221 protein-coding genes, 6 tRNA genes and 1 riboswitch (2 of these 228 cut by a window edge) are annotated in these 227797 nt (G+C 69.9%); of the genes, 95 read left to right on the top strand and 132 right to left on the bottom strand.

Annotated elements, in window-relative coordinates:
• From NW895_RS02255 to NW895_RS02195, 13 genes are all read left to right on the top strand, one after another.
• Nucleotides 1-335: the end of a hypothetical protein gene (locus NW895_RS02255; RefSeq protein ID WP_289933933.1), read on the top strand. The gene continues 670 nt to the left of window position 1, outside the view; the window shows 335 of its 1005 coding nt (coding positions 671-1005); its start codon lies beyond the left edge, outside the window; the stop codon is at nucleotides 333-335.
• Nucleotides 336-412: 77 nt separating this feature from the next.
• Complete coding sequence (locus tag NW895_RS02250) at nucleotides 413-1942, top strand: amino acid permease (protein ID WP_289933330.1); 1530 nt, start codon at nucleotides 413-415, stop codon at nucleotides 1940-1942.
• On the top strand, nucleotides 1942-3372 hold the full coding sequence (locus NW895_RS02245) for a glutamine synthetase family protein (protein ID WP_289933329.1): 1431 nt from the start codon (nucleotides 1942-1944) through the stop codon (nucleotides 3370-3372). The genes NW895_RS02250 and NW895_RS02245 overlap by 1 nt, the downstream gene beginning before the upstream one ends.
• A 261-nt stretch (nucleotides 3373-3633) precedes the next feature.
• Nucleotides 3634-4515, top strand: coding sequence for an aminoglycoside phosphotransferase family protein (locus tag NW895_RS02240; RefSeq protein ID WP_289933931.1), 882 nt, complete (start codon nucleotides 3634-3636; stop codon nucleotides 4513-4515).
• Between the two features lie 139 nt (nucleotides 4516-4654).
• Nucleotides 4655-5707, top strand: coding sequence for a phosphotransferase (locus NW895_RS02235; RefSeq protein ID WP_289933327.1), 1053 nt, complete (start codon nucleotides 4655-4657; stop codon nucleotides 5705-5707).
• A gap of 107 nt (nucleotides 5708-5814) precedes the next feature.
• Nucleotides 5815-6744, top strand: a complete 930-nt coding sequence (locus NW895_RS02230; protein ID WP_289933326.1) for a hypothetical protein — start codon at nucleotides 5815-5817, stop codon at nucleotides 6742-6744.
• 187 nt (nucleotides 6745-6931) lie between these two features.
• Nucleotides 6932-7405, top strand: coding sequence for a DUF6082 family protein (locus NW895_RS02225; RefSeq protein ID WP_289933325.1), 474 nt, complete (start codon nucleotides 6932-6934; stop codon nucleotides 7403-7405).
• 38 nt (nucleotides 7406-7443) lie between these two features.
• Nucleotides 7444-9804, top strand: coding sequence for a methyltransferase, FxLD system (gene fxlM, locus NW895_RS02220; protein WP_289933324.1), 2361 nt, complete (start codon nucleotides 7444-7446; stop codon nucleotides 9802-9804).
• A gap of 378 nt (nucleotides 9805-10182) precedes the next feature.
• Nucleotides 10183-10566, top strand: a complete 384-nt coding sequence (locus NW895_RS02215) for an NUDIX hydrolase (protein ID WP_289933323.1) — start codon at nucleotides 10183-10185, stop codon at nucleotides 10564-10566.
• Between the two features lie 61 nt (nucleotides 10567-10627).
• Nucleotides 10628-10810: a hypothetical protein gene (locus NW895_RS02210; protein ID WP_289933322.1), complete on the top strand. Its 183-nt coding sequence runs from the start codon at nucleotides 10628-10630 to the stop codon at nucleotides 10808-10810.
• 354 nt (nucleotides 10811-11164) lie between these two features.
• Nucleotides 11165-11371: a hypothetical protein gene (locus NW895_RS02205; protein ID WP_289933321.1), complete on the top strand. Its 207-nt coding sequence runs from the start codon at nucleotides 11165-11167 to the stop codon at nucleotides 11369-11371.
• 314 nt (nucleotides 11372-11685) lie between these two features.
• Entirely contained in the window at nucleotides 11686-13788 is a 2103-nt protein-coding gene (locus tag NW895_RS02200; RefSeq protein ID WP_289933930.1) for a PrsW family glutamic-type intramembrane protease, read from the top strand.
• Between the two features lie 7 nt (nucleotides 13789-13795).
• Nucleotides 13796-14284, top strand: coding sequence for a hypothetical protein (locus tag NW895_RS02195; RefSeq protein WP_289933320.1), 489 nt, complete (start codon nucleotides 13796-13798; stop codon nucleotides 14282-14284).
• Between the two features lie 265 nt (nucleotides 14285-14549).
• On the opposite strand, the gene NW895_RS02190 is transcribed toward NW895_RS02195, so the two are convergent.
• The 4 genes from NW895_RS02190 to NW895_RS02175 form a co-directional block, all read right to left on the bottom strand.
• A complete protein-coding gene (locus NW895_RS02190) occupies nucleotides 14550-14960 on the bottom strand; it encodes a DUF488 family protein (RefSeq protein ID WP_289933318.1) in 411 nt (136 codons plus the stop codon).
• A 103-nt stretch (nucleotides 14961-15063) separates the two neighbouring features.
• Nucleotides 15064-15237, bottom strand: a complete 174-nt coding sequence (locus tag NW895_RS02185; RefSeq protein ID WP_289933317.1) for a hypothetical protein — start codon at nucleotides 15235-15237, stop codon at nucleotides 15064-15066.
• 117 nt (nucleotides 15238-15354) lie between these two features.
• On the bottom strand, nucleotides 15355-15639 hold the full coding sequence (locus NW895_RS02180; RefSeq protein WP_289933316.1) for a hypothetical protein: 285 nt from the start codon (nucleotides 15637-15639) through the stop codon (nucleotides 15355-15357).
• 250 nt (nucleotides 15640-15889) lie between these two features.
• The gene (locus tag NW895_RS02175) at nucleotides 15890-17047 is read right to left on the bottom strand and encodes a ParB/RepB/Spo0J family partition protein (protein WP_289933315.1); all 1158 of its coding nucleotides are present in this window, start codon (nucleotides 17045-17047) and stop codon (nucleotides 15890-15892) included.
• 853 nt (nucleotides 17048-17900) lie between these two features.
• On the opposite strand from NW895_RS02175, the gene NW895_RS02170 reads away from it, so the two are divergent.
• Nucleotides 17901-18443: a hypothetical protein gene (locus NW895_RS02170; protein WP_289933314.1), complete on the top strand. Its 543-nt coding sequence runs from the start codon at nucleotides 17901-17903 to the stop codon at nucleotides 18441-18443.
• A gap of 5 nt (nucleotides 18444-18448) precedes the next feature.
• A complete protein-coding gene (locus NW895_RS02165; RefSeq protein WP_289933313.1) occupies nucleotides 18449-19261 on the top strand; it encodes a hypothetical protein in 813 nt (270 codons plus the stop codon).
• Here NW895_RS02165 and NW895_RS02160 read toward each other — a convergent pair.
• Nucleotides 19239-20162, bottom strand: coding sequence for a recombinase family protein (locus NW895_RS02160; RefSeq protein ID WP_289933312.1), 924 nt, complete (start codon nucleotides 20160-20162; stop codon nucleotides 19239-19241). The genes NW895_RS02165 and NW895_RS02160 overlap by 23 nt on opposite strands.
• Before the next feature lie 574 nt (nucleotides 20163-20736).
• On the opposite strand from NW895_RS02160, the gene NW895_RS02155 reads away from it, so the two are divergent.
• Nucleotides 20737-22329 carry a tyrosine-type recombinase/integrase gene (locus NW895_RS02155; protein WP_289933311.1) on the top strand — a complete coding sequence of 531 codons (1593 nt, stop codon included), beginning with the start codon at nucleotides 20737-20739 and terminating at the stop codon, nucleotides 22327-22329.
• Nucleotides 22330-22434: 105 nt separating this feature from the next.
• Here the strand turns inward: NW895_RS02155 and NW895_RS02150 are convergent.
• The 4 genes from NW895_RS02150 to NW895_RS02135 form a co-directional block, all read right to left on the bottom strand.
• Nucleotides 22435-22507, bottom strand: a tRNA-Arg gene (locus tag NW895_RS02150).
• 208 nt (nucleotides 22508-22715) lie between these two features.
• On the bottom strand, nucleotides 22716-23540 hold the full coding sequence (locus NW895_RS02145) for an SAM-dependent methyltransferase (RefSeq protein WP_289933310.1): 825 nt from the start codon (nucleotides 23538-23540) through the stop codon (nucleotides 22716-22718).
• A gap of 150 nt (nucleotides 23541-23690) precedes the next feature.
• Entirely contained in the window at nucleotides 23691-25367 is a 1677-nt protein-coding gene (locus NW895_RS02140) for an IclR family transcriptional regulator C-terminal domain-containing protein (protein ID WP_289933309.1), read from the bottom strand.
• Between the two features lie 146 nt (nucleotides 25368-25513).
• Nucleotides 25514-26800: a M6 family metalloprotease domain-containing protein gene (locus NW895_RS02135; RefSeq protein WP_289933308.1), complete on the bottom strand. Its 1287-nt coding sequence runs from the start codon at nucleotides 26798-26800 to the stop codon at nucleotides 25514-25516.
• A 289-nt stretch (nucleotides 26801-27089) separates the two neighbouring features.
• On the opposite strand from NW895_RS02135, the gene NW895_RS02130 reads away from it, so the two are divergent.
• Both NW895_RS02130 and NW895_RS02125 read left to right on the top strand, forming a co-directional pair.
• The gene (locus tag NW895_RS02130) at nucleotides 27090-27734 is read left to right on the top strand and encodes a TetR/AcrR family transcriptional regulator (RefSeq protein WP_289933307.1); all 645 of its coding nucleotides are present in this window, start codon (nucleotides 27090-27092) and stop codon (nucleotides 27732-27734) included.
• A 135-nt stretch (nucleotides 27735-27869) separates the two neighbouring features.
• The gene (locus NW895_RS02125) at nucleotides 27870-29405 is read left to right on the top strand and encodes an MFS transporter (RefSeq protein WP_289933306.1); all 1536 of its coding nucleotides are present in this window, start codon (nucleotides 27870-27872) and stop codon (nucleotides 29403-29405) included.
• 106 nt (nucleotides 29406-29511) lie between these two features.
• Here the strand turns inward: NW895_RS02125 and NW895_RS02120 are convergent, their stop codons facing one another.
• A complete protein-coding gene (locus NW895_RS02120; RefSeq protein WP_289933305.1) occupies nucleotides 29512-30027 on the bottom strand; it encodes a MarR family transcriptional regulator in 516 nt (171 codons plus the stop codon).
• Nucleotides 30028-30129: 102 nt separating this feature from the next.
• Between NW895_RS02120 and NW895_RS02115 the strand changes: the two genes are divergently transcribed.
• Entirely contained in the window at nucleotides 30130-30915 is a 786-nt protein-coding gene (locus NW895_RS02115; protein ID WP_289933304.1) for a class III extradiol ring-cleavage dioxygenase, read from the top strand.
• Nucleotides 30916-30934: 19 nt separating this feature from the next.
• Here the strand turns inward: NW895_RS02115 and NW895_RS02110 are convergent, their stop codons facing one another.
• Complete coding sequence (locus NW895_RS02110; RefSeq protein WP_289933303.1) at nucleotides 30935-31465, bottom strand: GNAT family N-acetyltransferase; 531 nt, start codon at nucleotides 31463-31465, stop codon at nucleotides 30935-30937.
• A 192-nt stretch (nucleotides 31466-31657) separates the two neighbouring features.
• Here NW895_RS02110 and NW895_RS02105 point away from each other — a divergent pair, with 192 nt between their 5' ends.
• The gene (locus NW895_RS02105) at nucleotides 31658-32656 is read left to right on the top strand and encodes a sigma-70 family RNA polymerase sigma factor (RefSeq protein ID WP_289933302.1); all 999 of its coding nucleotides are present in this window, start codon (nucleotides 31658-31660) and stop codon (nucleotides 32654-32656) included.
• Between the two features lie 542 nt (nucleotides 32657-33198).
• The gene (locus tag NW895_RS02100; protein ID WP_354670058.1) at nucleotides 33199-33900 is read left to right on the top strand and encodes a TetR family transcriptional regulator; all 702 of its coding nucleotides are present in this window, start codon (nucleotides 33199-33201) and stop codon (nucleotides 33898-33900) included.
• Here NW895_RS02100 and NW895_RS02095 read toward each other — a convergent pair.
• Nucleotides 33891-34880 carry a WYL domain-containing protein gene (locus tag NW895_RS02095; RefSeq protein ID WP_289933301.1) on the bottom strand — a complete coding sequence of 330 codons (990 nt, stop codon included), beginning with the start codon at nucleotides 34878-34880 and terminating at the stop codon, nucleotides 33891-33893. The genes NW895_RS02100 and NW895_RS02095 overlap by 10 nt on opposite strands.
• 62 nt (nucleotides 34881-34942) lie before the next feature.
• On the opposite strand from NW895_RS02095, the gene NW895_RS02090 reads away from it, so the two are divergent.
• From NW895_RS02090 to NW895_RS02070, 5 genes are all read left to right on the top strand, one after another.
• Nucleotides 34943-36460, top strand: a complete 1518-nt coding sequence (locus NW895_RS02090) for an MFS transporter (protein WP_289933300.1) — start codon at nucleotides 34943-34945, stop codon at nucleotides 36458-36460.
• A 174-nt stretch (nucleotides 36461-36634) separates the two neighbouring features.
• Complete coding sequence (locus NW895_RS02085; RefSeq protein ID WP_289933299.1) at nucleotides 36635-37396, top strand: DeoR/GlpR family DNA-binding transcription regulator; 762 nt, start codon at nucleotides 36635-36637, stop codon at nucleotides 37394-37396.
• Nucleotides 37393-38337, top strand: a complete 945-nt coding sequence (gene pfkB / locus NW895_RS02080; protein ID WP_289933298.1) for a 1-phosphofructokinase — start codon at nucleotides 37393-37395, stop codon at nucleotides 38335-38337. The genes NW895_RS02085 and pfkB overlap by 4 nt, the downstream gene beginning before the upstream one ends.
• Nucleotides 38337-38585, top strand: a complete 249-nt coding sequence (locus NW895_RS02075; RefSeq protein WP_289933297.1) for a hypothetical protein — start codon at nucleotides 38337-38339, stop codon at nucleotides 38583-38585. Before pfkB ends, NW895_RS02075 begins: the two co-directional genes overlap by 1 nt.
• The gene (locus NW895_RS02070) at nucleotides 38582-40675 is read left to right on the top strand and encodes a fructose-specific PTS transporter subunit EIIC (RefSeq protein WP_289933296.1); all 2094 of its coding nucleotides are present in this window, start codon (nucleotides 38582-38584) and stop codon (nucleotides 40673-40675) included. The genes NW895_RS02075 and NW895_RS02070 overlap by 4 nt, the downstream gene beginning before the upstream one ends.
• Nucleotides 40676-40747: 72 nt before the next feature.
• Here the strand turns inward: NW895_RS02070 and NW895_RS02065 are convergent, their stop codons facing one another.
• The gene (locus NW895_RS02065; RefSeq protein WP_289933294.1) at nucleotides 40748-41494 is read right to left on the bottom strand and encodes a DUF6227 family protein; all 747 of its coding nucleotides are present in this window, start codon (nucleotides 41492-41494) and stop codon (nucleotides 40748-40750) included.
• A gap of 157 nt (nucleotides 41495-41651) precedes the next feature.
• Nucleotides 41652-42869 (bottom strand): Ig-like domain-containing protein, encoded by a 1218-nt coding sequence (locus NW895_RS02060; protein WP_289933293.1) that lies wholly within the window; start codon nucleotides 42867-42869, stop codon nucleotides 41652-41654.
• Nucleotides 42870-43062: 193 nt separating this feature from the next.
• Here NW895_RS02060 and NW895_RS02055 point away from each other — a divergent pair, with 193 nt between their 5' ends.
• Nucleotides 43063-44094 (top strand): P1 family peptidase, encoded by a 1032-nt coding sequence (locus NW895_RS02055; protein WP_289933291.1) that lies wholly within the window; start codon nucleotides 43063-43065, stop codon nucleotides 44092-44094.
• Nucleotides 44095-44181: 87 nt separating this feature from the next.
• Here the strand turns inward: NW895_RS02055 and NW895_RS02050 are convergent, their stop codons facing one another.
• Nucleotides 44182-45414 carry a low temperature requirement protein A gene (locus tag NW895_RS02050; protein WP_289933290.1) on the bottom strand — a complete coding sequence of 411 codons (1233 nt, stop codon included), beginning with the start codon at nucleotides 45412-45414 and terminating at the stop codon, nucleotides 44182-44184.
• Nucleotides 45415-45490: 76 nt separating this feature from the next.
• Between NW895_RS02050 and NW895_RS02045 the strand changes: the two genes are divergently transcribed.
• On the top strand, nucleotides 45491-45667 hold the full coding sequence (locus tag NW895_RS02045; protein WP_289933289.1) for a hypothetical protein: 177 nt from the start codon (nucleotides 45491-45493) through the stop codon (nucleotides 45665-45667).
• A 16-nt stretch (nucleotides 45668-45683) separates the two neighbouring features.
• On the opposite strand, the gene mscL is transcribed toward NW895_RS02045, so the two are convergent.
• From mscL to NW895_RS02015, 6 genes are all read right to left on the bottom strand, one after another.
• Entirely contained in the window at nucleotides 45684-46160 is a 477-nt protein-coding gene (gene mscL, locus NW895_RS02040) for a large conductance mechanosensitive channel protein MscL (protein ID WP_289933288.1), read from the bottom strand.
• A gap of 78 nt (nucleotides 46161-46238) precedes the next feature.
• Complete coding sequence (locus tag NW895_RS02035; RefSeq protein ID WP_289933287.1) at nucleotides 46239-46913, bottom strand: hypothetical protein; 675 nt, start codon at nucleotides 46911-46913, stop codon at nucleotides 46239-46241.
• Between the two features lie 137 nt (nucleotides 46914-47050).
• On the bottom strand, nucleotides 47051-47893 hold the full coding sequence (locus tag NW895_RS02030; protein WP_289933286.1) for an S-methyl-5'-thioadenosine phosphorylase: 843 nt from the start codon (nucleotides 47891-47893) through the stop codon (nucleotides 47051-47053).
• A gap of 78 nt (nucleotides 47894-47971) precedes the next feature.
• A complete protein-coding gene (locus tag NW895_RS02025; RefSeq protein WP_289933285.1) occupies nucleotides 47972-48301 on the bottom strand; it encodes an FmdB family zinc ribbon protein in 330 nt (109 codons plus the stop codon).
• A gap of 90 nt (nucleotides 48302-48391) precedes the next feature.
• Nucleotides 48392-49672: an MFS transporter gene (locus NW895_RS02020; RefSeq protein WP_289933284.1), complete on the bottom strand. Its 1281-nt coding sequence runs from the start codon at nucleotides 49670-49672 to the stop codon at nucleotides 48392-48394.
• 263 nt (nucleotides 49673-49935) lie between these two features.
• Nucleotides 49936-51474, bottom strand: coding sequence for a potassium/proton antiporter (locus tag NW895_RS02015; protein WP_289933927.1), 1539 nt, complete (start codon nucleotides 51472-51474; stop codon nucleotides 49936-49938).
• A 239-nt stretch (nucleotides 51475-51713) separates the two neighbouring features.
• Between NW895_RS02015 and NW895_RS02010 the strand changes: the two genes are divergently transcribed.
• Nucleotides 51714-54527: a penicillin acylase family protein gene (locus NW895_RS02010; protein ID WP_289933283.1), complete on the top strand. Its 2814-nt coding sequence runs from the start codon at nucleotides 51714-51716 to the stop codon at nucleotides 54525-54527.
• Nucleotides 54528-54596: 69 nt separating this feature from the next.
• Here NW895_RS02010 and NW895_RS02005 read toward each other — a convergent pair whose 3' ends face one another.
• A complete protein-coding gene (locus NW895_RS02005) occupies nucleotides 54597-55229 on the bottom strand; it encodes a 5-formyltetrahydrofolate cyclo-ligase (RefSeq protein WP_289933282.1) in 633 nt (210 codons plus the stop codon).
• A gap of 92 nt (nucleotides 55230-55321) precedes the next feature.
• Here NW895_RS02005 and galU point away from each other — a divergent pair, with 92 nt between their 5' ends.
• The 7 genes from galU to NW895_RS01970 all read left to right on the top strand — a co-directional run bounded on the left by galU (nucleotide 55322) and on the right by NW895_RS01970 (nucleotide 60940).
• Complete coding sequence (galU, locus tag NW895_RS02000; RefSeq protein WP_289933281.1) at nucleotides 55322-56224, top strand: UTP--glucose-1-phosphate uridylyltransferase GalU; 903 nt, start codon at nucleotides 55322-55324, stop codon at nucleotides 56222-56224.
• Between the two features lie 5 nt (nucleotides 56225-56229).
• Entirely contained in the window at nucleotides 56230-57552 is a 1323-nt protein-coding gene (gene glp / locus NW895_RS01995; protein WP_289933280.1) for a gephyrin-like molybdotransferase Glp, read from the top strand.
• An 86-nt stretch (nucleotides 57553-57638) separates the two neighbouring features.
• Nucleotides 57639-58151: a cyclic pyranopterin monophosphate synthase MoaC gene (gene moaC, locus NW895_RS01990; RefSeq protein WP_289933279.1), complete on the top strand. Its 513-nt coding sequence runs from the start codon at nucleotides 57639-57641 to the stop codon at nucleotides 58149-58151.
• Complete coding sequence (locus tag NW895_RS01985) at nucleotides 58148-58654, top strand: MogA/MoaB family molybdenum cofactor biosynthesis protein (protein WP_289933278.1); 507 nt, start codon at nucleotides 58148-58150, stop codon at nucleotides 58652-58654. The genes moaC and NW895_RS01985 overlap by 4 nt, the downstream gene beginning before the upstream one ends.
• Nucleotides 58655-58680: 26 nt before the next feature.
• Complete coding sequence (locus NW895_RS01980) at nucleotides 58681-59277, top strand: GNAT family protein (RefSeq protein ID WP_289933277.1); 597 nt, start codon at nucleotides 58681-58683, stop codon at nucleotides 59275-59277.
• Between the two features lie 192 nt (nucleotides 59278-59469).
• Nucleotides 59470-60705 carry a gephyrin-like molybdotransferase receptor GlpR gene (glpR, locus tag NW895_RS01975; protein WP_289933276.1) on the top strand — a complete coding sequence of 412 codons (1236 nt, stop codon included), beginning with the start codon at nucleotides 59470-59472 and terminating at the stop codon, nucleotides 60703-60705.
• A 161-nt stretch (nucleotides 60706-60866) separates the two neighbouring features.
• Nucleotides 60867-60940 (top strand) — tRNA-Ala (locus NW895_RS01970).
• Between the two features lie 111 nt (nucleotides 60941-61051).
• Here the strand turns inward: NW895_RS01970 and NW895_RS01965 are convergent.
• Nucleotides 61052-63493, bottom strand: coding sequence for an FtsX-like permease family protein (locus NW895_RS01965; protein WP_289933275.1), 2442 nt, complete (start codon nucleotides 63491-63493; stop codon nucleotides 61052-61054).
• Nucleotides 63487-64224, bottom strand: a complete 738-nt coding sequence (locus tag NW895_RS01960) for an ABC transporter ATP-binding protein (protein ID WP_289933273.1) — start codon at nucleotides 64222-64224, stop codon at nucleotides 63487-63489. Before NW895_RS01960 ends, NW895_RS01965 begins: the two co-directional genes overlap by 7 nt.
• A gap of 169 nt (nucleotides 64225-64393) precedes the next feature.
• Here NW895_RS01960 and NW895_RS01955 point away from each other — a divergent pair, with 169 nt between their 5' ends.
• The gene (locus NW895_RS01955) at nucleotides 64394-65647 is read left to right on the top strand and encodes a sensor histidine kinase (RefSeq protein WP_289933272.1); all 1254 of its coding nucleotides are present in this window, start codon (nucleotides 64394-64396) and stop codon (nucleotides 65645-65647) included.
• The gene (locus NW895_RS01950; RefSeq protein ID WP_289933271.1) at nucleotides 65620-66279 is read left to right on the top strand and encodes a response regulator transcription factor; all 660 of its coding nucleotides are present in this window, start codon (nucleotides 65620-65622) and stop codon (nucleotides 66277-66279) included. Before NW895_RS01955 ends, NW895_RS01950 begins: the two co-directional genes overlap by 28 nt.
• 1 nt (nucleotide 66280) lies before the next feature.
• Here the strand turns inward: NW895_RS01950 and NW895_RS01945 are convergent, their stop codons facing one another.
• Nucleotides 66281-66757: a GNAT family N-acetyltransferase gene (locus tag NW895_RS01945; RefSeq protein WP_289933269.1), complete on the bottom strand. Its 477-nt coding sequence runs from the start codon at nucleotides 66755-66757 to the stop codon at nucleotides 66281-66283.
• A 75-nt stretch (nucleotides 66758-66832) separates the two neighbouring features.
• On the opposite strand from NW895_RS01945, the gene NW895_RS01940 reads away from it, so the two are divergent.
• Nucleotides 66833-67636, top strand: a complete 804-nt coding sequence (locus NW895_RS01940) for an exodeoxyribonuclease III (protein WP_289933268.1) — start codon at nucleotides 66833-66835, stop codon at nucleotides 67634-67636.
• A 60-nt stretch (nucleotides 67637-67696) separates the two neighbouring features.
• On the opposite strand, the gene NW895_RS01935 is transcribed toward NW895_RS01940, so the two are convergent.
• Nucleotides 67697-69043, bottom strand: coding sequence for a recombinase family protein (locus NW895_RS01935; protein ID WP_289933265.1), 1347 nt, complete (start codon nucleotides 69041-69043; stop codon nucleotides 67697-67699).
• A 139-nt stretch (nucleotides 69044-69182) separates the two neighbouring features.
• On the bottom strand, nucleotides 69183-69803 hold the full coding sequence (locus NW895_RS01930; protein ID WP_289933923.1) for a MerR family transcriptional regulator: 621 nt from the start codon (nucleotides 69801-69803) through the stop codon (nucleotides 69183-69185).
• A 163-nt stretch (nucleotides 69804-69966) separates the two neighbouring features.
• Between NW895_RS01930 and NW895_RS01925 the strand changes: the two genes are divergently transcribed.
• The 4 genes from NW895_RS01925 to NW895_RS01910 all read left to right on the top strand — a co-directional run bounded on the left by NW895_RS01925 (nucleotide 69967) and on the right by NW895_RS01910 (nucleotide 73526).
• Entirely contained in the window at nucleotides 69967-71466 is a 1500-nt protein-coding gene (locus NW895_RS01925) for an NAD(P)/FAD-dependent oxidoreductase (protein WP_289933264.1), read from the top strand.
• Nucleotides 71463-72386, top strand: a complete 924-nt coding sequence (locus tag NW895_RS01920; RefSeq protein ID WP_289933262.1) for an alpha/beta hydrolase — start codon at nucleotides 71463-71465, stop codon at nucleotides 72384-72386. Before NW895_RS01925 ends, NW895_RS01920 begins: the two co-directional genes overlap by 4 nt.
• Nucleotides 72383-73267, top strand: coding sequence for an SDR family oxidoreductase (locus NW895_RS01915; protein ID WP_289933261.1), 885 nt, complete (start codon nucleotides 72383-72385; stop codon nucleotides 73265-73267). The genes NW895_RS01920 and NW895_RS01915 overlap by 4 nt, the downstream gene beginning before the upstream one ends.
• A gap of 76 nt (nucleotides 73268-73343) precedes the next feature.
• Entirely contained in the window at nucleotides 73344-73526 is a 183-nt protein-coding gene (locus NW895_RS01910; protein ID WP_289933260.1) for a hypothetical protein, read from the top strand.
• Nucleotides 73527-73608: 82 nt separating this feature from the next.
• Here the strand turns inward: NW895_RS01910 and NW895_RS01905 are convergent, their stop codons facing one another.
• A complete protein-coding gene (locus NW895_RS01905; protein WP_289933259.1) occupies nucleotides 73609-76908 on the bottom strand; it encodes a S41 family peptidase in 3300 nt (1099 codons plus the stop codon).
• 177 nt (nucleotides 76909-77085) lie between these two features.
• Between NW895_RS01905 and NW895_RS01900 the strand changes: the two genes are divergently transcribed.
• The gene (locus tag NW895_RS01900) at nucleotides 77086-77685 is read left to right on the top strand and encodes a TetR/AcrR family transcriptional regulator (protein WP_289933258.1); all 600 of its coding nucleotides are present in this window, start codon (nucleotides 77086-77088) and stop codon (nucleotides 77683-77685) included.
• Nucleotides 77686-77775: 90 nt separating this feature from the next.
• Here NW895_RS01900 and NW895_RS01895 read toward each other — a convergent pair whose 3' ends face one another.
• Complete coding sequence (locus tag NW895_RS01895) at nucleotides 77776-78051, bottom strand: hypothetical protein (protein WP_289933256.1); 276 nt, start codon at nucleotides 78049-78051, stop codon at nucleotides 77776-77778.
• A gap of 104 nt (nucleotides 78052-78155) precedes the next feature.
• Between NW895_RS01895 and NW895_RS01890 the strand changes: the two genes are divergently transcribed.
• A complete protein-coding gene (locus NW895_RS01890; RefSeq protein ID WP_289933255.1) occupies nucleotides 78156-78677 on the top strand; it encodes a YbaK/EbsC family protein in 522 nt (173 codons plus the stop codon).
• On the top strand, nucleotides 78674-79519 hold the full coding sequence (locus NW895_RS01885; protein ID WP_289933252.1) for a DMT family transporter: 846 nt from the start codon (nucleotides 78674-78676) through the stop codon (nucleotides 79517-79519). The genes NW895_RS01890 and NW895_RS01885 overlap by 4 nt, the downstream gene beginning before the upstream one ends.
• Before the next feature lie 9 nt (nucleotides 79520-79528).
• Here the strand turns inward: NW895_RS01885 and NW895_RS01880 are convergent, their stop codons facing one another.
• Nucleotides 79529-79942, bottom strand: a complete 414-nt coding sequence (locus tag NW895_RS01880) for a Rid family hydrolase (RefSeq protein ID WP_289933250.1) — start codon at nucleotides 79940-79942, stop codon at nucleotides 79529-79531.
• A 114-nt stretch (nucleotides 79943-80056) separates the two neighbouring features.
• Here NW895_RS01880 and NW895_RS01875 point away from each other — a divergent pair, with 114 nt between their 5' ends.
• Nucleotides 80057-80332 (top strand): DUF1876 domain-containing protein, encoded by a 276-nt coding sequence (locus NW895_RS01875; RefSeq protein WP_289933249.1) that lies wholly within the window; start codon nucleotides 80057-80059, stop codon nucleotides 80330-80332.
• Nucleotides 80333-80358: 26 nt separating this feature from the next.
• Here NW895_RS01875 and NW895_RS01870 read toward each other — a convergent pair whose 3' ends face one another.
• The 6 genes from NW895_RS01870 to NW895_RS01845 all read right to left on the bottom strand — a co-directional run bounded on the left by NW895_RS01870 (nucleotide 80359) and on the right by NW895_RS01845 (nucleotide 85141).
• Nucleotides 80359-81522 (bottom strand): serine hydrolase domain-containing protein, encoded by a 1164-nt coding sequence (locus tag NW895_RS01870; RefSeq protein WP_289933247.1) that lies wholly within the window; start codon nucleotides 81520-81522, stop codon nucleotides 80359-80361.
• A gap of 34 nt (nucleotides 81523-81556) precedes the next feature.
• Entirely contained in the window at nucleotides 81557-82003 is a 447-nt protein-coding gene (locus NW895_RS01865; protein WP_289933245.1) for an organic hydroperoxide resistance protein, read from the bottom strand.
• A gap of 106 nt (nucleotides 82004-82109) precedes the next feature.
• Nucleotides 82110-82580 (bottom strand): MarR family transcriptional regulator, encoded by a 471-nt coding sequence (locus tag NW895_RS01860; protein WP_289933244.1) that lies wholly within the window; start codon nucleotides 82578-82580, stop codon nucleotides 82110-82112.
• Nucleotides 82577-83335: an ABC transporter ATP-binding protein gene (locus NW895_RS01855; protein WP_289933243.1), complete on the bottom strand. Its 759-nt coding sequence runs from the start codon at nucleotides 83333-83335 to the stop codon at nucleotides 82577-82579. The genes NW895_RS01860 and NW895_RS01855 overlap by 4 nt, the downstream gene beginning before the upstream one ends.
• The gene (cbiQ, locus tag NW895_RS01850; protein ID WP_289933242.1) at nucleotides 83323-84084 is read right to left on the bottom strand and encodes a cobalt ECF transporter T component CbiQ; all 762 of its coding nucleotides are present in this window, start codon (nucleotides 84082-84084) and stop codon (nucleotides 83323-83325) included. Before cbiQ ends, NW895_RS01855 begins: the two co-directional genes overlap by 13 nt.
• 1 nt (nucleotide 84085) lies before the next feature.
• Nucleotides 84086-85141 (bottom strand): energy-coupling factor ABC transporter permease, encoded by a 1056-nt coding sequence (locus tag NW895_RS01845; RefSeq protein WP_289933241.1) that lies wholly within the window; start codon nucleotides 85139-85141, stop codon nucleotides 84086-84088.
• 148 nt (nucleotides 85142-85289) lie between these two features.
• Between NW895_RS01845 and NW895_RS01840 the strand changes: the two genes are divergently transcribed.
• A complete protein-coding gene (locus NW895_RS01840) occupies nucleotides 85290-85637 on the top strand; it encodes an SsgA family sporulation/cell division regulator (RefSeq protein ID WP_289933239.1) in 348 nt (115 codons plus the stop codon).
• On the opposite strand, the gene NW895_RS01835 is transcribed toward NW895_RS01840, so the two are convergent.
• The 3 genes from NW895_RS01835 to NW895_RS01825 all read right to left on the bottom strand — a co-directional run bounded on the left by NW895_RS01835 (nucleotide 85638) and on the right by NW895_RS01825 (nucleotide 91702).
• Nucleotides 85638-87311 (bottom strand): penicillin-binding transpeptidase domain-containing protein, encoded by a 1674-nt coding sequence (locus tag NW895_RS01835; protein WP_289933238.1) that lies wholly within the window; start codon nucleotides 87309-87311, stop codon nucleotides 85638-85640.
• 124 nt (nucleotides 87312-87435) lie between these two features.
• Complete coding sequence (locus tag NW895_RS01830; protein ID WP_289933237.1) at nucleotides 87436-89064, bottom strand: penicillin-binding transpeptidase domain-containing protein; 1629 nt, start codon at nucleotides 89062-89064, stop codon at nucleotides 87436-87438.
• Nucleotides 89065-89956: 892 nt separating this feature from the next.
• Nucleotides 89957-91702 carry a phospholipid carrier-dependent glycosyltransferase gene (locus NW895_RS01825; protein ID WP_289933236.1) on the bottom strand — a complete coding sequence of 582 codons (1746 nt, stop codon included), beginning with the start codon at nucleotides 91700-91702 and terminating at the stop codon, nucleotides 89957-89959.
• Between the two features lie 96 nt (nucleotides 91703-91798).
• Between NW895_RS01825 and rsmI the strand changes: the two genes are divergently transcribed.
• The 13 genes from rsmI (at nucleotide 91799) to NW895_RS01760 (ending at nucleotide 111644) form a co-directional block, all read left to right on the top strand.
• Complete coding sequence (rsmI, locus tag NW895_RS01820) at nucleotides 91799-92659, top strand: 16S rRNA (cytidine(1402)-2'-O)-methyltransferase (protein WP_289933234.1); 861 nt, start codon at nucleotides 91799-91801, stop codon at nucleotides 92657-92659.
• 238 nt (nucleotides 92660-92897) lie between these two features.
• A complete protein-coding gene (locus NW895_RS01815; protein WP_289933232.1) occupies nucleotides 92898-93329 on the top strand; it encodes a hypothetical protein in 432 nt (143 codons plus the stop codon).
• Between the two features lie 55 nt (nucleotides 93330-93384).
• The gene (locus NW895_RS01810; RefSeq protein ID WP_289933229.1) at nucleotides 93385-94269 is read left to right on the top strand and encodes a TatD family hydrolase; all 885 of its coding nucleotides are present in this window, start codon (nucleotides 93385-93387) and stop codon (nucleotides 94267-94269) included.
• Nucleotides 94270-94370: 101 nt separating this feature from the next.
• Entirely contained in the window at nucleotides 94371-95705 is a 1335-nt protein-coding gene (locus tag NW895_RS01805; RefSeq protein ID WP_289933228.1) for a resuscitation-promoting factor, read from the top strand.
• Between the two features lie 69 nt (nucleotides 95706-95774).
• The gene (gene rsmA, locus NW895_RS01800) at nucleotides 95775-96644 is read left to right on the top strand and encodes a 16S rRNA (adenine(1518)-N(6)/adenine(1519)-N(6))-dimethyltransferase RsmA (RefSeq protein ID WP_289933227.1); all 870 of its coding nucleotides are present in this window, start codon (nucleotides 95775-95777) and stop codon (nucleotides 96642-96644) included.
• Nucleotides 96641-97540 carry a 4-(cytidine 5'-diphospho)-2-C-methyl-D-erythritol kinase gene (locus NW895_RS01795; RefSeq protein WP_289933226.1) on the top strand — a complete coding sequence of 300 codons (900 nt, stop codon included), beginning with the start codon at nucleotides 96641-96643 and terminating at the stop codon, nucleotides 97538-97540. The genes rsmA and NW895_RS01795 overlap by 4 nt, the downstream gene beginning before the upstream one ends.
• 139 nt (nucleotides 97541-97679) lie before the next feature.
• Nucleotides 97680-98909 (top strand): HEAT repeat domain-containing protein, encoded by a 1230-nt coding sequence (locus NW895_RS01790; RefSeq protein ID WP_289933225.1) that lies wholly within the window; start codon nucleotides 97680-97682, stop codon nucleotides 98907-98909.
• A gap of 70 nt (nucleotides 98910-98979) precedes the next feature.
• Nucleotides 98980-100794 (top strand): ABC-F family ATP-binding cassette domain-containing protein, encoded by a 1815-nt coding sequence (locus tag NW895_RS01785; RefSeq protein ID WP_289933224.1) that lies wholly within the window; start codon nucleotides 98980-98982, stop codon nucleotides 100792-100794.
• Nucleotides 100795-100987: 193 nt separating this feature from the next.
• Nucleotides 100988-102751 (top strand): PQQ-binding-like beta-propeller repeat protein, encoded by a 1764-nt coding sequence (locus NW895_RS01780; RefSeq protein WP_289933223.1) that lies wholly within the window; start codon nucleotides 100988-100990, stop codon nucleotides 102749-102751.
• A gap of 73 nt (nucleotides 102752-102824) precedes the next feature.
• Complete coding sequence (locus tag NW895_RS01775) at nucleotides 102825-104639, top strand: PQQ-binding-like beta-propeller repeat protein (RefSeq protein ID WP_289933222.1); 1815 nt, start codon at nucleotides 102825-102827, stop codon at nucleotides 104637-104639.
• 283 nt (nucleotides 104640-104922) lie between these two features.
• Nucleotides 104923-105633 (top strand): LuxR C-terminal-related transcriptional regulator, encoded by a 711-nt coding sequence (locus NW895_RS01770; RefSeq protein ID WP_289933221.1) that lies wholly within the window; start codon nucleotides 104923-104925, stop codon nucleotides 105631-105633.
• A 607-nt stretch (nucleotides 105634-106240) separates the two neighbouring features.
• Nucleotides 106241-110998 carry a ricin-type beta-trefoil lectin domain protein gene (locus NW895_RS01765; RefSeq protein WP_289933922.1) on the top strand — a complete coding sequence of 1586 codons (4758 nt, stop codon included), beginning with the start codon at nucleotides 106241-106243 and terminating at the stop codon, nucleotides 110996-110998.
• Between the two features lies 1 nt (nucleotide 110999).
• A complete protein-coding gene (locus tag NW895_RS01760) occupies nucleotides 111000-111644 on the top strand; it encodes a hypothetical protein (RefSeq protein ID WP_289933220.1) in 645 nt (214 codons plus the stop codon).
• A 101-nt stretch (nucleotides 111645-111745) separates the two neighbouring features.
• Here NW895_RS01760 and NW895_RS01755 read toward each other — a convergent pair whose 3' ends face one another.
• Together NW895_RS01755 and NW895_RS01750 are read right to left on the bottom strand one after the other, a co-directional pair.
• Nucleotides 111746-112555, bottom strand: a complete 810-nt coding sequence (locus NW895_RS01755) for an ABC transporter permease (RefSeq protein ID WP_289933218.1) — start codon at nucleotides 112553-112555, stop codon at nucleotides 111746-111748.
• Nucleotides 112552-113562: an ATP-binding cassette domain-containing protein gene (locus tag NW895_RS01750; protein ID WP_289933217.1), complete on the bottom strand. Its 1011-nt coding sequence runs from the start codon at nucleotides 113560-113562 to the stop codon at nucleotides 112552-112554. The genes NW895_RS01755 and NW895_RS01750 overlap by 4 nt, the downstream gene beginning before the upstream one ends.
• A gap of 182 nt (nucleotides 113563-113744) precedes the next feature.
• On the opposite strand from NW895_RS01750, the gene coaA reads away from it, so the two are divergent.
• Entirely contained in the window at nucleotides 113745-114713 is a 969-nt protein-coding gene (gene coaA, locus NW895_RS01745) for a type I pantothenate kinase (protein WP_289933919.1), read from the top strand.
• Nucleotides 114714-114736: 23 nt separating this feature from the next.
• Nucleotides 114737-115675: a DUF389 domain-containing protein gene (locus NW895_RS01740; RefSeq protein WP_289933216.1), complete on the top strand. Its 939-nt coding sequence runs from the start codon at nucleotides 114737-114739 to the stop codon at nucleotides 115673-115675.
• A gap of 78 nt (nucleotides 115676-115753) precedes the next feature.
• On the opposite strand, the gene glmM is transcribed toward NW895_RS01740, so the two are convergent.
• From glmM to NW895_RS01720, 4 genes are all read right to left on the bottom strand, one after another.
• Nucleotides 115754-117112, bottom strand: coding sequence for a phosphoglucosamine mutase (gene glmM / locus NW895_RS01735; protein ID WP_289933215.1), 1359 nt, complete (start codon nucleotides 117110-117112; stop codon nucleotides 115754-115756).
• 196 nt (nucleotides 117113-117308) lie between these two features.
• Nucleotides 117309-117821 carry a 30S ribosomal protein S9 gene (gene rpsI / locus NW895_RS01730; protein ID WP_003998795.1) on the bottom strand — a complete coding sequence of 171 codons (513 nt, stop codon included), beginning with the start codon at nucleotides 117819-117821 and terminating at the stop codon, nucleotides 117309-117311.
• Between the two features lie 42 nt (nucleotides 117822-117863).
• Entirely contained in the window at nucleotides 117864-118307 is a 444-nt protein-coding gene (gene rplM, locus NW895_RS01725) for a 50S ribosomal protein L13 (RefSeq protein ID WP_031118775.1), read from the bottom strand.
• A gap of 202 nt (nucleotides 118308-118509) precedes the next feature.
• On the bottom strand, nucleotides 118510-118971 hold the full coding sequence (locus tag NW895_RS01720; RefSeq protein ID WP_289933214.1) for a hypothetical protein: 462 nt from the start codon (nucleotides 118969-118971) through the stop codon (nucleotides 118510-118512).
• A gap of 157 nt (nucleotides 118972-119128) precedes the next feature.
• Between NW895_RS01720 and NW895_RS01715 the strand changes: the two genes are divergently transcribed.
• Nucleotides 119129-120007: a hypothetical protein gene (locus tag NW895_RS01715; protein WP_289933213.1), complete on the top strand. Its 879-nt coding sequence runs from the start codon at nucleotides 119129-119131 to the stop codon at nucleotides 120005-120007.
• An 18-nt stretch (nucleotides 120008-120025) separates the two neighbouring features.
• On the opposite strand, the gene truA is transcribed toward NW895_RS01715, so the two are convergent.
• The 39 genes from truA to NW895_RS01520 all read right to left on the bottom strand — a co-directional run bounded on the left by truA (nucleotide 120026) and on the right by NW895_RS01520 (nucleotide 148043).
• Nucleotides 120026-120880 (bottom strand): tRNA pseudouridine(38-40) synthase TruA, encoded by an 855-nt coding sequence (gene truA / locus NW895_RS01710; protein ID WP_289933212.1) that lies wholly within the window; start codon nucleotides 120878-120880, stop codon nucleotides 120026-120028.
• Between the two features lie 106 nt (nucleotides 120881-120986).
• The gene (rplQ, locus tag NW895_RS01705; protein ID WP_289933211.1) at nucleotides 120987-121502 is read right to left on the bottom strand and encodes a 50S ribosomal protein L17; all 516 of its coding nucleotides are present in this window, start codon (nucleotides 121500-121502) and stop codon (nucleotides 120987-120989) included.
• 183 nt (nucleotides 121503-121685) lie between these two features.
• Nucleotides 121686-122708, bottom strand: coding sequence for a DNA-directed RNA polymerase subunit alpha (locus NW895_RS01700; RefSeq protein WP_003966937.1), 1023 nt, complete (start codon nucleotides 122706-122708; stop codon nucleotides 121686-121688).
• Between the two features lie 156 nt (nucleotides 122709-122864).
• Entirely contained in the window at nucleotides 122865-123269 is a 405-nt protein-coding gene (rpsK, locus tag NW895_RS01695; protein ID WP_003956432.1) for a 30S ribosomal protein S11, read from the bottom strand.
• A gap of 65 nt (nucleotides 123270-123334) precedes the next feature.
• Nucleotides 123335-123715 (bottom strand): 30S ribosomal protein S13, encoded by a 381-nt coding sequence (gene rpsM, locus NW895_RS01690; protein ID WP_289933210.1) that lies wholly within the window; start codon nucleotides 123713-123715, stop codon nucleotides 123335-123337.
• A 193-nt stretch (nucleotides 123716-123908) separates the two neighbouring features.
• Nucleotides 123909-124022, bottom strand: coding sequence for a 50S ribosomal protein L36 (rpmJ, locus tag NW895_RS01685; protein ID WP_003948619.1), 114 nt, complete (start codon nucleotides 124020-124022; stop codon nucleotides 123909-123911).
• A gap of 71 nt (nucleotides 124023-124093) precedes the next feature.
• Nucleotides 124094-124315 carry a translation initiation factor IF-1 gene (gene infA, locus NW895_RS01680; protein WP_003948620.1) on the bottom strand — a complete coding sequence of 74 codons (222 nt, stop codon included), beginning with the start codon at nucleotides 124313-124315 and terminating at the stop codon, nucleotides 124094-124096.
• Nucleotides 124316-124518: 203 nt separating this feature from the next.
• Nucleotides 124519-125355 (bottom strand): type I methionyl aminopeptidase, encoded by an 837-nt coding sequence (gene map / locus NW895_RS01675; protein ID WP_289933209.1) that lies wholly within the window; start codon nucleotides 125353-125355, stop codon nucleotides 124519-124521.
• Nucleotides 125356-125483: 128 nt separating this feature from the next.
• Nucleotides 125484-126146, bottom strand: coding sequence for an adenylate kinase (locus NW895_RS01670; RefSeq protein WP_289933208.1), 663 nt, complete (start codon nucleotides 126144-126146; stop codon nucleotides 125484-125486).
• Complete coding sequence (secY, locus tag NW895_RS01665; protein ID WP_289933207.1) at nucleotides 126146-127459, bottom strand: preprotein translocase subunit SecY; 1314 nt, start codon at nucleotides 127457-127459, stop codon at nucleotides 126146-126148. The genes NW895_RS01670 and secY overlap by 1 nt, the downstream gene beginning before the upstream one ends.
• Before the next feature lie 243 nt (nucleotides 127460-127702).
• The gene (rplO, locus tag NW895_RS01660; RefSeq protein ID WP_289933205.1) at nucleotides 127703-128158 is read right to left on the bottom strand and encodes a 50S ribosomal protein L15; all 456 of its coding nucleotides are present in this window, start codon (nucleotides 128156-128158) and stop codon (nucleotides 127703-127705) included.
• A 2-nt stretch (nucleotides 128159-128160) separates the two neighbouring features.
• The gene (gene rpmD / locus NW895_RS01655) at nucleotides 128161-128343 is read right to left on the bottom strand and encodes a 50S ribosomal protein L30 (RefSeq protein ID WP_073951480.1); all 183 of its coding nucleotides are present in this window, start codon (nucleotides 128341-128343) and stop codon (nucleotides 128161-128163) included.
• 2 nt (nucleotides 128344-128345) lie between these two features.
• Nucleotides 128346-128951, bottom strand: a complete 606-nt coding sequence (gene rpsE, locus NW895_RS01650) for a 30S ribosomal protein S5 (protein WP_009190144.1) — start codon at nucleotides 128949-128951, stop codon at nucleotides 128346-128348.
• A gap of 40 nt (nucleotides 128952-128991) precedes the next feature.
• On the bottom strand, nucleotides 128992-129375 hold the full coding sequence (rplR, locus tag NW895_RS01645) for a 50S ribosomal protein L18 (protein ID WP_279548906.1): 384 nt from the start codon (nucleotides 129373-129375) through the stop codon (nucleotides 128992-128994).
• Nucleotides 129376-129378: 3 nt separating this feature from the next.
• The gene (gene rplF / locus NW895_RS01640; RefSeq protein WP_289933200.1) at nucleotides 129379-129918 is read right to left on the bottom strand and encodes a 50S ribosomal protein L6; all 540 of its coding nucleotides are present in this window, start codon (nucleotides 129916-129918) and stop codon (nucleotides 129379-129381) included.
• A gap of 23 nt (nucleotides 129919-129941) precedes the next feature.
• Nucleotides 129942-130340 carry a 30S ribosomal protein S8 gene (gene rpsH, locus NW895_RS01635; RefSeq protein WP_029380979.1) on the bottom strand — a complete coding sequence of 133 codons (399 nt, stop codon included), beginning with the start codon at nucleotides 130338-130340 and terminating at the stop codon, nucleotides 129942-129944.
• Between the two features lie 213 nt (nucleotides 130341-130553).
• Nucleotides 130554-130739 (bottom strand): type Z 30S ribosomal protein S14, encoded by a 186-nt coding sequence (locus NW895_RS01630; protein WP_003956452.1) that lies wholly within the window; start codon nucleotides 130737-130739, stop codon nucleotides 130554-130556.
• 5 nt (nucleotides 130740-130744) lie between these two features.
• A complete protein-coding gene (rplE, locus tag NW895_RS01625; RefSeq protein ID WP_289933198.1) occupies nucleotides 130745-131305 on the bottom strand; it encodes a 50S ribosomal protein L5 in 561 nt (186 codons plus the stop codon).
• Complete coding sequence (gene rplX, locus NW895_RS01620) at nucleotides 131305-131628, bottom strand: 50S ribosomal protein L24 (RefSeq protein WP_004984523.1); 324 nt, start codon at nucleotides 131626-131628, stop codon at nucleotides 131305-131307. The genes rplE and rplX overlap by 1 nt, the downstream gene beginning before the upstream one ends.
• A 2-nt stretch (nucleotides 131629-131630) precedes the next feature.
• The gene (gene rplN / locus NW895_RS01615) at nucleotides 131631-131999 is read right to left on the bottom strand and encodes a 50S ribosomal protein L14 (RefSeq protein ID WP_003998823.1); all 369 of its coding nucleotides are present in this window, start codon (nucleotides 131997-131999) and stop codon (nucleotides 131631-131633) included.
• Nucleotides 132000-132204: 205 nt separating this feature from the next.
• Nucleotides 132205-132492 (bottom strand): 30S ribosomal protein S17, encoded by a 288-nt coding sequence (rpsQ, locus tag NW895_RS01610; protein WP_289933197.1) that lies wholly within the window; start codon nucleotides 132490-132492, stop codon nucleotides 132205-132207.
• Complete coding sequence (gene rpmC, locus NW895_RS01605) at nucleotides 132492-132716, bottom strand: 50S ribosomal protein L29 (protein WP_007494763.1); 225 nt, start codon at nucleotides 132714-132716, stop codon at nucleotides 132492-132494. Before rpmC ends, rpsQ begins: the two co-directional genes overlap by 1 nt.
• Entirely contained in the window at nucleotides 132716-133135 is a 420-nt protein-coding gene (gene rplP / locus NW895_RS01600) for a 50S ribosomal protein L16 (protein WP_004984526.1), read from the bottom strand. Before rplP ends, rpmC begins: the two co-directional genes overlap by 1 nt.
• 5 nt (nucleotides 133136-133140) lie before the next feature.
• Nucleotides 133141-133962, bottom strand: a complete 822-nt coding sequence (rpsC, locus tag NW895_RS01595) for a 30S ribosomal protein S3 (protein WP_014674374.1) — start codon at nucleotides 133960-133962, stop codon at nucleotides 133141-133143.
• A complete protein-coding gene (gene rplV, locus NW895_RS01590; RefSeq protein ID WP_029380974.1) occupies nucleotides 133962-134309 on the bottom strand; it encodes a 50S ribosomal protein L22 in 348 nt (115 codons plus the stop codon). The genes rpsC and rplV overlap by 1 nt, the downstream gene beginning before the upstream one ends.
• Nucleotides 134310-134353: 44 nt before the next feature.
• A complete protein-coding gene (gene rpsS, locus NW895_RS01585) occupies nucleotides 134354-134635 on the bottom strand; it encodes a 30S ribosomal protein S19 (RefSeq protein ID WP_030233885.1) in 282 nt (93 codons plus the stop codon).
• Between the two features lie 12 nt (nucleotides 134636-134647).
• Nucleotides 134648-135484, bottom strand: coding sequence for a 50S ribosomal protein L2 (rplB, locus tag NW895_RS01580; RefSeq protein ID WP_289933190.1), 837 nt, complete (start codon nucleotides 135482-135484; stop codon nucleotides 134648-134650).
• Nucleotides 135485-135534: 50 nt separating this feature from the next.
• Nucleotides 135535-135954 (bottom strand): 50S ribosomal protein L23, encoded by a 420-nt coding sequence (gene rplW / locus NW895_RS01575; RefSeq protein WP_289933189.1) that lies wholly within the window; start codon nucleotides 135952-135954, stop codon nucleotides 135535-135537.
• Entirely contained in the window at nucleotides 135954-136622 is a 669-nt protein-coding gene (gene rplD / locus NW895_RS01570; protein WP_289933188.1) for a 50S ribosomal protein L4, read from the bottom strand. Before rplD ends, rplW begins: the two co-directional genes overlap by 1 nt.
• 8 nt (nucleotides 136623-136630) lie before the next feature.
• Nucleotides 136631-137275, bottom strand: a complete 645-nt coding sequence (rplC, locus tag NW895_RS01565) for a 50S ribosomal protein L3 (protein WP_289933185.1) — start codon at nucleotides 137273-137275, stop codon at nucleotides 136631-136633.
• Between the two features lie 18 nt (nucleotides 137276-137293).
• Nucleotides 137294-137602 (bottom strand): 30S ribosomal protein S10, encoded by a 309-nt coding sequence (gene rpsJ / locus NW895_RS01560; RefSeq protein ID WP_003948644.1) that lies wholly within the window; start codon nucleotides 137600-137602, stop codon nucleotides 137294-137296.
• A gap of 551 nt (nucleotides 137603-138153) precedes the next feature.
• Nucleotides 138154-138585 carry an SMI1/KNR4 family protein gene (locus NW895_RS01555; RefSeq protein ID WP_289933917.1) on the bottom strand — a complete coding sequence of 144 codons (432 nt, stop codon included), beginning with the start codon at nucleotides 138583-138585 and terminating at the stop codon, nucleotides 138154-138156.
• Nucleotides 138586-138612: 27 nt separating this feature from the next.
• On the bottom strand, nucleotides 138613-143199 hold the full coding sequence (locus NW895_RS01550; RefSeq protein ID WP_289933916.1) for an RHS repeat-associated core domain-containing protein: 4587 nt from the start codon (nucleotides 143197-143199) through the stop codon (nucleotides 138613-138615).
• A gap of 113 nt (nucleotides 143200-143312) precedes the next feature.
• Nucleotides 143313-143819, bottom strand: a complete 507-nt coding sequence (locus tag NW895_RS01545; RefSeq protein ID WP_289933183.1) for a hypothetical protein — start codon at nucleotides 143817-143819, stop codon at nucleotides 143313-143315.
• 4 nt (nucleotides 143820-143823) lie between these two features.
• Nucleotides 143824-145164: an ATP-binding protein gene (locus tag NW895_RS01540; RefSeq protein ID WP_289933182.1), complete on the bottom strand. Its 1341-nt coding sequence runs from the start codon at nucleotides 145162-145164 to the stop codon at nucleotides 143824-143826.
• 104 nt (nucleotides 145165-145268) lie between these two features.
• Nucleotides 145269-146267 (bottom strand): SUKH-3 domain-containing protein, encoded by a 999-nt coding sequence (locus tag NW895_RS01535; RefSeq protein ID WP_289933913.1) that lies wholly within the window; start codon nucleotides 146265-146267, stop codon nucleotides 145269-145271.
• 35 nt (nucleotides 146268-146302) lie between these two features.
• Nucleotides 146303-146989 (bottom strand): hypothetical protein, encoded by a 687-nt coding sequence (locus tag NW895_RS01530; RefSeq protein WP_289933180.1) that lies wholly within the window; start codon nucleotides 146987-146989, stop codon nucleotides 146303-146305.
• Nucleotides 146986-147192, bottom strand: coding sequence for a DUF397 domain-containing protein (locus NW895_RS01525; RefSeq protein WP_289933179.1), 207 nt, complete (start codon nucleotides 147190-147192; stop codon nucleotides 146986-146988). Before NW895_RS01525 ends, NW895_RS01530 begins: the two co-directional genes overlap by 4 nt.
• Complete coding sequence (locus tag NW895_RS01520; protein ID WP_354670068.1) at nucleotides 147189-148043, bottom strand: helix-turn-helix transcriptional regulator; 855 nt, start codon at nucleotides 148041-148043, stop codon at nucleotides 147189-147191. The genes NW895_RS01525 and NW895_RS01520 overlap by 4 nt, the downstream gene beginning before the upstream one ends.
• A gap of 133 nt (nucleotides 148044-148176) precedes the next feature.
• On the opposite strand from NW895_RS01520, the gene NW895_RS01515 reads away from it, so the two are divergent.
• Nucleotides 148177-148632 (top strand): ATP-binding protein, encoded by a 456-nt coding sequence (locus NW895_RS01515; protein ID WP_289933177.1) that lies wholly within the window; start codon nucleotides 148177-148179, stop codon nucleotides 148630-148632.
• Nucleotides 148633-148822: 190 nt separating this feature from the next.
• On the top strand, nucleotides 148823-149494 hold the full coding sequence (locus tag NW895_RS01510) for a helix-turn-helix domain-containing protein (protein WP_289933176.1): 672 nt from the start codon (nucleotides 148823-148825) through the stop codon (nucleotides 149492-149494).
• A gap of 280 nt (nucleotides 149495-149774) precedes the next feature.
• Here the strand turns inward: NW895_RS01510 and NW895_RS01505 are convergent, their stop codons facing one another.
• Together NW895_RS01505 and NW895_RS01500 are read right to left on the bottom strand one after the other, a co-directional pair.
• Nucleotides 149775-150962, bottom strand: coding sequence for an acyltransferase (locus tag NW895_RS01505; protein ID WP_289933174.1), 1188 nt, complete (start codon nucleotides 150960-150962; stop codon nucleotides 149775-149777).
• 213 nt (nucleotides 150963-151175) lie between these two features.
• Nucleotides 151176-152282, bottom strand: coding sequence for an acyltransferase (locus NW895_RS01500; RefSeq protein WP_289933910.1), 1107 nt, complete (start codon nucleotides 152280-152282; stop codon nucleotides 151176-151178).
• A gap of 274 nt (nucleotides 152283-152556) precedes the next feature.
• Here NW895_RS01500 and NW895_RS01495 point away from each other — a divergent pair, with 274 nt between their 5' ends.
• Both NW895_RS01495 and NW895_RS01490 read left to right on the top strand, forming a co-directional pair.
• Nucleotides 152557-153567: a hypothetical protein gene (locus NW895_RS01495; RefSeq protein WP_289933173.1), complete on the top strand. Its 1011-nt coding sequence runs from the start codon at nucleotides 152557-152559 to the stop codon at nucleotides 153565-153567.
• A 66-nt stretch (nucleotides 153568-153633) separates the two neighbouring features.
• Nucleotides 153634-154020, top strand: coding sequence for a phage holin family protein (locus NW895_RS01490; protein ID WP_289933171.1), 387 nt, complete (start codon nucleotides 153634-153636; stop codon nucleotides 154018-154020).
• Nucleotides 154021-154102: 82 nt separating this feature from the next.
• Here the strand turns inward: NW895_RS01490 and tuf are convergent, their stop codons facing one another.
• The 5 genes from tuf to NW895_RS01465 all read right to left on the bottom strand — a co-directional run bounded on the left by tuf (nucleotide 154103) and on the right by NW895_RS01465 (nucleotide 159379).
• A complete protein-coding gene (tuf, locus tag NW895_RS01485; RefSeq protein WP_289933169.1) occupies nucleotides 154103-155296 on the bottom strand; it encodes an elongation factor Tu in 1194 nt (397 codons plus the stop codon).
• Nucleotides 155297-155452: 156 nt separating this feature from the next.
• The gene (gene fusA, locus NW895_RS01480; protein WP_289933166.1) at nucleotides 155453-157579 is read right to left on the bottom strand and encodes an elongation factor G; all 2127 of its coding nucleotides are present in this window, start codon (nucleotides 157577-157579) and stop codon (nucleotides 155453-155455) included.
• Between the two features lie 39 nt (nucleotides 157580-157618).
• Nucleotides 157619-158089, bottom strand: coding sequence for a 30S ribosomal protein S7 (gene rpsG, locus NW895_RS01475; RefSeq protein WP_003998848.1), 471 nt, complete (start codon nucleotides 158087-158089; stop codon nucleotides 157619-157621).
• A 2-nt stretch (nucleotides 158090-158091) separates the two neighbouring features.
• Nucleotides 158092-158463 (bottom strand): 30S ribosomal protein S12, encoded by a 372-nt coding sequence (gene rpsL / locus NW895_RS01470; RefSeq protein ID WP_003948652.1) that lies wholly within the window; start codon nucleotides 158461-158463, stop codon nucleotides 158092-158094.
• A 385-nt stretch (nucleotides 158464-158848) separates the two neighbouring features.
• Nucleotides 158849-159379 carry a DUF1707 and DUF4190 domain-containing protein gene (locus NW895_RS01465; RefSeq protein WP_289933164.1) on the bottom strand — a complete coding sequence of 177 codons (531 nt, stop codon included), beginning with the start codon at nucleotides 159377-159379 and terminating at the stop codon, nucleotides 158849-158851.
• 178 nt (nucleotides 159380-159557) lie between these two features.
• Here NW895_RS01465 and NW895_RS01460 point away from each other — a divergent pair, with 178 nt between their 5' ends.
• Together NW895_RS01460 and NW895_RS01455 are read left to right on the top strand one after the other, a co-directional pair.
• Complete coding sequence (locus NW895_RS01460) at nucleotides 159558-160316, top strand: hypothetical protein (protein ID WP_289933162.1); 759 nt, start codon at nucleotides 159558-159560, stop codon at nucleotides 160314-160316.
• An 8-nt stretch (nucleotides 160317-160324) separates the two neighbouring features.
• On the top strand, nucleotides 160325-160741 hold the full coding sequence (locus NW895_RS01455; protein WP_289933159.1) for a hypothetical protein: 417 nt from the start codon (nucleotides 160325-160327) through the stop codon (nucleotides 160739-160741).
• Between the two features lie 96 nt (nucleotides 160742-160837).
• Here the strand turns inward: NW895_RS01455 and NW895_RS01450 are convergent, their stop codons facing one another.
• The 10 genes from NW895_RS01450 to NW895_RS01405 all read right to left on the bottom strand — a co-directional run bounded on the left by NW895_RS01450 (nucleotide 160838) and on the right by NW895_RS01405 (nucleotide 173994).
• Nucleotides 160838-164737: a DNA-directed RNA polymerase subunit beta' gene (locus NW895_RS01450; protein WP_289933157.1), complete on the bottom strand. Its 3900-nt coding sequence runs from the start codon at nucleotides 164735-164737 to the stop codon at nucleotides 160838-160840.
• A 94-nt stretch (nucleotides 164738-164831) separates the two neighbouring features.
• The gene (rpoB, locus tag NW895_RS01445) at nucleotides 164832-168317 is read right to left on the bottom strand and encodes a DNA-directed RNA polymerase subunit beta (RefSeq protein WP_289933156.1); all 3486 of its coding nucleotides are present in this window, start codon (nucleotides 168315-168317) and stop codon (nucleotides 164832-164834) included.
• 572 nt (nucleotides 168318-168889) lie between these two features.
• A complete protein-coding gene (rplL, locus tag NW895_RS01440) occupies nucleotides 168890-169279 on the bottom strand; it encodes a 50S ribosomal protein L7/L12 (RefSeq protein ID WP_289933155.1) in 390 nt (129 codons plus the stop codon).
• A gap of 115 nt (nucleotides 169280-169394) precedes the next feature.
• Nucleotides 169395-169925, bottom strand: coding sequence for a 50S ribosomal protein L10 (gene rplJ / locus NW895_RS01435; protein WP_289933154.1), 531 nt, complete (start codon nucleotides 169923-169925; stop codon nucleotides 169395-169397).
• A gap of 289 nt (nucleotides 169926-170214) precedes the next feature.
• Complete coding sequence (locus NW895_RS01430; RefSeq protein ID WP_289933153.1) at nucleotides 170215-171039, bottom strand: hypothetical protein; 825 nt, start codon at nucleotides 171037-171039, stop codon at nucleotides 170215-170217.
• 202 nt (nucleotides 171040-171241) lie between these two features.
• The gene (gene rplA / locus NW895_RS01425; protein ID WP_289933152.1) at nucleotides 171242-171967 is read right to left on the bottom strand and encodes a 50S ribosomal protein L1; all 726 of its coding nucleotides are present in this window, start codon (nucleotides 171965-171967) and stop codon (nucleotides 171242-171244) included.
• A gap of 78 nt (nucleotides 171968-172045) precedes the next feature.
• Nucleotides 172046-172480: a 50S ribosomal protein L11 gene (gene rplK / locus NW895_RS01420; RefSeq protein ID WP_289933151.1), complete on the bottom strand. Its 435-nt coding sequence runs from the start codon at nucleotides 172478-172480 to the stop codon at nucleotides 172046-172048.
• 151 nt (nucleotides 172481-172631) lie between these two features.
• Nucleotides 172632-173444 (bottom strand): transcription termination/antitermination protein NusG, encoded by an 813-nt coding sequence (gene nusG, locus NW895_RS01415; RefSeq protein ID WP_289933149.1) that lies wholly within the window; start codon nucleotides 173442-173444, stop codon nucleotides 172632-172634.
• Between the two features lie 81 nt (nucleotides 173445-173525).
• Nucleotides 173526-173813: a preprotein translocase subunit SecE gene (secE, locus tag NW895_RS01410; protein WP_289933148.1), complete on the bottom strand. Its 288-nt coding sequence runs from the start codon at nucleotides 173811-173813 to the stop codon at nucleotides 173526-173528.
• 108 nt (nucleotides 173814-173921) lie between these two features.
• Nucleotides 173922-173994: transfer RNA gene (locus NW895_RS01405), tRNA-Trp, on the bottom strand.
• Between the two features lie 259 nt (nucleotides 173995-174253).
• On the opposite strand from NW895_RS01405, the gene NW895_RS01400 reads away from it, so the two are divergent.
• Both NW895_RS01400 and NW895_RS01395 read left to right on the top strand, forming a co-directional pair.
• Nucleotides 174254-175480, top strand: a complete 1227-nt coding sequence (locus NW895_RS01400) for a pyridoxal phosphate-dependent aminotransferase (RefSeq protein WP_289933147.1) — start codon at nucleotides 174254-174256, stop codon at nucleotides 175478-175480.
• A gap of 124 nt (nucleotides 175481-175604) precedes the next feature.
• Nucleotides 175605-176633, top strand: coding sequence for an adenosine deaminase (locus NW895_RS01395; protein WP_289933146.1), 1029 nt, complete (start codon nucleotides 175605-175607; stop codon nucleotides 176631-176633).
• A gap of 24 nt (nucleotides 176634-176657) precedes the next feature.
• On the opposite strand, the gene NW895_RS01390 is transcribed toward NW895_RS01395, so the two are convergent.
• The 7 genes from NW895_RS01390 to NW895_RS01360 all read right to left on the bottom strand — a co-directional run bounded on the left by NW895_RS01390 (nucleotide 176658) and on the right by NW895_RS01360 (nucleotide 179733).
• Nucleotides 176658-177116 carry a hypothetical protein gene (locus tag NW895_RS01390; protein ID WP_289933145.1) on the bottom strand — a complete coding sequence of 153 codons (459 nt, stop codon included), beginning with the start codon at nucleotides 177114-177116 and terminating at the stop codon, nucleotides 176658-176660.
• 41 nt (nucleotides 177117-177157) lie between these two features.
• Nucleotides 177158-178213 (bottom strand): UDP-N-acetylmuramate dehydrogenase, encoded by a 1056-nt coding sequence (locus NW895_RS01385; RefSeq protein ID WP_289933144.1) that lies wholly within the window; start codon nucleotides 178211-178213, stop codon nucleotides 177158-177160.
• Nucleotides 178214-178272: 59 nt separating this feature from the next.
• Nucleotides 178273-178701: a MaoC family dehydratase gene (locus NW895_RS01380; RefSeq protein ID WP_289933143.1), complete on the bottom strand. Its 429-nt coding sequence runs from the start codon at nucleotides 178699-178701 to the stop codon at nucleotides 178273-178275.
• 7 nt (nucleotides 178702-178708) lie between these two features.
• A complete protein-coding gene (locus tag NW895_RS01375) occupies nucleotides 178709-179161 on the bottom strand; it encodes a MaoC family dehydratase N-terminal domain-containing protein (protein ID WP_289933142.1) in 453 nt (150 codons plus the stop codon).
• A 127-nt stretch (nucleotides 179162-179288) separates the two neighbouring features.
• Entirely contained in the window at nucleotides 179289-179453 is a 165-nt protein-coding gene (gene rpmG / locus NW895_RS01370) for a 50S ribosomal protein L33 (RefSeq protein ID WP_003948671.1), read from the bottom strand.
• Between the two features lie 88 nt (nucleotides 179454-179541).
• Nucleotides 179542-179614, bottom strand: a tRNA-Met gene (locus NW895_RS01365).
• A gap of 46 nt (nucleotides 179615-179660) precedes the next feature.
• Nucleotides 179661-179733: transfer RNA gene (locus tag NW895_RS01360), tRNA-Thr, on the bottom strand.
• 246 nt (nucleotides 179734-179979) lie between these two features.
• Here NW895_RS01360 and NW895_RS01355 point away from each other — a divergent pair.
• The 3 genes from NW895_RS01355 (at nucleotide 179980) to NW895_RS01345 (ending at nucleotide 182350) form a co-directional block, all read left to right on the top strand.
• Nucleotides 179980-181227 (top strand): amidohydrolase family protein, encoded by a 1248-nt coding sequence (locus NW895_RS01355; RefSeq protein ID WP_289933141.1) that lies wholly within the window; start codon nucleotides 179980-179982, stop codon nucleotides 181225-181227.
• 75 nt (nucleotides 181228-181302) lie between these two features.
• Entirely contained in the window at nucleotides 181303-181959 is a 657-nt protein-coding gene (locus tag NW895_RS01350; protein WP_289933140.1) for an NAD(P)H-binding protein, read from the top strand.
• 1 nt (nucleotide 181960) lies between these two features.
• Nucleotides 181961-182350 carry a nuclear transport factor 2 family protein gene (locus NW895_RS01345; protein WP_289933139.1) on the top strand — a complete coding sequence of 130 codons (390 nt, stop codon included), beginning with the start codon at nucleotides 181961-181963 and terminating at the stop codon, nucleotides 182348-182350.
• A gap of 53 nt (nucleotides 182351-182403) precedes the next feature.
• Here NW895_RS01345 and NW895_RS01340 read toward each other — a convergent pair whose 3' ends face one another.
• Both NW895_RS01340 and NW895_RS01335 read right to left on the bottom strand, forming a co-directional pair.
• Complete coding sequence (locus NW895_RS01340; RefSeq protein ID WP_289933138.1) at nucleotides 182404-182616, bottom strand: hypothetical protein; 213 nt, start codon at nucleotides 182614-182616, stop codon at nucleotides 182404-182406.
• Between the two features lie 116 nt (nucleotides 182617-182732).
• Nucleotides 182733-182814: transfer RNA gene (locus tag NW895_RS01335), tRNA-Tyr, on the bottom strand.
• A 222-nt stretch (nucleotides 182815-183036) separates the two neighbouring features.
• On the opposite strand from NW895_RS01335, the gene NW895_RS01330 reads away from it, so the two are divergent.
• Nucleotides 183037-183525 carry a YajQ family cyclic di-GMP-binding protein gene (locus tag NW895_RS01330; RefSeq protein ID WP_067282299.1) on the top strand — a complete coding sequence of 163 codons (489 nt, stop codon included), beginning with the start codon at nucleotides 183037-183039 and terminating at the stop codon, nucleotides 183523-183525.
• A 103-nt stretch (nucleotides 183526-183628) separates the two neighbouring features.
• On the opposite strand, the gene NW895_RS01325 is transcribed toward NW895_RS01330, so the two are convergent.
• On the bottom strand, nucleotides 183629-183895 hold the full coding sequence (locus NW895_RS01325; protein WP_289933135.1) for a GlsB/YeaQ/YmgE family stress response membrane protein: 267 nt from the start codon (nucleotides 183893-183895) through the stop codon (nucleotides 183629-183631).
• Nucleotides 183896-184122: 227 nt separating this feature from the next.
• On the opposite strand from NW895_RS01325, the gene NW895_RS01320 reads away from it, so the two are divergent.
• Entirely contained in the window at nucleotides 184123-185367 is a 1245-nt protein-coding gene (locus NW895_RS01320) for an amino acid permease (protein WP_289933134.1), read from the top strand.
• 224 nt (nucleotides 185368-185591) lie between these two features.
• On the opposite strand, the gene NW895_RS01315 is transcribed toward NW895_RS01320, so the two are convergent.
• From NW895_RS01315 to NW895_RS01255, 13 genes are all read right to left on the bottom strand, one after another.
• On the bottom strand, nucleotides 185592-186158 hold the full coding sequence (locus NW895_RS01315; protein WP_289933133.1) for an SMI1/KNR4 family protein: 567 nt from the start codon (nucleotides 186156-186158) through the stop codon (nucleotides 185592-185594).
• Between the two features lie 99 nt (nucleotides 186159-186257).
• Nucleotides 186258-186653 carry a YccF domain-containing protein gene (locus NW895_RS01310; protein ID WP_289933132.1) on the bottom strand — a complete coding sequence of 132 codons (396 nt, stop codon included), beginning with the start codon at nucleotides 186651-186653 and terminating at the stop codon, nucleotides 186258-186260.
• The gene (gene htpX, locus NW895_RS01305) at nucleotides 186650-187513 is read right to left on the bottom strand and encodes a zinc metalloprotease HtpX (RefSeq protein WP_289933131.1); all 864 of its coding nucleotides are present in this window, start codon (nucleotides 187511-187513) and stop codon (nucleotides 186650-186652) included. The genes NW895_RS01310 and htpX overlap by 4 nt, the downstream gene beginning before the upstream one ends.
• Nucleotides 187514-187764: 251 nt before the next feature.
• Complete coding sequence (locus NW895_RS01300) at nucleotides 187765-189264, bottom strand: NADH-quinone oxidoreductase subunit N (protein ID WP_289933130.1); 1500 nt, start codon at nucleotides 189262-189264, stop codon at nucleotides 187765-187767.
• Entirely contained in the window at nucleotides 189261-190835 is a 1575-nt protein-coding gene (locus NW895_RS01295; protein WP_289933129.1) for an NADH-quinone oxidoreductase subunit M, read from the bottom strand. Before NW895_RS01295 ends, NW895_RS01300 begins: the two co-directional genes overlap by 4 nt.
• Before the next feature lie 6 nt (nucleotides 190836-190841).
• Nucleotides 190842-192836, bottom strand: coding sequence for an NADH-quinone oxidoreductase subunit L (locus tag NW895_RS01290; protein WP_289933128.1), 1995 nt, complete (start codon nucleotides 192834-192836; stop codon nucleotides 190842-190844).
• Nucleotides 192833-193225 (bottom strand): NADH-quinone oxidoreductase subunit NuoK, encoded by a 393-nt coding sequence (nuoK, locus tag NW895_RS01285; RefSeq protein WP_289933127.1) that lies wholly within the window; start codon nucleotides 193223-193225, stop codon nucleotides 192833-192835. The genes NW895_RS01290 and nuoK overlap by 4 nt, the downstream gene beginning before the upstream one ends.
• The gene (locus NW895_RS01280) at nucleotides 193225-193950 is read right to left on the bottom strand and encodes an NADH-quinone oxidoreductase subunit J (protein ID WP_289933126.1); all 726 of its coding nucleotides are present in this window, start codon (nucleotides 193948-193950) and stop codon (nucleotides 193225-193227) included. Before NW895_RS01280 ends, nuoK begins: the two co-directional genes overlap by 1 nt.
• On the bottom strand, nucleotides 193947-194687 hold the full coding sequence (locus NW895_RS01275; RefSeq protein ID WP_289933125.1) for a 4Fe-4S binding protein: 741 nt from the start codon (nucleotides 194685-194687) through the stop codon (nucleotides 193947-193949). Before NW895_RS01275 ends, NW895_RS01280 begins: the two co-directional genes overlap by 4 nt.
• 2 nt (nucleotides 194688-194689) lie before the next feature.
• Nucleotides 194690-195658, bottom strand: a complete 969-nt coding sequence (locus NW895_RS01270; protein ID WP_289933123.1) for a complex I subunit 1 family protein — start codon at nucleotides 195656-195658, stop codon at nucleotides 194690-194692.
• Nucleotides 195655-196962, bottom strand: a complete 1308-nt coding sequence (locus tag NW895_RS01265; protein ID WP_289933122.1) for an NADH-quinone oxidoreductase subunit C — start codon at nucleotides 196960-196962, stop codon at nucleotides 195655-195657. The genes NW895_RS01270 and NW895_RS01265 overlap by 4 nt, the downstream gene beginning before the upstream one ends.
• Nucleotides 196959-197576: an NADH-quinone oxidoreductase subunit B gene (locus tag NW895_RS01260; protein ID WP_289933121.1), complete on the bottom strand. Its 618-nt coding sequence runs from the start codon at nucleotides 197574-197576 to the stop codon at nucleotides 196959-196961. The genes NW895_RS01265 and NW895_RS01260 overlap by 4 nt, the downstream gene beginning before the upstream one ends.
• A complete protein-coding gene (locus NW895_RS01255) occupies nucleotides 197567-197947 on the bottom strand; it encodes an NADH-quinone oxidoreductase subunit A (RefSeq protein ID WP_289933120.1) in 381 nt (126 codons plus the stop codon). The genes NW895_RS01260 and NW895_RS01255 overlap by 10 nt, the downstream gene beginning before the upstream one ends.
• Before the next feature lie 307 nt (nucleotides 197948-198254).
• Between NW895_RS01255 and NW895_RS01250 the strand changes: the two genes are divergently transcribed.
• The 5 genes from NW895_RS01250 (at nucleotide 198255) to NW895_RS01230 (ending at nucleotide 205054) form a co-directional block, all read left to right on the top strand.
• On the top strand, nucleotides 198255-199475 hold the full coding sequence (locus NW895_RS01250) for a sensor domain-containing protein (RefSeq protein ID WP_289933119.1): 1221 nt from the start codon (nucleotides 198255-198257) through the stop codon (nucleotides 199473-199475).
• Nucleotides 199476-199637: 162 nt separating this feature from the next.
• A complete protein-coding gene (locus NW895_RS01245; RefSeq protein WP_289933118.1) occupies nucleotides 199638-200990 on the top strand; it encodes a sensor histidine kinase in 1353 nt (450 codons plus the stop codon).
• A gap of 220 nt (nucleotides 200991-201210) precedes the next feature.
• Nucleotides 201211-201870, top strand: coding sequence for a response regulator transcription factor (locus tag NW895_RS01240; RefSeq protein ID WP_289933909.1), 660 nt, complete (start codon nucleotides 201211-201213; stop codon nucleotides 201868-201870).
• A gap of 183 nt (nucleotides 201871-202053) precedes the next feature.
• Nucleotides 202054-203982: a 2-oxoacid:acceptor oxidoreductase subunit alpha gene (locus NW895_RS01235; RefSeq protein ID WP_289933117.1), complete on the top strand. Its 1929-nt coding sequence runs from the start codon at nucleotides 202054-202056 to the stop codon at nucleotides 203980-203982.
• The gene (locus NW895_RS01230; protein ID WP_289933116.1) at nucleotides 203975-205054 is read left to right on the top strand and encodes a 2-oxoacid:ferredoxin oxidoreductase subunit beta; all 1080 of its coding nucleotides are present in this window, start codon (nucleotides 203975-203977) and stop codon (nucleotides 205052-205054) included. The genes NW895_RS01235 and NW895_RS01230 overlap by 8 nt, the downstream gene beginning before the upstream one ends.
• Before the next feature lie 27 nt (nucleotides 205055-205081).
• Here NW895_RS01230 and NW895_RS01225 read toward each other — a convergent pair whose 3' ends face one another.
• The gene (locus tag NW895_RS01225) at nucleotides 205082-205456 is read right to left on the bottom strand and encodes a helix-turn-helix domain-containing protein (protein ID WP_289933115.1); all 375 of its coding nucleotides are present in this window, start codon (nucleotides 205454-205456) and stop codon (nucleotides 205082-205084) included.
• Nucleotides 205457-205547: 91 nt separating this feature from the next.
• On the opposite strand from NW895_RS01225, the gene NW895_RS01220 reads away from it, so the two are divergent.
• The 5 genes from NW895_RS01220 (at nucleotide 205548) to NW895_RS01200 (ending at nucleotide 212915) form a co-directional block, all read left to right on the top strand.
• Nucleotides 205548-206402, top strand: coding sequence for an SDR family oxidoreductase (locus NW895_RS01220; protein ID WP_289933113.1), 855 nt, complete (start codon nucleotides 205548-205550; stop codon nucleotides 206400-206402).
• 208 nt (nucleotides 206403-206610) lie between these two features.
• Nucleotides 206611-207537: an EamA family transporter RarD gene (rarD, locus tag NW895_RS01215; protein WP_289933908.1), complete on the top strand. Its 927-nt coding sequence runs from the start codon at nucleotides 206611-206613 to the stop codon at nucleotides 207535-207537.
• A 109-nt stretch (nucleotides 207538-207646) separates the two neighbouring features.
• Nucleotides 207647-209968, top strand: a complete 2322-nt coding sequence (locus NW895_RS01210; RefSeq protein WP_289933111.1) for a WD40 repeat domain-containing protein — start codon at nucleotides 207647-207649, stop codon at nucleotides 209966-209968.
• Between the two features lie 38 nt (nucleotides 209969-210006).
• A complete protein-coding gene (locus NW895_RS01205) occupies nucleotides 210007-210870 on the top strand; it encodes a hypothetical protein (RefSeq protein ID WP_289933110.1) in 864 nt (287 codons plus the stop codon).
• Nucleotides 210867-212915 carry an ATP-binding protein gene (locus NW895_RS01200; RefSeq protein WP_289933109.1) on the top strand — a complete coding sequence of 683 codons (2049 nt, stop codon included), beginning with the start codon at nucleotides 210867-210869 and terminating at the stop codon, nucleotides 212913-212915. Before NW895_RS01205 ends, NW895_RS01200 begins: the two co-directional genes overlap by 4 nt.
• Nucleotides 212916-212925: 10 nt before the next feature.
• Here NW895_RS01200 and NW895_RS01195 read toward each other — a convergent pair whose 3' ends face one another.
• Nucleotides 212926-213540, bottom strand: a complete 615-nt coding sequence (locus NW895_RS01195) for a CGNR zinc finger domain-containing protein (protein ID WP_289933108.1) — start codon at nucleotides 213538-213540, stop codon at nucleotides 212926-212928.
• 21 nt (nucleotides 213541-213561) lie between these two features.
• Here NW895_RS01195 and NW895_RS01190 point away from each other — a divergent pair, with 21 nt between their 5' ends.
• Complete coding sequence (locus NW895_RS01190; RefSeq protein WP_289933106.1) at nucleotides 213562-214029, top strand: VOC family protein; 468 nt, start codon at nucleotides 213562-213564, stop codon at nucleotides 214027-214029.
• A 158-nt stretch (nucleotides 214030-214187) separates the two neighbouring features.
• Complete coding sequence (locus tag NW895_RS01185) at nucleotides 214188-215132, top strand: M28 family metallopeptidase (protein WP_289933105.1); 945 nt, start codon at nucleotides 214188-214190, stop codon at nucleotides 215130-215132.
• Nucleotides 215133-215138: 6 nt separating this feature from the next.
• On the opposite strand, the gene NW895_RS01180 is transcribed toward NW895_RS01185, so the two are convergent.
• Nucleotides 215139-216371 carry a tetratricopeptide repeat protein gene (locus tag NW895_RS01180; protein ID WP_289933104.1) on the bottom strand — a complete coding sequence of 411 codons (1233 nt, stop codon included), beginning with the start codon at nucleotides 216369-216371 and terminating at the stop codon, nucleotides 215139-215141.
• A 176-nt stretch (nucleotides 216372-216547) separates the two neighbouring features.
• Here NW895_RS01180 and NW895_RS01175 point away from each other — a divergent pair, with 176 nt between their 5' ends.
• From NW895_RS01175 to NW895_RS01165, 3 genes are all read left to right on the top strand, one after another.
• Complete coding sequence (locus NW895_RS01175) at nucleotides 216548-217054, top strand: DUF6668 family protein (RefSeq protein ID WP_289933103.1); 507 nt, start codon at nucleotides 216548-216550, stop codon at nucleotides 217052-217054.
• Nucleotides 217055-217065: 11 nt separating this feature from the next.
• On the top strand, nucleotides 217066-218355 hold the full coding sequence (locus tag NW895_RS01170; RefSeq protein WP_289933101.1) for an amidase: 1290 nt from the start codon (nucleotides 217066-217068) through the stop codon (nucleotides 218353-218355).
• A gap of 159 nt (nucleotides 218356-218514) precedes the next feature.
• Nucleotides 218515-219105 (top strand): NAD(P)H-dependent oxidoreductase, encoded by a 591-nt coding sequence (locus NW895_RS01165; RefSeq protein ID WP_289933100.1) that lies wholly within the window; start codon nucleotides 218515-218517, stop codon nucleotides 219103-219105.
• Nucleotide 219106: 1 nt separating this feature from the next.
• On the opposite strand, the gene NW895_RS01160 is transcribed toward NW895_RS01165, so the two are convergent.
• The 4 genes from NW895_RS01160 to NW895_RS01145 all read right to left on the bottom strand — a co-directional run bounded on the left by NW895_RS01160 (nucleotide 219107) and on the right by NW895_RS01145 (nucleotide 223649).
• Nucleotides 219107-219988 carry an ABC transporter permease gene (locus NW895_RS01160; protein WP_289933099.1) on the bottom strand — a complete coding sequence of 294 codons (882 nt, stop codon included), beginning with the start codon at nucleotides 219986-219988 and terminating at the stop codon, nucleotides 219107-219109.
• Nucleotides 219975-220961, bottom strand: coding sequence for an ABC transporter ATP-binding protein (locus NW895_RS01155; RefSeq protein ID WP_289933098.1), 987 nt, complete (start codon nucleotides 220959-220961; stop codon nucleotides 219975-219977). Before NW895_RS01155 ends, NW895_RS01160 begins: the two co-directional genes overlap by 14 nt.
• 34 nt (nucleotides 220962-220995) lie before the next feature.
• Nucleotides 220996-222270 (bottom strand): DUF2092 domain-containing protein, encoded by a 1275-nt coding sequence (locus NW895_RS01150; RefSeq protein WP_289933097.1) that lies wholly within the window; start codon nucleotides 222268-222270, stop codon nucleotides 220996-220998.
• A gap of 368 nt (nucleotides 222271-222638) precedes the next feature.
• Complete coding sequence (locus NW895_RS01145) at nucleotides 222639-223649, bottom strand: polyprenyl synthetase family protein (RefSeq protein WP_289933096.1); 1011 nt, start codon at nucleotides 223647-223649, stop codon at nucleotides 222639-222641.
• 645 nt (nucleotides 223650-224294) lie between these two features.
• A riboswitch (cyclic di-AMP (ydaO/yuaA leader) is annotated at nucleotides 224295-224471 on the top strand.
• Nucleotides 224472-224476: 5 nt separating this feature from the next.
• On the opposite strand from NW895_RS01145, the gene NW895_RS01140 reads away from it, so the two are divergent.
• Nucleotides 224477-225262 (top strand): LysM peptidoglycan-binding domain-containing protein, encoded by a 786-nt coding sequence (locus NW895_RS01140; RefSeq protein ID WP_289933095.1) that lies wholly within the window; start codon nucleotides 224477-224479, stop codon nucleotides 225260-225262.
• 16 nt (nucleotides 225263-225278) lie between these two features.
• Here the strand turns inward: NW895_RS01140 and NW895_RS01135 are convergent, their stop codons facing one another.
• On the bottom strand, nucleotides 225279-226091 hold the full coding sequence (locus tag NW895_RS01135) for an HAD family hydrolase (RefSeq protein WP_289933094.1): 813 nt from the start codon (nucleotides 226089-226091) through the stop codon (nucleotides 225279-225281).
• Between the two features lie 272 nt (nucleotides 226092-226363).
• On the opposite strand from NW895_RS01135, the gene NW895_RS01130 reads away from it, so the two are divergent.
• Together NW895_RS01130 and NW895_RS01125 are read left to right on the top strand one after the other, a co-directional pair.
• Complete coding sequence (locus NW895_RS01130) at nucleotides 226364-227428, top strand: GNAT family N-acetyltransferase (RefSeq protein ID WP_289933093.1); 1065 nt, start codon at nucleotides 226364-226366, stop codon at nucleotides 227426-227428.
• 29 nt (nucleotides 227429-227457) lie between these two features.
• Nucleotides 227458-227797: the start of a glycosyltransferase gene (locus NW895_RS01125; protein WP_289933092.1), read on the top strand. Its footprint extends 941 nt past the window's final position; 340 of the gene's 1281 nt are visible here — the first part of the coding sequence; it begins with the start codon at nucleotides 227458-227460; its stop codon lies beyond the right edge, outside the window.

Genomic DNA, 227797 nt, shown 5'->3' with positions numbered 1-227797 from the left:
GCAGAGATCTGTTGTGGCGGCGGCAGTGGGCCGAGGAATCCTCCCTCGACTACACCCTGGCAGCCTTTCACGACTGGTTCCGCAAGACGGCTCCCGCGGAGCGTTCCGTCGCGGATCTGAACCTACTCGCCTACACATTGTGGGCCGGCTACCAGTACCTCGAAGCCGCCGAGGTGTTCGAGGCAATCGGCCCGTACGCAGCCCGTGAGCCGTGGGCATCAGCTCACGACGCAACGGCTCAGCCGGATCCCGCCGAGGCACTGTTCCTGCGGGCACGCGCCGAGTCCCTCTCTTACGCCCGATCCCGCACACCGCGCGCCGGACGGCACCCATGAGGCAGCACCGGCCCCACCGCCGACGGGCACACGCCCGTCCCTTTCTCACCCATCTGTGAACCCTGGAGGTTTCTTTCGTGTCCCCCTCAACTCCGAGCCACCGCGCCAGGCCCCGCAAGGCCGATGACACCTATCTGCGCGAGCTCGGCTACGAACCCGTACTGACCCGGCGTATGGGGCCGTTCGGGAACTTCGCGATCTCGTTCAGCGTCATCAGTGTGCTGTCGGGCTGCATGACCTTGTACGGGTTCGGGCTGAACACAGGAGGCCCGTCCGTGATGCTGTGGGGCTGGCTCGTGGTCGGCGCCATGGTGATGTTCATTGGTGCCGCCCTGGCGGAGGTGACATCTGCCTACCCGACCTCCGGAGCCCTGTACTACCAGGCAGAGCAACTCGGCGGCCGCAAGTGGGGCTGGTACACCGGCTGGCTCAACCTGTTGGGCCTGCTCGGCGCGATCGCCGGCATCGACTACGGGGCTGCCCTGTTCACCGGTGCATTCCTCAACCTGCAGTGGGGCTTCGAGCCGACGCCTGGGAAGATCATGGTGATCTTCCTGTGCATCCTCGCCTTCCACCTCGCGCTGAACCTTTTCGGGGTCCGGCTGGTCAGCATCCTCAACAGCATCAGCGTCTGGTGGCACCTGGGCGGCGTCACGGTGATCGTCGGCGCGCTGACCATTGTGCCCTCCCACCATCAGTCGGCCGACTTCGTGTTCGGGGAGTTCGTCAACAACACCGGCTGGTCCAGCCCGTTGTACGTGGCGGTGCTCGGGCTGCTTCTGGCCCAGTACACGTTCTGCGGCTACGACGCCTCCGCGCACCTGTCAGAGGAGACGACGAACGCTCAGGTGTCCGCATCCCGCGGGATCATCCATGCGATCGGCTGGTCGTGGCTGGCCGGGTTCGTCCTGCTGACCGGGCTCACCTTCGCGATCCAGGACTACGCGGGCACCGTGGGCACGGCGACGGGTGTGCCGCCGGCGCAGATCTTCCTCGATGCTCTGGGTGTGGCGGGGGCGAAGGCGCTGCTCCTGGTCGTGATCGTCGCCCAGTTGTGCTGTGGCAACGCCGAGACTGCCGCGGCCAGCCGGATGGTGTTCGCGTTCTCGCGTGACGGGGCGCTGCCGGGCTCGCACCTGTGGCGGCAGGTGGACCATCGGACCGGCACCCCGCGCAAGGCCGTGCTGCTGTCCGTCGTGTGCGCCGCGGTGCTGGCCCTGCCGAGCCTGTACAGCCCGGTCGCGTATGCGGCGATCACCAGCATCAATGTCATCGGCATCACCCCGGCCTACGCCATCCCGATCTTCCTGCGGATCAAGAACCGGCACCGGTTCCGGCCCGGCCCGTGGAACCTGGGCAGCTGGGGCGTGGCCGTAGGCGCGATCGCCGTCATGTGGGTGGTGTTCGTGACCGTCTTGTTCTGCCTGCCGCAGACCCGCCCCGACGACGCCCTGGTGTCAGTGAAGACCTTCAACTATGCACCGCTCGCTCTGCTCGCCGTGCTCGCGCTGGCCTGGGCTTGGTGGCAGAAACAGGGCAGCTCTTACGAGGTTCCTGCTCAGAGCGTCGACCGCTCGGCGAGCACCTACGAAGACGAGGTCGTGTGATGACGACGACCAGCACAGACAGCAGCAGCACGGCTCGCCTGACTGCCGTACCTTCCACCGCCCCGGGCGGACGGGACGAGAAGCGGGTATCTCTTTCCGATCTGCGCAACCTCGTCAAGGCGGGCGCGGTCGACACGGTGCTGCTCGCTCTGCCCGATCTGCAAGGAAGGCTGAAGGGGAAGCGGTACGACGCAGGTCACTTCCTTAAGCGCGTCGCGCATAACGGCGCGGAGGTGTGCGCTTACACCCTGGCGACCGACGTCGAGATGAGCCCGGTGGACGGCTTCGCACTGACCTCGTGGGAGACCGGCTACCAGGATCTGTCCGTTCAACCGGCTCTGTCGACCCTGTACGTGGTGCCGTGGCTGCCGCGCACTGCCGTGGTGCTCGGCGACGCCGTGAACCACGACGGCACTCTCATTGAGGTCGCGCCCCGTCAGATCCTTCACCAGCAGTTGACCCGACTGGCCCGTCACGGACTGCACGCGAAGGCGGGGATCGAGACTGAATTTGTTCTCTACCAGGGCACCTACGCGCAAGCCGAGCAAGCGGGGTTTCAGCGGCTGCGGCCGGTGACGTCGGAGAACCTGGACTATTCCCTTGACCATGATCCGGTCTCCGACCGATTCTTCCGCCGCTTGCAGCGGGCACTCGCCGGCGCCGGAATGCCCGTGGAGTCGATCAAGACCGAGGCCAGCCCCGGCCAGGTCGAGGTGACCTTCCCGTACGGGCCGGCGCTTACCGCTTGCGACCGCCATCTGCTCTTCAAACACGCGGTGCGCACGTTGGGCGCGCGTGCCGGTCTGGCACCCACGTTCATGGCAGCCCCCGAGACCGGCCGGGCTAACGGCCTGCACTTGCATGTGTCGCTGTGGTCGAAGGCCATCAGCCAACTCCACGCCCCCGACAACGAACTCGAACTGTCCCGCACCGGACAGCACGCGATCGCGGGTCTGCTCGCCGGTCTACCGGAACTCGGGCCGCTGTACGCGCCGAACGTCAACTCCTACAAGCGGTTCACGCCCGGCTCGTTCGCGCCGACCAGGATCAGTTGGGGATGTGACAACCGGACCTGTGCCGTCCGCGTCGTCGGCCGCGGCGAGGGCCTCCATCTGGAGATCCGCGTACCAGGAGCAGACGCCAACCCCTACCTGGCCCTGGCCGCCGTGCTGGCGGCCATCGACCACGGCATCGAGCACAAGCTGCCCCTCGGCCCCGCAGAGACCGGCAACGCTTACCGCGGGGGTGGCACTCCAGTGCCGCCCACCCTCGGCGAGGCCCTGGCTGTCTTCCAGGACAGTGCCCTCGCGCAGGGCGCGTTCGGCAGTGAAGTGGTCGAGCACTACACGCGTCTCACCCGCGTGGAACTCGACCACCACCAGCACTTGGTCACCGATGCCGAACGTCAGCGGTGGCTGGCCCGCGCCTGACCAGCCTCCATCGAATAGGAAAAGGATCAACCACACCCGTGACTGCCCACCCGGCGCCCATCAGCCATGCACGTCGACCTCTTCCGCGCATAGGCACGGTCCTTCGCGCCCCTGCCCGCGTATGACCAGCTCAGGCCGCGTTGTCAGTGGGCCCTGGCACACTGCCCACCCCCATAACAACACCAAGAGCATCCAAGCCGTCACCTGTTGTGACGTTGCTTGCTGGATCGACCAGCGGAAGGGCGCACCGACGTGACCGATATGCCCAGCGCACTCCACCAGCTGATGGGAACCGTAATTACGACCTACACCGTGGTGGCCGAACATCCTCGACCCGGCGATCTCAGACCGTCGGTCTGGGAGATCCAGGGGCCCCGCGGTGCGCGGTGGTTCGCCAAACAGCACGCCGGACCGAAGCTGCACCGGCGGGAAGTCGACGCCTACCGCAAATGGACGGTCTCCCTCGGCGCGGATCGTGCGCCCGAACTGGTCGCCTCCGACGCGGAGACGCGCACCATCCTGGTCACTGCAGTGCCTGGGCGCAGCCTGAACACACTGCGCCTGCCGACCGAGCAGGAGCGTAAGGCGTACGAGCAGGCCGGGGAACTGCTGGCGCGACATCACGCTGCGGCGGATGAGCCGGCCACAGACGCGGGCGAGCTCGCATGGACCGAGACGGCTGCAAGGCTGCTGCGGGCCACTGCGGAGCACGTGCCGGCGTACGAGATTGCGATGGTGCGTGGGCTCCTGGCACAGGCTCCGCCACGTCTGCCCCCGGTGGCGGCGCACGGCGACTACATGCCCAAGAACTGGGTGTGGCACGAGACCGAGCAGTGGCTGCGGATCATCGATTTTGAGCGAGCCGAACTCCAGCCCGCCGCGCGGCGGGACTTCAGCCGCCTGCGTTACCGAATCCTCTTCCACCAGCCGAACCTGAACGCCGCCTTTTACCACGGATACGGCCGTCATCTCACCGAGGAGGAGTTGGCGGCGTGCCGAGCGTACGGCGCTCTGGACGCACTCGACTCACTGTCCTGGGGGATCAAGCACCGTGACCTGGGCCTTGTCGACGAAGCCCACACCATGCTGGAAAACCTGAGACAGGAGAACGGAGCCCGCGTGTGGAACGGGTGGCGTTCGTGAGCCCTGCTGAAAGCCCTCACCTTTGCCAACGTCTACGCCTTGGCGCATCGCACCTTCCTGGGAGCAGGCGCACTGCTCACGCAGGACAACGCCATCACGGTGCTCGCCGGACGTCGATCCCCCGATCCAAGGGTCGGCCATGGACATGAGCGACGAAGACCGCGCCGCGGCGTTGATGGCTGATGTGCTGGAGGACCGGTACGGGCTCGTTGCCGATGTGGTCGAGCCGGTGCACATGGGCACGGACACGATCAACCGGCGTGTCCTGACCGAGGACGGCCTGAGGCTATACGTCAAGGAATATCGGTCCACAGCAGATGTGGCAGCGGCACGGATCGCATGGGACATGTCGGAGTACTGTCGCGCCGCCCGCATCCCTGTCCCGCGCGTGTGGCCGGACATAGACGGTGATCTCGTAACCATCGCCGAGGGCTGCGCCTGGGCGGTGACCGACGAGGCGCCCGGCCGTGTGGCCACCACGGCGATGTCCGTTGCCCTCGCTGAACAAATCGGCCTCGTGGCGGGACGCATGCACCGTGTACTGGCCGCCTACCCCATGCCGAAGCAGGTCCAGCAGTCCCGCTGGCGGCTCGCCACCGTGGAAGACACGGCGGCGAAGTGCGGCAGCGTCCTGGCCATGGCGATCCGTCAGGGGCATGAGGATCTCGACCAACTCCGACTCGACCTCGACCAGCGGCGAGCGGATCTGCACGGGCATGTGCACCGGCTGCGGGAGCGGCTGCCGGACGAGCTGGTGGAACAGGCTCTGCACGCAGACCTCACGCGTACCAACTTGATCGTCCTGGTCGATACGGTCACCGGGGTCATCGACTTCCGTGGCGCACGCGCCATGCCGGCTTGGGAACTGGGCCGGGCCGCGTTCGACCCACGCACCGTCGCCAACAGCCCGGAGTGGATCGCCTGCGCGCAGACGATGGTCAGCGCATATCTCGCGGAGAACCCGAGCCTCCCCTTGGCGGAGGTGCGGGCCTGCGCCCGGATCGCGCTCCTCTACATGCTGTTCAGCTTCTACGGCGCCACCACCAGCGAATACGGCCTGCCCCCAGCGGCCGAGGCTGATCTGAAACAGCACTGGCGGGAGCGGCAGACCACGATCCGCCTGCTGCTGAACCACCTCGACGAACTCGACGACGCCTTCTCCGGCCTTTCAGCGGGTGGAGGCGGCGCGTGACGAGTTCCCCCCGTTCGGCCACGCCAGCCAGGCAGCCCGGCTGGTGCCTAACCCCAATCTCCCCTACAGGGAGATGACTTGGGTCCCGCAGAGGAGTGATAGGAGACATGACACAGCCCGCCATACCAGCCAAGGCCGCAGACTGGGCCAGAGGTCATGTGGGCCGGCATGCCGCCTGGGCCCTGCCTGCCGATCTCAGCGGCACCCGCGCGTGGCGCATGTCGTCGCCGCAAGGGCTGATCGACATTCGTGTCACACGTACCGATGAGGACTTCGGTCGTGAGGTCTATGCACATCGGAACGCCATCCGTTGTCTCGGGCCCAGTCACGGCCCTCGGCTACTCGCCAGTGAGCCGAGGCTGAGGAGCTTGCTGACGTTGCAGCCCCGTGGATGGCGTGTCGACACCGCAGACCTTCAGTTCCAGCCACGAGTTCACGAGGACGCGGGCCGACTGCTGCGCATCCTCCACGACAGCGTCAGCCAGGTACCTGAGGCGAATTCTCGCGCCACTCGTGCCACCGTTCTCTACGCCCAGCGCATCCAGACCGTGGCTGACCACCTCGCAACAGTGGCACCGCCAGAGCAGGCCTTCGCAGTTCATCGATCAGCATCCCTCGTCCTGCGATACGTGCGGGACCTGCGGCCTGCCTTCTGCCATGGCACATTCGGCCCGGCCAGCTGGACGTGGCAAAACCAGTCTCAGACGTTGTCCTTCACGGAGTTCGGACGGTCCGAGGTCATGGCCGCCGTCATCGACCTCGCACGGCCAGCGCGGGCGTGGGCCGAGCAGCCGAAGCTCCGTGACTGGTTCCTCAAGGGCTACGGCCGCCCACTTTCATGGCAGGAATCACTCGTGCTCCGGCATTGGTCCGTTCTCGCCGCTGGCGAGGACCTGCATTACGCGATCCATCAGCGGAACAAGGAGGGCATCCCCCCAGCAGCCTCCGCCCTCCGTCGCGCCATTGACCACACCGGGTTCACGTTGGACGAGGACTCATTGACACCCATTGACGCTGTCGAACGAGGCTGGCAGTGACGGGTTGCCCAGCTGAGGGCGGGCTGTACACGGCGCTCATTCACGCCCGCCGCATCCAGAACCACGCCTCCAGGTTCGCTGCCGGGCGCCTGTGCATTCACCGACCCGGGCTCACCGTCACCTGGCGCGTCTTCTGCCTCGGCCCGCTCCCACGCCGCGACGATCCGCTGGAAGGAAGAGCTCTCTCATGCGAAGCAACCGTGTGACCGCTGCTGCGCTGCTCGCCCTCGCGAGCACCGGCCTCATGCACGTCGTTCTGAGCGAACGTCGGCATCGTGATCGGTCCGTTCTGGAGACCGCACGATTGCACCGGCAGTTGCTCGCCGCTCAGGTGGAACGTCCCGGTCTCCGCGCGATGTGGGGAAGCTTGGCATCGCTCGACTCCACCGAACGCAGCCTTCATCTCCACCGCAACGCATGGGTCTCCGCGTGGGAGGCGATGTACCGCGTCGGCGCCCTGAGCCCGGACGGAGTAGATGGTGCCGCGCGTGCCCTGTTCGCCACGCCCGAAGGCCTGCAGTGGTGGGCCCGTGTCCGTGAAGAAAGGGCACGAGCTGCCACCGACAAGCGCGCCCGCCGCTTCCACGTGCTCATGGAGATCGCCTACCAGGACGAGACCGGAACTGTCGTGTTCCCCGCTCGCAGCGACACCTTTATCTGACCAGCCCTCGCCCCCCGACCAGGCAAGGAGACCCCACGGTGGGATACACCACGACAGACGAGTGGGATGCGCACTACGCACGCGGAGCGTCGTTTCGGCCGCTCGGTGACGCCGAGCGTGACCTGTTCACCGCACATGTTCCCGCCCCCGAGAACGGGCTCGCCCTTGACGTGGGCTGCGGGCTTGGAGAACTCGCCCGCCATCTCGCCGACAGCGGCTACCGGGTCGACGCCGTCGACTACGCGCCCACCGCCATCACACTGGCCAACACCCACCAGGACAGCACCAGCACCGGCCATGGAGCGGTCACCTACCTGTGCTTCGACATTGAGCAGGACTGCCTGGACGACCTGCCACATCCCGCTTACGACCTGATCACCTTCCGCCTCAGCTGGGCCTTCGTCCGCGACCGCACCCGCGTGATGAACCGGCTGCGCGAACGGCTGCGCCCGGGCGGCGCCGTCTGCATCATCACTCCCATCGCAGACTCGGTACCGGACAGCAAGCGGGACATCGCCCTCGACGAAGACGAACTCGACCTGCTGTGCGCGAGCTGGACAGTCGTCGAACGCCACGACGCGGACGGGCTCGCCTTCGTCGTCCTGCGCGATCCGGCCTCCGCCCAGGGCATCTGTGCGGGGAAGCAACGCCCTGCCCCGCACGCCCTGACCGGCGCCGGCGTCGTCGTAACTGACTCCGCGGGGCGGATCCTGCTGGGCTGGTCGGCACGGCGGAAAGTCTGGGAGTTGCCCGGCGGGAAGAACGAGGGTGACGAGGACTTCCTCGACGCTGCCGTGCGGGAGTTGGAGGAGGAGACCAGCCTGAAGGCCGATCGAGCGGACGCACGCCTGCTCGCTTTGCTCATGGATTCCACCCACGGCATCCCGCGGATGACGGCAGCTGTACGCGTCACCGCATACAGCGGTGAACCGACCGTCACCGAACCGGACTTGATTCGGCGCTGGGAGTGGCATGACGTCGCCGACCTGCCTGCCCTCACCCAGCCACTGTTCACCCCGAGCGCGCACGTCATCGACACCGTCTGGCCCGGCCTGCTGACTGGCCTGCTGCCCGTCCACCGCTACCCGATCGTGCCCGTCGAGGTATCCGAGCCCACCCAACAGGCCACCAATGCGGCCAGGATGCGGCAGGAGATGGCCGATCAGCTGGTAAAGGAGGGCTGGATGGATGCGGGCAGTGCGATCGAAGCCGCCGTCCGGCGCGTACCACGCCACCGCTATCTGCCCGGGGTCACCCTGAAGGACGCGTATGACCCAATGCAGGCGCCCGTCACCAAGCGCACCCCTGGCGGGGCGGCTACCAGCAGCGTCTCGGCACCCTGGCTGCAGGCCGCCATGCTCCGCGACGCCGCCGTCCGCGCAGGCGACACGGTGATCGAGGTCGGATCCGGCGGCTACAACGCAGCCCTCGCCCAGGAGCTCGTCGGCCCGCACGGCACCGTGATCAGCATCGACATCGACCCCTTCGTCATCGACCGCGCCCGCCGCTTCCTCGACGACACCGGCTACCACCACGTCCTTGTCCACCTCGGCGACGGCGAACAAGCCCCGGCCCTGCTCGCGGTGCCCGGAAGCGTGGACGCCCTCATCGTCACCGTCGAAGCCCGCGACATCCCGCCTGCCTGGATCGACTGCCTCGCAGAGGGCGGACGCCTGGTGCTCCCGCTACGCATCCACGGCTACACCTGGTCCATCCCCTTCATCAAACGCGACGGAGTGCTGGTCGCCGACAGGTACACGGTGTGCGGGTTCGTCCCCCTCCAAGGCCCCGGCTACCGCGAGGACGTCGTCACCCGGCTGCGCGGCGGGGAGGTCACCGTGCGCTTCGCCGACGGCACCCCCGCCGACACCAGCCGCCTCGACGCCGCTCTCGGCATGCCTCGAACCGAACGGTGGACCGGGGTCACCATCGGGGGCAACGTGCCGTTCGACATGCTCCTGCTGTGGCTGGCGACCCACCTCGACGGGTTCGCCCGCCTCGCCGTCGACGCCGACCTCGACACGGGCACCCTCCACCGGCCCGGAGGCTGGGACCCCGCCACGCTCGTCCGCGGCGACTCCCTCGCCCACCTCCTGACCCGCAAACTCTCCACCACTGAAACCGGTGCTGGCCTCTGGGAGTTCGGCATCCACGCCTATGGCCCTCACGCGGACGAACTCGCCGACACCATGGTCGACCTGGTGACCGCCTGGGACCAGGATGCCCGCAGTGCCAGACCGCGGCTGACGGTGTACCTCGATGGAACCGCCGACCCAGACCAGGGGCCACACATCGTCGCGAAACGTCACGCTCGCCTCGTCTTCGACTGGAGCGCGCCTGATCCCTCTCCCGCCGGGCCCGCGCACCTCCCAGACTCCACCGTTCGGCCCGCTTCATAATCTCGCCCCGTGCGTCGACCCTAAGGAGCCTCAGGGATCTCGACCGCCGTGCGTCGGAACATCTGGATCGGCGCGAACCTGGATGACCGCGCGAAGGCTCAGTGTGCGGGACGGAGCCGCCAGGGGCGCGGTCGTGGTCAGCGAGTGGGGACCATCAGTCCGACCCGGACCGAAGATCTCTGCTACCAGTAGGGTCTGGCGTATGGGAAACAGCAGCAAGTGGCGCCGGCTGAGCAGCCGTGTGCTGTTTGCGGGCGGGCCGGGCGGTCGCATCCGGCTCACGGTTGACGAGACCGTTCGCCCCGATGGTGCACGGGTGCTTACCCGCACGTCGCGGCCCCTGACTCCGTTCGCGTCCTTGCCGTACACCGCGGCCGCGTGGCGCTTGTAACTCAGCAGCACTACCTCCATGAGCAGGAGGTCACTGACCTCCCCGGCGGGCTGGTCGACGATCGGGAAAGGCTGACTGACGCGGCACGGCGCGAACTCGCCGAAGAGACCGGATTGCAGGCAACGTGGCTCCATTCGCTCGGCCCAGTTACCTCGGCCCGTGCCACAAGCACCGAGAGGTGCCACTTGTTCCTCGCCCATCAATGCGCCGTAGGGGAAGGATCCTTGGATGCGGGGGAGGTGCTGCGCGTCGAGTGGCGGTCCTGGCACGAGCTTGCGGAAGACGACGTCACGAAGCCGTCGGCTGCCGATGCTGTGCCGGGGCTGGCTGATGCTCCGTGCGGGCGTACGGCTGCGCGCCACAGGTGGTGAACTGCCCGCACGGGATGCGGACGTGATGAAGGCTGCCTGGGCCGCGTACACAGTGGCTGCCATGCGGGATCCCGCCGCGGACGATGGCCTGAGCCTGGTCTGGCTGGACCTCGCCATCGGCAGATTCCCGCAAGGAGGGGCCATTCTGGACGAGTTGCTGAAGTCCCCGCACGATGCTGCGGACCGTGAGGAAGCATGGACCCGGGCTGCCGACCAGTTCTTGGCCCTGGCCCGCCCTGTGTGATCGCCGCGGCACTGTCTCGGGTGAGTCATCAGGATCTGCCAACTAGGCGCATCCGATGGCTTGCTTTCGGCAGCAATGGTCTTTCGCCTGCCACGGCCGCATCCGGCCGGTAGACTTCGCAGGGCACGGCCAGCAGTGCTGGCTGCGACGGGAACGGGTCCGACGTCCCTTTCGGGCGTAAGTGTCGAGGCATTCGGCACCACGTCAATCGCGACAACTGCATACGCGGCCTGTACGTCGGCAGGGCCTCAGTTGATCACCGTAGTCGGGGTGGTCGACCTGAGACACCTGCCCTTCGTTGTTCGCGGTTTGCGCTCAGTTCGGCCATCTCTCCGCTTGGAGGAGGAGCCGAGCATGGAAGTGCAGATCATCGTGGGGATTCTGGGCGCGGCTGGCGTTATATCGGCTTTCATGTACGCCCTGAAGGGGCTCCTCGATCAGCTCCCTGACCTCATCAGGTCGGTGCGTCTTGTGCTGGACGAGTTGCGGCGAACCGGGCCCACGTCTTCGCCAGGGTCGGAGGAGCGCCGCCCGTCCTCCGGAAGTCCTGATGATTTGTGAGAACGGTGCCCTGCGACGCCCAACTGCCAAGCATGTGCCGGAGTTGGGCACACGAGGGAACGGTCAACGGGCAAACCCCGGAGGCATGTCACGCAAGCGGGAGAGGCCGGTGACATCCCAGACGGCATGCTCTCGGGTTGTATGGGTGATTCGCGCTTCCGAGGCCACGGGCGGCGCTCTTTGCACCCGTCTGATTGCCGCCTCTCCCTGTCTCTCAACTCTCTTGCTGCATCATTAGTTGACTGCATAGCATCACGTTCACGATTGCGAATAGATAGTTGTTCGGGTGCGTCGGGGGGCCTGGTGTGGCGTTGATGATGGCGGTGGCGGCCGTCTGGGGCGTGCTGCAACTGTTCGCCTTTTCCTGGCCGACGCGTTCGGTGCGCCTGTCGACCGTGCTGCTGGCGCTTGCGGTGGGTGTGTACGGGTGTGGCGTGGCGACGGCGTTGGTGCAGCTCGCTTACACCCGTATCTACGCGGAGCAGTCGGGACAGTCGCTGGTGACGGTGGTGAACATGACCAGCTACACGGTGGCTCCTTGGGTCGAGGAATTACTCAAGGTTGCCCCGCTGTTGCTGGCGGGATTGAGTCTGAGGGTCCGCCGCCAGTGGGGGCTGACCGACTTCGTGGTGGTGGGTGCGGCGCTGGGGGGCGGCTTCGGGCTGCTAGAGGCGGTTCTCCGCTTTGGCCTGGATGCGGACCGGGCGATCGCCCGCGGTGAGGGCTGGATCATCCCCGACAGCTTGTCCCCGCCCTACGTGCCGGGCCTGGGGCAAGTGTTGACTTCCTGGCTCCCCGCGCCGTTCAGCCAACTGGACTTGGGCGGCCCTCCAGTCACGGAAACGTTCACGCACCTGGTGTGGACGGCCATGGCCGGCTTCGGAGTGGGACTATGGTGGCGCGCACTCGGTTGGGTGCGACTGTTGTCAGTGCTTCCCCTGGTGGCCGCCGCCGTCCATCACACGGTCAACAACTACGCGGTACAGGAACACGCCGATTGGGCCACGGAGTGGCTGGAGTCCCTGGACGGTTTGGCATGGGCGGCGCCACTCACGTGCCTGGCCATCGCCATGGCCGTGGACCTGCGCTGGCTTCACCGGGGCAAGCGCACTGTGCCGGGCGTACTGCTCGCGTCTGAACGTACCGACGGCGACAGCTTCGGAGCACTGCTTCGCTATTCGGCCTGGCGTCTGCCATGGAGCCTGCTGATCGTCCTGCGCTTTGTCAGGCTGCGGCGCTCCTTGCTCTACGCCGCCGCGTCGGCGCCGCCCGACGACAGCGGGGAACTGCGTGGCGTGGTCACGGGGATCACGGCCCGCATGGACGCATCCGACAACCAGCGTGCCTGGCAGACGTTGAACATCCGCGCATGGCTGAAGGCGACTCGAGCGGCCCGCCGTTCCCGGGAGCGGTGGCTGCTGCTTATTCCCTGTGTACTGGCGTTGCCTGCGTTGCTGTTCCTGGGCGTCGGCTCGTTCACCTCTACTGCCGACCTCCAGGACTTCTTCAGTACCGGCTCGGGGCCGAAAATTCTCATGGGCTTCGGCATCGCCGCCCTGGCTTGGATCACCTACCAACTCACCGCTCTGCTGCGCACCTGGCGGCTGGTGTCAGCGCAGCCGATGGGGGAACTGCTGGCAGTCCATCGCTTCCGCCTCGCAACCGCATTAGGGGCGGCTACCACCGGCGCACTCCTGCTGTGGCGCGGGTTCGGCGACGCCGGCCCCGACGGCAGGGCCATCCGCACGCTGCATCTGCTCGACGCCCTGAACACGTTCCTGGTCTACCTCGGCTTCGCCCTCCTCCTGCTCGCCCTGCTTGCCTTGTTCCCTCCCGGCGGGTTCGCGCTCGCCGGAGGGGGAGTGGTCGGCGCCCTCACCGCAGAGGCCGCGCTCAACGCTGGTGTCCTCGGTACTGCCGGTGTTGTGCTGATGGCGGTCGGCGCAGGGGGAGCGGGTGCGAGCGAATCGAGCGGCGGCAGGAGCGAGGGCACCCCGCAATGGCTGCTTGACAAGTGGAAGAAGGGGCGCGAGTTCAACGAGGAGAATTGGCCACGTTACCCGGCGAACGAGATCTATCTTGAGAACGGAAAATTCCTGGACTCGTACCGGCCTGGAAAAGAGATCGTCTCACGCAAGCAGACACAGATATCGAAGATCAAGCCGGAGACGTTCAGGAACTATCTGCGCGAGATCAACCAGAAGTACAAGGCGGGAACAAAGATCCCGGACACACCGAAAGCGCGCGCAGAATATCCACAGCTGATCGGAAAACCCTTGAAGGGCAAGTACTATCTGGAAGTCCCTGTCCAGTCGCAGCCTGTGCCAGAATGGGCGCTCAGGGAAGCAGCGAACCACGGCGTGATAATCCGGGACGTGCAGGGTCTCGTCTACCGGCTACCGAAGGGCACGGGCTGAAGCAACCATGATCTGGACCTACTGCGAGCAGTGGAACAACCTCACCGAGACGCCCGTGAACACCCTGACGCCCGAGCAGGCCCAGGCCAGGCATGTGTCCGGCCAGTTGTACACCGCAGTCGCCTTCCCCCAAAAGAATTCAGCGCCGGCACTGCGCGTCGAAATGCGCCTGGAGACCGGCTACAGCTCAGTCATTTTCATGGATGAGTACGGCCGCGACTCCCTCGACTACACGTTTACCCTCATCAATGGGTCCCTCTTCCTTGAGACAGCAACCTCATACGACTACGGCGACTCGCAGGAGCGCGGCGGATACGCCGATGCGGAGCGCATGGAGTCCTACGAGTTCACCACTGATGGCATCATTCGGCGGACTGTAGAGGCCGATGGCGAGGAAACGAGGGAAAGCCGCCGCGGCATTGACGTCGCCAGCAATTGGGAGGCTGTTCCCAATTTCGGGACCTACGATTCGTTGATACGGCGCGACCGCGCTTGAACTCACGGTCCATGAAGCCGTTCGCCCGATGGGTCACAGGTGGCTTCCCAGTACGTTGCGGCCCTGACTCCGTACAGTTTCTTGCCGTGCACCCCAGCCCGGTGGCGCGCATGGCGGGAAGCGCGTGCCCCTGATGATCGGGACACGATCGGGGCAGCGCCCAGCCGGGCGGAGACCTGACCAGGCACTGCTATGAACCCGAGCAAAAGCGCATAGGTCCTGAAAGGGGGTCACCTACCAGTAAGGTGCGGCTCCAGGATCAGGATCACATCAAGGTCCCCTGCTCGTACTGGTCGGCCATCGGCGAGAGCTCGCGCACCTCGTCGCCGGTTGTGTCCTTCCACCAGGCGGCGAAGACCCTGCGGTGGCACCACTGCGCCGGGTCGGCCAGGTCTTCGAAGCAGAGCAGGACCAGCCGGTGTTCCTGCTCCGCGTTCACGATGGCCCGTAGCCGCTCCGCGATGCGCGCAGGACCGAGCTGGTCGAGGTCGGCCCGGTAGGCGGCGGTGAACTCGGGGAGGGGCTTGGTGAAGTACTCCCGGCGCGGCGCCAGCTCCCGTACCGCGTGCTGGAGGGGGTAGGGGAGCTTGAACCGCGGGGCGCCCAGGGTGATGCGTACGGGCACCCCTTGCGGGGGCTGGAATGCCTGGTATCGGTTGGTGAAGAGGGTGAGCAACCTGGCTCCTTCCTTGCTGGGGACGAGTGTCCCGTCATGCGTCTGGCCCCGGTCGGGTTCGACCGGGGCCGTTGGTGGTCTGGCCGGTGATCCGGCCGGAGGGTCACCACTTGTTCTGCCGCCACGCGCGCTTTTCCGCGTGACGCGCCGCTCGGCGACGCAGCTTCTTGGCTTGGGGATCGTGCTCACCGGGATACAGAAAGCAGGTGCACCCACGGCCGGCGTAGCGGCAGGTCTGTCCATGCCCGCGGCGGAGCGCGCCCAGCATCTTGGTCATTTCGGAATCCCGTCTCGGTGGCCGCCCGCGCGTCTGCCCCGTGCACCGCGTCGGCCGCGCCTCGCACTGGCGGGGGCTGTCGGACCGGACCGTGAGGTCCGGTCCGACAGGCGGGGCTCAGTCCTGGGGGCTGGCCTTCCGGGTGGTGGGCTGTGCCAGATGGATGGCGATGTCAAAAGCCTGGGGCTCAGAGTTCGGGAACTCGGCCGTCACACGCAGGACCCGGTTGCACTCGCTGGCAACCCTGGAAGCCGTAGTCTTCTCGGTCTCGATAATGAACTCGGATGCCGGGCCAGGGATCCTGTCACGCGCCGAGTCCATGAGGTACTCAAGGAAGTCGGTGAGGTTCCGGATGCCCGGGTCTGCCGATTCCTGACCCCAGTCCAGTTGAGAGTTGTCCATTACTCATCCCTCTTTTCCACTGTTGAGTTGAGAATGTTTTTCCTGCTTGACATTTATAATCTTAATGGAATTTGGGGGCCTAGTACATATTCACCCGGAATTAATATCCGGGATTTCTGGGTGAATTTACGCGCGCTTTTGAGGAGGCGCTCGCGCGGTGCCGCAGACAGCAAGCGACGCGGCCGGGATGCCCCCGGCCGCGCCCCTGGAGGGGAGGGACGGGGCCCGGACGCGCCAGGCCCCCTCCGCCTCACTTCGCCATTGCGGGCTCCTCCGTCTTGGCCGCCCCCGTGGCGGGCTCTGTCTTCTTCTGGGCCGGGACGGTGCGGGTGGGGCTCTTGGCCGCGCCCGTGGCCTTCGCGCGGGGGGCCGCCGGCCTGGCGGCCGCCTTCCTGGCGGTCGGCTTCGTCGCAGCCGTGGCCGATCCCTCGGACTTGGCCGCGCCCTGCTGCTTGGCCGCCTGCGTCTTGGTGGCCTGCTGCTGGGCAGCCTCCTGCTGGACCTCGACGGCCGCCTTGTTGAACTCGGCCTCCATGGCTCGCTGGATGCCCTGGGCCTTGCTGAGCATGTTCTTCACCATCTGGACCTTGGCGTAGAGGCGGGTGACAACCCGCAGGTGGCGGGCGAGGTCGTCGCCGAGAATGACGGCCAGGTCTTCGGGCTTCTTCTCGGCCAGGTCCTCCAGCAGCGGGATCAGGACCTCTTCCGCCTTACCGAGGCTGTCCTTGGCCTTGGCCTTGGCCTTCTTCCGCTTCTCCTGCTCCTCGGCCGACGGGGCCTCCTCGCTGGTGAGGGAGGTCTGCTTCTCCATCATCTTCAGGCCGTTGGCGAAGTGCTGGGCCTCGGCCTCGCTGTCGAAGTCGCCGCGCACGTAGCGCATGGCCGCGACCATCTGGTTGGCCGGGCTGAGCTGGGCGATGTGCCAGGCCAGGTTGTTCTTGATCTGGCCCTTGTCGACCATCTCGGCGACCTCGGGGCGCAGGGTGAGCAGGCCGAGGCGCCAGGTGATGTGGGTCTCCGTCTTGCCGAACTGCTTGGCGATCTTGGCCGGGGTCCAGCCGGCCGCCTTGAGGTCGGCGTAGGCGCCGGCCTCTTCCATGATCGTCATGTCCTGGCGGTTGACGTTCTCGGCGATGCTGAGGACGTACGCCTTTTCCTCGCTGGCGTCCTCGATGACCTTGGCAGGGATGACCTCCAGGCCGGCCGCCTGGCAGGACCTCCACCGGCGCTCGCCCGCGATCAGCATGTAGGGGACTTCAGCCCCCTCGACCGGCCGGACGACGACCGGCTGGAGGAGGCCGTTCTCCTTGATGCTGCCCGTCAGCTCCTCCTGCTGCGCCTCGTCGAAGAACTTGCGGGGCTGGTCGGGGTTGGGGGCGATCTCGGAGACCTTGAGGTTAGCGAACATTTCCCGCACCTTTCATATCCTTAAGGGAAGCCGCCTTTTCGGCTTTCCCTTTTTCCTTACACTTATATCTTAATCGCATACACCTCTAATGCAAGTGGGAATTCTTTTAATTTCGAGAATTCAATTCTGCATTTCCCGGCCGAATGCGCCCCCTTGCGAGAGAGGCGCCTCAGGGCCGCTCAAGGTCACGGCGTCAGACCGCGCCCTGAAATAGGCGAGCCCGCCGCAGTCTTGCGACTGTGGCGGGCTCCGCTCCCATCCACTCACCCCATGGCCGCATCGATGCGGCCGCTCCTCGCGGGTGGGGCGCGGGGGGGTCGGCCACCCGCGAGGAGCAGGGAAGGGCGCCGCTCACGCGACGCCGCCGGCGCAGGGTTCCTGCGGCTGCTGTACCCGCCCGGCAGGCCCGAACATACATGACCGATCCAGTCGTGTCACCTATCTCTATCGCTGAAACGTCAGTCGTCTCGCACCTCGCTGTCCGGCCGCTGTCTGCTGGTCAGCGCCTGAGCCTCCAGTACTCTGCGCGCTTCGTTCAGCGCCTGCGCGCTTGCCCCTCCCCGGAGCACGCGCGGAGGTTTCTTGGCCAACTCCGCGATCCGCCGCTCGTCTGGCTCGGACATGCGATTCCTCCCGTAAACGGCAAGCGCGTCGCCGTGACCCGCCCGCCAGACGCTCCCCGTGCGCGCCCGCCCAGCCGCAGGTGCGTGGTGCGACGCGACGCCCACCTCGTTCACCGCACTCCTTCACGGAAACCGTCCACCAAACCGTATAAGCCATCCGACCTGCGCTGTAGTGTAAATGTCAAGCGGTTACTATGCGTTGAGCATATGCCTGGACAAGGAGCGGGGACATGGCAGACGCGTCGGGCGCGCCCGAACTCATGAGCCTGAGCGAGAAGTTGCTTGCCTTGTTCCGTCTGCGTCGCGATGCGGACGGCTTCACGCCCAGCGCCCACGACATTGCGAAGGCGACGTCAAAGCCTCCTCACTGCAAACCAGTTGTGTCGCACGGCCAGGTCAACAGCCTGCTGAACGGCTCTAGTTGCAACCCCCGGTCATCCACCGTCACCGCACTCTCCCAGGCGCTCGGCGCCCCGGCCGCGTTCCTGCTGCCAGGACCGGAATGGGACGACCTCACCGCGCTGTGCGTGTTCCGGGAACAGCCCGAGGCGCGCGAGGTACTGCGCTTAATGCAAGGCCTCCCGGCAGAGGACATCGTTGAAGTCATGTCGATGCTCAGGAAGATGCGCCGGGATGCGGGACTTCCCGAAGACGTCCCGGCGATCCCCCCACCGCCCCCTGGCGTCGACCAACCTCGTGAAGGCCGGCCGCGTCGCCGCTTGAGCCTGAGCGAAGCCGCTGAAAGGGCAGCGGCTGACCTGGAAGGACGCTGAACCCCTTGGACACCCCCCTCTTCAGCGCGAGCGCCCTGCTCATCGCACTCGCCACGGCCGCCTACCTCACCTACGCTCCCCACCCCCCACGCCGGCAGCCGTCCTTCACGGCCCGCCGCGCCCGCGTCGTGCTGTGTGAGAGCGCCTTCGCCAGTGCCTTCCTTCTGGTTCCTCAGGTTGCCGAAGCCGTGGACGGCGTCACCGGCCATGGAGGTGCGGGCGCTCTCCTGTGGGCCCTGACCAGCGGGCTGACCATTCTCAGCATGCAACTCGTGACGGTGAGCTGGTGGCAGCCGACCATCGGCGTGCGCAGAGCCGTCGTGGCCTACATCGTCTTCTTCTGCTGCGTCATGGCCGTGCTGGCCTGGGAGTTCCAGTACGTCCGCGCCTCATCCGCGGAGCTGTTCTCCGCACCCGATGTCGACGGCATGGAGGCCGCGTTCGTGCTGACGCACCTAGGCTTCCTGGACGTCATGGCCATCACTGTCAGCCTGCAGTACATCCTCTTGGCCTGCGCCGCCTGGCGGCGCTGGCGCGTCGCAGCCGCCGGTCTCGCCGTCGCTGCCGTGGGGTGTGTGTTGGGTCTGGCGTACTCCGTCGCCCGCACCGGGATCACCATCGCCCACCTCGGGGGATGGGCCTGGCCGTCCTTCGTGGAGACGCACTTCGTGCCCATCACCGGCGCCCTGGCGGCGCTCCTCGTCGCCGTGGGAGTCACGCTGCCCACGGTCGCGAAACGGCTCCTCCTGCCGCGCGCCCGGTCGGCAACGAACCGGGCCGTCAAGGACACAGCCGTCAGGCGGATTGCACTTCCGTAGACGGCGCCGTATCCCACGAGCGCCACTTCAAGCGGACCCGGTCCGCGTCCACGGTGCGCGAGCCCCTGGACGCGGCCGGATACACGGCGATCTGCTCCAGCATCAGCACCACGACACCCTGCTTCGCCACCATCGGCGCGTGTTTCCACCACCGCACCAGATCCGGCACGCTCCCCACGGGCACATGCTCAACCCGCTCAAGGAACCGTGCCCGCGCCCTGTCCGCCTTTGCCTGCGCCGACAACTCCTTGTCGGCCGCCTTGAACGCCTGGAGCGACATACCCGAGGGGCGGGCGTAGTCCTCGCCCAACTGCTTCTGGCGGCGCTTGGCGTCATCAGCCCGCTCACGCAGCTTCACCGCCTCCGCCAGCAACTGGTCGCGTGCCTGCTCGATCAGCGCACTGACCTCGGGCTTGGCCAGCTCAGCCAGCACATGCTCGGCGACGTACGTCTCCAAAAGGTCGGCGTTAATCCGTACGCGCCCGCAGCCGCCGGGGTGCTGCCTGGTGCTCGGCATGCAGCGGTGGCCCCGGCTGCCGGCGTTGGAAGGAGCAGCGCCAAGGGGATGGGCACACAGACCGCACACCGTGAGCTCACCGCTCAGCAGATACTCCTGTTGCGGCGCCCGCTCTGCTTCCGACTGGTGCTTGCGCCGCATCGCGCGGATCTTCCGGAACTGCTCAGGCGGGATCAGCTCCGGCCCTCCGGAGGGCAGCAGGTTGCCCTCCTCGTCCTCGTAAAGGCCGGCGATGGCTGGGTGATCCAGGACTGAGGCCAGAGCGGCAGGCCGCCACTCATTGCCCAGGGTTGTGCGGTGCCCCTCTTCGTTCATCCAGATGATGATGTCCTCATAGGGCTGGCCGGCCTCCCGTAGGTTGGCGGCCTCTTGCAGAGGCGCCACCTCGTCGTCCTTCGGCCTTCTGTAGGCGGCATCCGCGAACCCGTACAACCTCGGCACAGAATCTCCCCAGCCTTCTCCGACCCCGATCCGCCTCCCATGCTAGCGAAGATAGGTCACACTGTTGCAAGGATCAGACCGCTTCCGGTGCGCCGACTTGCACCGCAGCTATTTCACAAGGGCTACACGTACGTGCCCTCCACGCCTAGGAGCTTCCACAGCTCCGCCGTCGGCACCCGGACCGTGCTGCCCAACGTGAGCGTCCGCACCGGGAAACAGTCGCTACGGATCAAGGCATACGCCTTATCCCGGCTGATCCCCAAAGCCCGGGCCGCCGTTGTCACGTTGACGGTGGCCGGAAGAGCCATCAGCTCCGCGAGTCCCATGGCCCCCGACGAAGCCTGCTCCTGCACGCCCTGAACAGTCATCTTGTTGGTCGCAATCTCCCCCGCGCCAACTTGCAGGCGACTTTACATGAGTGTCCGACAGCCCCCGGAAGATCGAGAAAGATCGCGCAACGCGATCACAGAACCAACCGGCAGCACCCAGATCGTGGGTGCCAGGGCAAGGGACAGCGATGTTCGAGGACAAGACCTACAAGCGGTGCGCCTGCAAGGGCCCCCTGATGGACAAGGAGGGCAAGCCGGTCCTCAAGGAGGATGGCACACCGAAGATCGGCTACCTGGAGAAGCGGTGCCCCAAGCTCAAGAGGCGAGACCACGGCTCCTGGTACTACTCGATCGAACTGCCGCCGGGTCCCGGCGGCAAGCGCGAAACAGCCAAGAAGGGAGGCTTCCGCACACAGAAGGACGCGGCAACAGCATGCAAGGAGATCTGGGAGCTTGCCCAAGGCGGCGTACAAGTCAAGTCCACCGAGACCGTAGCCGAGTACCTACGCCGCTGGTTCGCCAAGCGCGTCGACCTCAAGCGGTCCACCCGCAAGGGCTACGACGACCACATCGAACGCGTCTTCATACCCGCCCTGGGCCACCTCAAGATGCGCGATCTGCGCACCCGCCACATCCAGGACATGTTCAAGGCCATCTGGGCCAGCAACAAGATCCACCAGCAAAACCGCGAGGCAGCCGAAGAAGCCCTCGCCGCCGAGCGCGCCGCCCACAAGGCATGGCGCACCTGCACGACTCGTCCCCGCCCGCCCGAGCTCCGCCAGAACTGGAACGACGCCAAGGCCGCACTCCGAACAGCCCGCAGCAAGCCGCGCCACATCACCGGGCCCGGCACCCAACTCAAGATGAACAACACGCTCAGTGCCGCTCTCGACGACGCACTCGCCGAGAAGCTGATCAGCGAGAACTGGGCCAAGAGCGTCGTCCTGCCGAAATACGTCCGCCCCAAGCCACTGGTGTGGACCGACGAACGCGTCGCCCGCTGGCGGGCCACTGGCGAGAAGCCGGGCAAGGTCATGGTCTGGACGCCCGAGCAGACCGGAACCTTCCTCGACGCCGTCGCCGAGCACCGGCTCTACCCGATGTTCCACCTGATGACCTTCCGAGGCCCGCGCCGCGGCGAAGTCGCCGGCCTTCCCTGGAGCGAGACCGACCTCACGATCGGCACCGTCCACATCAGTGAGCAACTCGTCGCCTCCTCCTACGAGGTCTGGGAGGACACCCCCAAGAGCGAAAGCGGAGCCCGCACCATTGCGCTGGACTCCGAGACACACGAACTGCTCAAGCTCTGGCGGCAGCGCCAGCAGGCCGAACGCGAAGAATGGAACCGCGTCCACGAGGAGTGGCAGCGCCTCAAGGCCCAGGGGGTTGAGCCGGATGACAAGGCCCCGAAGGAACCCTGGAAGGACACCGGTCTCGTCTTCACTTGGGAGAACGGGGAGGCCTACCACCCCGAGTACCTGTCGCAGATGTTTGAGCGGCTGATCGCGAAACTGGGCCTGCCCCCCGTCCGCCTTCACGACCTCCGCCACTGCGCCGCCACCCTCTCCCTGGCCGCCGGCATCCACATGAAGAAGATCCAAGCCCTCCTCGGCCACAGTAGCTACTCGCTCACGGCCGACACCTATACCTCCGTGCTGCCGCAGTTCGAGAAGGCCGAGGCTGAAGCTCCGGTCGCCCTCGTGCCGCGAGCGGCCAAGCAGCAGGAGCCTCCGGCTGTGCCCGACGTTCCCAGCGATGAGCCGGGGGAGACGGCTGCCTGACGGCTTGTTCCCAGAGCGTTCCCAGCACACATGAGGAAGGCCCTCCGCGATCTTGGCGGAGGGCCTTCCTCATGCTCACACAGGCTCTGACCTGGTGTTTCTCTGTGCCCCCGGCAGGATTCGAACCTGCGACACCCGCTTTAGGAGAGCGGTGCTCTATCCCCTGAGCTACGAAGGCGTGGATCTCGGTGAGATCCGACGACTAGCGTAGCGGATAAGGGATCGACGATGGCAAGGTTCCCGTTCTCGCAGGTCAGGTGTCTCTGGCGGGTCCTGGCGGCCGTGCCGGGGCGCCGGAATCCGTCGGGTTCGTGGCACGGCCGGAACATCGTCGGGCCCCCGGGCCGGCTTCGGCTAAGGCTGTCGACCCGCCGGGCCGGCTTTGGCTAAGGCTTGCGGCCCACTCCGCAGTAGGCGTCGACGGGAACAGCGGGCCGGGGTGATGTACCGGGGTCCGGGCGCCATTCGGTGACCGGGACGACGCCGGGGGCCACCAGTTCCAGGCCCTGGAAGAAGCCGGCGATTTCGTCGACCTCACGGACGTAGTACGGCACCGCGCCGCTTGAGTTGTACGCCTTGGACGCGGCGATCATTCCCTCGCTGGTCGCCGTGCTGTCGCTGATGACCAGGTGGCTGCCCGACGGGAGGCCGTTCATCAGGCGGTGTACGAGGTCGCGGGCCTGGTGGTGGTCGGCGACGTGGCCGAGGGTGTTGAGGATCATGAGGGCGACCGGCTGGGACAGGTCGAGGGTGGCCGCCGCCGCTTCCAGGACGGACTCGGGCTGGTAGAGGTCGGCGTCCAGGTAGGCGGTCCTGCCCTCGGGGGTGCTGGTGAGCAGGGCGTTGGCGTGGGCCAGGACGATGGGGTCGTTGTCGACGTACACGATCCGGGCGTCGGGGGAGACGCGCTGGGCCACCTCGTGCGTGTTGTCGGCGGTCGGCAGGCCGGTGCCGATGTCCAGGAACTGCCGGATGCCCTGTTCGCCGGCCAGGTAGCGCACGGCACGTCCCAGGAAGTGCCGGCTGGTGACCGCCACGTCGACCAGGCCGGGGAAGATCGTTTTGATGTGGTCGCCGATCTCCCGGTCGACGTCGTAGTGGTCCTTGCCGCCGACGAAGTAGTTCCAGAAGCGCGCCGAGTGCGGCTTGGAGGTGTCGATCCGGGCCCGTATCTCCGCGGAGTCGGCGATCGGGGGGGTGGGGTCTGACACGGCGGATCCTCCTGCGGACCGGACGGGGGTGGGCGGTCGGGCACCAACCTAGGCGAAGTCGGCGGGAGAGCAGGGGAGTTGCGGGCCACGCCTGTCACTTACCGTAAGGTTTTGGCCAAATGAAGTGACCCGGCTGCGCAGCGGTCCGGCTCAGGACAGCGGCACCCGCCTGAAGCGCCCCGCCACCCTCAGGTCCTCCTCGATGCGGGCGGCCGTCGACGCGAGTTCCGGGAGGATGTCCTCGACGCACTCCCGCGTCGTGTGCCGCGCCACGTGCATCGCGGTGTTCACCGCGGCCACCACCCGGCCCGTACGGTCGCGGACCGGGACCGCGAGCGAGCGCAGGCCCTCCTCCAGTTCCTCGTCGACCAGGGCGTAGCCCTGGGACCGGACCTCCTTCAGCACGCCCGCCAGGGCCGCCTCGCTCGTCACCGTGTGCGGGGTCAGCGGGCGCAGGTCCCCGAGGACACGGTCCGGCTCCGGGACGTCCGCCAGCAGCACGCGGCCCAGGGACGTCGCGTACGACGGCAGTCGCGTGCCGACCGTGATGTTGACGCTCATCACGCGGCTCGTGGTCACCCGCACCGTGTACTGGATCTCCTCTCCCGAGTCCGTCAGGACCGCCAACGACGTCGACTCGTGGACGCGAGCCGCGAGCGCCGCCAGGTGCGGGTGGGCGATCTGCGCCAACGACGTACGGGACAGGGGCGGGAAGCCCAGGGACAGGACCTGGGGGGTGAGGGTGAAGGTGCGGTCGGGGCCCGGTGCCACCAGGCCCTCGTGCTCGTATGTGATCAGCGCCCGGCGAGCCGTCGCCCTCGCCAGGCCCGTCGCCTTCGCCACCTCCGTGAGGGTCAGCGCCTCCCTGCCCTCCCCGAAGGCCGTGAGGACCGTCAGGCCGCGCGCCAGCGATTCGATGAACTCCCTGCCCAGTTCCTGCTTCGACGCGCCCGTCCAGGTCGCCAGGCCCGTGCGGACCGGGCCGGGCTGCGGCGGTGGGGCGGTGCGCAGGTCGTGTTCCATGTCCGCCACCGCCGACCTCAGGCGGGGCAGGAGGGTGTCGCGCAGGCCCTGTGCCGTGTGCCGGCTCGTGTGGCTGACCACGCTCGCCACGCACGCCACCCGGCCCGTACCCGGGTCCCGTACCGGTACGGAAACGGCGACCAGGCCCGGTTCGATCAGCTGGTCGTCCAGGGCCCAGCCGTCCGTCGCCGCCTGTGCGGCCCGGCGTTCGAAGTCCGCGTCCGGTGTCGCGTGCGCTCGCGGCGGTACGGCCGGGAAGGTGCGGTCCTCCGGGTCCGCCGTCCGGCGTTCGCGCCAGCGCTGCCAGTCCTGCTCCGTCCACTCCGTCGCGAACAGCGGGCCCGGCGCGGTGCGTTCGGCGGGCAGCAGGTCGCCGATGCGGAAGCTCAGGGACATCGCGCGGCGGCGGGTCGCCTGGTGGATGAAGCGGATGCCGTCCCGGTCGGCGACCGCCAGCGAGACCGACTCGTCCAGCTCGTCGGCCAGGGCGTCCGCGCGCGCGTCCAGCAGGGCGGGCAGGCGGAGGGCGGCCAGATAGGCGTTGCCCAGTTCCATCAGGCGGGGGGCCAGGTGCACGTCACGGCCGTCCAGGCGGACGTAGCCCATGCGGGCCAGGGTCGCCGTGATGCGGTCCACCGTGGAGCGGGCGAGGCCCGTGGCCCTCTCCAGCGCGCTCAGGTTCAGTGTCCCGTCCGCCTCGGTCAGCCGCCGCAGTACCGCGATGCCGCGGATCAGCGGCGTGACCGCCTCCGCCGGTACGGGGTCGGCCGCCTGGTGGGCGTCGTGCGTGGTGTTCGCGGGCATCGGCTCTCCGGTACGGCGGTCGCGGCAGGCCTACCGTATGCGGAAGGGTTCCCCGACCCCGACGCCTCATCCGGCAGCAGCCGCCGCGCCTCGGTCGGTAGCCGCTCCGCGCTACGGCGGCACCCGGTCCGTCGCCGCGCCGCCCCTCATTTCCGGGTCACCCGCACCCGATGGTCCCCCGCCCGGTCCGCCCTGGCCACCGCGATCACGATCCCCCGCCGCGGGTCCTCGAACTTCTCGCCCGGTGTGAGGGTCGCGTCCGAGAGTTCCGCGTGGACGTTCGGGCTGCGGGCGCAGCCGCCGCTGTCCCGGCGGGAGTCGTGGACCGTCACCGGGCCCATCCCGGTGTCGACGTTCGCGTCGATCCGGTATATCAGCACGCCGGGACGGCACACGGCCTCGTCGTTGCCGGCCCGGGTGCGCAGTTCGACGGCGTACCCGGTCCGGGCGTCCAGCGGAACGACGACCAGCTTGGAGCCGCCCGCGCGGGCCAGCGGCGTCAGCGTGTACTCGGCGGTTCCCGGCGCGGCAGCGCAGTGCACCTGTGCGGCGTCCAGCCAGCCCAGCTTCCACTTGTGCCAGCCGAGCAGGTCGTTGTTGGCGCCCCAGTCCTCGCTCATGATGTCCCAGTGGCCGACCGCGCCCCCGCCCTCCTGGGTGTAGAGGTCGGGCAGACCGAAGACGTGGCCGTTCTCGTGCGGCAGGACGCGGTAGCCGGTGCGGTGGTAGGAGCCGGAGCCGTCGTCCTGGCGGGAGTAGACGAAGGACGCGTTCGCCACCGGGATGCCGTCGGCCACCGGCGCCTCCGTGTTGCCGGCGAAGGTCACGGAGAGGACCGTGTCCAGGGCGGAGGGGCCGGCGTTGGGGGTCACCAGGACGTTCAGGAGGTCGTACGCCTTGAAGTCCACCGTCGGGTCGGCCGCCGCCACTATGTCCTGGACCAGATCCCGGTAGCCGGGGTCGAAGGGGGCGCCCCGGTCTATGCCGTACGCCTGGAACGGCTTCGGCATGCGCAGCCAGTCCCGGATCGGTGTCTCGGGGCGGTAGTCCAGGCGGCCGTAGGAGCTGGTACGGAACCACTGCCGGGTCTGCGGGAAGAACTCCGCGAAGCGGTCGAGCGCGTCGCCCTCGCCGGGCGCGTCGGAGAAGTCGACCATCAGGGTGAGGGCACGGACGGTTCCGGTGGAGCGGGAGTAGCCCTCGGAGGTCGGGATGCCCTCCGACATCTGCACGTCGCGGTCGCTGCGGATCATGCAGGGGCCGTGGGAGGAGGAGCGGGGCGGGGCGGTCGGCCCGGCCCCGGCCGTCGTGGCGCCCTGGGTGAGGCGTCCGGTGCCGGCCGAGGTGCTGACCGCGAGGGTTAGGGCGGTGGCGGACATCAGGGTGGCCACGCGGCGGGGACGTATCCGGCGGGCCCTCGGCTGTGCCCCCATGCAGGACCTCCCGCGTGCCGTGGCAGCCGTCGTCATCGACTGCGCCCTTTCGGTCACCCTGTGTCGAGAGGGTGTGCGGGCGCGCGTTGGAGGAGACCGATCGTGGGATTTCCGCCGGTAGGTGTGTGGCTCAGGTCACATGAAATCTTCGTCGAAGTGGGAAATAACCGGGGAGCGTCTCCCCGTTTAGTCGTGTGTCCGAGCGAAACGGGGACTCCCTCCCCGGATCGCGTCACCCAGCCATCCGATCAGCGAACCGGTGATCACCAAGCCACCTGAGGAGTACGCCGTGGAGACCGCCACCCCCGTGCAGCGCAAGGCGAGCCGGCCGCGCGCCGACGCCCTGCGCAACCGGGAGCGGATCGTCACCGCCGCCCGGGAGATGTTCGTCGAGTACGGCCCCGACGTGCCGCTGGACGAGATCGCCCGCCGGGCCGGCGTCGGCAACGCCACGGTGTACCGCAACTTCCCGGACCGCGACGCCCTGGTCCGCGAGGTCGTCTGCTCGGTCATGGACCGTACGGCGCGGGCGGCCGAACGCGCGCTCGCGGAGGCCGGTGACGCGTTCGAGGCGCTGGAGCGTTTCGTGCACGCCGCCGCCGACGAGCGGATCAGCGCGCTGTGCCCGATGATCCGGAGCACCTTCGACAAGCATCACCCGGACCTGGAGGCCGCGCGTGAACGGGTCGACCGGCAGATCGCGGAGCTCATGCACCGCGCCGAGGCGGCCGGGCAGCTCCGTTCCGACGTGGACGTCGGCGACATCATGATCGCCGTGGCCCAGCTCAGCCGGCCCCCGGCCGGTACCGACTGCGTCCATGCCGACCGCTTCGTCCACCGCCATCTGCAGCTGTTCCTGGACGGGCTGCGGGCCCCCGCCCGTTCCGCCCTGCCGGGCACGGCCGTGACCATGGAGGATCTGCGCCGGCCCTGACCGATCAGTTCAGCGCACCAGGCCAGTCACCACTGGCACAGTCTCTTTTTCCGTATCTCTTTTTCCCCATCTCTTTTTTCGTCACAGGTTTTTCGTCACAGGTTTTCGTCACAAAGTCCCGGAGTGGGTACCCCCATGTCTGAAACAGCCGCAAAGGCTCCCGGCGTCCCGGATGCCGGCCGCTGGAAAGCGCTCGTCTTCATCGCGCTCGCCCAGCTGATGGTCGTCCTCGACGCCACCATCGTGAACATCGCCCTGCCCTCCGCCCAGCAGGACCTGGGCATCTCGGACGGCAACCGCCAGTGGGTCGTCACGGCTTACGCCCTCGCCTTCGGCGGTCTGCTGCTGTTCGGCGGCCGGATAGCCGACCTGTGGGGCCGCAAGCGGGCCTTCGTCGTCGGTCTGGGCGGCTTCGCCGCGGCCTCCGCGCTGGGCGGCGCGGCCACCAACGAGGCGATGATGTTCGGCGCCCGCGCACTGCAGGGCGTCTTCGGAGCCCTGCTGGCTCCCGCCGCGCTCTCCCTGCTCGCCGTGATGTTCACGGACGCCAAGGAGCGCGCCAAGGCGTTCGGCATCTACGGCGCGATCGCCGGTGGTGGCGGTGCCGTCGGTCTGATCCTCGGCGGTTTCCTCACCGAGTACCTGGACTGGCGCTGGACGTTCTTCGTGAACATCCCGTTCGCGGTGGTCGCCGCGGCCGGCGCGTACTTCGTCATCCGGGAGCCGGAGGGCGGCCGCAACCGCTCCCCGCTCGACATCCCGGGCGTCATCCTGTCCACCCTCGGTCTGGTCGCCCTCGTCTACGGCTTCACCCGTGCGGAGTCCGACGGCTGGAGCGACACCCTGACCGTCGGGATGTTCGTCGCGTCCGGCGTCCTGCTGCTCGCCTTCGTCCTCGTCGAGGCGAAGGTCAAGGCCCCGCTGCTGCCGCTGCGCGTGGTCACCGAGCGCAACCGGGGTGGCATCTACCTCTCGCTCGGGCTCGCGATCATCGCGATGTTCGGTCTGTTCCTCTTCCTGACCTACTACCTGCAGGTCGTGAAGGGCTACTCGCCGGTGAAGACCGGCTTCGCCTTCCTGCCGATGATCGCGGGCATGATCACCGGGTCCACGCAGATCGGCACCCGTCTGATGACCCGGGTCGCACCGCGGCTGCTGATGGGCCCCGGCTTCCTGGTCGCCGCCCTCGGCATGCTGCTGCTGACCCGGCTGGAGATCGGCTCCTCGTACGCCGCCCTGCTGCTGCCGGCGATGCTGCTGCTCGGCCTCGGCATGGGTACGGCGTTCATGCCGGCCATGTCCCTGGCCACCCAGGGAGTGGAGCCGCGGGACGCCGGTGTCGCGTCCGCGATGGTCAACACCTCGCAGCAGGTGGGCGGTGCGATCGGTACGGCCCTGCTGAACACGATCGCCGCCTCGGCGACCACGTCGTACATCACGGACCACATCGCCGGTGCGACCAGCCGGTCCCAGCAGCAGCTGGTCCAGCTGGAGGGCATGGTGCAGGGCTACACCAGCGCGATCTGGTTCGCCGTCGGCATCCTCGTCGTGGCCGCGACCATCGCCCTGACCTTCGTCAACGCCGGCCGCCCGGGCACCACCGCCGTCGCGGGCTCCGGCTCCGGGGAGGGCGTCGAGGACGAGGTGCCGGTGCCGGTCGTCGCCCACTGACGGCGGCCGTCACGTCGTACCCCTTCGGGCCATCCACCAGGCCGTACGGACGAGGAAGGGGACGCCTCCTCCGTACGGCCCCCCAGGACCTGCCCCGGCCGCGCGTTCAGCGCAGCCAGGGCAGGTCCGCACCCGCTTCCTGGGGCTGCAGTCCCTCGGCGACGATCTGCATGATCTCGCCGAGGGACTTCTGCTGTTCCGGGGAGAGCCGGTCGAACACCGCCTGCCGTACGGCGGCCACATGGCCCGGCGCCGTCTGCCGCAGCACCTCCTGGCCCTGGTCCGTCAGCACCGCGAACTGGCCGCGCTTGTCGGAGGGGCAGTCCTCGCGGCGCACCCAGCCGTTCTTCTCCAGGCGCGCGACGGCGTGCGAGAGACGGGAGCGGGTGATCTTCGCCTGCATGGCCAGCTCGGTCATCCGCAGCCGCCGCCTCGGGGACTCGGCGAGCCTGACGAGGAGGGCGTAGTAGATGTGCGGCATGCCCGCGTCACGCTGGAGCTGACGGTCGAGGTGGTCCTCAAGGAGGTACGTGGCCTCGATGTAGGAGCGCCAGACGCGCTGTTCCTCGTCGGTGAGCCAGCGGGGCTCTTCGGCGGGTGCGGAGGTGGATGCCGTGTTCATGCATCCACTCTACGAGGCCTCTTCTTGAGAGTTAAACAAACGGGGCGTACGCTTCCTGGAGAGGTTTAGAGTTAAAGCATCACCGTCGGAGGAGTCACCGCCATGTCCGCCGTCACCCAGGAGCGCATGCCCGCCCTGTACCTCAGTCATGGCGCGCCGCCGCTGGCGGACGACCCCGTCTGGCCCGGCGAACTCGCCGCCTGGTCCGCCGGACTGCCCCGCCCCAAGGCGATCCTCGTCGTCTCCGCCCACTGGGAGGAGGCCCCGCTCGCCCTCGGCGCGACGCGGACCGTTCCGCTCGTCTACGACTTCTGGGGCTTCCCCGAGCACTACTACCGGGTGACGTACGAGGCTCCCGGCGCCCCCGAGCTCGCCGCGTCCGTACGCAAGCTGCTGCGCGCCCCCGGCATCCCCGTGCAGGACGTCCCGGACCGCGGCCTCGACCACGGCGCGTACGTCCCGCTGGTCGAGATGTACCCCGAGGCCGACATTCCGGTTCTGCAGGTCTCCATGCCGACCCTCGACCCGGTGCGGTTGATGGAGATCGGCCGAAAGCTGTCGCCGCTGCGCGACGAGGGCGTGCTGATCGTCGGCTCCGGCTTCTTCACCCACAACCTGGCCGCGCTGCGGCAGGGCGGCATCCCCGCCTGGTCCGCGGAGTTCGACGACTGGGGCCGGCGGGCGCTGGAGGCCGGTGACGTGGACGCACTGCTCGACTTCACCCGCAAGTCCCCGGCGGGCCTGCTCGCCCACCCGCGCACGGAGCACTTCGCGCCCCTGTTCGTGACGATGGGCGCGGCGGACGCGGCCGGGGAGCTGGACCTCCAGAAGTCGGTGATCGACGGGTTCTGGATGGGGCTGGCGAAGCGGTCGGTGCAGTTCGGGTGACCACCGCCCCGCCGGGTGCCTAGAGCTCCTTCTCGTACCAGGCGACGTCCCAGTAGCGGCCGAACTTGCGGCCGACCTCGTGGTACGTGCCGACATGACGGAATCCGAAGCGCTCGTGCAGCCGGGTCGAGGCCTCGTTCGGCTGGGCGATGCCCGCGTAGGCGCGGTGCACGTCCTCGTCCGCCAGGGCCTCGAAGAGGGCCTTGTAGAGAAGGGTGCCGACGCCCCGGCGGCCGGAGTGCGGGGCGACGTAGACCGTCGTCTCCACGGAGGTCACGTAGGCGGGCTTGGGGCGGTAAGGGCTGGATGTGGCGTAACCGAGAATCTCCTGTGAGGTTCCCCCGGAGTTCGCGTCCGTGGCAACCATCAGGCGGTACGGGCCGTCTACTGGGTGGGAGAGCAGCCAAGGGCGGCGCTCTTCCGGAGTGAAGACCGCGGTATCGAATGTGATGGCTGTCTCACGTACGTAGTGGTTGTAGAGGTCGGTGAGGGCCTCCAGGTCACCCTCCACCCCCGGCCTGACCTGGACCTCTGCCCGTTCCGGCAACATCACTCCTCCTCATGTGGCCGGACAGGGTACTGCATGATCAGAAAAATTGGGGGGCGGGTTGGGAATTCTGTCCGGATTCCAGTCGTTGTTTCCCACGGATGCAGGGCACCCGAGGAGAGTCCGGTACAGGCCGGAGACGGTGCCGAGTGTCCGAAGGACCACCCGCTGAACCACCATCGCAAGGGAGCACGCATGGCAACCCGTGCCGTCGCCCGTCGTCAGTCCGCCACCGGCGAGACGGCCGACGCGGCAAGCAGTGTTCGCGCCACCGGCGGCGAGATCGCCGACCGCGATCTGGTCGGCATGTACCTCGACGAGATCGCGCGCACGCCGCTGCTCGACGCCGCAAAGGAGGTCGAGCTGTCCCAGGTCATCGAGGCGGGTGTGTTCGCGCGGCAGGTCCTCGACGGCTACGAGGAGACCAAGGCGGACGCCACCCGCGAGGAGCTGCAGGCCCTGGTCGACGCAGGAGAGCGGGCGAAGGACGTCTTCATCCGCTCCAACCTCCGCCTGGTCGTCGCCGTGGCTCGCCGCTACCCCCGCAGCGGCCTGCCTCTTCTGGATCTGATCCAGGAGGGCAACGCCGGCCTGGTGCGCGCGGTCGAGAAGTTCGACTACCGCAAGGGCTTCAAGTTCTCCACGTACGCGACGTGGTGGATCCGTCAGGCGATCACCCGCTCGATAGCGGACCAGTCCCGTACGATCCGGCTGCCCGTCCACCTGGTGGAGGAGCTGGGCCGGATCCGCCGGGTGCAGCGCGAGTTCAACCGTGAGCACGGGCGGGACCCGGAGCCCGCGGAGATCGCCGCCGAGCTCGGTTCCACGGCGGAGCGCGTCATCGACGTGCTCGACTGGGCCCGTGACCCGGTCTCGCTGAACATGTCGGTGGACGACGAGGGCGAGACCCAGTTCGGGGACCTGCTGGAGGACACCTCCGCGGTGTCGCCGGAGCAGTCGGTGCTGACGCTGCTGCGCAGCGAGGAGCTGGACGACCTGATCGGCCGCCTCGACCCGCGCACGGCGTCCATCATCAAGATGCGGTACGGCATCGAGGACGGCCGGGAGCGCACGCTGACCGAGGTCGGCAAGGAGCACGGCCTGACGCGCGAGCGTATCCGCCAGATCGAGAAGCACGCTCTGCTGGAGCTGAAGAAGCTGGCGCGTTCCACCGGCTTCGAGGCGGCGGCGTAAGACGGAGGCGGTGTGGCGGCCCCGAGCTCGGCGAGCAGGGGCCACGCCTTCCCGCGATCGCCGGGCCGGCCGCCGGGCGCAGTGCCCGGCCGAGGGGCCACGGTTCCCGCCCGTGCCTGTGGCGCGCATGACGCGGCTGGGGCGCGAGGGATGGGCGCTCGGCGGCGGGCGCGTCCGCCGGGCCGGGTGCGTACGCCGGGTGGCGAAAGACCGCGCAAACATGGCGGTGTAACGCCGCTTCAACCGCGAGGGGCCAGGGAACAAGACTTCCGGGCCCATGAGTTCGGGCCCCGGGCACAGCCCCCGGACCCCCACGAGCCACGTCCCGACGCACTCCCCCCGGCGCCGGGACTCTCCCTGAGCCGGGCTTCCGGCGCCCCTTCCCCCCGGGTGCCGGGGCCCGGCTCTGTTCCCGCGCGACACGGACGCGGGCGCCGACTCGGCGTCGCCGACCGGGGCTGGAGGGCGGGGCACCCCGCACCTGAACACCGGGGTGGCCCGCCAGATGGCAGATTCTGCCACATGGGCATAGCCTGCCGAACGTGAGCAGCACCACCCCGCGACGGAACCGGCCGTCCTCACCGTCACCCGCGCCGTCGCTCACGGAGCGGCGCAAGGCGGAAACCCGTATGGAGATCGCCCGCGCGGCAGCCGGCCTCTTCGTCCGGCACGGCCTGCGCGCCACCCGCGCCGAGGACATCGCCCAGGCCGCCGGCATCGCCCCGCGCACCTTCTACCGCTACTTCGCCACCAAGGAGGAGGCGGTGGCGCCCCTCTACGTGGTGGGCGCCCAGCGCTGGACGGACGCGGTGCGCGGGGCCCCCGCCGAGCTGTCCCTGCCCCAGGCCCTGGAGCATGCGGCGCGCCACACGCTGACGCCCGGCGCCGGGGTGTCCGCGGCGGCCTGGGCGTGGGTCCGTTCCCTCATCCGTCTGGCCGAGGGCAGCCCGGCCCTGCGGAAGGTGTGGGCCGAGGTGTGCCACCTGTCCGAACGGACCCTGGCGGAGGTCCTCGCCGACCGGCTCACGGAGGGTGACGACAACGTTGCCGCCCGGCTCGCCGTCTCCCCGCTGCTGCGTTTCGCCGCCGCTACGGCCGCCGCCGCGGTCCGGGTGGCCGTCGAACAGTGGGCGTCCGGAGAGGCGCGAGCGGACGGCCCCGAGGGCCCGCTCGCACTGGCGCTGGCCAATCTGGAGGCGCTGCGGGACTTTCCCTGGGAGGAGATGACGGAGCGTCAGGGGTGAGGCCGGGGTCCAGCGGGCCCTTGAGCCGCCCGCCCCAACCGTGCCCCCAATTCCCGCACGTACCGCACGAGTTCCTCGGGCTCCCGCACCCTGAACTCGAACCCGAGCGTCGCCAGCCGCAGGGCCAGCCACTCCGGGGAGTCCCCGACTGTGCCCCGCAGCAGGCAGCCCCCGCCGTCGAGCGCCTCCGGCGCCCCCATCCACCCCGGCACGCGCGGGGCGACGACCTCCACCGGCTCGGCGAACGTGACGACGAACTCGTACGTGTCCTGCTGCCGCCGCATCGACTGCCGCAGAAACTCCGCCGCGTTCCCCGTCGGCAACTCCCGCGGAGCGAACCGTGCCCCGGTGGCGAACGGCTCGCTCAGCCGGTCGACGCGGAAGGTCCGCCAGTCGGCGCGATCGAGGTCGTACGCCACGAGGTACCAGCGGCGCCCCGTCGACACCAGCCGGTACGGCTCGACCACGCGGCGCGACCGCGTCCCGTCCCCGGCGCGGTAGGCGAACCGCAGCCGCTCGCGCCCGGCCACCGTCGAGGCCATCACGGTGAGCGTCTCGGGCGCGATGGACGGCCCGTCCCCGCTGGTCAGCGCGGTCGTCGCGGTCTGGAGCGTGGACACGCGCCGGCGCAGGCGGGACGGCAGTACCTGTTCGAGTTTCGCCAGCGCCCGCACCGACGCCTCCTCCACGCCCTCGACCGCGTGCCCCGCCCCGGCCCGCAGCCCGACGGCGATGGCCACCGCTTCCTCGTCGTCGAGCACGAGCGGCGGCATCGCCTTGCCCGCGACCAGCCGGTAGCCCCCGTCGGCGCCCTTGGTGGCCTGCACCGGGTACCCGAGTTCGCGCAGCCGGTCGATGTCCCGCCGGATCGTGCGCCGCGACACCCCGAGCCGGTCGGAGAGCTCGCCGCCGGGCCATTCGCGGGGCGTCTGGAGGAGGGAGAGGAGTTGCAGGAGCCGGGCCGGAGTGTCCGTCGTCATGGACCCGAGGATGCCGTACCACTAGGACAGGATCTGACCTACTGCGGCTCTACCTTCGACGCATGACCTTCACGGAGTCCACGGACACCCCAGCTCAGCCGGCTTCCGGCGACCGCCGTCGCTGGTTCGCCCTCGCCATCGTGATGACCGCGGCCTTCATGGACCTCGTCGACGTCACGATCGTCAACATCGCCATCCCGTCGATCCAGCAGGACGCGGGCGCCTCCTTCAGTCAGATCCAGTGGATCACCGCCGGATACGCGCTCGCCTTCGCCGCCGGCCTGATCACCGGCGGACGGCTCGGCGACATCCACGGCCGCAAGCGGATCTTCCTGCTCGGCATCGGCGGCTTCACCGTCGCCTCCGCGCTGTGCGGCCTCGCCGTGAACCCGGAGATGCTGGTCGCCTCCCGCGTCCTGCAGGGCGGCATGGCGGCGCTGATGGTGCCGCAGGTGCTGGCGATCGTGCACGCCACCTTCCCGGCGCACGAGCGCGGCAAGGTGTTCGGGCTGTTCGGCGCGATCGTCGGGCTGGGGGCCGTCTCCGGTCCGCTGCTGGGCGCGCTGCTGATGGAGGGGAACCTGTTCGGCCTCGAATGGCGGCCCATCTTCCTCATCAACCTGCCCGTCGGCATCGCGGGCCTGATCCTCGGCAGCCGCTTCATCACCGAGTCCAAGGCACCCCGCGCCCTCAAGCTGGACCTGGTGGGCGTCGCGCTCGTCACCCTCGGTCTGCTGATGCTGCTCTACCCGCTCACCCGTGGCCGTGAGCTGGGCTGGCCGCTGTGGGGGTACGCCTCGATGGCCGGCGCGCTCGTCGTCTTCGCGGCGCTGGTGGCGTACGAGAGGAGGAAGAGCGCGCGGGACGGCTCACCGCTGGTCGAGCTGTCGTTGTTCCGGGTGAAGAGCTTCGCGGCGGGCATCGCCGTCCAGACCGTCTTCGGTCTCGCGCTCGGCGTGTTCTTCCTGGTGTGGACGCTGTACATGCAGATCGGCCTCGGCTGGAGCCCGCTCAGGGCCGGGCTGACCGGCGTCCCCTTCTCCCTCGCGGTCTCGACGGCGGCCGGGATGTCGGTGCAGAAGCTGGTCCCGCGCTTCGGGCGCAAGGTCCTCCAGGCGGGCGCGCTGGTGATGGCGGCCGGAGTGCTGGTCTACGTCTGGGAGTCCGAGCGGTACGGCCTCGGCATCGCCTCCTGGCAGATGGCGCTGCCCCTCGTCGTCATGGGCGCCGGCATGGGCCTGATCGTCGCCCCGCTGACCGACGCGGTGCTGTCTCAGGTGCCGCGCGAGCACGCGGGGTCGGCGTCCGGGCTGATCAACACGGTGCAGCAGATGGGGAACGCGCTGGGGCTGGGCCTCGTGTCGGTCGTCTTCTTCGGCACGATCAGCGACCACCTGGCCCCGGCCGCCGTCGGTCCGGCCTTCGTCGATGCCTTCCAGCACGCGCTGGGCTGGGTCGCCGCGGTGATGGGCGTGATCTTCCTGCTGATGTTCGCACTGCCGAAGCGGCCGGCGCAGCACGTGGAGGGGGCGTCGGAGCCGGTGGCCGATGCGGAGAGGGAGCCCGCGATGGCGTCCTGAGAGCGGGGGAGGGGCCCGGCACTGCGGTGCCGGGCCCCTCGTTCGTTTCCCTTCCCACTCCCTCACATGCCCGTTCATGCCCGATTGCGCCCGAACCCGTTTACATTTCGGAAATCTCGGCGTAGCCTCCCGAGCGAAACCACAAGTTCGGGCACGGGTCGGAGGCGAACGGACATGTACGCACCGGAGCGGCAACAGGAGATCCTCCGCCTCGCCCGTGACGGGGGCCGGGTGGACGTCGTGTCACTGGCCGAGGAGTTCCAGGTGACGGCGGAGACCATTCGCCGCGACCTGAAGGCCCTCGACCGCGCCGGCCTCGTCCGCCGGGTGCACGGCGGTGCCATCCCCGTCGGGCGCCTCGACTTCGAGCCCGACCTCGCCGAGCGCGAGACGACCGCGGCCGACGAGAAGGACCGCATCGCCAAGGCGGCCCTCGCGGAACTGCCGGCCGAGGGCACGATGATCCTCGACGCCGGTACGACGGTGGCCAGGATGGCCGCCGCCCTCCCGCTGGAGGCCTCGCTCACCGTCGTCACGCACAGCCTGCCCATCGCCGCCCGCCTCGCGGACCACCCCGGCATCCAGCTCCACCTCATCGGGGGGCGCGTACGGCACCGTACGCGCGCCGCCGTGGACGCCTGGGCGCTGCGCGCGTACGGCGAGATCCGCGCCGACGTCCTGTTCGTCGCCGCCAACGGCTTCTCCGCCGAGCACGGCCTGACCACCCCCGACCTCGCCGAGGCCGCGGTGAAGCGCGCGGCCGTGGCCGCGGCCCGCCGCGTGGTGCTGCTCGCCGATTCCTCCAAGCACGGCCAGGAGCACTTCGCCCGCTTCGGCCACCTGAGCGATGTGGACCTGCTGATCACCGACAGCGGGCTGAGCCCCGAAGACGCCACCGCCATCGAGCGCGGCGGCACGGAAGTAGTGCGCGCATGATCCTCACCGTCACCCCCAACCCGTCCCTGGACCGCACCTACGAGGTCCCGTCACTCGACCGTGGCGAGGTCATCCGCGCCACCGGTGAGCGCATGGACCCGGGCGGCAAGGGCGTGAACGTCTCGCGCGCCGTCGCGGCAGCCGGGCAGCGCACGGTCGCGGTCCTGCCCCTGGGCGGTGCGCCCGGCGCGGTCGTCGCCGATCTGCTGCAGGAGCAGGGCATCGAGGTCGCGCCGGTTCCGGTCGCCGGAGCCACCCGTTCCAACATCGCGCTCGCGGAGGCCGACGGCGTTCTGACGAAGATCAACGCGCCCGGTCCTGAGCTGTCGGCGGCCGAGCAGGAGCTGCTGCTGGAGACGGTGCGGCAGCAGTCGCGGGACGCCGCCTGGATCGCGTGCTGCGGCAGCCTGCCGCGCGGACTCGCCCCGTCCTGGTACGCCGAGCTGGTCGCGCGGGCGCACTCCGCCGGCGTACGCATCGCGCTCGACACCTCCGGGCCCGCGCTGCTCCAGGCGCTGCGCGAGCGGCCCGACGTGGTGAAGCCGAACGCCGAGGAACTCGCGGAGGCCGTCGGGCGCCCCCTGGCCACCGTCGGCGACGCGGTGAAGGCGGCCGAGGAGCTGCGCGAGATGGGCGCCCGCGCCGTGCTCGCCAGTCTGGGCGCCGACGGGCAGCTGCTCGTGTCCGACGAGGGCGCCTGGTTCGGCAGCGCGCGCGTGGACGTCGTCCGCAGCAACGTCGGCGCCGGCGACTCCTCGCTCGCCGGATTCCTGATCGCCGGCGGCGCCGGACCCGAGGCCCTCGCCTCCGCGGTCGCCCACGGCGCGGCGGCCGTCCAGCTCCCCGGCAGCGTGATGCCGACGCCGGGCGATCTGGACCCGGCGGCCGTGACCGTCACACGCGACGTGCCGGTTGACCGCGACCTGAAGGAGCCGGTGTGATGACGACGACGTACGTGCTGTGTGGACCGGCCGCCCTGAAGCGGCGAGGCGTCCCGTTACTCGCCGAGGCCGACGGCCGGCAGGGCAACCTGAGCCGCCCTGCCGCCCCGTGGGGGCGGGGTTTCCCCGGCTCCGCCCCCACCTCCCGCCGGGCCCCCGAGGCCCGCGTCACCCCCCACCGCACCCCCGTCCCCAACACCGCCCACCCCACTGCACGGGCGATACGCGTGCTAAGGAGCCCGCGATGAGCGAGATGATCACCGCGGACCTGGTCGACCTCGACCTGTCCGCCGACACCAAGGAAGCGGCGGCGCGCGCCCTCGCCGAGCGCATGGTGGCCAAGGGCCGGGTGACCGACCTGGACGGCTTCCTCGCCGACGTGGCCGCGCGCGAGGCACAGATGCCGACCGGCCTCGACGGCGGCATCGGCATCCCGCACTGCCGCAGCGAGCACGTCACCGAGCCGACCCTCGCCTTCGGGCGCAGCGCCGCCGGTATCGACTTCGGCGCGGCCGACGGCCCCGCCGACCTGATCTTCCTGATCGCCGCGCCGGCCGGCGCCGACGACGCCCATCTGACGATCCTGTCGTCGCTGGCCCGGCAGCTGATGAACGCCGAGTTCACCGACGCGCTCCGGTCGGTGGGCGACGCGGCGGCCGCGGCCGCGCTGATCCGGGGGGACGCGGCCGAGGGCGGCTCCGAAGACACCGTGGCGTCGGCGGAAGCGGCCTCTTCCGCCGCCGCCACGGTCACCGACGAGGCCTCCGAGGACGCCGGGAAGGGCTCCGCGGCCGCCGAGGAGGCCTCCGAGGGTCCCGGGAACGCCGCCGAGGAGCGCCCGTTCCGCATCGTCGCCGTCACCTCCTGCCCCACCGGCATCGCCCACACCTACATGGCGGCCGAGTCGCTGGAGAACGCCGGCCGCGAGGCGGGTGTCGAGGTCGTCGTCGAGACACAGGGCTCGGCCGGCTTCACCCGGCTCGACCCGGCCGTCATCGCCGCGGCCGACGGCGTGATCTTCGCCCACGACGTGGCCGTACGGGAGAAGGACCGCTTCGCCGGGAAGCCCACCGTCGACACCGGCGTCAAGGCGGCCATCAACCGGCCCGCCGAACTGATCACCGAGGTGCGCGAGAAGGCGGCGCGCGGCGAGGTGACGGCCGCGGCCCGGCCCGGCTCCACCCCGGTCGAGCGCTCCGGCGAGCCCGGCGAGGGCTACGGCACCAAGCTGCGCAAGTGGCTGATGTCCGGCGTGAGCTACATGGTTCCGTTCGTCGCCGCGGGCGGTCTGCTCATCGCCCTCGGCTTCGCGATCGGCGGCTACCAGATCAACGAGGCCAAGCCGGTCACCGAGCACTTCGACTGGGGCCAGGTCGACAGCTGGGGCGCGTTGCTGTTCCAGATCGGTGGCGCGGCCTTCGGGTTCCTCGTCCCGGTCCTCGCCGGATACATCGCGTACGGCATGGCCGACCGGCCCGGACTCGTGCCCGGCTTCGTCGGCGGCGCCATCTCCGTCACGATCGGCGCGGGCTTCCTCGGCGGTCTGGTCGCCGGTCTGATCGCCGGTGGGGTGGTCCTCGGGATCCAGCGGATCAACATCCCGCCGGTGCTGCGCGGCATCATGCCGGTGGTGGTGATCCCGCTGGTCTCCTCGGCGGTCGTCGGGTTCCTGATGTTCGTGGTCATCGGCAAGCCGATCTCCGAGGCGCAGAAGGGCCTCACCGACTGGCTGAACAGCCTGTCCGGCGCCAACGCCATCCTGCTCGGCGTGCTGCTCGGCCTGATGATGTGCTTCGACCTCGGCGGCCCGGTCAACAAGGTCGCGTACACCTTCGCCACGGCCGGCATCTCGGTCGCCGCCCCCAGCGACTCGGCGATGAAGATCATGGCGGCGGTGATGGCCGCGGGCATGGTCCCGCCGCTGGGCATGGCCCTGGCCACCACGGTCCGCAAGAAGCTGTTCACCACCGCCGAGCGCGAGAACGGCAAGGCGGCCTGGGTGCTGGGCGCCTCCTTCATCTCCGAGGGCGCGATCCCGTTCGCCGCCGCCGACCCGCTGCGGGTCATCCCCGCCTCCATGGCGGGCGGTGCGGTCACCGGTGCGCTGACCATGGCCTTCGGCTCGACCCTGCGCGCCCCGCACGGCGGTATCTGGGTCACCTTCCTGATCGGCAAGCCGTTCCTGTACCTGCTGGCCATCGCGGTCGGTACGGCCATCACGGCGGGCCTGGTCATCGTCCTGAAGGGCATGCGCAAGACGGCCTCGGGGGCGGCGGCCCCGGACGCCGACGGCTCGGCGGCCGCTGCGGCGCAGGGGAAGCAGCCGGTGGCGGCGTAAGCCTCCCGCTCCCGTACACGCGGCCGGTCACAGCCCCCTCAGGGCTGTGACCGGCCGCTCGGCTTGTCCCGGTCAGGAAACCTGTGCCGCCCGCCGCTCCATCGCCTTGCGGGCCTCGTCCTCCGTCACGTACACCTCGCACATGTGCCGCCCGTCGGGCGTCGCCGTGTGCTCGACCTCCCAGAGGGAGACCTCCTTGCCGTCGCGCAGCAGGAACGCGTGCTCGTAGAGGGAGAAGCACAGCCCGGCGCGGCCCGCGCGGCACGGGCGTCCGAAGGCCTGCGTGATCTGGTGCGCGGACGCGGTGGTGAGCAGGGCGGCCGTGTCCGCGCCCGGCCGGTCGGCGTTCTCCGCCCGGCGCAGCAGCCGGCGCGCGTGGTCCGCGGAGTCGTCCGGCATGTACGAGTGCCGCGGGGCGGGGATCGGCGACAGCTGCACCAGCACCGGCAGTTCGAAGTCCGGCGTGTCCGCGGGCAGCGGCAGCCGGGCGGTGGCGGCGCGCAGCTCCTCCTCGTCGACGTACACCTCGTGCTGCGGTTCGCTGCCCGGGGCGGTGTTGTGGACGAGCTCCCACAGCGTGAGCGCACAGCCGTCGGCGAGCAGCCAGGTGTGCCGGTACGTCTCCCGGTGCAGCCCGGCGCTGTGGTGCGCGGAGTGCAGCGAACTGTCGTACGCCAGCGCGCAGTCGAGCTGCCTTATCGTCTCGTCGGGCAGCTCGAACGAGTTCAGGGCGCGACCGAGCAGTCGCGCGAGATGCTCCTCCGGAGACTCGGGCGACTCGGGTGGTTCGTACGCTGCCGTCTCGTACGGAACGCTCAAGGTTTCTCCCGGCGTTGCTGCATGTCACCTTGTGGGTGCATACCGTAGCCCCTCGGTCGGACATCATGTCCGGGAACCGAGAAAACGTGCGTCTGTAAAACGCGCGGGCCGCGCGAAAAGTTCCCGCGCGGCCCGACGAACCGTCAAACGTCCCTGCTCAGGCGGCGCTTCCCGCGATCCACTCGCTCCACGGCAGGTTCCAGCCGTTCAGCCCGTTGTCCGGGGCGACCGTCTTGTCGGGGGAGTTCTTGACGATCACGACGTCGCCGATGAGCGAGTTGTCGTAGAACCACTTGGCGGGCGTGTCGCCCCGCGCTCCCTGCACGTCCTGCAGGCCGACGCAGCCGTGGCTGGTGCCCTCCCGGCCGAAGGGCGGGTTGCCCTTGTTGTACCAGTAGTTGCCGTGGATGAAGGTCCCGGAGGTCGTCAGGCGCATCGCGTGCGGCACGTCCGGGATGTTGTACTCGCCGCCGAAGCCGACCGTCGAGCCGTTCATCCGCGTCTGCACGAACTTCTCGGAGATCACCATCTGCCCGTTGTAGGTGGTGTGCTGCGGGCTGCCCGCCGAGATCGGCAGCGTCTTGAGGGTCTTGCCGTCCCGCACGACCGTCATGGTCTGTGTGCTGACGTCGACCGTGGAGACCTGCGACCGCCCGACGGTGAAGGTCACGGTCTTCTTCTGCACGCCGAAGACGCCGTTCGCGCCCTCCACCCCGTCCAGGTCGAGCTTCATCGTGACCTTGGAGCCGGCCTTCCAGTACTCCTCGGGCCGGAAGTCGAGCCGCTGCGCCCCGAACCAGTGCCCGACCACCTTCTGCCCGCTGCTGGACGTCACCGTGATGTGCGACTGCACGGCCTTCTTGTCGCTGATGGCCTTGTCGAAGGTGAACGACACCGGCATCCCGACGCCGACCGTGGTGCCGTTGTCCGGCGTGTACGTCCCGATGAAGCTGTTGGCTGAGGTGACCGTGGTGAAGATCGAGTTGGCCGCGGCGACCCGGCCGTCGCCGTCCTTCGCGGTCGCCGATATCTGGTACTTCGTCCCCCGCTCCAGCTGCTCCTTCGGCTTCCACACGCTGCCGTTCGCCGAGATCGATCCCGGAACGGCCGTTCCCGTCCCGGCCACCGTCATCTTCACCTCGGTCAGCCTGCCGTCGCTGACCTTCACACCGGTCGAGTTGATCGACGCGCCGGTCGAGCCGTCCTTGGCCGAGATGACGATCTTCGCCGCGGAGGTCTTGGCGGAGCCCGTACCGTCCTTCTTGGAGTTCTTGGCGTTGGCGCTGCCACCGCAGGCGGTGAGGGTCAGGGCGCCGACCACAAGGACGGCACAGGTCCCCAGTACGCGCCGCGCTGCTATGTCCGGCGTTGTCACGGGCTGCTCCAGGTTCGTGTGGTGTGGGTGATCCGCTCCAGTGCGTGGAGAAAGAGGGGACCGGCGGGTGGGGAGGTTCCCTGCGCTGCAGGGAAGGCGGTCACCGTGACAGAACCGGGACATCCCCTCCGCCGCGGCGTGGGCGGTGGCGTGTGCGCTGGGTGCGGTGCGGGGCCTGCACCACACTGGCGCCATGACAGTTGACGCATTGACGGACGTGGCAGGCGTACGGGTGGGGCATGCGACGCGCACCGGCGACGGATGGCTCACCGGCACGACGGTCGTGCTCGCCCCTCAGGGCGGGGCGGTCGCCGCGGTGGACGTGCGCGGGGGCGGTCCCGGCACCAAGGAGACCGACGCCCTCGACCCGCGCAACGTGGTGCAGAAGGTCGAGGCGGTCGTGCTGACCGGCGGCAGCGCATACGGGCTCGACGCGGCGTCCGGGGTGATGGCCTGGCTGGAGGAGCAGGGGCGCGGGGTGCGCGTCGGGGTGGACCCCGCGCATGTCGTACCGGTCGTCCCCGCCGCGTGCGTCTTCGACCTGGGCCGGGGCGGCGACTTCCGCGCCAGGCCGGACGCGGCGACGGGGCGGGCCGCGGTCGAGGCGGCAGCGGCGAGCGCACCGGGGACGCCGGTGCGGGAGGGCTGCGTGGGCGCCGGTACGGGGGCCACGGTCGGACCGCTGAAGGGCGGGGTCGGCACGGCGAGCACGGTTCTGGAGTCGGGGATCACGGTGGCCGCGCTGGTGGTGGCCAACGCGGCGGGATCGGCGGTCGATCCGGAAACGGGCGTGCTGTACGGGGAGTTGTTCCAGGGGCGGCGGGTGGAGTACCCGGAACCATCGGTCCACGAGGCCGCGCGGCGGCGCCTCGCCGAGGTCGCGGAGAGCAGCGCGCCTCCCCCGCTCAACACCACGCTCGCCGTGGTCGCCACCGACGCGGACCTGTCCAAGGCGCAGGCGCAGAAGCTGGCCGGCACCGCCCACGACGGCATCGCCCGCGCCGTACGTCCGGTGCACCTGCTCCACGACGGGGACACCGTGTTCACCCTCGCGACCGGTGAGCGGCCCCTCGACACGGCGAACCCGCTCGCGCTGAACGAGGTCCTCGCGGCAGGTGCGGACCTGGTGACCCGGGCGATCGTGCGAGCGGTGCGCGCCGCGGAGTCGGTGGACGGGCCGGGCGGCGTGTGGCCGGCGTACGGGGAGTTGTACGGCGGCCGTTGACATGGGGGAGGCGGAGGCCCCGCACCCGGTGCCCGACGGACCTCACACGGCCGGTGACCTCACACGGCCGACGTCACACGGCCGGCGTCACGCGGCCGGCGTCGTAGTGCCGCGCTCCCGGGTGACCCTGCGCATGATGAGCGTCTCGCCCGTCGCCACCGTCAGCGCCAGGACCACGCCCGCCGCGAGCACCGCCCAGTCGCCGAGGAACGTGCAGCAGATCACCAGCAGTGCCGCGCTCGGCAGCACCAGCTGCTGGGTCATGCCCACCTTGAAGTAGCGCGAGTGCAGCGCCCACACCGTGAGCAGGTACAGCGCCGTCGGCAGGGTCACCGCGGCCGACGCGGCCAGCGTGGAGATGTGCGCCTTGCCGACGGTCTGCTCCACCGCCACCTCCAGGCCGGCCCCGATCGCCGCGGCCGAGGCGAACACCAGGTAGTGGCCGTAGCCCCACAGGAAGGCCTGTCTGTTGGAGCGCAGATGGCCGTGGATGGGGACCGCGAAGTAGATCCACCAGGCGGCGAAGATGATCAGCAGGCCGCCCGCGGCGATCGGCAGCAGTTCGCCCAGCGCGTCGTTCTCGTCGATGCCGGACTTCACCGCGACCGTGGCCGCGGCGATGGTCTCGCCGAGCACGATGATGGTGAACAGTCCGTACCGCTCGGAGATGTGGTGCGGATGCCAGGACGTGGGATGGTCCTTCTCCGCGTACGGCGGCACGCACATCTCCAGCAGCGCCATCACCAGGAACACCCAGGGCCGGGCGCTCTCGGGGAAGAACAGCAGCCCCAGCCAGCCGATCTGGCAGAGCGCCACACCACCGGCGTACCGCAGCGCCATCGTGCGCTCCGGCGGCGCGGCGGCGCGTGCCACCCGCAGCCACTGCGCCGTCATGGCGAGCCGCATGATCAGATAGCCGAGCCACACGGCCAGGAACTCGTGGTCCTCGAACGCCCGGGAGATCCCTGCGGCGAGCACCAGGACGCCGGCGATCTGCACCAAGGTGACGACCCGGTAGAGCACGTCGTCGTTGTCGTACGCCGAGGCGAACCAGGTGAAGTTCATCCAGGCCCACCAGATGGCGAAGAACACCATCGCGTAGTCGCCGATCCCCTCGCCGGCGTGTCCCCCGGCGACGGCGTGCACCAGCTGGATGCCCGCCTGGGCGACGGCCACGACGAAGCACAGGTCGAAGAAGAGCTCCAGCGGTGTGGCGACCCGGTACGCCTCGTCGCGGCCGCGGGCGGTGAGCCTGCGCAGCGGCCCGCGTCTGCCGGGAGCGCCGAAGGACCCTGGCGCGGGAGTCGGACTGGACGTCATGAATCCCAGCACAGCAGACGGAGGGCGAACCTGCTCGTGGACGGAGCGCACCGGCCGGGAGCCGTACCCTGGACGCATGAGTACCGCCCCCGACCCCGAGCCGCGCGCGCCGAAGCCCGCGCTGGTCTTCGACGACCCGCTGGACCAGCAGACCGCGGACGACACCGACCGCGGGTGGGGCGAGCGGACCGACGGCGACCCGGCGGCCGACCTGAAGCGCTTCCTCGACGAGAAGCCGCCCCACCACCTGTGAGCCGGGCAGGCCGCCGTTACTGCCGGTCGTGGCCCGTACCGCGCTGCGCGACCAGCGCGTCGCGGATCTCCGTGAGTACCTCCAGCTCGGTGACCTCGACGACTTCGTGCGTGCCCTCCTTCGCCTTCCTGCGGGCCTCCACCCGCGCCAGGTACTTCGACATGGGCAGAACCATCAGGAAGTAGACGACGGTCGCGGTGATCAGGAAGCTGAGGGTGGCACCGAGGACGGAACCCCACAGGATCGGGACACCGCTTGTCACCGTGCCGTCGGCGGCCACCTTGCACGGCGCCTCCAGGCACGAGCTGTAGCCGTCGAGGTTCTTGGTGCCGATCGCCCCGACCAGCGGGTTGATGATGCCCTTCACCACCGAGTTGACGATGTTGCTGAAGGCGGCACCGATGACGACCGCCACCGCCAGATCGACGACGTTCCCGCGCATCAGGAAGGCCTTGAAGCCCTGCAGGATGTTCGCTTCCTTCTTCTCGCTCACCAAGAAGCCCCTCTGTACAAGTCGTGGAACAAACAGTTCCGCAACCTACGTGACCACTTGGCAAGCCTGTCCAGGGGATCAGCACAGCGTCACCGCAAGCCGTGCCGTGGCTCCCGCGCCGACCAGTCGCGCCGCGGTGGCACGCGGTACCGAGAGCACGACCAGCGCCCCGCTCTCCGCGGCCCCGTCCAGGACCTCCGGCACCTTCGTCACCCGCGCGCCACGCGCGACCAGCCGGGCGTCACCACCGGCCGCAGGGCCCTCGGCCGCGACGACGTCGACCCGGTCGCCCGGCCTCAGCAGCCGCACCGTGGCCGCGTCTGCGATCCGCACCGGCGCCGACACCAACGCCGTGGAGCGCCGCTGCCGTGCCTGATCGGCCACCGGATGCCCGCGCGCCCGCTCGGCGCCACGCGCGTCGGCCCCCTCCTCGGGACCGGCCGCCACCAGCGCCGCCGCGGTGACGGCGAGGCCGGCCGCCACAGCTCGCCTCCGGTGCCGCACGAGCCGGCGCAGCTGGTACCGCCCGCCGCGCACCCGCACGGGGGCGAACTGCGGCACCTCGCACGTGGGCGGAGCGTCGGTGCCGTGCGGCCGCGGCGACGGAGAAGAAGAGAGAGAAGGCGAGGGAGAAGAAGAGCGAGCAGGCGAGGGAGAAGAAGAGGGGGAAGAAGAGCGAGCAGGCGAGGGAGAAGAAGAGGGGGAAGAAGAGAGACGAGACGAGGGAGGAGGGAGGAAAGAGGGACGGGACACGGTGAACCACCACCTGCGACGACGGATCGGCTTGCGATCCCCACGATGAGGCCTCGCGCCGCCGCCCGCCGACGCCCGTGTGTTACTCGCAGGTTGTGGACAACTCCCTCACCCGAACGAGCAGTTCCGCCGCAGGGCTACGGCAGCGCGAACCCCGGATCCATCCCGCCCAGCGCCTTTGTGCACAGGCAGTCCCGCTCTCCGGTCGCCGGCAGCGCGGCCACCGCGTCGAACAGCACGCCCCGCAGCCGGTCCACGTTCGCCGCGAAGACCCGCAGCACCTCGTCGTGCGAGACGCCCTCGCCGGTCTCGGCACCGGCGTCGAGGTCGGTGACCAGGGTCAGTGAGGTGTAGCAGAGCTCCAGCTCGCGGGCGAGCGCGGCCTCCGGGTGGCCGGTCATGCCCACCACCGACCAGCCCTGCGCCTGGTGCCACAACGATTCTGCACGGGTCGAGAAGCGCGGCCCCTCGACCACCACCAGGGTGCCGCCGTCCACCGGCTCCCAGTCCCGCCCGCGTGCGGCCTTGAGCGCGACCGCCCGCCCGGTGGGGCAGTAGGGGTCGGCCAGCGACACGTGCAGCACGTACGGCACCGTGCCGTCGGGCAGCGGCAGACCGTCGAAGTACGTCGACAGCCGGGACTTCGTACGGTCGACCAGCTGGTCCGGCACCAGCAGTGTGCCCGGCCCGTACTCGGGACGCAGACCGCCCACCGCGCACGGGCCGAGGACCTGGCGCACGCCGACCGACCTGAGCGCCCACAGGTTGGCCCGGTAGTTGATCCGGTGCGGCGGCAGATGGTGGCCGCGACCGTGCCGGGGCAGGAAGGCGACCCGCCGGCCGGCGACCTCGCCGAGGAAGAGGGAGTCGCTGGGCGGCCCGTACGGAGTCTCCACCTGGACCTCGGTCACGTCGTCGAGGAACGAGTAGAAACCGGAGCCGCCGATCACGCCGATCTCGGCGTTCACCTTGTTCGCCATGCCCCGCACACTAGCCGCACCCGCGGAGGCCGAGGACCCCGTCGCCGGACGACGACAGGGTCCCGTAAGAAGTGGGCCTTACGCGGCGGTGCTGCTGGCGGAGCTGCCGGAGCTGCCGGACGACGAGGACGACGAGGACGACGACGAGGTCGAGTCCGAGGACGACGACGAAGCCGACGAGGAAGAGGAGGACGACGACTTCGACGACGCCGGCGAGCTGCTCGACGAGGAGCTGCGGCTGTCGTTGCGGTAGAAGCCGGAGCCCTTGAAGACAATGCCGACCGCCGAGAACACCTTCTTCAGGCGGCCCTTGCAGCTGGGGCACTCGGTCAGGGCGTCGTCGGTGAACTTCTGCACCGCCTCAAGGCCCTCGCCGCATTCGGTGCACTGGTACTGGTAGGTGGGCACTGTCTTCCTCCTGGCACTCTCACCTGGTGAGTGCTGGCACTCTAACTCTGCGAGTGCTAACGACGGTCCATAGTGACGCATTCCCGGGGATCAGTCCACTGGGAGCGGCGCGCGGTGACCGACGCCACGTGCGACGGTCCGGCTGTGGGGCCGTGCCGCCAGCCGTGACCGCAGTGCCACCAGGGTCGCCAGGGCGAGCACGGTGCCGCCCATCGGCACCAGGAACCCGGCGCCGTCCCGGAAGCGGTCCTCCAGCTGTCCGGAGACGGTGACGGCGGCCGCCTGGCCGAGCGCCACCGCGCCGGTCAGCCAGGTGAACGCCTCGGTGCGCGCGCCGGCCGGGACCAGGGACTCGACCAGGGTGTAGCCGGTGATGAGGGCGGGCGCGATGCACATGCCGACCAGCAGACCGAGGCCCGCGAGGACGGGCACCGAGTGCGCGGCCCACAGACCGGACGCGGTCAGCGCCAGGGCGGCGTACCCGACGACCAGGCGCCGCTGCGGGGCCGCCTTCCAGGCGACGGCTCCGCAGACGATGCCGGAGAGCATGTTGCCCGCGGCGAAGACGCCGTACAGGACGCCGTTCAGCCCGGGTGCGCCGATCGACTCGGTGAAGGCGGCGAGCGAGACCTGCATGCCGCCGAAGACGGACCCGATGCCCAGGAAGGCCACGATCAGGACGCGCACCCCGGGGACGCGCAGCGCGGAAGCGTGCTCCACGCGCGCGTGCCCCTCGTCTTTCCCACCGGTGACCGGGGGCTGGGTGCTCCTCTGCGCGGCGAACAGCAGGCCGCCGAGCAGGGTCAGCGCGGCCTCCGTGACCAGGCCCGCGGCCGGGTCGACGGCCGTGCACAGGGCGGTGGCCAGCAGTGGTCCGACGACGAAGGTCAGCTCGTCCGTCACGGACTCGAAGGCCGCCGCGGTGGTCATCAGCGGGGAGCCCTTGAGCGTCACGCCCCAGCGGGCCCGCACCATGGGCCCGATCTGCGGCACCGAGGCGCCGGTCGGAACGGCCGCCGCGAACAGCGCCCACAGGGGAGCGCGGCCCAGCGCGAGAGCCGTCAGCGCCAGGCACGACACGGCGTGCACCAGCACACCCGGGACCAGCACGGCCCGCTGCCCGTAGCGATCGGCGAGGCGGCCGCCGTAGGGCGCGAACAGCGCCATGGAGACGCCCGTGACGGCCGCGGCGGCGCCCGCCGCCCCGTACGAGCCGGTGGTGTGCTGCACCAGCAGCACGATCGAGATGGTGAGCATCGCGAACGGCTGTCGTGCCGCGAAGCCAGGGAGCAGGAACGTCCAGGCGCCGCGGGTGCGCAGCAGCTGTCCGTACCCCGGACGGGACGACTTCGAGGTGACCGTGGACGCCACGGCCCGTGCCTTTCCGCCGCCTGGTAGCGCGGCCCCTTCGACAAGGGGGCGGGCGCCGAGAGCTGTCCTCTTGCGCGTACTGCGGTAGATACCGGGCCACGGAGGGGGCCGGCCGCCATACGGTCGCGCCAGCTCTGCGTCAGGCAGAGTTGGTTCGATCAGGTGACGGCTTCATCGTACAGGGGCAACCGGCGTCACACCTGTGAAAGAGAGCACCATGCGGGCTCTCACCTGCGATTGCTGCCCCCGGTCCGTTTCTGCTCTCACCTGCCACTGCTCCCCGGCCCGTTCACGCCCAGCCACCCGGCGAGCTTGCCGCCGCGCCCCACCGCGCGCAGCCGTCGCTCCGCGGAGTCCCGGACGGGATCCGTGGCGACCACGAGCAGTTCGTCCCCGCGCTGCAGGACCGTCGTCGGCAGCGGTACGAACGACTCACCCGCGCGCACGATGAGGGTGACGGCCGCCCCGGACGGCAGCCGCAGCTCGTTGATCTCGACGCCGTGCATCCGCGAGCCCTCCGGGATCGCGACGGACAGCAGGTGCCCGCGCAGCCGCTCCAGGGGCGCCGACTCGATGCCGAGGTCAGCGGCCTCCGCCCCGTCGCCCAGGCGCAGCTTGCGGGCCACCCACGGCAGCGTCGGCCCCTGGATCAGGGTGTAGACGACGACGAGGACGAAGACGATGTTGAAGATCCGCCGGCTGGCCTCGACGCCCTCCACCATGGGGATGGTCGCCAGGATGATGGGCACGGCCCCGCGCAGCCCGGCCCAGGACATGAGGGCCTGTTCCTGCCATGGCACCCGGAACGGCAGCAGGCCCAGCACGACGCTGAGCGGACGCGCCACCATGGTCAGCACCAGCCCGATGACGAGCGCGGGCACGACGTCGTCGCCCAGTTCGTGCGGGGTGACCAGGAGGCCGAGCAGGACGAACATGCCGATCTGGGCGATCCAGCCGAGCCCCTCGGCGAACCCGCGGGTGGCGGGCCAGTGCGGCAGCCGCGCGTTGCCCAGCATCATGGAGGCCAGGTACACGGCCAGGAAGCCGCTGCCGTGCGCCAGTGCGCCCGCCGCGTAGGCCACGACGGCGATCGCCATGACGGCGATCGGGTAGAGGCCGGAGGCGGGCAGCGCCACGTGCCTCAGCCCCCAGGCGCCCAGCCAGCCCACCGCGAGTCCGATGGCCGCACCGATGGCCAGCTCCAGCGCGATCTTGCCCAGCAGCAGGTACCAGTGCTCCAGCGGGCCGGCCGCGGAGAAGGCCATCACCAGGATGACCACGGGGGCGTCGTTGAAGCCGGACTCGGCTTCCAGTGTGCCCGTCACGCGCGCGGGGAGGGGGATTTTCCGCAGCACCGAGAAGACGGCCGCCGCGTCCGTCGAGGACACCACCGCCCCGATGATCAGCGCCTGGCGCCACTCCAGCCCGGTCAGGTAGTGCGCGCCCGCCGCCGTCACGCCGACGCTCACCGCGACCCCGGCCAGCGCCAGCGTGGAGGCGGCGGGCAGGGCCGGCTTGATCTCCTTCCACTTCGTGCCGAGACCACCTTCGGCCAGGATCACGACCAGGGCCGCGTACCCGATGACCTGGGTCAGTTCCGCGTTGTCGAAGTGGATGCCGCCGATGCCGTCCTGCCCCATGGCGACGCCGATGGCCAGGTAGACGAGCAGGCTGGGGAGCCCGCTGCGCGAGGAGATCCGGACCGCTGCGACGGCGACGAGCAGGACGAGCGAGCAGACGAGCAGGAGCTGGTTGAGGTGGTGGACAGTCAGCGGCCGTTCCCTTCCCTGGCACCCGCGCACCACGCGCGCGTGCTCACGTACATCGCACACGAAGCCACGGGCTCCGTAGCCAACTACTTCGTTACCTTACCTAACTCTTGACTATTTCTTGACGCTCGGCTTGGCAAGATCGAACGCCCGTCCGTGCCGGTTCCCGACTCCGCGTCAAGGGGCGTCGGGCCCTGCGCCTATGGTTGCTCCAGCGCTCAGTTAAAAGGACAGCTCCGCCTGCCGCTCGTGTTAGGACAGCAAGGACAGCGATGCCCCCCACCAACACCGCTTCTTCGGGTCAGCAGCCCGGCAAGTCCGGCAGGAAGAAGGGACGCAGAGCCCGCCTGATCGTGCTCGTGCTGGTACTGGCCATCATCGGTGGCGTCGCCTACGGGGCGTACTGGTCGATCAGCACCGTCCGCGCCTCCTTCCCGCAGACCAAGGGCTCGATCACGCTGGAGGGCCTGTCGGGACCCGTCGACGTCAAGCGCGACGGCTACGGCATCCCGCAGATCTACGCCTCCTCCGACGAGGACCTGTTCATGGCGCAGGGCTACGTCCAGGCGCAGGACCGGTTCTACGAGATGGACGTGCGCCGGCACATGACCGCCGGGCGTCTGTCGGAGATGTTCGGCAAGGGCCAGGTCGAGAACGACGAGTTCCTGCGCACGCTGGGCTGGGACCGGGTCGCGAAGGAGGAGTACGACACCAAGCTGTCGGCCTCCGCGAAGAAGTACCTCCAGGCGTACGCCAAGGGAGTCAACGCCTACCTGCAGGGCAAGGACGGCAAGGACATCTCGCTGGAGTACGCGGCCCTCGGGTTCACCAACGACTACAAGCCGGAGCAGTGGACTCCCGTCGACTCGATCTCCTGGCTGAAGGCGATGGCCTGGGACCTGCGCGGCAACATGCAGGACGAGGTGGACCGCGCCCTGATGACCAGCCGCCTCGGCCCGAAGCAGATCGCCGACCTGTACCCGCAGTACCCGTACAGCCGCAACAAGGCGATCGTGCAGCAGGGGCAGTACGACGAGCTCACCGGTACGTTCGAGGGCGGCGGCACGAGCGGAACGAGCGGCACCGCGGGCACGTCCTCGACTCCGGGTACCTCCACCGGAACGTCCGGATCGGCCGGAACGCCCGGGACATCCGGAACGGCGGGAACATCCACCGGCGCCTCCGCCCTGCAGAGCCAGCTCTCGGGTCTCCAGAGCGTCCTGGACGACCTCCCCACGGCCGTCGGCGTGAACGGCAACGGCATCGGCTCCAACGCCTGGGTGGTCTCCGGGAAGCACACCATCACCGGCAAGCCGCTGCTGGCCAACGACCCGCACCTGAAGCCCTCGCTGCCGTCCGTCTGGTACCAGATGGGCCTGCACTGCCGCAGCGTCTCCGACAAGTGCCAGTACGACGTCAGCGGCTACACCTTCGCGGGCATGCCGGGCGTGATAATCGGCCACAACCAGAACATCGCCTGGGGCCTGACCAACTCCGGCGTCGACGTCACCGACCTGTACCTGGAGAAGATCACCGGCGACGGCTACCTGTACGACGGCAAGGTGCTGCCCTTCAAGACGCGCGAGGAGACCATCAAGGTCGCCGGCGGAGCGCCCAAGAAGATCGTCGTCCGGGAGACCAACAACGGCCCCCTGCTGTCCGACCGTGACGACGAGCTGGTGAAGGTCGGCAGGAAGGCCACCGTCGACACCGCGGCCCCCGACCGCGGCGACGGCTACGGCGTCGCGCTGCGCTGGACCGCGCTGGAGCCGGGCACCTCCATGGACGCGATCTTCGCCATGGACAAGGCGGCGGACTTCAGCGGCTTCCGCGCGGCAGCCGCACTGTTCGACGTGCCCTCGCAGAACCTGGTCTACGCCGACACCAGGAACAACATCGGCTACACGCTGCCCGGAAAGATCCCCACGCGCGCGAAGGACGACGACGGCTCCATTCCGGCGCCGGGCTGGGACTCCAAGTACCGCTGGACCGGCTACATCAAGCAGGACGAGCTGCCGTACGAGTACAACCCGAAGCGCGGCTACATCGTCACCGCCAACCAGGCCGTCATCGACCAGGACAAGTACCCCTACACGCTCACCACGGACTGGGGGTACGGCACCCGCAGCCAGCGGATCACCGACCTGATCCAGCAGAAGATCGACGACGGCGGCAAGATCTCCACCGACGACATGCGTCAGATGCAGATGGACAACAGCAGTGAGATCGCCAAGCTGCTGGTGCCCCAGCTGCTGAAGATCGACACCGGTGACAAGGACGTCCGCGAGGCGCAGAAGCTGCTGGAGGGCTGGGACTACACCCAGGACGCCGACTCGGCGGCGGCCGCCTACTTCAACGCGGTCTGGCGCAACATCCTCAAGCTGGCCTTCGGCAACAAGCTGCCCAAGGAGCTGCGGGTCAAGGGCCAGTGCCTGTGGGTCGAGCCGGTCAACAGCACCGGGCCCGCGGACGCCACCGAGAAGGTCCGCGAGTGCGGCCAGCGCGACGCCGACCAGGCGCAGCCGGACGGCGGCGACCGCTGGTTCGAGGTGGTCCGCAACCTCATGGACGACCCGAAGAGCGACTGGTGGACGACGCCCGCCGGAGTGGGCAACCGTGACGAGGCCGACAACCGGGACGATCTGTTCAAGCGCGCCATGATCGACGCCCGCTGGGAGCTGACCGCCAAGCTCGGCAAGGACATCGACACCTGGAGCTGGGGCCGGCTGCACCGCCTGTTCCTGAAGAACAGCACCCTCGGCACCGACGGCCCCGGCTTCCTGCAGTACGTCCTCAACCGCGGCCCGTGGGAGCTCGGCGGCGGCGAGGCGGCGGTCGATGCCACCGGCTGGAACGCCGCCGGCGGCTACGGCGTCGTCTGGGTGCCGTCGATGCGGATGGTGGTCAACCTCGCCGATCTCGACAAGTCGAAGTGGATCAACCTCACCGGCGCCTCCGGGCACGCCTACAGCGCCCACTACATCGACCAGACCAGCAAGTGGGTCAAGGGCGAACTGCTGCCGTGGTCCTACTCGCGCAAGGCGGTCGACGCCGGCACGAGCGACACGCTGGTGCTCAAGCCGTGAGGCGCTGACAATCCGTCGGAAACGGCCCTCCACGCGCGCGTGGAGGGCCGTTCGCATCACGGCGTGGTGTCAGCCGGTCTTGTCGGCCGTCCGGAACCGCCGCACCCCGGACGGCGTCACCACCGCGTGCACCGGCCGGTCGTGCGCCTGAGCCGGCAGCTGCTCGACGACCTCCGAGTCGTACAGCAGCACCACCAGCGCCGGACGCGCCCCCGCCTGCTCCAAACGGGCGAGAACACGGTCGTACGAGCCTCCGCCGCGCCCCAGCCGCATGCCGCGCGCGTCGACCGCCAGGCCGGGCAGCAGAACGACGTCCGCGGCGGTCACGGCGTCCGGGCCGAGGCGCTCGCCGGCGGGCTCGAACAGGGCCATTTTCCCGCCGTGTCGGACGCGTGCGAGGGACCCCTCCCCGGTGTAGGTGCCCCAGTCCAGGTCGTTGTCGGGCAGCAGGGCCGGAAGCAGGACGCGCACACCCCGCGCGCGCAGCGCGTCGAGCAGCGCGAGGGTGCCCGGCTCGGCGCCCACGGAGACGTACGCCGCCACCGTGCGCGCCTGCGCCAACTCGGGCAGGTCCCGCGCCCGCTCGGCCAGCGCCGTCGCCGCTTCCCGCACGTCATCCGCCGTCAACCTGTTCCTCACTGCGAGGAACTCTCGCCGCAACGTCCGCTTGTCAGGCTCGGCCGCGCGTCCGCCGTGACCCACAGTCCCTCCCGAAACCGATCGAATACGCTCATATGAGCGCTAATTAACCGGAGCGGCAGATTCACTGCAAACGCACCGGATAAGGTTGCCGCATGACTCAGTCGCACCCTCGGATCAGCAAGGCTGTCATCCCCGCAGCAGGCCTCGGTACCCGGTTCCTGCCGGCCACCAAAGCCACTCCCAAGGAGATGCTGCCGGTCGTGGACAAGCCGGCGATCCAGTACGTGGTCGAGGAGGCCGTGGCGGCGGGGCTCGACGACGTCCTCATGGTGACGGGCCGCAACAAGCGCCCGCTGGAGGACCACTTCGACCGTAACTACGAGCTGGAGTCCGCCCTGGAGAAGAAGGGCGACGCCGAACGGCTCGCCAAGGTCCAGGAGTCCAGCGACCTCGCCACCATCCACTACGTCCGCCAGGGCGACCCCCGGGGCCTCGGCCACGCCGTGCTGTGCGCCGCCCCGCACGTCGGTCAGGAGCCCTTCGCGGTCCTGCTCGGCGACGACCTGATCGACCCGCGTGACCCGCTGCTCCAGCGCATGATCGAGATCCAGGAGCAGTACGGCGGCAGCGTCATCGCCCTCATGGAGGTCGCACCCGAGCAGGTCCACCTCTACGGATGCGCCGCCGTCGAGAGGACCGAGGACGCCGACGTCGTCAAGGTCAGCGGCCTGGTGGAGAAGCCCGACCCGGCCGAGGCCCCGTCCAACTACGCCGTCATCGGCCGCTACGTCCTCGACCCGCGCATCTTCGACATCCTGCGCAAGACCGAGCCGGGCCGCGGCGGCGAGATCCAGCTCACCGACGCCCTCCAGCAGCTCGCGGAGGACGAGAGGATCGGCGGCCCGGTGCACGGCGTCGTCTTCAAGGGCCGCCGCTATGACACCGGCGACCGAGGCGACTTCCTGCGTGCCATTGTCAGACTCGCATGCGAACGTGAAGACCTGGGCCCGGAGTTCCGGACCTGGCTTCGCAGGTACGTAGCCGAGGAGATGTAGCCACGTTGAGCAGCGCCGCGCCCCGCGCCACCGGACCGGACCACCTGTGGTCGGTGGACGAACACCTGGAGGACATCCTCGCGACCGTCCGCCCCCTCGAACCCATCGAGCTGAACCTGCTCGACGCCCAGGGCTGCGTCCTGGTCGACGACATCACGGTGCCGGTGTCCCTGCCACCGTTCGACAACAGCTCCATGGACGGGTACGCGGTACGGGTCGCGGATGTCGCGGGCGCGAGCGAGGAGTTCCCCGCCGTCCTGGAGGTCGTCGGGGACGTCGCGGCGGGCCAGGCCGATCTGCTCCAGGTGGGCCCCGGCCAGGCCGCCCGCATCATGACCGGCGCCCCGCTCCCGCCGGGCGCCGAGACCGTCGTCCCGGTCGAGTGGACCGACGGCGGCCTCGGCGAGGGGCCGGTCAGCGGGATGCGCGCCCGCAGCCTGGCCCCCGAGGGCGCCGAGGGCGAGGTCCATGTCTACCGCCCGGCCGAGGCACGCGCGCATGTGCGCGCGGAGGGCAGCGACGTCAGGGTCGGCGACCGCGCCCTGGAGGCCGGCACCGTCCTCGGCCCGCCCCAGATCGCCCTGCTCGCGGCGATCGGCCGCGGCACCGTACGCGTCCGCCCGCGCCCGCGCGTGGTGGTGCTGTCCACGGGCAGCGAACTCGTCCAGCCCGACGAGGAACTGCGCAGCGGCCAGATCTACGACTCCAACAGCTTCGCCCTCACCGCCGCCGCCCGCGACGCCGGCGCCATCGCCTACCGTGTGGGCGCCGTCGCCGACGACGCCGAGATCCTGCGCTCCACCATCGAGGACCAGCTGGTCCGCGCAGACCTGATGGTCACCACCGGTGGCGTGAGCGTCGGGGCGTACGACGTCGTCAAGGAGGCGCTGGCGCACGTCGGCGACGAGGACGAGCCCGGCAGCGGCGTCGAGTTCCGCAAGCTCGCCATGCAGCCCGGCAAGCCCCAGGGGTTCGGCTCCATCGGCCCCGACCACATCCCGCTGCTGGCCCTCCCCGGCAACCCCGTCTCCTCGTACGTCTCCTTCGAGCTGTTCGTCCGCCCCGCGATCCGCGCCCTCATGGGCCTGGACGACGTCCACCGGCCGACGGCCCGGGCGACCCTGACCGCGGACAAGGCGCTGACCTCGCCGAAGGGCCGCCGCCAGTTCCTGCGCGGCACATACGCCGACGGCGCGGTCACCCCGGTCGGTGGCGCCGGCTCCCACCTGATCGCCGCGCTCGCCCACGCCGACGCGCTGATCGTGGTCCCGGAGGACGTCGAGTCCGTCGAGCCCGGCACCGAGGTCGAGGTGGTCCTGCTCGGCTGAGCGCCGCTGGTTGGGGGTACCGTGTCGCGCACAGCAGGCCCACGCGCCGCACCGCGCCGGGCCCGGACCGGGAGCGCCACAGAAGCATGACTGAGCATGACCGGGGGGACACCTCCGCACCCCCAGTGCAGGACCGCCTGACGCACATCGACGACGCGGGCGCCGCCCGCATGGTGGACGTGTCGGAGAAGGACGTGACCGCGCGCACGGCCCGTGCCAGCGGCCGCGTCCTGGTCTCGCCCCGCGTGGTCGAGCTGCTGCGCGGCGAGGGCGTCCCCAAGGGCGACGCCCTGGCCACCGCGCGGATCGCGGGCATCATGGGCGCCAAGCGCACCCCGGACCTCATTCCGTTGTGCCACCCGTTGTCGGTGTCCGGTGTGACACTGGACCTGTCGGTCGCGGACGACGCCGTGGAGATCCGGGCCACGGTGAAGACGACGGACCGCACGGGCGTCGAGATGGAGGCCCTCACCGCGGTCTCCGTCGCCGCCCTCACCGTGATCGACATGGTCAAGGCGGTCGACAAGGGAGCGGTCATCACGGACGTACGGGTGGAGGAGAAGACGGGCGGCAAGTCGGGCCACTGGAGCCGGGCATGACCTACCGCGCTCTGGTGGTCACCGCCTCCAACCGGGCTGCCGCCGGCGTCTACGAGGACAAGGGCGGCCCGCTGATCGCCGACGGCCTCAGGGGCTTCGGCTTCGCCGTCGAGGGCCCGCAGGTCGTGCCCGACGGCGACCCCGTCGAGGCCGCGCTGCGCTCCGGCGTCGAGGCCGGCTACGACGTGATCGTCACCACCGGCGGCACCGGCATCTCGCCCACCGACCGCACCCCCGAGGCGACGCGCAGGGTGATCGACCACGAGGTGCCGGGCATCGCGGAGGCCATCCGGGCGTTCGGCCGGGACAAGGTGCCGACCGCGGCGCTCTCCCGGGGCCTCGCCGGAGTGGCCGGGCGGACGCTGATCGTCAATCTGCCGGGTTCCACCGGCGGGGTGAAGGACGGACTGGCGGTCCTGGAACCCCTGCTGGTCCACGCCGTCGACCAGATCCGGGGCGGCGATCACCCCAGACCCGGCGCCAGCAGTGGGGGTGCCAGCTGAACAGCCCATCCTGGCCCGTCGAACTGGTGGACGGCGATGTCCTCCTCCGGCCGATAAAGCTGCGCGACCAGCGGGCCTGGCGCGAGGTCAACCGGCGCAACCGGGACTGGCTGCGGCCATGGGAGGCGACCATTCCGCCGCCCGCGCCCGGGGGGCCGATGGCGCACCGGCCGACCTACCGCCAGATGGTCCGCCACCTCAGGTCCGAGGCGAACGCGGGCAGGATGCTGCCGTTCGTCATCGAGTACCAGGGGCGACTGGTCGGGCAGTTGACGGTGGCGGGGATCACCTGGGGCTCGATGTGCTCCGGGCACGTCGGCTACTGGGTGGACGAGGCGGTGGCGGGCCGTGGCGTGATGCCGACGGCCGTGGCACTCGTGGTGGACCACTGTTTCCGCACGGTCGGTCTGCACCGCATCGAGGTCTGCATTCGCCCCGAGAACGTGCCCAGCCGCCGGGTCGTGGAGAAACTCGGATTCCGCGAGGAGGGGCTCAGGCCGCGTTATCTCCACATCGACGGAGCCTGGCGCGACCACCTCGTCTTCGCGCTCACCGCGGAGGAGGTGCCCGACGGCCTGCTCACGCGCTGGCACCGGACACGCTCCCAGAACGCGCCTCACTGATCCCCGTCACCCAGAATTGAATATGTGTTCGATAATGATCGGTTGGCGACCATCTCAGGGCATTGAATTCCCGGCCTTGACGGTCTGCTGATCGCGCCGGTCACAAAAAAAGTTCGAAATATCAGCCAGATCGTGCGACACACCGGCGCAATTGGCAGATGGCCTCATGCAAACCCCTCTACCGTGTGAGGCGTGAGCAGCAGCGGCCTCATCTACGCAGTCATTGTCGGGGCCTGGGCCGCCTACCTGGTGCCCATGTGGCTCCGTAGGCAGGACGAGCTGAACGAGGCCCGTCCGACGGAACGCTTCAGCACGGCCATCCGGTTGTTGTCCGGACGGGCGGGGATGGAGCGCCGGTACGCCAAGGACCTGCGGGCGCGCTCCGCCGACGAGGGGGAGCACGACGCCGACGACCCGGATGCCGTCACCGACTCGGTGGACGTCCGGGCCTTCGCCGTGTCCAAGACCTGCCCGCAGACCCAGGTACCCGTACCGCGGCCCGTCTCCCCGCGGCCCGAACCGGCGCATGACGAGACGGGCAGGCCGCCCCGCCGCCCCGCGGCCAAGAAGGCCTCCGAACCCGGCACGGCACCGGCGCGGGAGCGCGTCCCGGCCGCCCGCCGCGCGCCCAGCGCGGGCGCCGCACAGGCAGCCGCGGCCCGCGCCCAGCGTTCGAAGGTCCTCGCGCGCCGCAGACGCACCACGACCGTCCTCTTCCTCGCCTTCACGCTCGGCGCGATCGTCGCCGCGGTCGGCGGGCTCGCGTTCCTGTGGGCGCCCGGCGTGCCCGCCGTCATGCTCAGCGCGTACATCGCGTACCTGCGTTCCCAGGAGCGCCGCCGCTTCGCCTACCAGATGGACCGCCGCCGGGCCGAGGCCGCCGCACAGCGACTGCGCGAGCGCGGCGAGCGCCAGCCGCGCCGGCGTGCGACCGTCGAGGCCGAGGCCGACGCCGAGGAGCCGGACGAAGGCGCCGAGCCGGGGCCCGACCCCGGCCTGTCGGCGCTCGCCGCGGACCGGCGGGCCCTGGTCGAGCAGACCGACCACGCGGAGTGGGTCGACCAGCAGCGCGAACGGCAGCGCCGCCCCGGACAGGGCGACAGCTGGGATCCGGTACCGGTACCGCTGCCGACGTACGTGACCGCGCCGGTCGCCCCGCGCGCCACCGCCGACGTGGACCTGGGAGCGCCGGACGCGTGGAGCTCGGCCCGGTCCAGCCCCGTCGCCCCCGACCGCGAGGACGCGCCCGGCCCCGCCGACGCCACGGAACGGGACACGGCGACGGCCCACGCCGAGGACGGCCCCGAGACCGGCGGCCGCAGTGACGCCCGCCGCGCCGCGTCCGCCCGCCGGGCACGCGAGCGGGGCCGTACGCCACTGTTCGACCAGTACGAGGACGGGGACCGGCCGCGGGCCGCCAACGAGTAGGCCCTGTCGTTTGGATCAGGCCGGCTGCAGTCACGGCGCCGCCCCGCGACGCCGGGATGATCCAAACGACAGGGCCTAGGCCCCCGCCCCACCAGGGAGCGCCGCCGGGGATCGGATTTCCGAGCACCCCGATCGGGGTGCTAAAGTTTCACTCGTTGCAAGGGCCTGTGGCGCAGTCCGGTAGCGCACCTCGTTCGCATCGAGGGGGCCAGGGGTTCAAATCCCCTCAGGTCCACCGCAACAACTGCTCGCGAGGCAGTTGATGGGATCCCGCCCGATCGGTTGATCGGGCGGGATTCTTTTTGTGCGCCGGAGCACACACACGGGCTGACGCCGTCTCAGCCGCTCACTCCCGCACCCCGGCCATCCCCCGCGCCCGCCGCACCGCGACACCCGCCGGGATCACCGCAGACACCACCGCGAGGACCGCGCACGCCCCGGCCGCCATGCCCAGCGCCTGCCACGGCAGGGCGATCGACGCCGGTGCCGACAGCAGGCCCAGGGCAGCCCCCATGCCGGCCAGGTTCAGGCCCGCCACCAGCAGGCCCAGCAGCGTGCCGACGGCGACCACGGTCAGGGCCTCCGCGGCGACCAGGCGCAGCACCTGCCCGCCGGTGGCGCCCGCCAGGCGCAGGACCGCCAGGTCGCGCGCCCGGTCGGAGGTCGCCATCACCAGCGTGCCCGCGAGGGAGATGCCGGTGTAGAGCAGGGCGATGCCGAGGACCAGCAGGAAGCCCAGCCGGGTCGTGCCGTCGGTCCGGGGCGAAGTGGCCCTCAGCCACGCCGCCTTGGTCAGCACACGCCCGTCCGACGCCCGGACCGCCTCCCGCAGTCCCGCCGCCACCGCGTCGGCCCGCGCGCCCTCCGCCATCCTCACCTCGACCCGGTCGACGGCCGCTCCCGGCGCGTTGGCCGGGGTGACGTACACGCCGTTGTCGCCGGTGCCGACCGGCATCACCGCGGCGATCCTCAGCGACCTGCGCGTGCCGTCGCCGAGCCACACGGTCACGTGCTCGCCGACCGTGTGCCGCTGCCACTCCTCGTTGACGATGATCGACCGGTCGTCGAGGCCGGTGATCCGCCCGGCCGTCAGCGGCAGCCGTGCGGTCGCGGCGAGCGCCCGCGGGTCGGCGGCCCGGGCGGCGGAGCGGATCAGGGCCACCCCGTCCTCCAGCACGTACACCGCGCTCGACGCCGTCGCCGAGACCTCCGCGCCGGGCACCGCCCGCAGCCGCCGGAGCGCCGCGCGGTCCAGGCCGCTCTCCGACGTCACCACGAAGTCGGCGGCCGTCCGCTCCCGGGCCTCGGCCGCCTGCGCCCGGTTCAGCGTCGCGGTGGCCCCGAGCAGCGAGCCCGTCAGCGCCACCGTGACCAGGACGGGCGCCGCGACCGAGGCGGTACGGCGGACCGCGGCGGCGGCGTTCTCCCGCACCAGCATCCCGCCCGCACCGGGCAGCCGGGACGGCAGCCACGCGACCAGCCGGGTCAGCGGGCGCACCAGCGCCGGGGCCAGCAGCGCCACCGCCGTGATCAGCAGCATCGGACGGCTGACGTACGTCTTGCGGTGCAGCAGGTCACCCGGGTCGGACGCCAGTGCCCAGGCGAGGGTCGCACCGGCCGTGACCAGAAGCGCCGCGCCGCACAGCAGGCGGCCCCACGTCAGGGCACCGCTGTCCACCGACGCCTCGCGCAGCGCCTGCGTGGGCCCGGTCCGCCCGGCCCGCCAGGACGCCGCCACCACCCCGCACAGGGCCACCAGCAGTCCCGTCCAGAAGGCCACGTGATACGGCCAGGTGTGGTCGCCGATCGTGAACCAGCCGGGGGCGAGGCCGCCGTCCACCACCCACGCGGCCAGGTGCGGGGCGGCGTACGAGGCCAGCGCGCAGCCCGTCGCCGAGGCGAGGATGCCGATCAGCAGGGCCTCCGCGCACACCATCCGGCGGATCTGGCCCGGTGTGGAGCCCGCGGTGCGCAGCAGACCGAACTCCCGGCGCCGCTGGGCGACCGCGAAGGCGAACGTGGACGCCACCACGAACACCGACACGAACCCGGACACCCCGCCCGCCGTCCCGAACAGCGCGTTCAGCGCGGTCAGCGCCTCCCGGTCCCGGTCGGGACCGGCGTCCGCGAGCCGCCGCGCGTCGCCGGTGAGCACCTGGGCGCCGGTGCCCACCACCCTTCGTACCTGCGCCGCGTCCGCGTCCACGACCAGCTGCGCGCTCCCCGGCGAGAGGCGGGCGGCGCGCGCGTCGGAGTAGAACACCGGGTTCTCGAAACCGAGCCCTCGTACCGTCCCCACGACCCGTACCGCGCCGGAGCCGGTCCGCAGCCGCTCGCCGACACGCGCCCAGTCCCCGGTGACCACCACCTCGTCGGCGGCTCGCGGCGCACGCCCCGCAGTCAGCTCGTACGGGGCGAACGCCGCCGTCGACCACGGGTGACCCACCGGATCGCCGGGGCCGCCCTCGACCCGCACCGGGAAGGAGCGGTCCTCCGTGACCCGGCCCAGCGCGCGCAGCGCGGCGACCGTCCGGGCCGGTACGGGGCGGGGGTGCGCCAGCTGCTGCGTCCGGACGCCGATCGGGGTCGGCACGCGCAGCGTGTCCTGCCCCCGCACCACCACTGGCGCCGTGGCGAACCGCTCCGGCCGCCGCTCGGGCGCGTCCAGCGAGGAGGCGAGCGCCAGGCCCATGACGGCGATCAGCGCGACGCCGAGCGCAAGGGCGACGAAGGTGCCGGTGAAGGTGATCCAGCGGGTGCGCAGGGTGCGCACGGCGATGCTCAGCACGGCACGGCCTCCAGCGTCGTCATATGTCCCGCGATCTCACCGGCCGAGGCACCCGTCAGCTCGCCGCTCACCCGTCCGTCGACCAGGAACACCACCCGGTCCGCGTACGAGGCGGCCACCGGATCGTGGGTCACCATCACGACCGTCCGGCCCTCGGCGTCGACCATGCCGCGCAGCAGCGCCAGCACCTCACGGCCGGTCCCCGAGTCCAGCGCACCCGTCGGCTCGTCGCCGAACAGCACCTCGGGCCGGGTGACCAGCGCACGGGCCAGCGCCACGCGCTGCTGCTGACCTCCGGACAACTGCGAGGGCCGATGACCGGCCCGCTCCCCGAGCCCCACCTGCCGCAGCACCTCCCGCACCCGCGCCTTCGGCGGACGCCGGCCGGCCAGGCGCAGCGGCAGGGCGACGTTCTGCTCGGCGGTCAGCGACGGCAGCAGGTTGAACGCCTGGAAGACGAACCCGACCCGCTCGCGGCGCAGCAGGGTCAGCCGCCGCTCGTTCAGCGCCGTCAGCTCCGTCTCCCCGAGCCGCACCGAGCCCGAGGTGGGCCGGTCCAGACCCGCCGCGCACTGCAGCAGCGTGGACTTGCCCGAGCCGGACGGCCCCATGACGGCGGTGAAGGAGCCCGTCGGGAAGGCGAGCGAGACCCGGTCCAGCGCGGTCACCCGGCCACCGCCCGATCCGTACTCCCTGCTCACCGCGTGCAGTTCGATCGCGTTGGGTCTCATCTCTCCCCGCGCCCCCATCCGTTGGTTCCGACCACGGATCCACGAAACCCCGGGAGGGCACCCGTGATCAGTGCGTCAGGGACGAGACTTGAGGTAGGGCCAGGCATACCCCCGGATCTCCGTCAGGACCGATGGCCAGGGTCAGCGGCCCGCTCCTACGGTGATCCCCATGACGGTGTGGCAGGCGCTCGGCGGGCGCGGTTACCTGGGGTCGGCGTGGCCGTGGCGGGCGGGGGCGTTCCTGGCGAGCGGGGCGCTGTTCGGGGCGGTCGTCCTGGTGGTGGTCCTCAGCGGGGCCGTGGTCGGGGCCGCGCTCGCCGTCCTGCTCCTGGGGCTGCCGCTGCTGGTGCTCACCGCGCTGGCCGGGATACCCGTAGCCGCCGTCGAGCGGTGGCGGCTGCGGCTGGCCGGCGTGGGGCCGCTGCCCGCCGGGTCCCACCGGATGCCGGACGGGCCGGGGCTGCCGGCGTGGCTGTCGACGCGGGCCAGGGAGACGGCGACCTGGCGGGAGCTGGCGTACGCCCTCCTGCTCGCCCTGGTGCTGTGGCCGCTGGACGCGCTGGCCGTCACGTTCGGCGCCGGGGTTCCGCTGTCCCTGGTCGCCACGCCGGTGCTGGTCGGCGTCCACGGCGAGGCGAAGGTGGTCAAGCTGTGGACCGTGGACACCTGGGCGGCGGCCTGCGGGGTCGCCGTGCTCGGGCTGGTGCTGCTGGCGGCCGGCGCATACGCCCTGGGGGTCGTGGCCGGGGCACGGGCCGAGCTGGCGCGGGCGCTGCTGGTCTCCAGGGAGAGCGAACTGGTCAGCTCCCGCGTGCGGTTGGTGGACGCCTTCGAGGCGGAGCGGCGGCGCATCGAACGGGACCTGCACGACGGTGCCCAACAGCGCCTGGTCGCCCTCACCATGACGCTCGGCCTCGCCCGCCTGGACGCCCCGCCCGGACCGCTCGCCGGCCAACTGGCCAAGGCGCACGGGGAGGCCGAGCAGGCCCTCGCGGAACTGCGTGACCTCATCCACGGCATCCACCCCAGGGTCCTCGCCGACTACGGCCTCGAAGCCGCCGTCGCCGACGCGGCGGACCGCAGCCCGGTCCCCGTGGACCTCGGCCTCGACCTGTCCGTCCGGCTGCCCCGACCCGTCGAGTCCGCCGCCTACTTCGTGGTCTGCGAGGCCCTCGCCAACATCGCCAGGCACAGCGGGGCGAGCCGCGCCGAGGTCAGGGGGACGTACGACGGCAGGCGGCTGGTCCTCGACATCCGCGACGACGGGCGCGGCGGCGCGGACCCGCGCGGTGGCACCGGGCTCACCGGACTCGCGGACCGGGTGTCGGTCCTCGATGGCAGACTCTCCCTGTCCAGCCCGCCGGGCGGACCGACCCTGCTGCACGTGGAGTTTCCTTGCCGGCCGACACCCCGCTCCGCATAGTCCTCGCCGAGGACAGCGTGCTCCTGCGTGAGGGCCTCATCGGTCTGCTCACCCGCTTCGGACACGAGGTCGTCGCGGCGGTCGGCGACGCGGACGCGCTGCTCGCGGCGGTCACCGAGCACACACCCGACGTGGTGGTGACGGACGTACGGATGCCGCCCGGCTTCCAGGACGAGGGCCTGCACGCGGCCGTGCGGCTGCGCGCCGAGCGGCCCGGGCTGCCGGTGCTGGTGCTCAGCCAGTACGTGCAGCGGGCGTACGCCGTCGAACTGCTCGACTCCGGCGACGGAACGGGCGTCGGCTACCTGCTCAAGGACCGGGTCGGCCAGGTCGAGCAGTTCGTGGACGCGCTCGCCGAGGTCGCGTCCGGCGGCACGGTCGTCGACCCCGAGGTCGTACGCCAACTGCTGCGCCGGCGCCGGGACCCGCTCGCGCGGCTCACCGCGCGCGAGCGGGAGGTGCTGGCGCTGATCGCCGAGGGCAAGTCCAACAGCGCGATCGCCCGGACGCTGGTGGTGTCCGAGGCGGCCGTCGGCAAGCACATCGGCAGCATCCTCACCAAGCTGGACCTGCCGCCCGCCGGCGACACCCACCGGCGGGTCCTGGCGGTCCTCGCGTTTCTCCGCGCGTGACCTACAGCTGCTTGGCGTAGCAGCGGCTCGACTCGTAGTGCCGGTAGTAGCCGAACTTCTCGCACGGCTCGTAGCCGCTGGAGGTGTACAGGGCGATCGCCTCCGGCTGTTTGGTGCCGGTCTCCAGGACCATGCGGCGGCGGCCGGCCGCGCGGGCGTCCTCCTCCAGGGCGGCCAGGACACGGCGGGCCAGCCCCCGGCCCCGCATCTCCTCCACCACGTACATCCGCTTCAGCTCGGCGTCCCCGTCGAGGTTTCCCTCACCGTTGGCGTCCTGGGCGCGCCAGCCGCCGGAGGCGACGGGGACGTCGTTCTCGTCGTACGCGATCAGGTAGAGGCCGTTCGGCGGCTCGAAGTCGGCCGGGTCCAGGGGCGTGGCGTCACCGCCGTCGCCGTAGCGCAGGTCGTACTCGGCCTGTACCTGGTCGTTGAGTTTGACGGCGTCGGGGTGGTCGAAGGAGACCCGGCGTATGTCCATGCGGTGATCGTATTTTCCGTTCAGTCCATCGGTTCCGGAATCGGACGCAGTCCAGTGTGCCGGTATCGTTCCGGCGTGCTCACCGTGACCTCCGTGAACGTGAATGGACTCCGGGCCGCCGCGAAGAAGGGCTTCGTGGAGTGGCTCGCGGACACCGAAGCCGACGTGCTGTGCCTGCAGGAGGTGCGCGCCGAGCCGCAGCAACTGCCCGAGCACGTCCGCACCCCCGACGGCTGGCATGTGGTGCACGCCCCCGCCGCCGCCAAGGGCCGCGCCGGTGTCTCCCTCTACACCCGCCGCGAGCCCGACCGCGTCCGGATCGGCTTCGGGTCGCCGGAGTTCGACAGCAGCGGCCGCTATGTCGAGGCCGACCTGCCCGGCGTCACCGTCGCCTCCCTCTACCTCCCCTCCGGCGAGGTCGGCACCGAGCGGCAGGACGAGAAGGTCCGCTTCATGGACGAGTTCCTCGCCTACCTCAAGGACCTGCGCGAACGCGCCGCCGCCGACGGCCGCGAGGTCCTCGTCTGCGGCGACTGGAACATCGCCCACCAGCAGGCCGACCTGAAGAACTGGCGCGGCAACACCAAGAACTCCGGCTTCCTGCCCGAGGAAAGGGAGTGGCTGAGCCGGGTCTTCGATCCGGCCGACGGCGGCTGTGTCGATGTCGTGCGGGCGCTGCATCCGGGGGTGGAGGGGCCGTACACGTGGTGGTCGTACCGGGGGCGGGCCTTCGACAACGATTCAGGCTGGCGGATCGACCTGGCCGTGGCGACCCCCGGGCTGGCGGCACGGGCCGTGAAGGCGGTCGTCGAGCGAGCGGCCAGCCACGAGGAGCGGTGGTCGGACCATGCTCCTGTGACTGTCGTCTTCGAGATGTGAGGATGACGGTACGGGGCGCTGTCGAACGGCGCGCGCCCCGTGGGGCTTGGCCCTCAGGTGTCAGCTGGTCTGCGGTGCGGCTGAGGGTTTCCTGATGGTGAAGGTCAGGCGTGAAGTGTCCGGACCGGTCCGTCGGGCGTGATCACCCCCGCGACCACCTTTGCCGACGGTGACGCGGACGCCGTCACGGAGAAGAAGCTCGCGGGACACGGCAACGTCCGTCGCCGTCGCCCGACGGTAGTGGTCGAGCGCGTACTCCTCCAGCCAGTCGGAGCGCATGGCGGCCGGTGAGTGACACACTTCTCCACGCGCCGTGGCGCGGCACACATAGTCGCCGTACGGGTAGCCCTTGCGTAGGGCGAAGTACATGCGCCCTTCGCAGCCCGCACAGTGGGCGATGGCCGTGAGTAGCGCCGTCGTCTGGCTCCTCGGGCGGCGGGTGCCGTTGGAACGCGCCAGAAGCGCGTCCTGGAGCGCACGGAACTCCTCGTCGGACAGCAATGGCGGTCCGACGAGTACAGGAGCACCGGACCCGTCGCGGACCGTCTGGCCCTGGTGCGTCCTGTGCCCCATCAGGGACGGGCTGCGCAGCACCTTGGACAACGTGCCCGATGTCCAGCGGAAGCGTTCGAAGTCACGTCCGTGTCGCCTACCGCCCATCGGGCGGCCCTGGAGTCGTGCGTGGCGGTCGCGCGGCACGGGCACACCTGCGTCGTTCAGTTTGCGTGCGATGGCGATCAGTGACGATCCCGCAAGTACGTCCTCCACGATCGCTCGGACGACAAGGGCTGTCTCGGGGTCGGGAGACAGGCACCACCCGCTGCCCGCAGGGTGCGGTGCCTTCCGATAGCCGAAGGGGACGAGCCCGCCCCCGTAGCGACCGGCCGCGCGCAATGCCTCGTGACTGCTGCTGAGCCGGGCGGAGATGGTGCGGGCTTCCTGCTCGGCGTCATGAGCGAGGTCCGTGCACCGCTGGATGACCCAACCGTCCGCCTGTGGTGTCACGACGAGCGGGTGGTCGGCTTCCGGCATGCAGAACACGAGTGTCCGGGTGTGCTGCCGCCCCCATGCGATCAACTCGTCCATGTGCGCCACGGAGCGTACGGCGCGATCCACGTGTGACCAGACGACGGCTTCATACTCGTGAGGCCGACCCAGCCAGGATGACAGGGAGGGCCTCTCGAACGGGGACATCTGATGGGCCGAGACCCCCAGGTCCGCAGCCTCGGCGATCAGAGTGAAGCCGAGCCTCTCAGCGGAGCGGTGGATGGCGGATCGCTGTCGGCTTGGCGAAGTGGTCACACTGGTGAGGCAACTGAGACGCAGGGCTGCAAGGGCCTTTGGCCGTCCAGCGAAGGGCGCGGCAAAGGGGGTGCGTGGGGCCGGTCGGGGGCTACGCTCGGACATGCTGGCACTCCTGAACAGTGTCGGCCATACCCCGGGGCTGGTCGCACAGCCGCCGGGGTTTTCGATCTCACTGTCGGAGCACGAACGGAATTGCGTCTGCCGAAGCCTGAAAGGTGACCCGATGGAGTGAACGTCGGAGCTACGACTGCTTGCGCATCCTCCGGTCCAGCGCCAGCGACAGCTCCGCCTCCATCACGCTCCGGGCCAGCGGTCGTAGGCGGGGGAGGTCCTCCTCGGGGGCGTGGCGGAGGATGAGGGTGGTGAAGAGTTCGGCGAGGGCGTCGGCGTGTTCGCGGACGCGCTTGGCGGCGTCGAGGACGTCGGCGAGGGGGATGCCCTCGCGGACCAGGGCGGAGGAGACCTCCAGCAGGCGGCGGCTGATGTGGACGATCTCGTCGCCGTCGGTGCCGAGGTAGCCGAGGTCCATGGCGGCGGCGAGGTTCTCCGGGGTGACCTCGCCCTCGTAGTGGGCGGCGAGTTCCTCGGGGGTGAGGCGGACCGGTTCCTCCTCGGTGGGGGTGCCGACGCCGAGGAGGTCGGCGACGTCCCGGCCGTGGTCGAAGGCCTCCGCCAGCTCCGCGATGCCGTTCAGGGTGTGGCCGCGCTCCAGCAGGGCCGAGATGGTGCGCAGGCGGGCCAGGTGGTGATCGTCGTACCAGGCGATGCGGCCCTCGCGGCGGGGCGGCGGGATCAGCTTGCGTTCGCGGTAGAAGCGCAGGGTGCGCACCGTGATGCCGGCCAGGCGGGCCAGCTCCTCCATACGGTATTCGCGTCGTCCGCCCTCTTCTGCCACGTGGGAAGCCTATGTCGTACCAGCGGTAACTTTCTGGTGCCCCGACCCCTATCCATGGGTGCCGAGCTGCTCTACCCTCCCATTGCGCCAGTGTTCACTGGCGGAGTCATAGCGCTGTGGAGGGCATCGGATGACCGAGCGCGAGCATGTGCGGGTGGCGGTGGTCGGGTCCGGGTTCGGCGGGCTCGGGGCCGCCGTGCGGCTGAGGCGTGAGGGGATCACCGACTTCGTCGTCCTGGAGCGGGCCGACAGCGTCGGCGGCACCTGGCGGGACAACAGCTATCCGGGGTGCGCCTGTGACGTCCCGTCCCACCTGTACTCCTTCTCCTTCGCGCCCAACCCCGACTGGCCGCGCGCCTTCTCCGGGCAGCAGCACATCCGCGCCTACCTGGAGCACGTGACGGACGTCTTCCGGCTGCGCCCCCACATCCGCTTCGGCGCGGAGGTGGAGAAGATGACCTGGAACGGTGAGCGGCTGTGCTGGGACATCGAGACCAGGAGCGGGAGCCTGTCCGCCGACGTGGTCGTGTCCGCCACCGGGCCGCTGTCCGATCCCAGGATCCCGGACATACCGGGCCTCGACTCCTTCCCCGGCAAGGTCTTCCACTCCGCCCGCTGGGACCACGACTACGACCTCACCGGCAAGCGGGTCGCCATGGTCGGCACGGGCGCCTCCGCCATCCAGATCGTGCCCTCCGTCCAGCCCCGGGTCTCCCGCCTGACCCTCTTCCAGCGCACCCCGCCCTGGGTGCTGCCCCGCGTGGACCGGGCGATCAGCGGAGCCGAACGCGCACTGCACCGGGCCCTGCCCGTCACGGCCCGGCTGAGGCGGGCCCTGTTGTGGGGCATCCGGGAGCTGCAGGTCCAGGCGTTCACCAGGCACCCGGAGGAACTGGGCTTCGTCGAGCAGCTGGCCAAGCGCAACATGGCCCGCGCCATCAAGGACCCGGCCCTGCGTGCCAGGCTCACCCCGGACTACCGCATCGGCTGCAAGCGGATCCTGCTGTCCAGCGACTACTACCCGGCGCTCGCGCAGCCGAATGTGGACGTCGTCGCGAGCGGGCTCACCGAGGTCCGCGGCTCGACGCTCGTCGCCGCCGACGGCAGCGAGGCCGAGGCCGACGCGATCATCTTCGGTACCGGCTTCCACGTCACCGACATGCCCGTCGCCGAGCGGGTCGTGGGCGCGGACGGGCGGACGCTCGCCGAGGCCTGGAAGGGCGGGATGGAGGCCCTGCGCGGGAGCTCGGTGGCCGGCTTCCCCAACTGGATACCGATCATCGGGCCCAACACCGGCCTCGGGAACTCGTCCATGATCCTCATCATCGAGTCCCAGCTGAACTACCTGGCCGATTTCCTGCGGCAGATGAAGGTCCTCGGCGGCCGGATCGCCCTCGACGCCCGGCCCGCCGCCGTCGAGGCGTGGAACCACCGCGTGCAGGAGCGTATGAAGCGCACGGTGTGGAGCACCGGCGGCTGCACCAGCTGGTACCTGGACGCGAGCGGCCGCAACACCACCATCTGGCCGGGCACGACGAGCGAGTTCCGGCGGGCGACACGACGGGTGGACCTGGCGGAGTACGACGTCCTGCGCGTCACCGCGGGACAGCAGGCCGAGGTGGCCGCGTGAGCCGTCTGCTGAGCGTGCGCTCCGGCCCGTACGCCCCGCCCGTCGCCGCCCGCGAACTGACCGCCGTCTCCGCCGACGGAGCCCGGCTGCACGTCGAGGTGCACGGCCCCGACGACGCCCCCGCGGTCGTCCTCGCCCACGGGTGGGCCTGCTCGACCGCCTTCTGGGCGGCGCAGATCCGCGACCTGGCCGCCGATCACCGGGTCGTCGCCTACGACCAGCGCGGCCACGGACGCAGCCCGGCGAGCCCCACGTGCAGTGCCGAGGCGCTCGCCGACGACCTGGAGGCCGTACTGGACGCGGCGCTCGCACCCGGCGAGCAGGCCGTGGTCGCCGGGCACTCGATGGGCGGCATGGCGGTGATGGCCGCCTCCGCCCGCCCCGCCTTCCGGGAGCACGCGGCGGCCGTTCTGCTGTGCAGCACGGGCAGTTCGCAGCTGGTCGCCGCCTCGACGGTGGTGCCGATCCGGGCGGGCCGGACGCGCACCTGGCTCACGCGGAGGATCCTCGGTGCGCGGGCGCCGCTCGGCCCGGTCACGCCCCTCGCCCGCCGGATCCTCAAGTACGGCACGATGGGCGCCGGTTCGGCCCCGCACATGGTCGAGGCGTGCGCCCGTATCGTGCACGCCTGCCCCCGCACGGTGCGGTACGCCTGGTCGCATGTGCTCGACCGGCTCGACCTCGACCACGCGGTGCGGGAGTTGACGGCGCCGACGGAGGTGGTCGTCGGCACGGCCGACCGGCTGACGCCGCCGGTGCACGCCCGCTCGCTGGCCGCCGCGCTGCCGCACTGCGCCGGGCTCACCGAACTGCCCGGGATCGGACACATGACGCCGGTCGAGGCGCCCGAGCCGGTCACCGCGAAGATACGGGAACTCGTCAGGACCCACGTGGACTCGTCCGTGAAGGAGGACGCATGAGCAGGGTGAGCCTCGAAGGACGGGTCGCCGTCGTCACCGGAGCCGCGCGGGGCGTCGGGGAGCTGCTCGCCCGCAAGCTCTCGGCGCGCGGGGTGAAGGTGGCGCTGGTCGGGCTGGAGCCGGACGCCCTCAAGCAGGTCGCGGAGCGGCTGCACGGCGACAGCGCCCACTGGTACGCCGATGTCACCGACCAGGAGGCGATGACGCGGGTCGCGCGGGAGGTCGGGGAGCGGTTCGGCCGGGTCGACATCGTGGTCGCCAACGCGGGCGTGGCCACCGGCGGGCCGTTCGCCGACTCCGACCCGGAGTCCTGGCGGCGGGTGATCGAGGTCAACCTGATCGGCTCGGCGGTGACGGCCCGCGCCTTCCTGCCGCTGCTGATGGAGAGCCGGGGCTATCTGCTCCAGATCGCTTCCCTGGCCGCGATCACCCCGGCGCCGATGATGACCGCCTACTGCGCGTCCAAGTCCGGTGTGGAGGCGTACGCGCACAGTCTGCGCGCCGAGGTCGGCCACCGCGGCGTGAAGGTCGGCGTCGGCTACCTGTCGTGGACGGACACCGACATGGTGCGCGGCGCCGACCAGGACGAGGTCATGCGGGAGTTGCGGCAGCGGCTGCCCTGGCCGGCCGGCAAGACCTATCCGCCGGGACCGGCGGTCGACCGGCTCGTGGCCGGCATCGAACGGCGGTCGAGCCATGTGTACGGGCAGTGGTGGCTGCGCGGCATGCAGGGCGTGCGCGGCTACCTCCCCGGGATCGTCGGGACCGTCGGCCGGCGCGAGATGCGGCGGTTCGCGGACCGGCTGACGGGTCTGCGCACGGGGCTGGTCGGGGCGGGCGGGGAGGCCGATGAGCAGCACAGGACTACGCTGCGTAAGTGATCGACATGCGCAGGGTCACGGGGCGTGTGAATCTGGTCGGGCTAGATCCCCTCACCCCCACAGGGAGTGAACCCACATGGGTATGAAGGACCAGTTCCAGGACAAGTCCCAGCAGTTCCAGCAGCAGGCCAAGCAGAAGGCGGAGCAGGCCAAGGAGCAGCTCCAGAACCGCGGCCGCCGGCAGCGCGACGAGGACCAGGACACCGAGCGCATGCGCCGGGACGACGAGGACCGCCTCAACGAGGACTACGACGCCTGACGTCCTCTCCTGAGCCGACGCGCCCAGCGGAAGGGGTGCCCCCCACCAGGGGCACCCCTCTCTCTCATGGCCCCGGCTTCTCTCATGGCCTCGGCGGCAGCTTCGGGCGGGAGCGGTCCGGTACGTCGCGGTGGTCCGGGGGCGTGGCCGGCGGATGGGACTCCAGCAGCTTCAGAGCCAGTTCGACCGCGTCGGTCAGCTGGCTGTAACGGCCCTCGGCCCAGTCCAGAGGAGCGCGCAGGGCCTCCACGTCGGGCGCGACGCCGTTGTTCTCCACCGACCAGCCGTACTCCTGGAACCAGGCCGCGTTCATCGGCACCGTGATCACCGTGCCGTCGCCCAGCCGGTGGCGGCCGGTCATGCCGACCACCCCGCCCCAGGTGCGCTGCCCGACCACCGGTCCCAGCCTCAGCAGCTTGAAGGCCGCCGTGATCATGTCGCCGTCGGAGGACGTCGCCTCGTCGGCCAGCGCCACCACCGGGCCCCGGGGGGCGTTGGAGGTGTACGACACCGGCTGGGCGTTGCGCGTCAGGTCCCAGCCCAGGATGGTCCGCGTCAGCTTCTCGATGACCAGTTCGCTGATGTGGCCGCCCGCGTTGCCGCGTACGTCCACGATCAGCGCGGGCCGGGAGACTTCCATGCGCAGGTCGCGGTTGAACTGCGCCCAGCCGGAGCCGCCCATGTCGGGGATGTGCAGATAGCCGCAGCGTCCATCGCTCAACTCCCGGACGACCGCCCGGCGTTTGGCCACCCAGTCCTGGTAGCGCAGTGGCCGTTCGTCGATCAGCGGCACGACGGCGACCCGCCGGGGCGGCCCCTCGCCGTCCGCGGAGCCGGAGGGGCCCGCAGGGCCTTCCTCGGAAGGGTGGTGGTGGGTGACGGGTGGGCGGAACGTCAGCTCCACCGTCGTACCGCCCGCCCCGGCCAGCAGGGGATACGGCCCCGTCACCGGATCCACCGGGCGGCCGTCGACGTGGGTGAGGACGGCCCCCGCCCGGATTCCGGTACCCGCGAGCGGTGACCGTGCCTTGGAGTCGGAGGAGTCGCCGGGCAGGATCCGCCTGACCACCCAGCCCTCCTCGCGGTGCACGAAGTTGGCGCCCAGCAGGCCCTGCCAGCGCTGGTACTGTGCCGGTCCCTCGTTGCGGCGGGCGGGCGAGACGTAGGCGTGCGAGGTGCCCAGCTCGCCCAGCACCTCGCGCAGCAGGTCCGCGAACTCGTCCGGCGATGCCACCCGTTCGACCAGCGGCCGGTACTGCGCAAGCACCGCGTCCCAGTCGATGCCGCACATCACCGGGTCCCAGAAGTAGGCTCGGATCAGCCGCCCGGCCTCCTCGTACGCCTGGCGCCACTCGGCGGCCGGGTCGACCTGGTGCAGGATGCGGCGCAGGTCGATCCAGGTGATCGTGTCGGCGTCGCCGATCTCGGTGGCGGGTACCGCGCGCAGCTCGCCCTCGTCGAGCACGACCAGCCGCGTGCCGTCGCCGCTGGCCGCGAACCAGTCGAGGTGGCCGACGAGTTCGGACTTCTTCGCCTTGGCGAGGCTGAAGTACTCCAGGGTCGGCCGCTCGCTCGGGTCGTCCGGGTTGGCGAACGTCTCGCCGAGCGCGCCCGAGATCGGCCAGCGCAGCCAGACCAGTCCGCCGCCCGCGACCGGGTGCAGCGCCGAGTACTTGGAGGCGGCGACCGGGAAGGGGGTGACCCGGCTCTCCAGCCCCTCGACCTCGACGGTCACCGCACCGCCCTCGCCGGTCTCCTCCTCGTCGGCCGGGTCGAGCCCGCCGGCGGCCGGACGGCCCTCCGGGTTCAGCGCGAAGGGCGAGGGGGTCGCCGAGGACAGCGGCACCAGGTAGGGCCGGCAGCCCAGCGGGAAGGACAGGTCCCCGGTGTGCACGTCGTACACCGGGTCGAAGCCGCGCCAGGAGAGGAAGGCGAGGTAGCGGCCGTCCCGGGTGAACACCGGGTTCTCGTCCTCGAAGCGGCCGTTGGTGACGTCGACGACCAGCCGATCCTTGATACGGGCCATCCTGATCTGCCGCAGCGTCCGCCCGATCCCCGGATGCGACCAGGTCAGCCACGCCCCGTCCGGGGAGAAGGCGAGGTCGCGCACGGGCCCGTTGACCGACCGGACCAGATCGGTGACCTCGCCGTCGGACGTGTCCGCCACATCGACGAGCAGCAGCCGCCCGTCGTGCGAGGCGACGGCCAGCCGCTCGCCCTGCGGGTCCGACGCCAGCTCCAGCACCCGCCCCAGTTTCCCGGAGGCGAGCCGCCGCCGTTCGCCGTCGCCGGTGGCCCGCGGCAGGTACGCGAGTTCGATCGCGTCCTCGCCGTCCGCGTCCGTCACGTACGCGACCTGCCCGCTCTCCCCGAGCATCTCCGGCAGCCGCACCCGTACGCCCGGTGTGTCGGTGAGGGTGCGCGCCGGACCGTCCCGGTGGGTGAGCCAGTACAGGCTGCCGCGTACGACGACGGCGCTGGCCCGGCCCGTGTCGTCCACGGAGACGCCGCCCACGTGCTGCGCGGCCGGCACCTGGTAGCGGCGCCGCCCGGCGCGCGGCCCGCTCAGCCGGACGTCTAGCCGGCGCGGTACGGAGTCCGGGGACAGGTCGTCCACGATCCACAGGTCGCCCGCGCACTGGTACACCACCCGCGTGCCGTCGCTGGAGGCGTGCCGGGCGTAGAAGGCGTCGTGGTCGGTGTGGCGGCGCAGGTCGGTGCCGTCGTACGCGCACGAGTACAGGTTGCCGATGCCCTCGTGGTCGGAGAGGAAGGCGATCCGGCCGCCGGCGAACATGGGGGAGTGCAGGTGGCCGCCGATGTCGGGCAGCAGCCGCTGTCCGTGCAGCCACAGCCTGCCCATGGCCCCGCCCCGGTAGCGCTTCCAGGAGGCCGGTTCGTGGGGCGGGGTGCCGGTGAGCAGGAGCGTCCGGTGGCCGTCCTCGATGTCGGCGACCTGGATGTCGGAGACCGGGCCCCAGGGCAGCTTGCGGCCGGGGTCGCCGTCGGGGGAGACCTTGTAGGCCCAGGTGTAGAAGGAGAAGGGCTCGCCGTGGGAGGCGACGGCGAGGATGTCGGCGTTTCCTTCCCCGTCGGGGGGTGCCCAGCCGCACACGCGCGTGTCCGGACTGCCCCAGTGACTGAGCTGCCGCCCCGGGCCGCCGTCCACCGGCACCAGGTGGACCTCCGGCACGAAACTGCGCCAGCTCGTGTACGCGATATGGCGGCCGTCGGGCGAGAACCGCGGGTGGCCGACCTTGGTGCGGTCGACGGTGAGCCGCCAGGCTCGCTCCGTGCCGTCGAGGGGGGCGAGCCAGAGGTCGTCCTCGGCCACGAAGCACAACAGGTCGTCGTTGAGGTGCGGAAGGCGCAGATAGCTCACCCATCCATGCTTCGCCCGGGGGACGTACCGGAGCAAGTCGTGCCAAATCATCAAGCCATATCACAGGCCGCGGCGGTGCGTGAGCCATAAACACGAACGAAACGGTTTCGTTTCGTTGATGGGTGCGCTACATTCGTGAGGTACGAGATCGACATCCGGAGCGGGAAGGTGAGAGGCATGACTGAGGTCGCGACACCGCGTCGCAGTCGCATCACGCCCGAGCGCGAGGCCGAGCTGTACGCGGCCGTGCTCGACCTGCTCCGAGAAGTCGGCTACGACGCCCTGACGATGGACGCCGTGGCCGCCCGCACCCGGTCCAGCAAGGCGACGCTCTACCGTCAGTGGGGCGGCAAGGCCGAGCTCGTGGTGAAGGCGATGCGGCACCAGAAGCGGGGCGGCGTCGCCGATATCGACACCGGGTCCCTGCGGGGCGACCTCCACGCCCTCGTGGCGCAGGAGGACGACTGCACCATGGAGCAGAACTCCGCGCTGATGCGGGCCCTGGCCATGGCGGCGCACACCAATCCGGATCTGCGGCAGGCGTTCAAGGAACTGCTCGTGGAGCCGGAGATGGAGGAGTTCCAGCGGGTGCTGCGGCGGGCCGTCGAGCGCGGTGAGGTCCGGGCGGACAACCCGGCGCTGGACTACATCGTGCACATGCTGGTCGGCGCCTTCGCCACCCGCACGCTGATCGACGACCTGCCTCCCACGCGGGCCTTCCTCATCGCGTACACCGACGCCGTGGTCCTCCCCGCCCTCGGCGTCCCCAGCACCTGAGCAATCCCCACCGGTGACACCCACGCGGGCCGCAGGGTGAAGCCTGGACCCTGTCCGGGGCGTGGCCCAAAGGCTTCAGTTGTGGGGCCGTCAGCCAGGTGACGGGGCGGGGGCGTTCAGGGGTAGGGGTATGTCGCCGGCGGCGTTCGGGGTGCCCGGTGGGGTTTCGCCCGGGCCGTATCTCGGGGTGGCGCTGCCCTCCCAGCCCGGCAGGTCCTCGGGCCTGGGGACCGGCGCTGTCGTCGCCGGGACGGCGTTGCCTGCGGGGATCTGGTCGGGGGTGGCGTTCTGCGGGCCGCAGGCGGACAGGGCCAGGCAGGCGAGCGCGGTCGCCAGCAGTGGCTTCGAAAGGTGTGTCGTTCGCATGCACGCATCATCGAGATACCGGCCACGGTGCACATGAGCACGCGTACTCACCTCGCCGATAACGCGGTCGCATGTCACCTACACCCACCGCTACCGTGCCGTCCATGACGACGAGTGACAGGATCGAAACGCCGGACACCCCCGACGCGGCCCACCCCCGCTTCGCCCGGGCTCTCCGCGATCTCGGCCTCGGTGAGGTGAACGCGCAGACGCGCCGCTTCCCGGACGCGACCCGGACCGCTGCCGAGGCCGCCGCCGCGATCGGGTGTGAGCTGAGCCAGATCTGCAAGTCGCTGATCTTCGCGGCGGACGGGGTGCCGGTGCTGGTCCTCATGGACGGGGCGTCCCGCGTGGATGCCGAGCGGGTGAGGGAGGAACTCGGGGCGGAGCAGGTGACGCGGGCCGACGCCCGTGTCGTGCGGGAGACGACCGGGTACGCCATCGGCGGCGTACCGCCCTTCGGGCACCGCACCCCCACCCGCGTGCTCGCCGACCGCGGCCTGCTCGACCACGACCTCGTCTGGGCCGCCGCGGGCAACCCGCACACCGTGTTCCCGATGGAGCCCAAGGCCCTCATCGCCCACGCCGGCGGCACCCTGGTGGACGTGCGCGAGCACACCTCGTGACGCCGCTGGTCACGGCCGCCGTCCTGCTCGCCGCCGTCACGCACGCCAGTTGGAACGCCATCGCCCACAAGATCACCGACAAGCTGGTCGGGTTCGCGCTGATATCGGGCGGGGGCGTGGTCATCGGGGTGGCGCTCGCGGCCGTGACGGCCTTCCCGGCGGCCGGCGCGTGGCCGTATCTGTTCGCGTCGGCGGTGATCCACATCGCGTACTACGCCCTGCTGATGACGTCCTTCCGGCTCGGGGACTTCGGGCAGGCGTATCCCCTCGCCCGCGGCACCGCCCCCCTCGTGGTGACCGTGCTGGCCGCCGTCTTCGCCCACGAGGTCCCCGACGGCTGGGCGGCGGCCGGTATCGCCGTGTCCTGCGCGGGACTGACCGGCGTCGCCCTGTGGGGGCTGCGCGGGCACCGGCCCGACTGGGCGGCCATCGGCGCGGCGCTGGCGACCGGCCTGACCATCGCGGCGTACACGGTCGTCGACGGTCTCGGCGTACGGGCCTCCGGGTCCCCCCTCGGCTACATCGCCTGGCTGATGACCGTGCAGGGCGTGGTGATCCCCGCGTACGCGCTCTGGCGCTGGCGGGGGGAGACGGCTGCCCGGCTGCGGCCGTTCGCCGGGCTCGGCCTGCTGGGCGCGGCCCTGTCCGTCACCGCCTACGCGCTCGTCCTGTGGGCCCAGACCAAGGCGGAGCTGGCCCCGATCGCCGCGCTGCGCGAGTCGTCGATCATCGTCGGCGCGGCCATCGGGGCCATCTTCTTCAAGGAGCGGTTCGGCATGCCCCGGATCGCGGCGGCGGGGCTCCTGGTCGTCGGGATCGGGCTGATGCTGCACGCGGGTTAGGGCTGGGCGTCAGTGTCCCGTCGGTCGTACCGCCACCGCGTCGACCTCGAACAGCATGCCCGGCAGTGCGAGGGAGGCGACGCCGGTCAGGGTCTGGGCCGGGAGGCGGTCGCCGAAGCGGGCGTGCAGGGCCTTGCCGAGGGTCTCCAGCTTGGCCAGGTCGTGGTCGACGATGTGTGTGCCGAGGCGGACGACGTGCTCGAAGCCGAGGCCCACCCCGTCCAGGGCCGCTTGCAGTCGGTCGAAGGCCAGGTCCACCTGGGCGGCGAAGTCGCCGGGTACGGGGGAGCCGGTGGCGTCGGATGCGTACTGGCCTGCGATGAAGACGAGTTCGCCGGGTGCCGAGACGGCGTGGCTGTAGCCGAACGGGGTCGGGTCGTGGAGGGCGGGAGGGTTGGTGATGGTGCGCTGGTCAGGCGTCATGATCTTGGCAACCCCGGGCACCGGCCGCTTATTCCGGCGCTTCCGGTGCCCGAAGTGGTGCGCCGGGGCGCCCGCAGGAGCACCCTGGAAACAGGTGTTCCGGAGGTGATCGTCATGATGCGAACCACAGTGGGTTGGCACGTCGAGCTGGAGTTCCAGGAGGATGACACGCACACGCGGGCGGCCGCGCTGGTGCGTCTGCCCGACGGGACCGAGGTGAGGGCCCACGGGCACGCGAGCCGGCACCACACCGACGCGAATCAGCCAAGGGTCGGTGAGGAGATCGCGGGGGCAAGGGCCCTGAACGAGCTCGCCATGCAGTTGCTGACCAAGGCGCACGGCGAGATCGACCAGGCGTCGGGGCGGACCTCGCACCCCATCCACATCTGAAAGCCCCCTCCACCTCTGAAAGAGGGTCAGAGGGCGGTCTGCCGTACCGCCCGTACCAGCGCCTGCGCCCTCGGATCCGCCGTCACCGTCTTGCGGAAGCCGTTGGTCACATAGCCGAAGGCGATGCCGGACTCCGGGTCGGCGAAGCCGAGGGCGCCGCCCCGTCCCGGGTGTCCGAACGAACCGGGGCCGAGGAGCGGGGACGCGCTGCCGTGCAGCATGTAGCCGAGGCCGAAGCGGGTGTTCACCACCAGGACGCGGTCGGGACCCGCCGACTCCTCGGCGCGGGCCAGCTCGGCCGTGGCCGGGCTGAACAGCCGTACGCCGTCGACCTCGCCGATCAGTGCCGCGTAGAAGCGCGCCAACCCGTCGGCCGTGGCTATGCCGTTGGTCGCGGGGAGGGCCGCCGCGCGGTAGGCGGGGTCGTTCTGGTCGGGGAAGGGGGTGATCGCGGCGAAGGCGCGGCGGGTGAGCGAGGACGGGTCGTCGTAGGCCTCGGTGACCGACTTCTTGGGACGGACGCGCAGGCCCCCGGTGGGCTCGGGGCCGTCGACCCGGCCCACGCGGCCGGTCCGTCCCGCCGCCTCCTCCGTCCCCGGCAGGCCCAGCCACAGATCCAGCCCCAGCGGGGCGGCGATCTCCGCCGCGATCCACTCGCCGGTGCTCCGGCCCGTCACGCGGCGGACCAGTTCGTCGAGCATCCAGCCGTACGTCAGCGCGTGGTAGCCGTGGTCCGTGCCCGGCTCCCAGGAAAGGGCCTGCGCGGCCACCGCCTGCGGGCCCCGCAGCGGATCGAGGGCGTCCTGCGGCGTGAGCGGGTGGTCGAGGACGGGCAGCCCCGCCCGGTGGTTGAGCACCTGCCGGACCAGCACCCGTTCCTTGCCGCGCGCCTTGAACTCCGGCCAGTAGTGACCGACCGGAGCGTCCAGGTCCAGCTCCCCGCGCTGGTGCAGCAGCAGCGGTACGGCGGCGGCGACGCCCTTCGTCGCCGAGCGCATCACCTGGGCCGTGCCCCGCTCCCAGGGCTCGGTGCCGTCGACGTCCTTCGTGCCGCCCCACAGATCGACGACCTTGCGCCCGCGCCGGTAGACGGCGACCGCCGCGCCCCGGTCCCCGAGCGCCTCGAAGTTCCGTACGAACGCTTCCCTGACCGGCTCGAAGCCCTCGGCCACTGTGCCGTTCACGTCCACGTCCGTGCTCCTCCTGTTCGCGGGTACGTCCTACTCACCCAAGCAGGATCGTCACGTCGATGTTCCCGCGGGTCGCGTTCGAGTACGGGCACACCGCGTGGGCCGCGTCCACCAGCTTCGCCGCCAGGTCCGCATCCAGGACCGGGAGGGAGACGCTGAGGGCGACCGCGAGGCCGTAGCCGCGATGCTTGTTGGGGCCGATGCCGACCTTCGCGGCGACCGTGGAGCCGGTCAGGTCGTAGCCCTCCCGGTTGCCGACGAGGATCAGGGCGTTGTGGAAGCAGGAGCTGTAACCGGCCGCGAACAGCTGCTCCGGGTTGGTGCCGTTGCCGTCGCCGCCCAGCTCCGGGGGCATCGCCACCTTCAGCGCCAGCTGGCCGTCCTGGCTGGTGACATAGCCGTCACGTCCGCCGTGCGCGGTGGCCTCGGCGACGTACATGATCTTCGTCGGACGGGTGTCGACGGCGGTGCCGTCAGTCATGGCTGCCCTCCCCCGGAACAGGTGCCCACAAGTACATCGTGCACAAGGTATCCGCAGGGGCCGACGCCCTTGTTACCAGGGGGTAGCAACCGTGGGTAACCCGAGCTCAGCGCGGGCGGTCCGCGGCCTCCTGGGTGCTCTCCGCCAGCCGCCACAGCTCCTCGCGCAGACGCGCGACCTCCGGCGCACCGAGCCCCGTCGCCGCGAGCAGCGCGCCCGGTACGCGCGCCGCGCGCTCCCGCAGCTCCTCCCCGCGCCCGGTGCAGGCGACCAGCACGGAGCGCTCGTCGTGCGCCGAGCGCTCCCGGCGGACGAGCCCCGCCGACTCCAGCCGCTTCAGCAGCGGCGAGACCGTGCCGTAGTCGAGCCTCAACGCGGCGGCCAGCTCCTTGACGGCCGTCTCGCCGCGTTCCCAGAGGACCAGCAGCACGAGGTACTGCGGGTAGGTGAGGCCGAGTTCGTCGAGGAGCGGGCGGTAGGCGGACGTCACCGCCCGCTGGGCCGCGTACAGCGCGAAGCAGAGCTGGTCCTCCAGCAGGAGTGAGGCGCCCCCGGCCGCGGGCTTCTCGTTCGTCACGCGCCCATTGTCACGGAGCGCGGGTCGAAGCCGAAGGGCAGCTCCAGCCGGTGGGCGCGCATCAGCTCGTCGTCGGCGAGCAGTTCCGCCGTCTTCCCGTCCGCGGCGATCACGCCCTCGCTCAGGATCAGCGAACGCGGGCACAGCTCCAGCGCGTAGGGCAGGTCGTGCGTGACCATCAGCACCGTCACGTCCAGCGACCGCAGGATGTCGGCCAGTTCGCGCCGTGAGGCCGGGTCGAGGTTGGACGACGGCTCGTCCAGGACGAGGATCTCCGGCTCCATGGCGAGGACGGTCGCCACGGCCACCCGGCGCCGCTGGCCGAAGGAGAGGTGGTGCGGCGGGCGGTCCTTGAACTCGGCCATGCCGACCCGTTCCAGCGCCCGGTCCACGCGCTCCTCCAGCTCCGGGCCCCTCAGCCCGGCCGCCGCGGGTCCGAACGCCACGTCCTCCCGGACGGTCGGCATGAAGAGCTGGTCGTCCGGGTCCTGGAAGACGATGCCGACCCGGCGCCGGATCTCCGCCATGTGCTGCCTGCCGACGGGCAGCCCGGCGACCCGCACCGCGCCCGTGCCGCCGGTCAGGATGCCGTTGAGGTGCAGCACCAGGGTCGTCTTGCCGGCGCCGTTCGGCCCGAGCAGCGCGACCCGCTCGCCGCGCGCGATGGTGAAGTCGACGCCGAACAGGGCCTGGTGGCCGTCGGGGTACGCGAAGGCGAGGCCGGAGACCTCCAGAGAAGCTGTCACAGCATCCATCCCAGCAGACAGACGACGAGCGCGGTGAAGGGGAGGGTGAGCGCGTACGACCACTGCGCCCGGGAGGCGGTCACCTCGTCGATGACCGGCATGGAACCGGCGTAACCCCGGCTCACCATGGCCAGGTGCACGCGCTCCCCGCGCTCGTAGGAGCGGATGAACAGGGCGCCCGCGGACTTCGCCAGCACGCCCCAGTGCCTGATCCCGCGTGCCTCGAAGCCGCGTGACTCCCGGGCGATCCGCATCCGCCGCATCTCGCCGGTGATGACGTCGCCGTAGCGGATCATGAAGGAGGCGATCTGGACGAGCAGCGGAGGGAGCCTGAGCCGCTGCAGGCCGAGGAGGAGTTCCCGCAGCTCGGTCGTGGAAGCGAGGAGCACCGAGGCGGCGACGCCCAGCGTGCCCTTGGCCAGCACGTTCCAGGCGCCCCACAGGCCGCTGACGCTCAGCGACATGCCCAGCACCTCGGTCCGCTCGCCCTCCGCCACGAACGGCATCAGGACGGCGAAGGCGACGAACGGCACCTCGATCAGCAGTCGCCTGAGCAGGAACCCGGCCGGGACGCGGGCCACGGACGCGACGACCGCGAGCAGTGCGGCGTACAGGCCGAACGCCCACATCGCCTCCCTCGGCGTCGACACCACGACCACCACGAACGCGAAGGTCGCGGCGAGCTTGGTGTGCGGTGGCAGGGCGTGCACGGGCGAGTGCCCGTGCCGGTAGAGCTTGTGAGCGTGACCGGCACCCATGTCAGACGCTCGTCCTCGCGCCGGTGTCCGTCGGCGAGCTGTCGGCCGTACGGCGGCGACGCACCGCCCGGAACACCGCGCTGCCCGCGACGACCGTGACGCCGACCCCGATGACACCGGCGAGACCGCCGGACAGACGGGCGTCCTCGATGTCCTTGACGCCGTAGTCGGCGAGCGGGGAGTCGGCGGTCGCGTGCTCCTCGGCCTTCTTGTCGATGCCCTGGTCGGCGGCGACCTTCTCCAGCCCGTCGGGGTCGGCGGAGGCGTAGAAGCTGACGAACCCGGCGAGGAGGAGGGACGTGACGAGGCCCGCCGCCCACACCTTGCGGTGGGAGCCGGCGGCGACGGGCGCGGGCTCGGCCTCGGGTGCGTCGACGAGTTCGCCGTTCACCCGCAGCTTGAGCCGCTGCTGCAGGCCCCGAGCCCCGTACACCAGGTCCGGGCGTACGGCGATGACGGCGCCTACGGTGGCCGCGGTGATCGCGGCCTCACCGAGGCCGATCAGGAGGTGCACGCCGACCATGGCGCCGGCGACCTTGCCGATCGAGACGTCGGTGGTGCCGCCGATCCAGTAGAGGAGGGTGAAGACCAGAGCCGAGGCCGGTACGGAGACGAGCGCGGCGACGAAGGAGGCGGCGGTGACGGACCGGCGCACACGCGGCAGGACCTTCACCAGCCCGCGGAAGACGGCGTACGCGACGACCGTCGTGACGATCGCCATGTCGGTGATGTTCACGCCGAGCGCGGTCAGGCCGCCGTCCGCGAAGAGGATGCCCTGCATGAGCAGGACGACGGAGACGCACAGGACCCCTGTGAAGGGGCCGACGAGTATCGCGGCGAGCGCGCCGCCCAGCAGATGGCCGCTGGTCCCCGCCGCGACGGGGAAGTTCAGCATCTGCACCGCGAAGATGAACGCCGCCACGAGGCCCGCCAGCGGTGCCGTCCGCTCGTCGAGCTCGCGGCGCGCGCCGCGCAGGCTCACCGCGACGGCGCCCGCGGCGACGACTCCGGTCACGGCGGAGGTGGGGGCGTCGATGAATCCGTCAGGTACATGCACCGTTCGATGATAGTGGCTTGTTGCGAATGGCTTGCAAGAGCGAGCGCCTTGTCCATTCCCGGGGGCGTATTACGGAAAATATGGGACATTAGAGGAGAAATACTCGCAGGATGTTCGCACACAGTACGCAGCGTGAGAGGGCCGTTCGATGGCCGTAGTCGAGCAGTATGCGCGAGCCCACCTCCTCACCGACGAGGCCGACGACGACCGTGCCGTTCCGGTCAGGCTGCGCTACGACCCCGAGGCCGACCCGCGCTCGGTGCGGATCGGCCTGCCCGGACTGCCCGAGTGGACCTGCTCGCGGTCGTTGCTGGAGCAGGGGCTGAGGGCTCCGGTCGGCAGCGGGGGCGTGCGGGTGTGGCCGCTCGGGCGGGTGCAGGCCGTCGTCGAGTTCCACTCCGCGCAGCACGTTTCTGTGGTGCAGTTCGACCGGAAGACACTGCTGCGCTTCCTGCGGCGGACCTACACGGCGACGGCCGAACCCGTCAGGGGCTGATCAGCCGCCCATCTTGAGCAGCGACGCCACGATGGGGCCCGCCGTGTCGCCGCCGTGGCCGCCCGCCTGGACCACGCCGGCCGCCGCCAGGTCGCCCCGGTACGCGGTGAACCAGCCGTTGGGCTTCTTCTGGCCGTCGACCTCCGCGGAGCCGGTCTTCGCGCCGACGTCACCGCCGACCCCGGACATCGCCTCGGCCGCCGTGCCGTACGCCGCCGTGTAGGACATCAGCTCGCGCAGCTGGGAGAGCGTGGACGCGGACATCGTGCGGGAGGCCGTGGCCAGCTTGCGGTTGTCGACCTTCGGGGACACCAGGTACGGCTGGTGGAACTCACCCGTCCTGACCGTCGCCGACACCGACGCCATGTTCAGCGGGTTCATGCGCACCCCGCCCTGGCCGATGAGGGAGGCCGCCATCTGGGCCGCGCTCTGCACCGGCACCGATCCGTCGAAGGACGGGACGCCGATCGCCCAGTTGTTCATGCCCAGGCCGAAGACCTGCTGCGCCTGCTTGGTCAGGTCGTCGTTCTTGAGCTTCGGCGCCTGGCTGATGAAGGCGGTGTTGCAGGAGCGGGCGAAGCTGGCCTTGAACGTGCCGCCCTTGATCTGGAACTTGTCGTCGTTCTGGAACTTCCAGCCGCCGTAGGTGAAGTACTTCGGGCACGGGTGCGGCTTGTCCGCCGACGCCAGTCCCTTGTCGATCAGCAGTGACGAGGTGATGACCTTCATGGTGGAGCCGGGGGCGAGGGAGCCCTGGAAGGCGGTGTTGAAGCCGTGCGAGGAGTTCGCCACGGCCAGGATCTCGCCCGTCGACGGCCGCAGCGCCACGACGGACGCCCGGGGCCGCTTGGCCACCTGCTCCTCGGCGGCGGCCTGCATGGCCGGGCTGAGCGTGGTCTTCACCGTGCCCGGCGTGCCCTTGCTCAGCTCCAGCAGCGTCTTGTCGGACAGCTCGTCCTTCTTGGACGCCTTGCCGCGGACCACGCGCAGTTCGACGCCCGCCCTGCCGCCGGCCGTCTTGCCGTACTTCTCGCGCAGCCCGTCCAGGACCGGGCCCAGCGACGGGTACTTCGCCTTGGTCAGTTCGCCGCCGTCCCGGTCGAGCGCCTTGACCGGCGGGGTCCCGGCCTCGCCGGTGACCAGCTCGTCGCCGTCCTTCAGGTCGGGGTGGACGACGGAGGAGTGCCAGGCGACCCGCGGCTTGCCGTCCTTGGTGTCGCGTACGACGGTCAGGGCGCTGTCGTACGTCAGCGGCTTGCTGACGCCCTGGTACGACACCGTGCCCTTCACGGAGAACGGGACCTTGTCGCCGGTGCGGGTGCCCGGGGTGAGAGTGACGTCCTTGATGTGGGCGTCCTTGGTGTAGCCGGTGAGCAGGGCGGCGGCGGCCGTCGAGTCGTCCGTCGCGGCCGCCGCCGTGGTGACCTTGCCCTGCTGCCAGGCGGTGAGGAAGCGCTGGGCCGTGGTGGTGACCTCGGTCGCCGAGAGCGGGCCGGTCTTGATCTTCGGCTTCTGGTCGGCGGCCGTCGTCTGCGTCCGGCTGTCGCCGGCCGTTCCGTCGCCGTACAGCGCGTACGCGCCGGCCCCGGCGCCGAGGACGGCCACGGCGATCACCCCGCCGATCACGGCGGGTCTCGTCTTCCGTCGCTCGGCGACACGCCTTCTGTTGCCCACTGTCTTGCGTTTCCTTCCGGAATCCCAGGGTCCCCGTAGCCCTCGTAGCTCTCGTAGCTCTCGTAGCTCTCACGTTTCCCAACGACGGCCCCCACCCTAGAGTCCCGTCCCGCGCGGGAGTGTTTCAGCCGCCCGCTCGTAGCACGTCTGCGACAATCGGGCCCGCCGCGTCGCCGCCGTGGCCGCCCTCCTCGGTCATGGCCGCGGCGGCCACGTCGTCCCTGAAGCCGGTGAACCAGCTGTTGGACTTGTCCCTGCCGTCGACCTCGGCGGAGCCGGTCTTGGCGCCGATGTCGCCGCCGAGCGTGGACATGGCCTCCTTGGCGGTGCCCTGGGTGGCGGTGAGCCGCATCATCTGCTTCAGCTGGGCGGCGGTGCTCGCCTTCAGGCCCTCGGCGGTGGCCAGCTCACGGTCGTCGAGCTTCGGCGACACCAGGTAGGGCTGGCGGAAGGTGCCGGTGATCGCGGTGGCCGTCACCGAGGCCATGGTCAGCGGGTTCATCTGGACCTGGCCCTGCCCTATGGCATTGGCCGCCCGGTCCGGGCCGCTGACGGCGGGGACCTTCCCGTCGACGGAGACGATGCCGGTCTTCCAGTCCTTGCCCAGCCCGAACCGCGCCTCGGCCTCCGTCGTCAGCGACTCGTCGGTGAGCGGGTCCTCGTCGATGAGCTTGATGAAGGCCGTGTTGCAGGACCGCATGAAGCTCTGGGCGAGGGTGGCGTTCAGGTCCGGCCGCATGCCGGTGAGGTTCTTGAAGGTCTGGCCCTGCCACATGGCGTCGTCCGGGCAGGGGGCCGGGCCGTTCATCGAGGTCACGCCATTGTCGATGAGCATCGCGGCGGTGATGATCTTCATGGTGGAGCCGGGGGCGACCGTGCCCTCGAAGGCCGCGTTGAAGGCGTCCTCGCGGTTGTTGGCCACGGCCAGCACCTCGCCGGTGCTCGGCTTGACGGCGACGACCGACGAATTGGCGAACCGCTTCACCGCCTTCTCGGCCGCCGCCTGCACGCCCGCGCTGAGCGTCGTCTCCAGCTTGCCGGGCTCCCCCTTGGCGAGGGTCAGCACCGGGGTGTCGGCAGTCGCCTGGTCCGTGTGCCGGATCACCAGCTCGATGCCGGGCCTGCCGCCCGCCTTGTCGCCGTACCTCTCGCGCAGCGCGTCCAGGACCGGTCCGAGCGAGGGGTACTTCTCCTTGGTCAGCACGGTGCCGTCGCGGTCCACGGCCTCGATCGGCGGGTTCGCCGACTGCTCCGTGACCAGCGTGTCGCCCTTCCGCAGCTCCGGATGGACGACGGACGGCTCCCAGTCCACCAGCGCCCGCCCGGTGGTGACCCCGCGCACGACGGTGAGGCTGCTCTTGTAGCTGAGGGGCTTGGACTTCCCCTCGTACTTCACCGTGGCCTTCACACTGAACGGCACGGTGGCCCCGCGCGCCGCACCCGGCGTGATCTTCACACTCTCGATGTGCGCGTCCTGCCCGTACGCCGTCAGCAGCTGCTCCGCCACCGCGTCGTTGTTCGTGTACGAGGCCGCCGTCGCCGCCCGGCCCTTCTCCCACGCCGCGAGGAACTTCGCCGAGGCCTCCTTGATCTCGTCCCCGCTCGGCGGCCCGCTCTTCACCGGCGCGGGCCCGTCCGTACCCGACCCTTCCCCGTTCAGCGCCGAGAGGATGTTGTAGGCCCCGTACCCGGCCCCACCCACCATCACCGCGAACACGCCACCTATGACGGCGACCCTGACCCCCTTGCCCATCAGGCGGTCCCCTCCCCGTTGGGCTCCCCACGTCTTCTTGAACGTGTTCAGAAAACCCTTTCGGTGAGCACTCTATGCGGAAGGTGTGACAGAAGGGGCTTGTGTTTTCGGATTGTTGGCCCAACCGAGCCAGAGATCCACGCCTGGCGGTCCCCGGGGTGAAGCGTGGCGAACGCTGGCGATTAGTGGTGCGCGGTCGTGCCGTGCCATGGCGCGCCGGTAGGTTGCCGTGGGTCCGGTGGTGTCTCTCCTCGAACGCCTGCCAGTACAGGGCAGGTCCCAACGAGGTTGGGAAGGCAGAGAGACGGGAGACCGGACGAGATGGACCGATCGACGAGGCGGAGAGGGTGCCGGAGGACACACCGGCGGTCCGACTGGGTGCAGTTGGCGGCCCTGCTCCTCACGACGGTCACTGCCATCGCGGGATGCGTCGAACATTTCATGTGAGACGCGAGGGGGAACCGGCCGGCCGGTCAGGGTGAGTGTGCCCGACCGCCGCGTACTCGGCCGGGCACACCCCGCCCCGCGCACCGGCCTGGCTTTGGGAGGCACCCCGAAGCCAGGCCTCTGCGCGCGCGGGGAGGCTGTGGCGCCGAGGCGGCCGTCTCGCTCGGCGTCCTCGGAAAGGCAACCGCAATGCAGCAGTATCGCTCAAGCACGCCCGCGCGGCAGCGGAACAATATGCCCCGCTTTGGGTGGCGAAACCGGGGGCGGCGATGGGGTGGCGTTTCGGGTGGCGATCCGACCGGCGCAGGTCGCGGGCGCGCGGGGGTGGCGAAACCTGGCGTATGGGCCCCGCTCCCGAGGCCGGTGCAGCCCCGCGGGCGCCGGCGGCGGGCCGTCTCCGGGCCGTCCGAAGGGGACCGACGGCAGTCGTGGAAGGCCAGCCCCGCTAGACCCAGGTGTCCAGCCACATCCGCGCCCGCCAGTCGTCGATCGGGATCGCCGTGCCCGTGTACAGCGGCCAGAAGTAGATGAAGTTCCACGCGATCAGCAGGACCAGCACGCCCGCGCCCGTGGCCCCCGCCACGCGCCGGGTGTCGCTGGAGCCGCAGGGGCCGACGATCGCGCCGAGCAGCATGGCCACCGCCAGGCACAGGAACGGCAGGAAGACGACGGCGTAGAAGAAGAAGATCGTGCGCTCCTGGTACATGAACCAGGGGAGGTACCCGGCCGCGACGCCGCAGGCGATGGCACCGGCGCGCCAGTCGCGGCGCAGCAGCCAGCGCCACAGGACGTACAGGAGGGCGAAGCAGGCCACCCACCACAGCAGCGGCGTGCCGATCGCCAGGACCTCCCGGGCGCACTTCTCGCCGGCGTCCACGGGGCAGCCGCTCTTGCCGGGCGACGGGGACTCGTAGAAGTACGAGACCGGGCGGCCGTCGACGATCCAGCTCCACGGGTTGGACTGGTACGTGTGCGGCGAGGACAGGCCGACGTGGAACTCGTACACCTGGTGCTCGTAGTGCCACAGGCTGCGCAGCCAGTCCGGCAGCCACGTCCAGCTGCCGCCCTTGCCGTCGGTCGCGGCCCAGTTGCGGAAGTAGCCGCCGGTGCCGTCCGTGGGGGACAGGATCCAGCCGGTCCAGGAGACGAGGTAGGTGACGAGCGCGACCGGGACCGTGGCCAGGAACGTGATGCCCGTGTCGTGCCGCAGCACCGCGCTGTACGGGTGACGCGCCCCGGCGACCTTGCGCGAGCCGACGTCCCACAGGACGGCCAGCAGGCAGAAGGCGGCCAGGACGTACAGGCCGTTCCACTTGGTGCCGATGGCCAGGCCCAGCATCAGACCCGCCGCCCAGCGCCAGGGGCGCCGGCCCAGGCGGGTGCTCTCGGCGGTGTGCGCGTCGGGACGGACCCGGCCGTCGGCGTCCGCCGGGAGCGCGGCGGCGAGCTTCGCCCGTGTCCTGTCCCGGTCGATGAGCAGGCAGCCGAAGGCCGCGAGGACGAAGAACATCAGCACGCCGTCCAGCAGTGCCGTGCGGCTCATCACGAAGTGCAGGCCGTCCACCGCCATCAGGGCGCCCGCCAGGCAGCCGAGGAAGGTGGAGCGGAACAGCCTGCGGCCGATGCGGCACAGCATCAGGACCGAGAGGGTCCCCAGCAGGGCCGTCATGAAGCGCCAGCCGAACGGGTCGAACCCGAACATCAGCTCGCCGAGCCCGATGACGTACTTGCCGATCGGCGGGTGCACCACGTACGCCGCGTCGGTCGGGATCGTCACATGGCCGTTCGCGGAGAGGATGAGGTCGTTGGCGTTCTTGTCCCAGTTGACCTCGAACCCACGGTGGACCAGCGCCCAGGCGTCCTTGGCGTAGTACGTCTCGTCGAATATCACCGCCTTCGGGCTGCCGAGGTTCCAGAACCGCAGCACGCCCGCCAGCAGCGTGACGAGCAGCGGACCGCCCCAGCCGGACCAGCGGACGATCCGGTCCCCGACCCGCTGCGGCAGACCGATGCCGGCCCACATACGGGGGCTGGGCTCGGTGTACGGCGGCACCAGGCGATCCCTGACATCACTGGCGTGGCCTCTGGGCGCCGTGTAGCCGAAACGGCGCAGCCGCTGCTGCCACGACGGCCGCTGGTCGTGCGGCGCCTGGCCCTGCCGGGTGTCCGTGGAGGACGCGGTACTGGTCACCGCGCCATCGTAGGGAACCGTTCTGTGTGAGTCCCGTGCATGGGCCGTACAGGTCCTGTTGCGTCTGCCGTGAGCGGCCCCTGCGAGGATGGGACGGTGACTGTCGCACCCGGAACCCTCGTCCTCGCCGGCACCCCGATCGGTGACCTCGCCGACGCCCCGCCCCGCCTCGCCGAGGAGCTGGCCGGGGCCGACGTCGTCGCCGCCGAGGACACCCGGCGGCTGCGGCGGCTGACCCAGGCCCTCGGCGTCACCCCCAAGGGGCGGGTGGTGTCGTACTTCGAGGGCAACGAGTCCGCCCGTACGCCCGAACTGGTCGAGGAACTCGTGAGCGGTGCGCGTGTGCTGCTTGTCACCGACGCCGGGATGCCGTCGGTGTCCGACCCCGGCTACCGGCTGGTCGCCGCCGCCGTCGAGCAGGGCGTCCGCGTCACCGCCGTACCCGGCCCGTCCGCCGTCCTCACCGCGCTCGCCCTGTCCGGGCTGCCCGTCGGCCGGTTCTGCTTCGAGGGGTTCCTGCCGCGCAAGGCGGGGGAGCGGCTCACCCGGCTCAAGGAGGTGGCCGAGGAGCGGCGCACGCTCGTCTACTTCGAGGCACCGCACCGGCTCGACGACACCCTCGCCGCCATGGCCGAGGTGTTCGGCGCCGAGCGGCGGGCCGCCGTGTGCCGTGAGCTGACCAAGACGTACGAGGAGGTCAGGCGCGGCGGGCTGGGCGAGCTGGCCGCGTGGGCGGCGGACGGCGTGCGCGGGGAGATCACCGTCGTCGTCGAGGGGGCGCCGGAGAAGGGCCCCGAGGAGGTCGACGCCGCCGAGCTGGTGCGCCGGGTGCGGGTACGCGAGGAGGCCGGGGAGCGCCGCAAGGAGGCCATCGCCGCTGTGGCGGCCGAGGCTGGAGTGCCGAAACGGGAGGTGTTCGACGCGGTGGTCGCCGCGAAGAACGCCGGTCACGTGTGACGGCTCACAGAGGCGCGAAAGGCCCTCTGAGCAGGGCGCATCTCCTCTGAGCGCGCGCCCCAACGGCGGGCAAACGGCGCCAGGGGAATGCAAAGCTCCGACCGCGTCAACCGGGCGGTTCGGCAAGGACGCCCAAAATCGGCGCCAACACTCGACAGGCCTGCTGCGTTCACGTCGGCCAAGGAGTCCACTGGGGGACGGGACGCACCGTTTCCTCCAGCGGACCTCAGGAGCTGGCATGAGTGAGATCGCAGGGCAGACCGGACTTCGCGCCGGAGCCACCGCCGTCGTCCACGAGTCGTATTCCTTCGCCTGCATGCAATGCGGGCACGGCTGGGAACAGTCGTACGAGATAGAGCACCACACGGACGCCCGGGGCCAGGAGTTCGTGCTCTACGTGGCGGACGGCCAGGTCGTGCCCTCACCGCTGAGCCGGCCGACGTGCCCCAACTGCGACAACCACGTCGTACGGATCATGCGGCCGGGACGGGTCGCCTCCGCGCGCGACGCGGCGCACCGGCACGACCGCGTGCCGCCCGCCGGGCCGGCCAGGGCGCCGAAGCCGCAGGCCGAGGCGGACGCGGAGGCGGGCAAGCCGGCGGAGCCGCAGGAGCACCACCACTGGCACCTGTCCGACCTGCTGCACCCGTTCCAGCGCAAGGCGAGCTGACCGCTCCCGGAACCGCCCCGGAACCGAGGGCATGCCCCTTTCGTAGGATCGGGGCATGCCTTCGAACGCCCCGTCCGACAAGAACGCGGCGCCGCCGCTCCCGGAACCCCTCCGGGTGCCGGTCGCCGACTCGCACACCCACCTCGACATGCAGTCCGGCACCGTCGAGGAGGGCCTCGCCAAGGCGGCGTCGGTCGGCGTGACGACGGTCGTGCAGGTCGGCTGCGACATCAACGGCTCACGCTGGGCGGCCGAGACGGCGGCGGCGTACGAGAACGTCCACGCGACCGTCGCCCTGCACCCGAACGAGGCGCCCCGCATCGTGCTCGGCGACCCCGACGGCTGGTCCCGGCAGGGCGCGCGCGAGCCCGGCGGGGAGGCGGGGCTGGACGAGGAGCTCGCCGAGATCGACCGGCTGGCCGCACTGCCCCAGGTGAAGGGCGTCGGCGAGACCGGCCTGGACTACTTCCGCACCGGGCCCGAGGGCAAGGAGGCGCAGGAGAGGTCCTTCCGCGCCCACATCGAGATCGCCAAGCGGCACGGCAAGGCCCTGGTCATCCACGACCGCGACGCCCACGCCGACGTGCTGCGCGTCCTGAAGGAGGAGGGCGCGCCCGAACGGACCGTCTTCCACTGCTACTCCGGCGACGCGGAGATGGCGGAGATCTGCGCGAGCGCCGGCTACTACATGTCCTTCGCCGGCAACGTCACCTTCAAGAACGCCCAGAACCTGCGTGACGCCCTCGCGGTGGCCCCGCTGGAGCTGGTCCTGGTGGAGACCGACGCGCCCTTCCTGACGCCGGTGCCCTACCGCGGACGGCCCAACGCCCCCTACCTCGTCCCCGTCACGGTGCGTGCCATGGCCGCCGTGCGCGGCATCGACGAGGACACGCTGGCCACGGCCCTCGCCGCCAACACGGCACATGCCTTCGGCTACTGACACCTCACCCGCCGTAGTCGCGTCGCTTTGGAGAGTGACGCCCGCTCCGCTAGGTTCTGGGGGCCCGATCGGACCCCTCTGGCCCTCTGGAGCGTGTCGGCGTGAGCAACCCGCAGTACGAGACGTATGTGCCGCCGGCCTACGGCGGCTCCCGCGCCGCGCCCGGTGACCCGTACAGGGCCCAGCCGCCGGGGCACGAGGTGTACGGGACGTACGAGGCGCAGGGCATGCCGTACGAGGACACGTACCGGCCCGCCTACGAGACACCCGTGCCGTCCCCGCGCAGCGGAGGGGGCCGGCGGGCCGCCCATCGGCGCCGGGCCCGGTACACCGAGCGCGCGGACGCCGGATCCGTACGGCGGCTGCTGCCGCAGGCGCTGGTCGTCGCGTTCCTCGCGGGCGGCACGACCGCGTTCGTCGCCAAGGACAAGGCGATCGAGCTGAGCGTCGACGGCAGGCAGCGGACCCTGCACACCTTCGCCGACGACGTCACCGAACTGCTCAGGGAGGAGGGCGTCGAGGTGGGGGCGCACGACACGGTGGCTCCCGCCCCCGGCGCGGCGCTCACCAGCGGCGACGAGGTCGCCGTCCGCTACGGGCGCCCCGTGCGGCTCACCCTCGACGGTCACCGGCGCGAGGTGTGGACGACGGCGCGCACGGTCGGCGGGGCGCTGAGGCAGCTGGGGGTGCGTGCGGAGGGCGCGTACGTGTCCACCTCGCGCTCCCGGCGCATCGGGCGTGAGGGGCTCGCGCTGGATGTGCGCACCGAGCGCGCGGTGACGGTCATGGCGGACGGCCGGGCCCGCACCGTCCGCACCAACGCGGCGACCGTCCGCGAGGCCGTCGAGGAGGCCGGCATCACCCTGCGCGGCCAGGACACCACCTCCGTCCCTCCGGGCAGCTTCCCGCGTGACGGGCAGACCGTCACGGTGCTGCGGATCACCGACACCAGGGAGATCCGCGAGGAGCCGGTCCCGTTCCACGTGCGGCGCACCCAGGACCCCGCCCTCTTCCAGGGCACGGAAGTCGTCGAACAGGCGGGACAGCCCGGGCTGCGACGCACCACGTACTCCCTGCGCACCGTCAACGGCGTCCGGCAGAAGCCCCGCCGGATCAGGTCGGAGATCGTCCGCGAGCCCCGCCCGCAGCTGGTGAGCGTCGGCACCAAGCCCCGCCCGAGATCGGTACAGGGCGCCGACCACCTCGACTGGCAGGCCCTCGCGGCCTGCGAGTCCGGCGGCCGCCCCGACGCGGTGGACTCCTCCGGCACGTACGGCGGCCTGTACCAGTTCGACACCCGGACCTGGCACAACCTCGGCGGCACCGGCCGCCCCCAGGACGCACCGGCGGCGGAACAGACGTACAGGGCGAAGAAGCTGTACGTACGGCAGGGGGCCAGTCCCTGGCCGCATTGTGGGGGGCGGCTGCACGGGTAGGCGCACGGCGACCCGTGGGCGAGGCCGGCCGCAACGGACGCCGCCCCGCACCCCCGTACCCTTGTCCCCGTGACCAGCCCCGCCCCCGACGCCCTCCTCGGCCCCGCCGACGTCCGCGAACTCGCGGCAGCCCTCGGCGTACGCCCCACCAAACAACGCGGCCAGAACTTCGTGATCGACGCGAACACCGTCCGCCGTATCGTCCGCACCGCCGGCGTCCGCCCCGACGACGTCGTGGTCGAGGTGGGCCCGGGCCTTGGCTCGCTCACCCTGGCCCTGCTGGAGGTCGCCGACCGCGTCACGGCCGTGGAGATCGACGACGTCCTCGCGGCGGCCCTCCCCGCCACCATCGCCGCCCGCATGCCCGCCCGCGCCGACCGCTTCGCGCTGGTCCACTCCGACGCGCTGCACGTCACCGAGCTGCCGGGCCCCGCCCCGACCGCGCTGGTCGCCAACCTCCCCTACAACGTCGCCGTCCCCGTCCTCCTGCACATGCTCGACACCTTCCCGAGCATCGAGCGCACCCTCGTCATGGTCCAGTCGGAGGTCGCCGACCGCCTCGCCGCCGCCCCCGGCTCGAAGGTGTACGGCGTCCCGTCCGTCAAGGCGAACTGGTACGCCGAGGTCAAACGGGCCGGCGCCATCGGCCGCACCGTCTTCTGGCCCGCGCCGAACGTCGACAGCGGGCTCGTCTCCCTGGTCCGCCGCAGCGAACCGGTCAAGACCACCGCCTCGAAGGCCGAGGTCTTCGCCGTGATCGACGCGGCCTTCGCCCAGCGCCGCAAGACCCTGCGGGCGGCGCTCGCCGGCTGGGCCGGGTCCGCGGCGGCGGCCGAGGCGGCCCTCGTCGCCGCCGGGGTGTCGCCGCAGGCACGTGGGGAGGCTCTCACCGTCGAGGAGTTCGCCCGCATCGCCGAACACAAGGAGCCCGGTCAGTGAGCGTGACGGTTCGTGTCCCCGCCAAGGTCAACGTCCAGCTGGCGGTGGGCGCCGCCCGCCCCGACGGCTACCACGACCTGGCCAACGTCTTCCTCGCCGTCGGCCTGTACGACGAGGTCACCGTCACCCCGGCCGACGAACTGCGCATCACCTGCGAGGGCCCGGGCGCCGAGCAGGTCCCCCTGGACCGTACGAACCTGGCGGCCCGCGCGGCTCTTGTGCTCGCGGACCGTCACGGCCTCGACCCCGCCGTTCACATCCACATCGCCAAGGACATCCCGGTCGCCGGCGGCATGGCGGGCGGCAGCGCGGACGGCGCGGGCGCCCTGGTGGCGTGCGACGCGCTGTGGGGCACCCGGGCCTCCCGCGAGGAACTCCTGGACATCTGCGCCGAGTTGGGCAGCGATGTGCCGTTCAGCCTGGTCGGCGGGGCGGCCCTCGGCACCGGACGCGGCGAGAAGCTGACGGCGCTGGAGGTGGGCGGCACCTTCCACTGGGTGTTCGCGATGGCCGCCCGCGGGCTGTCCACACCGGCCGTCTTCCGCGAGTTCGACCGCCTCGGGGAGGGCCGGGACATCCCCGAGCCCGCCGCCTCCCAGCCGCTGCTGGACGCCCTCGCGAAGGGCGACCCCGACGCGCTCGCCGCCGCCGTCTCCAACGACCTCCAGCCCGCCGCCCTCTCCCTCTACCCGGAGCTCGCCGACACCCTCGCCGCCGGCCGCGCCGCCGGCGCCCTCACCGCCCTGGTCTCGGGCTCCGGCCCGACCACGGCGTTCCTCACCCGGGACGCGGAGTCGGCGGCGAAGGTGGCCGAGGCGCTGCGGACGTCGGGCACGTGCCGCACGGCCCGTACGGCGCCCGCCCCCGCGCCGGGCGCGACGGTGCTCGGCGCTTAGGGGCCCTCTCACCATGAGCGTCCGATCAGGCCGCGCGACCCGGACGGGCATGGTGAAAGGACCCCTTAACCGGGTGCGGAGGCCGGTTCCCTCCGCCTAGGCTCCCCCGGTCGGTTCGCCGGGGGACGGAGGCACAGGCGTGGAGGCACTGGTCGAGGCCGTGCGGTGCGGGGACGTGGATGAGGTCAGGGCGCTGCTGGCCGCCGGGGCCGACCCCGACACGCTCGACGGCCCCGACGGCGTCCCGCTGCTCTGCCTGGCGGTGGCGGCGTACGACGAACCCCTCGCCGAAGCGCTGCTGGAGGCCGGCGCCGACCCCCTGCGCCGGCTGCCCGACGGGACCACCCCGCTGCTGCGGGCGGTGGACAGCGGGTCGCATGTCCTGACCGAGGCGCTCGTCCGCCACCGGACGCCGCTCCCGGCGCCCGAACGCGCGGAGCTGCTGACCCGGGCCCGGCACTGGACGGAGGCGGGCGCTCAGGCGGAGCTGCGCCGCAGGACCGGACGCGCGGGGCCGGTCGAGCGGATCCGGGTCGAGGACGGCGAGGTCGGCTGGTGGTGCGAGCAGCTGACGCTCGGCGGGCTGACCGTGCGCGACGGGCACGGGGCGGTGCTCACCGCCATGGAGGCCCGCTACGCGGTCCGGACCCCCTTCGACGAACTGGTCGCGCGCGCCGTCGCCCACCCCGACCGGGACCACGTCGTGTGGTCGGAGGTCGTGTTCACGCTCGGCCGCCGGCTCGACGAGGAGACCTGGGAGTGGACCAGGGACCTGCTCAACCACCCCGACCGTCTGCACCGCCTCCTCGCCGCCGACGTGCTGCTGTTCCTGGTCCTCGGGGACTTCGTCACGGGACGCGACCCGTTCTGGGACCGGGGGAGGGATCTCGTGCCCTGGGCCGAGCAGGAGGAGGACCCCGAGGTGCTGGCGGTCATCCTGCAGGCGATGACCCACGACCACGCCCCCGAGATCGAGGCGGTCGGCCTGTCGTACCTCACGCATCCGGACCCGAGGGTGCGCGCCCTGGTGCCGGACACCCTGTGGCAGTCCGACGACGGCCGGTCCCTGACCGCCGTGCTCACCCTGGCCCGCGATCCGGACCCCGGCGTACGCCAGGCGACGTGCCACTGGCTCGCCCACCACCGGGGGCGCGAGCCGGAGGTCGGCGACGCGCTGGTCGCGCTCACGCACGACGAACGGCAGTGGACCCGGGTCTGCGCCGTGTCCGGACTGGCCGTGCGGGACGACCCGCGCTGCGTGGAGGCCGAGCACCGGATCGGCCCCGTCGGCGAGGACCTGCGGGACGACGAGAGGCTGTTCGACGTGTGGCGGTACCAGCAGCGCCGGAAGGCGGCCGAGGGCGGCTGACGGCCGCGACCGGCGTCCTGCCGCGCCCGACTACCCTGGAGGGTCGATCCATCCCCGTGGCAGGAGAGAAATGGCCGTCAACCTGGTCAATGTCGAGAACGTCAGCAAGGTGTACGGCACCCGTGCCCTCCTCGACGGCATCTCCCTCGGCGTCTCCGAAGGGGACCGCATCGGCGTCGTCGGGCGCAACGGCGACGGCAAGACCACGCTGATCCGGATGCTGGCCCGGCTGGAGGAGGCCGACACCGGGCGGGTCACCCACTCCGGCGGGCTGCGGCTCGGCGTGCTCACCCAGCACGACTCCCTCGACCCGGAGGCCACCGTCCGCCACGAGGTCATCCGGGACATGGCCGACCACGAGTGGGCCGGCAACGCCAAGATCAGGGACGTACTGACCGGGCTGTTCGGCGGCCTTGACCTGCCCGGGTTCCCGCAGGGCCTCGACACCGTCATCGGACCGCTCTCCGGCGGTGAGCGGCGCCGTATCGCGCTGGCCAAGCTGCTCATCGAGGAGCAGGACCTGATCGTCCTCGACGAGCCCACCAACCACCTCGACGTCGAGGGCATCTCCTGGCTGGCCCGGCACCTGCGCGAGCGGCGCTCCGCGCTGGTGTGCGTCACCCACGACCGGTGGTTCCTCGACCAGGTCTGCACCCGCATGTGGGACGTGCAGCGCGGGGCCGTGTACGAGTACGAGGGCGGCTACTCCGACTACGTCTTCGCCCGCGCCGAGCGCGAGCGCATCGCGGCCACCGAGGAGGCCAAGCGGCAGAACCTGGTCCGCAAGGAGCTGGCGTGGCTGCGGCGCGGGGCGCCCGCGCGTACGTCCAAGCCGCGTTTCCGCGTCGAGGCCGCCAACGAGCTCATCAAGGACGTACCGCCGCCCCGGGACAGCAGCGAGCTGATGAAGTTCGCCTCCTCCCGGCTCGGCAAGACCGTCTTCGACCTGGAGGACGTCACCGTCCAGGCCGGGCCCAAGGTGCTGCTCAAGCACGTGACCTGGCAGCTCGGCCCCGGAGACCGGATCGGCCTCGTCGGCGTCAACGGCGCAGGCAAGACCTCGCTTCTGCGGGCGCTCGCCGACGCCGCGTACAGCGAGGGCGAGCGGCAGCCGGCCGGCGGCCGTGTCCGGGTCGGCAGGACCGTCAAACTCGCCTACCTCTCCCAGGAGGTCGACGAGCTCGACCCGAACTGGCGTGTGCTGGAGGCCGTGCAGCAGGTGCGGGAGCGCGTCGACCTGGGCAAGGGGCGCGAGATGACCGCCGGTCAGCTGTGCGAGACCTTCGGGTTCGGCAAGGAGAAGCAGTGGACCCCGGTGGGGGATCTGTCGGGTGGTGAACGGCGCAGGCTCCAGCTGCTCCGTCTCCTCATGGACGAGCCCAACGTCCTCTTCCTCGACGAGCCCACCAACGACCTCGACATCGAGACGCTCACCCAGCTGGAGGACCTGCTCGACGGCTGGCCCGGATCGATGATCGTCATCTCCCACGACCGGTTCTTCATCGAGCGCACCACGGACCGGGTGTTCGCCCTCCTCGGCGACGGCACGCTGCGGATGCTGCCGCGCGGCATCGACGAGTACCTGGAGCGGCGCAGGCGGATGGAGGAGGCGGTCGCGGCCACGGCCCCGGTCGCCGCGGAACGGCCCGCTGCGGAGAAGCCCGAGAAGAGCGCCGCCGACCAGCGCGCCGCCAAGAAGGAACTGCAGAAGATCGAGCGGCAACTGGACAAGGTCTCCGAGAAGGAGACCAAGCTGCACGCCCAAATCGCCGAGAACGCCACCGACTTCGCAAAGGTCGCCGAACTCGACGCCGAACTGAGGGAGTTGGCCGGGCAGCGAGAGGAACTGGAGCTGCGGTGGCTGGAACTCGCCGAGGACGCGTGAAGGGTGCGTGAAGGGTCATAACAGGGGCATCACGGGCCGGTCCTCCCTTGGGAACAGGGGTGGAACCGGCCCGGTCGTTGTCGGTCCCGAGTGATAGAAAGAGCCGTCCGAGACCTTTCCGAGTACGACTCTGAGTCCGTTGTGTACCTCAGGGCGTGGCTAGAAATCAGTGATCGAACGGGGGAAACCGCTGATGACCCAGCCGCCCAACCAGCCACCGCACGGGAGCTTCGGCGCGCCGCAGGACCAGCCACCGCAGGGCGGTTTCGGAGCACCGCAGACCCCGCCGCCCCCGCAGGGCCCGCCCCAGCCGGGGTACGGCTACCCCCAGCAGCCGGGACCGTACGGCCAGCCCCAGCAGCCGGGACCGTATGGCCAGCCCCAGCAGCCAGGCCCGTACGGCCAGCCCGGCCCGTACGGCCAGCCCCAGCAGCCGGGGCCGTACGGCCGGCCCGGCTACGGGTACCCGCCCCAGCCGCAGTACCCCGGCGCGCCCGGTACCCCGCCGCCCGGCTCCGGCTCCCGCAATCCCTTCAAGGGCAAGCCGGCTCTCGCGATCGGCGCCGCGGTGGCGGCGCTGCTCGTCATCGGCGGCACCGTGTTCGCGGTGACCGCCGGCGGTGACGACGAGGGCGGCGACAAGCCCGTCGCCCAGCAGAGCGGTGACGCCAAGCCCTCCGCCGCCGACTCCCCGGTGAACCCCGGGGACGGCAGCGGTGACGGCGGCGAGGACCCGGACAACCTCAACGAGGGCCGCAAGCCCGGCGAGGCGAAGGTGCTCTGGTACAAGGAGGCGCCCGACGCGCCCGGTTCCGGCGCCGACGCCCCCGGCATGTGGATCACCGACAAGACGGCGGTGAAGGCGGCGTACAAGCAGCTGTTCGCCTACAACGTCGGTGACGGCAACCCGAGCTGGGACCCCATCACCTTCCCGCAGAAGATCTGCGCGGTCACCCCGCAGAAGACGGCCGCCGACAAGGTGATCGTCGCCTACATGAGCGGTTCCAGCGACCGCGCCGAGTGCAACCAGCTGCAGGAGATCGACCTCAACACCGGCAAGAAGGGCTGGAAGCAGCAGGTCGCGGACGGCGCGCTGTTCGACAGCACGCTCCAGATCGACCTGTCCATCACCGGCAAGACGCTGATGGTGGGCCGCTCCCAGTCCGGCACGGCGTACAACGTCGAGACCGGTGACAAGCTGTTCGACAAGAAGAAGTACGGCGCGGCCTGCTTCCCCACCGCCTTCGCGGGCGGTGAGCGGCTGATCGCCGTCTCCTCCTGCGGCGCCGGCGGCACCAACGAGCACGACGAGGTGCAGGAGCTCGACCCGACGACCGGCAAGGCCAAGTGGACCCAGAAGTTCGACAAGGGCTGGAGGGTCGCGCGGACCTACTCCGTGGACCCGCTGGTGGTCTACAGCACCAACGAGGACAAGAAGGCGTGGAACATCTCCACGTTCACCTCCGGCGGCAAGTTCCAGTCCCAGGTGGGCTTCGACGAGGACTTCGCCCCCGAGTGCGACTGGGCCCTCCTCCAGCGTGAGCTGCAGGGCTGCGAGGGCGTCGCCTCCGACGGGACCACGCTGTACCTGCCCACCGAGGCGACGGCCAGTGCCAACGAGATCGTCGCGATCAACCTCGCCGACGGCAAGGAGAAGTGGCGCGTGAAGTCCCCGGCGGACGAGACGATGCTGCCGCTGAAGACCGAGGGCGGCAACCTCATCGCGTACGTGGAACCGTCGTACGACGCGGGCGGCCAGATCGTGTCGATCCCGACGGGCGGCAGCAGCCACAAGCCGACCAAGCTGCTGCAGAACCCCGCGAGCGCCGCGGACGTCGAGAACGGCTTCTTCTCCAAGGCCATCGACTGGGTCGACGGGCGCTTCTACCTCTCGACCACCCGGCTGACCGGCAACGAGGACACGAAGGAGAAGTTGATGCTCGCCTACGGCAAGTGACCTTCACCTTCTTCCCCTCCCCTCTCGTGCCCTTCCCGTTGCCTGTAGTCCCCGCCTCCGAGGTGCTCACGTCATGACCCAGCCGCCGCCCCCGCCGCCCAACCAGCCCCCGCAGGGAGGAGGGTTCGGGCCCCCGCAGGGACCGCCTCCGCAGCCGGGTTACGGCTACCCCCAGGCGCCCCCATCGCCCCAGCAGCCCCAGGCACCGCAGACGCCGCCGCCCCCACCGCCCTCCCAGCAGCCGCAGCCCGGATACGGCTCCCCGCAGCCGCCCCAGCCCCCGCAGCCGGGCTACGGCTACCCGGGCCAGCAGCCGGGCCCGTACGGGCAGCCCCAGCAGCCGGGGTACGGCTATCCGGGCCGGCAGCCGGGCTACGGCTACCCGCAGTCGACCATGCCGCTGCAGCCGCAGGCGGGCGGGCCGGGCGGCGGCCGGAAGTTCAACGCGCAGATGGCCATCATCGTGTCGGCCGTCGTGGCGATCGCCCTGATCATCGGCGGCGGCGTGTGGTACGCGTCCTCCTCCGGCAAGGACGACGGCAAGAACAACACGGCGGGCTCCAGCGGCGGCACCGGCGGCGGGGACGACAAGGGCGGCACCGGCGGCACGTCCTCCGGCGGCAAGGAGAAGGCGCCCGCCGACCCCAGCGCCAAGGTGCTCTTCCAGGTCCCGGCGCCCGAGGTGAAGAAGGACATCAACAGCGTCGTCGTCTCCGGCTCGTGGCTCACCGACAAGGCGTACGTCAAGAGCGGCCTCGCCCAGATCGTCGGCTACGACCCCGACAAGGGCACCAAGCTGTGGACGATCCCGCTGCCCGGCCCGGTCTGCCAGGCCAGCCGCCACGTCACCGCCGACAACAAGACCGCCATCGCCTTCCAGCCCGCGATGCCGACCAAGGCCGAGCCCTCGCACGGCTGCACCCAGATCGCCGCGATCGACCTCGACGCGGGGAAGAAGCTGTGGACGAGGACGGCCAAGTCCGGTGACCAGCCGGTCTCCTTCGACAACGTCACGGTCAGCGGGAACACCGTCGCGGCCGGCAGCACCAGCGGCGGCGCCGCCTTCGACATGTCCGGCAAGCAGCTGTGGGCCCCGAAGCCGGCCGACACCTGCTACGACGCCGGATACGGCGGCGGCGAGAAGCTGGTGGCGGTGCGCAAGTGCGGCTCCTACGACCAGCGCCAGCTGCACATCCAGACCATCGACCCGAAGTCCGGGAAGGTGATCTCGGAGTACAAGATGACCGGGGGTATCGAGTACGCCGCCATCGTGTCGACCAACCCGCTGGTCGTGGCCGCCGACGTCGGCGACAGCGCGGGCGACGGCAGTGGCATCTCGGACTTCTTCTCCATCGACAACAGGACCGGCAAGCTGCGCACCCGTATCTCCGCGCCGGGCGACAAGTTCGCGGCCCGCTGCGACGGCATCACCAAGGTCGAGCAGTGCTCCGGGCTGGCGGTCGGCAACGACCGGCTGTACATCCCGACGGAGGAACACGACGGCACGGGCGAGTACAGCCAGACCAATGAGATCGTCGCCTTCGACCTCACCACCGGCAAGGAGACCGGCCAGCGCGCCGACGCGGGCGACGGCTACACGATCAGCCCGCTGCGCATGGACGGCGGCAACGTCATCGCGTACAAGCGCCCGCCCTACGACAAGGGCGGCCAGATCGTGAGCATCGACGGCGGCTCCTTCAAGGAGACCAAGCTGCTGGAGAACCCGGCCACGGACGCGGTGCGCGACGCGGAGACCAGCATGTCCCCCGACTTCTCCGAACTCCTCTACGCACAGGGCCACCTGTACATGTCGCAGGTGTACGCCGGCCGTCCGTCGAGCCCGGACGACAAGGAGTACCTGGCGGTCGCGTTCGGCACGAGCGGCTGACGACAGGTCTTTCGGCCACGGCCCCGCCCCTGCTCAGGGGCGGGGCCGTTCACTTATCGCGCATCACCCCCGTATGACTCGCGAATGCGCGGAATTTCGGCGATCCGGGGCACTTCTCGCCGGTAGGGGGAGCGCAACGTCGAACAAGCGTGTAGCTTCCGGGGGCATGAAGAGCGGGGGAGCCGGGAGGGGGCTTCCGTCCGCGCGGACCAGTGGGCATCCATAGAGGGGCATCCACCGGGGTGCATGGGGGTCCATTGGGGGGACTGGGGGGTTTTGCTCGATGGGAGTGCGGCTCATGGTGGTCGACGACCACCGACTGCTGGCCGAGGCGCTGGCCTCGGCGCTGAAACTGCGGGGGCACCGGGTGCTCGCCGCGGCGGCGCCCGCCGCGGGCGCGGCGGAGCTGGTGATCAGCCGGTCACCGGAGGTGTGTCTGCTGGGGACGGCGACTCCGGCCGAGCCGGGGATGTTCGACCCGGTGGTCAGGATCAAGCGCGAGCGCCCGCAGGTCGCCGTCCTGGTCCTGGGACCGGTACCGAGCCCGCGGGGCATCGCCGCGGCCTTCGCCGCCGGCGCCTCCGGCTACGTACGGCACGACGAGCGCATCGAGGGCGTCGAGCGGGCGATCATGAAGGCCCGGGCGGGGGAGGCGGCGGTGGCCCCCGCACTGCTCCAGGGCGCGTTCAGCGAACTCCTCAACCCGGCGGCCCAACCCGACGACGAGGGCCAGCGCCTGCTGCAGATGCTCACGCCCAGGGAGGTCGAGGTCCTGGTCAGGGTCGCCGACGGCGAGGACACCCGCCTGATCGCCGCCGGCATGGGCATCGCCCCGTCGACGGCACGGACGCATGTCCAGCGCGTCCTGATGAAGCTGGGCGTGGGTTCGAGGCTGGAAGCGGCGGCGCTGGCCGCGCGGACGGGATTGCTGGACCGGGCGGGGGCGCTGCCGCGGGCGGGGACGCCGGAGGAGGAGGCGGGGTCGGGAGGCTGACCAGCGGCATTCCGAGTGTTGGGGTGTGGGCGGTTTTTGGCCGATCGTCTGTCGAGCGAGAGCTCGGCTCACGGAATGCTCAAGGGATACGCACAGGTAATGCCCCGTCGTCATGGCCTTCCACCTGTCGGGCCGGTGAACCCCGTGGCTCTTTCACGCCATGCCGCTCCGGGCGCCAAGGAAACCCTCTGTCTAAATCGAACAACTGTGCGTAAGGTGATCGTCGCGCCCGGCGGAGCTGACCACTCCATCGCCGTGAGTGTCAACCGGTGACCGGGGGGACGCCGTCGCCGTAGGGAGGGCCTCTCCTCAGCTACTTCCGACGGGCACCCCCGTCCTCCTTCCTTTGTGACGAGGGGATACCTTCTTGCGCCCAAAACCAGGGCCCTTCCTGCCCAGAACCCGCTTCGTGCCCAGATCGGGCAGACTCCGGTTCCTGACCTCTGTCGTCACGTCCACGGCGGTGGCCGTGGCGGTACTGGCAGGCCTGGCCGTCCAGCCCGACGTACTGGGTCGGCCCACCGACACGGAGACCGCCCCGGCGAGCGACTCGTACGACTGGTTCGAGGAGACGGCCGCCGAGCAGTTGCGTCGGGACCAGTGCCTGATGGCCGACGTACTGCGCCTGGGCGGCGCGTACATGGCCGCGACCGCGCAGGACGGCCTCAACCAGCCACCGGACAAGCTTCACACCCTGGCTGACCGGGAGCACTGGGAGCAGACTCCGCTGGCCGGGGCGTACCAGAAGGACCGGGACGCGGCCGCCAGGGAGCTGGATGCCGTCCACGCCCTTCGAAACGAATGGGCGAAGCCCCTCGACGGGCTGGAAACTCCGGGCGGCTTCACCGTCACGGAATTCCACTGGCCTCCGGGAGGACCGGGTGACACGGAGGAGGACTTTCACAGCCAGACGGGTCTGACCAACTGGATCGCCGACCGCTTCTGGAAGAGCGAGAGCGACTTTTACGAGGACCCCACCCCCAAGGCCGACGACAAGACTTTCAAGGCCATCACCGACCTCGGCACTCCCCTCTACGGTGAGAAGCCGTACGATCCATCCCTTCCATCCGATGAGCGGGCACGGCAGTACAACGAACGTCAGGCATTCGAGTACTTGACGGACGGCTTCCCCCGCGCGAGCGCAGATGACGCCCGCCTGTTTCTGGCATTTGGGGGCTTTCCCCGCTCAGCTCCGCAGCCGGGCACTGCGGAGTACAGGATCGCTGTCGAAGAGCTGAAGACCAGGTACGCGTCATGCGCCTGGCGGGATCCGATCGACCCGAACAAGGTCCTGGGTGGCATAGCCGACACGGCCGCTTCGGAGTGGCAGCAGGAGATCGCCGCACAGGCCACCCAGCGCAACCAGATCCTGAACGCCAGCAAGGACGCCAGCAACGCTCTAGCCGCCGGCGCGAAGGCGTTGGGGAACATGCTGGGGGACTCCTGGGTCGCCGATCATCTGGCCCGCTGGCAGGACTACTGGGCTCCTGGCGGCCTCGGCTGGATCGGTGATTCCCCGGCGGTCATCCAGGTCGAAGCGGCCAAGGGCAAGTGCCTGGACGTGCAGGGCGGCAAGGAGACCGACGGCACCTCGGTGCAGATCTACACCTGCAACGACTCCGCTGCTCAGGAGTGGCAGGTCCAGGGCTATGGCGATGCTTACGTCCTGCTCAATGTCAAAGCCCAGAAGTGCCTTGACGTGCAGAGCAGCAATCCCGCAAACGGCACGAAGATCCAGCTCTGGTCGTGCAATAACAGCAAGGCACAGCAGTGGACGTTCGACGTCCGCGCCGCGGGCGAACTGCGCAACGTCGCCACGGACAAGTGCCTGGACTTGAACAAGTTCGACAACGGCCAGGACTCGTGGCTGTGGGCGTGCAACGGCACCAACCCTCAGAAGTTCCGGGTCGTCCCCAAGGGCCACAAGGGAACGGACAGCCTGTCCTACCCAGACAAGGCGCAGTTCGACAAGGCGAAGAAGGGTCTCGCCGCAGCCCAGGCCCGAGCCAAGAAACAACTCGATGCCCTCAAGGCGCAGTTAGCTGTGGCGCAGAAGGCCGCCACTGCCAGTGACACGGCCGAGCAGGCCGCGTATGCCGTCGCGGACGCGGGCGGCGCCCCGCGTGGCCGGGGCCTGCTGGCCAGCCAGCAGAAGGCGCAGGTCACGAAGGGTGCGGTAGCCGCTCTGGAAGCGCTGGTGAAGGCCGGTGAGACCGCCGAGGCCGCCACCCGCGCGTCCGCCGGTGACAGCGAGACCATCACACAGCGTGCCCTGGCCCAGGCCGCGCAGTCGAAGGCCGAGTTCCGTAAGGCCGCCGCTGCGGCGGCCGAGGCGCAGGCGAAGGCTGCGGCCGACGCGGCCAAGGTGCACCGCGACAACGCCAAGAAGGACAAGGAGACCGCGGAGGCCAAGCTCGCCGAGGCTCTGAAGGCCGAGGGCGACGCGAAGGCTGCCGCCGCCGAGGCCCACGCCGAGCGGCTGGCTGCCGAGGCCGAGGAGAAGACGGCGAAGGCGGAGAAGGAGACCGCCGCCGCCAAGCAGGCCGAGGCAGCGCAGCACCGGAAGAACGCCGAAGCCGAGGCGGACAAGGCGAAGGACGCCAGGGACAAGGCCGAAGCGGCCGAAGGCACGGCGGTCGAGAAGAAGAACGCCGCCGTCGCCGCCCGCGACAATGCGAAGGCCAAGCGCGACGACGCGTGGGAGGCCGAGCAGAAGGCCGACGCCGCCCGCGCCAAGGCCGACGCGAAGGAGGCCTACGCCGAGTCACTGGAGGCCGGGGAGGCAGCCGACGCCGCCCGCGTCGCCGCCACTGAGGCGGACAAGCACGCCGACGACGCCGAGGCAGCCGTCGGCCGGGCCCGCTCCGAGGCCGACGCCGCCACGAAGGCAGCCGCCGACGCGGACGCCGCGGCCACCCGCGCCGAGGCGGCCGCCAAGCGGGCCCGCGCCCACGCGGACGACGCCCAGGCGGCGAAGCTGAAGGCCGATGCCGCGGTGAAGACCGCGACCAGCGCCGCAGCCGACGCCATCAAGGCGTCCGAGCACGCCGCCGCCGAAGCCAAGACGGCGGTCGAGCTGGCCGACGAGGCGGAGAAGCACGCCAAGACCGCCAAGTCCCACGCCGACGAGGCGAACAAGGAGGCCGCCAAGGCCCTGGCGGCATCGGCGAAGGCCGCGGGCTTCGCCCACGTCACCGCCCAGGCCGCCGTGGACGCCGGCAACGCCGCCGCCCAGGTCGCCAAGCCCGCCAACGACGCCGTCCAGCTCGGCTCGCCCTACGTCACCACCGACTCGGCCGCCGGCCTGGTCGTGCTGACCGGCCAGGCGTCCAAGTCGATCGCCGAGCAGCAGAAGGCCGTCGCCGAGGCCCACGCCAAGAACGCCCAGGCAGAGGCCGCCGCCGCCAAGAACCTCGCCGACCAGGCGAAGGGCGACGCCAAGGCCGCCTACCAGCACGCCGCCAACGCCGCCGGCCACGCGTCCGACGCCCGCACCTACGCCAAGGAGGCCCTCGGCTACGCCGCCGACGCCGCCAAGGCCGCCTCACAGGCGCAGGCGTCACTGGCCCGCACGATCGAATACGACCGCCAGGCGGCCGTGGACGCCGAAGCCGCGGACAAGGCGGCCGGACGCGCCGAGGGCTACGCCAAGGACGCCCGCGACTCCGCCGACCAGGCCGCCCTCGACGCCGAAGCCGCCCGCACGGCCGCCTCCCAGGCCGAACAGGCCGCCAAGGACGCCCGCGCGGCGGCCAACCGCGCCGACGCAGCCGCGACCGAGGCCGAGGAAGCGGCCAAGGACGCCCAGAAGTACGCCGACGAGGCACAGGCGGCCGCGGACTCCGCGGAGCGGAAGGAGGCCAACAAGCAGGTCTCGTCCGGCGCGGGCACCGGAATCGGCGGCACGTTCTACGTCGTCGACGAGGACAGCGTCGAGGTCACCGACGCCACGCCCAAGGAGAAGTGCCAGATCGAAAGCGGCTTCGAGGGCTGCACCGTCACGTTCGCGGTCACGTTCGACGCCACGGTCGACTTCTTCCTGTGCACCAACCCCGACGTGCCGGCCACGGCCTCCGGCTGCCCGGCGGACGACACGCTGCTCATCAAGACCGAGCGCTTGAAGGGGCTGAAGAAGGACGTCACCCAGTACTTCAGCAAGCTCGACCTGATCCAGCAGACCGTCGTCTACCGGATCCTGAAGGCGGTTCTGGTCCAGGACTTCCTGGACTGCTGGCACGGCAGCGTCAACGGCTGTGCCTGGGCGGCGAGCAACTTCGTCCCGGGCAAGGTGTTCGTCAAGGTCGCCGACGCGCTCAACGCGCTGGACGCCGCGCTGAAGACCGGCATCGGCGTCGCCGACGCGTACAAAGCACTGAAGAACCTGGACATCGACCCGAGCACGCTGGCCGCCATCGAGCGGCAGGTCAACATCGTCGAGGACGCCCTGACAAGCTGCCGCGTCAACAGCTTCCCGGCGGACACGCCGGTGCTGATGGCAGACGGCACGCGCCGGCCGATCGGATCGGTCCACGAGGGTGACCTGGTCCTCGCGACGGACCCCGAGACCGGGGCCCACGCGGCCCAGCCGGTCACGGACACGTTCCGGCATGCCACGCGTCGGCTCGTCGACGTCTCCTTCGCCGACGGGAGCCGCCTGACCAGCACGGCCGGGCACCGGGTGTACGTGGACGGGCGAGGCTGGACGTTCGTGGCCGACCTGCGGACCGGCGACCGGCTGCGCGGGCCGGACGGCACGCCCCGTGCCGTCCGCACCCTGCGCGACCGGCCGGGGCTGGCGCCGCGCACGGTGTACGACCTGACCGTCGACGGTCTGCACACCTTCTACGTGGCCACGCAGGGCACGACGGGAGCCCCGGCGCGGGACGTCCTGGTCCACAACTGCCTGAACCTGACCCTGCACGAGGGTGACCGCGGGGCCCACACGATCAAGGACCACGTCAAGCCCACTCCGGCGGAGGCACGCGCCAAGGCCCAGCGCGACTGGGAGAAGAACCCGGACACCCACCCCGGTGTGACCGGCGTCTGGGAGAATCTGGACACTGCGCAGGCCGCCGTGGACGATGCGATGGAAAAGTGGCTGACGGGCATGTCCCCGACGCAGAACAAGAAGAACCGGAAGCGGCTGGACAAGTGGATGCTGGAGACCCCGAAGGACTCCGAGAGCCCGACGGACCTCCTCTCGTTCGACGTGAGGCTGGACGACACCAAGTCCCTGGGCACCGTCTACCACCGCGACGGCAGCAGCTGGCCCGCCGAGAACATCGTGTCCATCACGCTGAAGAGGTCCAAGCACTCGCCGGGCTACATGGTCTACACCGCGTACCCCAAGGGCAAGAGACCGTGAGGTGACGGTGCGACGGCAGGACATCTGGGTCGACTTCGGGCTCAGCGGGCTCACCAAGTGGTTCGCCGGCCCCTGGGCCGGCGAGGCCACGGAGGAGGAGATCGTCGCCGGTGCGGCGGACTGGGGGGACGGTGCCTACGCGGCCACGCTCCTTCAGGACGCCCAGCGTCTGCTGGAGTCGCCGGTGCCCACCCCGGTGATCGCCCTCCTGTGGCGGGCGGCGACCGGGCTCCCGTACGACCCGGACGCCGTGCGGCGGGACGAGCGCGCATGGCTGGGCGACATCGTCCGGATCTGCGCCGAACGGATACGCCGCGACGAGCCGTCCTTCACTCCCGTGCCGCCGGAGCCCCCGGTGGACGGGCCGCTGAGGGAGGCGGTCCTGGAGGAGATCCGCCAGGCCGCGCCGGCCGTGCGGGACGCCGTCCGGGCCGGTGGGGCCGAGGTGGTGGACGCGCTGGAGCGGGTGGTCGTGGAGGCCGATCCCGACCTCGGGTTCCGGCTCTTCCTGCGGGTCCTGAAGGCGCACCTGGTTCCGGTCACGGAGTCGCGGTACCAGCGGTATCACGAGCTCGGTGAGCGCTTCGGCTACCACGAGCTCGTCGTCGACGACGGAACGCTGCAATCCGTCCCCGACCCGGACTGACGGACCCGCACTGGCAACGCGGCGCCGCCGCTCGGCCAAAGGGCCCGTACCCCTGTCGCCAGGGGTACGGGCCTTCGCCGTACCCCGGACCACACGCACCCTCACGTCTTGGCCCGGTAAGCCCTCATCGCCAGCGGATAGAACACGAGCGCTATCCCCGCCGCCCAGACCAGCGACCACAGCACCGGCTCCGCCACCGGACCGCCGAGCAGCAGACCGCGGAAGGCGTCGGAGAGATGAGTGACCGGGTTGACGTCACTCCACGCCTGGAGCCAGCCGGGCATGGTGTCCACCCTGACGAACGCGCTGCTGGTGAAGGTGATCGGGAAGATGAGGGTGAAGGCGAACGCCTGCACCTTCTCCGCGTCACCGGCGAGCATCCCGATCAGCACCGCGCTCCACGACACGGCCGCGGCGAACACCACCACCAGCAGGGTGCCGAGCAGGAAGCCGCCGAACCCGCCCGTGACCCGGAAGCCGAGCAGCAGGCCGAGGCCGATCATCAGCAGCAGTGCCCACACATGCTTGGCGAGGTCGGCGGTGATCCGCCCGATGAGCGGGGCGGAGCGGGCTATCGGCAGGCTCCGCAGCCGGTCGAAGACGCCCTTGGTGAGGTCGGTGTTGAGCGCCATGGCCGTGTACATCGTCATGAACAGGGTGTTCTGCACGATGATCCCGGGCAGCGCGTACTTCAGATACGCCTCGGGCGAGCCGGCCATCTGCCCGCCCAGCACATAGGTGAAGAGGAACACGAACATGATCGGCGTGATGCTGTAGTCGACCAGTTCGAGCGGGTTGTGCTTGACCGCGACCAGGCTCCGCCAGGCCATGGTGAAGGTCTGCCGCAGCGCGGCGAGCGGCGGTACGCGGCCCGATGCGGTGACCGGCGCGGTGATGGTGGTGGCGGTCATGGCCCCATCACCGCCTTCCGGCGCTCACCGTCATCGTCCCGGACGGCCGCGCCGCCGTTGCCCTCGGGCTCGCCCGGTTCGGCGCGGTGGCCGGTCAGGGCGAGGAACACCTCGTCCAGCGACGACCGGCGCAGGGCCAGCTCACCCACCGCGATCCCCTCACGATCGAGCGCGCGCACCACGGCCGGCATCAGCTCGGTCTCCTTCACCGGCGCGGTGATCGTCTCGCCCTCGATCTGCGTCTGCGGACCGGCCGCCCGGGCCACCAGCGCGTGCGCCCGCGCCAGGTCCTGCGCCAGCACCGGCCGCAGCTGCAGTACCTGACCGCCGACCTGGGACTTCAGCTGGTCCGGGGTGCCCTCGGCGATCACCCGGCCCTTGTCGATCACCACGATGTCGTCGGCGAGCACATCGGCCTCGTTCAGGTACTGGGTGGTCAGCAGGGCGGTCGCGCCGTCCGCGACCAGGCCGCGCAACAGGTCCCACAGCTCACCGCGGCTGTGCGGGTCCAGGCCGGTGGTCGGTTCGTCGAGGAAGAGGATGCTGGGCCGGCCCACGAGGCTGGCCGCGAGGTCCAGGCGTCTGCGCATGCCTCCGGAGAAGGTCTTCACCGCCCGCCCGGCCGCGTCCGTCAGCTGGAAACGCTCCAGCAGCTCCCGGGCTCTCGCCCTGGCCTCCCGTCGCGGCAGACCGAGCAATCGCCCGATGAGCAGCAGATTCTCCATACCGGTCAGGTTCTCGTCCACGGCCGCGTACTGCCCGGTCAGTCCGACGAGGGCGCGGACGACCCCGGCCTCCCGGACCACGTCGTGGCCGGCCACCTGGGCCCGGCCCGCGTCGGGTCGCAGCAGCGTCGCGAAGATCCGTACCGCCGTCGTCTTCCCCGCGCCGTTGGGGCCCAGCAGCCCGAGGACCGAGCCCCTGCGGGCCCCCAGGTCCACACCGGCCAGTGCCTCGGTGTCCTTGAACCGCTTGACCAGGCCTTCCGCCTCGATCGCGTACGTCATGGTCATCCCCTCGGGGGGTTCGTGGACCCCGGCCGGGCCCACCCTTGTCACAACTGTGACGCACGCCACTGACATTCCCCTCCTGGCTCGATTCCGCCCGCCGAGGACCCGCGTGACGCACCCCACCCTCCGCCCCGTTCGAACTCCGTTAACAATGGACTGTGATCTCTCCGGTCTCCTCGATGCCCCGGAGCGCCCACCGGAACCGCCCGGAGGCGACTCCCTACGTCGACCTCACCCGAGCCGAGTGGAGCGCGCTGCGCGACAAGACGCCGCTGCCGCTGACGGCCGAGGAGGTCGAGAAGCTGCGCGGCCTCGGTGACGTCATCGACCTCGACGAGGTGCGGGACATCTACCTCCCGCTGTCGCGGCTGCTCAACCTCTACGTCGGGGCCACGGACGGCCTGAGGAGCGCGCTGAACACCTTCCTCGGCGAAGGGGGCTCCCAGTCCGGCACGCCCTTCGTGATAGGAGTCGCCGGCTCGGTCGCCGTCGGGAAGTCGACCGTCGCACGCCTCCTCCAGGCCCTCCTCTCCCGCTGGCCGGAGCACCCCCGCGTGGAACTGGTCACCACCGACGGGTTCCTGCTCCCCACGAAGGAGCTCACGGACCGCGGCCTGATGTCGCGGAAAGGTTTCCCCGAGTCATACGACCGCCGCGCCCTGACCCGGTTCGTCGCCGACATCAAGGCGGGGAAGGACGAGGTCACCGCCCCCGTCTACTCCCACCTCATCTACGACATCGTCCCCGGCGAGAAGCTCACCGTCCGCCGCCCCGACATCCTGATCGTCGAGGGCCTGAACGTGCTGCAGCCCGCCCTGCCCGGCAAGGACGGCCGCACCCGGGTCGGCCTCGCCGACTACTTCGACTTCAGCGTGTACGTCGACGCCCGCACCGAGGACATCGAGCACTGGTACCTCAGCCGGTTCCGCAAGCTGCGCGAGACCGCCTTCCAGAACCCCTCCTCGTACTTCCGCAAGTACACCCAGGTCTCGGAGGAGGAGGCCCTCGACTACGCCCGCACCATGTGGCGCACGATCAACAAGCCGAACCTGGTGGAGAACATCGCCCCCACCCGCGGCCGCGCCACCCTCGTCCTGCGCAAGGGCCCGGACCACAAGGTGCAGCGCCTGAGCCTGCGGAAGCTGTGACGACCGGCTGATAAGAAGGCACCATGCTGCATCTGCGTCTGATCACGCCGTCCGGGAAGACCGACGACGTGGTCCGTCTGATCGAGAGCACGGTCGGCACCACGCACCTCGTGGTGATGCCGGGCGCCGCCCGCAACCCCTCCGGGGACGTCGTGATGTGCGACGTGGCCCGCGAGGCGGGCGACGAGCTCCTCGGGGCGCTGAGGGCACTGGACCTCGACAAGGCCGGCTCCATCGCCGTCGAGAACATCGACCTGTCGCTGTCCGACCGGGCCGACAGGGCGGAGGAGGAGGCGCCGGGCGAGGCCGCGGACGCGGTGCTCTGGGAGCACCTGGCGGACGCCACGCACGAGGAGTCGACCCTCTCCATCACCTACATCGCCTTCATCACGCTCGCCACGATGATCGCTGCCTGCGGTGTGGTGCTGGACAACGCGATCCTGATCGTGGGCGCGATGGCGGTCGGGCCGGAGTTCGGGCCGCTGGCGGGCATCTGCACGGCCCTGGTGCAGCGGGCGCCGCGCCTCGCCCTGCGCTCGCTCATCGCGCTGCTGGCCGGCTTCGCCGTGGCGATGGCGGTGACGGTCGGCTTCAGTCTCTTCATGGACGCGGTCGACCTGTTCAGCGAGGCCCGGCTGAAAGCCGACCGGCCCAACACCGGCTTCATCTACGCCCCCGACTGGTTCTCCTTCGTCGTGGCGGTCCTGGCCGGCGCCGCCGGCACCCTCTCCCTGACGTCCGCCAAGTCCGGCGCCCTTGTGGGTGTCGCCATCTCCGTGACAACGGTCCCGGCAGCCGCCAACGCCGCCGTAGCCCTCAGCTACGGGGACACCAAGCAGACCTGGGGCTCCACGGAGCAGCTCCTGCTGAACCTGCTCGGCATCATCCTCGCCGGCACCCTCACCCTGCTCGCGCAGAAGTGGCTCTGGTCCACCCAACGCGGGCGCAACCACGCCCCCTAGGGGCGCGGGGAACTGCGCGACCAGCCACGGACCTCCCGCAGCCCGCAGCGCACAGAATCCCCACGCCGAAACCGGAGCTCATCCCAGAGCCGACTTGACCGCATCAGCCAACCGCCCCGCCACGGACCGCGCCTGCTCGATGTCCGCGGCCTCCACCATCACCCGCACCAACGGCTCCGTCCCCGACGGCCGCAGCAGCACCCGCCCGGTCGCCCCGAGCTCCCGCTCCGCGTCCGCCACCGCGGCCGCGAGCTCGGCGGACGAACCGACCCGCGACTTGTCCACGTCCGGCACGTTCACCAGCACCTGAGGCAGCCGCTCCATGACGGACGCCAGCTCGCGCAGCGTACGGCCGGTCTCGGCGACCCGCGCCGCCAGCATCAGGCCGGTCAGCGTGCCGTCACCCGTCGTGGCGTGATCCGAGATGATCACGTGCCCGGACTGCTCGCCACCGAGCGTGAAACCGTGCTCCTTCATCTCCTCCAGGACGTACCGGTCACCGACCGCCGTCTGGACGAGCCGGATGCCCTCACGCTCCATGGCCAGCTTGAAGCCCAGGTTGGACATGACGGTCGCCACCACCGTCTCGGCCGGCAGAGCGGAACGTTCCCGCATCGCCAGCGCGAGCACGGCCAGGATCTGGTCGCCGTCCACCTCCTCGCCGGTGTGGTCCACGGCCAGGCAGCGGTCGGCGTCACCGTCGTGCGCGATACCGAGGTCGGCTCCGTGCTCGACGACGGCGGCCTTCAGCTGGTCCAGGTGCGTGGAGCCGCACCCGTCGTTGATGTTGAGCCCGTCGGGCTCGGCGCCGATCGTGACGACCTCGGCCCCGGCCCGCGCGAAGATCTCCGGCGAGACCCGGGACGCCGCGCCGTGCGCCTCGTCGAGGACGATCTTCAGCCCGTCGAGGCGGTGCGGAAGCGCGCCCAGCAGATGCCCGACGTACTGCTCGAACCCCTCGTCGTACGTGCGGACCCGCCCGACGCCCGCACCGGTGGGCCGCTCCCACGGCTCACCCCGGCGGTGCTCCTCGTACACGGTCTCGATGCGGTCCTCCAGCTCGTCGGCGAGCTTGTGGCCGCCGCGCGCGAAGAACTTGACGCCGTTGTCGGGCATGGCGTTGTGGCTCGCGGAGAGCATCACGCCGAGGTCGGCGCCCAGCTCACCGGTGAGGAACGCCACCGCGGGCGTCGGCAGCACGCCGACCCGCAGCACGTCCACGCCGGCGCTCGCGAGGCCCGCGACCACCGCGGCCTCCAGGAACTCCCCGGACGCGCGCGGGTCACGCCCGACCACCGCGGTCGGCCGGTGTCCTTCGAACGTGCCCGCCTCGGCCAGCACGTGCGCCGCGGCGACGGAGAGGCCGAGTGCCATCTCGGCCGTCAGGTCCGCGTTGGCGACACCGCGCACGCCGTCCGTGCCGAAGAGTCGTCCCACTTGTCCTCCTGAGGAAACGTCAGAATCGGAGGCAATCTCCCCGCCCTGCCGGAGCGATGCCTGAACATCCGATCACACAAGGCATTGGGCGCCTTTTGTCGTTATACGCCCACGCCTGGCGATAAACGAACGCCCCGGCGGCACATTGGCGTGCCGCCGGGGCGTTCGGAGTAGGGCCAGGCCCGCAGGCAGCGATTTAGCGCTTGCTGTACTGCGGAGCCTTGCGGGCCTTCTTCAGACCGGCCTTCTTCCGCTCGACCGCACGGTCGTCGCGGCGCAGGAAGCCGGCCTTCTTCAGCGGGCCGCGGTTGTTGTCGACGTCGGCCTCGTTCAGCGCGCGGGCGACACCGAGACGGAGCGCACCGGCCTGACCGGAGACACCGCCACCGGCGATGCGGGCGATGACGTCGTAACGGCCTTCCAGCTCAAGCACCTTGAAGGGCTCGTTGACTTCCTGCTGGTGCACCTTGTTCGGGAAGTAGTCCTCAAGGGTGCGACCGTTGATCTTCCACTTGCCGGTGCCCGGGACGATCCGGACGCGGGCGATGGCGTTCTTGCGGCGGCCCAGGCCGGCGGCCGGCTGGGGCTCGCCGAAGCGGGAGGCCAGGGACTCCGAGGTGTACTCGCCCTCGACGGGGACCTCGGACTCGGTGGTGTAGCTGTCGATGTCAAGCTCTTCGAGCGGCTGCTCGGCAGTGGTCTCGGCCACGATTCTCCTCAGATTCTCTTCAGTCTTAGGGGGTGGCCGGACTTACTGCGCGACCTGGGTGATCTCGTACGGCTGCGGCTGCTGCGCGCCGTGCGGGTGCTGGTCACCCTTGTAGACCTTCAGCTTCGAGAGCATCTGACGGCCCAGGGAGTTCTTGGGGAGCATGCCCTTGACGGCCTTCTCGATGGCCTTCTCCGGGTTCTTGTCGAGCAGCTCGTCGTAGCGGACGGAGCGCAGACCACCCGGGTAGCCGGAGTGGCGGTACGCCATCTTCTGGGTCCGCTTGTTGCCGGACAGGTGCACCTTGTCGGCGTTGATGATGATGACGAAGTCACCAGCGTCGACGTGCGGCGCGTAGATCGGCTTGTGCTTGCCCCGGAGAAGGGTCGCTGCGGTGGAGGCGAGACGGCCCAGGACGACGTCCTGAGCGTCAATGACGTGCCACTGGCGCGTCACATCGCCGGGCTTGGGGCTGTACGTACGCACGGTTCGTAGCCTTCGCTTCGAGTGAATGGTCCTAGACAAGGTCACCGAAACGATCACGACAGCCTTGACCGCACCGCGGTGACGCAAACCGCGTGCTGGTCGCTGGTCATCGGCCCGGTGGACCGGTGTAAGGGCCCGTCCCGTGAGAATGAGCAAGCCAATACACAACGAACAAGCAGGATACCTGCGGTGCTGTAGCCGGTCAAAACGGCGGCCTGGCCCCCGGACGCCGGACGGGACGGCACATCACCGCGACCGCCCACACGCACAGCAGGAACGCACCCCGCGTGACTCCGCGCCGCGCCACCGCCGGGGAGAACCAGGTCAGGCCCGGGACCCGGGCAACCAGCGCGAGCCAGAACCAGGGACCGCGCGGGACCGGCCCGCCGAGCAGCAGCGACAGGACGACCGGGAGGCAGTGGCCGTTCCAGGCTCCGGAGGCGAGGAACGCCGAGAGGATCAGGGACGCGGCCGCTCCGGTCAGCCGCGGCAGGCCGGGGCGGGCGCGGCGCCGCCGGCGGTACGCCCAGACCAGCAGGGGCAGGGCGCCGCCGACCGGCCCGAGCGGGACCGGCATCAGCAGTGCGGCCACGCCCGCCGCCACCCACCAGCCCCGGCTCACCAGCAGCAGCACCCCCGTCACCGCCTCGCCGCCACTGCGCACCGGACCGCCGCGAACACGACCCGCGGACCCGTGTCCGCCGGTCGCACCAACCACCCGGAGATGTCGCTTTTGCCCATCCTCATTGGAGGAACGCTAGGGGCTCCTGAGCTTCCTGTGGCGGACCAGCACACCTCTTACCCCGTCTAAGATGCGGCCCATGAGCTATGGGCAGGGGGGACCTCAGTCCCAGTGGGATCCCTGGAAACCGCATTCGCAGCAGCCCTGGTCCAGCAGCAGTGGCCAGACCCCGGACTGGGCCGCGCTCGCCGAGGCGTCGGAGGCCCGCAACAAACGGCGCCGCGTGCTGTTCATCGGCGGCGGTGCGCTGGCCACCCTGGGTGTCGCGGCCGCCGTGGCCGTGGCCGTGGTGTCCGCGAACGACAGCACCCAGGCGTCGAACGAGCCGACCTCCCAGCTGCCCTCGACCGCCGACATCCCGAGCGCGAGCGCCACGGCACCGTCGTTCGCCCCGACGAGCGCGCCGGCCCCGCTGGATCCGAAGGACTTCATATCCAGTGTGAAGAAGGACACGGCTCCGCTCGCCCCCGGCATCCTCTTCCCGGGCACGCAGCTGACCATGGGCGAGACCGTGTACAAGAAGGGCACGACGGCCGACACGAAGGACTGCGCCTCGGCCGCCCAGGGCACCCTCCCGAAGGTCCTGACCTCCAACGACTGCACTCGCCTGATGCGCGTCACCTACACCAGGGACGGCGTCGCGGTGACGGTGGGCGTCGCCGTCTTCGACACCGAGGCGCAGGCGAGCAGGGCCAAGGGCCAGGCCGACACCAAGAGCATCGTCAAGGCCCTGCCCGGCAAGGGCGTCAAGAACTTCTGCGACGGCGCCGTCTGCCGCTCGACGACCAACTCCTACGGCCGGTACGCCTACTTCACCATCGCCGGCTTCACCAACGGCAAGGACGTCACGGACAAGGACACGGCGGTGTTCTCCACCGGCGACGACCTGGCCGAGTTCACCTTCCGGCAGATCCGCCGCCGGGGCGAGGCCCAGGCGTCGGCCGCGGCGACCGGGTAGCTCCGGCCCCGCTTCCGCTCAGCAGCACCCCGCCGTCGGCAACGACCGCTTGTTGCGCGCCTCCTTGTTCCGCGCGGCGAGCAGCTCGTCGGCGGGGTAGCCGACCTCCTCCAGCGTCAGCCCGTGCGGCCGTACGACATGCACCGCCGAGTCCCGCACGCCGGCGGCGAGCACCTTCCGGGGCCAGTCCGGCGGCCGGTGCCCGTCCCCCACGAACAGCAGCGCCCCGATCAGTGAGCGCACCATGTTGTGGCAGAAGGCGTCCGCCCGGACGGTGGCGGTGATGATCCCGTCCTCACCGCGCACCAGGCTCAGCTCCTGCAGCGTACGGATGGTCGTGGCCCCGTCCCGCTTCTTGCAGTAGGCGGCGAAGTCGTGCTCGCCGAGCAGCCCGCGGGCCGCCTCGTTCATGGCGTCGACGTCCAGGGGCCAGTCGTGCCACAGGACATGGCCCCGCAGCAGCGGGTCGACCCCGCCGGGGTTGTCGGTGACCCGGTAGGCGTACCGCCGCCAGACCGCCGAGAAACGCGCGTTGAAGCCGCTGGGCGCCTCCCTGAGAGCCCACACCCGTACGTCCTTGGGCAGCCGCCCGGCGAGCCGCTTCAGCAGCTTCCCGTGGTGCTCGGCCCAGACCTCGCGCGGCAGATCGACATGGGCGACCTGCCCCCGGGCGTGCACCCCGGCGTCGGTGCGCCCGGCCACGGTCAGCTCGTACGTCTCCCGGGACCGCGTGACGGTCCGCAGAGCGTCCTCGATCTCTCCCTGCACGGTCCGCCGTCCCCCGGCCTGTTTGGCCCATCCGGAGAACTCGGTCCCGTCGTAGGACAGGTCGAGGCGGACACGTACGTATCCGGGCTGTACTTCGTCACTCACCCCTGGATCCTCTCAAGGCAGATCCTCTCAAGGCAGATTGCCGTCGAAGACGTGAAAGCGGGCCCGCCCCGAGGGACGGACCCGCTTCGAACGCTCAGGCAGCGCCTCAGGCGTCCTTCGCCTCATCGGCGGGAGCCTCTTCGGCCTTGGCGTCCTCGACCGGGGCTTCCTCGGTCTTGGTCTCCTCGGCCTTGGCCTCGTCGGCCTCCTTGACGGCACGCTTGGTCGCCGCCTCGGCCTCGCCGACCGCCTTCTGCTGCACCGTCAGCGCCTCGACCAGCTCGATCACGGCCATGGGCGCGTTGTCGCCACGGCGGTTGCCGATCTTGGTGATACGGGTGTAGCCACCCGGACGGTTCTCGTAGCGCGGGCCGATCTCGGTGAAGAGCGTGTGGACGACGCTCTTGTCCGTGATGACCTGGAGCACCTGGCGGCGGTTGTGAAGGTCGCCCTTCTTCGCCTTGGTGATCAGCCGCTCCGCGTACGGGCGCAGACGACGGGCCTTCGCCTCGGTGGTGGTGATACGGCCGTGCTCGAACAGCGACCTCGCGAGGTTCGCCAGCATCAGCTTCTCGTGCGCGGCACTGCCGCCCAGACGGGCACCCTTGGTGGGCTTCGGCATCGTGTTTCTCCTAGGTGTCTGCCCCGGCCGTGTCAGGTACCGGGGTCAGTATCCGAGCAGGCGGTCGCCTGTCGGAGATCCGGACGACAGCCCCGAAGGGGCGTCGTCCGGAAGGGGCGCGGGGAACTGCGCGACAAGCCACAGTCCACCCGCACCCGAGTACGGACCGGATGGTCCGAGCTCTTAGTACTGCTCGGTCTCCACGAAGCCCGCGTCCGCGTCGTCGTCCGCGCCGAACGCGTCCGCCGCAGCGGTGGGGTCGAATCCGGGCGGGCTGTCCTTGAGCGCGAGGCCCATGCCCGCCAGCTTCGCCTTGACCTCGTCGATCGACTTCGCACCGAAGTTACGGATGTCGAGCAGGTCGGCCTCGGAACGAGCCACGAGCTCACCCACGGAGTGGATGCCCTCACGCTTGAGGCAGTTGTACGACCGAACGGTGAGCTCCAGCTCCTCGATCGGCAGCGCCAGGTCCGCGGCCAGCGCGGCGTCCGTCGGGGACGGACCCATGTCGATGCCCTCGGCGTCGATGTTGAGCTCGCGCGCGAGCCCGAACAGCTCGACGAGGGTCTTGCCGGCCGACGCCATGGCGTCACGCGGCCGCATGGCCTGCTTGGTCTCGACGTCGACGATCAGCTTGTCGAAGTCGGTGCGCTGCTCGACACGCGTGGCCTCGACCTTGTACGTGACCTTGAGCACCGGCGAGTAGATCGAGTCGACCGGGATACGCCCGATCTCCTGACCGACCTGCTTGTTCTGCACGGCGGAGACGTAACCGCGGCCACGCTCGACCGTCAGCTCCATCTCCAGCTTGCCCTTGCCGTTGAGCGTGGCGAGGACGAGGTCGGGGTTGTGCACCTCGACACCGGCCGGAGGCGCGATGTCGGCGGCGGTGACCAGACCCGGGCCCTGCTTGCGCAGGTACATCACGACGGGCTCGTCGTGCTCCGAGGAGACGACCAGCTGCTTGATGTTGAGGATCAGGTCGGTGACGTCCTCCTTGACGCCCGGCACGGTGGTGAACTCGTGCAGGACGCCGTCGATGCGGATGCTGGTGACAGCGGCACCGGGGATCGACGACAGGAGGGTGCGGCGGAGGGAGTTGCCGAGGGTGTAGCCGAAGCCCGGCTCCAGCGGCTCGATCACGAACCGGGAGCGGAACTCGTCGACGACCTCTTCGGTCAACGAGGGACGCTGAGCGATCAGCATGTGTGGATCAGATCCTTCAGTCGGGGGCGCCCGCTATATGACGCCCGACCAGGCCGCCCCGTTCGACAGGGGCGGGTACAGCAAGGGTACGGGCGATACGGCCCTTTTACGGAGCCGTACCGCCCGCGAACCGCAGAGCCGCGAAGCAGCCGTGCGTCAGACGCGACGACGCTTCGGCGGACGGCAGCCGTTGTGCGGGGTCGGGGTGACGTCCTGGATGGAGCCGACCTCGAGGCCCGTGGCCTGGAGGGAACGGATCGCGGTCTCACGACCGGAACCCGGGCCCTTCACGAACACGTCGACCTTGCGCATGCCGTGCTCCTGGGCGCGGCGGGCAGCCGACTCGGCGGCCATCTGCGCGGCGAACGGCGTGGACTTCCGGGAGCCCTTGAAGCCGACGTGGCCGGCGGAGGCCCAGGAGATCACGTTGCCGGACGGGTCCGTGATGGAGACGATCGTGTTGTTGAACGTGCTCTTGATGTGCGCGTGGCCGTGAGCGACGTTCTTCTTTTCCTTGCGGCGCACCTTCTTGGCAGCGCCCTGACGTCCCTTGGGGGGCATCTACTAACTCCTACGGGAGGTGGTCGGTCCTACAGCGAAGACCGTGGACAGGTGTCCGCTGCGGACTACTTCTTGCCCGGCTTCTTCTTGCCGGCGATGGCGCGACGCGGGCCCTTGCGGGTGCGGGCGTTGGTGCTGGTGCGCTGACCGCGGACGGGCAGACCACGGCGGTGCCGCAGACCCTGGTAGCAGCCGATCTCGACCTTGCGGCGGATGTCGGCCTGGATCTCACGACGGAGGTCACCCTCGGTCTTGAGGTTGTTGTCGACGTACTCGCGGATCGCGACCAGCTGCTCCTCGGAGAGGTCACGAACGCGGGTGTTGGGGTCGATGCCGGTCTCGGCCAGCGTCTGCTGCGAGAGCGTCCGGCCGATGCCGAACACGTAGGTGAGGGCGACCTCCACGCGCTTGTCGCGCGGGATGTCAACACCGGAAACGCGTGCCATTCAATGGCTCCAGTTGATCTTCGGAGGTCTTCCGCAGAACCGGCTCCCGGCCGCCGTATCAGGTACGAACCGGGTCCCCGGCCTCCGAACCGGGGGTGTCAGGCGATCGCTCGCCCGGGCTCTGCGTATGAACAAATTCAGCTCGCGTCGCGCGAAGTCCCTGCGAAAAGCAGAGGGTGCGATCTGCTCGCGATCAGCCCTGGCGCTGCTTGTGGCGCGGGTTGTCGCAGATGATCATGACCCGGCCGTGACGGCGGATCACCCTGCACTTGTCGCAGATCTTCTTGACGCTCGGCTTGACCTTCATGGGATTGAGGTTCTCCGGGTCAGTGCCACCACCCCATGCCCCCGCGAGCGGGAGCGGGGTCAGGGCAAGATCTACTTGTAGCGGTAGACGATCCGGCCACGCGTCAGGTCGTACGGAGAGAGCTCCACCACGACCCGGTCGTCAGGGAGGATGCGGATGTAGTGCATACGCATCTTGCCGCTGATGTGTGCCAGGACCTGGTGGCCGTTCTGGAGCTCGACCTTGAACATGGCGTTCGGCAGAGACTCGACGACAGTGCCCTCGATCTCGATGGCACCTTGCTTCTTGGCCACGCTTCGCCCTTCGGAATCGACTACCTTGATCGACTCCTGCACTTCTCAAACGAGCGCATGCAGACATGCGGGTGCACAAGAGCCGACGAGTCAGTCTACGTCAGCGCACCCGGAAACACGAATCGAGAGAGCCTGCCCCAGGAGACAGATCATTAAGCGCTCCGAAGGGGCGCGGGGAACTGCGCGACCAGCCCGGAAGGCGCTCAGGCCAACGGATCCGGAGCAGCGACGACGCCGTACTCCGCCAGCTTCGCCTTGCCCCCGTCGGGAGACGTGAGCACCAGCGGCCCCTCCTCGGTCAGCGCGACGGAGTGCTCCCAGTGCGAGGACCAGGTCCCGTCCGTGGTGATGACCGTCCAGTCGTCCGAGAGAACCTCGGTCTTCGGCGTCCCCAGCGAGACCATCGGCTCGATGGCCAGGCAGAAGCCCGGCACCAGCTTCGGCCCCTTGCCCCGGCGCCGGTCGACGTAGTTCAGCAGATGCGGGTCCATGTGCATCTCGGTGCCGATGCCGTGGCCGCCGTAGTCCTCGATGATCCCGTACCGGCCGCCGCCGGGCTTGGGCTGCCGGCGGATGTACGTCTCGATCGCCCGCGAGATGTCCACGAGCCGGTTGCCCTGCTTCATGGCCGCGATGCCGGCCCACATCGACTCCTCGGTCACCCGGGAGAGCTCGATCAGCTCCGGGGCGTGACCGGAGCCCACGAAGGCCGTGTAGGCGGCGTCGCCGTGCCAGCCGTCGATGATCGCGCCGCAGTCGATGGAGATGATGTCCCCGTCCTTGAGGACGACGTCGTCGGACGGGATGCCGTGCACGACGACCTCGTTCACGGACGTGCAGATCGTCGCCGGGAACCCGCCGTAGCCGAGGAAGTTCGGCTTCGCGTCGTGCTCCGCCAGCACCTTGCGCGCGACCTGGTCCAGGTCCTTGGTGGTGGCGCCGGGCACGGCGGCCTCTCGCGTGGCCGCGTGGATGGCGGCGACGACCAGCCCCGCCTCACGCATCTTGGCGATCTGCTCGGGGGTCTTGATCTGCACCATGGGGACTGCGGCCTTTCTGGACCGGAGAGAGTACGAACGCTTCAACCATACGGGGCTCCGGGCACCCCACCCACACAGCAGCCGCGGCTCCCCGACCGGGAACCGCGGCTACAGCACCGTACGAAGGACTACTTGCCCTCGTCCTCGCGCTTGAGCGCCTCAAGCGCCCGCTTCGTGACCTCGTCCACCGGCCCCAGCGAGGAGATGGTCACGACCAGCCCCTGCGCCTTGTAGTAGTCGATGATCGGCTCGGTCTGGGTGTGGTAGACCTCCAGCCGCTTGCGGACGGTCTCCTCGGAGTCGTCGTCGCGCTGGTACAGCTCCCCGCCGCAGACGTCGCAGACGCCCTCCTTCTTCGGCGGGCTGTACGACACGTGGAAGACGTGGCTGGAGTCCTTGCGGCAGATCCGCCGCCCGGCGATCCGCTTGACGACCTCTTCCTCGGGGACCTCCAGGTCCAGCACCGCGTCGAGCTTGATGTCCTCGGTCTGAAGGAGCTCGTCCAGCGCCTCCGCCTGGGAGACGTTGCGCGGGAAACCGTCCAGCAGGAAACCGCCCTCGGCGTCCGGCTGCTCCATGCGGTCCTTGGCCATCGCGATCGTGACCTGGTCCGGCACGAGGTTGCCGGCGTCCATGTAGGACTTCGCGAGTTTCCCGAGCTCCGTCTGCCGGCTGATGTTGGCGCGGAACAGGTCGCCCGTGGAGATGTGCGGGATGCGCAGCTTCTCAGCCAGGCGCGTTGCCTGCGTTCCCTTACCGGCACCCGGCGGCCCGACGAGGACGATTCGCATCAGCGGAGGAACCCTTCGTAATTGCGCTGCTGGAGCTGGCTCTCGATCTGCTTCACCGTCTCAAGACCGACACCCACGATGATCAGGATGCTGGTCCCGCCGAACGGGAAGTTCTGGTTTGCCCCGAAACCAACCAACGCCATCGTCGGTACGAGAGCGATCAGACCCAGGTACAGCGAACCCGGCCAGGTGATCCGGTTGAGCACGTACGAAAGGTACTCAGCGGTCGGTCGGCCAGCCCGGATGCCCGGGATGAAGCCACCATACTTCTTCATGTTGTCGGCGACTTCCTCGGGGTTGAAGGAGATCGCCACATAGAAGAACGCGAAGAAAACGATGAGCAAGAAGTACAGAGAGATGTAAATCGGGTGATCGCCCTTGGTGAGGTTGGCCTCGACCCAGGTCTTCCACCCCGATGTACCGCTCGAGAACTGCGCGATCAGGGCCGGGATGTACAGCAGCGACGACGCGAAGATGACCGGGATCACACCCGCCTGGTTGACCTTGAGCGGGATGTACGTGGACGTACCGCCGTAGGAGCGACGGCCGATCATGCGCTTCGCGTACTGCACGGGGATGCGGCGCTGGGCCTGCTCGACGAAGACGACCAGGCCGACCATGACCAGGCCGACGGCGATGACGGTGCCGAACTCGATCCAGCCGCCGGCCAGGGAGCCCTGCTTCTTGATGGCCCACAGGGCGGACGGGAACGTCGCGGCGATCGAGATGAACATCAGGATCGACATGCCGTTGCCGATGCCGCGGTCGGTGATGAGCTCGCCGAGCCACATGACGACGGCCGTGCCGGCGGTCATGCAGATGACCATCGTGATGGTGGTGAAGATCGACTGGTCCGGCACGATCTGGCTGGCGACCTGGCAGCCGGAGAAGAGCGCGCCGCTGCGGGCCGTGGCCACCAGGCCGGTGCCCTGCAGGATGGCGAGCGCGATGGTCAGGTAGCGGGTGTACTGCGTGATCTTCGCCGTGCCGGCCTGGCCCTCCTTCTTGAGGGCTTCCAGGCGCGGAATCACCACGGTCAGCAGCTGCAGGATGATGCTCGCCGTGATGTACGGCATGATCCCCAGCGCGAAGACCGTGATCTGCAGCAAGGCGCCGCCGCTGAACATGTTGACCAGACCGAACAGGCCCTGGCTGGCGTTCGCCTGGTCGATGCAGAACTGGACGTTCTTGTAGTCGACACCCGGGATCGGAATGTTCGTACCGACCCGGTAGACCACGATGATGCCGAGCGTGAAGAGCAGCTTCTTGCGCAGGTCGGGCGTCTTGAACGCCCGGGCGAACGCGGTGAGCACGGTGCCTCCTGCGACCCCCGCGCAACTGCGTCAAGGGTGACGGTCTTGAGGTTCGACTAATAGGGACGACTTAGCTAACGGTCAACTGCCGCCCAGGGTGCCCCATGTGTGACACCCGTGAAAGTGGGCAGTGCAGGCCACCTTACCGGCGAGACTGCCGCCCTTGGAACGACCAACCGGGGATACCCCTTTTGTGGGCATCCCCGGTTGGGATCGTTCAGGTCATCGAGACGCCTGAGAGTGTCAGACGAGCTCGGTGACGGAACCGCCGGCGGCGGCGATCTTCTCCTTGGCGGAGGCGGAGGCCTTGTCGACCTGCACCTGCAGCGCCACGGAGATCTCTCCCTCGCCGAGGACCTTGACCAGGCTGTTCTTGCGAACGGCGCCCTTGGCCACCAGGTCCTCGACCGTGACCTCGCCACCCTCGGGGTACAGCTTGGCCAGCTTGTCGAGGTTCACGACCTGGTACTCGGTCTTGAACGGGTTCTTGAAGCCCTTCAGCTTCGGGAGGCGCATGTGCAGCGGCATCTGGCCGCCCTCGAAGCGCTCCGGAACCTGGTAACGGGCCTTGGTGCCCTTGGTACCACGACCGGCCGTCTTACCCTTCGACGCCTCACCACGACCGACACGGGTCTTGGCGGTCTTGGCGCCCGGGGCGGGACGGAGGTTGTGGATCTTGAGCGGGTTGTTCTCCGCCATGATCAGTCGACCTCCTCGACCGTCACGAGGTGGCGGACGGTGTGCACCATGCCGCGGAACTCGGGACGGTCCTCCTTGACGACCACGTCGCCGAGCTTCTTCAGCCCGAGCGTACGCAGGGTGTCACGGTGGTTCTGCTTGCTGCCGATGTACGACTTCACCTGGGTGATCTTGAGCTGCGCCATGCTTACGCACCCGCCCCGGCACGCGCACGCAGCAGGGCCGCGGGAGCGACGTCCTCGAGCGGCAGACCACGGCGGGCCGCGATCTCCTCGGGACGCTGCAGGCCCTTCAGGGCCTCCACGGTGGCGTGCACGATGTTGATCGCGTTGTCGGAGCCGAGCGACTTCGACAGCACGTCGTGGATACCGGCGCACTCCAGCACGGCACGCACCGGACCACCGGCGATAACACCGGTACCGGGCGACGCGGGCTTGAGCAGCACGACGCCGGCAGCCTTCTCACCCTGGATGGGGTGCGGGATGGTGCCCTGGATCCGGGGGACCTTGAAGAAGTGCTTCTTGGCCTCCTCAACGCCCTTGGCGATGGCGGCCGGCACCTCCTTGGCCTTGCCGTAACCGACACCCACGGTGCCGTCACCGTCGCCCACCACGACCAGCGCGGTGAAGCTGAAGCGACGACCACCCTTCACAACCTTGGCGACGCGGTTGATCGCGACGACGCGCTCAACGTACGCGGTCTTCTCGGCGGCAGCTGCGCCGCCGTCACGGCCCTTCCGGTCCCGCCGCTCGCCGCCACCGGCACCGCCACCGCGGCGCTGGGGTCCAGCCATTGGAATTACCTCTCTCTGTTTCCGCTTGGTCGGAACCGGCTCAGAACTTGAGCCCGGCCTCGCGGGCGGCGTCGGCCAGGGCGGCGATGCGCCCGGCGTACTGGTTGCCACCACGGTCGAACACGACGGCCTCGACACCGGCGGCCTTGGCACGCTCGGCGACCAGGGCGCCGACCTGCTTGGCCTGCGAGGACTTGTCGCCCTCGCCACCACGGATCGAGCTGTCCAGGGTGGACGCCGACGCCAGGGTGTGGCCCTTCAGGTCGTCGATCACCTGCGCCACGATGTGGCGGTTGGAGCGGGTCACGACCAGGCGGGGACGCTCGGCGGTACCCGAGACCTTCTTGCGGATCCGGATGTGACGACGCTTGATAGCAGCACGCTTGTAGGCGTCGCCCTTGAGGATCTTCTGCCCGTATGCCATGGCTTACTTACCCGCCTTTCCGACCTTGCGGCGGATGACTTCGCCCTCGTACTTGACGCCCTTGGCCTTGTACGGGTCGGGCTTGCGCAGCTTGCGGATGTTGGCCGCAACCTCGCCGACCTTCTGCTTGTCGATGCCCTCGACCGAGAAACGGGTCGGGGTCTCCACCTTGAAGGTGATGCCCTCGGGGGCCTCGACGGTGATCGGGTGGCTGTAGCCCAGGGAGAACTCCAGGTTGGAGCCCTTGGCCTGGACGCGGTAACCGACACCGCTGATTTCGAGCTTCTTGACGTATCCCTGGGTCACACCGGTGATCATGTTCGCCACCAGCGTGCGGGACAGGCCGTGCAGGGCCTTGCTCTGCCGCTCGTCGTTCGGGCGCAGCACCTGGAGGGTGCCGTCCTCGCCCTTAGCGATGTCGATCGGCGCAACGATGGTGTGGGTCAGTTCGCCCTTGGGGCCCTTGACCCGGACCGTACGGCCGTCGATGGTGACGTCCACGCCGGCGGGAACCGGGATGGGGAGCTTGCCGATACGCGACATGGTGTCTCTCCTCCGTTCCCGAATTACCAGACGTAGGCGAGGACTTCCCCACCCACGCCCTTCTTCTGCGCCTGCTTGTCGGTCAGCAGACCGTGGGACGTGGAGATGATGGCCACGCCCAGGCCGCCCAGGACCTTCGGCAGGTTGGTGGACTTCGCGTACACCCGGAGACCGGGCTTGGAGATCCGCTTGATGCCCGCGATGGAGCGCTCACGGTTGGGGCCGAACTTCAGCTCGAGGACGAGGTTCTTGCCGACCTCGGCGTCCTCGACGCGCCAGCCCGTGATGAAGCCCTCCTGCTGGAGGATCTCCGCGATGTGCGACTTGATCTTGGAGTGCGGCATCGACACCGAGTCGTGGTATGCCGAGTTCGCGTTCCGCAGACGCGTAAGCATGTCTGCGATCGGATCAGTCATGGTCATGAATTGGCCTTCGGCCTCTCTCGCCGGGGTTTCCTGGTGCGCCATCCCTCTCCCCGATCCGAGACGGGACGGGTGCGGCGCGGTGGACCTACGGCGTAGTAAGTCGTACGGGCGGCGGCAGACGCCCAACCCCACAAGCCTAAGGCATGGGAGCTGGGCGGCTGGCCGCCCCAGATACTTACCGAGAGCCTTGGGAATCCCGAATTACCGGGATTACCAGGAGCTCTTGGTCACGCCCGGCAGCTCGCCACGGTGAGCCATCTCACGAAGGCACACGCGGCACAGGCCGAACTTGCGGTACACGGAGTGCGGACGGCCGCAGCGCTGGCAGCGGGTGTACGCGCGCACACCGAACTTGGGCTTGCGAGCAGCCTTCGCGATGAGAGCCTTCTTCGCCATCTCGCTCACGCCTCCTTGAACGGGAAGCCGAGGTGACGCAGAAGGGCACGGCCCTCTTCGTCGTTGGTCGCCGTGGTGACCACGGTGATGTCCATACCCCGGACGCGGTCGATCTTGTCCTGGTCGATCTCGTGGAACATGACCTGCTCCGTGAGACCGAAGGTGTAGTTGCCCCGGCCGTCGAACTGCTTGGGGGACAGACCACGGAAGTCGCGGATGCGCGGCAGCGCGAGCGACAGGGTGCGGTCCAGGAACTCCCACATGCGGTCGCCACGCAGGGTGACGTGGGCACCGATCGGCTGGCCCTCACGCAGCTTGAACTGCGCGATGGACTTGCGGGCCTTGGTGACGGCCGGCTTCTGACCGGTGATCGTGGTGAGGTCGCGGATGGCGCCCTCGATCAGCTTGGAGTCGCGGGCGGCGTCGCCCACACCCATGTTGACCACGATCTTGACGAGGCCCGGCACCTGCATGACGTTCTCGTACTGGAACTGGTCACGCAGCTTGCCGACGATCTCCTCGCGGTACTTCTGCTTCAGACGCGGGGTCACGGTGGTGGTCGTCATCAGATGTCCTCACCCGTCCGCTTGGCAACGCGGATCTTGTTGCCTTCGTCGTCGAAGCGGTAGCCGACGCGGGTCACGACCTTCTTGCCGTCCTTCTCGACGACAAGCTGGACGTTGGACACGTGGATCGGAGCCTCGGTGGTCACGATGCCACCGGCCTGCGAACCGCGAGCCGTCGGACCGGCCTTGGTGTGCTTCTTGACCCGGTTGACACCCTCGACCAGGACACGCTCCTCGCGCGGGTAAGCGGCGATGACCTTGCCCTGCTTGCCCTTGTCCTTGCCGGTGATGACCTGAACCAGGTCACCCTTCTTGATCTTCATGCTCACAGCACCTCCGGCGCGAGGGAGATGATCTTCATGAACTTCTTCTCGCGCAGCTCACGGCCCACCGGGCCGAAGATACGGGTGCCGCGAGGGTCGCCGTCGTTCTTCAGAATGACGGCGGCGTTCTCGTCGAAGCGGATGTACGAGCCGTCCGGACGGCGGCGCTCCTTGACGGTGCGAACGATGACCGCCTTGACGACGTCACCCTTCTTCACGTTGCCACCGGGGATCGCGTCCTTGACGGTGGCGACGATGACGTCACCGATACCCGCGTAGCGGCGACCGGAGCCGCCGAGCACACGGATGCAGAGGATCTCCTTCGCACCCGTGTTGTCGGCGACACGCAGTCGCGACTCCTGCTGGATCACGTCTATCTCCTGGTTGTCTGCCGGTTCCCTCCGGGGTTGAGCCGGAGAGCCTGGCGGAACTGTCCTGCGAGTTGCTCCCGCAGGAATTACGGTCCCCACGGTCTGGCCGCGGGAATGTTCGGTCGGGCGAGAACCCACGCCGGGTCGTCCGGCCCGAAGGCCGGGCGGGCCCCGGCGGGGTCAGCGGGGGCGGGGCCCCTGCTTCTTACTTCGCCTTCTCGAGGATCTCGACGACGCGCCAGCGCTTGGTCGCGGACAGCGGCCGGGTCTCCATCAGGAGGACGCGGTCGCCGACACCCGCGGCGTTCTGCTCGTCGTGCGCCTTGAGCTTGTTCGTACGGCGGATGACCTTGCCGTACAGCGCGTGCTTGACGCGGTCCTCGACGGCGACGACAACGGTCTTGTCCATCTTGTCGCTGACGACGTAACCCTCACGGGTCTTGCGGAAGCCGCGCTGCTCCGTCTTGTTCTCAGTCACGTTGCTCTCGCTCATCAGGCGTTCTCCACCGTTTCGATGCCCAGCTCACGCTCGCGCATCAGGGTGTAGATCCGCGCGATGTCCTTGCGGACCGCCTTGAGACGGCCGTGGTTCTCGAGCTGACCCGTGGCCGCCTGGAAGCGGAGGTTGAACAGCTCTTCCTTGGCCTCGCGAAGCTTCGCCAGAAGCTCCTCGTTGCCCAGCTCGCGCAGCTCGGACGCCTTGGTACCGGCCGACATCACGCTTCACCTGCCTCGCGCTTGACGATCTTGCACTTCATCGGCAGCTTGTGAGCCGCACGGGTCAGGGCCTCGCGCGCGATCTTCTCGTTGGGGTACGACAGCTCGAACATCACGCGTCCGGGCTTGACGTTGGCCACCCACCACTCCGGCGAACCCTTACCGGAACCCATGCGGGTCTCGGCGGGCTTCTTGGTCAGCGGGCGGTCCGGGTAGATGTTGATCCAGACCTTGCCGCCACGCTTGATGTGACGGGTCATGGCGATACGAGCCGCCTCGATCTGGCGGTTCGTCACGTACGCCGGGGTCAGCGCCTGGATGCCGTACTCGCCGAACGCAACCTGCGTGCCACCCTTGGACATGCCGTTGCGCTTGGGGTGGTGCTGCTTGCGGTGCTTGACCCTACGGGGGATCAGCATGACGGTCAGGCCTCCGTTCCGGTGCTCTCAGCCGGAGCGGCGGCGGGGGCCTCGGCCTTGGGGGCCTCGGCGCCGGCAGCCTGCTGCGGCTTGCGACCGCGCCGCTCGCCACCGCGGCCACCACGGGCCGGGCGGTCGGCGCCACCGCGGGCCGGGCGGTTACCCGCACGGGCGGCAGCGTTCTCGGCGCGGACCTCGGCGATGTTCTTGACGTCGCCCTTGTAGATCCAGACCTTCACACCGATGCGGCCGAAGGTCGTCTTGGCCTCGAAGAAGCCGTAGTCCACGTTCGCGCGGAGCGTGTGCAGGGGCACACGGCCCTCGCGGTAGAACTCCGAGCGGGACATCTCGGCGCCGCCGAGGCGGCCACCGCACTGGATCTTGATGCCCTTGGCGCCGGCCTTCATCGCGGACTGCATGCTCTTGCGCATGGCCCGGCGGAAGGAGACGCGGGAGGAGAGCTGCTCGGCGACGGCCTGGGCGACCAGCTGAGCGTCCGTCTCCGGGTTCTTGACCTCGAGGATGTTCAGCTGGACCTGCTTGCCGGTCAGCTTCTCCAGGTCACCGCGGATACGGTCGGCCTCGGCGCCGCGGCGGCCGATGACGATGCCCGGACGAGCGGTGTGGATGTCCACACGCACGCGGTCACGGGTGCGCTCGATCTCGACCTTGGAGATGCCGGCGCGCTCCATGCCGGACGTCATCATCCGACGGATGGCGACGTCTTCCTTGACGTAGTCCTTGTACAGCTTGTCGGCGTACCAGCGCGACTTGAAGTCGGTCGTAACGCCGAGCCGGAACCCGTGCGGGTTTACCTTCTGGCCCATTACCGGGTTCCTTCCTTGCTGCTGACGACCACGGTGATGTGGCTGGTCCGCTTGCGGATCCGGTAGGCACGGCCCTGGGCGCGCGGACGGAACCGCTTCAGGGTCGGGCCCTCGTCGACGTACGCCTCGGAGACGTACAGGCTGTCGACGTCGGTGTGGTCGTAGTTGTGCGCGGCGTTGGCGATGGCGCTGTCCAGCACCTTGCCGACCGGCACGCTCGCGGCCTGCGGGGCGAAACGCAGGACCGCCTGAGCCTCCGTGGCGTTCAGGCCACGGATGAGGTCCACCACACGGCGGGCCTTCATGGGCGTGACGCGGATGTACCGCGCCTGGGCCCTGGCTTCCATGGTTGTCCCTTCGATGTTTGTCATGGTCATTCGCACCCCGCTGACTAGCGGCGCTTCGACTTCCGGTCTTCCTTGACGTGGCCCCGGAAGGTGCGGGTCGGCGAGAACTCGCCGAGCTTGTGGCCGACCATCGACTCGGTGACAAACACCGGGATGTGGGTCTTGCCGTTGTGCACCGCGAGCGTGTGGCCGAGCATGGCCGGCACGATCATCGAGCGGCGGGACCAGGTCTTGATGACGTTCTTGGTGCCGGCTTCGTTCTGGGCGTCCACCTTCTTCATCAGGTGGTCGTCGACGAAGGGCCCCTTCTTCAAGCTACGAGGCATCTCAACCCGTCCTTAGCGCTTCTTGTTCGTCTTGCGGCGGCGGACGATGTACTTGTTCGACGCCTTCTTGGGCGAACGAGTACGGCCTTCCTTCTTGCCCCACGGGGACACGGGGTGGCGGCCACCGGAGGTACGGCCCTCACCACCACCGTGCGGGTGGTCGACCGGGTTCATGACCACACCACGGACGGTCGGGCGAACGCCCAGCCACCGCTTGCGGCCCGCCTTGCCCCAGTTGATGTTGCTCTGCTCGGCGTTGCCGACCTCGCCGACGGTGGCGCGGCAGCGGACGTCGACCAGGCGGATCTCACCGGACGGCATGCGCAGGTGGGCGTAGGAGCCCTCCTTCGCGAGCAGCTGCACGGAGGCACCGGCGGAGCGGGCGAACTTGGCACCGCCACCGGGACGGAGCTCGATCGCGTGGATCGTGGTACCGACCGGGATGTTGCGGAGGGCCAGGTTGTTGCCCGGCTTGATGTCGGCCCCGGGACCGTTCTCGACGCGGTCACCCTGCTGCAGGTTGCGCGGGGCGAGGATGTAGCGCTTCTCGCCGTCGGCGTAGTGCAGCAGCGCGATGCGCGCGGTGCGGTTGGGGTCGTACTCGATGTGCGCGACCTTCGCCGGCACGCCGTCCTTGTCGTGACGACGGAAGTCGATCACGCGGTAGGCGCGCTTGTGGCCACCACCCTGGTGGCGGACGGTCACACGACCGGAGTTGTTACGGCCACCCTTGCTGTGCAGGGGGCGGACCAGCGACTTCTCCGGCGTGGACCGCGTGACCTCGACGAAGTCGGCGACGCTGGCACCACGACGGCCAGGAGTCGTCGGCTTGTACTTGCGGATACCCATTGTCTCTCAGTCCTCGGAAGTGATTCCGAAATCTGGACGATCCCGACCGCTTACGCGGTCGGACCGCCGAAGATGTCGATACGGTCGCCCTCGGCAAGGGTCACGATCGCGCGCTTGGTGGACGCACGCTGGCCGAAGCCGGTGCGGGTCCGCTTGCGCTTGCCCTGGCGGTTGATCGTGTTGACCCCGGTGACCTTGACCTGGAAGACCGACTGCACGGCCTCCTTGATCTGGGTCTTGTTGGCACGCGGGTCGACGACGAACGTGTACTTGTTCTCGTCGAGGAGCGCGTAGCTCTTCTCGGACACGACCGGCTTCAGCAGCACGTCACGGGGGTCCGTGTACGCCTTGCTGGCCGGGGTGACGACGGTGTTCTTGCCCTCGGTGGCGTGGCGACGCGCCTTCTTGACGCGCGCCTCCTTGGCCTTCTTCGCGGCCTTCGAGGCGATAGCGGGGTGACGGATAGCCATCAGACCTCGCTCCCTTCGGTGTCAGCGTTCCGCTCCGCGGAAGGCGCGCCGGACACGAAGGACTCGAAGGCGGCCTTGGTGAAGACCACGTCGTCGGAGACGAGAACGTCGTACGTGTTCAGCTGGCCCGGCTCCAGGATGTGGACCTGGGGCAGGTTACGGGCGGACAGCCACGCGGCCTCGTCGGCGCGGTCGACGACCAGGAGCAGGTTCTTGCGCTCGCTGATCTTGCCGAACAGGCTCTTGGCGGCCTTGGTGGACGGGGTCTCGCCCTCGACCACGCCGGTGACGACGTGGATGCGGTTGTGACGCGCCCGGTCGGTGAGGGCGTGACGCAGCGCGGCAGCCTTCATCTTCTTCGGGGTCCGCTGCGAGTAGTCGCGCGGCACGGGACCGTGCACGACGCCACCACCGGCGAACTGCGGCGCGCGGGTCGAACCCTGACGGGCGCGACCGGTGCCCTTCTGGCGGTACGGCTTCTTGCCACCACCACGGACTTCACCGCGGGTCTTGGTCTTGTGGGTGCCCTGGCGGGCAGCGGCCAGCTGCGCGACGACGACCTGGTGGATCAGCGGGATGCTGACCTTCTCCACGCCGAAGTACTCCGCGGGGAGCTCGACGGAACCGGCCTTCTCGCCCGCCGGCGAAAGGATGTCAACAGTGCTCATCGGTTACCTCAGGCCCCCTTGGCCGCGGTGCGGACCAGGACGAGGCCGCCGTTCGGACCGGGAACCGCGCCCTTGATGAGCAGCAGACCCTTCTCCGCGTCAACGGCGTGGACGGTCAGGTTCTGGGTGGTGACCCGCTCGTTGCCCATGCGACCCGCCATGCGGAGGCCCTTGAACACACGGCCCGGGGTGGCGCAGCCACCGATGGAACCGGGAGAGCGGTGCTTGCGCTGGGTGCCGTGTCCGGCGCCGAGGCCACCGAAGTTGTGGCGCTTCATGACGCCGGCGAAGCCCTTGCCCTTGCTCTTGCCGGTCACGTCGACCTTGACGCCGGCCTCGAACACCTCAGCGGTGATCTCCTGGCCCAGCGTGTACTCGGAGGCGTCCGACGTGCGGATCTCGACGAGGTGACGACGGGGGGTGACGTCGGCCTTGGCGAAGTGGCCCTTGAGGGGCTTGTTCACCTTGCGCGGGTCGATGTCGCCGAAGGCGATCTGGACGGACTCGTAGCCGTCGACGTCGTTTGTACGGACCTGGGTCACAACGTTCGGCCCGGCCTTGACGACGGTCACCGGGACGACACGGTTGTTCTCGTCCCAGACCTGAGTCATACCGAGCTTCTCGCCCAGGATGCCCTTGATCTGCTTAGCCATCTCTTCAGATCACCGGCCTCAGAGCTTGATCTCGATGTCGACACCGGCCGGGAGGTCGAGTCGCATCAGAGAGTCAACGGTCTTGGGGGTCGGGTCGAGGATGTCGATCAGGCGCTTGTGCGTGCGCATCTCGAAGTGCTCGCGCGAGTCCTTGTACTTGTGCGGCGACTTGATGACGCAGTACACGTTCTTCTCAGTGGGCAGCGGCACCGGGCCCGCGACCGACGCACCAGTGCGGGTCACCGTCTCGACGATCTTCTTCGCCGAGGAGTCGATGACCTCGTGGTCGTAGGCCTTGAGCCGGATGCGGATCTTCTGTCCCGCCATGGCTACTTCGTAGTCCTGTCTCTCTACAGCTCTGGAACCCGGCGGTTTTCTCTCCCGCCCCTCCGACCCACGCGGTCGGGCGTGTCGCACTCCCACTGACACAGATGTCCCTTGATCGAACATCCCTGTGGGATTGACACGGCCCTACCAGAACCGTGGACCGGGGACGAAATGCCCACCGGGTGCCTGGCCGGTGCCGCGCCGACGCTTCCCGGAAGATTCCCGTACGTCCGCCTCACATGGAGACGACGAGTACTGTGGGACTCGCTTCCGGTCCTCCCGGCGGGAGGCGCGCAGCATCAACACTCGACCGAGCAACTCGGACAGTCTGCCATAGGGGGCGGCGGCTACGCCAATCGGGCCGGAGAGAATACCCCGAGGGTGACGTAGATCAAACCAAGCGTGGAGCGGGCAGCCCCGTCAGCAGCTCCAGGCGTCCGGGGTGTCGCGGCACGGTCCTCGGACCAGGTGAGCCCGGCCTCGACTTGGTCCCGGCGAGATTGCGAAGTCGCCGATCACCGACAGGGGCGCCTCGCGTATGTCTGCAGGGCCTACCGGTACCAGTCCTCTCCGTCGCTTTCCAGGGCGCTGCGTACGTAGCTCTCCAGGCTCGGCGCAACGAGGGTCCTGCCGTCCGTCTCGTGGTCCCAGACGAACACCTCGTTTCGTTCGGGCTGGCGGACGAAGGCGAATTGGTCTCCGCCGCCGTTGTCACCGAAAAAGACAAGGGAATCGAACGGCATGTACAGAGAACGGTACTGCTCCTCGCCACGGAACGCCAGATTGTCGCTCAGGATTCGCTCCGCAGACCATATGACGTCGGTGCCGTATTCATCAGCCAGCCCGTCGCTTTCGAGCAGAAACGAGCGGAGGTCGCCCGGAAGGGACTGCCCGAGGGCCGCCTCGATCCGGTCGAGGACGTCGGACGTCACGGGGTTACGAAGTTCCGCCGAGGGGAACACTTCGACGATCTCGCGCCACATCACTTGGACCAATCTCTTTGTGCACCGCTAACGAATACGCGGACTGAACCAGTTGCCGAGCATATCATCGACCCGCGTTACGTGATCCAGAACTTCCTGTCTGGTCGGGTTCGGATTCGCCTCGTAAAACCGGTTCCACTCGACACGAATTTGACTCAGGTGGACTCTGCTGTTGATGTCACCCTTGGGTATTCCACGCAAGTTTTCCAGAGAATGTATTTCGTCCGCCGAAAACAGGCCGGGATATCGTTTCAATACCTGCTGCTCGATTGCGTGATGGACGACTACCTTGCCCTTGAGCCCTGGGTGCGCATCGAAGAACGTCTTCTTGTAGCTGTGGCTCGTGGTGCTCCCGACAGAGGCTTCGGCCCGCGTGGGAACGTTCGGCCCCAGCACCGTCTCGCCTCGGGCCGCAGCTTGTTTGGCAGCGTCTTCGCAAGGGGTGAGGCCCAGCGGGTCCGCCCACGTCAGGGGGTTGTGCACATAGGCGACGGGATTCGGGCCCGCCGCGAGGCCCAGAGGGTCGCTGGTGAGATAACGAGCGGTTTCGGGGTCGTAGTGGCGGAAGAGGTTGTAGTGCAGGCCGGTTTCCGGGTCGAAGTACTGGCCGGGGAAGCGCAGCGGGGTGTACGCGCTCGCGGAGCGATTCCAGGTGGTGCTGCCCCAGAGGGTCGCTCGCGCGTACCAGGCAAGCTCTCCTTCCTCGTTGACGAGTTCGGTCGGCGTGCCGACGAGGTCGGTCACGATCCCAAAGAAACGCTGGTCGATCTCTTCCTGCGGGGCATCGGCGTGGAGAATGCGTTCGGTCTGTGCGACGGGATGCCGCCCCTGGTGGTCCCACGTCAATGTGACGGAGTGCGGCTGGTGGGCGGACCTTGTCGTCTGTTCGCACAGCGTTGTGCCGTCCCAGACGAACTCCGTGCGCTCGACGACGCTGCCGCAGTCTGCGGCATGCCGCTGCTTGGCGATACGGCGCCCCAGCGGGTCGTAGAGATACGTCCAGCGAGTGCCATCGGGCGTCGTGACCGCCGTCAACCGATCTTCGGCGTCCCATTCGTAGCGCCAGGTGTCCGGCTTGCGCGACAGGCGCGTCTTCTGCCGCAGCGTGATGCGTCCCTGCGCGTCGTGTTCGTAGCGCACGGCGCCGGCCCGCTCCAGGCGCGAACCCCGGTATCTGCGTTCGCCGACCGCTTCCTGCCCGGGAAACATGGTCGGCCAGGATGCATGTGCCTGGTTGCCCTGGGGGTCGTACAGGTAACGCTCCGTGCCCTGAGGTCCATGAACCACTGTGACTCGTCCCATCGGATCCGTGTCATAGCGGCTCAGCGCTCCGTCCGGCTCCTCGATGCTGCTGAGGTATCCGTCGGGGCGGTAGCTATAGCGTCGCTGGCTTTTCGTGTACCCGTCGTGGATGAGGGACTGTGAGAGGACGCGCCCGAGCGGGTCGTAGGTGCGAGCCAGAACGGTCCGGTCGCCGATCTGGCGTGCCAGCTCCTGGCCCGCGCTGTCGCGGTCGAACCGGATGACGCGTCCGGAGCTGACCAGCTCGACGGCGGAGCCCGCTGTGTCGTAGCTCCAGCTGCTCACCGCACCGCTGGGAGTCGTGCGGGTGCGGCGGCGGCCTGTCAGGTCGTAGGTATGAGTGAGGCGACGGCCATTCGTCGTCTCGGTAAGGAGTCGGCCCGCCTCGTCCCGGGTCATGGTGATCGTCGCGTCGGGACCGGTTGCCTCGACGAGGCGCCCGCACAGGTCGTAACGGAAATCCATGGTCTTTCCGCCGACTCGTTTGCGGGTCACGCGGCCAAGGACGTCGTGTTCGCTGTGGACGCTCTGCCCCAGGGCGTTGGTACGAGCGATGAGCTGCCCACCGAGGTCATAGGCATATCTGGTGGTGAGACCGTCGAAGTCTGTCTCGGACACCATGCGTCCGGCGGCGTCGTACGTGTACTGCCAGACTGCGCCTGTGGGTGCTCTGACCTGCGTGAGGCGCAGATCCTCGTCGTAGCGGTAGGTGAAGCGGGCCCCTGACGGATCCGTCCTCGCTGTCAGCAGGTCGAAGTGGCTGTATTCGTACGTGGTGACATTTCCGGAAGGATCTTCGTGACGAAGACAGTTTCCTTCGCCGTCGTACTCCCACGATTCGCTGCCATCGGCGTCGGTTTGGCGCGTGAGCCATCCTTCGGTGGACCATTCGAGATGGGTGACACAGCCCAGTTGGTCTGTCAGCCGAACCGTGCGGCCGAAGGAATCCCGTTCGTGCAGGACCGATCCGCCGAGCGGATCCGTGATCTCGACCGGGAGCCCGGCTCGATCGTTGCGGATCATGGTCGTCTGACCGAGGGGGTCAGTAAGGCTGCACAAGTGCCCCTCGGCCGTGTAGGTGTAGCGGTATGTCGCGCCGTCGGGCTCCGTGACCGCCGTGCGATTGCCCCTCTCGTCGTAGACGCTGCGGACGGTGCTGCCGTCGGGCAGGGTGACGACCAGGGGCAGACCGAGTTCGGTGTACGTGTACTCGGTGCGAGCACCATCAGGGCGCACGATCGCCGCGGGACGGCCATGATCGTCGTACTCCAGCTGCGTCATTCGCCCCAGGGGATCGGTGTGGGAGAGGAGGTGGTGATTTGTGTCGTACGACCTGCTGATGAGGCCTCCGAGGGGGTCCACCTCGGCCACCACCTGGGAGTCGGCGTTGACTGCGTAGCGGCTTACGGCCCCCGAGGCGCTCGTCACGGTGGTGACCCGATGCCCTGGCCAGGCGCCGTCGAAGCCGTCGTAGACGAAGGTGAAGGTGACATGACCCGCCTCACCACCCTGAGCTGTGCAGCGGTCCAGCTCGTCGTACGTGTAGCGGTACGAGCTGCCGTTGGAGTCCGTCCAAGCGATGATGCGAAGTCGCTCGTCGTAGGCGAGCCTCAGTGGCGCACCGAACGATCCGGCGACTCCGGTGAGGCGGCCGTCCGTGTACGTGAAGCGCTTGATCGTGGCATCGGTCCCGTTCTCGCCGGCCCCGCGCAGGTTCAGAGCGCTGACTCCGTCGTCTGCCACGGTGAACGTGAGGTGGTACCCCCCGGAGTGCCGCATGGCCAACGGCGTGCCGTCCGGTCCATAGTCAAACGTGATGGTGTTGCCATTCCGGTCGGCGATGCACTGCAGGAGTGACACACCGCGCACCGGCGGTGCGAAGGTGCGCGTGTGCCCTGCTTCCGGGTCATGAACCCGGAAACCGCCGCCCTCCAGCAGAGTGAGCGGCCATCGAGGCCCCTGCTCCGGATAGCAGGAAGATCCGGCCGTCGCGGGTGTCTCGTAGGCGATCAGCATGCCGTCCTCCGTGACGAAGACGACGACGTCGTCGGAGACCTCCAGGCGCTGATCGATTGTGGAGGCCCAATTCGGACCGAACCACCACCCGCAGCGGTAATTGGATGCGGCTCGGCGGGTGAACACGAGAGGCAGCACACCCGGCAGTTCCACGTCAGTCTGCTGCAGATACATCGCACCGGTGGCGACATCAACGGGGTCACCGCAGCCGAATATCTTGGTCTTAAGGCGGTTGTACGCCCCCTTGGCTCCCTCCCCGAGCAAGCCCTTGGCACTCTTGCCCAACCCCCTGGCCCCGAGCGCCATACCCTTCAGTCCGGTCTTCCCAAGGGCTTTGAGGCCTTTGGCGAGTCCGCCGAGGGTCGTGAGGCCCTTCATGCCGGGGATGCAGTCCAGCGCCGCCAATCCCACGTCCCATAGGGACGCCTGGCCTTTCGAATATTTGTAGAGGGTGTCGGCGAGCACGACGAGGGCGGCGACCAGCACGATCGCGCCGAGGATCGGCCCACCGATGATCATGGCGACGATGCCGACCACGGCTACGACGATCTTGCAGGCGGCGACGATGGTGTCCCAGTTGTCGGTGAACCAGTCGCCGATGTCCTCCCACCAGGAGCGGTTCTGGATCCCGGCGTCGGAGGCCTCGTCGATCTTCGACTTGGCCTCGCGGGCGGCCTCCTCGCGCATCTTGCGGGCGTCCTCGGCCATCTTCTTCGCCGCGTCCAGGGCGTCCTGGGCGTTGGTGACGTCCGACTGGGCCTTGGTCTGGGCGGCCTTGGCGTGCTGGACGTCGCGTGTGGCGGCGCGGACCTTCGCCTCGTCCGGCTTGTCGGCGTCGGACTTGCTGCCGGTGGGGTCGTCCTTGTACTTGTCGGCTTCCTTTGTCGCCCGGGTGACCCAGGAGTCGGCCGAGGACAGACGCGACTGCGCTGAGGAAAGGTCGTCGCGGGCCTCGCGGGCCTTGGCGAGCGCCTTGTCGGCCAGGGCCTGCGCCCGCTCCAGCTTCGGCCAGAAGTCGGCGAGGGCGTCCCCGCACATCTCGTACGACTTCTTCAGCTTCTTGAGGTTCTTGGGAACGCCGGAGAACTCCTCCTTGAACACCGCCGCCGACTTGCCCGCCCACTCCAGCAGCGTGTCCTCGTCCGCCATGCCCTTGACGAGGCGCAGCGCGTCGGAGACGTCGTCGGCGAAGTCGTGCAGCTGCTTGGCGAGTTGGCGGACGCGATGCGGGTCGCCCGGAGTGGGGTCCTTGTCCAGGTCCAGGACATGCCAATCATGCGGCCGATGGCCCGCCATATCCGTCAACCCCCGTCACCTGCGCATCACCAACGTCGTCAACGACCGTATGCACACGTGAACTTACAAGGCACAGCCGTTCGACGGAAAGATCAGCCAGTCGGGGTGCGTCCTCACCGCAGCTCGGCCCACGTCCTCATCGTCGCCTCCAGCGTCCAGATGCGGACGTCCGCCTGGACCCGAGAGGCATACAGATCCCGCTCGGCGACGATGCTCAGGTCACCGGTGCCCAACTGCTGGCGCACCGCGTGCTCGGCCAGATCCATGCCTGTGGTGCCGCCGTCGCACAGCGAGGTGAGGAAGGTCCCGTCCCACGTACGCTCGTGCAGGACCCAGGGAGCTTCGCCGTCAGCGGTCTTGCGCAGCAGGCTCATGAAGGCCGCGGCACGCTTGCGACGGGCGTCCCCGTCCTTGATCTGGAAGACGTGGTTGCCCGTCTCGACCACGGTGGCGGTCGGCAAGACGAAGCGGACCTTCGCCTTCAGCCTGGTGTCCATCTCCGCCAGAACCGCCGAACGGTTTCCGTTCATATGGGGCACGTCGAGGATCTCCACGAAGACCGACGTGTCCAGAAAATCGACGACGGGGAGTTGCAGCCCGGGCCGATGCTGACTGCTCACGGACTCACAGACTCCTCAGGAAATCCTCGACGCTGGTCACGCCTGGCTCCCGAGGGCGCACGGCGTCCGGCAGGCGGTTCTTGGTGACCGCGTCGCCCAGGTCACCGGCTGCCAGGAGGTCCACGTACCCGGGCAGTTCCGTGAGGCGGGTCAGGACGCTCTCCCCCGACCGGGGGTCCCTGCTGCACACGATGACACCCGAATGGTCCTGGGCCGAGAGGGAGTTCAGGAGAGCCGGACTATGAGTCGTGAACAACACTTCGACGCGCCGCTGCTGTGCCTCTTCCCGCATCAGAGTCAGCACCCGAGCGGCCTGGGTGGGATAGAGGCCGTTCTCGATCTCCTCGACTACGAGGAGGCGGGCGGGCTTCAGAAGATCAGCCGCGCAGGATGGCGCGGGAACATCGACGAGTGCCGTTCCGAAGGCCAGAAAGCGGAGCATGCCGTCACTCAGCAGCCGTGCCGGCATCTCGTGCACATCGCCATGGAACCCGGCCTCGTACAGGACAAGTTGCACATCACCGAGCGAGGTCCGGACGACATCCAGGTCCGTCACGGGATACTCCGGCATCCCGGCGACCAGCTCCTTGATCCGGCTGAAGGCCCGCCGGTCCTTGCCGCGCAATTCCGCCAGCACCGCGCTGAGGTTGTCGGCGCTTCGGCGCAGCTCGACATCGCGCTCACTGACGTAGCGACGCATGAGGTGGGGGACCGGATCCAGGAGGAAGATCTCCCGAATCGCGGAGAGGACCCGTTCAGCGGCCTCCTTGACCAGGTGCCCGGCGTTCGTCGTCCCCGGCACCCAGGCCTGCACACCATGAAGGGCCAGTCGATCCGCCCAGATCACCCCTGCTACTTCCAGCTCACGTCTGCCGTTGAAGTACCGAAGCAGCCTGGAGCCCGGTTCGCCGTCCACCGGGGTGACCGTGAGCAGTTCCCGTCCGGCGCCCAGGCGCCTGCCGCCGTAGCGGACTCCTTCGACCGCGACCAGTCGTTCGGCGCTGATGCGGACCTCAGGACGAACGTCGATATCCAGGTCGAAGTCGTAAACGGCGTCGCCCACCCGCACCCGGCATCCGATGGAGAACGAGTCACTCCCCAGCGGAGGGCACCCTTCGGCGCCACCTCGGATCGGCTCCTCGCCTCCGGTCCGCGGCCCGTCCAGGGCGTCCCTCACCGGCTCGCCCAGCACCAGCCGCGACAGCACCGTCAGAGCGTCCAGCGCATTGGACTTGCCACTGCCGTTGCGCCCGATCAACACGGTGAGGTCCTGCAGAGGCAGGCGCTGCTCGGTGAAGCTCTTGAAGGAGGTCAGGCGCACCTCCTCCAGGCGGGGAGTCTCCACCTGTCACCTCTCTCACTCGCTCCGACCTGGCACTGCTCTGCCCCCCAGCTAAGCAGCAGCCGTCATGAGCCGTCCAACGCCGACCGGCCGGGCCGCGCTCCCCGTCATTCAGGTGCAGCACGGTGGAGGCGGTGGCCGACTCCACACGCGCTGGTAAGTCTCTGCAGTGCCTCGTCGGGTGTGGGGGCCAGCAGCCAGACACTGTCCATCCCGGCGTAGACCGCGCCGTCCTCGGCCATCGCCAGGTGCTGGTTCCCACAGTCGCGCATACCGATGGGGTACAGATCGGCACCCACCTGCTCGGCGAGGTCGTCGATGATCTCCGCGTCCCAGAACGCCGGCAGCGGGTCCAGCGAGAACTCCATCCACGGCATCGCGTCCCACGGGGCACGGTAGGGCACTCCCACGGCGCCGAACTCCGCCAGGAAGCGCTGTGCCGCGTCGTGCATCTCGAACTCGCCGGTCTGCAGAAGGATCGTCTCCCAGGTCTCCGTGGGAACCGACCGGCCCGGGAACCAGCCACCCGCCCGCAGCACCCGGTCCGTCTCGGCGGACCAGCGCAGCCCGGCGTCCAGGCCGGTCTCCACGGTGTGCAGCCGCTGCCAGAACACGTGCTCGGCCGCTGGAGCGTCGGGCGTCCAGAGAGCAGAGCGCGCTCCCTGTGCCCCGACCAGGTGGTCCAGCGCCTGGCTGGTGGTCGTGGCCAGCAGTTCCACGCGGTCCCGTACGAGGTGGAGCGCTCCGTCCTCGGTGATCCCCAGGAGGCCGGCGCCCCCGTCCGCCGTGCCTACGGGGTAAAGGGCCGCCCCCGCTTCCCGGCTCGCCCTGGCCATCCGCTCGTCCTGCCACTCGGCCCCGAGGGGATCGAAGCGGATGGCCGACGAGGTGGTGATCGAATCAGCGGGCCAGCCGTACGTCACCAGGCCCCCGAACTCGGACATGAACCGGCGCGCGGCCTCGTGGACCACGAAGGACCCGCGCTCACGGAGGATCGACTCCCAGGTGTCCGTCGGCACCGAACGGCCGGGCCGCCAGCCCGCGCGTCGCAGCACTTCGTCGGTTTGCGGGGACCAACCGCGCGCCTGATCAGCACTCACTCGCATCATGCCCTTGGACGGAAAGATCAGCCGGTGGAACCTCAGTCCTCGACCGTCCAGAACGGCGAGTCCTTCGGCGGCGCGGGCCGGATTGGCAGCCGACTGAAGTCGATGTCCGCGTCTGTGCTTGGGTTCCCCTTCGGAAGCCGACCCTGGTCATCCTGACGGTAGTACGCCCCGTAGGCCCAGAACTCGGGCAGCTCATGGCCCATGAGCTGCACCTCCATATCCGCCGACTGTCCCGCTCCGTACGTCGCGTTGATCCTGGCGACGGCCTCCGCGCGGGAGATTCCGCACCGCCGCACCAGTACGTCGACCATCGCGCGGAAGTACGCGAGCATCTCCTCGTCCAGAGGGATCACGAACTCGGTGCCCGTCGTCCCGGCCGTACCGCACGCCCCGTAGTCGAGGAGCCACCGCAGGCGCCTCACCTCCGCCACGAGCCGCGGTACCGCCTCCCTGGCCATGGCGATGAAGGCGGCGTTCTCGTCCCAGCGCCCGTCGGCGCAGTCCACGTAGCGGGGCTGCTGCACGAGCGTCGCCGCGACGATCTCCCCGTGGTCGAACTCAGGCCGCCTCTCCGCGCGGCCCGTGTCCTCCACCGTGCTGATCGCAACCAGGTTCATGGAGTGGTCGTCGTCGAGGTTCCGCACGAACCACGGTCCCGGCGTCGCGGCCGCACACAGCTCCTCGATGCCGTCGAGATCGAGGAAGTGTGGATCGGTCACTTGCTGACGCCTGAGACGAAGGCGGACCAGGCCGTGGGGGTGAGAGTGAGTCGGGGGCCCTGGGTGTGCTTGGAGTCGCGGATGTGGATCGTGCGGGGGGCTATGGCGACCTCGACGCAGGAGTCGCCGTTCGGGCCGTCGCTGTAGCTGCTCTTGAACCACGTCAGTTCGGAGACGTCTCCGGCGGCGGACTTGCGGATCATGTTTCTCCCAGCATTTGCTTGATGAAGGCCAGAGACTCCCGTGGGGAGAGAGCCTGAGCCCGGATGGTGCTGTATCGCAGTTCAAGAATGCGGAGCTGTTTCGGGTCAGAGGTCGGCCGGCCGTTGAACGCACCGTCGGAACGACCCACCGCCGTGCCGTCGGCGAACTTCAGCACCTCGACCCTGCCATCCAGTCCCGGGTGGGCCCCAGAGCTCGTGGGCATCACCTGAAGCGTCACGTTCCGCAGCTGCGCCACCTCCAGCAGATGTTCGAGCTGCTGACGCCACACCATTGTGCCTCCAACCTGTCGGCGCAGCGTCGCCTCTTCCAGGACGAAACTGAGCGCCGGAGCAGGCGACCGGTCGAAGATTGACTTCCGGGCCATTCGAGCTGCCACCAAGCGCTCTACTTCCCCTTCCGTGTACGGCGGCTGCCAGGCCTCGAACAAGGCACGGGCATGCTCCGGTGTCTGCAACAAGCCATGGATGCTGAGGCCGACGTACACCCCGAGCTCAACGGCTTTCGCTTCCAGCTCCGCAAGCGCCCGCACGCTCTTCGGATACCGGACCTTCCTCACGTCCTCCTTCATCGCCGCGATGAGCCCACCGGCCCCCAACACCTCGTCGGCCCTGTCCAGGTACTCGAACCGAGGGATCCGCTTCCCGCCCTCGATCTTGTACACCATGTCCTCGCCGTACCCGACCGCCGCCCCGAACTCGCCGGCCCGCATCCCCACCGCCTCCCGCCGCAGCTTCAGCTGCCGCCCCACGGTGGCGATGACCGCCAGCGCCCACTCATCGTCCGGATCCACCTCCCAACCCGGCTCATCCGCCTCGCTCTTGAGCCGCACCGCTTCCCCGCGACCGTCATCGCACCACTCCTTCTCGACAAGCCCGGACACGACCGGACAAGCACCCGACAGTCACCGTACGTATCGGAGTCGTCACTGTTCACGGTAAGCGCGGGCCGCCACGCTAAGTGACGTGAATCAGGAAATCGCCCAACCCGAAGCCCAACTGCACTGTCCCCTCCGCAGCTTCAGCGTGCCGCTGTCCTCCACACCACGCGGAGCCCGCCTCGCCCGACTCCTGGCGACCGAGCAACTCCGCACCTGGGGGCTCCCGCTGGACCCTGCGGAGCACATCGTGGCCGAGCTGGCGGCGAACGCCGTCACCCACGGCCGCGTACCGGGACGGGACTTCCGGCTCACGCTGTACGTCGTAGGCGGCACGCTCCGCATCGAGGTCACCGACACCAGGGGCGACCGACTGCCGCACCGCGAACACACCACACCCGACGGCGAGTCGGGCCGCGGCCTCGTCCTCGTAGAAGCTCTCGCGGACCGCTGGGGAGTGGCGCACGGCCCCACCCCACGCAAGACCGTCTGGGCGGAAGTGAGGACCGGCGCCACCGGATCGCGGACCGTCCCGCCCCGGTGACCCACGCCCCGGCCCCACGCGTGATCAAAGCTTTTCCATGACCGGGTGGTGAGCACCGACCAAACCCAACCCCACCCACCTCCCCCAGCATCCCGACCGGGCCCGTCACCCGGAAGAGTGGCACCGCTCAACTGGGCTGGATTTCGGCCCGGTTCGCTGGCATATGCTCGCCGCGACCACAACCGCAGACATGCGACGGCCCCCGGCCGGGACTGGCATCCCGATCGAGGGCCTGACCACCGAGGAAGTCGAGGCCTTCCCGATGGATACCCAGCACCTTAGCGCGCCCGCATGCGCGCAGCCGCTGAATCCGCGCGGCATCACCCACATCAACACCAAGCACACGACCCGCTTCACGGTCATCGGCAACCACCTGACCCAGCACCGCAGGCTCACTCTCACGGCGATCGGCCTCGCGTGCCACATCCAGTCGCTCCCCTCCGGCACCCGCGTCGACATCAAGACCCTCGCCGCCCGCTTCCCCGAGGGAGAGACCCGTATCGCCGCCGCCCTGCGCGAACTGGAGGCCCACGGCTACCTGGCCCGTATCCGCGAACGCCTCCCGAGCGGCCGCATCGTCACGCACACGGTGTCGTACAACCAACCGATCACAGCCGACCAGCCGACGCATCCCGATGCCAAACCCGGCGCCCCCGAGCCACCGCCCCGACAGCAAGCGGACCCCGCTCCCCACCCCCACAGCCACCCGCGCCCACCGCCACCGAACCCCCACTCCCCGAACCCCAAACCCCCGACCTCGACCGCCACCGCACGGCCAGCACCCTCCTCACCACCCTCCACCACCACGACCCCCGTCTCCTCCTCCCCGAACGCGACATCCGCGCCCTGGCCCCCGCCGTAGCCGCCTGGCTCGAACGTGGCGTGGGCCCCGAGGCCGTACGCCACGCGCTGACCTCGAACCTCCCGGACACCCCCCGCCGCCCGGCGGCTCTGCTCGCCTACCGCCTCACCGAACTCCTGCCACCCCCGCCGCCTCCGTCACCTCCGTCGGCACCCGCACCTTCACGCCCTCACCCCCTCCAGAACTGTGACGGCTGCGACCGCGCCTTCCGCGCGCCCGGGCCGGGCCGCTGCCGCGCATGCCGCTCCACCGCCTCAAAGGCCGCTTGACGTGCTCTTCCTCAGGCCGCCTCTCCCGCGTTGCGTAACCGCGCGAACGCCGTGTCCAGCCCCCTCTTCAACGCCCCCGCCACCGGCCGCTCCACGAACCGGTGCACCAGCCAGCTCAGCACCAGGAACCCGGCGATCACGACCCCGACGAGCAGCCGGGCGTCCATCGTGTCCCGCAGGCGGCTGATCAGCGTCGTACCGGCGACGTAGTGCGTCAGGTAGAGCGGATACGTCAGCGCACCCGCGGTGACGAGCCACTTCCAGCGGATGCGGTCGGTCGCGCCCAGTGCGATCGCGACCATGAGAAGCAGGAAGGCGCTGAAGATCAGCACACTGCCCCGCCAGCCGGAGACGTGCTCCACTTCCTCGATCCGGCGCCCCAGTTCCAGTTGTCCCATCAGCCAGGCCATGGCGAGGATGCCCCACAGCAGCAGGTCCTGGCCGAACCGGTGCATGAGGTACAGGGCCAGCCCCGCGATGAAGTACCAGGCCCCGTCCGGATTGGCGACCAGCACCAGCAGGTGGAACCTCGACACCGGCGCGAGCATCGCGGCGGCACCCCACGCGCAGCAGAAGACAACGACCTTGCGGTACGTGAGCCCCGTGGCGACGACGACCAGGAAGAGCAGGTAGAAGCGCAGCTCCGACCAGAGCGTCCAGTACACGCCGTCGACGTTCGCCACGCCGGAACCGGACTGGAGCATCGTGAAGTTGAGCAGGACCTCGCGCAGCCGCTGCCGCTCCCACACCCCGGGCAGGGCCACCAGGACGGCCGTGGTGAAGGCGATGGCGAACCAGTACGCCGGATAGAGCCGGATCACCCGGGACACGAAGAACTGCCGCGGGGTGCGTCCCCAGCAGGACATGCAGATCACGAAGCCGCTGATCACGAAGAAGATCTCGACGCCGATCCAGCCGTAGGCGGCGAACCGGAAGACGGTGGGCATGATCTCGCCGACCGGCCGGTCCCAGACCGCGTTGCCCGGCCGGTTCACGCGGTCGGTGCCGGCGTAGTGGTGCGCGGCGACCATCAGGGCGGCGATCAGGCGCAGGCCGTCGATGGCGTAGAGCCGCCGGCCGGCCCGCGGGCGAGCGGCGGCGTGCTTGCGCGTGCGGACGTACGGGGGGCGCTGCGGCGGTAATCGACCTGCGTCCCCCGTGGGTATCGCCGGTCTGCTGTCCGCGCTACGCAGCATCATCACCACGCCGTCCTCACGAGAGATTCCCGATCCGGGCGGCCACGGCGGCTCACTGTTCGGCCGTCACACCCACCCCCCGGAGAACAGACAAGAACATTGCTCACGTTTCCCGGACGGAGTTGCCGCAACCGCCCCCAAGGCGTCGCACAGCGTTCTCCCACTCTTCACCCGGAGTGCGGCAACCCATCACGAGCGCAGATGGTCCGGCTCCTGTCAGGCAGCGCGTTCCACGTCGCGCAGTCGCGCGAAGGCCGTGCCCAACCCTCGCTTCAGCGCCCGCGCCGCAGGTCGTTCCACGACGCGGTGCACCAGCCAGCTCAGCACCAGGAACCCGGCGATCACGACCGCGACCAGCAGCCGGGCGTCCATCGTGTCCCGCAGGCGGCTGATCAGCGTCGTACCGGCGACGTAGTGCGTCAGGTAGAGCGGGTACGTCAGGCACCCCGCCGTGACCAGCCACTTCCAGCGGATGCCGTCGGTCAGGCCCAGCGCGACCGCCACCATGACCAGCAGGAACACCGTGAAGATCAGTACGGCTCCCCGGTAGCTGGAGACGTTCTCGTAGTCGACCCGGCCGGCCAGTTCCCGCTGGCCCATCAGCCACGCCATGGCGAGGACGCCCCACAGGAGCACGTCCTGCCCGAAGCGGTGCATGAGGTACAGCGCCAGCCCCGCGATGAAGTACCAGGCTCCGTCCGGGTTGGCGATCAGCTCCAGCAGCGGGAAGTCCGACACCGGCGCGAGCATCGCGACCGCGCCCCACACGCAGCAGAACACGACGACCCTGCGGTACGTCAGCCCCATCGCGACGACGACCAGGAAGAGCAGGTAGAAGCGCAGCTCCGACCAGAGCGTCCAGTAGACCAGGTCGACGTTCGGCACGTCCGAACCGGCCTGCAGCATCGTGAGGTTGATCAGGATGTTCCGCACCGGCAGCCGCTCCCACACGCCCGGCAGGGCCACCACCACGGCCGACGTGAAGACGATGGCGAACCAGTACGCCGGATAGAGCCGGATCACCCGGGACACGAAGAACTGCCGCGGGGTGCGTCCCCAGCAGGACATGCAGATCACGAAGCCGCTGATCACGAAGAAGATCTCGACGCCGATCCAGCCGAAGGACGCGAACCGGAACACGGTGGGCATGATCTCGCCCACGGGCCGGCCCCAGACCGCGTTGCCCGGCTGGTTGAGCCGGTCGGTTCCGGCGTAGTGGTGTACGACCACCATCAGGGCGGCGGCGAGGCGTATGCCGTCGACGACGTACAGCCGGGGACGCCGGGGACGCCGTACGGCGGCGGGGTGCCGCACCGTCCGGATCTGCGGCGTCGGGTGCTCGGCCACCGCGACGCCGCCCGTCGAGAGAGAGGACCTGGCCACGACGGCTCAGGCTAGGCGCGCTCGGTCCGCTCCAGCTGGGCGGAAGGAACGTTTCGCGCGGGTGCGGGACAGTGTTGCCCCAACGCTCGCCGACCGGCCGTACAACGTCCGCAGAGCCTTCACCCGGCGCCGAAGACGAAGGTGGCCCAGGCGGTGGTGGCGGGCGGCCGCCCGGCACCCCGCACCTCCGCGCCGTCCGCGTACCCTCCCGCCCATGACGCGCACCACGCCTCCCCGTCCCCTCGACGTCACCGCCCTCTTCCCCGAGCTGGCGCCCCTCGCCCGCACCGCCGTACGCCTGCACCCCCGGGCGGGCGCCCCGACCCCGGCGGACAGCTCCATCGGCGGCCCCCTGTTGTGGCCGGCCGACGAGCCGTGGCCGACCTGCCCGGAGCACACCGGCCCCTGGCAGCTCGGCCTCGTGCCCGCCGACGTCCGCCTCCGCCGCCGTATCCTCACGGAGGCCTGGGCACGCCCCCGCCCCGAGGGCGCCGACCTGCTGACCCCTGATGAGCGCGTGATCGTCGACCGGGCGACCAAGGCGACCCGCATCACCCTGGACGGGGAGGTCCCGATGGTGCCGGTGGCCCAGCTCTACGCCTCCGACGTCCCGGAACTCCCCCGCCCGGACGGCACGGATGTCCTGCAAGTCCTGTGGTGCCCCTTCGATCACCCCGAGGACTACCTGCCCCTGACGAAGCTGCGCTGGCGCACCGCCGCCGACGTCACCGACCCACTCGACCCCGCCCCGCAGCCGTCCGTCATCGGCAACGACGACTACCTCCCCGAGCCCTGCGTCCTGTACCCCGAACAGGTCACCGAGTACCCGGCTCCGCACGAACTGCCGGAGGAGCTGGCGGAGCGGATCGAGGCCTGGGAGGAGAGGAACGAAGGGAACGACGAGGACGCCGTCCACTACCAGTACGACCTCTCCGTAGCCCCCGGCAACAAGGTCGGCGGCCACGCCCCCTGGAGCTTCTCCGACCCCTTTCCCATGGCCTGCCCCGAGTGCGGCTCGGCCGTCCGCCCCCTGCTCACCATCGACGGCGCCGAATGGGACGGCGGCAGCGGAAGCTGGCGGCCGGTGGAGGACGCCGACCACGACGGCCACCACAGCGATGGCCCGGCCTGCGCCACCTGCCTCAACATCGGGCGTGGCTACTGCATGCAGCTGTACGTCTGCACGGTGTCGTACGACCATCCGCACCTGCAGAACATGCAGTGACCCGTTCCGGATCTTGCCGCTCCGAGGGGCTTGTCGCGAGACAGGCGCCAAGTCATGATCCGCCCCATGGAAAAGCGAAGACGCGTCCTCGGCACCTTCCTCGGAGTCACGCTGGCCACCGTGCTCCTCCCCGGCATCAGCCCGATACTCGACTCACCGCCGTGGGAAGTGGTGCTCGCCGGCGCCGTCTTCCTCATCGTGAACCAGCTGATCTACAGCTACCCGAGCAACATCAGAACCGCTCCTCCGGTCCTGCTGCTGATCCTCGGCGTGGTCGGCGTCATCCAGGACACGCTGATCTGGCTGCTCGTCTCCTGGCTGGGCTCCGACATGGAGTACGGCCTCCACGTCGACGGCTTCCTCGCCGCGCTGCTCGGTGGCGTCATCGTCCGCGCGACGGTCCTCGTCCTCCTGGCACTCGGCCCGCAGGAGCCCGCACCCCAATCCCCGTGAGCGCACAAGCGAAAGGGCCCGCACGACCGAAGTCGTACGGGCCCCTTCAAAGCCAGCCCCTCAGGGCTCAGCCAGGATCAGGTCACTTGTTGATCTTGGTGACCTGGCCGGCGCCCACGGTCCGGCCACCCTCACGGATGGCGAACTTCAGGCCCTCCTCCATGGCGACGGGCTGGATGAGCTCCACCTTCATCTCGGTGTTGTCACCCGGCATGACCATCTCGGTGCCCTCGGGGAGGGTCACGACGCCGGTCACGTCCGTCGTACGGAAGTAGAACTGCGGGCGGTAGTTGTTGAAGAACGGGGTGTGGCGGCCACCCTCGTCCTTCGACAGGATGTAGGCCTGAGCCTCGAACTCGGTGTGCGGGGTGACGGTGCCCGGCTTGATGATGACCTGGCCGCGCTCGACATCCTCGCGCTTGATGCCGCGGAGCAGCAGACCGACGTTCTCACCGGCCTGACCCTCGTCCAGCAGCTTACGGAACATCTCGATGCCCGTAACCGTGGTCTTGGTCTTCTGCTCCTTGATGCCGATGATCTCGACTTCCTCGTTCACCTTGAGGACACCGCGCTCGATACGGCCGGTGACGACCGTACCGCGACCGGTGATGGTGAAGACGTCCTCGATCGGCATCAGGAACGGCTTGTCGACGTCGCGCTCCGGCTCCGGAATCGCGGTGTCGACGGCGTTCATGAGCTCCAGGACGGACTGCGTCCACTCCTTGTCGCCCTCGAGCGCCTTCAGAGCGGAGACCTTGACGACCGGAACGTCGTCGCCCGGGAACTCGTACTCGGTGAGGAGCTCACGGACCTCGAGCTCGACGAGCTCCAGGATCTCCTCGTCGTCCACCATGTCGGCCTTGTTCAGGGCGACGACGATGTACGGCACGCCGACCTGGCGGGCCAGGAGCACGTGCTCCTTGGTCTGCGGCATCGGGCCGTCGGTGGCGGCGACCACGAGGATGGCGCCGTCCATCTGCGCCGCACCCGTGATCATGTTCTTGATGTAGTCCGCGTGACCCGGGCAGTCGACGTGGGCGTAGTGACGCGCCTCGGTCTGGTACTCGACGTGCGCGATGGAGATGGTGATACCGCGCTGACGCTCCTCAGGAGCCTTGTCGATGTTGTCGAACGGGGTGGCCTCGTTCAGGTCCGGGTACGCCTCGTGCAGCACCTTGGTAATAGCCGCCGTGAGGGTGGTCTTACCGTGGTCGATGTGACCGATGGTGCCGATGTTGACGTGCGGCTTAGTCCGCTCGAACTTCGCCTTCGCCACTGGGGTCCTCCTGTGGAGTGGTTCTGTACGCCTTACTTCATCGGCGCCAGGTGATCTTTGCTGTCAAAACCCGGGGCCCGGGGCATTCACCCGAGAATGCGGGGGAATGCCCCACGAGGCTCCGGAGTCAAGCCTACGGCGTCTGGACGGGGTCCGTTACTCGCCCTTGGCCTTCGCGATGATCTCCTCGGCGACGTTCCGCGGAACCTCGGCGTAGGAGTCGAACTGCATGGAGTAGCTGGCGCGGCCGGACGTCTTGCTGCGCAGGTCGCCGACGTAACCGAACATCTCCGAGAGGGGCACGAGACCCTTCACGACGCGGGCACCGGCCCGCTCCTCCATGGCCTGGATCTGGCCACGGCGGGAGTTGATGTCGCCGATGACCTCACCCATGTAGTCCTCGGGCGTGGTGACCTCGACGGCCATCATCGGCTCAAGGAGCACGGGGCTGGCCTTGCGCGCGGCCTCCTTGAAGGCCTGCGAACCGGCGATCTTGAACGCGAGCTCGGAGGAGTCGACCTCGTGGTAGGCACCGTCGAGCAGCGTCACGCGGACACCGGTCATCTCGTAACCGGCGAGGATGCCGAACTGCATGGCCTCCTGGCAGCCGGCGTCGACCGAGGGGATGTACTCCTTCGGGATACGACCACCGGTGACCTGGTTGACGAACTCGTAGGAGGCGTCGCCACCCTCGATCGGCTCGACCGAGATGATGACACGGCCGAACTGGCCCGTACCACCGGTCTGCTTCTTGTGGGTGTACTCGACCTTCTCGACCGACTTGCGGATGGTCTCGCGGTACGCGACCTGCGGCTTGCCGACGTTGGCCTCGACCTTGAACTCACGGCGCATACGGTCGACCAGCACCTCGAGGTGCAGCTCGCCCATGCCGCCGATGATGGTCTGGCCGGTCTCCTCGTCCGAGTGGACCTGGAAGGACGGGTCCTCCTCGGCCAGGCGCTGGATCGCGACGCCCAGCTTCTCCTGGTCGCCCTTCGACTTGGGCTCGATGGCGACCTGGATGACCGGCGCCGGGAAGTCCATGGACTCCAGGATCACCGGGTTCTTCTCGTCGCACAGCGTCTCACCGGTCGTGGTCTGCTTCAGACCCATCACGGCGACGATGTCGCCGGCGCCCACCGACTCGATCTCCTCACGCTTGTTGGCGTGCATGCGGTAGATCTTGCCGATGCGCTCCTTGCGGCCCTTGACCGAGTTCTGCACGGCGGTGCCGGAGACCAGACGGCCGGAGTACACGCGGACGAAGGTGAGCTTGCCGAGGTGCGGGTCGCTCATGATCTTGAACGCCAGCGCCGACAGCGGCTCCTCGTCGGACGGCTTGCGCTTGATGACCGTCTCCGGGTCCTTGACGTCGTGGCCCTCGATGGCCTCGATGTCGACCGGGGACGGCAGGTAGCGCACGACCGCGTCGAGCAGGGGCTGGACGCCCTTGTTCTTGAAGGCGGTGCCGCAGAAGACGGGGGTCACCGTGGTGCCGGAGCCCTTGCCGGAGGCGATGGTGATGCGGCGGATCGCCGCGTACAGCTGCTCCTCGGTGGGCTCCTCGCCCTCGAGGTACAGCTCCATCATCTCCTCGTCGTTCTCGGCGACGGCCTCCAGCAGCTTGCCGCGCCACTCCTCGGCGGCCTCGGTGTGCGTGGCCGGGATGTCGACGGTGTCGTACATCTCGCCCTTGGTCGCCTCGGCGGACCAGACCAGGGCCTTCATCTTCACCAGGTCGACGACGCCCTTGAAGTCCGCCTCGGCACCGATGGGCAGCTGCATGACGAGCGGCTGCGCACCCAGGCGGTCGGTGATCATGTCGACGCAGCGGTGGAACTCGGCACCGGTGCGGTCCAGCTTGTTGACGAAGCAGATACGCGGAACGCCGTAGCGGTCCGCCTGACGCCACACCGTCTCGGACTGGGGCTCAACGCCGGCGACGCCGTCGAACACCGTCACGGCACCGTCGAGCACGCGCAGGGAGCGCTCCACCTCGACGGTGAAGTCCACGTGGCCCGGCGTGTCGATGATGTTGATGGTGTGGTCGACGTTCTCCAGCGGCCAGTGGCAGGTGGTGGCAGCAGAGGTGATCGTGATGCCACGCTCCTGCTCCTGCTCCATCCAGTCCATGGTGGCAGCGCCGTCGTGGACCTCACCGATCTTGTACGAAACGCCGGTGTAGAACAGGATCCGCTCGGTGGTGGTCGTCTTGCCCGCGTCGATGTGGGCCATGATGCCGATGTTGCGCACCCTGGCCAGGTCAAGCGAAGTGGTAGCCATAAGGCTTCAGTCTTCTCTCGGTTCTCGATGGGGTAGCGACTACCAGCGGTAGTGCGCGAAGGCCTTGTTGGACTCGGCCATCTTGTGCGTGTCCTCGCGCTTCTTCACAGCGGCACCGAGGCCGTTGGAGGCGTCGAGAAGCTCGTTGAGCAGACGCTCGGTCATGGTCTTCTCGCGACGGGCGCGGGAGTAGCCCACGAGCCAGCGCAGCGCCAGGGTGTTGGCACGGCCGGGCTTGACCTCGACCGGCACCTGGTAGGTGGCGCCACCGACGCGGCGGGACTTGACCTCGAGGGTCGGCTTGATGTTCTCCAGAGCGCGCTTGAGCGTGATGACCGGGTCGTTGCCGGTCTTCTCGCGCAGGCCCTCCATGGCGCCGTAGACGATGCGCTCGGCGGTGGAGCGCTTGCCGTTCAGCAGCACCTTGTTGATCAGGGAGGTCACCAGGGGGGAGCCGTAAACCGGGTCGATGATGACCGGACGCTTCGGGGCGGGGCCCTTACGAGGCATGCTTACTTCTCCTTCTTGGCGCCGTAACGGCTGCGAGCCTGCTTGCGGTTCTTGACACCCTGGGTGTCGAGCGAGCCGCGGATGATCTTGTAGCGAACACCCGGCAGGTCCTTCACACGGCCGCCGCGCACGAGCACGATGGAGTGCTCCTGCAGGTTGTGTCCCTCACCCGGAATGTAAGCGGTGACCTCGATCCCGCTGGTCAGACGCACACGCGCGACCTTACGCAGGGCCGAGTTCGGCTTCTTCGGGGTGGTCGTGAACACACGCGTGCAGACGCCACGACGCTGAGGGGAACCCTCAAGTGCGGGCGTCTTGTTCTTCTCGACCTTGTCCTGCCGGCCCTTGCGGACCAGCTGCTGGATCGTAGGCACTACTTCTCCGGTTTCTGTGTGCCGATGGGTACAGCTAACCTGGAACGTCACCGACCCACGCGGTCGGGTGTGTCGAATCCCGCAGACTCTCACCGGCGACGGCGAAAAGGGCGCAGATTACGGTGGCCGGTCTCAGCCCTTTATGCGGTTGAAGGCACGCACGAGGGCCAGGGCACACCCCAGGCACAAGGTCTGAGCGTACCTATCGCATTCGCTGCGGTCAAAACAAATGGGCGCCGCCCACATCGCCATGCGGGACATGTCAAGACCACAAGCCGCGAATGATCTTCAAATCGGCGACTGATGTCCGTTTTGAGCTATTTTCTTATGTCCCTGCTTCTCTTGCCCTGCTTCTCTTGCCTGCTTCTCTTGCCCTGTCCGGGCTTCAGCCGGCCGCGAAGAACACCACGGCCAGCAGCACCAGAACGAGTGCCCACCCTGCGTTGGACAACCACCCCAGAACCAGCCCGGTCAGCGCGAGCCCGTCCCCGCCCTCGCCCGAGCGCCGGATCTCCGCCCGCGCCGCGTGCCCCAGGACGACCGCCGGGATGCCGGTGAGCCCGAACGTGGGCACGCACAACAGCCCGCACACCGCGGCCCCGACCGCCTTCCCGTTCGTGCGCACCCGCGGCACCGGCAGGAACGCCCGCGGCACCGGCGAGACACCCACCGGCTGCGGGACGGGCCCCTGCGGCAGATCGGCGACGAGCAGCGCCAGCTCCCCCACCGTACGGGCCGCGTACGCCCGCGCAACCCTCCGCTCGAACTCCGGCTGCTCCATCCGCCCCTCGCCGTACCCCGCCCTGAGCACGTCCACGGCCCGCTCCCGGTCGGCGTGCGAGGCGAGCATCGACGGGGTGCTGTGGGGTTGCCAGGGCTGCCAGGGCTGCCACTGCGGATACGGGGGCTGCGACACGGAGCACCTCCCGGAGCGCCGGGTTCCCTCCATGATGCGCCAACCAAGGTGAAGATGCCCACGTCCGGCGATCGACGACGGAACACGGCTGTGGCGCATTCCCTCAGTTCGCTCTGCTGCCCGGCGATAGCATCTCGACGGATGTAGCCGGTGCACAGCAAAGCGAGCTGGGGGAGCTTTGGAAGCAGCACGTGTTCTTTTCGGCCTGGCCGCGCCACTGGTCGTCTCCTGGGAGCGCAAGTGGTTCACAACACGTCCCGGCATGACCATTTGTTGCACGGTGACGTACGGGTGCTACACCATCGCCCCGTACATGAGCGATGCCAGATCATGGTGGGCATTGGCGTCAGCAGCACTTCTGACAATCGGCTGCACGCTGCTGTTTCGCAACTCCTCCACCCCAGCCATGGGTTTTTCCGTAACCACTTCGCTCTTTGCAGCGGGCACGAGCACCGGAAAACGGGCGGGCTACGCAACGATAACGCTTGCAATTGTCGTCGGTCTGTGGACCGCCAGGAGTACGCTCCCCTCGGCCGGAAACGACTTACTGCACAATGACACGCTGGCCGTGATGTTATCCGCCATGCTTATCGCCGTCTTCGGCGGAGGCGCATTGGTCAAGACAGCCACCGATCCGGTGGTCGAGGAGGTCTACGCCCTCCCTGACGGGCAGAACAGGGACTCTGCTCTGGCACTGATCCGCAGCGGCGGCAGAGCCATCGGCCTGGTCGAGCGTGGCCTTCTGTTCGCCTTCCTGGCTGCGGGCCAGCCGGATGCCGCAGCACTGGTGCTGGCAGCCAAAGCTTTGGCACGTGCTCCAGTCGATCACGTCAACCATGCGTCCAAGTACTTCCTCATCGGTACGCTGGCTAGCGTCATCGCGGCCTTGGCCATGAGCATTGCTGCGCGCGCGGTAGTTGGGCTGCCTATCCTCTAGGAGATTTCTTGGAACTCAGGCAGCATCCATTCATTCGAGAACTCATCTCTCTGGGCCTACCGTCAGCCGATTATGTAGTCGCCGGCAGTGGACCATTGCTCGCACACGGGCTTCGCCAGGACATCGGTGATCTCGACATCGTTGCGAGAAATGCCGCCTGGAAAATCGCACTGAGTATGGGCGAAGCAACGGTTCCCCCTTCCGGACACGGTTCGATGGTGGTGCTCTTCGGCGGACACCTCGAAATCTTCGACCGGTGGCTTCCAGGGACTCGCGATGCAGACACCCTGATCAATTCGGCCGAACTGGTGGACGGAATTCCCTTCTGTCCGCTCTCCGATGTACTCGAATGGAAGAGAAAATCAAGTAGGCTCAAGGATCGGCAAGATGCCGAACTGATCATGGCCTACATGGACACCACTTAAGGTGTCGGTGAACGGAGTACCCACAAGGGGGGCGGCGCTGACACGCCGAAGGGCGGCCACCCCAAAGGATGACCGCCCTCGGCTCAAGCGACCCGCTTACTGGTTGTACGGCCCGTAGTCGTAGTCCTCCAGCGGCACGGCCTGCCCGGAGCCCGTGCCGAACGGCGAGTAGTCGATGTCGTCGTAGCCGACGGCCGAGTACATCGCGGCCTTGGCCTCCTCGGTCGGCTCGACCCGGATGTTGCGGTAGCGGGACAGACCCGTACCGGCCGGGATGAGCTTACCGATGATGACGTTCTCCTTGAGGCCGATCAGGGAGTCGGACTTGGCGTTGATCGCCGCGTCCGTGAGGACCCTGGTCGTCTCCTGGAAGGACGCCGCCGACAGCCAGGACTCGGTCGCCAGCGAGGCCTTGGTGATACCCATGAGCTGCGGACGACCGGAGGCCGGGTGACCGCCCTCCTGGACCACACGACGGTTCTCGTGCTCGAACTTCGAGCGCTCGACCAGCTCGCCGGGCAGCAGCTCGGCGTCGCCGGACTCGATGATCGTCACGCGGCGCAGCATCTGCCGGATGATGATCTCGATGTGCTTGTCGTGGATCGACACACCCTGCGAGTTGTACACCTTCTGGACCTCGCCGACCAGGTGGACCTGGACGGCACGCTGGCCCAGGATGCGCAGCACGTCGTGCGGGTTGGTGGCACCCACGGTGAGCTTCTGGCCCACCTCGACGTGCTCGCCCTCGCTGACCAGGAGTCGGGCGCGCTTCGAGATCGGGTAGGCCGTCTCGTCGCTGCCGTCGTCCGGCGTGATGACGATCTTCTTGGTCTTCTCGGTCTCCTCGATCCGGACGCGGCCGGAGGCCTCGGAGATCGGGGCGACACCCTTCGGGGTACGGGCCTCGAAGAGCTCGACGACACGCGGCAGACCCTGGGTGATGTCGTCACCGGCCACACCACCGGTGTGGAAGGTACGCATCGTCAGCTGGGTACCGGGCTCACCGATGGACTGGGCGGCGATGATGCCGACCGCCTCACCGATGTCGACCAGCTTGCCGGTGGCGAGCGAACGGCCGTAGCACATCGCGCAGGTGCCGACGGCGGACTCGCAGGTCAGGACCGAGCGGGTCTTGACCTCCTCGACGCCACGGGCCACGAGCTCGTCGATGAGGACGTCGCCCAGGTCGGTGCCGGCCGGGGCCAGCACCTGGCCGTCGACCACGATGTCCTCGGCGAGGCAGCGCGCGTACACGGACGTCTCGACGTTCTCCGCCTTGAGCAGGGTGCCCTCGGCGTTCCGCTCGGCGATCCGGAGGCGCAGGCCGCGCTCGGTGCCGCAGTCCTCCTCCCGGATGATGACGTCCTGGGAGACGTCGACCAGACGACGGGTGAGGTAACCCGAGTCGGCGGTACGCAGAGCGGTGTCCGCCAGACCCTTACGGGCACCGTGCGTGGAGATGAAGTACTCCAGCACGGACAGACCCTCACGGAACGACGCCTTAATGGGCCGCGGGATCGTCTCGTTCTTCGCGTTCGACACCAGACCACGCATACCGGCAATCTGACGCATCTGCATCATGTTGCCTCGTGCACCCGAGTTCACCATCATGAAGATCGGGTTGGTCTTCGGGAAGTTGTCGTTCATCGCCTCGGCGACCTCGTTGGTCGCCTTGGTCCAGATCGCGATGAGCTCCTGCGTGCGCTCGTCCTTGGTGATCAGACCGCGCTCGTACTGCTTCTGGACCTTCTCGTCCTGCGCCTCGTAGCCGCGGACGATCTCCTTCTTCGCCTCGGGAACGACGACGTCGGAGATGGCCACGGTGACGCCGGAACGGGTGGCCCAGTAGAAGCCGGCCGCCTTCAGGTTGTCGAGCGTCGCCGCCACGATGACCTTCGGGTAGCGCTCGGCGAGGTCGTTGACGATCTCGGAGAGCTGCTTCTTGCCGACCTCGTAGTCGACGAACGGGTAGTCCTCGGGCAGCAGCTCGTTGAAGAGCGCACGGCCGAGCGTGGTCTTCAGACGGAAGCTGTCACCCTGCTGCCACTCGGGCTCACCCTCCTCGCGCGCCGGCGGCGTCCAGCCACGCGGCGGGATGGTGCCCACCGGGAAGCGGATGTCGATCGGCGACTGGAGCGAGAGCTCGCCCGCGTCGAACGCCATGATCGCCTCGGCGACGGAGGCGAAGGAACGGCCCTCGCCCTTGAGGTCGCGCATCTCGCCGTCGGTGGTGAGGAAGAACAGACCGAGGACCATGTCCTGGGTCGGCATCGTCACCGGACGGCCGTCGGCCGGCTTGAGGATGTTGTTCGAGGACAGCATCAGGATGCGGGCCTCGGCCTGCGCCTCCGCGGACAGCGGCAGGTGCACGGCCATCTGGTCACCGTCGAAGTCCGCGTTGAACGCGGTGCAGACGAGCGGGTGGATCTGAATGGCCTTGCCCTCGACCAGCTGCGGCTCGAAGGCCTGGATGCCGAGGCGGTGCAGGGTGGGCGCACGGTTCAGCAGAACCGGGTGCTCCGCGATGACCTCTTCCAGCACGTCGTACACGACCGTGCGGCCGCGCTCGACCATGCGCTTGGCGCTCTTGATGTTCTGCGCGTGGTTCAGGTCGACCAGACGCTTCATCACGAACGGCTTGAAGAGCTCCAGCGCCATCGCCTTCGGCAGACCGCACTGGTGCAGCTTCAGCTGCGGACCGACGACGATCACGGAACGCGCCGAGTAGTCGACACGCTTACCGAGCAGGTTCTGACGGAAGCGGCCCTGCTTACCCTTCAGCATGTCGCTGAGGGACTTCAGCGGGCGGTTACCCGGACCGGTCACCGGGCGGCCGCGACGACCGTTGTCGAAGAGGGCGTCAACAGCCTCCTGAAGCATGCGCTTCTCGTTGTTGACGATGATCTCGGGCGCGCCGAGGTCGAGCAGCCTCTTCAGACGGTTGTTGCGGTTGATCACACGGCGGTACAGGTCGTTCAGGTCGGAGGTCGCGAAGCGGCCACCGTCCAGCTGCACCATCGGACGCAGGTCCGGCGGGATGACCGGCACGCAGTCGAGCACCATGCCCTTGGGGCTGTTGGACGTCTGCAGGAACGCGGAGACGACCTTCAGACGCTTGAGCGCACGGGTCTTCTTCTGGCCCTTGCCGGTACGGATGATCTCGCGGAGGCGCTCGGCCTCCTCGTCCAGGTCGAAGGACTCCAGGCGCTTCTGCAGCGCCGCGGCACCCATCGAACCGTCGAAGTACGTGCCGAAGCGGTCACGCAGCTCGCGGTAGAGCAGCTCGTCGCCCTCCAGGTCCTGGACCTTGAGGTTCTTGAACCGGTTCCACACCTCGTCGAGCCGGTCGATCTCGCGCTGCGCACGGTCGCGCAGCTGCTTCATCTCGCGCTCGGCACCCTCGCGCACCTTGCGGCGCACGTCGGCCTTGGCGCCCTCGGCCTCCAGCTCGGCCAGGTCGGACTCGAGCTTCTTGGCCCGGGCCTCCAGGTCGGCGTCGCGGCGCTGCTCGATCTGCTGACGCTCGACGGAGACATGGGCCTCCAGCGACGGCAGGTCGCGGGTACGGCGCTCCTCGTCGACGTACGTGATCATGTACGCCGCGAAGTAGATGACCTTCTCCAGGTCCTTCGGAGCGAGGTCGAGCAGGTACCCGAGGCGCGACGGGACGCCCTTGAAGTACCAGATGTGCGTGACGGGCGCGGCGAGCTCGATGTGGCCCATCCGCTCACGGCGCACCTTGGCGCGCGTGACCTCGACGCCACAGCGCTCGCAGATGATGCCCTTGAAGCGGACGCGCTTGTACTTGCCGCAGTAGCACTCCCAGTCCCGGGTCGGACCGAAGATCTTCTCGCAGAAGAGTCCGTCCTTTTCGGGCTTGAGGGTGCGGTAGTTGATGGTCTCGGGCTTCTTGACCTCGCCATGGCTCCACTGACGGATGTCGTCAGCGGTGGCCAGGCCGATCCGGAGCTCGTCGAAGAAGTTGACGTCGAGCACTATGCGTCAATCCCTCTCAGGGTCGTAAGTCTTTGGGTCTGTACGGGGGTCACCAGGGGTGGCGGGCCTTGGTGGCAGGCCCGCCCAACTCCCGTCAGACCTCTTCGACGCTGCTCGGCTCACGCCGGGACAGGTCGATGCCGAGCTCCTCCGCAGCGCGGAAGACGTCCTCGTCGGTGTCACGCATCTCGATGGACATACCGTCGCTGGACAGCACCTCCACGTTCAGGCACAGGGACTGCATCTCCTTGATGAGCACCTTGAAGGACTCGGGGATGCCGGGCTCCGGGATGTTCTCGCCCTTGACGATCGCCTCGTAGACCTTCACACGGCCGGTGACGTCGTCGGACTTGATGGTCAGGAGCTCCTGGAGCGCGTACGCGGCACCGTAGGCCTCGAGTGCCCACACCTCCATCTCACCGAACCGCTGGCCACCGAACTGGGCCTTACCACCCAGCGGCTGCTGGGTGATCATCGAGTACGGGCCGGTCGAGCGGGCGTGCAGCTTGTCGTCGACCAGGTGGTGCAGCTTCAGGATGTACATGTAGCCGACCGAGATCGGGTCCGGGAACGGCTCACCGGAACGGCCGTCGAACAGCCGCGCCTTACCGGTCGGGAGGACCATGCGGTCACCGTCGCGGTTCGGCAGGGTGTGCTCCAGCAGACCGGCCAGCTCGTCCTCGCGGGCACCGTCGAAGACCGGGGTCGCGACGTTGGTCCGCGCCGGAACCGAGTCGGCGCCGATGCCCTGGAGGCGCTGCGCCCACTCGTCCGCCAGGCCGGAGACGTCCCAGCCCTGGCTGGCGAGCCAGCCGAGGTGGATCTCCAGGACCTGTCCCGGGTTCATTCGGGACGGCACACCCAGCGGGTTGAGGATGATGTCGACCGGGGTGCCGTCCTCCAGGAACGGCATGTCCTCGATCGGCAGGATCTTCGAGATGACGCCCTTGTTGCCGTGGCGGCCGGCGAGCTTGTCACCGTCGGTGATCTTGCGCTTCTGCGCCACGTACACGCGCACAAGCTGGTTCACACCGGGGGGAAGCTCGTCGCCCTCCTCGCGGTCGAAGACGCGCACGCCGATGACCTTGCCGGTCTCGCCGTGCGGCACCTTCAGCGAGGTGTCACGGACCTCACGGGCCTTCTCACCGAAGATCGCGCGCAGCAGACGCTCCTCCGGCGTCAGCTCGGTCTCACCCTTGGGCGTGACCTTGCCGACGAGGATGTCACCGGCGATGACCTCGGCACCGATGCGGATGATGCCGCGCTCGTCGAGGTCGGCGAGGACCTCCTCGGAGACGTTCGGGATGTCCCGGGTGATCTCCTCGGGGCCGAGCTTGGTGTCACGGGCGTCGACCTCGTGCTCCTCGATGTGGATCGAGGAGAGGACGTCGTCCTGCACCAGGCGCTGGCTGAGGATGATCGCGTCCTCGTAGTTGTGGCCTTCCCAGGGCATGAAGGCGACCAGCAGGTTCTTGCCGAGCGCCATCTCGCCGTTCTGGGTGGCCGGACCGTCGGCGAGGACCTGGCCCTCGATGATCCGGTCGCCCTCGTTGACGATGACCTTCTGGTTGACCGAGGTGCCCTGGTTGGAGCGGGCGAACTTGGCCAGGCGGTACGTGATGTACGTGCCGTCGTCGTTGGCGGTGGTGATGTAGTCCGCGGAGACCTCCTGGACCACACCGGCCTTCTCGGCCTTGACGACGTCGCCGGCGTCGACGGCGGAGCGGTACTCCATGCCGGTGCCGACGAGCGGGGACTCCGCCTGGATCAGCGGAACGGCCTGGCGCATCATGTTCGCGCCCATGAGGGCACGGTTGGCGTCGTCGTGCTCAAGGAAGGGGATCATGGCGGTCGCGACCGACACCATCTGGCGCGGCGAGACGTCCATGTAGTCCACGTCCTCGGGGCCGACGTAGTCGACCTCGCCGCCCTTACGGCGGACCAGCACGCGGTTCTCGGCGAAGCGGAGGTCGTCCGTCAGCGGCGCGTTGGCCTGCGCGATGACGAAGCGGTCCTCCTCGTCGGCGGTCAGGTAGTGCACCTCGTCGGTGACCTGGCCGTCCTCCACCTTGCGGTACGGGGTCTCGACGAAACCGAACGCGTTGACCCGGCCGTAGGTGGCGAGCGAGCCGATCAGACCGATGTTCGGGCCTTCGGGGGTCTCGATCGGGCACATGCGGCCGTAGTGCGAGGGGTGCACGTCACGGACCTCGAAGCCGGCCCGCTCACGGGACAGACCACCCGGGCCGAGCGCGGACAGACGACGCTTGTGCGTCAGCCCGGACAGCGGGTTGTTCTGGTCCATGAACTGGGACAGCTGGCTGGTGCCGAAGAACTCCTTGATGGAGGCGACGACCGGCCGGATGTTGATCAGGGTCTGCGGCGTGATCGCCTCGACGTCCTGCGTGGTCATGCGCTCGCGCACGACGCGCTCCATACGCGCCAGACCCGTACGGACCTGGTTCTGGATGAGCTCGCCGACGCTGCGCAGGCGGCGGTTGCCGAAGTGGTCGATGTCGTCGGTCTCGACGACGACCGGCTGGCCGTTGTCACCGACCGTCTCGGTCTCACCGGCGTGCAGCTTCACCAGGTACTTGATCGTCGCGATGATGTCCTCGACGGTCAGGATGCCCGCGTCCAGCGGGGTGTCCGTACCCAGCTTCTTGTTGACCTTGTAGCGGCCGACCTTGGCGAGGTCGTAGCGCTTGGGGTTGAAGTAGAGGTTCTCAAGGAGCGTCTGCGCGGCCTCGCGCGTGGGGGGCTCGCCCGGGCGCAGCTTGCGGTAGATGTCGAGCAGCGCGTCGTCCTGGCCCTGGGTGTGGTCCTTCTCCAGGGTGGCGCGCATGGACTCGTACTCGCCGAACTCCTCCAGGATCTGCTCGGTCGTCCAGCCGAGCGCCTTCAGAAGAACGGTCACGGACTGCTTGCGCTTGCGGTCGATACGGACACCGACCATGTCGCGCTTGTCGATCTCCATCTCCAGCCAGGCACCCCGGGACGGGATGATCTTGGCGGAGAAGATGTCCTTGTCGGACGTCTTGTCGATGGTGGAGTCGAAGTAGACACCGGGGGAACGGACCAGCTGCGACACCACGACACGCTCGGTGCCGTTGATGACGAAGGTGCCCTTGTTCGTCATGAGCGGGAAGTCGCCCATGAAGACGGTCTGGGACTTGATCTCGCCGGTCTCGTTGTTGGTGAACTCGGCGGTGACGAAGAGCGGGGCCGCGTACGTGAAGTCGCGCTCCTTGCACTCGTCGATCGAGTTCTTCGGCGGCTCGAAGCGGTGGTCCCGGAACGTCAGCGACATCGACCCGGAGAAGTCCTCGATCGGGGAGATCTCCTCGAAGATCTCCTCGAGGCCGGACTTGGTGGGGACGTCCTGCCCGTTCTCAAGAGCCTCCTCGACCCGACTCTGCCAGGCGGTGTTGCCGAGCAGCCAGTCGAAGCTCTCGGTCTGCAGCGCGAGCAGGTTCGGAACCTCGAGAGGCTCCTTGATCTTTGCAAAGGAGATGCGCAGCGGGGCGGTGCTGGCGCCGTTGTTCGTATTCGCGGTCGAGGCAGTGCGCGAGGCGGCCAAGAGGGGGTCCTTCCGAGGGCTCGGACTCACTACGCGCGTACCGGTCCCTCTCCCGTACACAGAGACGGAAATCCCAGGTCAGATACCTGATCAAGGACGGTTCGGTCGTCTGTGCTCAAGTGAGGGCATGCCCCTGGTGACGGGCAGGGAGCAGCTAACAGGCAGCGCAAAGGGTCAGTGTAGCCACTTGGCACACTGATGTCCAGTGCGGGTTTTTCGCGACCCTCGTTGTTCTCAACGCCCTCGGCATGCTTGCCCTCAACGCACGTTGATACTGCCCTCTTCGTCGTCGATCCATGCCTCGGATTCGGACCGTTGTGACGACGCGTCCTGAGAATTGCGCGCTGCGTGCGGTTCGTCAAGGCCCCGTTGCCCGGACCCGGGGCGGCCGGAGACAGAACGAAGATCACCATACCCCTCGCGTACGCGAGCGCAAGGCAACCATGGCCGGGCCCCGGGAACGCCGAAGAGCGACCACCCGGATGGATGATCGCTCCTCGGTGCGTGAGCGTTACAGCCCCCAGGGGGCCGTTTCAGCCTGCGCGAAGGTCCTGGCGCGGACCCGTGAGGTCTTACTTGACCTCGACGGAGGCACCGGCGCCCTCGAGGGACTCCTTGGCCTTGTCCGCGGCCTCCTTGTTGACCTTCTCCAGAACCGGCTTCGGCGCACCGTCGACCAGGTCCTTGGCCTCCTTCAGGCCCAGGGAGGTCAGCTCGCGCACGACCTTGATGACCTGGATCTTCTTGTCGCCGGCACCGGTGAGGATGACGTCGAACTCGTCCTTCTCGGGCTCGGCCTCGGCGGCAGCGCCACCGGCGGCACCACCGGCGACGACGACCGGGGCGGCCGCGGCGGCGGTGACGTCGAACTTCTCCTCGAAGGCCTTCACGAACTCGGAGAGCTCGATGAGGGTCATCTCCTCGAACTGGGCAAGCAGCTCGTCCTGGGTGAGCTTCGCCATGGTGGCGGGTCCTTCCACTAAATCGGCAGGTGCCGGATGTACATGTGTGGCGGGCGTACGTCTGGCCCGCGACGGCCTCCGCGTTCAGGCAGCGGCGGCCGGAGTGCGAGCCGAGTTACTCGGCACCGCCCTGCTCGTCCTGCTTGGCACGGAGCGCGTCCACGGTGCGGACGAGCTTCGACGGCAGCGCCTGGAAGACAGAGGCAGCCTGGGACTGCTTGCCCTTCATGGCACCGGCCAGCTTGGAGAGCAGAACCTCGCGGGACTCGAGGTCCGCAAGCTTCTTGATCTCGTCGGCGGACAGCGCCTTGCCGTCAAGGACACCGCCCTTGATGACGAGATTCGGGTTGTCCTTGGCGAAATCACGCAGACCCTTCGCCGCCTCGACCGGGTCACCGGTCACGAAGGCGACGGCCGACGAACCCGCGAAGAATTCGTCGAGCGTGGTGATCCCGGCCTCCTTGGCCGCGATCTTCGTCAGCGTGTTCTTCACCACACGGTACTGAGCGTTCTCACCGAGTGAACGACGCAGCTGCTTGAGCTGCGCGACGGTGAGACCGGTGTACGCGGTAACGACAGCAGCGTTGGAGTTGCGGAACTTGTCCCGCATCTCCTCGACGGCATCGACCTTGTCAGGCCTCGCCATGAGCCTCGGCCTCCTTCCGGGTGATTCGGACCGCGCGGACCCGAAGGAGGACTGGGGAAAACGAAACGCCCCGGCGCAGGCGCACGGGGCGGACTCGACCGGCCGCACGCACGAGGACGCACATGCTCCGGGAGCTCTTCCACTGTCACCTGCGCGGGTCGTCCGCAGTTCAGCGGATCCTTCGGCCACCGCACCCTCGTACGAGCGCACGGCAACGACCAGCGGTCTTTGGCTTCTGTAGGAGAGTACGGGACCGGATCGCCGTCAGGCAAATCCGCCCGTACGGGCCTCAGTGGCGCTTCTCCAGCAGCTTCCTGAAGTCCTGGGTGTCGCCGGCCGGTGGCCTCTCGGCGGCGACCTTCACGCCGTAGTCGCTGTAGTACGCCGTCTGGGTCAGCAGGCCGGTCGCCACCTGGCCCTTCTCCACCTTCTTGACCAGCAGGTCGCGGTCGTCGACCCAGATGTCGACGGTCTGCGTGGTCACGCCGGCCTGTTCGAACCGCTTCTTCAGATCGGGCGCCGTGAGGTCGGCCACGTCGACCGTGCCCGAGTAGTGCGTGGTGTGCCGGCCGCGTATCTCCTCCTCGCCGGCCTTCCTGACGTCCCGGGAGGCCAGCAGGAGCTTCACCGACTGGTTCGGCGTGGTGTTCCGCATCTGGTCCACGAGCTGCACCCCGGTACCGCCCGCGAGGCGTTCGAGGTCGTCGTACGCGTACCGGACCCAGTGCCTGCCGCCCGCCTCCTCGGCGAACTTCTCCCCCATGCGGGCGTAGTAGGCGTCGGGGAGGTAGCGGGCCTCCATCGACGTGGTGCCGAGCCGGCGCATGGCGTCGGCCATGGTGCCACGGGTGTAGGTGATGGTGAGCGTGCCGGTGGTGCCGTGGCCCCAGCGGAGGGCACCGGTGGCCGTCATGGACATCATCGAGCCCATCACCGTCGTGGACTCGACGCGTGCCGAGTCGGCCTTCCGGGTGGACCGTTCGGCGGCGATCAGGGCCGCTGTGGGCCTGGCATGGCCGCCCGGACTGCCGGAGGAGGTGCAGGCCGCCGTCGGTGCCAGCGCGGTCGCCACCGCGATCGAGAGGGCCACGCGGCGCACGGTCGTGCTCTTCATCCATACCCCCCTCACGACCCCTGGGGGTCCCCTGTCTCGACGCTAACGCAGATCAGCGACACCCGTAGGGGAAAACACCCGCAGCGGAAACCACCCGCAGGGGAAACCACCCGCAGGGGAAACCACCCGCAGGGAAAAAGGGAACAGGCCCCGCACCTCGGAAGGTGCGGGGCCTGTGACCGGTTGAGGTGAGCCGTCAGGCTCAGACCGCCGCCGGGTCCTCCTCGACGAGGAGGTTGCGGGTGCGGTTCGGGTCGACCGGGATGCCGGGGCCCATCGTGGTGGTGATGGCGGCCTTCTTGATGTAGCGGCCCTTGGCGGCGGACGGCTTCAGACGGAGGATCTCCTCGATCGCCGCGCCGTAGTTCTCCACCAGCTTGCTGTCGTCGAACGACGTCTTGCCGATGATGAAGTGCAGGTTCGAGTGCTTGTCGACGCGGAACTCGATCTTGCCGCCCTTGATGTCGGTGACAGCCTTGGCGACGTCCGGGGTCACGGTGCCGGTCTTGGGGTTCGGCATCAGACCACGGGGACCGAGCACGCGGCCGAGGCGGCCGACCTTGCCCATGAGGTCCGGGGTGGCGACGACCGCGTCGAAGTCCAGGCGGCCCTTCGACACCTCGTCGATCAGCTCGTCGGCACCGACGATGTCGGCGCCCGCGGCACGCGCGGCCTCGGCACGGTCGCCGGTCGCGAAGACCAGGACCCGGGCGGTCTTACCGGTGCCGTGCGGAAGGTTCACGGTGCCACGGACCATCTGGTCGGCCTTGCGCGGGTCGACGCCCAGACGCAGGGCGACCTCGACGGTGCCGTCGAACTTGGTCGTGGAGGTCTCCTTGGCGAGACGGACGGCCTCGAGCGGGGCGTAGAGCTTCTCCCGGTCGATCTTGGCGTCCGCAGCGCGAAGGGACTTGCTGCGCTTGCTCACTGAAAGCTCCTGTGTGTTCTAGGAGTCGTGGTCCGGGCCGAGCAGGCCCTGCCACGGGTTGGCTTACGAGGTTGGGGCTCAGCCCTCGACCGTGACGCCCATGGAACGGGCGGTGCCGGCGATGATCTTCTCGGCGGCGTCCAGGTCGTTGGCGTTGAGGTCGGGCATCTTCGTCTGGGCGATCTCGCGGACCTGGTCGCGGGTGATCTTGGCGACCTTGGTCTTGTGCGGCTCGCCGGAGCCCTTCTCAATGCCCGCGGCCTTGAGGATCATCTTGGCGGCCGGCGGGGTCTTGGTGATGAAGGTGAAGGAGCGGTCCTCGTAGACCGTGATCTCCACCGGGATGACCCAACCGCGCTGCGACTCGGTCGCGGCGTTGTAGGCCTTGCAGAACTCCATGATGTTCACGCCGTGCTGACCCAGCGCGGGGCCGACCGGCGGGGCCGGGTTGGCGGCACCGGCCTGGATCTGGAGCTTGATGAGCCCCGTGACCTTCTTCTTCTTGGGAGGCATTCCGGGTCCTCTCCCGTTTCTCTGTTGATTTCCGAGTGCCCGAAGGCAACCGCACAACCCTAACGGGTAGGCTCGCGCGGCTAAAAACCGAGCAGGTCAGACAGACTGTGAGCCCGTCTGACCTGTCCGGTGGCTCTGTCGCCGGAAGGGGTCAGTTCTTCTGGATCTGGTCGAAGGAGAGCTCGACCGGCGTCTCGCGGCCGAAGATCTCGACCAGGCCCTTGACCTTCTTCGAGTCGGGGTTGATCTCGTTGATCGTGGCCTGCAGCGTGGCGAACGGGCCGTCGGTGACGGTGACCGAGTCGCCGACCTCGAAGTCCAGCACCTGGACCTCGACCTTGCGCTGCGGAGCCGGCTTGCCCTCGGCCTCCGCGGCCTCGCGGGCGGCCTTCTCCTCGGCCTCGGGGGCGAGCATCTTGACGATCTCGTCCAGCGTCAGCGGGTACGGGTCGTAGGCGTTGCCCACGAAGCCGGTGACGCCGGGGGTGTTGCGGACGACGCCCCAGGACTCGTTGGTCAGGTCCATGCGGACGAGGACGTAACCCGGCAGCTTGTTCTGCTTGATCGTCTTGCGGTCGCCGTTCTTGATCTGGACGACCTCCTCCTGCGGCACTTCGGCCTGGAAGATGTAGTCCTCGACGTTCAGCGAGACGGCGCGCTGCTCCAGGTTGGTCTTCACGCGGTTCTCGTAGCCGGCGTAGGTGTGGATGACGTACCACTCGCCGGGCAGGGTCCGCAGCTCCTCGCGGAGCTTCTCGATCGGGTCGCGGTCGTCCTCGACCTCTTCCTCGATCTCTTCCTCGCCCTCGGCCTCCGCTGCGGCGGTCTCGTCCGCGACGGCGTCGGCAGCCTCGACCTCGGCGGAGGCCTCGGTGTCCTCGCTGTCCGCGCCCTCGACGGTGTCGAGCTCGTCCTCGACGGACTCGACCGGCTCGATGGCGTCGTTCACGTTCGGGTCAGACACGGTGGCTGCTTCTTCCTGGATACATAGGGGTGGAACATGCGAAAGGAGCGCCGGGGCATCTCGGCGCTCTTCGCTCTGGGCTCAGCCGAAGACGTACTTGGCGGCGTGGCTGAGTCCATAGTCAATCACGGTCACCAGGCCGATCATGATGACGACGAAGATGATCACCACGGTCGTGTACGTCGTCAGCTGGCTGCGCGTCGGCCAGACGACCTTGCGGAGCTCGGCGACGATCTGGCGGTAGAAAAGCGCGAGGCGCTTCAGCGGGCCTTTCTTGGCACGCTTGCCACCCTTGCGGGCCTTCTTCTTGGACTCCGGCGCCTCGTCCTGGGCATCAGGCATGTCGATGGAGCCCACGGCGTCCGTCACTCGTCCTCACCTGATTCCGGGTCGTGGCCGTGCCGCGCCCGGTCTGAGCCGCACGGCGGTGCAATGCTGTACGTACATGCGCACACATCCTGGCGAAGGTGTGTGTAGCAGGGCCGGAGGGACTTGAACCCCCAACCGCTGGTTTTGGAGACCAGTGCTCTACCAATTGAGCTACGACCCTTTGTGTGTCCCCAACGTACCGCATCCACTCGGATGCTTGGTGTGCACCGTGCGAGCGCGGCTGCTGAAGGCCAACGAGGTGAGAGTGTACGTGGTCTTGGGCCGGGCGTCGAACAGAAAGGGGCGGTGGGGGCCCTGCCTGGCGGAAGATCGCCTGCCCGCGGGGCCGATCCGGACTGTTGTTCAGGGGTCTGCCCGGTCCTGTTCAGTCCGTGAAACCCGCGTGCCGCGCAGGTTTCCTGTCTGAAACCATGGGGTCCATGAGCGCTGCAACCCCTCCCACCGAGCGCCGGGTCTCCGCCCGAGTCGGCGCGATCTCCGAGTCCGCCACCCTCGCCGTGGACGCCAAGGCCAAGGCCCTCAAGGCCGCCGGGCGTCCGGTGATCGGCTTCGGCGCCGGTGAGCCCGACTTCCCGACGCCGGACTACATCGTCGAGGCCGCGGTCGAGGCCTGCAAGAACCCGAAGTACCACCGGTACACCCCGGCCGGCGGCCTGCCCGAGCTGAAGGCCGCGATCGCCGCGAAGACTCTGCGCGACTCGAATTACGAGGTCGACCCGTCGCAGATCCTGGTCACCAACGGCGGCAAGCAGGCCATCTACGAGGCCTTCGCCGCGATCCTCGACCCGGGCGACGAAGTCATCGTCCCGGCGCCGTACTGGACGACCTACCCCGAGTCGATCCGTCTCGCCGGTGGCGTGCCGGTCGAGGTGGTCGCCGACGAGACCACCGGCTACCGCGTGTCCGTGGAGCAGCTGGAGGCGGCCCGCACGGAGAAGACGAAGGTCGTCCTGTTCGTGTCGCCGTCGAACCCGACCGGCGCGGTCTACAGCGCCGAGGACGCCGAGGCGATCGGCCGCTGGGCCGTCGAGCACGGGCTGTGGGTGATGACCGACGAGATCTACGAGCACCTGGTCTACGGCGACGCGACGTTCACGTCGCTGCCGGCGATCCTGCCGGAGCTGCGCGACAAGTGCATCGTGGTCAACGGTGTCGCGAAGACGTACGCGATGACCGGCTGGCGGGTCGGGTGGATCATCGGTCCGAAGGACGTCGTCAAGGCCGCGACGAACCTGCAGTCGCACGCCACGTCGAACGTGTCGAACGTCGCGCAGGTGGCCGCGCTGGCCGCCGTCTCCGGTGACCTGGACGCCGTCGCCGCGATGCGTGAGGCCTTCGACCGGCGCCGGAAGACGATCGTGCGGATGCTCAACGAGATCGACGGCGTGGTGTGCCCGGAGCCCGAGGGCGCGTTCTACGCCTACCCGTCGGTGAAGGCGCTGATCGGCAAGGAGATCCGCGGCAGGCGTCCGCAGGACACCGTGGAGCTGGCCGCGCTGATCCTGGAGGAGGCCGAGGTCGCGGTGGTGCCCGGTGAGGCGTTCGGTACGCCGGGTTACCTGCGGCTGTCGTACGCGCTGGGCGACGAGGACCTCGTCGAGGGCGTGAGCCGGATCCAGAAGCTGCTGGCGGAGGCCAGGGGCTGACGTCCGCTTCCTTGAATGGGGTCACCTACCGAATGCGGGAGGTGACCCCATTTGTTTGTGCGAGCAAGACCACTAACGGTGAAACCGCTACCGGCGCGCCGGACGCGTACGGCAGGATCTTGGGATGGAGCGTGTACGTGATGTCTCTGAGCTGCCGAAAGCCCATCTGCATCTGCACTTCACCGGGTCGATGCGGTCCGGCACCCTGCTGGAGCTGGCCGACAAGTACGGCGTGCGTCTGCCCGAGGCCCTGACCGACGCGCTGACCAGTGGGGAGCCGCCGAGACTGCGGGCGACGGACGAGCGGGGCTGGTTCCGCTTCCAGCGGCTGTACGACGCGGCGCGCTCGTGCCTGAGGGAGCCGGAGGACATCCGTCGGCTGGTGCGGGAGGCGGCGGAGGAGGATCTGCGGGACGGGTCGGGGTGGCTGGAGATCCAGGTGGACCCGACCTCGTACGCGCCGCGGCTGGGCGGTCTGATCCCGGCGCTGGAGATCATCCTGGACGCGGTGGAGTCCGCGATGCGGGAGACCGGGCTCGGGATGCGGGTGCTGGTGGCCGCGAACCGCATGAAGCATCCGCTGGACGCGCGCACGCTGGCGCGGCTGGCGGTGCGGTACGCGGACCGGGGGGTTGTCGGGTTCGGTTTGTCGAACGACGAGCGGCGGGGAATGGCGCGGGACTTCGACCGGGCGTTCGCGATCGCGCGGGACGGGGGCCTGCTGTCGGCGCCGCACGGCGGGGAGCTGACCGGTCCGTCGTCGGTGCGGGACTGCCTGGACGACCTGGACGCGAACCGGATCGGCCACGGGGTGCGGGCGGCGGAGGACCCACGGCTGCTGAAGCGGCTGGCCGAGCGGGGGGTGACGTGCGAGGTGTGCCCCGCGTCGAACGTGGCCCTGGGTGTGTACGAGAAGCCGGAGGACGTGCCGCTGCGCACCCTGTTCGAGGCGGGGGTGCCGATGGCGCTGGGCGCGGACGACCCGCTGCTGTTCGGCTCCCGTCTGGCGGCGCAGTACGAGATCGCTCGGGAGTATCACGGCTTCACGGACCCGGAGCTCGCGGAGCTGGCCCGTCAGTCGATCCGTGCCTCGGCGGCGCCCACGGACACGAAGGCGAAGCTGCTGGCGGGGGTGGACGACTGGCTGGCCTGAACCCCGCCGGCGGACCGGTGCCGGTCACCATCTGAACAGCACTCCACGCCAGGTCCAGCCCGAGTCGAGCACCGCGTTCCGCAGGGAGTGGCTCATCTCCCGCGAGTCGAAGCGGAACGTCTCGACCCGGCGTCGGCGGCCGTCGGGCCCCCGCTCGTACGTCCACTGCCGGGACACCGTGGGCGTCGGCCCCCGGCCGTACCGCCTGCTGCGGTCGGGCGAGAGGTCCCACCTCTCCTCAAGGACACGTACCTCGTGGTGCTCCGGGACCAGGCGCATCCGGGTCCTGAGCCTCGTCCTCAGCTCCCTGACCTGCCATTCGGCCACCAGGTCGGCCTTCTCCGCGGGAAGCGCGTTGCGTATGCGATACGGCACCTCCGGGCCGTCGAGGACGAGCAGCGCGGCGCGGACGTCCGCGGCGGGCAGCGGTACGACACCGGGGTCGGGGTACCTGGTGCCGGCCAGCTTGTCGAAGAGACCCATGGGGGCAACCCAGTCGTGGCCGGCGCGGCCGTGATCGGTTCCTACAGGCTGACGCCGATCGTCACCGGTTCGTTGACCAGGGTGATGCCGAAGGCGTCGCGGACGCCGGCGACGACCTCGCGGGCCAGGGCGAGCAGGTCCTCCGTGGTGGCCCCGCCCCGGTTGGTGAGAGCGAGGGTGTGCTTGGTGGAGATGCGGGCGGGCCCGGAGCCGTAGCCCTTCGTGAAGCCCGCCTTGTCGATCAGCCAGGCCGCGGAGGTCTTGGTGTGGCCCTCCCCCGCCGGGTACGCGGGCGGCTCCACGCCGTCGCCGAGGCGCGTGTGCACGCGGGCGCGGAAGGCGGCGAACTGCTCGTCGGTGAGGATCGGGTTGGTGAAGAAGGAGCCCGCCGACCAGGTGTCGTGGTCCTCGGGGTCCAGGACCATGCCCTTTCCGGCGCGCAGCTTGAGGACGGTGTCGCGGGCGTCGGCGAGCGGCACGCGGTCGCCCGGCTCCACCCCCAGGGCGCGGGCCGTCTCGGCGTACCTGAGGGGGCCCGAGAGGCCGTCCGCGTCCTCCAGGTCGAAGCGGACGCGCAGGACGACGTACCGCTCGGGGTCGGCCTTGAAGCGGCTGTGGCGGTAGGTGAAGGCGCAGTCCTCATTGGTCAGAGTGACCGTTTCACGCGTCGCCCGGTCGTACGCGATCACCTCGGTGATCGTGGACGAGACCTCCTGGCCGTACGCCCCGACGTTCTGGATGGGGGTCGCGCCCGCCGAGCCGGGGATGCCGGCGAGGCACTCGATGCCGGCGAGTCCGGCCTCCACCGTGCGGGCGACGGCGTCGGTCCACACCTCGCCGGCGGCCAGCTCCAGCTGCGTACCGTCGAGGGAGAAGCCCTTGGTGGCGATGACGAGTGCGGTTCCGTCGAAGCCCTTGTCGCCGATGACCAGGTTGGAGCCGCCGCCGATGAGCAGCAGCGGTGTGCCGGTGTCGTCGGCCTCGCGGACGGCGGCGATCACCTCGGCGTCGGTCGTGGCGGTGAGCAGCCGGGTGGCGGGGCCGCCCAGCCGGAAGGTGGTCAGCGGGGCGAGTGGGGCGTCGTGGAGTTCCTGCACGCGCCCAAGAGTAGTTGCACGCGTGCGGGGCCTCTTGCGCGCGTGCAACGCCCCGCCGCTCAGGCCAGCCGTACGACCGCCCGTGACATGCCCAGCACCTTCTGGCCCGCGCTGGTGGCCGTCAGGTCCACGCGGACGGTGTTGTCGTCGAGCTTGGCGCCGATCTTGCCGCTGACCTCGATGGTGGCGCCCTGGTCGTCGTTGGGTACGACGACGGGCTTGGTGAAGCGGACGCCGTACTCGACGACCGCGCCGGGGTCACCCGTCCAGTCGGTGACCACGCGGATCGCCTCGGCCATGGTGAACATGCCGTGCGCGATGACGTCGGGCAGGCCGACCTCCTTGGCGAACTTCTCGTTCCAGTGGATGGGGTTGAAGTCGCCGGAGGCGCCCGCGTACCGGACGAGGGTGGCGCGGGTCACGGGGAAGGTCTGCGCGGGCAGTTCGGTGCCGACCTCCACGTCGGCGTACGCGATCTTGGCGGTCATCGGTTCCTCACGCCTCCTCGGCCGCACGGGCCACCAGCTTGGTCCAGGCGGTCACGACGTGCTCGCCCGCCTCGTCGTGCACCTCGCCGCGAATGTCCAGTATGTCGTTGCCCGCCATGGACTTGATCGCCTCGATGGTGGAGGTGACCGTGAGCCGGTCGCCGGCGCGCACCGGGCGGGTGTAGGCGAACTTCTGGTCGCCGTGCACCACCCGGTTGTAGTCCAGGCCGAGCTCCGGGTCATGGATGACCTGCCCCGCGGCCTTGAAGCTGATCGCGAAGACGAAGGTGGGCGGAGCGATCACGTCGGGGTGGCCCAGCGCCTTGGCTGCCTCCGCGTCCGTGTAGGCCGGGTTGGTGTCTCCCACGGCCTGAGCGAACTCACGGATCTTCTCCCGGCCCACCTCGTAGGGCTCGGTGGGCGGGTAGGTCCGCCCGACGAAGGACTGGTCGAGCGCCATGGGCTCGGCACCTCCTGGTGTCAGCTGTGGATGACCGGTTCCCCCTGGGGTGGACCGGTGAGTGAAGTGAAACGACGCGAGGCCGCCCCCCAGCATGATGGGGGACGGCCTCGTGTACGAGCCTGTTTTATCGCGTCTCGCGGTGCGCGGTGTGCGCGTTGCAACGCGGGCAGTGCTTCTTCATCTCAAGACGGTCCGGGTTGTTACGCCGGTTCTTCTTGGTGATGTAGTTCCGCTCCTTGCACTCCACGCAGGCCAGCGTGATCTTCGGGCGGACGTCGGTGGCAGCCACGTGAGTGCTCCTATGACGAACGGTTGACTGGTTTAACGCAAGAAGAGTAGCCGATCGAAGGACCGACCCCGCAATCGGCTACTGAGAGTAGCGGTGACCGGACTTGAACCGGTGACACAGCGATTATGAGCCGCTTGCTCTACCGACTGAGCTACACCGCTTTGATGTGGTCGGACCCCGCCTCGCGGCGGGAACCCGTCACACCAGAGCCCCAAAACGGAATCGAACCGTTGACCTTCTCCTTACCATGGAGACGCTCTGCCGACTGAGCTATTGGGGCGAGCGATGAAGACATTACACGGTCCGCCGCCGTTCACCCAAATCCGTTTCGCGACCCCCACTCCGCCTGGTCCGGCGGTCTTCCCGGACACCTCAGCAGCCCCTCAGGCACCACCGCCCGTACGGCGGACCACGCCGGTACGACTATTGCGCTCCTGCACGCCGGGGACTGATCGTCGCCCTAGGCTCGACTCACTCTGCGTGATCTTGCGCCCCCTACTGCGCAGCCCCCGAGCCGAGGAGCGCGATGCCCGACAGCCAGCCGCAGCCACCCCCTTCGTCGAGCTCGAACGAGTCGGCCCCACTCCTGCTGTGCGGGGCGCGGCTCACCGACGGCCGGACCGTGGACGTGCGGCTGTGCGGCGGGCGCATCGAGGCGGTCGGCACGGCCGGCAGCCTCGCGGCGGGCGGAACGACCGGTGGCGGCACTCGCGTGGACCTCGGTGGCTACCTGCTGCTGCCGGCCCCCGCGGAGCCGCACGCGCACGCCGACACCGCGCTGTCGGCCGACCGGAGCGGGCCGGTCTCGTACGACCCCCAGGAGGTCCAGCGCCGGGCCACGGAGGCCGCGCTGCTGCAGCTCGGGCACGGGGCGACCGCGGTCCGGGCGCATGTGCGCGTGGGCGACGTCCAGGGGCTGGGCGCGCTGGCCGCCGTCCTGCAGGCGCGGCGGGCGCTGGGCGGGCTGACCGAGCTGACGACGGTGGCGGTGCCGCGGCTGCTGACCGGAGCGGCCGGGGCCGACGGGCTGGCGATGCTGCGGGACGCGGTGAAGATGGGCGCCTCGGTGGTGGGCGGGTGTCCGGATCTCGACCCCGATCCGACGGGGTACGTGGAGGCGGTCCTGCAGGTCGCCTCCGAGCACGGCTGTCCGGTCGATCTCCACACGGACGCCGCCGACCCGGCGCGGCTGGCCCGGCTGGCCGCGATGGCGGGAGGGCTGCGCCCGGGGGTGGTGCTCGGCCCGTGCGGCGGCCTCGGGCGGCTGCCCGCCGAGGTGGCGTCGCGGACCGCGGACCAGCTGGCGGCGGCCGGGGTGACGGTGGTGTGCCTGCCGCAGGGCGGCTGCGGGGGCGTCGACCGCCGGGGCATGGCTCCGGTACGGCTGCTGCGGGCGGCCGGGGTGCGGGTGGCCGCCGGGAGCGGCGCGCTGCGGGACGTGTCGAATCCCGTGGGACGCGGGGATCCGCTGGACGCGGCCTACCTGCTGGCCTCGCGGTACGGACTGCGGCCGGAGGACGCCTATGACGCCGTGAGTTCCGCACCGCGGGAGGTGCTGGGGTTGCCCGAGGTACGGGTGGAGGCGGGCTTTCCGGCCGAGTTGCTGGCGGTGCGCGGGGACCGGCTCGCGGGGGCGCTGTCGTTGGCGTACAGCCGGGTTGTGGTGCACCGGGGGCGCGTTGTGGCGCGGACGAGCGCGGTGCGGGAGTACTGCGATTCCTCGACGGTGGTGGAGCTGGGCTTGCCCAGGCAGGGGCGCGGCGAGTTGTCGTGAGGTGTTCCCGGGCGCGGGTGGGAAGCGGCTGAAGTGATGCGACGTTCGGGGTTGTCCGGGCGTACGGTCGAAGACATGCGCATTGTCATCGCTGGGGGTCATGGTCAGATCGCGCTGCGGCTGGAGCGGTTGCTCGCCGCGCGCGGAGACGAGGTCGCGGGGATCATCCGGAAGGCCGAGCAGGCCGACGACCTGCGCCGCGCCGGTGCCGAACCGATCGTGCTCGACCTGGAGTCGGCCTCGGTCGAGGAGGTCGCGGAGCGGCTGCGGGGTGCGGACGCGGCGGTCTTCGCGGCGGGCGCGGGGCCCGGTAGCGGCGCGGCCCGCAAGGACACGGTGGACAAGGCCGCGGCGGTCCTCTTCGCGGACGCGGCGATCCGGGCGGGCGTACGGCGCTTCCTGGTCGTGTCCTCCATGGGGGCGGATCCCGGACACCCGGGGAACGAGGTCTTCGACGTCTATCTGCGCGCCAAGGGCGAGGCCGACGCGTACGTGCGCTCGCTGGACGCTCTGGACTGGACGATCCTGCGCCCCGGTCAGCTGACGAACGACGCCGGTACCGGCCTGGTACGCCTGGAGGCGCACACGGGCCGCGGACCCGTCCCGCGTGACGACGTGGCCGCCGCACTCGCGGAGTTGGTCGACACCCCGGCGACGGCCGGGCTGACGCTGGAGCTGATCAGCGGTTCGACGCCGGTGTCGGTGGCGGTCAAGTCGGTGGCGGGGAACTGAGGTGGGCGCCGAGGGAGTTCCGCCGGAGCGCGAGGCGCTGCTGCGGCGGATGTACGAGGTGTTCTCGACGGACGAGCGGGACGCGTTCCTTGAGCGCTGTCTGGCCCCGGACGTGGACTGGCCGAACATGCTGGACGGGGTCAGGCTGCGGGGGCGTGAGGCCGTACGTGCCTACTGGACCCGGCAGTTCGCGGCGGGCCACCCCCTCGTACGCCTGGAGGGCATGCGGCTCGACGGGGACGGCGAGGCGGTCGTGGCGACGGTGCGGACCGGGATGCGGGACGCGTCGGGTGACCGGTGGTCGCCGGAGACGGTCGAGCACGTGTACCGGTTCGGCGGGGACGGGCTGGTGGCGCGGATGGATGTACGGGCGGGGGCTGAGGGGGCCTGAGTGAGCCCGAGGGCGCCAGGTGAGCCAGAGGGGGGCCTGGGCAGCTGAAACAGCTAGAACAGGGGGAGCTGTCCGGGGAAGTCGGGGACGACGTATCCGTCCAACGACGGTTGCACCCCACCGATTTGGGCCAGCCGACGGGAGCCGGGACATGACGTGAGTTCCCCGCTCTCGCGTGCGCCGGGCGGGTCGTGGCGCGCGTAGCGCCCCGCGACGACGGCGATCTCGCGGCGGCACTCGGGGCAGGGGCTGCGACGGGTGGACATGGGGCCAGTGTGCCCCGCGTCGCCCTGAGAACTGACCGACCCCGACCTGCTCGACTCAAACGAAGAGACCCCCTCCGCTCTGCGTTTCCGCAGTTCGGAGGGGGTCTTCCCCAGTGTGGCGGCGCCAGGATTCGAACCTGGGAAGGCTGAGCCGGCAGATTTACAGTCTGCTCCCTTTGGCCGCTCGGGCACACCGCCGGGGTCGCTGCCCTTCGAACCGCTTTTCGGCGGCGCTCCGTGGCAACGACGTAAACAATACCCGATACGGAGGGGTGCTTCGCCACCCGATTGATCGGCGCCGGGAGGGCGGGGGGTGGCTAGGCTTGTCCGGATGCGGCCCGTGACCCTGCCGGGCTCGGCGGCCGCCCACGTACGCCGGTACGCACCCGATACGCACCCCGATACAAGGAGCCACAGGACATGGCCGACTCCAGTTTCGACATCGTCTCGAAGGTCGAGCGGCAGGAGGTCGACAACGCCCTCAACCAGGCCGCCAAGGAGATCTCGCAGCGCTACGACTTCAAGGGCGTGGGTGCCTCGATCTCGTGGTCCGGGGAGAAGATCCTCATGGAGGCGAACTCCGAGGACCGGGTGAAGGCCGTCCTCGACGTCTTCCAGTCCAAGTTGATCAAGCGCGGCATCTCGCTGAAGGCACTGGACGCGGGCGAGCCCCAGCTGTCCGGCAAGGAGTACAAGATCTTCGCTTCGATCCAGGAGGGCATCTCCCAGGAGAACGCCAAGAAGGTGGCGAAGATCATCCGCGACGAGGGCCCGAAGGGCGTGAAGGCCCAGGTGCAGGGCGACGAACTCCGGGTCAGCTCCAAGAGCCGCGATGACCTGCAGGCCGTGATCGCCCTGCTGAAGGGCAAGGACTTCGACTTCGCCCTGCAGTTCGTGAACTACCGGTGAGCCGCCGCCGGCCGGTCGTCGACTGATCCCCCGTCGTACGAGGAAGGGTGGGCGCCCTCGGTGCCCACCCTTCTTGCCTGCCGGCCGCGGTCCAGGGGCGCGGTCAGTCGCGTGAGTTGCCGAAGAGGAGGCGGTAGGCGATCAGCAGGACGAGTGAGCCGCCGATCGCCGCGGCCCAGGTGGCGCCGTCGTAGAAGTCCTTGCTGACGGGATGGTCGAGCCAGCGGGCCGAAATCCAGCCACCGATGAACGCACCGGCGATGCCGATCAGCGTCGTGCCGACCAGCCCACCCGGGTCGCGACCCGGCAGCAGGAATTTGGCGATGGCTCCGGCCAACAGTCCCAGGATGATCCAGCTGATGATGCCCATGCCGTGAACCTGCCCTTCCACACTGTGCCCGCACTGTTCCGGCACTGTGATCTTGCTCCCGAACAGGCCGGGTTCGTCCGTCGCGCGTCGTACCTCCGCGGAACTGTCACACGCGTGTCCGCGCCGTGAGTCCTCGCGTGTTCATGTCCTCGCGTGTTCATGTCCTCTTGGTGAACAGGACGTCCCGGCCGCACTGCGCGGTTGCAGTGCTCAGTAGGGTGCGGGCCATGGCGCATTCTGCTTCCGAACTGCGGCGCACCCTCGGGGTGGGGGACGCCGTCGTCATCGGGCTCGGATCGATGATCGGTGCCGGGATCTTCGCCGCCCTGGGGCCCGCGGCGCGCGCTGCCGGGTCCGCTCTGCTGATCGGGCTCGGGGTCGCCGCCGTGGTCGCTTACTGCAACGCCACCTCATCGGCGCGACTGGCCGCCCTGTATCCGGCCTCGGGCGGCACATATGTCTACGGGCGCGAGCGGCTCGGGGAGTTCTGGGGCTATCTCGCGGGCTGGTCGTTCGTGATCGGGAAGACGGCCTCCTGTGCGGCGATGGCGCTCACCGTGGGCGCGTACGTCTGGCCGGGGCAGGCGCACGCGGTGGCGGTCGCGGCCGTGGTGGCGCTGACCGCGGTGAACTACGGCGGCATCCAGAAGTCCGCCTGGCTGACGCGGGCGATCGTTGCGGTGGTCCTGGCGGTCCTCGCTTCCGTGGTGGTCGTGTGTCTGGGGTCGGGCCAGGCCGATGCCGGGCGCCTGGACGCCGGGGCGTCGGGGGGCGTCGGCGGGGTGCTGCAGGCGGCAGGCCTGCTGTTCTTCGCCTTCGCTGGGTACGCGCGGATCGCGACCCTCGGTGAGGAGGTACGGGATCCGGCGCGCACCATCCCCCGCGCGATCCCGCTGGCTCTGGGCATCACGCTGGCGGTGTACGCGTGTGTGGCGGTGGCGGTCCTTTCCGTGCTGGGATCGGACGGGCTCGGGCATGCGGGCGCGCCGCTGGCCGACGCAGTGCGGGCGGCCGGGGTGCCGGGGCTGGCTCCGGTGGTGCGGGTGGGCGCCGCCGTGGCCGCGCTGGGCTCGCTGCTCGCCCTGATCCTGGGCGTCTCGCGCACGACGCTGGCCATGGCCCGGGACGGTCATCTGCCCGGCGCGCTGGCCGCCGTACATCCGCGTTTCAAGGTGCCGCACCGGGCTGAGCTGGCCGTGGGTGCGGTGGTCGCGGTCCTGGCCGCCACGGTGGACGTCCGGGGCGCGATCGGGTTCTCCTCCTTCGGTGTGCTCGCGTACTACGCCGTCGCCAACGCCTCGGCCTGGACGCTCGGGTCGGCTCCGGCGGCGCGGGTGGTGCCGGCGGTGGGGCTGCTCGGGTGCGTGGTACTGGCGTTCTCGCTTCCGGTGGTGTCGGTGGCTGTGGGCGCGGGTGTGCTGGTGGCGGGCGTGATCGCGTACGGGGTGCGGCGGTGGGCGGCCGGGCGGTAGGCCGCCCGGCCGGACGCCCGCGGCTGCCGGCCGCGGGCGCGCGGCTGGTGTGATCCGGGGCTCTGCTGGGGACGATCAGGCGGCTCTGCTCGGGACGGTCCGGTGGCGCCGTTCGGAACGGTCCGGTGGCGCCGTTCGGAACGATCAGGCGGCTCTGCTCGGGACGGCCCGGTGGCTCTGCTCGGGACGGTCAGCGCGGCAGCTCAGGACAGTCCCGTGGCTGCTCAGGACGCCTTCGCGGGCGTCGCGCGTATGCGGGTGTCGGTCCAGGGTTGCATCTCCAGCTCCTCGTTCATCTCGTCGTACCAGCCCGTGCCGTCCACCCAGGCATGCAGCCAGTCCCTGAGGCTCGGGGCGTCCACGAACCAGGCGCGGTCGGGGTCGCCCGGGTTCGGCTCGAACAGCAGGACGGTGGCCTCCGGGGCGTGGCAGTCCACACACGCGTACATCGCGCAGCCCCAGTGGGATATCGGCAGGACGCCCTCGGGCCAGGGCCAGTCGGGGTCCTGGCGGCCGCTCGCTCGGTTGGCGAGGTACTGCACGACGGCGGCGGGTTCGCCGGCGGGCGGACTGTCGAGGAGGGGCAGCAGACCGTACTCCGGGCCGAATCCGCCGTCTCCTATGCGCAGGTAGAGCTCGGCGAGCAGCGGCGGCAGGCGGAAGCCCAGGGTCGCCTCGGCGCGGGCCAGCGTGGCCGCATCGACGGGCTCGGGGAGGGAAGTCCAGCCCCAGGGGCGGGTGTTGCGGGCCTTGGCCGCCACCCGTGCCAGCAACTGCTCGGTCTCGGTCATGGGTTCATGATGCAGGCCGCCACTGACAATCGGAGTGGCCTGTGGACAACCGCGAGGCTGTGGAAAAACGGGCGGTTCGCGGGGGCGCCGCTTGCTGCTCTACCAGCGCGTCGAGAATGCCTCGTCGGTCCGCACGATCTCCCGCCCCAGCGGGAACAGCGAGACCGGGATCAGCTTGAAGTTGGCGATCCCGAGGGGGATGCCGATGATCGTGACGCACAGGGCGATGCCGGTGACGATGTGGCCGATGGTGAGCCACCAGCCCGCGAGGACCAGCCACAGGACGTTGCCGACGAAGGAGGCAGCGCCCGCTTCCCGGCGCTCGACCGTCGTGTACCCGAACGGCCACAGGGCGTAGACGCCGATACGGAACGCGGCTATGCCGAACGGGATGCCGATGATGGTGATGCACAGGAGCAGGCCCGCGGCCAGGTAGCCGAGGAACAGCCAGAAGCCACTCAGGACGAGCCATATGACGTTGAGGATGGTCTTCACTGGTACCGACCTGCCATTTTCTCGAGCCGGGCGATGCGGTCCGCCATCGGCGGGTGGGTGGAGAACATCTTCGAGAGCCCCTGACCCGGGCGGAAGGGGTTCGCGATCATCATGTGGCTGGCGGTCTCGATGCGGGGCTCCGGGGGCAGCGGGAGCTGCTTGGCACCCAGTTCGAGCTTACGCAGGGCGCTGGCCAGGGCGAGTGGATCACCGGTGAGCTGGGCGCCGGAGGCGTCGGCCTCGTACTCCCGGGAGCGGCTGATGGCCAGCTGGATGAGGGAGGCGGCGAGGGGGCCCAGGATCATGATCAGCAGCATGCCGAGAAGCCCGGGGCCGTCATCGTCCTCCGAGCGTCCGACGGGGATCAGCCAGGCGAAGTTGACCAAGAACATGATCACGGAGGCGAGGGCGCCGGCGACCGAGGAGATGAGGATGTCGCGGTTGTAGACGTGGCTGAGCTCGTGGCCGATGACACCGCGCAGCTCACGCTCGTCCAGGAGGCGCAGGATGCCGTCGGTGCAGCACACGGCGGCGTTGCGCGGATTGCGGCCGGTGGCGAAGGCGTTCGGCGCCTCCGTCGGGGAGATGTAGAGGCGGGGCATGGGCTGGCGGGCCTGGGTGGAGAGCTCTCGGACCATGCGGTACAGACCGGGGGCTTCGAACTCGCTCACGGGCCGGGCGCGCATCGCGCGTAGTGCCAGCTTGTCGCTGTTCCAGTACGCGTACGCGTTGGTGCCCAGTGCTACCAGGACGGCGACGATGAGCCCGGCACGGCCGAAGAAACTGCCGATGACGATGATGAGTGCGGACAGTCCCCCGAGGAGTACTGCTGTCCTGAGCCCGTTGTGCCGGCGGTGCACGGTGCGCCCTCCATGTCGTGCAGCAGGGGAACCCCTTATTGGCTGAATCTTGCTTGCTCGTCTCCGATGCCACCGGTGCCGTGGTGTCACGTCCAGTGGACCCTTCCGTACTGGTCAACGCCAGGCGAGGGCGACCAGTTCCCTTGTGCGTACGGCGGCGCGCGTGGGCCGTCCGGGTGAGGGCCGCGGGATACGGCACGCGCGCGTGGGGGTCGAGTGCCCCACGCGCGCGTGGTGAATGCGACGGGTGCTCAGAAGAGCCCGGTGTCGGTGAAGCGCAGGACGAGCTGGGGCGCTCCGGAGAGGGCGATGCCGAGGACGGCGGTCACGGTGATCGCGGCCGTGAGAGGTGCCGGGACACGGTGCTTTTCGGGGGCGCCCTCGGGGGCGCGGAACAGCAGGGCCGTCCACTGCAGGTAGTAGAACAGCGCGATGACGACGTTGACGGCCATGATCACGGCGAGCCAGCCGAGGCCCGCGTCGACGGCCGCGGAGAAGACGGTGACCTTCGCGAAGAGGCCGATGATGCCCGGCGGCAGCCCGGCGAGGCAGAGCAGGAAGAACGCCAGGAGCAGGGCTGCGAGCGGGTTCGTCGCGTAGAGGCCGCGGTAGTCGGTGATGCGGTTGAGGGACCTCGTACGGCCGACGAGCGCGGCCACGGCGAAGGCGCCGAGGTTCACGGCGCCGTACATGAGGGCGTAGGCGACGGTGGAGCCGATCGGCTTCTGGGCGTCCTCGGCGTACGCGGCTGCGGCTATCGGCACCAGGAGGTAGCCGGCCTGGCCGATGGACGACCAGGCGAGCAGTCGTACCGCGCTGTACGCGCGCGTGGCCTGTTGCCGGAGGGCGCCGACGTTGCCGACGGTCATGGTGAGGGCGGCCAGCGCCGCGAGGGCCGGGCCCCAGACGTCGGCGTACGAGGGGAGGGCGATGACCGTGACGAGGATGAGGCCGGAGAAGCCGACCGCCTTGCCGACGACCGACAGGTAGGCGGCGACCGGGAGGGGCGCTCCCACGTAGGTGTCCGGCACCCAGAAGTGGAAGGGCACGGCGGCCGTCTTGAAGGCGAAGCCGACGAGGGTGAGGACGACTCCGGTCTGGGCGAGCGTGTGGAGCTGTCCGTCGACGTGTCGGATCCGGTCGGCGATCTGGGTGAGGTAGAGGGTGCCCGTGGAGGCGTACACGAAGCTGATGCCCATCAGGCTGACCGCGGTGGCGGTGACCGAGGACAGGAAGAACTTCAGGGCCGCTTCGGAGGACTTCCGGTCGCCGTGGCGGAGGCCTACGAGTGCGAAGGCCGGCAGGGAGGCGACCTCCAGGGCGACGATGAGGGTCGCCAGGTCGCGGGAGGCGGGCAGGAGGGCGGCGCCGGCCGCGGAGGACAGCAGCAGGAACCAGAACTCGCCGTCGGGGAGTTCCTTGCGGGCGTCCTTCAGGGCGGTGACGGACAGCAGGGCGGCGAGGAGGGCGCCGCCGAGGACGAGGAACTGGATGACGAGGGTGAAGCGGTCCGCCGTGTAGCTGCAGACGCCGGCGTCGCCGGTCAGGCAGAAGGTGGAGCGGTCGCCGTCCAGGATGGGCAGCAGCATGAGCGTGGAGGCGGCGAGGCCGGCGACCGAGGCCCAGCCGAGCAGCGCCTTCCTGCTGTCGTCGACGAAGAGGTCGGCGACGAGGACGACGAGTCCGACGACCGCGGCGATGGTGGGCGGCGCGATGGCGAGCCAGTCGACGGACTGGACGAGGGAGCTCATCGGGTGCCTCCTGCGAGGAGCTGCTGCACGGCCGGGTCGGTCAGGCCGAGGAGGGCCCTGGGCCACAGCCCGGCGACGACGGTGAGGACGACGAGCGGGCTCCAGGCCGCGAACTCGTAGCGGCGGACGTCGGTGAGCCTCGGGGCTTCCTGTGGGACGGCGCCCATGCAGACCCGGCGCACCACGATGAGCATGTACGCGGCCGTCAGCAGCGTGCCGAACGCGCCGATCGCCATGAAGGTGAGGAAGGCGGGGCGGCTGAGGTCGGCGGCGGGCTCGAACGCCCCGAACAGTGCCAGCATCTCGCCCCAGAACCCGGCCAGGCCGGGCAGGCCGAGCGAGGCTACGGCGCCGAAGGCGAGCAGGCCGCCGAGGCGTGGTGCCTTGCCGTACAGGGCCGCTCCCGTTTCCTCGGCGAGGGTGTCGAGGTCGGTGGTGCCGGTGCGGTCCTTCAGCGCGCCGACCAGGAAGAAGAGCAGGCCGGTGATGAGGCCGTGGGCGATGTTGGCGAACAGGGCGCCGTTCACGCCGGTCGGGGTCATGGTGGCGATGCCGAGCAGGACGAAGCCCATGTGACCGACGGAGGAGTAGGCGATGAGGCGCTTCAGGTCGCCCTTCGCGCCCTGCTTGGCGAGGGCCAGGCAGGCCAGGGATCCGTAGATGATCCCGACGACGGCGAAGGCGGCGAGGTAGGGCGCGAAGGTGCGGAAGCCGTCCGGTGCGACGGGGAGAAGAATACGGACGAACCCGTACGTACCCATCTTCAGCAGGACACCGGCCAGCAGGACCGAGCCGACGGTCGGCGCGGCGGTGTGGGCGTCGGGCAGCCAGCTGTGCAGCGGCCACATCGGCGTCTTGACCGCGAGCCCGATCCCGATCGCCAAAACCGCGATGACCTGCACGGATGTGGTCAGCGACCGGCCGTTGTCAGTGGCGAGTGCCACCATGTCGAATGTGTCCGCGTTGATTCCGATCAGGAGCAGCCCGAGCAGCATGACCACGGAGCCGAGCAGCGTGTAGAGGATGAACCGCCACGCGGCCTGGCTCCGGCCCTCGCCGCCCCAGCGGGCGATGAGGAAGTACATCGGGATGAGCACCATCTCGAAGGCGAGGAAGAACAGCAGCAGGTCGAGTACGGCGAAGGTCGCGAGGGTGCCGGACTCCAGGACGAGCAGCAGCGCGACGAAGGCCTTCGGGGTCGGCCCCGCAGGCATCTTGAAGTACGAGTACAGCGCGCAGAGGAAGGTCAGCAGCGCGGTCAGCACCAGAAGGGGGAGAGAGATGCCGTCGATGCCGAGGTGGATGCGTACGTCGAGTGCGGGGATCCAGCTGATGTCCGTGCTGGCCTGCATCTTCGACGGCTGGTCGTGGTCGAAGCCGAGCGCGAGGACGATCGCGGCGATGAGGACCGCGCCGGTGACGGTCACGCCGTGCCGCAGCACGGCCTGCTCGGGCGACTTCCCCTTCAGTCCGGGCGGGGCCGGCAGGAGAGCGGCGGCGGCACCGAGGAGCGGGCCGACGACGACGAACGCCAGAAGGAACTGCATCACGGACTCGCTGATATCGATCACGTCTGCTCACGCTCCCGTGGCGACGAGGACGGCGGCGACCACCAGGACGACGGTGCCGGCGAGCAGCGCGCTCACATAGGTCTGCACATTGCCGGTCTGGGCGCGCCGGACGGCGGCCCCGAGCCAGCGGGGTAGGGCGCCCGCACCGTGTACGTAGGTCTCCACGACCTCGCGGTCGAGGAACCGGACGAGACGCGCTCCGGCCTGGACCGGGCGGACGAACAGGGCCGCGTACACGGCGTCCAGGTGGAAGCCGACGGCCGCGTGGCGGTGCAGCGGGCCGAGCAGGAGCCGTCCCGGGTCGGACGGGTCGGGTGCGTAGGCGATGCTCCCGTACGCCGGCTCGTGGGTGGCGATGGCCTCGGCCTCGACCTGCCCGGCGTCGCCCTCCGGGTGGGCGGCGACGGCACCCAGCGGGACTCGGGCCGCGAGCGTGGTGGTGTGCCGCCAGGCCGCGTAGGTGACGATGCCGCCGACCAGGGCCACGCCCGTGCCGAGCACGGAGGTGGTGAGGGTCGGGGTGAGGTCACGGCCGTCGAACCAGTCGGGCAGCACGCGGTAGGCGAACCCGCCGAGGGCGAGAGAGGGGACGGCGAGCACCCACAGCACCGCGTTCATGACCAGCGGCTGCCTGCCGTGGTCGGGGGCGTCGGCACCCCGGCCGCGGAAGGCCAGCAGCCACAGGCGCATCGCGTACGCGGCGGTGAGCAGGGCCGTGAGCAGTCCGGCGACGAGGACGGTCCAGCCCGCGGCACCGGGGCTGTGCTCGGTGTGGCCGGTGACGACGTGTTCGGCGGCGCCGAGGACGGACTCCTTGGAGAAGAAGCCGCTGAAGGGCGGGATCGCGGCGAGCGCGAGCAGCGCCACGGTCATCGTCCAGTAGGCGTCGGGGACGCGGTCGCGCAGGTTCCGCATGCGGGACATGGCGGCCAGGGAGTTGGTGCCGGCTGCGTGGATGATCACGCCGGCGGCGAGGAACAGCAGTGCCTTGAAGGCGCCGTGGGACAGGAGGTGGAAGACGGCGGCTCCGCGGTCGCCGACGGCGAGGGCGCCGGTCATGTAGCCGAGCTGGCCGATCGTCGAGTAGGCCAGGACGCGCTTGATGTCGTCCTGGGCGAGCGCGGCGAGCGCCGAGCCGACCATCGTGACCGCGGCCATGACGGCGAGGACGACCATCGCGGCCCGGGAGGCCTCGAAGACCGGGAGGAGACGGGCGATGAAGTAGACACCGGCGGCGACCATGGTCGCGGCGTGGATCAGCGCGGAGACGGGAGTCGGGCCCGCCATCGCGTCGGGGAGCCAGGAGTGCAGCGGGAACTGCGCCGACTTGCCCGCCACGCCGGCCAGGAGCAGCAGGGCGATCAGAGTCGGGTGGTCGAGTCCGCCGCTCGCGACGGCGCCCAGGACCTTGGTGATGCGGAAGGACCCGGCGTCGGTGGCGAGGGCGAACAGGCCGATGAGGAAGGGGACATCACCGAGCTTGGTCACCAGGAAGGCCTTGAGGGAGGCGGCGCGGGCCTCCGGGGTCTCCCAGTAGTGGCCGACCAGGAAGTACGAGCAGATGCCCATGATCTCCCAGCCGACCAGCAGCATCATCAGGTCGCCGGAGTAGACGACGAGGAACATCGCGGAGGTGAACAGGGACACCAGGGCCGCGTACGAGGGGTAGCGCGGGTCGTCGCGCAGATAGCCCGTGGAGTAGATCTGCACGCAGGTGGCGACGAAGCCGACCAGGACGGCGACGAGGGCGGCGAAGCCGTCGATGTGCAGGGCGAGCTCGATGGGGACCGAGCCGGTGGGCGTGAGTTCGGTGGCGGCGTTGATGGCCTGGTCGCCGCCCTGGCGCACGGCGACCAGTGCGGCGAGGACGAGGGAGGTGAGCGTCGGCAGGACGGCGAGCGGGCGGACGAAGCCGGGGGCCGTACGGCCCAGGAGCAGGCCGGCGGCGGCGCCCAGGAACGGAAGGAGGGGGACGAGGACGGCGAGGGTGGTCGTGGTCACGCGGTGGCCTCAGCCTTCTCGGCGGCCGTCGGGGTCGCGGTGGCGTCGCTGTCGGGGTCGGCGGTGCCGTGGCCTTCGGCGGTGTCGCGGAGCTTGTCGATGTCCGAGGTGCCGCGGTTGCGGTGGACGGCGAGGACGATCGCCAGACCGATGCCGATCTCGGCGGCGGCGATGGCGATGGTGAACAGGGTCAGGGCCTGGCCGGAGTGCAGGGTCTCCTCGGCGGTCCTGCTCAGCCAGACGTCGAAGGCGACCAGGTTGAGGTTGACGGCGTTGAGCATCAGCTCGACCGACATCAGGACCAGGATCGCGTTGCGGCGGGCGAGGACGCCGTACAGGCCGGTGCAGAACAGGAGGGCGGACAGGACGGCGGGATAGGCGAGGTGCATCAGCGGGCCCCTTCCGTGTCGCGTTCCGTGTCGCGTTCCGTGTCGCGTTCCGTGTCACGCCGGGTGTCCTGCGCGCCGGGGGCGGCGGGAGTGGTGCTCACCGCTCCCGGGGCGGCTGGGGTGCTGTTCGCCGCGTCCGCCTTGGCCTTGCGGGACAGGACGATCGCGCCGACCAGGGCGGCGAGGAGGAGGACGGAGAGAGCCTCGAAGGGGAGGACCCAGTTCTGGAAGAGGCTCGCTCCGGTGGCCGCGGTGGAGCCGGCGGCGGGGCCGTCGAGGTCGATCCAGGTGGTGCGGAAGGCGTCGACGACGACCCACACCAGGGCGGCCGCGGCGGCGACCGCGACGGTGAGGGCGGCCCAGCGGTTGCCGGAGTCGGCGTCCGGGGAACGGCCGATGGGGGCCTTGGTGAGCATCAGACCGAACAGGAGGAGGACGACGACGGAACCCACGTAGATGAGGACCTGCACCCAGGCGATGAACTCGGCAGTGAGCAGCAGGTACTCGACGGCGAGGCCGCCGAGGGTCACCACCAGCCACAGGGCGGCGTGCACCAGCTGCCGGGTGGTGACGGTGACGATCGCGGCGCCGAAGGTGACCAGGCCGACGAGGAGGAAGGCGATCTCGACGCCGGTCGGGGAGAGGAAACCGTGGGTGCCGGCGGCGGCCGTGGTCGTGGTCGTGGTGTCCGCCGCGAGGCGGGCGGCGGCGGCTGCGAGGGTCATTCCCGGCCCTCCCGCTTCGACTGGTCCGTCTTCGACTGGTCCGTCCTCGGCTGGTCCGTCTTCGACTGATCCGTCCTCGGCTGGTCCGTCTGCTGCTTGGAGTCCCCTGCCGGACGGGTGGGCTGCTCGGCGGCGCGGGCCTGTTCGTCGGCGTGCGGCTCGGTCTCGGGCGGAGAGGTGGGCCGGTCGTCGGCCTCGGCGAGCGCGGCCTCCTGCTGGGCGGCCAGCTTGTCGGCGGTCTTGCGGGCGGCGGCGAGTTCCTTCGGCTCCTCCGCGCCGGGGTCCAGGGCCGGCGGGGCTGGAACGGTCCACATCCACTCGCGGAGCTTGTCGCGCTCGTGGGTGAGGTCACGGATGTCGGTCTCGGCGTATTCGAACTCCGGGGACCAGAACAGGGCGTCGAAAGGACAGACCTCGATGCAGATACCGCAGTACATGCACAGGGAGAAGTCGATGGCGAAGCGGTCGAGGACGTTGCGGCTGCGTTCGCGGCCGCCGGGGGTCGCCGCCGGGACCGTCTCCTTGTGGGAGTCGATGTAGATGCACCAGTCCGGGCACTCGCGGGCGCACAGCATGCAGACCGTGCAGTTCTCCTCGAAGAGGCCGATCACGCCGCGGGTGCGGGGCGGGAGGTCGGGCTGGGCGTCCGGGTACTGCTCGGTGACGGTCTTCTTCGTCATCGTGCGGAGGGTGACGGCCAGGCCCTTGGCCAGGCCGGAGCCAGGAATGGGGGCCATGGTTACTGGATCACCACCTTGACGATGCCGGTGAGGGCGATCTGGGCGAGGGAGAGGGGGACGAGGAGGGTCCAGGAGAGTTTCTGGAGCTGGTCCTCGCGCAGGCGGGGGTAGGTCACGCGCAGCCAGATCACGATGAAGGCGAGGACGGCCGTCTTCAGCAGGGTCCACACCCAGCCGAGGCCGTCGGCGCCCCAGGGGCCGTGCCAGCCGCCCAGGAAGAGAACGGTGGTCAGGCCGCACAGGACGACGATTCCGGCGTACTCGGCGAGAAGGAAGAGGGCGAAGCGCAGACCGGTGTACTCGGTGTACGCGCCGAAGATGATCTCGGAGTCGGCGACGGGCATGTCGAAGGGGGGCCGCTGGAGCTCGGCGAGGCCGGCGACGAAGAACACGATCGCGCCGACGATCTGCCAGGGCAGCCACCACCACTCGAAGGCGTCGAGGATGCCGGGGAGGGAGACGGTGCCGGCCGCCATGGCGACGGAGGCGGCGGCGAGCAGCATCGGGAGTTCGTAGGCGAGGAGCTGGGCGGCGGTGCGGAGGCCGCCGAGGAGGGAGAACTTGTTGGCGGAGGCCCAGCCGGCCATGAGGGAGCCGAGGACTCCGACGCCCATGACGGCGAGGACGAAGAAGATCCCGGCGTCCAGGACCTGGCCGACCGCGCCTTCGCCGGGGGCGATGGGGATGGCGAGGAGGACCAGGAGGTACGGCAGCAGGGCCACGGCCGGAGCGAGCTGGAAGATTCGGCGGTCCGCGCCCGCCGGGACCACGTCCTCCTTCTGCGCGAACTTCACGCCGTCGGCGACGAGCTGGGCCCAGCCGTGGAAGCCGCCGGCGTACATCGGGCCCAGGCGGCCCTGCATGTGGGCCATCACCTTGTGCTCGGTCTGACCGATGATCAGGGGGAACGTCAGGAAGACGCCGAAGACGATCAGGAGTCGCAGGGTGACGTCGAGCGCGTCGTTCACTGCGGGCCTCCTGAGGGATTCTGGGGGGCTTCGGGGTCTGTGGGTTCTGTGGTGGCGTCGGCGGCGTCGGCCGGGGGCCGCGCAGCGCTCTCCGGCGTCGGCTCGGTCTCCGGGCGGTCCTCGGGCCGACGGCTCGGCTCCGTTTCCGGTTCGTCGAAGGCCGGGCGGGCGTGGTGCCATGGGGCGTCCGGGCTGCGCGGGGCGGCGGGGGCCTTCGGGGGCCGGTCCTCGTCCCGTGGGGTCGCGGCGTCGTCGGCGGCATCCGCGCCTGTGTCGTCCGCCGCCGCGTCGGACGCGCCCCGCTGGCTGGCGGAACCCTCCGACGCACTGCGCGCCCGACGGGGCCCTGGCGGCGCACCCGCGCCGCGCTGCGACGCCGATCCCTCACTCGCGCTCCGGGAACGACGCGTCGCCGGTGCCGACGGTGCCTCGGAGGCCGCCGGAGACGCCTCGGCCTGGCTCGCCGAACCCTCCGCCGCCGTACGAGCGCGGCGCGGAGTGGTCGGGGTGTCCGCGGCCGGAGACACCTCGGCCTGGCTCGCCGAACCCTCCGCCGCCGTACGAGCGCGGCGCGGAGTGGTCGGGGTGTCCGCGGCCGGAGACGCCTCGGCCTGGCTTGCCGAGCCCTCCGCCGCCGTACGCGTACGGCGTACCGGGCGTTCGCCCGTCGCGCGGGGCGGGCGTTCGCCTGTGGCGCGGGCGGTGCCTCGGGTCGGGCGGGCCGGGGCAGGGGGGAGCTGGCCCTTGAGGGGGCCCCATTCGTTGGGGTCGGGGACGCCCGGGGGGAGCATCTGGCGGCGCCTGGGGCCGCCGTGGTCGGACTCGCCGGGTTCCTTGGCGCCCGGCCAGGCCTTGGCGACGCGGGCGGCCAGGACGAAGTCCTTCCGCAGCGGGTGGCCCTCGAAGTTCTCCGGCAGGAGCAGGTGGTCCAGCGCCGGGTGGCCCTCGAAGGCGACGCCGAACATCTCGTGGGTCTCGCGCTCGTGCCAGGCGGCGCCCGCGTAGACGGAGACGGCCGACGGCAGGGCCGGGGACTCGTGCGGGACCGTGGTGCGCAGCAGCAGTCGTCGTACCGGTGAAAGGGCCGCCACGTGCGCGGCGACGCGGAAGCCGGTGCCCGGTTCGTCGACCGCGCTCAGCCAGTCGAAGTAGGTGCAGCCCAGCCGGTCGCGCGCGGTCTCCAGGGCGGAGATCCAGGCGGCGGGCGGTACGTCGACGGTGAGGACCTCGTACGACTCCTCGGCCGTGGCCTGCGTACCGAACAGGTCCTCGACGTCTGCGGGCAGCCATCCGACCGCGGTCATCGGTCCTCCCCACCCACCGGGGACCCCCCGGCGGCCGGCGGTGTCACCAGGCCGCTCTGCAGTGCCGCCGGCGACGGCCGGGACGGCGTGCCGTACCGCTCCCCCAGCGACTCGCGGGCGATCTTCTCCTGCAGCTTCAGGATGCCCTGGAGCAGCGCTTCGGGGCGCGGCGGGCAGCCGGGGACGTATACGTCGACCGGGATGATCTGGTCGACGCCCTTCGTCACGGAGTACGAGTCCCAGTACGGTCCGCCGCAGTTGCTGCACGCGCCGAAGGAGATGACGTACTTCGGCTCCGGCATCTGCTCGTACAGGCGTTTGACGGCCGGCGCCATCTTGTCCGTGACCGTGCCGGAGACCACCATCAGGTCGGCCTGACGCGGGCCCGGCGCGAAGGGGATGACGCCGAGGCGGATGAAGTCGTGGCGGGCCATCGACGCGGCGATGAACTCGATCGCGCAGCAGGCGAGGCCGAAGTTGAAGACCCAGAGGGAGTAGCGGCGACCCCAGTTGAGGATCACCTTCATCGGCTCGGGCGCGAGGCGCGCGAGCGCGCCCAGCCGCTTGGGCTCGGGAAGCAGCACGGGCTCAGCAGGAGTGGGGTTCACGTCCATGCCAGGACGCCCTTCTTGTATGCGTAGAGCAGGCCGACGGCCAGGAAGCCGAGGAAGATGAACATCTCGACGAGGGTCGTCGCGCCGTAGCCGGGGGCGGCGAAGACCGTCGCCCAGGGGAACAGGAAGATCGAGTCGACGGCGAAGATCACGTACAGGAACGCGTAGACGTAGTAGCGGACCTGGGTGTGGGCCCAGCCCTCGCCGACGGGGTCGACGCCGCACTCGTAGGTCAGGAGTTTCTCCGGGGTGGGGACGACAGGGCGCAGCAGGCGGCCCGCGCCGAAGGCGACGGCGACGAAGAGCACGCCGACGACGGCCAGCAGTCCGACGACCGAGTAGGACTGGAAGTAGTCCGCCGCGACGTTCACCGCGCCACCACCCGTCCTGACATCCGCCCCGGCATTCGCTGCCCCGGCATTCGCTGCGACGACGGTCGAATCGACGACGGTCGGTTCCCGCACGTCCGTCCCTCGCTCCCTGACCCTGTGACCCGTGACCTGGTGAACACCGCTGTTCGCCGCTGTTCGACGATCTGTACGCAGGGGAGTCTAGGGCCTGCTAAAGAGAGCGTAAGCAGCCAGTCACGCCTCCGGACACGCTGGTGGGGTTTTCCCCAGCGGATCGCGGCGGTCCACCTCATGGCGCGGCGACGTGGCGGGCGGCACGCTGACTCCCATGACCGAACGCCTCGTATCCCCGGGCCACGCCGGCAAACCCGGCGCAGCGGACAGCGACCGCCCGCCGCCGGCCCGTTTCGCCTACGACCCGCACACCTGGAAGGAGATCGTCCATCTCCTGGCGAACCTTCCGATGGCGCTGCTGGGGTTCACCTACGTCGTGACGGTGCTGTTCACCGGCTTCGGGCTGACGGTCACGGTGATCGGGTTCCCGCTGCTGGCGGCCGGGCTGATGGGCGCCCGGCAGCTGGGGAAGCTGGAGCGGGCGCGGGCCAGGGCGCTGCTCGGGGTGCGGATCGACGAGCCGAGTCCGCTGCCTCTGCGGGGCACCGGCGGGTTCTTCCAGCGGTTGTGGATGGCGCTGAAGGATCCGGTGGGCTGGCGCACGGTCCTGTACGACTTCATCCGCCTGCCCTGGGGCATCCTCACCTTCACCATCACGCTGACCTCGCTGTTCGTGCTGTGGCCGGTGCTGCCGTTCGTGGCTCGGGGCCTGGCCAACGCGGACCGGGCGATGGTGCGGGGGCTGCTGTCCCCCTCGGACGAGCTGGAGCGGCGCATAGCCGAGCTGGAGTCCGACCGGGGCGTGGTGGTCGACACGGCCGCGGCCGACCTCAGGCGCATCGAGCGGGATCTGCACGACGGCGCGCAGGCCCGGCTGGTCAACCTGGCCATGGGGCTGGGCCTGGCGAAGGAGAAGCTGATGGAGGGCCACGCCGACGAAAAGGTGGTGGCGGCCATGGTCGAGGAGGCGCACGGCGAGGTGAAGCTCGCGCTGCAGGAGCTGCGGGACCTGGCCCGCGGCATCCACCCGGCCGTGCTGACCGACCGCGGCCTGGACGCGGCGCTGTCCTCGGTCGCCTCGCGCTGCACGGTGCCGGTGAAGGTGACGGTCGACCTGGAGTCCAGACCGGCCGCCGCGATTGAGGGCATCGCCTACTTCACCGTCTCGGAGCTGCTGCAGAACATCAGCAAGCACAGTGGGGCCAAGTCCGCGTCGGTCGAGGTGTGGCGGGCCGAGGACCGGCTGCTCATCCAGGTGGGGGACGACGGCCGTGGGGGCGCGCGTCTGGACGGCGGTACGGGCATGCGAGGTCTCGCCGACCGGCTCGGCGCGGTCGACGGCCTGTTCGTCGTCGACTCGCCGGTGGGCGGCCCGACGGCCATCACGGCGGAACTGCCGTGGCGGGACCGCACGGGCGCCTCCGGCGAGGGGTAGGGAAAACCCCCCGTTCGAGACGCCGACGGACTCCATGGTCCGCAGGTCCCCGGCCGGGGAGGGTGGAGGCACGACAGCTCGGCCGGTACCGGGGCTCAGCCGGCACGACAGCCCCAGCCGGTACGACAGCCCGGCCGCAGGATGAGGAGAAGGACGACGCCGATGGCCACGGAGTACGGACGACAGGTCTACGGACTCGACAGCGGCCCCGGGTTCCCGGGAGCCCGGGAGCGGCGGCACCGCCTCCCCGCGGGGCTGCGGGCGCCGTTCGAGGGACGCAGTTGGCGGGAGTTCGGTTATGTGCTGCTGAGCCTGCCGATCAGCATCCTGATGTTCGCGTACGCGGTCACGATGGTGTCGGTGGGGGCCGGCCTGCTGGTCACGTTCCTGGGGATCCCGGTGCTGGCGGTGGCGCTCGCGGGGTGCCGCGGGTTCGGGGCGCTGGAGCGGGCGCGGGCGCGCGGGTTGCTGGGGCTGGAGGTGGCGGACCCGGAACCGCTGCGGATGCGGAAGCCGGGCGGGCCGGCCTGGTTGGGCGCGGTCCTCAAGAGCGGCACGTCGTGGCGGACCCTGCTGTACGCACTGCTGCACTTCCCGTGGGCGGTGTTCTCCTTCGGCATCGCCGTGAACGTCTGGGCGTGGGGCTGGGCGATGCTGAGCTATCCGCTGTGGTTCTGGGTCTTCCCGATGTACGCCGGTCAGGACGGGCTGCAGCTGTACGGCGACGAGACGCACCGGGTGTACCTGGACAACCCGTTCGAGATCACCGTGACCGCGCTGGTGGGGCTGCTGTTCACGCTGGCCGCCCCGTGGATCGTGCGGGCGCTGACGATGGTGGACCGGCTGCTGGTGCACGGGCTGCTCGGGCCGTCGCGGCTGTCGGCTCGGGTGGTGGAGCTGGAGTCGGACCGGGGGGTGGTCGTCGACACGGCCGCGGCCGACCTCAGGCGCATCGAGCGGGACCTGCACGACGGGGCGCAGGCCCGGCTGGTCAACCTGGCCATGGATCTGGGGCTGGCGAAGGAGAAACTGAAGGAGGATCCGCGGGCGGCGGCGCGGATGGTGGACGAGGCGCACGGCGAGGTCAAGACGGCGCTGCAGGAGCTGCGGGATCTGGCCCGCGGCATCCATCCTGCGGTGCTGACGGACCGGGGGCTGGACGCGGCGCTGTCGGCGGTGGCGTCGCGGTGCGCGGTGCCGGTGCAGGTGGAGGTGGACCTGACGGAGCGGCCGGCGCCGGCCATCGAGGGGATCGCGTACTTCACGGTGTCGGAGCTGCTGCAGAACATCAGCAAGCACGCGCGGGCCACGTCGGCGGCCGTGGAGGTGTGGCGGGTGGAGGACCGGCTGATGCTGCAGGTCGTGGACGACGGGGTCGGTGGCGCCGAGGTGTCCGCCGGGGCGGGGCTGGCCGGGCTCGCGGAGCGGCTCGACGCGGTGGACGGAATCCTGGTGGTGGACTCTCCGGCCGGGGGGCCCACGCGGGTGACGGCGGAGTTGCCCTGGCGGAGGTGAGGGCGAGTGACCGGCGGTGGGGGGCGCCCCCGCCGCCCTTCCGTCATGGTCCGTACCAGGACCGCCCGATGATCGACAACGCGTCACTCAGGAGGCTGAAACCAGGCATGTCATGCCCCTGTTCTCATTCTCAGAGGCAACGGGCTCCCGATGCTGGGATGCTGGACCCGTCGCGAACGGGCGGGTGTGGCGTGGGGGGCCAAGGATCGTGGAGGACAGGGTGCGGGTGGTCATCGCCGAGGATTCCGTGCTGCTCAGAGAGGGGCTGACCCGGCTCCTGACCGACCGGGGGCACGAGGTGGTGGCCGGGGTCGGCGACGGTGAGGCGCTGGTCAAGACGATCACGGAGCTGGACGCGCAGGGCGAGCTGCCGGACGTGGTGGTGGCGGACGTACGGATGCCGCCGACGCACACCGACGAGGGGGTGCGGGCCGCGGTGCGGCTGCGCAAGGCGCACCCGGAGCTGGGCGTGCTCGTGCTGTCGCAGTACGTGGAGGAGCAGTACGCGACCGAGCTGCTGGCCGGCTCCAGCCGGGGCGTCGGCTATCTGCTCAAGGACCGGGTAGCCGAAGTACGTGAGTTCGTGGACGCGGTGGTGCGCGTGGCCCAGGGCGGTACGGCCCTCGACCCGGAGGTGGTCGCGCAGTTGCTCGGCCGCAGCCGCAAGCAGGACGTGCTCGCGGGACTCACCCCCCGGGAGCGGGAGGTCCTCGGGCTCATGGCCGAGGGGCGGACGAACTCCGCGATCGCCAAGCAGCTGGTCGTGAGCGACGGTGCCGTCGAGAAGCACGTCAGCAACATCTTCCTGAAGCTGGGGCTGTCCCCGAGCGAGGGAGATCACCGGCGCGTGCTGGCCGTCCTCACGTACCTCGACTCCTGAGCACCTTGAACACTGGTTTCCCGCCCCTTGAACACCGCACGAGCGGCGACGGCAGGCCGCCTCGAAGCGGTGTCCATCATGCGAATGGCCGCAGGAAGGCGACCCTTACGGACGTAGGGTTGATCCTGGGAGGGTCTGCGGGAGGCCGATCCCCGGACAGCCGCCTCTAGGGAGGTCCAGTCAGTGACCAGCCAGGTCAGTAGCCCAGCGGAACAGGCCGACGGTGCCGTCGTAGCAGAGCAGCGCAAACCGGCCGGGGCGAAGGATGTCCGCCGCCTCGACCGGGTGATCATCAGGTTCGCGGGGGACTCGGGTGACGGTATGCAGCTCACCGGCGACCGTTTCACCTCGGAGACCGCGTCCTTCGGCAACGACCTGTCGACGCTGCCGAACTTCCCGGCCGAGATCCGGGCGCCCGCCGGGACCCTGCCGGGCGTGTCCTCCTTCCAGCTGCACTTCGCGGACCACGACATCCTCACGCCCGGCGACGCGCCGAACGTGCTGGTGGCGATGAACCCGGCCGCTCTGAAGGCGAACATCGGCGACCTGCCGCGCGGCGCCGAGGTGATCGTCAACACGGACGAGTTCACCAAGCGGGCGATGCAGAAGGTCGGATACGACACCAGCCCGCTGGAGGACGGGTCCCTCGACGGCTACAACGTCCACCCGGTGCCGCTGACGACGCTCACCGTCGAGGCGCTGAAGGAGTTCGACCTCACCCGCAAGGAGGCCGAGCGCAGCAAGAACATGTTCGCGCTCGGCCTGCTGAGCTGGATGTACCACCGGCCCACCGAGGGCACCGAGAAGTTCCTGAAGTCGAAGTTCGCGAAGAAGCCCGACATCGCGGCCGCCAACATCGCCGCCTTCCGCGCCGGCTGGAACTTCGGCGAGACCACCGAGGACTTCGCCGTCTCCTACGAGGTGGCGCCGGCCGCCAAGGCGTTCCCGCCCGGCGTCTACCGCAACATCTCCGGCAACCTGGCCCTGGCCTACGGTCTGATCGCCGCCGCCCGCCAGGCCGACCTGCCGCTGTTCCTGGGGTCGTACCCGATCACCCCGGCCAGTGACATCCTCCACGAGCTGTCCAAGCACAAGAACTTCGGCGTGCGGACCTTCCAGGCCGAGGACGAGATCGCCGGGATCGGCGCCGCGCTCGGCGCGGCCTTCGGCGGTTCCCTCGCCGTCACCACCACCTCCGGCCCGGGCGTGGCGCTGAAGAGCGAGACGATCGGTCTCGCCGTGTCGCTGGAGCTGCCGCTGCTCATCGTGGACATCCAGCGCGGCGGACCCTCCACCGGTCTGCCGACCAAGACGGAGCAGGCGGACCTGCTGCAGGCGATGTACGGCCGCAACGGCGAGGCGCCGGTCCCGGTCGTCGCCCCGCGCACCCCGGCCGACTGCTTCGACGCGGCCCTGGAAGCGGCCCGGATCGCGCTGACCTACCGCACTCCGGTCTTCCTGCTCTCCGACGGCTACCTGGCCAACGGCTCCGAGCCCTGGCGCATCCCGGAGCTGGACGAGCTGCCGGACCTCAGGGTGCAGTTCGCGCAGGGCCCGAACCACACCCTGGACGACGGCACCGAGGTGTTCTGGCCGTACAAGCGGGACCCGCACACCCTCGCCCGCCCCTGGGCGATCCCGGGCACGCCCGGCCTGGAGCACCGCATCGGCGGCATCGAGAAGGAGGACGGCACGGGCAACATCTCCTACGCCCCGGCCAACCACGACTTCATGGTGCGCACCCGGCAGGCGAAGGTGGACGGCGTCGACGTCCCCGACCTGGAGGTCGACGACCCGGACGGCGCGAAGACGCTGGTGCTGGGCTGGGGGTCGACGTACGGGCCGATCACCGCCGCCGTGCGGCGGGTGCGCAAGGCCGGGGAGCCGATCGCGCAGGCACATCTGCGGCACCTCAACCCCTTCCCGCGGAATCTCGGCGCGGTGCTGAGGCGTTACGAGAAGGTGGTGATCCCCGAGATGAACCTCGGCCAGCTCGCCACCCTCGTCCGGGCGAAGTACCTGGTCGACGCGCACTCGTACAACCAGGTCAACGGTATGCCGTTCAAGGCGGAGCAGCTCGCCACGGCTCTCAAGGAGGCCATCGATGGCTGAGAGGACCACGGAAGGCACGGGCACGATCGAGGCGCTCTCCCTCGTCCCCAAGGCCGAGGCCAGGCAGTCCATGAAGGACTTCAAGTCCGATCAGGAAGTGCGCTGGTGCCCCGGCTGCGGTGACTACGCCATCCTGGCCGCGGTGCAGGGCTTCATGCCCGAACTGGGCCTGGCGAAGGAGAACATCGTCTTCGTCTCCGGCATCGGCTGTTCCTCCCGCTTCCCGTACTACATGAACACGTACGGGATGCACTCCATCCACGGCCGTGCCCCCGCCATCGCCACCGGCCTGGCCAGCTCCCGGCGGGACCTGTCGGTGTGGGTCGTCACCGGCGACGGTGACGCGCTGTCCATCGGCGGCAACCACCTGATCCACGCCCTGCGCCGCAACGTCAACCTGAAGATCCTGCTGTTCAACAACCGGATCTATGGCCTGACCAAGGGCCAGTACTCCCCGACCTCCGAGGTCGGCAAGATCACCAAGTCGACGCCGATGGGCTCGCTGGACGCGCCCTTCAACCCGGTGTCGCTGGCGATCGGCGCGGAGGCGTCCTTCGTCGCCCGGACCGTGGACTCCGACCGCAAGCATCTGACCGAGGTGCTGCGGCAGGCCTCCGCCCACCAGGGCACGGCTCTGATCGAGATCTACCAGAACTGCAACATCTTCAACGACGGCGCCTTCGACGCCCTGAAGGACAAGCAGCAGGCCGAGGAAGCGGTGATCCGCCTCGAACACGGGCAGCCGATCCGCTTCGGCAGAGACGGCTCCAAGGGCGTGGTCCGGGACCAGGCGACCGGCGATCTGAAGGTGGTCACGGTCACCGCGGACAACGAGGACCGGATCCTGGTCCACGACGCGCACGCGGACTCCCCCACCACCGCGTTCGCGCTGTCCCGCCTGGCCGACCCGGACACGCTGCACCAGACGCCGATCGGTGTGTTCCGCTCCGTCGAGCGGCCGGTGTACGACACGCAGATGGCCGACCAGCTCGACACCGCCGTCGAACAGCGCGGCAAGGGCGACCTCGCCCAGTTGCTGGCCGGCGGCGACACCTGGACGGTCGTCGGCTGACACCCGCCGGACACGAGGCCCGGGCCGCTACGCCCGGGCCTCGTCGTACGCCTGCCGGGCCTTGTGCACGTCGTCCATCCGCCGCTGCGTCCACAGGGCGAGCCCCCGCACCTGTTCCGCCGCCTCGCGGCCGAGGCCGGTCAGGGAGTAGTCCACGCGGGGCGGGATCACCGGCTTGGCGTCCCGGTGGACCAGACCGTCCCTTTCCAGGGTCTGCAGGGTCTGGGTCAGCATCTTCTCGCTGACCCTGCCGATCGCCCGGCGCAGTTCGCTGAAGCGGTAGGGGCGTTCCAGCAGCTCGATCAGCACGAGGACGCCCCAGCGGCTGGTGACGTGCTCCAGGACCAGACGGTGCGGGCACATGGCCTCGTCGCCGTCGCTCTGCCAGTCACTTACTGCCATACCAGTACCTTACTTCAAAGTGGGTACTTTCGAAAGGTTAGCGCTCCCTCTACGGTTAGTGGTCAGACGCACCCCACAAGGAGTTCTGACCATGAGCATCGTCGTCACCGGAGCCACCGGACACCTCGGCCGCCACGTCGTGGAGCAGTTGCTGGAGAAGGTTCCGGCCGACCAGATCACCGCGGTCGTCCGCAACGCCGAGAAGGCCGCCGACTTCGCGGCCCGCGGCGTGCAGATCGCGCTCGCCGACTACAACGCCCCCGCCTCCTTCGACACCCTGTTCTCGGCGGGCGACAAGGTCCTGCTGATCTCCGGCAACGAGTTCGACAAGGGCCGTGTGCAGCAGCACAAGGTGGTCCTCGACGCCGCCAAGGCGGCCGGTGTCGCCCTCCTCGCCTACACCAGCGCCCCCGGCACGCTGACGGCCGCCCTCGCCGACGACCACCGCGGCACCGAGGAGGCCATCCTGGAGTCGGGCGTGCCGTACGTGCTGCTGCGCAACAGCTGGTACCACGAGAACTACACCGAGAACCTCGCCCCGGTACTGGAGCACGGCGCCGTCGTCCAGGCCGCCGGCGAGGGCCGGGTCTCCTCCGCCGCGCGCGCCGACTACGCGGCCGCCGCCGTCGCCGTACTGACCGGCGAGGGACACGAGAACACGACGTACGAGCTGGGCGGCGACGAGGCGTGGAGCTTCGCCGAGTACGCGGCCGAGCTGAGCCGGCAGACCGGCAAGGAGATCGTCTACAACCCCGTCTCCGTCGAGGCCTACACCGGCATCCTCACCGGCGCCGGGCTGCCCGAGCCGCTCGCCGCGATCCTCGCGGGGGTGGACGCGTCCATCGAGAAGGGCGAGCTGGAGGTGCGCACCGGAGACCTCTCCCGCCTGACCGGCCGCCCGACCACCCCGCTCGCCGAGGCGATCAAGGCAGCGCTCACGGACTGACTCCCCTTGCCACCCAAGGGCCGACTGCCCTCGCACCGGGCCCTCGCCCCCGCCTGTCATGACCGTATGGCGATACAGACATGACAGCCGGGGGCGCTCGGCACTACCGTCGTGCGTGCTGTAGGAGCGGCGCGGCGAGAGGGAGAGGCCCGTGGAGTCGAAGGGCGAGCGGCGCACAGGACTGCTGAACGGCTTCGCGGCATACGGGATGTGGGGGCTCGTGCCCCTCTACTGGCCCCTGCTGAAGCCCGCCGGGGCGGTGGAGATCCTGGCCCACCGGATGACGTGGTCCCTCGTCTTCGTCACCGTCGCCCTGCTCGTCCTACGGCGCCGGCGCTGGGCCGGCGAGCTGCTGCGGCAGCCCCGCAGGCTGGGCCTCATCGCCATCGCCACGGCGGCCATCACCCTCAACTGGGGCGTCTACATCTGGGCCGTGAACGCCGGCCATGTCGTCGAGGCCTCGCTCGGTTACTTCATCAACCCGCTGGTCACCATCGCGATGGGCGTGCTGCTGCTGAAGGAGCGGCTGCGGCGCGTGCAGTGGGCGGCGGTCGGCGTCGGCTTCACGGCCGTGGTCGTGCTCACCGTGGGATACGGCCGCCCGCCGTGGGTCTCCCTCGCCCTCGCCTTCACCTTCGCCACCTACGGGCTGGTGAAGAAGAAGGTGAACCTCGGCGGCATCGAATCGCTGGCCGCCGAGACCGCGATCCAGTTCCTGCCCGCGCTCGGCTATCTGCTGTGGCTGACCGCGCAGGGCGACTCCACCTTCACCACCCAGGGCGCGGGGCACGCCGCCCTGCTCGCCTCCACCGGCGTGGTCACCGCACTCCCCCTCGTCTGCTTCGGCGCGGCCGCGATCCGCGTGCCCCTTTCCACGCTGGGGCTGCTGCAGTACCTGACCCCGGTCTTCCAGTTCCTGCTGGGCGTCCTCTACTTCCACGAGGCCATGCCGCCGGAGCGTTGGGCCGGGTTCGCGCTGGTGTGGCTGGCGCTGACGCTGCTGACGTGGGACGCGCTGCGGGCAGCGCGCAGTGCGCGGGCCGAGATCGCCGGCGCCTTGGCACAGGACCTCGCCACCGCCCCGCGGAAGCCGACGGCCGTGGCGGGGCCCGACGCCGGGGACGTGCAGGCTTAGCCGGGCGCTTCCCTCATCCGCGTACGATTCGGCGAACTCCCGCGGCCTTGGCGGGCCGTGCTCCTACAGTGGGGCCCTTGCAGGAACCACCGGGGGCGGGAGTGGTCGCATGGCGGGGGATGCCGCGGCGGAGCGCCGGGCCGTGGAGGCGCGGATCGCCGCAGAACTGGCCCGGTTGACCGGACCGGGCGAACCGGGCGCAGCGCCGCCCGCGTACGTACGGCGGCACGCGGTGGAGCACGCGGCGGCCGGCGGGGTGCTGGACGAGCGGTTCCTGTCGTGGGAGTTCCTGCCCCATGTGGACGCCGGGCGGTTGCGGGCCGTGTCCGGGGCGGGGGCCTCCGAGGCTCCTGTGCCGGGGAGTCCGGGCGGGGAGCTGCTGCGGGTTTGGCGGAAGGCGGCGCATGCGTGGGACTGGGACGATCCGCGGGGCAACGCACTGGCCTTGTGGTTGTTCGGGCACTGCGCGGGAGTGTCGGGGGTTGTGGAGGCGTGCGGGGGGTGGCGCATGCGGTGGGCGGAGTGGCCGGTGGAGGAGGGAGAACTCGTCGCCCGGTACGTTGGGCCGGCGACCGGGGCAGTACTGCCCGACGGTCGCGCCGTGGCCATCGTCGGCGACCTGGTGGGTGACGCGTCAGCGGTACGGATACTGGACCTGGCCACTGGCCAGATGATCGGCGAACCACTCACCGGCCACACGGAGGGCGTCTGCGCATTATCCGCTCTGACGCTGCCGGACGGCCGAAGCCTCGCCCTCGTCGGCGACGGGGGCGGTGCCCTGCGGATGTGGGACCTGACCACAGGCCAGCCGCTCGGTGAACCGCTCACGATCATGGGCCCCGTCGCCCTGCTCGCCCCCCTCGTCCTTCCCGACGGCCGTGCCGTCGCCGTCTCCGGAAACGGGTCCGGCGAGATCACCCGCTGGGATCTGACCACAGCACGAAGGATCGGCGAACCCCTGACCAGTACGGCCAGCGTGGGGGCGAACGCCGCCGCGGTGCTCCTCGACGCCCGCGCCGTGGTCCTCACGGCCCTCCACGACAAGGTTCTGCTCCGGGACATGCTCTCCGAGGAGCCCGTCGACCGCCTGCTGACCCGTCACTCCACGCAGGTCACCGCACTCGCCGCCCTGGTCCTGCCGGACGGCCGCCCGCTCGCCCTCGTCGGCGGCCAGGACGGAGCGGTCGAGGTCTGGGACCTGACGACGAGCCGACGGTACGCCCACTGCCTGATCGACGGGTCAGCGCCCATCACCTCGCTGGCAGGCGTGGCTCTGCCTGACGGACGGATCATCGCCATCGCGTGCAACAAGGACGACCTGGTGTATGCGTGGGACGTCGCCTCGATCCCTCCGAGCGCCCCGCGCCGCCTGGGCGTCGCCTTCTGGGTGGCGGGGCTGCTGCTGCCCGACGGACGCGCCGTAGCGATCACGAGCGGCGCCGGCACGCGAGTGTGGGATCTTCTCCTGAAGGCATCGGCGGAGGAGAGCCCGGGCGTCCCACCGGGCTTCTGCACGCTGGCGGCCGTGCCCCTGGCCGACGGCCGCGCCATAGCCTTCACCATCACCCCGGACGACCGTACGGTCCGGGTCAGGGACCTCGGCACCGGCCGGCGCGAGGCGCGCCCCCTGACCGGTTACAAAAGCCACATCAACGTGGTGGCCGCCGCCACTCTTGCGGACGGTCGCACCCTCGCTGTCACCGACGCCGACGACACAAGCGCACTCGTGTGGACTGTTCGCCGGAACGCCCGGCCACGCCGACGCGGACGTCTCCAGGGGCACTCCGACTATGTAAGCGCGATAGACGCGCTCGCACTCCCCGACGGACGCGCCCTCGCAGTAACCGGAAGCCTCGACAGAACCGTCCGGTTGTGGAATCTCACCACAGGCAGACCGGTGGGCGAACCCATGACCGGGCACGACACCGAGGTCAGAAGAGTGGCACTCCTGCAACTTCCGGACGGTGGTTTCCTCGTCCTCAGCTGCAGCAAGGACGGCTCCGTATGGAGGTGGGACCCCACGACGGGCGAAACCGCCTTCATTCCCCACCGCTTCGACCCCCAGGGCGACACGCTGTCCGCCGCGGTCCTGCCGAGCGGACGCCCGTTCGCTGTCACCAGCGCCCGCAGTGCGGCGCAGGTCTGGGACTGCATGACCGGAGAACTGATCTGTGACCCGCTCACCGGCCACACCGGCTGGGTGACCGCGACGGCCACCGTGGTCCTGCCCGACGGACGGGTCCTCGTCGTCACCGGAAGCATGTCCGGTGACATTCGGCTGTGGGACGTGGGCACGATGCGCGCTGTGGGGGATGTGCTACGGGCCCCAGGGCCCGTGACCGACATAGCCGCGGTCGTCACAGGGTCGGAGCTCACCCTGCTCGTCGGTGGCTGGGGGTTCTTCACCATCACCACCCGCCTGGACACCTGATCAGGCCCCGTTCGTTCCCAACCACCGGAGGTTGCCGCATGACAGTGGTGGTAGGCGTCCACGGAATCGCCCAACAACAACTCGGCCGCAAACAGCTGCTCGCCGCCTGGGAGCCCGCCCTCGGGGACGGCATCGAGGCGGCGGCCGGGCGGCCCGTCGGGGACGTGCCGTTCGGACTCGCGTACTACGGGCGGCTGTTCCTGGACGACGCCGGGCCCGCCGTACGCGGCGCGAAGGGTGGTCCGGGGGAGGACGAGCTGTCGGACCTCCCGGCGGACGAGCTGGCGGAGTTGGCGGACGCCGCCGGCGAGGCCGCGGGCGAGGAGGCGCTGCGGGTCGTGGACCAGGCAGCGGGCAAGGGCTACACGAGGGTTCCGGCCGTGCTGCAACGGGTCTGCCGGGCCCTGGACTGGCGTTACGGCCCCGGGGCTGCCCTTCTCTTCGTCGGCGCGTTCCGCCAGGTCCGGCGCTACCTGCGGGACGACGCGCTGAAGGCGTCGGTCGACGGGATCGTCGACGCGGCGGTGACGGCCGGCACCCGTGTCCTGGTCGGGCACTCGCTGGGCTCGGTGGTCGCCTTCGAGTTCGTACGGCGCCGTCCCGAGCACCGGCTGGATCTGCTGGTGACGCTCGGGTCACCGCTGGGCGCCCGGTTCGTGCGGGCCCTGATGCCCGACCCCGCCCACGGATCGGCGGGGCTGCCCGACGCGGTGGCCGCCTGGGTGAACGTACGCGATCCGCACGACCCGGTCGCTTTCGCGGGCAGCCTTGAGCGGTACTGGCCCGGGCTGCGGGACGTACCCGTCGACAACCAGGGCGACGCGCACGCCGCCCCCCGCTACCTCGGCAAGTGGCAGACCGGGGCCGCCCTGCTCGCCGTCCTGCCGGAGCTGGCCCGGTGAACGGGGGCAGAGCCGAGGCCGTTGCGATGGGCGGCGACATCCGGCGCCGGCACTTCGTGGCCATCGCCACCGGCGAGTACGAGGATCCCGCATTCGAGCCGCTGGCCGTCACCGCCGAGGTGAAGGCGCTACGGGAGTGGCTGTGCGCCGAGGACCGGGGCATCCCGCCCTTCGTGCCCGCCTACCCGGAGCTGGCGAACAACCCGACGAGGGGGGCCGTAAGGGACGCGCTGGAGAATCCGCCGCCGCAGCGGCGGTGGCGGGACGCGGACGCGGCGGTGGTCTTCGTCACCGGGCACGGCGTCACGCAGGACGGTGTCCACTGGACCGTGCTGCAGGACAGCGAGTCGGACCGGCTGCCCGCGACCGCGCTGCGCACCGCCGACCTCATCCTGTGGCTGAAGGACACCCGGATCCGGTACCTGTTCCTGATCCTGGATCAGTGCTTCGCGGGGGCGACGGTGCGGGAGATCGCCGACTTCGAGAAGGATCTGCCCGCGACCTGGCTGGTGCTGCCCAGTGCCACCCGCGACCAGGAGGCGGTGGTGGGCGCGCTGACCGGTGCGGTGACCGCGTTCCTGGCGGAGCTGCGCTCTCCTGAGGGGGCGCAGTACGGGGGGCCGCGTGTGGACCTGCTGGACGTGGCGGTGTTCCTGGAGCGCGTGCAGGCCAAGCTCGGGCCCGGTCAGCGGCTGGTGCCACTGCAGGGCAGTCAGACGTCGGGGAAGCACCCGTGCCTGCCCAATCCGCACTACCGCGCGCTGCCCACCGTCGACGTGCAGGTCCAGCGCAGCGATCTGGCGCTTCCGAAGGAGGACCTGGAGGGGCACTGGGAGCCCCGTTCCCGCGGTGTGGCTCGGGTGGAGGACACCGGCTGGCTGTTCACCGGCCGTGACCGGTTGCTGCGCGAGCTGGTCGCCGTCGGTGCCGGGGAGCCGGGGGCGACGCTGGTCACCGGGGGCGCGGGCAGCGGCAAGTCCGCCGCGCTGGCCTGGCTGGTGACCTTCAGCGATCCGGTCTTCCGGGCGCGTCACCACGACAAGCTCGCCGCGGTCCCCCTCGACCTGCGGCCCGTGGAGGGAGCGGTGGACGTGGCGGTGCTGGCCACGGGGAAGACCGCCCTCGACATCGTCGCCCAGCTCGCCACCGCGCTCGGCGTGCCCACCCCCGTCCCGTCGGGTGCGGCGCCCTCCGTGGCGGAGTGGATCGACGCCTGGCAGCAGTGGCTTGCCGGACGCACCACGCCGGTCACCGTGGTGGTGGACGCGCTCGACGAGGCCGACGGGCCCGCCACCGTGCTGACCGCGGTCCTGTCCCGCCTCGACCCGGGCCGGGACCGGGTCCGGCTGCTGGTGGGCGTGCGTTCCCCCGGTGGGGACGGCACCTCGCCCGATGGGCGGCCGGTGCGCGGCATCCCGCTCGCCGACCAGGCAGAACGCGCCCTCTCGGCCCGCCGGATCCGCGTCGACGAGGCGCCCTGGTGGGACCAGGACGACCTCGTCGCGTACGCCGCCCGCGTCCTGACCGGCACCGAGGGCAGCCCCTACCTGTCCGCGGGCCCCGAGGCGACCGAGTCTGTGGCGCGGGCGCTGGCCGCCCGGGCCCGCACCTCGTTCCTGATCACCCGTATCGCGGCCGCCAACCTGGCCCGCCGTGCGCGCGTCGTCGACCCCGGCGACGCCTCCTGGCTCACGGCCATCGACGACGGTGTCCTCGGTGTCTTCCGCGCCGACCTGCACGCCCACCGCCCGGATCCCGAGGATCGTCTCAAGGCCATCCACCTGCTGCGTGCCGTCGCCTTCGCCCGTGGCCGCGGCATCCCGTGGCGCCGCATCTGGCCGGCCTTCGCCAACGCGGTCGCGGACGAACCCGACCGGTCCTACGGCGACACCGACATCGCCGACCTCCTGGCCTCGCCCCTGGGTGGCTACCTCACGGCGGACACCGCCGACGGCACCACCGTGTACCGGCTCTTCCACGACGCGCTCGGCGTGCCGCTGCGGGATCGCTGGCGCGACCTGATGGCCGTACCGCCGCCCGCCTGAGGGCGTCGGATCACCCGCTGGCGCGGGCCCGGTGGGCCCTGACCTTCTCCCGGTTGCCGCAGTGCTCCATCGCGCACCAGCGGCGGCGGCCCGGGCGGGAGGTGTCGACGAAGAGCAGATAGCAGTCGTGGGCGCCGCACTCACGGATGCGGTCGGCGTACGGGCCGGTGAACAGGTCGATCGCGTCGCGGGCCACCGTCGACAGCAGCCGCGTCCCGGTCGCGCCCGGCGCCCAGCCGCGGGTGCCGTCGGGCTCGATGCGGGTGACGAGCGGGGGCTCGGCCGCGGCGGCGTTGACGGCGTCCAGGTGACGCCGGTTCAGCCGGCGGCCGTGGGCGCGGTCGGCGGTGAGCAGGAAGAGGGCGTCGCGCACGGCGCGCGCCTGCTCCACCTCGGCCTCGGTGATGTCGAGCCGGAGCCCGCCGGGCAGCCGGCTGCGGTCGGCCCAGGCCGCCAGGTCCGCGGGCGTGTGCAGCACCTCGTACCGTGCGAAGGCGCCCGGCCCGCCCGTCGTCAGCAGCTCCAGGCACAGGGCGCCCGGGTCGAAGCGGTAGGGCTTTCCCTCGTACGAGATCAGCGTCAAGCCGGGTGACTGTTCCGGCGATTGCGTTGCCCGCTCACTCATGTAACCAGTATAAGTGGTTACATGACGCAGACAACCCCGGCTCCCGTGCACTTCAAGATCGTCATCGACGCCTCCGACCCGCACGCGCAAGCCGACTTCTGGGCCGCCGCGCTCCGTTACGAGGTCGAGGACAACAGCGCGCTCATCGAGAAGCTGCTCGGCTTCGGCGCCGTACCGGCCGAGCTCACCGTCGAGTTCCACGGCAGACCGGCCTGGCGGGACCTGGTCGCCGTACGGCATCCCGGCGATCCGTACGACGAGGAGAGCGGCGCCGGTCTGGGGCGGCGACTGCTGTTCCAGCGCGTGCCGGAGGCGAAGACGGTCAAGAACCGGCTCCATCTCGACCTGCACCCGGGCCAGGGGCGGCGCGAGGAGGAGGTCGTACGGCTGGAGGGGCTGGGCGCGAGCGTGCTGCGGCGGGTGCAGGAGCCGGGCGGGGAGTGGGTGGTGATGGCGGATCCGGAGGGGAACGAGTTCTGCGTGCACTAGGCGGCCCGCGGCCGGCAGCGGTTGGCCTCATGCCCTGGCCGCAAACCCCCTGTCTCGATAGTGCTCTTGACGGAGAGTCAGTACCGGTTTCACCATCCAGGCACCCCATTCACTGAGGAATCCCCCGTGGATTCCCAAGGAATTCGGAGCCCCCACACATGAAGCTCTCCGTCTCCGGGCGCGCGGTCGCGGCCGGTGTCGTCGCGACCGCCACGCTGCTGGCCACCGGTCCCATGGCCGACGCGGCGCCCGAACCCTCGGTGGCCGCCGCGCCCGACATATCCGTGGCAGCCGTCAAGGCGCACCTGACCCAGTTGCAGTCGATCGCCACCGCGAACGGCGGCAACCGGGCCCACGGCCGGGCCGGCTACAAGGCCTCCCTCGACTACGTGAAGGCCAAGCTGGACGCGGCCGGATTCACCACCACCGTCCAGCAGTTCACCGCCTCCGGCCGCACCGGCTACAACCTGATCGCCGACTGGCCCGGTGGCGACACCAACCAGGTCGTGATGGCGGGCTCGCACCTCGACAGCGTCTCCTCCGGTGCCGGCATCAACGACAACGGCTCCGGCTCGGCGGCCGTCCTCGAGACCGCGCTCGCGGTGTCCCGGGCGCAGTACAAGCCCGCAAAGCACCTGCGGTTCGCCTGGTGGGGCGCGGAGGAGCTGGGGCTGGTCGGCTCCCGGTACTACGTCAACAACCTCTCCGCCGCCAACCGCGCGAAGATCAGCGGCTACCTGAACTTCGACATGATCGGCTCGCCCAACCCCGGCTACTTCGTCTACGACGACGACCCGGCGATCGAGAAGACCTTCAAGGACTACTTCTCCGGCCTCGGCATCGCGACCGAGATCGAGACCGAGGGCGACGGCCGCTCCGACCACGCGCCCTTCAAGAGCGCGGGCGTGCCCGTCGGCGGGTTGTTCAGCGGCGCCGACTACCGCAAGACCGCCGCGCAGGCCGCGAAGTGGGGCGGCACGGCGGGCCAGGCCTTCGACCGCTGCTACCACTCGTCCTGCGACACGACCGCCAACATCAACGACACCGCGCTGAACCGCAACAGCGACGCCATCGCACACGCGGTGTGGGAGCTGTCGGACTAGGCCCTGTCAATTGCCCCGCGCCCGGGCCCGTTCGGTGAGGCGGCCCATGCGGGCGCGGGCGGACTCCAACTGCTCGATGTCCTCGGCGGCCGGGCCGTCCTCGGCCGTGAGCTCGGTCCACAGGCCGATCAGGTCGCGGCCCAGGTCCAGGCCCTGCGCAGGGTCGCGTACGGCACGCCAGGCGGTGGCCGCGCTCTGGACGTTGCCGTACGCGGCCTCCGCGTCGCCCGCCTGACGCCGGATGCGGGCCAGGTCGAGGGAGAGGTGGAAGGCGCGGACCGCGTCGCCGGACAAGTAGGCGATGTACGCGGTCAGTTCGCGCAGCCGGAGCACCTCGGGGTGCTCCGGCCCCAACGCGCCCGAGGCCTGGGCCACCGTCTGCTCCGCCAGCCGTGCCGCCTCCTCGATCCGGCCCGCCTTGACGGCCTCGTTGACGCGCGCCATCGGATCCGCGAGGAGCGCGGGTGCGTCGCTGCCGGGAGCGGTGGGCGTATCGTCGCCGAGGACCGCTTCGGCCACGGCGTCGAAACCCCGGGGCGGGGTCGGCTTGGGCTCGGGGTCGGGGTCGTGCAGGCCGTCGGGCACGAAGGCTCGCACCGCTTCGGGTTCGGGCCTTCGTACGGCTTCGGACTCATGGGCCCGTCCGGCTCCGGGCACCGCGTCCATCGGCGGGGGCGGGCCGAACGCGCCCGTCGGGGGCGGGACCGTGCCGGGAGGCGTGCCCTCGGGCGGCTCGGGTACGGCCCGCATCCGGAACGTCGGCGAGGACTCGCCGCCCGGCTGCGGCTCGGGCACGGCCCGCAGCGGGAACGTCGGGGCGGCGTCCCGCGCGGGCTCCGGCACCGACCGCAGGACGTGCGTGGGCTTGTCGCCCCCCGTGGGCGGCGCCGGCGGCTCCGGCGGTTTGGGCGGCACCGGCGGGCGTACGGCGTCCTCCGGCGGTGCCGTCCGTACCGGCTCGGCGGTGAAGCGGCTGGAGCCGTCGGGATCGACCTGGAGCGGGACGACGTAACCGATGCGGTCGTCGTGCACCGTGGCGAGGACGGGGTGGCCGGTGGCGAGGGCGATGCGGTGGAGGCGGTTCAGGACGGCATGCTGGATCTCCTCACCGGGGGCCGCGCCGACCGGGACGCCGCCGACCGTGCCGGGCCCGCTTCCGGGCACCCGGACGTCGATGGGAGCCGCCGCATGCCCGGCGTGCTTCTGTTCCCGCTTCTTCTCGCGGCTGAGTCGAGACATCCGCCTTACGCTCCCGCACCTTCACATGCCTGTCGTACGCCTACTGACGAGTCTCGCTGCTCGCTCGCGGTTCTCACGTCACCACGGTGTCACAGGCTCGTCCCAGGAGTTCACCTCCCCGCGATGACACTCCGTAAGTCATCAAGATCCATGGATGACACGGGAGGTGAGCGGGCATGCGCACAGACATGCGACAAGGGCCGGAGATCTGGATCCGCGGACCGGTGACCGTACCGGAGCCGGGGCCTCCGGGGCCTGCCCACGCCTCCTTCCCGGCACGGCGGTTCTCCTGGGTCGGCACGCACGGCGGCGCGGGCGTCTCCACGCTGGCCGCGGTCTACGGCGGCCACGACAGCGGACGGGACTGGCCCGGCCCCAGTGATCCGCAGTCGGTGCTGCTGGTCGCCCGGACCCACGCGGCCGGACTGGAGTCCCTCGTGCGTGCCGTGGAGGCCTTCCGGCGCGGGGAGACTCCGGCGGGGCTCGACCTGGACGCCGTCGTGCTCGTCGCGGACGCGCCGGGACGGCTGCCGAAGCCGCTCGCCCAGCGCGTGAAGCAGATCGAGTCGGCCATCGACGTCTACCGCGTGCCGTGGGTGCCGGGCTGGCGCCTGGGCGACCTGAGCGGGAACCCGCCCCGGGAGACGGAGGCGCTGGTCCGTCTGACGAGGGCGGCACGCTGACCCCCCAGGACGTGCCGTCCGTCGAGGAGATCGCCTCGGCCGTACGGTCGCGGCGACTGCGGGCCGTCGACGCGGTGGCGGCGGTGCTGGACCGGATCGGGCAGGCCGACCCGAAGCTGTGCGCGTTCCTCGACGTGTGGGGCGAGGCGGCGCTGCGGCGGGCGGGTGAGGTGGACGAGCTGCTCGATGGGGGTGCCCTCCGCTCGCGGCTGCCGCTGGCGGGCGTGCCGGTCGCCGTGAAGGGACGGCACGGGCTGCGTACGGCGGGCCCGCTGATCGCGGCCGGCTGCGTGGCCGTGGGCGCCACCTCGGTGCCCGGCCCCGGAACCGCCTGGCAGACCTGGGGACTCGGGGCCCATGGCCGTACCGTCAACCCGTGGCGGGCCGACCGTACACCGGGCGGCTCCTCGGCCGGGTCGGCCGCCGCGGTGGCGGCCGGGCTGGTGCCGCTCGCGACCGGGAGCGACGGGGCGGGGTCGGTGCGGATCCCGGCCGCATGGTGCGGAGTCGTCGGGCTGAAGATCACGAACGCCGGCGGTGCGCGGCTCACGGCGCCCGGCGTCCTCGCCCGGTCGGCGGCGGACGCGGGCGCTTGGTGGCGGGTGGTGTCGCAGGGCGAGCCGGGCTCCGGACAGCTGCGGCACGCCGACGGCGGCGCCGGCCGGCACGCACCGGCCGCCGACGGCACCGCAGGGGGCGGGCACGCGGCTCGTCCGGCGGTCTCGGCGTGCGGCCGGCCGGGGGCCGTGCTCACCGCCGACGCCGGGAGTGGCCGGCCGTCGGCTCCGGTCACCGCCGTCTGGTCGGCCGACCTCGGCTTCGCCGGCCCCGACCCGGAGGCCGTCGCGCCGGTGCGGGCGGCGGTCGGGCGGCTGGTGGAGGCCGGTGTCGTACGGCTCGTACGGCCGCGGATCCCGTTCCGGCTCGAAGACCCGGCGCCCGCCTGGCTCGCCCTGCGCACCCGCGGCGCCGATGTGCGCGACGCCCACCGGATCCGGGCGGAGAACGACCGGCGGCTGGCGCGGCTCTTCGCCGACGCGGAGCTGCTGCTGACGCCGGCCACCCCGACCGCACCGCACGGCCACGAGGGGCCCGGCGACCGCTACTCCACGGCGCTGACCTGGGCGTTCAATCTCAGCGGCCATCCGGCACTCAGTCTCCCGGCCGGCTTCGGCGGCGACGGCTGCCCGGTGGGTCTCCAGCTGGTGGCACCGCACGGCCGGGAGGAGCTGCTGCTCGCCGTGGCGGGGGCGGCGGAGGAGCGGGCGGGACTGCGGGCGGTTGTCGCGCCGGGTCTGTAGGAGGGCTGTGGCCCGCCCGGGGTCTGCGGATGGGGCCGTCGGCAGGTGGATGCGGGCGCCCCGGCCCGGCCGGGAAGTGCGGGCGCGTGCGCGCTTGAATGCGTGTGCATATAATGCAGATGCGCTTAATCGCCGTACGCTCACCATCTGGGGGACCCCATGAGCCGACGTTTCCTCTTCCTTCTGGGCAGCAGCCGCCCCGACGGCAACACCGAACTGCTGGCCCGCACCGCCGCCGAACAGCTGCCCGGGGACGTCGAGCAGCGGTGGATCGACCTCGCCCAACACCCGCTGCCCGACTTCGAGGACCTGCGCCACGACAGCGACCACGTACGCCCCAGGGAGGGCAACGCGGCCCTGCTGCTCGACGCCACGCTCGCCGCGACGGACATCGTGATCGCCTCTCCGCTGTACTGGTATTCGGTGTCCGCCCACACCAAGCGCTACCTCGACCACTGGTCGGGCTGGCTGCGCACGCCCGGCCTCGACTTCAAGGCGACGATGGCCGGGCGCACCCTGTGGGGCGTCGCCGCGCTCGCACACCACGAGCAGGAGGTCGCCGACCCGCTGATCGGCACCCTCAGCAACTCGGCCGCGTACATGGGTATGCGCTTCGGCGGGGTCCTGCTCGGCAACGGCAGCAAGCCCGGCGACGTACTGAGGGACACGGAGGCGCTGGCGCGCGCCAAGTCCTTCTTCGCACGCGAGGCCCCGCTCGCCCGCTTCCCCTACGAGGACGCGGCCGCCTGAGCTATGCGGTGATGTCCTTCGCCGTGAACCGTGCCCAGGCCGCCGAGCCGAACACCGCCGCGTACAGGGCCTGGAGACCGAGGTTCTTCTGCAGTTCGTCCCAGTAGACCGGGTCGCGCATGAGGTCGGCGAAGGACAGCCAGTAGTGGGAGAAGAAGTACGGCTGGATCGCGTGCAGCTGCGGGATCTGGTCGAGGATCTGAACGGTGATCAGCAGCCCGACCGTCGTCGCCATCGCGGCGATGCCGCTGCTGGTCAGCGTCGAGACGAACAGGCCGAGCGCCGCGACGCCGATGAGTGACGCGGCGACGGCCAGGGCGATCAGCAGGGCCCGCGCCAGGCCCTCGGCGAAGCTGATCCGCGTGCCGGAGATGGTCGTCAGGTCGCCGAGGGGGAAGAGCAGGGCTCCGACCGCGAGGGCCGAGACGGCGACCACCAGGGTGGCGACCAGGCAGAAGGCGATGACGGTCGCGTACTTGGTGATCAGCAGGCGGGTGCGGCCGGCCGGGGCGACCAGCAGATAGCGGAGCGTGCCCGCGCCGGCCTCGCCGGCGATCGCGTCGCCCGCGACCACGCCGACCGCCATCGGCAGGAAGAACGGGAGGGTGGCGGCCAGCGCGGTGAAGACCAGGAACAGGCCGTTGTTGGTGATCTGCGAGATGAAGGCAGGCCCGCCGCCGCCTCCCCCGCCCCCGGCCGGCGAGCCGTCGCTCGTCTCGATCTTGATGGCGATGCCGACCAGGACCGGCACGGCGGCCAGCACGCCCAGCAGCGCGAGGGTGCGCCAGCGCCGGAAGGTGGTGAGCAGTTCGCTGCGCAGCAGTCCGAGGGTCCACAGGGGACTCGGCTCGCGTACCGCACTCATGGCTTCAGCCTGCGACATCGAACCCCTCCCCGGTCAGCGCCACGAACGCGTCCTCCAGGGAGGCCCGTTCCAGCCCGAAGCCCCGGACCCGGACCCCCGCCGCCACCAACCCCGCGTTGATGTCGGCGAGGTCGCGGTCGTCCGGAGGCTCGCCCGTCACCCGGTCCTCCGCGGCGACGACATCCCCGGCCCCCTGTTCCTTCAGCACCCGGGCCGCCTCGCCCACGTCCGGGGTGGTCACCACCAGCCGGCCGCGTATCCCGGCCGCCAGGTCGGCGACCGGGCCCTGGGTGATCAGGCGCCCCTGCGCCATCACCGCGGCATGGGTACAGACCTGCTCGATCTCGTCGAGCAGGTGGGAGGAGAGGAAGACGGTGGTGCCGTCCGACGCCAACTCCCGTATGAGCGTGCGTATTTCGCGCATGCCCTGGGGATCGAGGCCGTTGGTCGGCTCGTCGAGCACCAGGAGGCGGCGGGGCTGGAGCAGGGCGGCCGCGAGGCCGAGGCGTTGCTTCATGCCGAGCGAGTACGCCTTCGCCTTCTTGCCGGCGGCGGCGGTCAGACCGACGCGGTCCAGGGCGGCGGCGACGCGTGTGCGCCGGGTGCGCGGGTCGGCGGTCGGATCGGCGGCGTCGTAACGGAGCAGGTTGTCGCGGCCGGAGAGGAAGCCGTACAGGGCCGGGCCCTCGATGAGGGCGCCGACCTGGGGCAGTACGGCGCGGACCGCCCGCGGCATGGGGCGGCCCAGAACCCGGGCCGTGCCCGACGTCGGCTCGATCAGGCCCATCAGCATGCGGATGGTGGTGGTCTTGCCGGAGCCGTTGGGGCCGAGGAAGCCGAAGACGCTGCCCGCCGGGACGGTCAGGTCGAGACCGTCGACGGCGAGTTGTCCGCCGCGGTAGCGCTTGGTGAGAGCGCGGGTGGCGATGACGGCGTCCTGCGCGCCCTCCGCGCTGTACTGACGCGGTTCCGTGGCGGACGGTTCGCCCATCGGCTCCCTCGATTCGTCGTGCCCGTAGGGGACCTTACTTCCCGGCGTTGGCCGCCTTCACCAGCGCGTCCTTGGTGACGGTGCCCACGTAGACCTTGCCGTCGTCCGTCAGCAGCGCGTTGACCAAACGGGTCTTGAAGACCGTGCCCTCGCCGAACGTGCCGGTGACCTTGTCGCCGAGCGAGTTCAGGAAGCCGCCGACGTCACCGCCGACGTCGGTGGAGGGCAGGCCCTGGCCGCCGGTGTCGAAGGTGGCGATGGAGTTCCAGCCTTCGCCGAGGACCTTGAGGCCGTCGAGCTCCTTGCCGAGCTCCTCCTCGGACTTCTGCCCGTGCTTGTGCCCCTGCTTCTGCCCGTGCTCAGGCGCCTTCGCCCCTTCGTGGGCCTTGTCGCCCTTGCCGTTCTCGTCGCCCTCGGTGACCTTGGCGCCCTTGGGCGGGGTGAAGTCGAAGGTCGACGCGGCCGGCTCGGCGAAGCTGACCTGGGTGAAGCCCGCGTCGACCACGGCGGCGCCGCCGCTCGCCGGGGTCAGCGTGAACTTCAGCGGCAGCCCGGTCTTCGCGTCCACGGCCACACTGATCGCACCGACGGTGGATCCGGACTGCCTGGGCTTGATGAGCAGCTTGTAGGCGTCCCGGCCCGCGACCTGGACGGTGCCGTCGACGGTCACGGAGGTGGTGTCGTCGACGGACTTCAGGGCTTCCTCGGTGAGGTCCTTGGGGGTGGCGGGAACGTCTTCGCGCTCCCTCTCCTTCGCCTTCTCCCCCTCCTTCGGCGAGCCGGGGACGGTGGAGTGGTAGACCTCGTTGGAGCTGCTGTCGTAGCCCCAGACGTCCTCGCCGTTGTGGATCAGGCTGTACTCGGCGGCGTTCTCCAGCAGCGACAGCTTCTGCTTGTCCGGGCCGTCGGCGGCGACCCGCAACGTGTGCGTGCCGGTGGCCAGTTCGGTGAGCTTGGAGGACGGGTCGGCCGAGGAGCCGTCGCGGCCGTCGCCCGACCGCGAGCCCGCGGACAGCAGTCCGCTCTCCAGACCGCCGAGGTCCGGGAGTCCCAGGTCGGTACTGATCCTCACCGTGCCGGACAGCTGCTGTACGTCCGACTCGGCTATCTTCTCGATGAGTTGCTGCGCGGTGATCTTCGGCAGGTCGGGGTCGCCCGAGTCGGCGAGCGCGGGGACGAGTCCGATCGTCGCCGCCGCCACTCCCACCACCGCGACCGGGACGACGTACCGCGCGGCCCTGCGCCGCCCCGGGTGCAGGTCCTCGGTCGCCCCGGCGGCCGAGTTGTCGTCGGATTCGTACGGTGCCATGTGTGCCCTCCGTCGTCGGCGGCGGCCTTCCCACTCCCGTTCGTCCACCCCGTAGCCGCCATTCTCACCCGAATCGGTGAGGAGTGGTGTTTTCCGTGGTTTCCATCTGACCAAATCGACGGGAGGGATTCGTCAGCCCGCGGACTCAACTCCACGTACTGCTGCGGTATGACATCGGAGGAGGTCGTCTCCCCCAACCCGTAAGGGTCACAGCGAGGTACAGGGGGTTCAGCCCCCGGCAGAGTCAAGGGGCGCAGCCCCCACGGCACCAAAGGGGCGAAGTGCCGCAAGCCCCACAACAGCCCCCAGAACGGGACTCGTGGGGCGGAACCCCTGGGGCTGGGACGGGCAGGGGCGGCGGGGGCGGACTAGCCGGCCCTGTGGACCACCGCGTCACACAGCTGCACCAGCGCCGTCTTCGCCGCGCACTCCGGCAGCGGAGCCAGCGCGGCCCGGGCGTCCTCGGCGTACCGGACGGTGTCCCGTCGCGCCTGTTCAAGCGCCGGGTGGGCCCGCAGCGCGGCCAGTGCCTCCGCGTGCCGGGCGTCGTCACTCAGGTCGGAGGTCAGCAGCTCGCACAGCGCCACGTCCTCGGCCAGCCCCAGCCGGGCCGCCCGCTCCCGCAGCCGCAGCACCGGCAGTGTCGGGATGCCCTCGCGCAGGTCCGTCCCCGGCGTCTTCCCCGACTCGTGCGAGTCGGAGGCGATGTCCAGCACGTCGTCCGCGAGCTGGAAGGCGACACCGAGCCGCTCGCCGTACTGGGTGAGCACGTCCACGACCGTCTCGTCGGCCCCGGACATCATCGCGCCGAACCGGCACGACACCGCCACCAGCGACCCCGTCTTGCCGCCCAGCACATCCAGGTAGTGCTCCACCGGATCGCGCCCGTCCTGCGGCCCCGCCGTCTCCAGGATCTGCCCGGTGACCAGCCGCTCGAACGCCTCCGCCTGCACCCGCACCGCCTCCGGACCGAGGTCGGCCAGGATGTGCGAGGCGCGCGCGAACAGGAAGTCCCCGGTGAGGACCGCGACCGAGTTGCCCCAGCGGGTGTTCGCGCTGGCCACCCCGCGCCGCACCGCGGCCTCGTCCATCACGTCGTCGTGGTACAGGGTGGCGAGGTGGGTCAGCTCCACGACCACCGCCGAGGGCACGACCCCCGGCGCATACGGGTCCCCGAACTGTGCCGCGAGCATCACCAGCAGTGGCCGGAACCGTTTCCCGCCGGCCCGCACCAGATGCTGGGCGGCCTCGGTGATGAACGGCACCTCACTCTTGGTTGCCTCAAGCAACCCTTCCTCGACAGCCGCCAACCCGGCCTGGACATCGGCTTCCAGAGCCTGGTCCCGCACGCTCAGCCCGAACGGCCCGACGACGGTCACGAGGGGTCTCCTGTCTGCTGGTGTCTACTGGCGATTACGCGGTATGTCGATAGGTCGCTGCCCTCACTCAAGTCAGCGTATCCGGTCACCTTTCGATCACCGCTAGCGCCCACCGTTACAGGCCGGGCGCTATCGGATCACGACCGCTATGTTTTTGATCAGTCGATATGAGCAGACATGGGCCGACATCGATCGGCGGGCGGCACCCCTCACTCCCCGGCATACGAGCCACCCCCGTCCTGCACCTCACCGACACGGTCACTCACACCGACCCGGTCGCCCGCGGCGGCACGGACGACCACCCTGACAACGACGCGCACCATATGAGAGGTTCCGCCTCCACGCCCTCCCGCCCTCCGGCGGCCGTTTGGCGGGGAGTTGGGCTCATTGCCCGTTTTGCCAGGTCTTCTTCGCGGCAGTGAATTGGCTCACGCCGCCCTCCGAACCACCCTTCACCCCGACACCCCCTCACCCCTTTGCCGGGTAAGCCAGTTGAGCCTTTCCAACCGCAAAGGATCAAGTGCCCCAAAACACCCACACCGAGATCAACAGGCACCATCTGTGATTCCGGCACTTGTTCCCGGCATGTGCCCTCGCATACGTTCCCGGCCTGTCGGGCGGACGCCGAATCCTGCCGCCGCCCGAACCGACCACTGACCAACTCACGCGCACGGCAGGAGCGGGGGACCCAGGTAAGCCGCCGCACCGGACACCGCACGGAACCGGTACGGCTAGGGGTGAAGTCGCGCCCGTCACGGCGCAGCGACCGGGCACCTCCCGCCCGAACCCGACAGCTCACCTCGCAGGCGCCGGAGAGGAAAACCGTCATGGCCCGACGAGGTAAGCACCGCCGCCCCAGAACCAACCCGCTCACCCGAGGCGCCGTCGTCGCCGCGGGTGCGGGCACCGCCGCTCTCGCCCTGCCGCTGCTGGGCGCGACGACCGCGAGCGCCGCGCCGGCCGCTCAGGCCCCCGCCGCCGCACAGCCCACGCCCCCGGCGAAGTCCGTCACGTACACCGTGGCCAAGGGCGACACGCTCTACAGCATCGCGAACGAGCAGGACGTACGCGGCGGCTGGCGCAAGCTCTACAAGGACAACCGCAAGGCCGTCGGCGACAACCCCAGGCTGATCCACCCCGGCCTGAAGCTGAAGGTGAAGACGGCCAAGGCGAGCACGGCGGACACGACGTCCAAGCCGTCCACGACCTCCAGGACGACCGCGAAGACCGCGACGACCGCGACGACCAGCCAGTCGGTCGTCACGGCCACTCCCGTCGCCGAGAAGACGTACGCCAACGACCTCGACGGCTGGATCAACCAGGCGCTGGACATCATGGCGCAAAAGGGAATTCCCGGGTCGTACGACGGTATTTACCGCAACATCATGCGCGAGTCCTCCGGCAACCCGCAGGCCATCAACAACTGGGACTCCAACGCCGCCGCGGGCACCCCGTCCAAGGGCCTCCTCCAGGTCATCGACCCGACCTTCCAGGCCTACCACGTGGACGGCACGTCCTGGGACCCGTTCGACCCGGTCGCGAACATCACCGCCGCCTGCAACTACGCGGCCGCGCGGTACGGGTCGATCGACAACGTCTTCGGCGCGTACTAGGCCCTGGAACCGCCTGTCAGGCCCGCGGAAACAGTCGTTCGAGGACGACGGCGATGCCGTCGTCCTCGTTCGACAGGGTGATCTCGTCGGCCACCGCCTTGAGTTCCGGATGGGCGTTGGCCATCGCGACACCGTGGGCCGCCCAGTCGAACATGGGGATGTCGTTGGGCATGTCCCCGAAGGCGACGGTCTGCGAGGGGCCCAGCCCCAGGTGTTCGGCGGCCAGCGCGAGCCCGGTCGCCTTGGTGATGCCGCACGGCTGGAGTTCGACGGTCCCGGGCCCCGACATGGTGACCGTCGCCAGCGAGCCGACCACCGCGCGAGCCGTCGCCGCCAACTCGTCGTCGGACAGGGCGGGATGCCGCAGCAGCACCTTGCTGATGGGCGCGCACCACAGGTCGTCGCGCCGGCCGACCCGTACCGCGGGCAGCGTCGGGTGGGGCATCAGATAGCCCGGCTCGATGAGCGTGAGCCCGTCGACGCCGTCCTGGTCGACCGCGGCGTACACCTCGCCCACCTCGGCCTCGATCTTCTCCAGCGCGGTCTCCGCGAGCTCCCGGTCCAGCGTGACGGACCACAGCAGACGGTCCGCGCCGGCGTCGTACACCTGCGCGCCCTGTCCGCACACCGCGAGCCCCCCGCTGCCGAGGTCGTCGAGCAGCGGCCGCACTCTCGGCGCCGGGCGTCCCGTCACCACGAGGTGCTGCGCACCGGCCTCCGCCACCCGCGCGAGCGCGTCGAGGGACCGGTCGGAGAGCGTGTCGTCGCCGCGCAGCAGCGTTCCGTCCAGGTCAGTGGCGATGAGTGAATATGCGGTGGAGGGGGCCATGATCAGAGAATACGGACAACGGGAGGCATCGGCTCACGGCCGACCGGGCGGTGACCCCCGTAAGGGAAGCGGGCGTTGACACATCAGTGCCCCCTGGGGCGGCGGTGTCCGGAACCTTCCCTCTTCACCGGCTACTGGTGGTTGTAGGCCTCTGCACCGGTTGGCAACAACATGCTCCGGTACCTACCGCGGGGGGCGGCCTCGGCGGTACCTTCCCTTGTGTCCAGGGGGGACTTGATCGGGGGGTCAGGTTGAGCAGTGGGCGCGTTCGTGTGCTGAGGCCCGAGGAGCTCGGCGAGGGGGAAAGGGAGCACTGGCGGGAGCTGCGCGCCAAGTCGGGGGTGCCGCGAAACCCGTTCATGGAACCGGAGTTCACCGACACCGTCGGCCGGGTGCGTCCACAGGCACGGGTGGCGGTGGTGTACGAGGGCGGCGAGCCGGCCGGGTTCCTGCCGTTCGAGCGCGGGCCGCTCGGGCAGGGGCGGGCGATCGGGCTCGGGGTGTCGGACTGCCAGGGCGCGGTACTGCGCTCCGGTCTCGGGCTGGACACCCGCGAACTGCTGCGGGCCTGCTCACTGTCGAGCTTCGCCTTCGACAACCTGGAGGCCGAGCAGGGACTCTTCGCCCCCTACGCCGCCGAGGAGTACGCGGCCTACGTCATCGACGTCGCGAAGGGGTACGAGGCCTACGAGACCGTACTGCGCGCCCAGTCGCCGAAGTTCCTGAAGACGACGCTCGCCAAGGAGCGCAGGCTCGGCCGCCAGGTGGGCGACGTGCGGTTCGTGTTCGACGAACGCGACCCGGCCGCGCTGCGCACGCTCATGGAGTGGAAGTCCGCGCAGTACCGCAGGACGGGCCGCCGGGACCGGTTCGCGCAGGAGTGGATCACCCGGCTCGTGGGTCGGCTCGCCGAGACCCGGGCGCGGGACTGCACGGGCACGCTCTCCGTGCTGTACGCCGGCGACCGGCCCGTCGCCGCGCACTTCGGGCTGCGCTCGTCGACGGTCCTGGCCTGCTGGTTCCCGGCGTACGACCCGGGCTTCTCGAAGTACTCGCCGGGGCTGGTGCTGCATCTGCGGATGGCCGAGGCCGCGGCCGCCGAGGGCATCGGCCTGCTCGACATGGGGCGCGGCGCGGCCGAGTACAAGGACGCGCTGAGGACAGGTGAACTGCCCGTCTACGAGGGGGCGGCGACGCGTCCGGGGGTGGGCGCCGCGCTGCACTGGCTGGGCCGCGAGCCGTCGCGCCGCGCGCACAGCTTCGTCCGCGGCAGGCCGCGGCTGGCGGCCCTGGCGGCACGGGTGTTGAAGGGCGCGGCCCGGCTGCGCCGGTCATGACACGAGGGGTGACAGGAGGGGGAGGGCGCATGTCCCGTACAGCGCGTGCGCGGCAGGAGATCGGGCGGTTTCTGAGCATCCGGGCGGTGCAGGTCGCCGAGCTGGACCTCGACGGTGAGGCTGCCGGCCTCAGACCGGGGCCGGGCAGCCCGCCGGTGACGTCCGGCGAGGTGTTCGTCCTGGTCAGGAGGGAGGGGCGGCCGGTCGGGACGCTGCTCGGGCGGGTGCCGGAGGGCGCGGAGCCGAGGGAGGTGCTGGCCGGGCTCGCCCGCGATCTGGGGCCCGTCGCGGCGCGGGAGGCGGTGCCCGAGCCGCCGTCCGCGAGCGTCGTCGTCGCCACCCGGGAACGCGCGGACCGGCTCGCCCGCG

The organism is Streptomyces sp. S.PNR 29, from assembly GCF_030386795.1.
Taxonomy (GTDB): Bacteria; Actinomycetota; Actinomycetes; order Streptomycetales; family Streptomycetaceae; genus Streptomyces.
The sequence above is the reverse complement of the archived record's forward strand: the minus strand, read 5'-3'. Positions and strand labels throughout refer to the sequence as shown.

Coding starts and splice junctions, on each gene's coding strand:
- NW895_RS02245 (WP_289933329.1), top strand. CDS start 1,942: ATGACGACGACCAGCACAGACAGCAGCAGCACGGCTCGCCTGACTGCC.
- NW895_RS02240 (WP_289933931.1), top strand. CDS start 3,634: ATGCCCAGCGCACTCCACCAGCTGATGGGAACCGTAATTACGACCTAC.
- NW895_RS02235 (WP_289933327.1), top strand. CDS start 4,655: ATGGACATGAGCGACGAAGACCGCGCCGCGGCGTTGATGGCTGATGTG.
- NW895_RS02230 (WP_289933326.1), top strand. CDS start 5,815: ATGACACAGCCCGCCATACCAGCCAAGGCCGCAGACTGGGCCAGAGGT.
- NW895_RS02225 (WP_289933325.1), top strand. CDS start 6,932: ATGCGAAGCAACCGTGTGACCGCTGCTGCGCTGCTCGCCCTCGCGAGC.
- NW895_RS02210 (WP_289933322.1), top strand. CDS start 10,628: ATGCGGGATCCCGCCGCGGACGATGGCCTGAGCCTGGTCTGGCTGGAC.
- NW895_RS02205 (WP_289933321.1), top strand. CDS start 11,165: ATGGAAGTGCAGATCATCGTGGGGATTCTGGGCGCGGCTGGCGTTATA.
- NW895_RS02200 (WP_289933930.1), top strand. CDS start 11,686: ATGATGGCGGTGGCGGCCGTCTGGGGCGTGCTGCAACTGTTCGCCTTT.
- NW895_RS02195 (WP_289933320.1), top strand. CDS start 13,796: ATGATCTGGACCTACTGCGAGCAGTGGAACAACCTCACCGAGACGCCC.
- NW895_RS02185 (WP_289933317.1), bottom strand. CDS start 15,237: ATGACCAAGATGCTGGGCGCGCTCCGCCGCGGGCATGGACAGACCTGC.
- NW895_RS02180 (WP_289933316.1), bottom strand. CDS start 15,639: ATGGACAACTCTCAACTGGACTGGGGTCAGGAATCGGCAGACCCGGGC.
- NW895_RS02175 (WP_289933315.1), bottom strand. CDS start 17,047: ATGTTCGCTAACCTCAAGGTCTCCGAGATCGCCCCCAACCCCGACCAG.
- NW895_RS02170 (WP_289933314.1), top strand. CDS start 17,901: ATGGCAGACGCGTCGGGCGCGCCCGAACTCATGAGCCTGAGCGAGAAG.
- NW895_RS02155 (WP_289933311.1), top strand. CDS start 20,737: ATGTTCGAGGACAAGACCTACAAGCGGTGCGCCTGCAAGGGCCCCCTG.
- NW895_RS02140 (WP_289933309.1), bottom strand. CDS start 25,367: ATGCCCGCGAACACCACGCACGACGCCCACCAGGCGGCCGACCCCGTA.
- NW895_RS02135 (WP_289933308.1), bottom strand. CDS start 26,800: ATGGGGGCACAGCCGAGGGCCCGCCGGATACGTCCCCGCCGCGTGGCC.
- NW895_RS02125 (WP_289933306.1), top strand. CDS start 27,870: ATGTCTGAAACAGCCGCAAAGGCTCCCGGCGTCCCGGATGCCGGCCGC.
- NW895_RS02120 (WP_289933305.1), bottom strand. CDS start 30,027: ATGAACACGGCATCCACCTCCGCACCCGCCGAAGAGCCCCGCTGGCTC.
- NW895_RS02115 (WP_289933304.1), top strand. CDS start 30,130: ATGTCCGCCGTCACCCAGGAGCGCATGCCCGCCCTGTACCTCAGTCAT.
- NW895_RS02110 (WP_289933303.1), bottom strand. CDS start 31,465: ATGTTGCCGGAACGGGCAGAGGTCCAGGTCAGGCCGGGGGTGGAGGGT.
- NW895_RS02105 (WP_289933302.1), top strand. CDS start 31,658: ATGGCAACCCGTGCCGTCGCCCGTCGTCAGTCCGCCACCGGCGAGACG.
- NW895_RS02095 (WP_289933301.1), bottom strand. CDS start 34,880: ATGACGACGGACACTCCGGCCCGGCTCCTGCAACTCCTCTCCCTCCTC.
- NW895_RS02090 (WP_289933300.1), top strand. CDS start 34,943: ATGACCTTCACGGAGTCCACGGACACCCCAGCTCAGCCGGCTTCCGGC.
- NW895_RS02085 (WP_289933299.1), top strand. CDS start 36,635: ATGTACGCACCGGAGCGGCAACAGGAGATCCTCCGCCTCGCCCGTGAC.
- pfkB (WP_289933298.1), top strand. CDS start 37,393: ATGATCCTCACCGTCACCCCCAACCCGTCCCTGGACCGCACCTACGAG.
- NW895_RS02075 (WP_289933297.1), top strand. CDS start 38,337: ATGACGACGACGTACGTGCTGTGTGGACCGGCCGCCCTGAAGCGGCGA.
- NW895_RS02070 (WP_289933296.1), top strand. CDS start 38,582: ATGAGCGAGATGATCACCGCGGACCTGGTCGACCTCGACCTGTCCGCC.
- NW895_RS02055 (WP_289933291.1), top strand. CDS start 43,063: ATGACAGTTGACGCATTGACGGACGTGGCAGGCGTACGGGTGGGGCAT.
- NW895_RS02050 (WP_289933290.1), bottom strand. CDS start 45,414: ATGACGTCCAGTCCGACTCCCGCGCCAGGGTCCTTCGGCGCTCCCGGC.
- NW895_RS02045 (WP_289933289.1), top strand. CDS start 45,491: ATGAGTACCGCCCCCGACCCCGAGCCGCGCGCGCCGAAGCCCGCGCTG.
- NW895_RS02030 (WP_289933286.1), bottom strand. CDS start 47,893: ATGGCGAACAAGGTGAACGCCGAGATCGGCGTGATCGGCGGCTCCGGT.
- NW895_RS02010 (WP_289933283.1), top strand. CDS start 51,714: ATGCCCCCCACCAACACCGCTTCTTCGGGTCAGCAGCCCGGCAAGTCC.
- galU (WP_289933281.1), top strand. CDS start 55,322: ATGACTCAGTCGCACCCTCGGATCAGCAAGGCTGTCATCCCCGCAGCA.
- moaC (WP_289933279.1), top strand. CDS start 57,639: ATGACTGAGCATGACCGGGGGGACACCTCCGCACCCCCAGTGCAGGAC.
- NW895_RS01985 (WP_289933278.1), top strand. CDS start 58,148: ATGACCTACCGCGCTCTGGTGGTCACCGCCTCCAACCGGGCTGCCGCC.
- NW895_RS01960 (WP_289933273.1), bottom strand. CDS start 64,224: ATGAGACCCAACGCGATCGAACTGCACGCGGTGAGCAGGGAGTACGGA.
- NW895_RS01955 (WP_289933272.1), top strand. CDS start 64,394: ATGACGGTGTGGCAGGCGCTCGGCGGGCGCGGTTACCTGGGGTCGGCG.
- NW895_RS01945 (WP_289933269.1), bottom strand. CDS start 66,757: ATGGACATACGCCGGGTCTCCTTCGACCACCCCGACGCCGTCAAACTC.
- NW895_RS01935 (WP_289933265.1), bottom strand. CDS start 69,043: ATGTCCGAGCGTAGCCCCCGACCGGCCCCACGCACCCCCTTTGCCGCG.
- NW895_RS01930 (WP_289933923.1), bottom strand. CDS start 69,803: ATGGAGGAGCTGGCCCGCCTGGCCGGCATCACGGTGCGCACCCTGCGC.
- NW895_RS01925 (WP_289933264.1), top strand. CDS start 69,967: ATGACCGAGCGCGAGCATGTGCGGGTGGCGGTGGTCGGGTCCGGGTTC.
- NW895_RS01915 (WP_289933261.1), top strand. CDS start 72,383: ATGAGCAGGGTGAGCCTCGAAGGACGGGTCGCCGTCGTCACCGGAGCC.
- NW895_RS01910 (WP_289933260.1), top strand. CDS start 73,344: ATGGGTATGAAGGACCAGTTCCAGGACAAGTCCCAGCAGTTCCAGCAG.
- NW895_RS01900 (WP_289933258.1), top strand. CDS start 77,086: ATGACTGAGGTCGCGACACCGCGTCGCAGTCGCATCACGCCCGAGCGC.
- NW895_RS01895 (WP_289933256.1), bottom strand. CDS start 78,051: ATGCGAACGACACACCTTTCGAAGCCACTGCTGGCGACCGCGCTCGCC.
- NW895_RS01890 (WP_289933255.1), top strand. CDS start 78,156: ATGACGACGAGTGACAGGATCGAAACGCCGGACACCCCCGACGCGGCC.
- NW895_RS01880 (WP_289933250.1), bottom strand. CDS start 79,942: ATGACGCCTGACCAGCGCACCATCACCAACCCTCCCGCCCTCCACGAC.
- NW895_RS01875 (WP_289933249.1), top strand. CDS start 80,057: ATGATGCGAACCACAGTGGGTTGGCACGTCGAGCTGGAGTTCCAGGAG.
- NW895_RS01865 (WP_289933245.1), bottom strand. CDS start 82,003: ATGACTGACGGCACCGCCGTCGACACCCGTCCGACGAAGATCATGTAC.
- NW895_RS01855 (WP_289933243.1), bottom strand. CDS start 83,335: ATGGATGCTGTGACAGCTTCTCTGGAGGTCTCCGGCCTCGCCTTCGCG.
- cbiQ (WP_289933242.1), bottom strand. CDS start 84,084: ATGGGTGCCGGTCACGCTCACAAGCTCTACCGGCACGGGCACTCGCCC.
- NW895_RS01840 (WP_289933239.1), top strand. CDS start 85,290: ATGGCCGTAGTCGAGCAGTATGCGCGAGCCCACCTCCTCACCGACGAG.
- NW895_RS01830 (WP_289933237.1), bottom strand. CDS start 89,064: ATGGGCAAGGGGGTCAGGGTCGCCGTCATAGGTGGCGTGTTCGCGGTG.
- NW895_RS01815 (WP_289933232.1), top strand. CDS start 92,898: ATGAGTGAGATCGCAGGGCAGACCGGACTTCGCGCCGGAGCCACCGCC.
- NW895_RS01810 (WP_289933229.1), top strand. CDS start 93,385: ATGCCTTCGAACGCCCCGTCCGACAAGAACGCGGCGCCGCCGCTCCCG.
- NW895_RS01785 (WP_289933224.1), top strand. CDS start 98,980: ATGGCCGTCAACCTGGTCAATGTCGAGAACGTCAGCAAGGTGTACGGC.
- NW895_RS01780 (WP_289933223.1), top strand. CDS start 100,988: ATGACCCAGCCGCCCAACCAGCCACCGCACGGGAGCTTCGGCGCGCCG.
- NW895_RS01775 (WP_289933222.1), top strand. CDS start 102,825: ATGACCCAGCCGCCGCCCCCGCCGCCCAACCAGCCCCCGCAGGGAGGA.
- NW895_RS01770 (WP_289933221.1), top strand. CDS start 104,923: ATGGGAGTGCGGCTCATGGTGGTCGACGACCACCGACTGCTGGCCGAG.
- NW895_RS01765 (WP_289933922.1), top strand. CDS start 106,241: ATGGCCGACGTACTGCGCCTGGGCGGCGCGTACATGGCCGCGACCGCG.
- NW895_RS01755 (WP_289933218.1), bottom strand. CDS start 112,555: ATGACCGCCACCACCATCACCGCGCCGGTCACCGCATCGGGCCGCGTA.
- NW895_RS01750 (WP_289933217.1), bottom strand. CDS start 113,562: ATGACGTACGCGATCGAGGCGGAAGGCCTGGTCAAGCGGTTCAAGGAC.
- coaA (WP_289933919.1), top strand. CDS start 113,745: ATGCCCCGGAGCGCCCACCGGAACCGCCCGGAGGCGACTCCCTACGTC.
- NW895_RS01740 (WP_289933216.1), top strand. CDS start 114,737: ATGCTGCATCTGCGTCTGATCACGCCGTCCGGGAAGACCGACGACGTG.
- NW895_RS01715 (WP_289933213.1), top strand. CDS start 119,129: ATGAGCTATGGGCAGGGGGGACCTCAGTCCCAGTGGGATCCCTGGAAA.
- rplQ (WP_289933211.1), bottom strand. CDS start 121,502: ATGCCGAAGCCCACCAAGGGTGCCCGTCTGGGCGGCAGTGCCGCGCAC.
- NW895_RS01700 (WP_003966937.1), bottom strand. CDS start 122,708: ATGCTGATCGCTCAGCGTCCCTCGTTGACCGAAGAGGTCGTCGACGAG.
- rpsK (WP_003956432.1), bottom strand. CDS start 123,269: ATGCCCCCCAAGGGACGTCAGGGCGCTGCCAAGAAGGTGCGCCGCAAG.
- rpsM (WP_289933210.1), bottom strand. CDS start 123,715: ATGGCACGCGTTTCCGGTGTTGACATCCCGCGCGACAAGCGCGTGGAG.
- rpmJ (WP_003948619.1), bottom strand. CDS start 124,022: ATGAAGGTCAAGCCGAGCGTCAAGAAGATCTGCGACAAGTGCAGGGTG.
- map (WP_289933209.1), bottom strand. CDS start 125,355: ATGGTGCAGATCAAGACCCCCGAGCAGATCGCCAAGATGCGTGAGGCG.
- NW895_RS01670 (WP_289933208.1), bottom strand. CDS start 126,146: ATGCGAATCGTCCTCGTCGGGCCGCCGGGTGCCGGTAAGGGAACGCAG.
- rplO (WP_289933205.1), bottom strand. CDS start 128,158: ATGGCGGAGAACAACCCGCTCAAGATCCACAACCTCCGTCCCGCCCCG.
- rpmD (WP_073951480.1), bottom strand. CDS start 128,343: ATGGCGCAGCTCAAGATCACCCAGGTGAAGTCGTACATCGGCAGCAAG.
- rpsE (WP_009190144.1), bottom strand. CDS start 128,951: ATGGCTGGACCCCAGCGCCGCGGTGGCGGTGCCGGTGGCGGCGAGCGG.
- rplR (WP_279548906.1), bottom strand. CDS start 129,375: ATGGCATACGGGCAGAAGATCCTCAAGGGCGACGCCTACAAGCGTGCT.
- rplF (WP_289933200.1), bottom strand. CDS start 129,918: ATGTCGCGTATCGGCAAGCTCCCCATCCCGGTTCCCGCCGGCGTGGAC.
- rpsH (WP_029380979.1), bottom strand. CDS start 130,340: ATGACCATGACTGATCCGATCGCAGACATGCTTACGCGTCTGCGGAAC.
- NW895_RS01630 (WP_003956452.1), bottom strand. CDS start 130,739: ATGGCGAAGAAGGCTCTCATCGCGAAGGCTGCTCGCAAGCCCAAGTTC.
- rplE (WP_289933198.1), bottom strand. CDS start 131,305: ATGACGACCACCACCGTGACCCCGCGTCTGAAGCAGAAGTACCGCGAG.
- rplX (WP_004984523.1), bottom strand. CDS start 131,628: ATGAAGATCAAGAAGGGTGACCTGGTTCAGGTCATCACCGGCAAGGAC.
- rpsQ (WP_289933197.1), bottom strand. CDS start 132,492: ATGAGCGAGAGCAACGTGACTGAGAACAAGACGGAGCAGCGCGGCTTC.
- rpmC (WP_007494763.1), bottom strand. CDS start 132,716: ATGTCGGCCGGTACCAAGGCGTCCGAGCTGCGCGAGCTGGGCAACGAG.
- rplP (WP_004984526.1), bottom strand. CDS start 133,135: ATGCTGATCCCCCGTAGGGTCAAGCACCGCAAGCAGCACCACCCCAAG.
- rpsC (WP_014674374.1), bottom strand. CDS start 133,962: ATGGGCCAGAAGGTAAACCCGCACGGGTTCCGGCTCGGCGTTACGACC.
- rplV (WP_029380974.1), bottom strand. CDS start 134,309: ATGGAAGCCAGGGCCCAGGCGCGGTACATCCGCGTCACGCCCATGAAG.
- rpsS (WP_030233885.1), bottom strand. CDS start 134,635: ATGCCTCGTAGCTTGAAGAAGGGGCCCTTCGTCGACGACCACCTGATG.
- rplB (WP_289933190.1), bottom strand. CDS start 135,484: ATGGGTATCCGCAAGTACAAGCCGACGACTCCTGGCCGTCGTGGTGCC.
- rplW (WP_289933189.1), bottom strand. CDS start 135,954: ATGGCTATCCGTCACCCCGCTATCGCCTCGAAGGCCGCGAAGAAGGCC.
- rplD (WP_289933188.1), bottom strand. CDS start 136,622: ATGAGCACTGTTGACATCCTTTCGCCGGCGGGCGAGAAGGCCGGTTCC.
- rplC (WP_289933185.1), bottom strand. CDS start 137,275: ATGGCTAAGCAGATCAAGGGCATCCTGGGCGAGAAGCTCGGTATGACT.
- rpsJ (WP_003948644.1), bottom strand. CDS start 137,602: ATGGCGGGACAGAAGATCCGCATCCGGCTCAAGGCCTACGACCACGAG.
- NW895_RS01555 (WP_289933917.1), bottom strand. CDS start 138,585: ATGTGGCGCGAGATCGTCGAAGTGTTCCCCTCGGCGGAACTTCGTAAC.
- NW895_RS01550 (WP_289933916.1), bottom strand. CDS start 143,199: ATGGCGGGCCATCGGCCGCATGATTGGCATGTCCTGGACCTGGACAAG.
- NW895_RS01535 (WP_289933913.1), bottom strand. CDS start 146,267: ATGCGAGTGAGTGCTGATCAGGCGCGCGGTTGGTCCCCGCAAACCGAC.
- NW895_RS01525 (WP_289933179.1), bottom strand. CDS start 147,192: ATGATCCGCAAGTCCGCCGCCGGAGACGTCTCCGAACTGACGTGGTTC.
- NW895_RS01510 (WP_289933176.1), top strand. CDS start 148,823: ATGCGACGGCCCCCGGCCGGGACTGGCATCCCGATCGAGGGCCTGACC.
- NW895_RS01505 (WP_289933174.1), bottom strand. CDS start 150,962: ATGATGCTGCGTAGCGCGGACAGCAGACCGGCGATACCCACGGGGGAC.
- NW895_RS01495 (WP_289933173.1), top strand. CDS start 152,557: ATGACGCGCACCACGCCTCCCCGTCCCCTCGACGTCACCGCCCTCTTC.
- NW895_RS01490 (WP_289933171.1), top strand. CDS start 153,634: ATGGAAAAGCGAAGACGCGTCCTCGGCACCTTCCTCGGAGTCACGCTG.
- fusA (WP_289933166.1), bottom strand. CDS start 157,579: ATGGCTACCACTTCGCTTGACCTGGCCAGGGTGCGCAACATCGGCATC.
- rpsG (WP_003998848.1), bottom strand. CDS start 158,089: ATGCCTCGTAAGGGCCCCGCCCCGAAGCGTCCGGTCATCATCGACCCG.
- rplL (WP_289933155.1), bottom strand. CDS start 169,279: ATGGCGAAGCTCACCCAGGACGAGCTGCTTGCCCAGTTCGAGGAGATG.
- rplJ (WP_289933154.1), bottom strand. CDS start 169,925: ATGGCGAGGCCTGACAAGGTCGATGCCGTCGAGGAGATGCGGGACAAG.
- NW895_RS01430 (WP_289933153.1), bottom strand. CDS start 171,039: ATGAAGAGCACGACCGTGCGCCGCGTGGCCCTCTCGATCGCGGTGGCG.
- rplK (WP_289933151.1), bottom strand. CDS start 172,480: ATGCCTCCCAAGAAGAAGAAGGTCACGGGGCTCATCAAGCTCCAGATC.
- NW895_RS01400 (WP_289933147.1), top strand. CDS start 174,254: ATGAGCGCTGCAACCCCTCCCACCGAGCGCCGGGTCTCCGCCCGAGTC.
- NW895_RS01395 (WP_289933146.1), top strand. CDS start 175,605: ATGGAGCGTGTACGTGATGTCTCTGAGCTGCCGAAAGCCCATCTGCAT.
- NW895_RS01390 (WP_289933145.1), bottom strand. CDS start 177,116: ATGGGTCTCTTCGACAAGCTGGCCGGCACCAGGTACCCCGACCCCGGT.
- NW895_RS01380 (WP_289933143.1), bottom strand. CDS start 178,701: ATGACCGCCAAGATCGCGTACGCCGACGTGGAGGTCGGCACCGAACTG.
- NW895_RS01375 (WP_289933142.1), bottom strand. CDS start 179,161: ATGGCGCTCGACCAGTCCTTCGTCGGGCGGACCTACCCGCCCACCGAG.
- NW895_RS01355 (WP_289933141.1), top strand. CDS start 179,980: ATGCCCGACAGCCAGCCGCAGCCACCCCCTTCGTCGAGCTCGAACGAG.
- NW895_RS01350 (WP_289933140.1), top strand. CDS start 181,303: ATGCGCATTGTCATCGCTGGGGGTCATGGTCAGATCGCGCTGCGGCTG.
- NW895_RS01340 (WP_289933138.1), bottom strand. CDS start 182,616: ATGTCCACCCGTCGCAGCCCCTGCCCCGAGTGCCGCCGCGAGATCGCC.
- NW895_RS01330 (WP_067282299.1), top strand. CDS start 183,037: ATGGCCGACTCCAGTTTCGACATCGTCTCGAAGGTCGAGCGGCAGGAG.
- NW895_RS01325 (WP_289933135.1), bottom strand. CDS start 183,895: ATGGGCATCATCAGCTGGATCATCCTGGGACTGTTGGCCGGAGCCATC.
- NW895_RS01320 (WP_289933134.1), top strand. CDS start 184,123: ATGGCGCATTCTGCTTCCGAACTGCGGCGCACCCTCGGGGTGGGGGAC.
- NW895_RS01315 (WP_289933133.1), bottom strand. CDS start 186,158: ATGACCGAGACCGAGCAGTTGCTGGCACGGGTGGCGGCCAAGGCCCGC.
- NW895_RS01300 (WP_289933130.1), bottom strand. CDS start 189,264: ATGAGCTCCCTCGTCCAGTCCGTCGACTGGCTCGCCATCGCGCCGCCC.
- nuoK (WP_289933127.1), bottom strand. CDS start 193,225: ATGCACCTCGCCTATCCCGCCGTCCTGTCCGCCCTCCTGTTCTGCACC.
- NW895_RS01280 (WP_289933126.1), bottom strand. CDS start 193,950: ATGACCCTCGCAGCCGCCGCCGCCCGCCTCGCGGCGGACACCACGACC.
- NW895_RS01275 (WP_289933125.1), bottom strand. CDS start 194,687: ATGGCCCCCATTCCTGGCTCCGGCCTGGCCAAGGGCCTGGCCGTCACC.
- NW895_RS01265 (WP_289933122.1), bottom strand. CDS start 196,962: ATGACCGCGGTCGGATGGCTGCCCGCAGACGTCGAGGACCTGTTCGGT.
- NW895_RS01260 (WP_289933121.1), bottom strand. CDS start 197,576: ATGGACGTGAACCCCACTCCTGCTGAGCCCGTGCTGCTTCCCGAGCCC.
- NW895_RS01250 (WP_289933119.1), top strand. CDS start 198,255: ATGACCGAACGCCTCGTATCCCCGGGCCACGCCGGCAAACCCGGCGCA.
- NW895_RS01245 (WP_289933118.1), top strand. CDS start 199,638: ATGGCCACGGAGTACGGACGACAGGTCTACGGACTCGACAGCGGCCCC.
- NW895_RS01230 (WP_289933116.1), top strand. CDS start 203,975: ATGGCTGAGAGGACCACGGAAGGCACGGGCACGATCGAGGCGCTCTCC.
- NW895_RS01225 (WP_289933115.1), bottom strand. CDS start 205,456: ATGGCAGTAAGTGACTGGCAGAGCGACGGCGACGAGGCCATGTGCCCG.
- NW895_RS01220 (WP_289933113.1), top strand. CDS start 205,548: ATGAGCATCGTCGTCACCGGAGCCACCGGACACCTCGGCCGCCACGTC.
- rarD (WP_289933908.1), top strand. CDS start 206,611: ATGTGGGGGCTCGTGCCCCTCTACTGGCCCCTGCTGAAGCCCGCCGGG.
- NW895_RS01210 (WP_289933111.1), top strand. CDS start 207,647: ATGGCGGGGGATGCCGCGGCGGAGCGCCGGGCCGTGGAGGCGCGGATC.
- NW895_RS01205 (WP_289933110.1), top strand. CDS start 210,007: ATGACAGTGGTGGTAGGCGTCCACGGAATCGCCCAACAACAACTCGGC.
- NW895_RS01195 (WP_289933108.1), bottom strand. CDS start 213,540: ATGAGTGAGCGGGCAACGCAATCGCCGGAACAGTCACCCGGCTTGACG.
- NW895_RS01190 (WP_289933106.1), top strand. CDS start 213,562: ATGACGCAGACAACCCCGGCTCCCGTGCACTTCAAGATCGTCATCGAC.
- NW895_RS01185 (WP_289933105.1), top strand. CDS start 214,188: ATGAAGCTCTCCGTCTCCGGGCGCGCGGTCGCGGCCGGTGTCGTCGCG.
- NW895_RS01180 (WP_289933104.1), bottom strand. CDS start 216,371: ATGTCTCGACTCAGCCGCGAGAAGAAGCGGGAACAGAAGCACGCCGGG.
- NW895_RS01175 (WP_289933103.1), top strand. CDS start 216,548: ATGCGCACAGACATGCGACAAGGGCCGGAGATCTGGATCCGCGGACCG.
- NW895_RS01165 (WP_289933100.1), top strand. CDS start 218,515: ATGAGCCGACGTTTCCTCTTCCTTCTGGGCAGCAGCCGCCCCGACGGC.
- NW895_RS01160 (WP_289933099.1), bottom strand. CDS start 219,988: ATGTCGCAGGCTGAAGCCATGAGTGCGGTACGCGAGCCGAGTCCCCTG.
- NW895_RS01155 (WP_289933098.1), bottom strand. CDS start 220,961: ATGGGCGAACCGTCCGCCACGGAACCGCGTCAGTACAGCGCGGAGGGC.
- NW895_RS01150 (WP_289933097.1), bottom strand. CDS start 222,270: ATGGCACCGTACGAATCCGACGACAACTCGGCCGCCGGGGCGACCGAG.
- NW895_RS01140 (WP_289933095.1), top strand. CDS start 224,477: ATGGCCCGACGAGGTAAGCACCGCCGCCCCAGAACCAACCCGCTCACC.
- NW895_RS01135 (WP_289933094.1), bottom strand. CDS start 226,091: ATGGCCCCCTCCACCGCATATTCACTCATCGCCACTGACCTGGACGGA.